This window comes from Pseudomonas sp. 2995-1 (genome assembly GCF_002742505.1).
In the GTDB taxonomy this organism is placed as follows: Bacteria; Pseudomonadota; Gammaproteobacteria; order Pseudomonadales; family Pseudomonadaceae; genus Aquipseudomonas; species Aquipseudomonas sivasensis.
Genome location: NZ_LJSA01000319.1, coordinates 56,036 through 286,721, shown reverse-complemented (window position 1 = coordinate 286,721; position 230,686 = coordinate 56,036). Strand labels below are relative to the sequence as shown.

General features: G+C 58.6%; 209 protein-coding genes, 1 tRNA gene and 2 pseudogenes (1 of these 212 only partly in view). 85 read left to right on the top strand and 127 right to left on the bottom strand.

Translation table 11 applies throughout. The features are described 5' to 3' along the window. The first annotated feature begins 44 nt into the window (after positions 1 to 44). Positions 45 to 1,121 carry a 3-deoxy-7-phosphoheptulonate synthase gene (locus AOA61_RS07475; protein WP_032888996.1) on the top strand — a complete coding sequence of 359 codons (1,077 nt, stop codon included), beginning with the start codon at positions 45 to 47 and terminating at the stop codon, positions 1,119 to 1,121. A gap of 63 nt (positions 1,122 to 1,184) precedes the next feature. Here the strand turns inward: AOA61_RS07475 and AOA61_RS07470 are convergent, their stop codons facing one another. Beyond that, positions 1,185 to 1,466, bottom strand: coding sequence for a GNAT family N-acetyltransferase (locus tag AOA61_RS07470; RefSeq protein ID WP_003189869.1), 282 nt, complete (start codon positions 1,464 to 1,466; stop codon positions 1,185 to 1,187). A gap of 612 nt (positions 1,467 to 2,078) precedes the next feature. Here AOA61_RS07470 and oprI point away from each other — a divergent pair. Then, positions 2,079 to 2,330 (top strand): outer membrane lipoprotei OprI, encoded by a 252-nt coding sequence (oprI, locus tag AOA61_RS07465; protein ID WP_003172710.1) that lies wholly within the window; start codon positions 2,079 to 2,081, stop codon positions 2,328 to 2,330. 135 nt (positions 2,331 to 2,465) lie between these two features. On the opposite strand, the gene AOA61_RS07460 is transcribed toward oprI, so the two are convergent. From AOA61_RS07460 to AOA61_RS07450, 3 genes are all read right to left on the bottom strand, one after another. Next, on the bottom strand, positions 2,466 to 3,434 hold the full coding sequence (locus tag AOA61_RS07460; protein ID WP_032888994.1) for a L,D-transpeptidase family protein: 969 nt from the start codon (positions 3,432 to 3,434) through the stop codon (positions 2,466 to 2,468). 86 nt (positions 3,435 to 3,520) lie between these two features. Beyond that, complete coding sequence (locus AOA61_RS07455) at positions 3,521 to 3,814, bottom strand: hypothetical protein (protein ID WP_010211879.1); 294 nt, start codon at positions 3,812 to 3,814, stop codon at positions 3,521 to 3,523. Positions 3,815 to 3,873: 59 nt separating this feature from the next. Continuing rightward, positions 3,874 to 4,479: an arylesterase gene (locus tag AOA61_RS07450; RefSeq protein WP_032888992.1), complete on the bottom strand. Its 606-nt coding sequence runs from the start codon at positions 4,477 to 4,479 to the stop codon at positions 3,874 to 3,876. Positions 4,480 to 4,489: 10 nt separating this feature from the next. Between AOA61_RS07450 and AOA61_RS07445 the strand changes: the two genes are divergently transcribed. Next, the gene (locus AOA61_RS07445) at positions 4,490 to 5,173 is read left to right on the top strand and encodes an ABC transporter ATP-binding protein (protein WP_032888990.1); all 684 of its coding nucleotides are present in this window, start codon (positions 4,490 to 4,492) and stop codon (positions 5,171 to 5,173) included. After that, the gene (locus tag AOA61_RS07440) at positions 5,173 to 7,683 is read left to right on the top strand and encodes an ABC transporter permease (protein ID WP_095184217.1); all 2,511 of its coding nucleotides are present in this window, start codon (positions 5,173 to 5,175) and stop codon (positions 7,681 to 7,683) included. The genes AOA61_RS07445 and AOA61_RS07440 overlap by 1 nt, the downstream gene beginning before the upstream one ends. A 45-nt stretch (positions 7,684 to 7,728) precedes the next feature. Here AOA61_RS07440 and greB read toward each other — a convergent pair whose 3' ends face one another. After that, positions 7,729 to 8,202: a transcription elongation factor GreB gene (gene greB, locus AOA61_RS07435; RefSeq protein ID WP_032889294.1), complete on the bottom strand. Its 474-nt coding sequence runs from the start codon at positions 8,200 to 8,202 to the stop codon at positions 7,729 to 7,731. 113 nt (positions 8,203 to 8,315) lie between these two features. Then, a complete protein-coding gene (locus tag AOA61_RS07430; RefSeq protein ID WP_099601456.1) occupies positions 8,316 to 9,299 on the bottom strand; it encodes a hypothetical protein in 984 nt (327 codons plus the stop codon). 209 nt (positions 9,300 to 9,508) lie between these two features. On the opposite strand from AOA61_RS07430, the gene AOA61_RS07425 reads away from it, so the two are divergent. The 3 genes from AOA61_RS07425 to AOA61_RS07415 are packed head-to-tail and all read left to right on the top strand — an operon-like array spanning position 9,509 to position 12,918. Further along, the gene (locus tag AOA61_RS07425) at positions 9,509 to 10,435 is read left to right on the top strand and encodes an ATP-binding cassette domain-containing protein (protein ID WP_099601455.1); all 927 of its coding nucleotides are present in this window, start codon (positions 9,509 to 9,511) and stop codon (positions 10,433 to 10,435) included. Continuing rightward, positions 10,432 to 11,157, top strand: coding sequence for an ABC transporter permease (locus AOA61_RS07420; RefSeq protein ID WP_099601454.1), 726 nt, complete (start codon positions 10,432 to 10,434; stop codon positions 11,155 to 11,157). Before AOA61_RS07425 ends, AOA61_RS07420 begins: the two co-directional genes overlap by 4 nt. Before the next feature lie 15 nt (positions 11,158 to 11,172). Further along, a complete protein-coding gene (locus AOA61_RS07415; RefSeq protein ID WP_099601453.1) occupies positions 11,173 to 12,918 on the top strand; it encodes a Gldg family protein in 1,746 nt (581 codons plus the stop codon). A gap of 4 nt (positions 12,919 to 12,922) precedes the next feature. Here AOA61_RS07415 and AOA61_RS07410 read toward each other — a convergent pair whose 3' ends face one another. The 3 genes from AOA61_RS07410 to AOA61_RS07400 all read right to left on the bottom strand — a co-directional run bounded on the left by AOA61_RS07410 (position 12,923) and on the right by AOA61_RS07400 (position 15,450). Further along, a complete protein-coding gene (locus AOA61_RS07410) occupies positions 12,923 to 13,231 on the bottom strand; it encodes a hypothetical protein (RefSeq protein ID WP_032888977.1) in 309 nt (102 codons plus the stop codon). 259 nt (positions 13,232 to 13,490) lie between these two features. Beyond that, positions 13,491 to 13,925, bottom strand: a complete 435-nt coding sequence (locus AOA61_RS07405) for a DoxX family protein (RefSeq protein ID WP_032888975.1) — start codon at positions 13,923 to 13,925, stop codon at positions 13,491 to 13,493. A 103-nt stretch (positions 13,926 to 14,028) separates the two neighbouring features. Next, positions 14,029 to 15,450 (bottom strand): transglycosylase SLT domain-containing protein, encoded by a 1,422-nt coding sequence (locus tag AOA61_RS07400; protein WP_032888973.1) that lies wholly within the window; start codon positions 15,448 to 15,450, stop codon positions 14,029 to 14,031. A gap of 236 nt (positions 15,451 to 15,686) precedes the next feature. Here AOA61_RS07400 and AOA61_RS07395 point away from each other — a divergent pair, with 236 nt between their 5' ends. The 3 genes and pseudogenes from AOA61_RS07395 (at position 15,687) to AOA61_RS07385 (ending at position 18,532) form a co-directional block, all read left to right on the top strand. Continuing rightward, positions 15,687 to 16,493: a TatD family hydrolase gene (locus AOA61_RS07395; RefSeq protein WP_032888971.1), complete on the top strand. Its 807-nt coding sequence runs from the start codon at positions 15,687 to 15,689 to the stop codon at positions 16,491 to 16,493. Between the two features lie 96 nt (positions 16,494 to 16,589). After that, positions 16,590 to 18,071 carry a methyl-accepting chemotaxis protein gene (locus tag AOA61_RS07390; protein ID WP_099601452.1) on the top strand — a complete coding sequence of 494 codons (1,482 nt, stop codon included), beginning with the start codon at positions 16,590 to 16,592 and terminating at the stop codon, positions 18,069 to 18,071. A 99-nt stretch (positions 18,072 to 18,170) separates the two neighbouring features. Continuing rightward, positions 18,171 to 18,532: pseudogene (locus AOA61_RS07385) on the top strand (terminase). A gap of 3 nt (positions 18,533 to 18,535) precedes the next feature. Here the strand turns inward: AOA61_RS07385 and AOA61_RS07380 are convergent. The 3 genes from AOA61_RS07380 to AOA61_RS07370 form a co-directional block, all read right to left on the bottom strand. Further along, complete coding sequence (locus AOA61_RS07380) at positions 18,536 to 19,333, bottom strand: acyl-CoA thioesterase II (RefSeq protein WP_099601451.1); 798 nt, start codon at positions 19,331 to 19,333, stop codon at positions 18,536 to 18,538. A gap of 90 nt (positions 19,334 to 19,423) precedes the next feature. Then, positions 19,424 to 20,185 carry a CHAD domain-containing protein gene (locus AOA61_RS07375; protein WP_099601450.1) on the bottom strand — a complete coding sequence of 254 codons (762 nt, stop codon included), beginning with the start codon at positions 20,183 to 20,185 and terminating at the stop codon, positions 19,424 to 19,426. Between the two features lie 45 nt (positions 20,186 to 20,230). Continuing rightward, a complete protein-coding gene (locus AOA61_RS07370) occupies positions 20,231 to 20,509 on the bottom strand; it encodes a hypothetical protein (protein ID WP_032888964.1) in 279 nt (92 codons plus the stop codon). 218 nt (positions 20,510 to 20,727) lie between these two features. Here AOA61_RS07370 and AOA61_RS07365 point away from each other — a divergent pair, with 218 nt between their 5' ends. After that, a complete protein-coding gene (locus AOA61_RS07365; RefSeq protein ID WP_032888962.1) occupies positions 20,728 to 21,765 on the top strand; it encodes a patatin-like phospholipase family protein in 1,038 nt (345 codons plus the stop codon). A 22-nt stretch (positions 21,766 to 21,787) separates the two neighbouring features. Here the strand turns inward: AOA61_RS07365 and AOA61_RS07360 are convergent, their stop codons facing one another. The 6 genes from AOA61_RS07360 to kdpF form a co-directional block, all read right to left on the bottom strand. Further along, positions 21,788 to 22,477: a response regulator gene (locus AOA61_RS07360; protein ID WP_032888961.1), complete on the bottom strand. Its 690-nt coding sequence runs from the start codon at positions 22,475 to 22,477 to the stop codon at positions 21,788 to 21,790. 37 nt (positions 22,478 to 22,514) lie between these two features. Continuing rightward, positions 22,515 to 25,166 (bottom strand): sensor histidine kinase KdpD, encoded by a 2,652-nt coding sequence (locus AOA61_RS07355; protein WP_099601449.1) that lies wholly within the window; start codon positions 25,164 to 25,166, stop codon positions 22,515 to 22,517. Between the two features lie 57 nt (positions 25,167 to 25,223). Then, positions 25,224 to 25,769 (bottom strand): potassium-transporting ATPase subunit KdpC, encoded by a 546-nt coding sequence (gene kdpC, locus AOA61_RS07350; protein WP_095184208.1) that lies wholly within the window; start codon positions 25,767 to 25,769, stop codon positions 25,224 to 25,226. 97 nt (positions 25,770 to 25,866) lie between these two features. Further along, positions 25,867 to 27,924 (bottom strand): potassium-transporting ATPase subunit KdpB, encoded by a 2,058-nt coding sequence (gene kdpB, locus AOA61_RS07345; protein WP_178075187.1) that lies wholly within the window; start codon positions 27,922 to 27,924, stop codon positions 25,867 to 25,869. Between the two features lie 14 nt (positions 27,925 to 27,938). Beyond that, positions 27,939 to 29,633 carry a potassium-transporting ATPase subunit KdpA gene (gene kdpA / locus AOA61_RS07340; protein WP_032888953.1) on the bottom strand — a complete coding sequence of 565 codons (1,695 nt, stop codon included), beginning with the start codon at positions 29,631 to 29,633 and terminating at the stop codon, positions 27,939 to 27,941. A gap of 9 nt (positions 29,634 to 29,642) precedes the next feature. Then, positions 29,643 to 29,732 (bottom strand): K(+)-transporting ATPase subunit F, encoded by a 90-nt coding sequence (gene kdpF, locus AOA61_RS07335; RefSeq protein ID WP_003218754.1) that lies wholly within the window; start codon positions 29,730 to 29,732, stop codon positions 29,643 to 29,645. A gap of 409 nt (positions 29,733 to 30,141) precedes the next feature. Between kdpF and eat the strand changes: the two genes are divergently transcribed. Together eat and AOA61_RS07325 are read left to right on the top strand one after the other, a co-directional pair. Further along, entirely contained in the window at positions 30,142 to 31,506 is a 1,365-nt protein-coding gene (eat, locus tag AOA61_RS07330; RefSeq protein WP_095184207.1) for an ethanolamine permease, read from the top strand. A 111-nt stretch (positions 31,507 to 31,617) separates the two neighbouring features. After that, positions 31,618 to 31,785: a DUF2897 family protein gene (locus tag AOA61_RS07325; protein ID WP_081797766.1), complete on the top strand. Its 168-nt coding sequence runs from the start codon at positions 31,618 to 31,620 to the stop codon at positions 31,783 to 31,785. A gap of 6 nt (positions 31,786 to 31,791) precedes the next feature. On the opposite strand, the gene AOA61_RS07320 is transcribed toward AOA61_RS07325, so the two are convergent. The 28 genes from AOA61_RS07320 to mtnA form a co-directional block, all read right to left on the bottom strand. Beyond that, complete coding sequence (locus AOA61_RS07320; RefSeq protein ID WP_095184206.1) at positions 31,792 to 32,640, bottom strand: DUF1989 domain-containing protein; 849 nt, start codon at positions 32,638 to 32,640, stop codon at positions 31,792 to 31,794. Positions 32,641 to 32,655: 15 nt separating this feature from the next. Next, a complete protein-coding gene (locus AOA61_RS07315; RefSeq protein WP_099601447.1) occupies positions 32,656 to 33,300 on the bottom strand; it encodes a GntR family transcriptional regulator in 645 nt (214 codons plus the stop codon). Positions 33,301 to 33,901: 601 nt separating this feature from the next. Further along, positions 33,902 to 34,234 carry a helix-hairpin-helix domain-containing protein gene (locus tag AOA61_RS07305; protein WP_032888945.1) on the bottom strand — a complete coding sequence of 111 codons (333 nt, stop codon included), beginning with the start codon at positions 34,232 to 34,234 and terminating at the stop codon, positions 33,902 to 33,904. A 111-nt stretch (positions 34,235 to 34,345) separates the two neighbouring features. Then, the gene (locus tag AOA61_RS07300; RefSeq protein WP_032888943.1) at positions 34,346 to 36,340 is read right to left on the bottom strand and encodes a nucleoside-diphosphate sugar epimerase/dehydratase; all 1,995 of its coding nucleotides are present in this window, start codon (positions 36,338 to 36,340) and stop codon (positions 34,346 to 34,348) included. Between the two features lie 91 nt (positions 36,341 to 36,431). After that, positions 36,432 to 37,457 carry a glycosyltransferase family 4 protein gene (locus AOA61_RS07295; protein WP_099601445.1) on the bottom strand — a complete coding sequence of 342 codons (1,026 nt, stop codon included), beginning with the start codon at positions 37,455 to 37,457 and terminating at the stop codon, positions 36,432 to 36,434. Next, positions 37,454 to 38,419, bottom strand: coding sequence for an SDR family oxidoreductase (locus tag AOA61_RS07290; RefSeq protein ID WP_099601444.1), 966 nt, complete (start codon positions 38,417 to 38,419; stop codon positions 37,454 to 37,456). The genes AOA61_RS07295 and AOA61_RS07290 overlap by 4 nt, the downstream gene beginning before the upstream one ends. Continuing rightward, positions 38,419 to 39,186 carry a glycosyltransferase family 2 protein gene (locus AOA61_RS07285; protein ID WP_099601505.1) on the bottom strand — a complete coding sequence of 256 codons (768 nt, stop codon included), beginning with the start codon at positions 39,184 to 39,186 and terminating at the stop codon, positions 38,419 to 38,421. The genes AOA61_RS07290 and AOA61_RS07285 overlap by 1 nt, the downstream gene beginning before the upstream one ends. A gap of 4 nt (positions 39,187 to 39,190) precedes the next feature. Then, positions 39,191 to 40,606 (bottom strand): mannose-1-phosphate guanylyltransferase/mannose-6-phosphate isomerase, encoded by a 1,416-nt coding sequence (locus AOA61_RS07280; RefSeq protein WP_099601443.1) that lies wholly within the window; start codon positions 40,604 to 40,606, stop codon positions 39,191 to 39,193. A 157-nt stretch (positions 40,607 to 40,763) separates the two neighbouring features. Next, a complete protein-coding gene (locus tag AOA61_RS07275; protein WP_099601442.1) occupies positions 40,764 to 41,741 on the bottom strand; it encodes a GDP-L-fucose synthase in 978 nt (325 codons plus the stop codon). A gap of 1 nt (position 41,742) precedes the next feature. Continuing rightward, the gene (gmd, locus tag AOA61_RS07270; protein WP_032888934.1) at positions 41,743 to 42,867 is read right to left on the bottom strand and encodes a GDP-mannose 4,6-dehydratase; all 1,125 of its coding nucleotides are present in this window, start codon (positions 42,865 to 42,867) and stop codon (positions 41,743 to 41,745) included. 30 nt (positions 42,868 to 42,897) lie between these two features. Next, a complete protein-coding gene (locus AOA61_RS07265) occupies positions 42,898 to 43,857 on the bottom strand; it encodes a GDP-mannose 4,6-dehydratase (protein WP_095184200.1) in 960 nt (319 codons plus the stop codon). A gap of 4 nt (positions 43,858 to 43,861) precedes the next feature. Then, positions 43,862 to 44,965 carry a glycosyltransferase family 1 protein gene (locus tag AOA61_RS07260; protein ID WP_099601441.1) on the bottom strand — a complete coding sequence of 368 codons (1,104 nt, stop codon included), beginning with the start codon at positions 44,963 to 44,965 and terminating at the stop codon, positions 43,862 to 43,864. A 114-nt stretch (positions 44,966 to 45,079) separates the two neighbouring features. After that, on the bottom strand, positions 45,080 to 46,579 hold the full coding sequence (locus AOA61_RS07255; protein ID WP_099601440.1) for an oligosaccharide flippase family protein: 1,500 nt from the start codon (positions 46,577 to 46,579) through the stop codon (positions 45,080 to 45,082). A 427-nt stretch (positions 46,580 to 47,006) separates the two neighbouring features. Further along, positions 47,007 to 47,978: an NAD(P)-dependent oxidoreductase gene (locus AOA61_RS07250; protein WP_099601439.1), complete on the bottom strand. Its 972-nt coding sequence runs from the start codon at positions 47,976 to 47,978 to the stop codon at positions 47,007 to 47,009. Beyond that, positions 47,971 to 49,026 carry a glycosyltransferase family 4 protein gene (locus tag AOA61_RS07245; RefSeq protein ID WP_099601438.1) on the bottom strand — a complete coding sequence of 352 codons (1,056 nt, stop codon included), beginning with the start codon at positions 49,024 to 49,026 and terminating at the stop codon, positions 47,971 to 47,973. Before AOA61_RS07245 ends, AOA61_RS07250 begins: the two co-directional genes overlap by 8 nt. After that, positions 49,023 to 49,832, bottom strand: coding sequence for a glycosyltransferase family 2 protein (locus AOA61_RS07240; protein WP_099601437.1), 810 nt, complete (start codon positions 49,830 to 49,832; stop codon positions 49,023 to 49,025). The genes AOA61_RS07245 and AOA61_RS07240 overlap by 4 nt, the downstream gene beginning before the upstream one ends. A gap of 15 nt (positions 49,833 to 49,847) precedes the next feature. Next, entirely contained in the window at positions 49,848 to 50,903 is a 1,056-nt protein-coding gene (locus tag AOA61_RS07235) for a hypothetical protein (protein WP_143521196.1), read from the bottom strand. Between the two features lie 819 nt (positions 50,904 to 51,722). Beyond that, complete coding sequence (locus AOA61_RS07230; protein ID WP_099601435.1) at positions 51,723 to 51,968, bottom strand: lipopolysaccharide assembly protein LapA domain-containing protein; 246 nt, start codon at positions 51,966 to 51,968, stop codon at positions 51,723 to 51,725. A gap of 32 nt (positions 51,969 to 52,000) precedes the next feature. Further along, positions 52,001 to 52,297, bottom strand: a complete 297-nt coding sequence (gene ihfB / locus AOA61_RS07225; RefSeq protein WP_032888918.1) for an integration host factor subunit beta — start codon at positions 52,295 to 52,297, stop codon at positions 52,001 to 52,003. A gap of 132 nt (positions 52,298 to 52,429) precedes the next feature. Next, positions 52,430 to 52,714 carry a hypothetical protein gene (locus tag AOA61_RS07220; RefSeq protein WP_099601434.1) on the bottom strand — a complete coding sequence of 95 codons (285 nt, stop codon included), beginning with the start codon at positions 52,712 to 52,714 and terminating at the stop codon, positions 52,430 to 52,432. Between the two features lie 146 nt (positions 52,715 to 52,860). Further along, complete coding sequence (gene rpsA, locus AOA61_RS07215; RefSeq protein WP_027604177.1) at positions 52,861 to 54,546, bottom strand: 30S ribosomal protein S1; 1,686 nt, start codon at positions 54,544 to 54,546, stop codon at positions 52,861 to 52,863. A 120-nt stretch (positions 54,547 to 54,666) separates the two neighbouring features. After that, positions 54,667 to 55,356 carry a (d)CMP kinase gene (gene cmk, locus AOA61_RS07210; RefSeq protein WP_099601433.1) on the bottom strand — a complete coding sequence of 230 codons (690 nt, stop codon included), beginning with the start codon at positions 55,354 to 55,356 and terminating at the stop codon, positions 54,667 to 54,669. Then, entirely contained in the window at positions 55,353 to 57,563 is a 2,211-nt protein-coding gene (locus AOA61_RS07205) for a bifunctional prephenate dehydrogenase/3-phosphoshikimate 1-carboxyvinyltransferase (protein WP_241150093.1), read from the bottom strand. Before AOA61_RS07205 ends, cmk begins: the two co-directional genes overlap by 4 nt. Before the next feature lie 28 nt (positions 57,564 to 57,591). After that, positions 57,592 to 58,704, bottom strand: coding sequence for a histidinol-phosphate transaminase (gene hisC, locus AOA61_RS07200; RefSeq protein ID WP_099601431.1), 1,113 nt, complete (start codon positions 58,702 to 58,704; stop codon positions 57,592 to 57,594). A gap of 9 nt (positions 58,705 to 58,713) precedes the next feature. Beyond that, the gene (gene pheA / locus AOA61_RS07195) at positions 58,714 to 59,808 is read right to left on the bottom strand and encodes a prephenate dehydratase (protein ID WP_003172650.1); all 1,095 of its coding nucleotides are present in this window, start codon (positions 59,806 to 59,808) and stop codon (positions 58,714 to 58,716) included. Continuing rightward, complete coding sequence (serC, locus tag AOA61_RS07190; protein WP_095184191.1) at positions 59,808 to 60,893, bottom strand: 3-phosphoserine/phosphohydroxythreonine transaminase; 1,086 nt, start codon at positions 60,891 to 60,893, stop codon at positions 59,808 to 59,810. The genes pheA and serC overlap by 1 nt, the downstream gene beginning before the upstream one ends. Before the next feature lie 110 nt (positions 60,894 to 61,003). Continuing rightward, on the bottom strand, positions 61,004 to 63,664 hold the full coding sequence (gene gyrA / locus AOA61_RS07185; protein WP_095184190.1) for a DNA gyrase subunit A: 2,661 nt from the start codon (positions 63,662 to 63,664) through the stop codon (positions 61,004 to 61,006). Between the two features lie 423 nt (positions 63,665 to 64,087). Beyond that, on the bottom strand, positions 64,088 to 65,158 hold the full coding sequence (gene mtnA / locus AOA61_RS07180) for an S-methyl-5-thioribose-1-phosphate isomerase (RefSeq protein ID WP_099601430.1): 1,071 nt from the start codon (positions 65,156 to 65,158) through the stop codon (positions 64,088 to 64,090). Positions 65,159 to 65,267: 109 nt separating this feature from the next. Here mtnA and AOA61_RS07175 point away from each other — a divergent pair, with 109 nt between their 5' ends. From AOA61_RS07175 to AOA61_RS07160, 4 genes are all read left to right on the top strand, one after another. Beyond that, positions 65,268 to 66,599, top strand: coding sequence for a TRZ/ATZ family hydrolase (locus AOA61_RS07175; RefSeq protein ID WP_099601429.1), 1,332 nt, complete (start codon positions 65,268 to 65,270; stop codon positions 66,597 to 66,599). 64 nt (positions 66,600 to 66,663) lie between these two features. Then, complete coding sequence (gene ubiG, locus AOA61_RS07170; RefSeq protein WP_017734479.1) at positions 66,664 to 67,362, top strand: bifunctional 2-polyprenyl-6-hydroxyphenol methylase/3-demethylubiquinol 3-O-methyltransferase UbiG; 699 nt, start codon at positions 66,664 to 66,666, stop codon at positions 67,360 to 67,362. A gap of 4 nt (positions 67,363 to 67,366) precedes the next feature. Then, positions 67,367 to 68,038 carry an N-acetylmuramic acid 6-phosphate phosphatase MupP gene (mupP, locus tag AOA61_RS07165; protein ID WP_032888903.1) on the top strand — a complete coding sequence of 224 codons (672 nt, stop codon included), beginning with the start codon at positions 67,367 to 67,369 and terminating at the stop codon, positions 68,036 to 68,038. 202 nt (positions 68,039 to 68,240) lie between these two features. Continuing rightward, positions 68,241 to 68,981 (top strand): YciK family oxidoreductase, encoded by a 741-nt coding sequence (locus AOA61_RS07160; protein WP_099601428.1) that lies wholly within the window; start codon positions 68,241 to 68,243, stop codon positions 68,979 to 68,981. 193 nt (positions 68,982 to 69,174) lie between these two features. On the opposite strand, the gene AOA61_RS07155 is transcribed toward AOA61_RS07160, so the two are convergent. From AOA61_RS07155 to AOA61_RS07130, 6 genes are read right to left on the bottom strand one after another with little or no spacing between them, the layout of a single operon-like run. After that, positions 69,175 to 70,689, bottom strand: a complete 1,515-nt coding sequence (locus AOA61_RS07155) for an ABC transporter substrate-binding protein (protein ID WP_032888899.1) — start codon at positions 70,687 to 70,689, stop codon at positions 69,175 to 69,177. 35 nt (positions 70,690 to 70,724) lie between these two features. Next, positions 70,725 to 71,696: an ABC transporter ATP-binding protein gene (locus tag AOA61_RS07150; protein ID WP_099601427.1), complete on the bottom strand. Its 972-nt coding sequence runs from the start codon at positions 71,694 to 71,696 to the stop codon at positions 70,725 to 70,727. Continuing rightward, positions 71,693 to 72,649 carry an ABC transporter ATP-binding protein gene (locus tag AOA61_RS07145; RefSeq protein ID WP_099601426.1) on the bottom strand — a complete coding sequence of 319 codons (957 nt, stop codon included), beginning with the start codon at positions 72,647 to 72,649 and terminating at the stop codon, positions 71,693 to 71,695. The genes AOA61_RS07150 and AOA61_RS07145 overlap by 4 nt, the downstream gene beginning before the upstream one ends. Next, the gene (locus tag AOA61_RS07140; protein ID WP_032888893.1) at positions 72,646 to 73,503 is read right to left on the bottom strand and encodes an ABC transporter permease; all 858 of its coding nucleotides are present in this window, start codon (positions 73,501 to 73,503) and stop codon (positions 72,646 to 72,648) included. Before AOA61_RS07140 ends, AOA61_RS07145 begins: the two co-directional genes overlap by 4 nt. After that, complete coding sequence (locus AOA61_RS07135) at positions 73,500 to 74,447, bottom strand: ABC transporter permease (RefSeq protein ID WP_032888892.1); 948 nt, start codon at positions 74,445 to 74,447, stop codon at positions 73,500 to 73,502. The genes AOA61_RS07140 and AOA61_RS07135 overlap by 4 nt, the downstream gene beginning before the upstream one ends. A 3-nt stretch (positions 74,448 to 74,450) precedes the next feature. Further along, entirely contained in the window at positions 74,451 to 75,338 is an 888-nt protein-coding gene (locus AOA61_RS07130; protein WP_095184185.1) for a proline iminopeptidase-family hydrolase, read from the bottom strand. A gap of 183 nt (positions 75,339 to 75,521) precedes the next feature. Between AOA61_RS07130 and AOA61_RS07125 the strand changes: the two genes are divergently transcribed. Continuing rightward, a complete protein-coding gene (locus tag AOA61_RS07125) occupies positions 75,522 to 76,286 on the top strand; it encodes a LuxR family transcriptional regulator (RefSeq protein ID WP_032888888.1) in 765 nt (254 codons plus the stop codon). A gap of 92 nt (positions 76,287 to 76,378) precedes the next feature. Next, on the top strand, positions 76,379 to 77,311 hold the full coding sequence (locus tag AOA61_RS07120) for a proline iminopeptidase-family hydrolase (protein ID WP_032888886.1): 933 nt from the start codon (positions 76,379 to 76,381) through the stop codon (positions 77,309 to 77,311). Between the two features lie 100 nt (positions 77,312 to 77,411). Here the strand turns inward: AOA61_RS07120 and AOA61_RS07115 are convergent, their stop codons facing one another. After that, entirely contained in the window at positions 77,412 to 78,914 is a 1,503-nt protein-coding gene (locus tag AOA61_RS07115; protein WP_099601425.1) for a nucleobase:cation symporter-2 family protein, read from the bottom strand. Positions 78,915 to 79,071: 157 nt separating this feature from the next. Between AOA61_RS07115 and AOA61_RS07110 the strand changes: the two genes are divergently transcribed. After that, positions 79,072 to 79,905 carry a hypothetical protein gene (locus tag AOA61_RS07110; protein WP_032888882.1) on the top strand — a complete coding sequence of 278 codons (834 nt, stop codon included), beginning with the start codon at positions 79,072 to 79,074 and terminating at the stop codon, positions 79,903 to 79,905. Between the two features lie 67 nt (positions 79,906 to 79,972). Here the strand turns inward: AOA61_RS07110 and punC are convergent, their stop codons facing one another. Then, positions 79,973 to 81,151, bottom strand: coding sequence for a purine nucleoside transporter PunC (punC, locus tag AOA61_RS07105; protein WP_032888880.1), 1,179 nt, complete (start codon positions 81,149 to 81,151; stop codon positions 79,973 to 79,975). 122 nt (positions 81,152 to 81,273) lie between these two features. Between punC and punR the strand changes: the two genes are divergently transcribed. After that, the gene (gene punR, locus AOA61_RS07100; RefSeq protein ID WP_095184183.1) at positions 81,274 to 82,197 is read left to right on the top strand and encodes a DNA-binding transcriptional activator PunR; all 924 of its coding nucleotides are present in this window, start codon (positions 81,274 to 81,276) and stop codon (positions 82,195 to 82,197) included. Here the strand turns inward: punR and AOA61_RS07095 are convergent. Next, on the bottom strand, positions 82,169 to 83,347 hold the full coding sequence (locus tag AOA61_RS07095; RefSeq protein WP_099601424.1) for an acetylornithine transaminase: 1,179 nt from the start codon (positions 83,345 to 83,347) through the stop codon (positions 82,169 to 82,171). The two genes, punR and AOA61_RS07095, sit on opposite strands and share 29 nt — an antisense overlap. Before the next feature lie 96 nt (positions 83,348 to 83,443). On the opposite strand from AOA61_RS07095, the gene AOA61_RS07090 reads away from it, so the two are divergent. Continuing rightward, positions 83,444 to 84,349 carry a LysR family transcriptional regulator gene (locus AOA61_RS07090; RefSeq protein WP_095184181.1) on the top strand — a complete coding sequence of 302 codons (906 nt, stop codon included), beginning with the start codon at positions 83,444 to 83,446 and terminating at the stop codon, positions 84,347 to 84,349. On the opposite strand, the gene AOA61_RS07085 is transcribed toward AOA61_RS07090, so the two are convergent. Next, the gene (locus tag AOA61_RS07085) at positions 84,346 to 84,969 is read right to left on the bottom strand and encodes an HAD family phosphatase (RefSeq protein WP_095184180.1); all 624 of its coding nucleotides are present in this window, start codon (positions 84,967 to 84,969) and stop codon (positions 84,346 to 84,348) included. The two genes, AOA61_RS07090 and AOA61_RS07085, sit on opposite strands and share 4 nt — an antisense overlap. Positions 84,970 to 85,273: 304 nt before the next feature. Between AOA61_RS07085 and AOA61_RS07080 the strand changes: the two genes are divergently transcribed. Next, on the top strand, positions 85,274 to 86,443 hold the full coding sequence (locus AOA61_RS07080) for an anthrax toxin-like adenylyl cyclase domain-containing protein (RefSeq protein ID WP_099601423.1): 1,170 nt from the start codon (positions 85,274 to 85,276) through the stop codon (positions 86,441 to 86,443). A gap of 63 nt (positions 86,444 to 86,506) precedes the next feature. On the opposite strand, the gene fabV is transcribed toward AOA61_RS07080, so the two are convergent. After that, positions 86,507 to 87,703, bottom strand: a complete 1,197-nt coding sequence (fabV, locus tag AOA61_RS07075; RefSeq protein WP_099601504.1) for an enoyl-ACP reductase FabV — start codon at positions 87,701 to 87,703, stop codon at positions 86,507 to 86,509. Positions 87,704 to 87,895: 192 nt separating this feature from the next. Between fabV and AOA61_RS32155 the strand changes: the two are divergent. The 3 genes and pseudogenes from AOA61_RS32155 to AOA61_RS07055 form a co-directional block, all read left to right on the top strand. Then, positions 87,896 to 87,994: pseudogene (locus AOA61_RS32155) on the top strand (beta-hydroxylase); the annotation flags it as partial. A 148-nt stretch (positions 87,995 to 88,142) separates the two neighbouring features. After that, the gene (gene ppnN, locus AOA61_RS07065) at positions 88,143 to 89,516 is read left to right on the top strand and encodes a nucleotide 5'-monophosphate nucleosidase PpnN (RefSeq protein ID WP_032888871.1); all 1,374 of its coding nucleotides are present in this window, start codon (positions 88,143 to 88,145) and stop codon (positions 89,514 to 89,516) included. A 194-nt stretch (positions 89,517 to 89,710) separates the two neighbouring features. Beyond that, positions 89,711 to 90,082 carry a hypothetical protein gene (locus tag AOA61_RS07055; RefSeq protein ID WP_032888869.1) on the top strand — a complete coding sequence of 124 codons (372 nt, stop codon included), beginning with the start codon at positions 89,711 to 89,713 and terminating at the stop codon, positions 90,080 to 90,082. Positions 90,083 to 90,090: 8 nt separating this feature from the next. On the opposite strand, the gene AOA61_RS07050 is transcribed toward AOA61_RS07055, so the two are convergent. Next, the gene (locus tag AOA61_RS07050) at positions 90,091 to 90,420 is read right to left on the bottom strand and encodes a YXWGXW repeat-containing protein (protein ID WP_095184329.1); all 330 of its coding nucleotides are present in this window, start codon (positions 90,418 to 90,420) and stop codon (positions 90,091 to 90,093) included. Positions 90,421 to 90,632: 212 nt separating this feature from the next. After that, positions 90,633 to 92,279: a malate dehydrogenase (quinone) gene (gene mqo, locus AOA61_RS07045; RefSeq protein WP_032888867.1), complete on the bottom strand. Its 1,647-nt coding sequence runs from the start codon at positions 92,277 to 92,279 to the stop codon at positions 90,633 to 90,635. Positions 92,280 to 92,716: 437 nt separating this feature from the next. On the opposite strand from mqo, the gene AOA61_RS07040 reads away from it, so the two are divergent. The 6 genes from AOA61_RS07040 (at position 92,717) to AOA61_RS07015 (ending at position 98,544) form a co-directional block, all read left to right on the top strand. Continuing rightward, positions 92,717 to 93,289, top strand: a complete 573-nt coding sequence (locus tag AOA61_RS07040) for a fimbrial protein (protein ID WP_032888865.1) — start codon at positions 92,717 to 92,719, stop codon at positions 93,287 to 93,289. 66 nt (positions 93,290 to 93,355) lie between these two features. Next, a complete protein-coding gene (locus AOA61_RS07035) occupies positions 93,356 to 94,054 on the top strand; it encodes a molecular chaperone (RefSeq protein WP_099601422.1) in 699 nt (232 codons plus the stop codon). A gap of 41 nt (positions 94,055 to 94,095) precedes the next feature. After that, positions 94,096 to 96,672, top strand: a complete 2,577-nt coding sequence (locus tag AOA61_RS07030) for a fimbria/pilus outer membrane usher protein (RefSeq protein WP_099601421.1) — start codon at positions 94,096 to 94,098, stop codon at positions 96,670 to 96,672. Between the two features lie 3 nt (positions 96,673 to 96,675). Continuing rightward, on the top strand, positions 96,676 to 97,584 hold the full coding sequence (locus AOA61_RS07025) for a fimbrial protein (protein WP_241089438.1): 909 nt from the start codon (positions 96,676 to 96,678) through the stop codon (positions 97,582 to 97,584). A 7-nt stretch (positions 97,585 to 97,591) separates the two neighbouring features. Further along, positions 97,592 to 98,059: a fimbrial protein gene (locus AOA61_RS07020; RefSeq protein WP_095184177.1), complete on the top strand. Its 468-nt coding sequence runs from the start codon at positions 97,592 to 97,594 to the stop codon at positions 98,057 to 98,059. Next, positions 98,056 to 98,544, top strand: coding sequence for a fimbrial protein (locus AOA61_RS07015; protein WP_032888857.1), 489 nt, complete (start codon positions 98,056 to 98,058; stop codon positions 98,542 to 98,544). The genes AOA61_RS07020 and AOA61_RS07015 overlap by 4 nt, the downstream gene beginning before the upstream one ends. A gap of 5 nt (positions 98,545 to 98,549) precedes the next feature. Here the strand turns inward: AOA61_RS07015 and AOA61_RS07010 are convergent, their stop codons facing one another. The 4 genes from AOA61_RS07010 to AOA61_RS06995 form a co-directional block, all read right to left on the bottom strand. After that, a complete protein-coding gene (locus AOA61_RS07010; RefSeq protein WP_032888855.1) occupies positions 98,550 to 99,197 on the bottom strand; it encodes a response regulator in 648 nt (215 codons plus the stop codon). A 28-nt stretch (positions 99,198 to 99,225) separates the two neighbouring features. Next, positions 99,226 to 102,123 carry an ATP-binding protein gene (locus AOA61_RS07005; protein ID WP_099601420.1) on the bottom strand — a complete coding sequence of 966 codons (2,898 nt, stop codon included), beginning with the start codon at positions 102,121 to 102,123 and terminating at the stop codon, positions 99,226 to 99,228. 125 nt (positions 102,124 to 102,248) lie between these two features. Next, on the bottom strand, positions 102,249 to 103,448 hold the full coding sequence (locus AOA61_RS07000) for an EAL domain-containing protein (RefSeq protein WP_095184174.1): 1,200 nt from the start codon (positions 103,446 to 103,448) through the stop codon (positions 102,249 to 102,251). Further along, the gene (locus tag AOA61_RS06995) at positions 103,445 to 106,258 is read right to left on the bottom strand and encodes an ATP-binding protein (RefSeq protein ID WP_099601419.1); all 2,814 of its coding nucleotides are present in this window, start codon (positions 106,256 to 106,258) and stop codon (positions 103,445 to 103,447) included. Before AOA61_RS06995 ends, AOA61_RS07000 begins: the two co-directional genes overlap by 4 nt. Positions 106,259 to 106,421: 163 nt before the next feature. On the opposite strand from AOA61_RS06995, the gene AOA61_RS06990 reads away from it, so the two are divergent. The 5 genes from AOA61_RS06990 (at position 106,422) to tal (ending at position 112,247) form a co-directional block, all read left to right on the top strand. Further along, positions 106,422 to 107,609, top strand: a complete 1,188-nt coding sequence (locus AOA61_RS06990) for an MFS transporter (RefSeq protein ID WP_099601418.1) — start codon at positions 106,422 to 106,424, stop codon at positions 107,607 to 107,609. 181 nt (positions 107,610 to 107,790) lie between these two features. After that, positions 107,791 to 108,609: a lipopolysaccharide kinase InaA family protein gene (locus AOA61_RS06985; RefSeq protein WP_256583350.1), complete on the top strand. Its 819-nt coding sequence runs from the start codon at positions 107,791 to 107,793 to the stop codon at positions 108,607 to 108,609. 530 nt (positions 108,610 to 109,139) lie between these two features. Then, positions 109,140 to 109,868 carry a metallophosphoesterase gene (locus tag AOA61_RS06980; protein ID WP_099601416.1) on the top strand — a complete coding sequence of 243 codons (729 nt, stop codon included), beginning with the start codon at positions 109,140 to 109,142 and terminating at the stop codon, positions 109,866 to 109,868. Between the two features lie 152 nt (positions 109,869 to 110,020). Beyond that, positions 110,021 to 111,007, top strand: coding sequence for a tRNA dihydrouridine(20/20a) synthase DusA (gene dusA, locus AOA61_RS06975; protein WP_099601415.1), 987 nt, complete (start codon positions 110,021 to 110,023; stop codon positions 111,005 to 111,007). A gap of 313 nt (positions 111,008 to 111,320) precedes the next feature. Continuing rightward, positions 111,321 to 112,247, top strand: a complete 927-nt coding sequence (gene tal / locus AOA61_RS06970) for a transaldolase (RefSeq protein WP_032888840.1) — start codon at positions 111,321 to 111,323, stop codon at positions 112,245 to 112,247. Positions 112,248 to 112,430: 183 nt separating this feature from the next. Here the strand turns inward: tal and rssC are convergent, their stop codons facing one another. Then, complete coding sequence (rssC, locus tag AOA61_RS06965) at positions 112,431 to 112,913, bottom strand: anti-sigma factor antagonist RssC (RefSeq protein WP_032888838.1); 483 nt, start codon at positions 112,911 to 112,913, stop codon at positions 112,431 to 112,433. Then, the gene (gene rssB / locus AOA61_RS06960; RefSeq protein WP_032888836.1) at positions 112,913 to 114,094 is read right to left on the bottom strand and encodes a two-component system response regulator RssB; all 1,182 of its coding nucleotides are present in this window, start codon (positions 114,092 to 114,094) and stop codon (positions 112,913 to 112,915) included. The genes rssC and rssB overlap by 1 nt, the downstream gene beginning before the upstream one ends. A 278-nt stretch (positions 114,095 to 114,372) precedes the next feature. On the opposite strand from rssB, the gene AOA61_RS06955 reads away from it, so the two are divergent. Continuing rightward, positions 114,373 to 114,669: a PilZ domain-containing protein gene (locus AOA61_RS06955; RefSeq protein ID WP_095184124.1), complete on the top strand. Its 297-nt coding sequence runs from the start codon at positions 114,373 to 114,375 to the stop codon at positions 114,667 to 114,669. A 62-nt stretch (positions 114,670 to 114,731) separates the two neighbouring features. On the opposite strand, the gene AOA61_RS06950 is transcribed toward AOA61_RS06955, so the two are convergent. Beyond that, a complete protein-coding gene (locus AOA61_RS06950) occupies positions 114,732 to 115,421 on the bottom strand; it encodes a VacJ family lipoprotein (protein WP_099601414.1) in 690 nt (229 codons plus the stop codon). A gap of 195 nt (positions 115,422 to 115,616) precedes the next feature. Here AOA61_RS06950 and AOA61_RS06945 point away from each other — a divergent pair, with 195 nt between their 5' ends. Then, complete coding sequence (locus tag AOA61_RS06945; RefSeq protein ID WP_032888830.1) at positions 115,617 to 116,225, top strand: hypothetical protein; 609 nt, start codon at positions 115,617 to 115,619, stop codon at positions 116,223 to 116,225. Positions 116,226 to 116,335: 110 nt separating this feature from the next. Beyond that, positions 116,336 to 116,602, top strand: coding sequence for a DUF4404 family protein (locus AOA61_RS06940; RefSeq protein WP_032888829.1), 267 nt, complete (start codon positions 116,336 to 116,338; stop codon positions 116,600 to 116,602). 125 nt (positions 116,603 to 116,727) lie between these two features. Here the strand turns inward: AOA61_RS06940 and queF are convergent, their stop codons facing one another. Beyond that, on the bottom strand, positions 116,728 to 117,558 hold the full coding sequence (gene queF, locus AOA61_RS06935) for an NADPH-dependent 7-cyano-7-deazaguanine reductase QueF (RefSeq protein ID WP_099601413.1): 831 nt from the start codon (positions 117,556 to 117,558) through the stop codon (positions 116,728 to 116,730). A 66-nt stretch (positions 117,559 to 117,624) separates the two neighbouring features. Continuing rightward, entirely contained in the window at positions 117,625 to 118,137 is a 513-nt protein-coding gene (locus AOA61_RS06930; protein ID WP_099601412.1) for a plastocyanin/azurin family copper-binding protein, read from the bottom strand. Between the two features lie 157 nt (positions 118,138 to 118,294). On the opposite strand from AOA61_RS06930, the gene AOA61_RS06925 reads away from it, so the two are divergent. Beyond that, positions 118,295 to 118,975, top strand: coding sequence for a heavy metal response regulator transcription factor (locus AOA61_RS06925; RefSeq protein WP_099601411.1), 681 nt, complete (start codon positions 118,295 to 118,297; stop codon positions 118,973 to 118,975). After that, positions 118,972 to 120,327: a heavy metal sensor histidine kinase gene (locus tag AOA61_RS06920; RefSeq protein ID WP_099601502.1), complete on the top strand. Its 1,356-nt coding sequence runs from the start codon at positions 118,972 to 118,974 to the stop codon at positions 120,325 to 120,327. Before AOA61_RS06925 ends, AOA61_RS06920 begins: the two co-directional genes overlap by 4 nt. A 104-nt stretch (positions 120,328 to 120,431) precedes the next feature. Here the strand turns inward: AOA61_RS06920 and AOA61_RS06915 are convergent, their stop codons facing one another. The 3 genes from AOA61_RS06915 to AOA61_RS06905 are packed head-to-tail and all read right to left on the bottom strand — an operon-like array spanning position 120,432 to position 123,671. Further along, positions 120,432 to 121,676, bottom strand: a complete 1,245-nt coding sequence (locus AOA61_RS06915; RefSeq protein ID WP_095184121.1) for a lipoprotein-releasing ABC transporter permease subunit — start codon at positions 121,674 to 121,676, stop codon at positions 120,432 to 120,434. A 53-nt stretch (positions 121,677 to 121,729) separates the two neighbouring features. After that, complete coding sequence (gene lolD / locus AOA61_RS06910) at positions 121,730 to 122,413, bottom strand: lipoprotein-releasing ABC transporter ATP-binding protein LolD (protein WP_164444762.1); 684 nt, start codon at positions 122,411 to 122,413, stop codon at positions 121,730 to 121,732. Positions 122,414 to 122,420: 7 nt separating this feature from the next. Further along, entirely contained in the window at positions 122,421 to 123,671 is a 1,251-nt protein-coding gene (locus tag AOA61_RS06905) for a lipoprotein-releasing ABC transporter permease subunit (RefSeq protein ID WP_032888819.1), read from the bottom strand. 94 nt (positions 123,672 to 123,765) lie between these two features. Between AOA61_RS06905 and AOA61_RS06900 the strand changes: the two genes are divergently transcribed. After that, positions 123,766 to 124,344 carry a PilZ domain-containing protein gene (locus tag AOA61_RS06900; RefSeq protein ID WP_032888817.1) on the top strand — a complete coding sequence of 193 codons (579 nt, stop codon included), beginning with the start codon at positions 123,766 to 123,768 and terminating at the stop codon, positions 124,342 to 124,344. Between the two features lie 44 nt (positions 124,345 to 124,388). Further along, positions 124,389 to 125,111, top strand: coding sequence for a glycerophosphodiester phosphodiesterase (locus AOA61_RS06895; protein WP_032888815.1), 723 nt, complete (start codon positions 124,389 to 124,391; stop codon positions 125,109 to 125,111). Between the two features lie 42 nt (positions 125,112 to 125,153). On the opposite strand, the gene sthA is transcribed toward AOA61_RS06895, so the two are convergent. Next, on the bottom strand, positions 125,154 to 126,548 hold the full coding sequence (gene sthA / locus AOA61_RS06890) for a Si-specific NAD(P)(+) transhydrogenase (RefSeq protein WP_032888814.1): 1,395 nt from the start codon (positions 126,546 to 126,548) through the stop codon (positions 125,154 to 125,156). A 261-nt stretch (positions 126,549 to 126,809) separates the two neighbouring features. On the opposite strand from sthA, the gene AOA61_RS06885 reads away from it, so the two are divergent. Next, positions 126,810 to 127,343: a chalcone isomerase family protein gene (locus AOA61_RS06885; protein WP_099601409.1), complete on the top strand. Its 534-nt coding sequence runs from the start codon at positions 126,810 to 126,812 to the stop codon at positions 127,341 to 127,343. Positions 127,344 to 127,537: 194 nt separating this feature from the next. Here the strand turns inward: AOA61_RS06885 and AOA61_RS06880 are convergent, their stop codons facing one another. Then, positions 127,538 to 129,001 carry a glyceraldehyde-3-phosphate dehydrogenase gene (locus AOA61_RS06880; RefSeq protein WP_099601408.1) on the bottom strand — a complete coding sequence of 488 codons (1,464 nt, stop codon included), beginning with the start codon at positions 128,999 to 129,001 and terminating at the stop codon, positions 127,538 to 127,540. 340 nt (positions 129,002 to 129,341) lie between these two features. On the opposite strand from AOA61_RS06880, the gene mfd reads away from it, so the two are divergent. The 3 genes from mfd to AOA61_RS06865 are packed head-to-tail and all read left to right on the top strand — an operon-like array spanning position 129,342 to position 136,069. Next, on the top strand, positions 129,342 to 132,791 hold the full coding sequence (gene mfd / locus AOA61_RS06875; RefSeq protein WP_099601407.1) for a transcription-repair coupling factor: 3,450 nt from the start codon (positions 129,342 to 129,344) through the stop codon (positions 132,789 to 132,791). A gap of 11 nt (positions 132,792 to 132,802) precedes the next feature. Next, positions 132,803 to 133,369 (top strand): CsiV family protein, encoded by a 567-nt coding sequence (locus tag AOA61_RS06870; protein ID WP_032888806.1) that lies wholly within the window; start codon positions 132,803 to 132,805, stop codon positions 133,367 to 133,369. A 9-nt stretch (positions 133,370 to 133,378) separates the two neighbouring features. Then, positions 133,379 to 136,069: a DEAD/DEAH box helicase gene (locus AOA61_RS06865; protein WP_099601406.1), complete on the top strand. Its 2,691-nt coding sequence runs from the start codon at positions 133,379 to 133,381 to the stop codon at positions 136,067 to 136,069. An 87-nt stretch (positions 136,070 to 136,156) separates the two neighbouring features. Here the strand turns inward: AOA61_RS06865 and nagZ are convergent, their stop codons facing one another. Both nagZ and AOA61_RS06855 read right to left on the bottom strand, forming a co-directional pair. Then, on the bottom strand, positions 136,157 to 137,167 hold the full coding sequence (gene nagZ, locus AOA61_RS06860; protein WP_032888802.1) for a beta-N-acetylhexosaminidase: 1,011 nt from the start codon (positions 137,165 to 137,167) through the stop codon (positions 136,157 to 136,159). Positions 137,168 to 137,311: 144 nt separating this feature from the next. Then, positions 137,312 to 138,019 carry a TetR/AcrR family transcriptional regulator gene (locus tag AOA61_RS06855; RefSeq protein ID WP_032888800.1) on the bottom strand — a complete coding sequence of 236 codons (708 nt, stop codon included), beginning with the start codon at positions 138,017 to 138,019 and terminating at the stop codon, positions 137,312 to 137,314. A gap of 263 nt (positions 138,020 to 138,282) precedes the next feature. On the opposite strand from AOA61_RS06855, the gene lexA reads away from it, so the two are divergent. Then, complete coding sequence (lexA, locus tag AOA61_RS06850; protein ID WP_003172575.1) at positions 138,283 to 138,891, top strand: transcriptional repressor LexA; 609 nt, start codon at positions 138,283 to 138,285, stop codon at positions 138,889 to 138,891. A 10-nt stretch (positions 138,892 to 138,901) separates the two neighbouring features. Further along, positions 138,902 to 139,375, top strand: a complete 474-nt coding sequence (gene sulA, locus AOA61_RS06845; protein ID WP_099601405.1) for an SOS-induced cell division inhibitor SulA — start codon at positions 138,902 to 138,904, stop codon at positions 139,373 to 139,375. A gap of 258 nt (positions 139,376 to 139,633) precedes the next feature. Here the strand turns inward: sulA and AOA61_RS06840 are convergent, their stop codons facing one another. From AOA61_RS06840 to AOA61_RS06805, 7 genes are all read right to left on the bottom strand, one after another. Further along, the gene (locus AOA61_RS06840; protein ID WP_032889274.1) at positions 139,634 to 139,867 is read right to left on the bottom strand and encodes a hypothetical protein; all 234 of its coding nucleotides are present in this window, start codon (positions 139,865 to 139,867) and stop codon (positions 139,634 to 139,636) included. 118 nt (positions 139,868 to 139,985) lie between these two features. Then, positions 139,986 to 140,507: a DUF6586 family protein gene (locus AOA61_RS06835; protein WP_095184113.1), complete on the bottom strand. Its 522-nt coding sequence runs from the start codon at positions 140,505 to 140,507 to the stop codon at positions 139,986 to 139,988. Positions 140,508 to 140,634: 127 nt separating this feature from the next. Next, positions 140,635 to 143,256, bottom strand: coding sequence for a type I DNA topoisomerase (gene topA / locus AOA61_RS06830; protein ID WP_032888794.1), 2,622 nt, complete (start codon positions 143,254 to 143,256; stop codon positions 140,635 to 140,637). 114 nt (positions 143,257 to 143,370) lie between these two features. After that, positions 143,371 to 143,607, bottom strand: coding sequence for a DUF1653 domain-containing protein (locus tag AOA61_RS06825; protein WP_010212074.1), 237 nt, complete (start codon positions 143,605 to 143,607; stop codon positions 143,371 to 143,373). Positions 143,608 to 143,704: 97 nt separating this feature from the next. Continuing rightward, positions 143,705 to 144,880, bottom strand: coding sequence for an acetyl-CoA C-acyltransferase FadA (fadA, locus tag AOA61_RS06820; protein ID WP_024074080.1), 1,176 nt, complete (start codon positions 144,878 to 144,880; stop codon positions 143,705 to 143,707). A 29-nt stretch (positions 144,881 to 144,909) separates the two neighbouring features. After that, positions 144,910 to 147,057: a fatty acid oxidation complex subunit alpha FadB gene (fadB, locus tag AOA61_RS06815; RefSeq protein WP_032888792.1), complete on the bottom strand. Its 2,148-nt coding sequence runs from the start codon at positions 147,055 to 147,057 to the stop codon at positions 144,910 to 144,912. A gap of 493 nt (positions 147,058 to 147,550) precedes the next feature. After that, complete coding sequence (locus AOA61_RS06805) at positions 147,551 to 147,988, bottom strand: hypothetical protein (RefSeq protein ID WP_032888790.1); 438 nt, start codon at positions 147,986 to 147,988, stop codon at positions 147,551 to 147,553. A 105-nt stretch (positions 147,989 to 148,093) separates the two neighbouring features. On the opposite strand from AOA61_RS06805, the gene AOA61_RS06800 reads away from it, so the two are divergent. Next, the gene (locus AOA61_RS06800; protein ID WP_032888788.1) at positions 148,094 to 148,534 is read left to right on the top strand and encodes a universal stress protein; all 441 of its coding nucleotides are present in this window, start codon (positions 148,094 to 148,096) and stop codon (positions 148,532 to 148,534) included. 138 nt (positions 148,535 to 148,672) lie between these two features. On the opposite strand, the gene AOA61_RS06795 is transcribed toward AOA61_RS06800, so the two are convergent. Beyond that, positions 148,673 to 150,592, bottom strand: a complete 1,920-nt coding sequence (locus tag AOA61_RS06795) for an ATP-binding cassette domain-containing protein (protein WP_099601404.1) — start codon at positions 150,590 to 150,592, stop codon at positions 148,673 to 148,675. A 213-nt stretch (positions 150,593 to 150,805) separates the two neighbouring features. Here AOA61_RS06795 and AOA61_RS06790 point away from each other — a divergent pair, with 213 nt between their 5' ends. Both AOA61_RS06790 and AOA61_RS06785 read left to right on the top strand, forming a co-directional pair. Then, positions 150,806 to 152,734 carry a transglycosylase SLT domain-containing protein gene (locus tag AOA61_RS06790; RefSeq protein ID WP_032888785.1) on the top strand — a complete coding sequence of 643 codons (1,929 nt, stop codon included), beginning with the start codon at positions 150,806 to 150,808 and terminating at the stop codon, positions 152,732 to 152,734. A 209-nt stretch (positions 152,735 to 152,943) separates the two neighbouring features. Continuing rightward, a complete protein-coding gene (locus tag AOA61_RS06785; RefSeq protein WP_099601403.1) occupies positions 152,944 to 156,846 on the top strand; it encodes a hypothetical protein in 3,903 nt (1,300 codons plus the stop codon). 22 nt (positions 156,847 to 156,868) lie between these two features. On the opposite strand, the gene AOA61_RS06780 is transcribed toward AOA61_RS06785, so the two are convergent. After that, complete coding sequence (locus tag AOA61_RS06780; RefSeq protein ID WP_099601402.1) at positions 156,869 to 158,635, bottom strand: ABC transporter transmembrane domain-containing protein; 1,767 nt, start codon at positions 158,633 to 158,635, stop codon at positions 156,869 to 156,871. Between the two features lie 243 nt (positions 158,636 to 158,878). Between AOA61_RS06780 and AOA61_RS31510 the strand changes: the two genes are divergently transcribed. Next, the gene (locus tag AOA61_RS31510) at positions 158,879 to 159,052 is read left to right on the top strand and encodes a PA1571 family protein (protein ID WP_164444761.1); all 174 of its coding nucleotides are present in this window, start codon (positions 158,879 to 158,881) and stop codon (positions 159,050 to 159,052) included. A gap of 53 nt (positions 159,053 to 159,105) precedes the next feature. Here AOA61_RS31510 and pdxB read toward each other — a convergent pair whose 3' ends face one another. After that, on the bottom strand, positions 159,106 to 160,248 hold the full coding sequence (gene pdxB / locus AOA61_RS06775; RefSeq protein ID WP_099601401.1) for a 4-phosphoerythronate dehydrogenase PdxB: 1,143 nt from the start codon (positions 160,246 to 160,248) through the stop codon (positions 159,106 to 159,108). A gap of 256 nt (positions 160,249 to 160,504) precedes the next feature. On the opposite strand from pdxB, the gene AOA61_RS06770 reads away from it, so the two are divergent. Beyond that, positions 160,505 to 161,899, top strand: coding sequence for an MATE family efflux transporter (locus AOA61_RS06770; RefSeq protein WP_099601400.1), 1,395 nt, complete (start codon positions 160,505 to 160,507; stop codon positions 161,897 to 161,899). Here the strand turns inward: AOA61_RS06770 and tusA are convergent. Then, positions 161,896 to 162,147 (bottom strand): sulfurtransferase TusA, encoded by a 252-nt coding sequence (tusA, locus tag AOA61_RS06765; RefSeq protein WP_032888777.1) that lies wholly within the window; start codon positions 162,145 to 162,147, stop codon positions 161,896 to 161,898. The two genes, AOA61_RS06770 and tusA, sit on opposite strands and share 4 nt — an antisense overlap. 13 nt (positions 162,148 to 162,160) lie before the next feature. Beyond that, positions 162,161 to 163,237, bottom strand: coding sequence for a 23S rRNA (cytidine(2498)-2'-O)-methyltransferase RlmM (rlmM, locus tag AOA61_RS06760; protein ID WP_032888775.1), 1,077 nt, complete (start codon positions 163,235 to 163,237; stop codon positions 162,161 to 162,163). 190 nt (positions 163,238 to 163,427) lie between these two features. Between rlmM and acnA the strand changes: the two genes are divergently transcribed. Further along, positions 163,428 to 166,169, top strand: coding sequence for an aconitate hydratase AcnA (gene acnA, locus AOA61_RS06755; RefSeq protein WP_099601399.1), 2,742 nt, complete (start codon positions 163,428 to 163,430; stop codon positions 166,167 to 166,169). A 157-nt stretch (positions 166,170 to 166,326) separates the two neighbouring features. Here the strand turns inward: acnA and AOA61_RS06750 are convergent, their stop codons facing one another. Further along, positions 166,327 to 167,265, bottom strand: coding sequence for an aspartyl/asparaginyl beta-hydroxylase domain-containing protein (locus AOA61_RS06750; RefSeq protein WP_032888770.1), 939 nt, complete (start codon positions 167,263 to 167,265; stop codon positions 166,327 to 166,329). Positions 167,266 to 167,410: 145 nt separating this feature from the next. Next, entirely contained in the window at positions 167,411 to 168,385 is a 975-nt protein-coding gene (gene cysK / locus AOA61_RS06745) for a cysteine synthase A (protein WP_032888769.1), read from the bottom strand. A gap of 124 nt (positions 168,386 to 168,509) precedes the next feature. On the opposite strand from cysK, the gene AOA61_RS06740 reads away from it, so the two are divergent. The 3 genes from AOA61_RS06740 to AOA61_RS06730 all read left to right on the top strand — a co-directional run bounded on the left by AOA61_RS06740 (position 168,510) and on the right by AOA61_RS06730 (position 171,793). Further along, positions 168,510 to 169,586, top strand: coding sequence for a DUF748 domain-containing protein (locus AOA61_RS06740; protein WP_099601398.1), 1,077 nt, complete (start codon positions 168,510 to 168,512; stop codon positions 169,584 to 169,586). Positions 169,587 to 169,769: 183 nt separating this feature from the next. After that, positions 169,770 to 170,615, top strand: a complete 846-nt coding sequence (locus AOA61_RS06735; RefSeq protein WP_003210690.1) for a MoxR family ATPase — start codon at positions 169,770 to 169,772, stop codon at positions 170,613 to 170,615. Then, the gene (locus AOA61_RS06730; protein WP_095184104.1) at positions 170,615 to 171,793 is read left to right on the top strand and encodes a VWA domain-containing protein; all 1,179 of its coding nucleotides are present in this window, start codon (positions 170,615 to 170,617) and stop codon (positions 171,791 to 171,793) included. The genes AOA61_RS06735 and AOA61_RS06730 overlap by 1 nt, the downstream gene beginning before the upstream one ends. A gap of 149 nt (positions 171,794 to 171,942) precedes the next feature. Here the strand turns inward: AOA61_RS06730 and AOA61_RS06725 are convergent, their stop codons facing one another. From AOA61_RS06725 to AOA61_RS06715, 3 genes are read right to left on the bottom strand one after another with little or no spacing between them, the layout of a single operon-like run. Next, positions 171,943 to 172,851, bottom strand: a complete 909-nt coding sequence (locus AOA61_RS06725) for a biotin-dependent carboxyltransferase family protein (protein WP_099601397.1) — start codon at positions 172,849 to 172,851, stop codon at positions 171,943 to 171,945. After that, positions 172,848 to 173,552, bottom strand: a complete 705-nt coding sequence (gene pxpB, locus AOA61_RS06720; protein WP_099601396.1) for a 5-oxoprolinase subunit PxpB — start codon at positions 173,550 to 173,552, stop codon at positions 172,848 to 172,850. Before pxpB ends, AOA61_RS06725 begins: the two co-directional genes overlap by 4 nt. After that, positions 173,549 to 174,289 carry a 5-oxoprolinase subunit PxpA gene (locus AOA61_RS06715; protein ID WP_099601395.1) on the bottom strand — a complete coding sequence of 247 codons (741 nt, stop codon included), beginning with the start codon at positions 174,287 to 174,289 and terminating at the stop codon, positions 173,549 to 173,551. Before AOA61_RS06715 ends, pxpB begins: the two co-directional genes overlap by 4 nt. 177 nt (positions 174,290 to 174,466) lie before the next feature. On the opposite strand from AOA61_RS06715, the gene AOA61_RS06710 reads away from it, so the two are divergent. Continuing rightward, complete coding sequence (locus tag AOA61_RS06710; protein ID WP_032888752.1) at positions 174,467 to 175,381, top strand: LysR family transcriptional regulator; 915 nt, start codon at positions 174,467 to 174,469, stop codon at positions 175,379 to 175,381. Between the two features lie 123 nt (positions 175,382 to 175,504). Here the strand turns inward: AOA61_RS06710 and AOA61_RS06705 are convergent, their stop codons facing one another. The 3 genes from AOA61_RS06705 to AOA61_RS06695 are packed head-to-tail and all read right to left on the bottom strand — an operon-like array spanning position 175,505 to position 177,390. After that, positions 175,505 to 176,047 carry a DUF2937 family protein gene (locus tag AOA61_RS06705; protein WP_032888750.1) on the bottom strand — a complete coding sequence of 181 codons (543 nt, stop codon included), beginning with the start codon at positions 176,045 to 176,047 and terminating at the stop codon, positions 175,505 to 175,507. A gap of 11 nt (positions 176,048 to 176,058) precedes the next feature. Then, entirely contained in the window at positions 176,059 to 176,835 is a 777-nt protein-coding gene (locus AOA61_RS06700; RefSeq protein WP_024074057.1) for a class II glutamine amidotransferase, read from the bottom strand. 21 nt (positions 176,836 to 176,856) lie between these two features. After that, entirely contained in the window at positions 176,857 to 177,390 is a 534-nt protein-coding gene (locus AOA61_RS06695) for an MFS transporter (protein ID WP_099601394.1), read from the bottom strand. A gap of 24 nt (positions 177,391 to 177,414) precedes the next feature. On the opposite strand from AOA61_RS06695, the gene AOA61_RS06690 reads away from it, so the two are divergent. Together AOA61_RS06690 and AOA61_RS06685 are read left to right on the top strand one after the other, a co-directional pair. After that, positions 177,415 to 179,457: a S9 family peptidase gene (locus tag AOA61_RS06690; protein WP_099601393.1), complete on the top strand. Its 2,043-nt coding sequence runs from the start codon at positions 177,415 to 177,417 to the stop codon at positions 179,455 to 179,457. Between the two features lie 67 nt (positions 179,458 to 179,524). Beyond that, the gene (locus AOA61_RS06685) at positions 179,525 to 179,998 is read left to right on the top strand and encodes a cyclic nucleotide-binding domain-containing protein (protein ID WP_032888741.1); all 474 of its coding nucleotides are present in this window, start codon (positions 179,525 to 179,527) and stop codon (positions 179,996 to 179,998) included. On the opposite strand, the gene AOA61_RS06680 is transcribed toward AOA61_RS06685, so the two are convergent. Further along, positions 179,995 to 180,273, bottom strand: coding sequence for a hypothetical protein (locus AOA61_RS06680; protein ID WP_032888738.1), 279 nt, complete (start codon positions 180,271 to 180,273; stop codon positions 179,995 to 179,997). The two genes, AOA61_RS06685 and AOA61_RS06680, sit on opposite strands and share 4 nt — an antisense overlap. Positions 180,274 to 180,351: 78 nt before the next feature. Here AOA61_RS06680 and AOA61_RS06675 point away from each other — a divergent pair, with 78 nt between their 5' ends. Continuing rightward, positions 180,352 to 181,038 (top strand): spermidine synthase, encoded by a 687-nt coding sequence (locus AOA61_RS06675; protein WP_032888736.1) that lies wholly within the window; start codon positions 180,352 to 180,354, stop codon positions 181,036 to 181,038. A gap of 131 nt (positions 181,039 to 181,169) precedes the next feature. Here AOA61_RS06675 and AOA61_RS06670 read toward each other — a convergent pair whose 3' ends face one another. Further along, complete coding sequence (locus AOA61_RS06670; RefSeq protein ID WP_099601392.1) at positions 181,170 to 182,090, bottom strand: ParB/Srx family N-terminal domain-containing protein; 921 nt, start codon at positions 182,088 to 182,090, stop codon at positions 181,170 to 181,172. Positions 182,091 to 182,191: 101 nt separating this feature from the next. Between AOA61_RS06670 and AOA61_RS06665 the strand changes: the two genes are divergently transcribed. The 3 genes from AOA61_RS06665 (at position 182,192) to AOA61_RS06655 (ending at position 183,620) form a co-directional block, all read left to right on the top strand. Further along, entirely contained in the window at positions 182,192 to 182,566 is a 375-nt protein-coding gene (locus tag AOA61_RS06665) for a YajD family HNH nuclease (RefSeq protein ID WP_003210675.1), read from the top strand. A gap of 168 nt (positions 182,567 to 182,734) precedes the next feature. Continuing rightward, a complete protein-coding gene (locus AOA61_RS06660; RefSeq protein ID WP_003189607.1) occupies positions 182,735 to 183,202 on the top strand; it encodes an RNA methyltransferase in 468 nt (155 codons plus the stop codon). 67 nt (positions 183,203 to 183,269) lie between these two features. Next, the gene (locus tag AOA61_RS06655) at positions 183,270 to 183,620 is read left to right on the top strand and encodes a DUF2892 domain-containing protein (protein ID WP_099601391.1); all 351 of its coding nucleotides are present in this window, start codon (positions 183,270 to 183,272) and stop codon (positions 183,618 to 183,620) included. 143 nt (positions 183,621 to 183,763) lie between these two features. On the opposite strand, the gene AOA61_RS06650 is transcribed toward AOA61_RS06655, so the two are convergent. Further along, on the bottom strand, positions 183,764 to 184,984 hold the full coding sequence (locus tag AOA61_RS06650) for a hypothetical protein (RefSeq protein ID WP_099601390.1): 1,221 nt from the start codon (positions 184,982 to 184,984) through the stop codon (positions 183,764 to 183,766). A 13-nt stretch (positions 184,985 to 184,997) separates the two neighbouring features. Next, positions 184,998 to 185,447 carry a YcgN family cysteine cluster protein gene (locus AOA61_RS06645; RefSeq protein ID WP_003172524.1) on the bottom strand — a complete coding sequence of 150 codons (450 nt, stop codon included), beginning with the start codon at positions 185,445 to 185,447 and terminating at the stop codon, positions 184,998 to 185,000. 153 nt (positions 185,448 to 185,600) lie between these two features. Here AOA61_RS06645 and AOA61_RS06640 point away from each other — a divergent pair, with 153 nt between their 5' ends. Continuing rightward, entirely contained in the window at positions 185,601 to 186,185 is a 585-nt protein-coding gene (locus AOA61_RS06640) for a nitroreductase family protein (RefSeq protein WP_099601389.1), read from the top strand. A 46-nt stretch (positions 186,186 to 186,231) separates the two neighbouring features. Here AOA61_RS06640 and AOA61_RS06635 read toward each other — a convergent pair whose 3' ends face one another. From AOA61_RS06635 to AOA61_RS06610, 6 genes are all read right to left on the bottom strand, one after another. After that, a complete protein-coding gene (locus tag AOA61_RS06635; protein WP_143521195.1) occupies positions 186,232 to 188,766 on the bottom strand; it encodes a hypothetical protein in 2,535 nt (844 codons plus the stop codon). Positions 188,767 to 188,908: 142 nt separating this feature from the next. Beyond that, a complete protein-coding gene (locus AOA61_RS06630; protein ID WP_032888721.1) occupies positions 188,909 to 189,841 on the bottom strand; it encodes a D-2-hydroxyacid dehydrogenase in 933 nt (310 codons plus the stop codon). Positions 189,842 to 189,948: 107 nt separating this feature from the next. Then, positions 189,949 to 190,242: a YcgL domain-containing protein gene (locus AOA61_RS06625; protein ID WP_032888718.1), complete on the bottom strand. Its 294-nt coding sequence runs from the start codon at positions 190,240 to 190,242 to the stop codon at positions 189,949 to 189,951. Further along, positions 190,239 to 191,372, bottom strand: coding sequence for a ribonuclease D (gene rnd / locus AOA61_RS06620; protein WP_099601387.1), 1,134 nt, complete (start codon positions 191,370 to 191,372; stop codon positions 190,239 to 190,241). The genes AOA61_RS06625 and rnd overlap by 4 nt, the downstream gene beginning before the upstream one ends. A gap of 122 nt (positions 191,373 to 191,494) precedes the next feature. After that, a complete protein-coding gene (locus AOA61_RS06615) occupies positions 191,495 to 192,094 on the bottom strand; it encodes a class I SAM-dependent methyltransferase (RefSeq protein WP_032888714.1) in 600 nt (199 codons plus the stop codon). Positions 192,095 to 192,195: 101 nt separating this feature from the next. Next, complete coding sequence (locus tag AOA61_RS06610) at positions 192,196 to 193,566, bottom strand: glutamine synthetase family protein (protein WP_095184092.1); 1,371 nt, start codon at positions 193,564 to 193,566, stop codon at positions 192,196 to 192,198. A gap of 367 nt (positions 193,567 to 193,933) precedes the next feature. Between AOA61_RS06610 and AOA61_RS06605 the strand changes: the two genes are divergently transcribed. Next, the gene (locus AOA61_RS06605) at positions 193,934 to 194,707 is read left to right on the top strand and encodes a transporter substrate-binding domain-containing protein (RefSeq protein WP_099601386.1); all 774 of its coding nucleotides are present in this window, start codon (positions 193,934 to 193,936) and stop codon (positions 194,705 to 194,707) included. 49 nt (positions 194,708 to 194,756) lie between these two features. Then, entirely contained in the window at positions 194,757 to 195,596 is an 840-nt protein-coding gene (locus AOA61_RS06600) for a cache domain-containing protein (protein WP_032888706.1), read from the top strand. A 78-nt stretch (positions 195,597 to 195,674) separates the two neighbouring features. On the opposite strand, the gene AOA61_RS06595 is transcribed toward AOA61_RS06600, so the two are convergent. Both AOA61_RS06595 and pobA read right to left on the bottom strand, forming a co-directional pair. Next, on the bottom strand, positions 195,675 to 197,192 hold the full coding sequence (locus AOA61_RS06595) for an MDR family MFS transporter (protein WP_099601385.1): 1,518 nt from the start codon (positions 197,190 to 197,192) through the stop codon (positions 195,675 to 195,677). Between the two features lie 66 nt (positions 197,193 to 197,258). Then, positions 197,259 to 198,443: a 4-hydroxybenzoate 3-monooxygenase gene (gene pobA / locus AOA61_RS06590; RefSeq protein ID WP_178075188.1), complete on the bottom strand. Its 1,185-nt coding sequence runs from the start codon at positions 198,441 to 198,443 to the stop codon at positions 197,259 to 197,261. A gap of 189 nt (positions 198,444 to 198,632) precedes the next feature. On the opposite strand from pobA, the gene AOA61_RS06585 reads away from it, so the two are divergent. Continuing rightward, on the top strand, positions 198,633 to 199,511 hold the full coding sequence (locus AOA61_RS06585; RefSeq protein ID WP_032888697.1) for a helix-turn-helix domain-containing protein: 879 nt from the start codon (positions 198,633 to 198,635) through the stop codon (positions 199,509 to 199,511). On the opposite strand, the gene AOA61_RS31505 is transcribed toward AOA61_RS06585, so the two are convergent. Then, positions 199,504 to 199,680 carry a hypothetical protein gene (locus AOA61_RS31505; RefSeq protein WP_163033154.1) on the bottom strand — a complete coding sequence of 59 codons (177 nt, stop codon included), beginning with the start codon at positions 199,678 to 199,680 and terminating at the stop codon, positions 199,504 to 199,506. The genes AOA61_RS06585 and AOA61_RS31505 overlap by 8 nt on opposite strands. Positions 199,681 to 199,780: 100 nt before the next feature. Then, positions 199,781 to 200,686 (bottom strand): LysR family transcriptional regulator, encoded by a 906-nt coding sequence (locus AOA61_RS06580; protein WP_099601383.1) that lies wholly within the window; start codon positions 200,684 to 200,686, stop codon positions 199,781 to 199,783. A gap of 107 nt (positions 200,687 to 200,793) precedes the next feature. Here AOA61_RS06580 and AOA61_RS06575 point away from each other — a divergent pair, with 107 nt between their 5' ends. Further along, entirely contained in the window at positions 200,794 to 201,660 is an 867-nt protein-coding gene (locus tag AOA61_RS06575; RefSeq protein WP_099601382.1) for an MBL fold metallo-hydrolase, read from the top strand. A 34-nt stretch (positions 201,661 to 201,694) separates the two neighbouring features. After that, entirely contained in the window at positions 201,695 to 202,309 is a 615-nt protein-coding gene (locus AOA61_RS06570) for an NAD(P)-dependent oxidoreductase (protein ID WP_099601381.1), read from the top strand. Between the two features lie 40 nt (positions 202,310 to 202,349). Here AOA61_RS06570 and AOA61_RS06565 read toward each other — a convergent pair whose 3' ends face one another. Continuing rightward, a complete protein-coding gene (locus AOA61_RS06565) occupies positions 202,350 to 203,228 on the bottom strand; it encodes a LysR substrate-binding domain-containing protein (RefSeq protein WP_099601380.1) in 879 nt (292 codons plus the stop codon). Positions 203,229 to 203,338: 110 nt separating this feature from the next. Between AOA61_RS06565 and AOA61_RS06560 the strand changes: the two genes are divergently transcribed. From AOA61_RS06560 to AOA61_RS06545, 4 genes are all read left to right on the top strand, one after another. Then, positions 203,339 to 204,964 (top strand): 5-guanidino-2-oxopentanoate decarboxylase, encoded by a 1,626-nt coding sequence (locus AOA61_RS06560; protein ID WP_099601379.1) that lies wholly within the window; start codon positions 203,339 to 203,341, stop codon positions 204,962 to 204,964. Next, positions 204,961 to 206,403 carry an aldehyde dehydrogenase family protein gene (locus tag AOA61_RS06555; RefSeq protein WP_099601378.1) on the top strand — a complete coding sequence of 481 codons (1,443 nt, stop codon included), beginning with the start codon at positions 204,961 to 204,963 and terminating at the stop codon, positions 206,401 to 206,403. Before AOA61_RS06560 ends, AOA61_RS06555 begins: the two co-directional genes overlap by 4 nt. Positions 206,404 to 206,640: 237 nt before the next feature. Next, positions 206,641 to 207,828 carry a CynX/NimT family MFS transporter gene (locus AOA61_RS06550; protein WP_099601377.1) on the top strand — a complete coding sequence of 396 codons (1,188 nt, stop codon included), beginning with the start codon at positions 206,641 to 206,643 and terminating at the stop codon, positions 207,826 to 207,828. A gap of 137 nt (positions 207,829 to 207,965) precedes the next feature. After that, positions 207,966 to 208,901, top strand: a complete 936-nt coding sequence (locus AOA61_RS06545; RefSeq protein ID WP_099601376.1) for a LysR family transcriptional regulator — start codon at positions 207,966 to 207,968, stop codon at positions 208,899 to 208,901. A gap of 3 nt (positions 208,902 to 208,904) precedes the next feature. Here the strand turns inward: AOA61_RS06545 and AOA61_RS06540 are convergent, their stop codons facing one another. The 3 genes from AOA61_RS06540 to AOA61_RS31500 form a co-directional block, all read right to left on the bottom strand. Then, positions 208,905 to 209,267, bottom strand: coding sequence for a 5-carboxymethyl-2-hydroxymuconate Delta-isomerase (locus tag AOA61_RS06540; RefSeq protein ID WP_032888675.1), 363 nt, complete (start codon positions 209,265 to 209,267; stop codon positions 208,905 to 208,907). Between the two features lie 46 nt (positions 209,268 to 209,313). After that, on the bottom strand, positions 209,314 to 210,237 hold the full coding sequence (locus AOA61_RS06535; protein WP_017526706.1) for a LysR substrate-binding domain-containing protein: 924 nt from the start codon (positions 210,235 to 210,237) through the stop codon (positions 209,314 to 209,316). Positions 210,238 to 210,343: 106 nt separating this feature from the next. After that, positions 210,344 to 210,490, bottom strand: coding sequence for a hypothetical protein (locus AOA61_RS31500; RefSeq protein WP_164444760.1), 147 nt, complete (start codon positions 210,488 to 210,490; stop codon positions 210,344 to 210,346). A 197-nt stretch (positions 210,491 to 210,687) separates the two neighbouring features. Between AOA61_RS31500 and AOA61_RS06530 the strand changes: the two genes are divergently transcribed. Both AOA61_RS06530 and AOA61_RS06525 read left to right on the top strand, forming a co-directional pair. After that, complete coding sequence (locus AOA61_RS06530; protein WP_032888673.1) at positions 210,688 to 211,992, top strand: MFS transporter; 1,305 nt, start codon at positions 210,688 to 210,690, stop codon at positions 211,990 to 211,992. Continuing rightward, positions 211,992 to 212,750, top strand: a complete 759-nt coding sequence (locus AOA61_RS06525; RefSeq protein ID WP_095184322.1) for a substrate-binding domain-containing protein — start codon at positions 211,992 to 211,994, stop codon at positions 212,748 to 212,750. The genes AOA61_RS06530 and AOA61_RS06525 overlap by 1 nt, the downstream gene beginning before the upstream one ends. Here the strand turns inward: AOA61_RS06525 and AOA61_RS06520 are convergent. Continuing rightward, complete coding sequence (locus AOA61_RS06520) at positions 212,742 to 213,644, bottom strand: LysR family transcriptional regulator (protein WP_099601501.1); 903 nt, start codon at positions 213,642 to 213,644, stop codon at positions 212,742 to 212,744. The genes AOA61_RS06525 and AOA61_RS06520 overlap by 9 nt on opposite strands. 211 nt (positions 213,645 to 213,855) lie before the next feature. Here AOA61_RS06520 and AOA61_RS06515 point away from each other — a divergent pair, with 211 nt between their 5' ends. Beyond that, complete coding sequence (locus AOA61_RS06515) at positions 213,856 to 214,698, top strand: DUF6216 family protein (protein ID WP_099601375.1); 843 nt, start codon at positions 213,856 to 213,858, stop codon at positions 214,696 to 214,698. A 68-nt stretch (positions 214,699 to 214,766) separates the two neighbouring features. Continuing rightward, positions 214,767 to 215,657 (top strand): hypothetical protein, encoded by an 891-nt coding sequence (locus AOA61_RS06510; RefSeq protein ID WP_241089440.1) that lies wholly within the window; start codon positions 214,767 to 214,769, stop codon positions 215,655 to 215,657. Between the two features lie 240 nt (positions 215,658 to 215,897). Here AOA61_RS06510 and AOA61_RS06505 read toward each other — a convergent pair. The 5 genes from AOA61_RS06505 to dapA all read right to left on the bottom strand — a co-directional run bounded on the left by AOA61_RS06505 (position 215,898) and on the right by dapA (position 219,586). Next, a tRNA-Ser gene (locus tag AOA61_RS06505) sits at positions 215,898 to 215,987 on the bottom strand. Positions 215,988 to 216,070: 83 nt separating this feature from the next. After that, on the bottom strand, positions 216,071 to 216,784 hold the full coding sequence (purC, locus tag AOA61_RS06500) for a phosphoribosylaminoimidazolesuccinocarboxamide synthase (RefSeq protein WP_003172493.1): 714 nt from the start codon (positions 216,782 to 216,784) through the stop codon (positions 216,071 to 216,073). A gap of 27 nt (positions 216,785 to 216,811) precedes the next feature. Next, the gene (locus tag AOA61_RS06495; protein ID WP_032888564.1) at positions 216,812 to 217,570 is read right to left on the bottom strand and encodes an MBL fold metallo-hydrolase; all 759 of its coding nucleotides are present in this window, start codon (positions 217,568 to 217,570) and stop codon (positions 216,812 to 216,814) included. A gap of 4 nt (positions 217,571 to 217,574) precedes the next feature. Beyond that, on the bottom strand, positions 217,575 to 218,690 hold the full coding sequence (gene bamC, locus AOA61_RS06490; protein WP_032888563.1) for an outer membrane protein assembly factor BamC: 1,116 nt from the start codon (positions 218,688 to 218,690) through the stop codon (positions 217,575 to 217,577). Between the two features lie 17 nt (positions 218,691 to 218,707). Next, positions 218,708 to 219,586: a 4-hydroxy-tetrahydrodipicolinate synthase gene (gene dapA, locus AOA61_RS06485; protein WP_032888561.1), complete on the bottom strand. Its 879-nt coding sequence runs from the start codon at positions 219,584 to 219,586 to the stop codon at positions 218,708 to 218,710. 272 nt (positions 219,587 to 219,858) lie between these two features. Between dapA and AOA61_RS06480 the strand changes: the two genes are divergently transcribed. Next, positions 219,859 to 220,419 carry a glycine cleavage system protein R gene (locus AOA61_RS06480; RefSeq protein WP_003172487.1) on the top strand — a complete coding sequence of 187 codons (561 nt, stop codon included), beginning with the start codon at positions 219,859 to 219,861 and terminating at the stop codon, positions 220,417 to 220,419. A gap of 10 nt (positions 220,420 to 220,429) precedes the next feature. Further along, on the top strand, positions 220,430 to 220,903 hold the full coding sequence (locus tag AOA61_RS06475; protein ID WP_095184079.1) for a peroxiredoxin: 474 nt from the start codon (positions 220,430 to 220,432) through the stop codon (positions 220,901 to 220,903). Positions 220,904 to 220,939: 36 nt separating this feature from the next. Here AOA61_RS06475 and AOA61_RS06470 read toward each other — a convergent pair whose 3' ends face one another. Together AOA61_RS06470 and AOA61_RS06465 are read right to left on the bottom strand one after the other, a co-directional pair. Beyond that, positions 220,940 to 222,010 carry an AI-2E family transporter gene (locus tag AOA61_RS06470; protein ID WP_032888556.1) on the bottom strand — a complete coding sequence of 357 codons (1,071 nt, stop codon included), beginning with the start codon at positions 222,008 to 222,010 and terminating at the stop codon, positions 220,940 to 220,942. Positions 222,011 to 222,040: 30 nt separating this feature from the next. Next, the gene (locus tag AOA61_RS06465) at positions 222,041 to 222,280 is read right to left on the bottom strand and encodes a sulfurtransferase TusA family protein (RefSeq protein WP_099601374.1); all 240 of its coding nucleotides are present in this window, start codon (positions 222,278 to 222,280) and stop codon (positions 222,041 to 222,043) included. Positions 222,281 to 222,375: 95 nt separating this feature from the next. Here AOA61_RS06465 and AOA61_RS06460 point away from each other — a divergent pair, with 95 nt between their 5' ends. Further along, the gene (locus AOA61_RS06460; protein ID WP_095184077.1) at positions 222,376 to 223,809 is read left to right on the top strand and encodes a M48 family metalloprotease; all 1,434 of its coding nucleotides are present in this window, start codon (positions 222,376 to 222,378) and stop codon (positions 223,807 to 223,809) included. A 67-nt stretch (positions 223,810 to 223,876) separates the two neighbouring features. Here AOA61_RS06460 and AOA61_RS06455 read toward each other — a convergent pair whose 3' ends face one another. The 4 genes from AOA61_RS06455 to rpoE form a co-directional block, all read right to left on the bottom strand. Continuing rightward, positions 223,877 to 225,316 (bottom strand): DegQ family serine endoprotease, encoded by a 1,440-nt coding sequence (locus AOA61_RS06455; protein ID WP_032888548.1) that lies wholly within the window; start codon positions 225,314 to 225,316, stop codon positions 223,877 to 223,879. Between the two features lie 234 nt (positions 225,317 to 225,550). Beyond that, complete coding sequence (locus AOA61_RS06450; protein WP_099601373.1) at positions 225,551 to 226,513, bottom strand: MucB/RseB C-terminal domain-containing protein; 963 nt, start codon at positions 226,511 to 226,513, stop codon at positions 225,551 to 225,553. Positions 226,514 to 226,529: 16 nt separating this feature from the next. Continuing rightward, a complete protein-coding gene (locus AOA61_RS06445) occupies positions 226,530 to 227,111 on the bottom strand; it encodes a sigma-E factor negative regulatory protein (RefSeq protein ID WP_032888545.1) in 582 nt (193 codons plus the stop codon). A gap of 32 nt (positions 227,112 to 227,143) precedes the next feature. Next, positions 227,144 to 227,725 carry an RNA polymerase sigma factor RpoE gene (gene rpoE / locus AOA61_RS06440; RefSeq protein ID WP_003172477.1) on the bottom strand — a complete coding sequence of 194 codons (582 nt, stop codon included), beginning with the start codon at positions 227,723 to 227,725 and terminating at the stop codon, positions 227,144 to 227,146. A 462-nt stretch (positions 227,726 to 228,187) separates the two neighbouring features. Between rpoE and nadB the strand changes: the two genes are divergently transcribed. After that, entirely contained in the window at positions 228,188 to 229,804 is a 1,617-nt protein-coding gene (gene nadB, locus AOA61_RS06435) for an L-aspartate oxidase (RefSeq protein WP_032888543.1), read from the top strand. Here nadB and AOA61_RS06430 read toward each other — a convergent pair. Both AOA61_RS06430 and AOA61_RS06425 read right to left on the bottom strand, forming a co-directional pair. Next, positions 229,773 to 230,219, bottom strand: a complete 447-nt coding sequence (locus AOA61_RS06430) for a protein YgfX (RefSeq protein ID WP_099601372.1) — start codon at positions 230,217 to 230,219, stop codon at positions 229,773 to 229,775. The two genes, nadB and AOA61_RS06430, sit on opposite strands and share 32 nt — an antisense overlap. Beyond that, positions 230,203 to 230,457 carry a succinate dehydrogenase assembly factor 2 gene (locus tag AOA61_RS06425; RefSeq protein WP_032888540.1) on the bottom strand — a complete coding sequence of 85 codons (255 nt, stop codon included), beginning with the start codon at positions 230,455 to 230,457 and terminating at the stop codon, positions 230,203 to 230,205. The genes AOA61_RS06430 and AOA61_RS06425 overlap by 17 nt, the downstream gene beginning before the upstream one ends. Before the next feature lie 140 nt (positions 230,458 to 230,597). Here AOA61_RS06425 and AOA61_RS06420 point away from each other — a divergent pair, with 140 nt between their 5' ends. Then, positions 230,598 to 230,686 carry the beginning of a folate-binding protein YgfZ gene (locus AOA61_RS06420; RefSeq protein ID WP_099601371.1) on the top strand. Its footprint extends 853 nt past the window's final position, so only the first 89 of its 942 coding nucleotides appear in the window; the start codon lies at positions 230,598 to 230,600; its stop codon lies beyond the right edge, outside the window.

Below are 230,686 nucleotides of genomic sequence, written 5' to 3'. Positions count from 1 at the left end.
GGGATAGCTGGCGGCCGGCACCCGTGACCCTGACGAGTAACACGATGGCTGATTTACCGATCAATGACCTAAACGTCGAATCCAACGAGACGCTGATCACGCCCGATCAGCTCAAGCGCGAAATCCCCCTGAGCGACGCTGCCCTGCAGACCGTCACCAAGGGTCGCGAAGTCATCCGTGAGATTCTCGACGGCACCGACCACCGCCTCTTTGTGGTAATCGGCCCATGCTCGATCCATGACCTCAAGGCCGCACACGAATATGCTGAGCGCCTCAAGGTACTGGCGGCAGAAGTGTCCGACACCTTGTACTTGGTGATGCGCGTCTATTTCGAAAAGCCGCGTACCACCGTCGGCTGGAAAGGCTTGATCAACGACCCGTACCTGGACGACTCGTTCAAGATCCAGGACGGTTTGCACATTGGTCGTCAGTTGCTGCTGGACTTGGCCGAAATGGGCCTGCCCACTGCCACCGAAGCGCTTGACCCGATCTCCCCGCAATACCTGCAGGACCTGATCAGCTGGTCGGCCATCGGCGCGCGTACCACCGAGTCCCAGACCCACCGTGAAATGGCGTCCGGTCTGTCATCGGCCGTGGGCTTCAAGAACGGCACCGACGGCGGCCTGACTGTAGCGATCAACGCGCTGCAATCAGTTTCCAGCCCCCACCGTTTCCTGGGTATCAACCAGGAAGGCGGCGTCTCCATCGTCACTACCAAGGGCAATGCCTACGGTCACGTGGTACTGCGCGGCGGCAACGGCAAGCCCAACTATGATTCAGTCAGCGTTGCGTTGTGCGAGCAAGCGTTGAACAAGGCCAAGATCAAGCCAAACATTATGGTCGATTGCAGCCACGCCAACTCCAACAAGGATCCGGCCCTACAGCCGTTGGTGATGGAAAACGTTGCCAACCAGATCCTCGAAGGCAATCAGTCGATCATCGGCCTGATGGTCGAGAGCCATTTGAACTGGGGATGCCAGGCGATTCCAAAAGACCTGGCCGACTTGCAGTACGGCGTGTCGATCACCGATGCCTGCATCGACTGGGCCGCCACCGAAAACACCCTGCGCAGCATGCACGCCAAGCTCAAGGACGTATTGCCAACACGCAAACGCACCTGAGCCGCAACTGCACACACAAAAACGCCGGGCTAAGCCCGGCGTTTTTTATTGTCTGCTGATCACTCACAGCTTCGCGGCATGACGCTGATGGCGCTCCATATAGCGTTCGACATAGGAGCAGGAAGGGATCACCGTGTAGCCAGCCTCTTCGGCAAACTTTAAGGCCTCTTCGGTCAACGCCGCCGCAATGCCGCGGCCCCGCAGTGCGTTGGGCACGAAGGTCCGATAGATATCCAGGGTCTGTTTCCCGAGGTCCATATAGGTCAGATAGGCACGATGACCGTCCACATTGGTCTCGAACTGATGACCAGCCTGGTCATGGTGGATGGACAACGCCTCGCTCATCACTACTCCTCGCGGGTCTTGAATTCTGACCCCTACCTTACCGATGTTTTTCCGGCGAAGGAACATCTACGCCACCCCGTGCCGGTTTCGACAACGAGAAAACCTTGAGCGCTAACAACCAGCACGTAGGGAATAGTAGGCACCAATCCTGAAATTGCTCAAGGCGCACTCGTCATCCCCTGCTGCTGGTGGATATAGAAGGGGCCTCGACCAAACACTGGTCGAAAGCCTGAACATTGCCGGCAGTTGAACCTTGAGACGAACAGGCGCTCTTAAAGTCACCTCTACATGAGTAAAAGATGCCCGGCCAAGCAACGCCAAACGCAACGTAAGTGTCGGCCCGAATATATAAATTTTCATCTATATACAAAGCTTAACGCATGCAGGCCGGCCCTTTCAGCCTGGATCCAATCTTCACCCGTATGAAAAAAATTGGACGGTTTTTATACAAACCTCCAAAAGATTAGCCAAAATAGATTAGGTGCGAGAATTTTTTTTGCTTCTTGCGCTACGTCAGTTTACTTACTACAAGTAATGGGTAGTATGTACGCCGGCTATTAGCTCACTCTGAGAAAGTAGCCATTTAATAGAAAGTCCTTGAAGGGGAACACGATGAACAACGTTCTGAAATTCTCTGCTCTGGCTCTGGCCGCAGTTCTGGCTACCGGTTGCAGCAGCGTCTCCAAAGAAACCGAAGCTCGTCTGACTGCAACTGAAGACGCAGCAGCTCGCTCCCAGGCCCGTGCAGACGAAGCCTACCGTAAAGCTGATGAAGCTCTGGCTGCTGCTCAAAAAGCACAACAGACTGCTGACGAAGCTAACGAGCGCGCTCTGCGTATGCTTGAAAAAGCTAGCCGCAAGTAATAATCCCTCGGGATTGTTATCAAGCCGATCCATTTATGGATCGGCTTTTTTATTGTCTGCGATTAGCACCTGAACGCAGGCAACAAAAAGCCCGCCGCAGCGCAAGGCTGTGGGCGGGCTTTTGATCGAGCAGAGTTACTGCTGAAGATCGATCAGCGAGCTGGACGCTATAGGCGCCCCACCTGGCACGCCGATTTCAGTCGGCAAACCATCTTCCGCGGCCACCACATCACGCACCTGATCCCAATTGACCCGCAGGTTATTGGCCAAGTCTTCACGCTTGAGCAAAGCGTTGATCACCGCCGTGTGCTTGTCGACCACCGATGGCGTTCCATCATCATTCAAAGGCGTATGCGCTTCCAGATAGACCTTGCCGCCGCTGCTGCCGAACTTGTAGGCATCGTTGATGATGCGCACCGACGTACCTACCGGCACCATGCCCGCCATCTCCAGCACATTATTGTTGAACATGCGGAAACAGCCATGACTGGTACGTGTGCCAATACCGAACTTCATGTTGGAGCCGTGGATCAGGTAACCCGGTGTGCCCAGGGTGAACTTGAACGGGCCCAGCGGATTATCTGGTCCGGCAGGCACCACGTTAGGCAAAGGATCACCGTTGGCGGCGTGTTCGGCCTTGATCGAAGCCGGCGGCGTCCATGTCGGGTTCGGCGTCTTGGCGATAATACTGGTGTGGGCAATGGGCGAGCCCCAGCCCTCACGACCAATCCCCAACGGGAAGGTGTAGACCACGTTCTGGCCCTTGGGGAAATAATAGAGCCGGTATTCCGCCAGGTTGATCACGATGCCCTCACGAGGCCCCGGCGGCAGGATAAAACGCGTCGGCAGCACGATCTCGGTGCCCGCTCCCGGCAACCAGGCATCAACACCTGGGTTGGCCGCGACCATTTCCGAATAGCCCAGGTCGTATGTGGTGCCCAGGTCGGCAAAGGTGTCTTCGTACTTGGCCTTGATCACCTGGACCTGGCCGACGATGTCTTCACCCGGAGGTGGCAAGGGCAACTGCAAAGCAGATGCAGAACCCGCCGCACAGAGTGCAGCGAGAGACAGGCAGCAGGTGACGACGGAAAGGCGCGACAACATCCGAAAAATCCTTCGCAGAACGACGTGTAGGTAAAAATCGATTGTATACGTGATGTGAGCTTCTAGCTGCAAGCGTGTCGCGGCCCCTAGAGTTCGAAACGCAGCTCAGGCCAGATCGGCGGTGTGCCGCGCTTTTGAGACTCCAAGATGGCCCGGCACAAGGGACAAAGGCGCTGGTCCTGGAAAATCGAGCGATCAACCCGCGACCAACGTGGCTGCGCTGGCAGTAACGTGCCGCACAGCGTGCGATCAATGGAGCCGCCCAGTTCCAATTGACGCGCCACTAAATGCACCCGCACTTCCTGGCAGGCGAAGAGATCCAACTGCTCGTCCGGCTCGATCAGTTGGTAGTTAAACAGTGACCAGGCAGGACGCGACATCGGGGGCTCCAGATCGGGGGGGGCGCCACCTTAGCCGAAAGCCTGCCAGTAGAAAAGCGTCATAGCAGCGGTTTTAGCGTAGGCCAGACATTTTCCAGCAACTTGCCCTGAGCAGCGACAGCCGGGTGCAGCCCGTCAGCCTGCATCAATTGCGAATTGCCGCCGATTCCTTCAAGGAAAAACGGTACCAACGGCACCTTTTTCTGCTGGGCGACATCGGCAAATACTTTGGCGAAGGCGTCGACATAACGCTTCCCATAGTTAGGTGGAATCTGCATGCCCAGCAACAGCACCTTCGCGCCGCTGTCCTGGGACTTCTGAATCATCGACGCAAGATTTTGTTGCAATTGCGTAGGGGGCATACCGCGCAGGCCGTCATTGCCACCCAGTTCGATAATCACTACCTCAGGCTTATGCTCTGCAAGGGCCGCCGGCAGCCGCGCGAGACCTCCAGCACTGGTATCACCACTGATGGAGGCGTTGACCACTTTATCGTCGAAACCTTCCTTCTTGAGCCGTTGCTCCAACAAGGCAACCCACCCTTTGCGTGTATCCAGGCCGAAACCGGCACTGATACTATCGCCAACGATCAGGACTGTACCCGCCGCTGCGTTCTGGGCCATGCACATCAAGGCCAGGCCAGCACTCAAAAACCACATTCGCATCGGATTCTCCATGGGCGCAAGCATTCTCACCGCGCGGAACCTTAGCAAAGTGGTTCCCAGCGCGGAAGGTGAACTGACTATCCTGCACGAACTGAGCCTCGAACTGAACAAGGGCGATAGCCTGGCTATCGTCGGCAGCTCCGGCTCCGGTAAATCCACCCTCCTCGGCCTGCTGGCCGGACTCGACCTGCCCAGCAGCGGCGAAGTCACCCTCGCCGGACAAGCCCTCAGCCGCCTCGACGAAGACCAGCGCGCACGCATCCGCGCCGAACACGTAGGTTTTGTGTTCCAGTCGTTCCAACTGCTCGACAGCCTTAACGCGCTGGAGAACGTCATGCTGCCGCTGGAGCTGGATGGCCGCAAAGACGCCCGTGAGCGCGCCAAACACCTGCTGGAACGCGTGGGCCTCGGCCAGCGCCTCACCCACTCGCCACGCCAACTTTCCGGTGGCGAGCAGCAGCGTGTAGCCATTGCTCGCGCCTTTGCCGCCGAACCGGACGTGCTGTTTGCCGATGAACCCACCGGCAATCTCGACAGCCACACCGGCGAGCGCATCAGCGACCTGCTGTTCGAGCTCAATAAAGAGAGCGGCACGACCCTGGTGCTGGTCACCCACGACGAGCGCCTGGCCCACCGTTGCCGACGCCTGATCCGCCTTGAAGCCGGCCTGATGGTCGCGCCCCTGGAGCCTTGATGGCACGTTTGCCGCTGTTGCGCCTGTTCAGCCTTGCCATGCGTCAATTGCTGCGCGATGCCCGCGCCGGCGAATTGCGCGTGTTGTTCTTTGCCCTGCTGGTGGCCGTGGCCGCCAGCACTGCTATCGGTTACTTCGGTGCACGTCTCAACGGCGCCATGATGTTGCGCGCCACCGAGTTCCTAGGCGCCGACCTGGTACTTGAAGGAAGCTCACCAGCCCGGTCCGAGCAAATCCGCTCCGGGACCGAACTGGGTCTGGATCACGCGCGAGTCGTGGAGTTCTCCAGTGTTATCGCCACAGATAACGGAATCCAGCTTTCCAGTATCAAGGCGGTCAACGAGCAATATCCGCTGCGAGGCGAACTGAAGAGCGCTGCTGCGCCCTTTGGCGATGAAACCCCTGGCGGCGGCCCCAAACCCGGCGAAGCCTGGGTGGAGGCGCGGCTGCTGACGGCACTGGACCTCAAAATCGGCGACAGCGTCGATGTCGGCATGAAAACCCTGCGTCTGGCCCGCGTACTCACCTACGAACCAGATCGCGCCGGCAACTTCTACAGCCTCACGCCAAGGGTGATGATCAACCTGGCAGACCTGGACGCCACCGGCGTGGTCCAACCCGGCAGCCGCGTCAGCTACCGCGAATTATGGCGCGGGCCGCCGGAAAGCACGGTGCTGCAAACCTATCGCGACCTGCTCAAGCCGGGGCTCGCCGCCAACCAGCGACTGCAGGACTCACGCGACGGCAATCAACAGATTGGCGGCGCCTTGGGCAAAGCCGAGCGCTACCTGAACATGGCCAGCCTAGTAGCCGTGCTGCTGGCCGGCGTGGCCGTGGCTTTGTCGGCCAACCGCTTTGCCACCCGACGCTTCGACGCCAGTGCATTGCTGCGCTGCCTGGGACTGTCACGACGCGAAGCCATGTTGCTGTTCAGCCTGCAACTGACCGTACTGGGTTTGCTCGCAAGCCTGGCCGGCGCCCTGCTCGGTTGGCTGGCACAGTTCGGCTTGTTCTATTTCCTGCACGACCTGCTGCCAGCGGATGTTCCCCCCGGGGGACTGTTGCCGGCCGTTGCCGGGATCGGCACCGGGCTGGTGGCTCTCGCCGGTTTTGCCCTGCCGCCGTTGGCAGCACTCGGTCGGGTACCGCCGTTGCGGGTGTTGCGCCGCGACCTGCTGCCAATTCCGTCCAGCACCTGGATGGTTTACGGCGCTGCGCTGTTCGCACTGGGCCTGATCATGTGGCGCCTGAGCCTGGATCTGGTGCTGACCTTCGCCCTGCTGGGCGGTGGCGTGGTGGCTGCGCTGGTCCTCGGCGGCTTGCTTTTGCTGCTGTTGCAAAGCCTGCGGCGCCTGCTGGCTCGCGCCTCCCTGCCCTGGCGCCTGGGCTTGGGCCAACTGCTGCGCCACCCATTGGCGGCGGCGGGCCAGTCACTGGCGTTTGGCTTGATCTTATTGTCCATGGGTTTGATCGCCCTGCTGCGCGGCGAATTGCTGGACACTTGGCAAAACCAGTTGCCCAAGGACGCGCCTAACTACTTTGCGCTGAACATCCTGCCGGCCGACAAGGACGCCTTTAGCGCCCGCCTGCTGGAAGTGCAGGCGCAATCAGCGCCGCTGTACCCCGTGGTGCCGGGCCGGTTGATTAGCATTAATGGCGACCCGGTACAGGATATAGTCAGCAAGGACTCCAGCGGCGACCGCGCAGTACAACGCGATCTGAGCCTGACCTGGGCCGCCGACCTGCCACCGGGCAATACGCTGACTGCAGGCTCATGGTGGTCGCAACGACCCACCGAGGATATTCCTGGCGTCTCGGTAGAAGCCAAAGTTGCTGAAAGCCTCAAGCTCAAGTTGAACGATCACCTGGTGTTCACCATTGCCGGGGAAAATCGTGAAGCGCGGGTCACCAGCCTGCGAACCATCAACTGGGATAACTTCCAGCCGAACTTCTTCATGATTTTTCAGCCCGGCACGTTGAAGGACCTGCCGGCCACCTACCTGACCAGCTTCTACCTGGCGTCAGGGCATGACCAACAAATCGTCGATCTGTCGCGAGCATTTCCGGCGGTTACGATCCTCCAGGTTGAGGCCCTGCTGGAGCAATTGCGCAGCATCCTCGCCCAAGTGACCCTGGCGGTGGAATACGTGCTGTTGTTTGTACTGGCTGCCGGGATGGCCGTGTTGTTCTCCGGTTTACAGGCCACGCTGGACGAGCGCATCCGCCAAGGCGCACTGCTACGAGCGCTGGGCGCGGAACGCAAGTTGCTGGTCAAGGCACGGCGTATCGAGTTTGGCTTGCTGGGCGCCGTCAGCGGTTTGTTGGCGGCATTGGGTACCGAACTGGTGACCTGGGTGCTGTACCGTTATGCCTTTGACCTGGTCTGGCACCCGCACCCATGGCTGTTGCTGCTGCCGATCATCGGCGCCGTACTGATCGGTGCCGCAGGAGTATTCGGCACACGCCGCGCGTTGAATGCCAGCCCACTGACGGTATTGCGCGAAGGCTGAAACGCCGATGGCCCGCACTCTTCAAAGACTGCGGGCCATCATTGCCTATTTCACATATTCGATCCCGGTGATCCACCAGCACACTTCGCCACCGGGAGTCTGCACGATGGCCTCATCGTCGACCTCCTTGCGCAACAAGGCACGAGCCATCGGTGAGTCGATAGAAATGTAATCCATCCGGTCATAAATCTCGTCATAGCCGACTATGCGAAAACGCTTGGTCTCTCCCTGCTCGTTTTCAATATTGACCCAAGCACCAAAAAAAACCCTACCTTCCTGCTCGGGCATGTACTCCACCACGCGCATGTCTTCCAGACGCTTGCGCAGGTAACGCACCCGTCGGTCGATTTCTCGCAGCAGCTTCTTGTTGTACTGGTAGTCGGCATTCTCACTGCGATCCCCCAGTGAGGCGGCCCACGTCACCTTGCGCGTGGTATCTGGACGTTTTTCGCGCCACAGATAATCCAGCTCTTTCTTCAGCGCCTCATGACCTTCTTTGGTAATCAGCTTGGTACTCAAACGCATGCATCCCCAGGCAATGTCCATAGATGCCGATAGGCCAGGCAATAACTCCCTGACGTCGGTTCGCTGGGGTTGATGATAAATGAACCCGGGAAAGTAGCCAGGGCAGTCTAACCATCCAGGGTCTGATCCAGCTCAAGCAGCACACCGCGCAAACTCTGGCGTAAACCCGACACTTGCGAAGTCATCACTTTCAGGGCTTCGGTCCGCTGACTGACGGCCAACGATTGGTCATGCAACTGAGTGGTGCGCTGTTCCAATTCGCGGGTCCTTTCATCCAATTGACTCTGCTCTTGCTGCAATCGGGCCTGCCATTGATCAAGGGCTGTTTCGCGTTCCATTGCAGCGAGTTTTTGTTGGGTGAGTTCCTGAGCGACACGAGCAAGGTTGGTCAGCGTACTGTCCACTTCGAACAGGTTGCAGCGGTCTGCTGGCGCCAGTTGCTTTGGCTGCACCGGAGCGTCGGGCTCATTCATTACGGCTGGTGCAGTCCGCAACACGGTCACCGGCTCATTGATTGGCATCTGCCTTGGCTCTTCTGGCGTCTGTTCATTTACGGGCAACTGGGCAGGCTCGGTTGGGTCCGCGTCCCTGGGAGGCGCACTCATTTTCGACGAGAAGCGAATGGAAGGCACAATCAATGAAGCGCTTTCGATGGGTGGCATCACCGGAGCAGACATTCCCAGGGTGATCACCTTCATCACCAGGGCCTTCTTGATGGTCACCGAATGATGCTCTTCAGGCCTCGCAGGGGGCAGTTTGCACCCTTTCAAATCGAGAAAATGATAAGAAACTTGAGTGTCGGTAACACTGCCGGTCTTAATACCCGACGCCGATGTAAGAATCTGCTTAAAAACTTGCATTGCCACCTGTAAGTCTTCCTTGGACTCTACTCCATCCAGAAAATACCGATCGAGTTTTTTGCGCAGGGTTGCGATATAGACCCTTGAACTCGCCGGCTCCACCTCTTCATCCAAGCTATAAACAAGAAAGTTTGAGGCAATCTGACCAACAGCAAATCCACAGAGCAACGCCCCGTTGACCGGCGTATCTTGGCCATCGCGTTCAAGAACAAGAGTACGTAGAAGCATCATGATAATCAGGTCTCATTAGACATTCGGAAAATCTCTACAACTCCCAGACAAACACTAGGCAGTTAGAGATTACAAACACAAAACAATTGTTCCAGCGACCCGCCTAGCGTGCACGTAGGACTTTTCCTATTAATGCTTATCGGAGTTCCCAAAAACCACTATTGCTCGTATTCTTTTTCAACATCTTCGCCCTGCGCGCACCAGACTAAATGATCAAAATAACCAACCTGATAAAACATCTAAACAAGAAAACAATAATCAACGATTTTTCATTTAGCGCCTGCAAACATGAATGCCTGGGACTATTCGGAGAAAATCCTACAGTTAAAACAGCACTTCTCGATTTAATCTCAGGCTCGACACTCCCCTTCAGCGGACATATCAACATCCAAGGTATCGATACAACCACCCAATCGCATAAAGTAAAAAAGATAGTCGGCTACCAAATTAACAAGTGTGTCAGTCACCCGACGATGCTGGTTAAAGAGTTCCTTGACTACATCGCAGCCATCCGCGGACTTCGCGGCACCGAAAAGCGCGCAAAGGTTGAACAGGCTGCTGCACGATTGGAATTGTCATCGGTGCTCAACGCGCCCCTTGATGCGCTGTCGATCGGCCTTAAGCGCAAAGTCGCCATCGCCCAAGCCATCTTGCACACCCCTACGCTGCTGTTACTCGATGAGCCAACTGAAGGGCTCACACCTGATCAAAAACACAAATTCAGGGCGCTCATCCAGTCGTTGACACAAGACATGACAGTGATCGTCGCCTCCCGCCACTGCGATGAATTGTCCGAGTTCTGCACTCGCGCGCTGGTTATCGCAGGCAATCGCCTGGTGGCCGACACCCCAATGCCCGATTTGCAACGCAACTCTCGTCATTTTCAGGCGGTCACCCTCGCCGCAGACGCTCCGTTGGACTTGTTGGCTCTAGCCGTACTGCCAGGTGTGGCAGGGATCGAAGAGCATCGGCATGCACCCGGTACGGTGACCGTCCTGGCCATGCCGGGACACACCATCTACCCCCACATCAATGCACTCATTGCCCATCGCCGATGGAAAATCAACTCACTGAACCTAGAGCCCGGTCGACTGAGCGATGTGGTTCATCATCTGAGCCGTGAGGCCCGTCTTTGAAACTGCTGCCAGTCATTTTCAAGCGTCAACTTCTCCACTACGCCTGCACACCCGGCACTTATCTGAGCGTTGCCATTTTTTCAGTGCTTTACGTGGCACTCGGGTTGCACATGAGTCCGTGGCCTGAACACGACATCAATACCTTGCAGGTTTTTTTCCAGTTGCACCCTTGGCTATATCTATTATTGATTCCTTCACTCGCGACGCAACTTTGGTCGGACGAATCCAATGCAGGCTTTCTCGACCTGATGAAAACAGTGCCCGTCACGACGCATGAATGGGTTGTTGGAAAATTTCTAGCAGCCTGGGCCGTGGTGGGCATGGCCCTGATGTTGGCGTTCCCCCTCGTCATCATTGCCAACTACATGGGTAATGCAGACAACAATATTATTGCCTCGCAATTTATGTCTAGCTGGCTGCTGGCAGGCAGTTATTTATCTGTCGGATTGTTTATTTTCACACTGCTGCCTCAGCGCACTGTCCTTTTCATACTGACAGTAGGCTTGCTGCTCACCTCCAGCGCTCTTTCTTATTTGCTTGATGCACTAGAGCATCAGGCGCCCATCTGGGCAATAGACAGCCTGGCCTCCCTAAGCCCTTTTTCAAGGTTCAGCGCTATTGACAACGGAAAGTTTACGCTTCGCGACATCCTTTACTTCATTAGTATAATAGTCGCCTTCCTCACAGCCACGACAGTAACCCTCAATTACCGACACCGCTGAGAAGGAAAGCCCTCCATGCAACCTACTCTGCGCACAGGCATTACACTCACTGTCATATTGTTATTATTTCTAGCGTTCAACTTAGTTTGGATAGCGAAAATTCCTGATATCCGATGGGATCTTTCGCGGCATAAGGTCCACACCCTTTCCCCACCCGCTAGACAATTACTTTCGTCGCTTGAGTCGCCAATGGACTTGTATTACTTCAATACCAATAACGACCCGAAACGAAGCTTCGCCCTAAAGCGCCACGGCAAGCACATAGAAGACCGGTTGCGGGAATACGAAAAAGCAGCGAAGGGTATGATCAATCTGCACCTTATTGATCCCGGATCTTTTTCAGAAGACGCCTACAAAGCCAGGCTTTTCGGTCTCGACGACCAGTCGGGATTTCTGGGGCTGATCGGCACCCGAGCCGGCCACGGAGCGCAACGTATTGAATCATTCAGCCTGGACCGGGAGCCATTGCTCGAATATGAAATCAGCCATCTGATCTATAAGTTGCAGTACCCAGACCGCCCCGTTATCGGACTATTGTCTGGTTTAGCAATGGGAGACTATGCAGGCCAGTTGGTGACGGAAATGCAGCGACATTTCAACCTGGTCAATCTGGAGGCGACCACCGAGCGCATACCGGAACACGTCAAAACGCTTATGGTCGTGCGTCCTGAAGCGCTGCCCGAACAATCGTTGTATGGGATTGAACAATTTGTGTTGAGGGGCGGTAAATTGATGATGTTTATCGACCCCATGCCTGAGCAAAGTTCGAACATCACGTCCGCCAATACTCGTCTGACAGAGGTGCTTTCCGCTTGGGGCGTAGAGATGCCAGCAGACAAGTTTCTAATCGACCACCGCTACGCGGAATCGGCGGAACCTGAGCTGGGTAAGCTCCCAGTGCAGTATCCGGGCAGATTGAAGCTGCATCGGCAGGCAATGAACACGCACGACATCAGCACTTGGAAACTGAATACTGTGACGGTCTCGAGCAGTGGTGCGCTTTTTCATCGCAAAAAAAGCGGCACCACCCTCACCCCGCTTCTGCAAAGTTCCGGGCAATCCAGGTTGCTGGAAACCAACCGATTTACCTCAGCACATGAGATCGACTCAACGGCCGATAACGCATCCACTCGGGCGCAACACCATGTGATTGCTGCTCGTATAGAGGGGCCAGCCTACTCAGCATTCCCCGATGGCATTAAGGAGCAGCCCGCAGGTTTGCAAAAAGCGGCACAGATCCATGTGGTGGTGGTGGCCGACACTGATTTGCTCACGGATCACATCAATAGCTCAGCGCCTGACAGCAACGCAGTCTTTATCTTAAATACGCTGGATAACCTCTCCGCGAGCGATTCACTGGCCAATATCCGCCCGCGCGCACCGATGGACAGATCGAAGAACATAATGGAGCGGATACGCGACAACGCCGAACAAGCCTACGAGCAGAAGGCGACTGAATTGGAACGGCGTCTGTTACGAACGGAACAGGAATGGCAAATGCTGAACCCACCGGCTGCCCCCCTCGGCTCCCAAGCAGTGGACACCACCCCCCAATTGGTGGCGCTCAACAAGGAGCGCCTGCGCTTACCCATGGAATTACACGCTTTGAGGGTTCAGACGCACGCTGAGGTGCATCGCCTGGAGCTCGCGATAAAGCTGTTCGTGACCTTGGCAATCCCGGGCGTGCTCTGTCTGGTCGCTTGGGTGGTTTTTGTAAGGAATAAACGGCGCCGATTACAGGCGAGTGTCGGACTCTTCTGAGCCCTCAACGCCTGGCAATCAGCCCCTGCCGGGCAATACGTGTGAGTTGACGAATCACTTCAGCCGCGTCGCTGGCACTGGGCGCCTGGATAACTGCCAGGTCGAAGCTATTACTCGCAAAACGGGCCAGGGAACCGCCATCTTCGACAAACTGGATCAGGAAAGCCGAAGGCCGCCCGGTGCGACGTGGCCAGCCGTCCAGGTAACGCAACAGCGTGGGCTGGTGCTTACCGCCCAAGAGGATTTTCGGATTGCGTTGAGTAAGGTCCGCAGTGATCGGAGCCAGGCGTATCAGGGGGCGTAGTGCATTCATAGTGTCGTGTCTCTGCCTCAAAAGTCTGCGGGCAGGTGAGAGGCAACACCGAACCAGCGCTTTAGCGGTATTTCGAAGCTGTTTCCTCAGGGGAGAACAGGCTTCTGTCGGGCTGCATCGAGTCCCAGTGGCGCCCCGCAATTAGCTGTTTAAATCGGCGCATGGGCAGCATCCTAGAGAAGCCGGATGGACGATGTCAAGAATCCCGAGCAATGAAAAGGCCCGCACATGGCGGGCCTCTTCAGGTGTTGTAGAGGGGTCAGTTGGCTATCGCACGGTCGGCAGACAGTTTGCCGGCACCTTCCAGCAGCACTGCCACGGACCCGCCCAACAAGGCTAATGCGAACTCGTAACCGTTGTTGGCCATGAACAGACCGTTATGGATATGCACCGAGAAGATCGCCACCACCGACAGAATGGTCAGGCCCAACGCAGCAGGGCGTACCAGCAGACCGATGATCAGGGCCAGGCCGGCGAAAAACTCGGTTCCGCCCGACAGCAGCGCCATCAGGGTACCCGGCGCCAGGCCGATGCTTTCCATCCATTGGGCAGTGCCCGCCAAGCCGTAGCCGCCAAACCAACCGAAGAGTTTTTGCGAACCGTGGGCGGCGAAGATGATGCCAACAACAATGCGCAGGATGGTCAGACCGTAGCCGGCACGAGTGGACAGTAGGCTTTTGATCATTGGGCTCATGGAGTAAATCCTTTTCGAAGTAGGGGTTGGTTGGCCGCTATATTAATCAGTTTAATCAATGATAAAAGCCGAAAAAATGCCTGATTAATATCGATAAAATCGATTACTTCCGTGAGGCAATTTTCGGTGCTGGCGGCTCCAGGGACTCACGCTCCCGATCGAACGCCAAGAAGTACTTGTTGACGCTATTAACATAGCTGACGCCGCCCATTCCCACCTGTTCCATGGCAATGCGCTCCACCTGGAAGAACCATTGGTTGGGGTTCAATCCGCGGCGCCTGGCCTCGGTGCGCATACCCTGCACGCGCTCCGGGCCCATGTTGTAGGCCGCGAGTACAAAAGCCATGCGTTCACGCTCGTTGAGCTTGGGGCTGGCGAAGAACTTGCGACGGATCAACGCCAGATAACGCGCGCCCGCCTGCACATTACTGTCGAGACTTTCGATATTGTTGACGCCCACCCGCTGGGCCGCTGAGGGTGTGATCTGCATCAAGCCGGTAGGACCACCGCTGTTGCGCGCGCCAGGATCGAAGGCGGATTCCTTGAAAGCCAGCGCTGCAAGGTTAAGCCAGTCCATGCCCTGCTCGCGGGCATGTTTTTGCAGCACTGGCCGCAGCTTTTCCAGGCGCTGGCGGTCGGCGCGGGCCAGTGGGTTGCGCACCTGGTAGAGGCGTCGATAAATACGTTGAAACGCCACGTCCTGGTCGGAAGGCGTGCGATAGGTCTTGAGAAATCGATCAATACTTGCACGCAGCATCGAAGCGTCCTGGCGAACAAACCAGTATTCGTCGCCGGGTTCGCTGATGACGACTTGTTTGTCGAAGCGCAACTTGGGCAGGATCTTAGACCAGCGTTCGGCAATCGGTTTCTCGACAATGGTGAGATGGAAAATCCCCGCCTGCACCATTTCCAGAACGTCCTCCACTGCCAGGGTCGGGTCCACCCATTCCACCTTCACCGGTGGCTGCTTGTGCAGGGCCAGCTTCTGATTGACCTGGCTGATGGCATCCGCTGCCGCACTGCCAGTGGTCAGCGCCAGCGTTCGTCCTGACAGTTGCTCCAACTTGGTAAAACGCCGCTCGCCCTTCACCCCCACCAGCCACAACGGTACAGCGCTGGCAATCGGGCTACTGGTGCTGATCTTGTGAGCAGCCTTCACATCAAGCAACTCGCCAGGAGCAACCAGATCGCCTTCACCACGGGCCAGCGCGCCGAGCAATTGATCCTTGGCCTTGGGGATTATCTTGAGGTTTATTTCCTGGCCATCACGGGCGTGACCGTTGAGGTATTGCTCGAAGGCGCGTAGGCGGTGGTATTCAACACCGATGGCCTGGCCCTGCACTTCGCCGGAACTGTTGCGACTTTGGTTGACCAATACCCGAAGGGTGCGACTTGAACGAATCTCCGCCAAGTCACGGACCTTGCCAGGCTTGGTCACTTCCAGCGGCCCGTCCAGACGCGCAACCGCCGCCAAAGGCAACAGTAACGCCAGGCACAACATAAGCAACGCCGAGGGTCGGATCATCCGCTCTCCGGAAAGAATACTGGCCAACGCGCTCGCGAAAAACGACGCGGTGGAGGTCAGAAACAGAGCGCTTTATGCGCAGGCTTTGCGTGCAACGGTGGCACAGTGCAGGACGTTCAGCCAAACACGATGTCACTTGCGACGTTCAAAGACAGCTATAACTCATTGTAGTTCTTCGTTTTTCTTATAAATCTACAGCTCTGATATGCTTTCCGGCCGCAGGCGGAGATAGCACCATGCAACTCATTGATATCGGCGTCAACCTGACCAACCCCAGTTTCGACGACAAGCACCAGGCCGTTCTCGACCGCGCCTACGCCGCCGGCGTGCAGCAATTGGTACTCACCGGCACCAGCGTCGACGGCAGCGAACAGGCTCTGGAACTGTGCGTCAACCTCGACGAAAGCGGCCAACGCCTGTTCAGCACCGCAGGCATCCACCCCCACTCCGCCAGCGACTGGAACGGCGACAGCGCCCAGCGTTTGCGCGGTTTACTCAGCGAAAGCCGCGTACGTGCCGTGGGCGAATGCGGCCTGGATTTCAACCGGGATTTCTCACCGCGCCCGCAACAGGAAAAAGTCCTGGAAGAACACCTGGCCCTGGCCGTCGAGCTAAAGCTCCCGGTATTTCTCCATGAGCGTGACGCTAACCAACGCCTGCTGGAGATCCTCAAGGACTACCGCGACCACCTCACCGCCGCCGTAGTGCATTGCTTCACCGGCGAACAGGCGGCGCTGTTCAGCTACCTCGACCTCGATTTGCACATTGGCATCACCGGCTGGATATGCGACGAGCGCCGTGGGACGCACCTGCACCCACTCGTCAAAGAAATTCCCCGGGGCCGCCTGATGCTGGAAAGCGATGCGCCTTACCTGCTGCCGCGCACCCTGCGTCCCAAGCCGAAAAACGGTCGTAACGAACCGGCTTATCTGACGGAAGTACTGCGCGAAGTCGCCCTGCACCGCAACGAAAGCGCGCAAGACTTGGCCGACCACAGCACTGCCTGTTCACGCGCTTTTTTTGGGTTGCCGACCTTGGATTGATGCGGCGCATTGACCCATGTCAAAACCGGTTTTCTGAGTAGCGGCACAATAATGGCACCTTGCCAATGCTGTTTCCGCTATCAGAGAAAACCTTACATGGGTGCCTGGCTTAGCAATATCTCGCTGAAGTACAAATTCTGGGCCGTCAACGCGGTCGCCTTCATCACCACCCTGCTGCTGGTGCTGTACGCCGTGCAGCTCGAACAACAAGCGCGCAGCACAGCCTCCCAGGTTTCGGCGCAGGCCCAGGGCCGATTGCTGGGGGCCTGGCCAACCAACCAGCCGCTCCCCAAGGACGCGCATTGGCTGACGTTTGCCCGAGGCCAAGTCCCACAGTTGGGCGATTTGGATCTGTCAGCCCTGAGCACCACCACCGGCTGGGTCGAACTCAATCACATGCCGCTGTTTGGTGAAAATCCATTGATAGGCGCTGAAGTCATTGCCCGCCCGGATGGGCAATACATTGGCGTACTTGCCTACGCGCCAAGCTTGAGCCAGGTCTTCAGTGACCGCTTCGCTAATTACGCTGTGGCTGTCGCAATCCTGATGCTTGTGATGCTTGGTGCTTCGCAACTGCTGATCCGCTTCCTGCTCAGTCAGCTCAACACGCTCAAGGATGTGATGCTGCACGTGGAGAAAACCGGCGACCTGTCGGCTCGCGTTCCCCTGGCCTGCAAGGATGAAGTCGGCCAGATGGCCAGCGCGTTCAATGCCATGCAGGCTGGCTACCAGCGCGTGGTCAGCACCGTGGCGCGCACCGCTCGGCAACTGGACGAAGGCGCTGCACGTCTGGCCAGCAGCATGAATGAGGTGCAGCACGGCATGCTCGGCCAGCAAAGCGAAACCGACCAGGCCGCCACGGCCATCAACGAGATGACCGCCACCGTCTACCACATCGCCCAACATGCTGGCGCCACGCGAGATTTGTCCCAATCCGCCGACACCCTCGCCGGTAGCGGCCAGGAAGTGGTGACTCGGGTAAGACACTCGATTGCCGGACTCTCCAGCGGCGTGCAACAAACTGCCGTAATGATCCAGAAGCTTGCTGAAGACAGCCAGAAAATCAACGGTGTGGTCAGCGTGATTCACAGCATCGCCGAACAGACCAACCTGCTCGCCCTCAACGCCGCCATTGAAGCCGCACGCGCTGGAGAAATGGGCCGTGGCTTCGCAGTGGTCGCCGACGAAGTGCGCAATCTGGCCAAGCGCGTGCAAAGCTCCACCGACGAGATCACCCGTATGGTTTCAGCGCTGCAAGCCGGTACCCGCGACGCGGTGGACTTTATGCAGGAAAGCTCGTTCAAGGCCGACGACTGCGTGCAACAAGCCCAGGAAGCCGGTGCCGCACTCGCCGAAATCACCGGTGCCGTGGCGCAGATGCGTGAAAGCAACACTCAAATCGCCGTTGCCGCCGAACAGCAAAGCCATGTGGCCGAAGAGATGAACCGCGCAGTGGTCAGTATCCGCGATGTGACCGAGAACACCGTGCAACAAACCGTGGATTCGGCAACGACCAGCAATGAACTGGCGACGTTGGCAGGGGAGTTGAGCAAGGCGATTGGGCAATTGAAACTGTAGGACTGGCTATGAGCCCCATAGCGAGCCCCAATTCGCCCACGCGCCCGCCCCCACCTAAACTCTCTCCATGTTGTTTCAACGGACAGAGGAATCACCATCATGGGCAAACGTCATCCCAATCTCCCCGCCTGGCAATGGCATAGCTACCCGCAGAAGCACCAGCACCCAACGAACCTGGCCTTGAACCTGATCGCCGTGCCGCTGTTTATCGTTGGCTTTCTGTTGATCGTTTCTGGGGCCTTTAGTCTGAGCCTGGCCAGTTTCGCCGTTGGCGTAGTCGGCATTCTGGCCGGCCTGGCATTGCAGCGTCATGGTCACAGCCTGGAAGCCCAGGCGAGTCAGCCGTTCAGTGACCGCAAACATGCGGTGAGCGCCTGGTGATTGAGCAGTTCGTGACCTCTGCGCGCGTTGTGTCAAGCAGTGGCGGGTGGCGCGCCTGGCGCCAGCGCCATCTGCACTGATGCTTAAGCGAATACCACAACAGTCTGGCGGCTGATAGCAATCAATCCGCCAGTAGGGCTCCACAGCGCAGCGGCAGCATGGCCGTAGCCGTCGCGGGCGTGTTCGATATTGACGCAGTACTGGCACCAATCGAGGGTGGTCAGATCCTGCAACGGTTGGATGAATTCGATGGTCCAGGTCAGGGTGCTGCCCGGTGCCGGTTTCTTCAGGTGCGGCAGCAATGCCGGCGGCCAGGCGTCGACCAGGGCGAGGATATGCGCCTCGGTCAACGGCTCTTCTTTCACATCCCCACGCAAGCGAACCCAGCCCCCCATTTCGCGGGACTTATTACCGGTGAATGGCAGGCCGCCAACGCTCCAGCGCATTGCCAAGTGACGCATAAATTCAGGCGTCACGCCCTTGATATAGGGCAACTCCTGGCACTCGTCCCAGTGTTTGAACACCGGCGCCGTGTCGCTTGCCACATCTATCTCTGACTCACGGGATGCGCCAAAACTGGCTTGCACCAGGGTCGCCACTTCACCGTTCTGAACGACGCGGCCTAGCAACTGACTGACTGCCTTGCCTTCGCGCAACACTTCGACTTGATAACTGGCGGGCACATCGGGCGCCACCGGCCCCACGAAGGTTATTGCCAACGACCGCAATGGTCGATCCGCAGGCACTTGGGCACGCAGTGCTTCGTATTGCAAAGCGGCGACCAGCCCGCCAAACGTCGCGCGACCTTGGGCCCATTCGGCGGGGATGGTGACATCCAGCGGGTGGCAACGGGCAGCGTCGAGCAAATCACTAAAGCGCATGGCGACCTCAGGTCAAAGGAAACAGATGAGGGATCTTAACCATCGTGCAGGTGAGGTACAGCGCCTATTCCGGCCAAAAACCGGACCGATTCAGAAACAATCCGCGCTGAGCTTGTCCAGCACCCGATCCGCCTGACCCTCGGCTTTAGCCATGGTTTTGTGCCATATCGCCACACACGGTTGCAGATCCGCTTGATGTTCAGCCTGGGCCAGCCACTGCCAGCAGTCATGCCAATCGCCCAGGGCACCTTGGGCTTTCTTCAGGCGCGACATGGCATTAGCGGGCAGTTTGTCCAGTTCCGGATACGCCTCGGCCGCATAACGCACGCGCTTGATCAACAAACGCAGACGGTGGCGATCATGGCCGGGATCCTTGAGGGCTTCACCGAGGGTTTTCCATTGCTTGGCCAGACGCTTCTCGATGCGCGAGCGCAGGCCTTTGAGCAATTTCTGATGTTGGGAGGCGCGAATAAAGCGTGGGAAGGCATCCAGAATCTGCAGCAAGTGCGCCAACTCAGGACTTTGCGCTACCTGGCGATACGCGTCGGGCTGTAGGCGCAGACGCCGATCTGCCGCTTCGTGATGACCATGCAGATGCAGATAAGCAGCCAGCACTTCACGATCACGCAGGGGTGTGGTCAATCGGCCAACGGTGCTGGCAGCCAATTCGAGCTGTTCGACGCCTGGCAACCGACGCAAGGGTCGCAACAGGCTGCGCAGGCGCCGCACGGTGGTGCGCAAGTCATGCAGCGCTTCATCGTCGGTGACGGCGGCGAGGCGAGCCTGGCAGCTCAGCAACCCTACTTCCAGGCCAATGACCTGAGCGACTAACTGATCAACCAACGCTGACATCCTGCCCCCGCCTTTTGATGAAAAATCCTACTTGCTGCCCATGGCTCAACGCCCGGCGCGCGACTCACGAATATAGAACCGTGCCTTCTCAGCCTTGTTGGAGCAGCCTTCAAACGCTTCAAACTGTTGCTGTGTCTTCGCACCGGTCAAGAGGGACAACGCCTTGGAATAGCTGACGGTACCGGCGAAACCTTCGGCCTTGGCCAGGTCCAGTTCTTTCCAGGCAGCGTCCAATTGCGCGCCGCAACTGTCGCGGTAAGCGGTTTTCCCGGCACAACCGGCCAGGGCCAACAGAATCACAGGCACACACATCCAGGCTTTCATCAATGACACCTCAAAATAAAGAAAAACAGTCGTACGGTTGTAGACGTTGCCTACAACAAAAAGTGCCTTGTCCTTAGCCTGAAATCGATAGTACCTATTGCCAGAGCATACCCGAGCCTACTCGCTATTCTGGAAAAATATTACGCAGTTCAGCGAAGATTGAAGCGGCCCCCTCAATGGGTGCATTGTGGGGACCTGCCGATCAAAGGATATGGACCATGAAGAAACGTGTTGCCTTGGTGCTGGGCTCCGGTGGAGCCCGGGGCTACGCCCATATCGGAGTGATCGAAGAAATTGAACGGCGCGGCTATGACATTGCCTGTATCGCTGGCTGTTCCATGGGCGCGGTGGTGGGTGGGATCTACGCCGCGGGCAAGCTGGACGAGTATCGAAACTGGATTGAAAGCCTTGATTACCTCGACGTGCTGCGTCTAGTGGACGTGAGTTTTCGCCTGGGAGCGATTCGTGGCGAGAAGGTCTTCGGACAGATCCGCAAGATCGTCGGCGAGATCAATATCGAGGAGCTGCGCATTCCCTACACGGCCGTGGCCACCGACCTCACCAACCAGCAGGAAATCTGGTTCCAAGAGGGCTGCCTGCACCAGGCCATGCGCGCTTCGGCCGCAATTCCCAGCCTGTTCACCCCAGTGATGCAAGGTAACCGCATGCTGGTGGACGGCGGCCTGCTTAACCCACTGCCTATCGTGCCGGTGGTGTCGAGCCATTGCGACTTGATCATCGCAGTCAACCTCAACGCCACCAACCAGAAACACTACCAATTGCCGGTGATCCAACGTCCGCCGGCGTTCAAGAGCCGCTTCAACAGCTTGGCGAAATCACTCGGCTCGCATCTGCCGTTTCGTCGTAAGCAAGCCGAGCAGTTGATGAAGCTGGAGCAGGAAGCGTTGCAGGCCCAGGCGGCCGAGATCAACCCTTGGCTGGATTCGGCTGAGCCCGAGTCCCAACAACCCGCCGCTGCGCCGGAAAAACCCGGGGCGCCGAAGTCGGCGACCGGTTCGTTCATCATTGATAACGTGGGGCCAGCGTCGTTGCTGGACCTGATCAACCAGAGTTTTGAGGTGATGCAGACGTCATTGGCTCAGTACAAAATTGCGGGCTATCCGCCGGATGTATTGATCAACGTGCCGAAGCGGGTGTGCCGGTTTTTCGAGTTCTACAAGGCGCCGGAGTTGATCGCTTTGGGGCGCGAAATTGCCAGCGATACGTTGGACCGCTATGAAAGTGAACAGCCCTGAGTGCTTCGACAGGCGCCAGACTCTAACCGCCTAACAACCGATACCCGACCCCCGCCTCGGTCACGATAAAGCGTGGCTGAGTCGGATCATCCGCCAGTTTTTGGCGCAGATGGCCCACCACAATCCTCAGGTAGTGACTGTCCTCGGTATGGGTCGGCCCCCAGATATCCTTGAGCAGTTGCTGCTGGGTGATCACCCGTCCCGAGTGCCGCGCCAACTGCGCCAACACGGCATATTCCTTGCGAGTCAGCGCCACTTCGACACCGTCCAGCAGCACACGGCGATAGGCCAGATCGACCGTCAGCGGGCCGAAACTCAACGCCGCTTCCTGCGCCTCACCTGCGGGCGCCTGGCGCAGGAGCGCGCGAACCCTGGCGAGAAACTCCTGGATTCCAAAAGGCTTGGTCACATAGTCATTGGCGCCGCCGTCGAGGGCTTGGACCTTTTGCCCTTCGCTGGCGCGCACCGACAGCACCAATACCGGCACCGTCGACCACTCGCGAAACTCACGCAGCACTTGCTGGCCGTCCATGTCCGGCAAGCCTAGGTCGAGCACCAGCAAGTCCGGCTTGCTCAAGGCCGCCTGGGCCAAGCCTTCGTTTCCGGTGCCCGCCTCGATCACTTTGTAACCCTGGGAGGCCAGGCTGATGCGCAGGAACTTGCGGATCTGCGGTTCGTCATCAATGACCAAAATCGTCGCGGTCTGGCTCATGGTGTCCCATCAAAATCCGTGGAGAAAAGAGGGTAGCTCACGACTCAGGCTCCAGGCCAGGCTGTGCAGGCAATGGAAGGAACAAGGTGATGCAGGTGCCTCGCCCTTCAATGCCATCGGCCACGCTGATATGCCCACCGTGCGCCCCAACCATCCCCTGGCAGATCGCCAAACCCAGGCCGGTGCCCTGCCCGCCCCGATCACCGCGCGCAGCGGTGTAGAACATATCGAAAATCTTCGCGCGCTCATCCTCGGGGATGCCCGGCCCCTCATCGGCTACCGCGAAAAACAGTTGCTTATCCGACACGCCGGCACTCAACTGCAAACGTCCCTGAGGGGGTGAAAAGCGTGCGGCGTTCTCCAGTACATTGACCAGCGCCTGTTCGATCAGCGCCGCATGCACATACAGTAACGGCAGCTCAGGCGGCACCTCGGTGCTCACCTGCAATGGCGCCAGTACCGCACGCAAACGGCCAAGGGCGCTGCCGACGATATCCCCCGGCGACACCCAATCACGCGCCAGCTTGAGAGCGCCATGGCCCAAGCGAGTCATGTCCAACAGGTTCTGGATATAGCGATCGAGGCGCTCGGCCTCATCACGCGTGCCTTCCAGTAATTCGCGACGGTCCTCCAGGGGAATGGCTTCACCCAACGCCAGCAGGCTGTCGATACTGCCGCGCATGGACGTCAGCGGCGTACGCAAATCGTGAGACACCGACGCAAGCAAGGCACTGCGCAGTTGCTCGGTTTCGCCGTGCAGGCGTGCGGATTCTAGCTCCTGCGCCAACTGCGCACGGGCCAGGGCCTGGGCCAGAGGTTGACTCAGAGCAGTAAGCAAGCGGCGGCGCTGACCGCTCAACGCCTGGCCCGGTTTGGCACTGACACCGAGCAAGCCCAGCGGACCTTCCTCGCCCGACAACGGCCACCACCACCAGCGCCCAAACGGCAAGGTGCCGGTGCCCATGCCCGCGGGTTGGTCATGTTGCCAGGCCCAGTCGGCGGCGGCGCGTTCGGCTTCGCTGAAAGTCAGCGGGCCGCCGGTTTCGATCTTCCAACCACCCTGTCCATCGCGATTGACGAGGCACAGGTCCAGGTCGTTCCAACCTTCAAGGTGATGGGCCGCCGCGCTGACCACGGCCTGGCGATCGGTGGCGGCGGTGAGTTTGCGTGACAGGTCAAGCAGCTCGCTGGTTTCCTCCTGGGTATCGCGCAACGCCTGCAATTGTCGACGCTGACGCGCCGCGAGGTTGCCGGTGAGCGCTGCCATCAGCAGGAAGAACAGCAGGGTCAGCACATCTTCTTCACGCTGGATGGAGAAGGAAAAATTCGGCGGAATAAACAGGAAGTCGTAGGTCAGAAATGATAAAGCCGCGCAGACCAGGGACGGCCCCAGGCTACTGCGCACCGCGACCAGCAATACGGCAGCAAGAAACACCAGCGAGATATTCGGTAACGGCAACACACTGGACACCGCCCAGGCCACGCCGGCAGCAATCACCGTCGCCACCACCGCCAAAAAGTAGTCGAACCACACCAGCCCGCGGACCTGCGGCAAGCGAGGCGGCGCGGGAGTATCGTCACTGTCGAGCACGTTGATTTCCAAGCCGCGCGCATTGCGCAACAGACGCGCCGCCAGGCCTCCACCGAATAAACGACGGCGCCAGCGCATCCGTGACTGTCCCACCAGCACCAGGCTGGCGCGGCGTTCGGCGGCGTGCTGGATCAAGGTTTTGGCCACCTCCCCCGCCCGTAGCAACACGACTTCCCCGCCGAGACGTTCGGCCAATTGCTGGGCGTTTTGCAGGCGCAGACGCGACTGCTCATCCCGTGCCCGGCCGTTATCGATATGCACCAGGCTCCACGGCAAATGTCGACGCTGCGCCACACGACTGGCATGCCGCACCAGGCGTTCGGCCTGCGCGTCGCCATCCACACCCACCAACAAGCGGCCGCGCACCGCCGGCGCGGCCTGGCCGAGCTGGCGATAGCCCTGGGCCAAGTCATCGTCGACATGGGCTGCGGCCGTCTGCATCGCCAGCTCGCGCAGGGCCATCAGGTTGGTCTGGGTGAAAAACGCATCGATGGCCGCACGGGCCTGTTCCGGAACATAGACTTTGCCGTCGCGCAGGCGCTCCAGCAGCTCGCGGGATGGCAGGTCGATCAGCAGCAGTTCGTCGGCTTCTTGCAGTACCCAGTCCGGCAGCGTTTCACGCACCTGCACGCCGGTGATCCCGCGCACTTGGTCGTTGAGGCTTTCCAAGTGCTGAACGTTGACCGTGGTAAACACGTTGATGCCCGCAGCGAGCAGTTCCTGAATATCTTGCCAGCGCTTTTCATGGCGGCTGCCGGGCGCGTTGCTGTGGGCCAGTTCGTCCACCAGCACCAGCTTGGGCTTGGCGGCGAGCAGGCCGTCGAGGTCCATTTCTTCGAGCATCACACCGCGATATTCGCTGCGCAGCAACGGTTGCTGTGGCAGGCCGGCGAGCAAGGCTTCGGTCTCGGCGCGGCCGTGGGTTTCCACCACACCGGCGACCAACTTGACGCCTTGGCGCAGTTGGGTGTGGGCCGCCTGCAGCATGGCGTAGGTCTTGCCTACGCCGGGTGCGGCACCGAGGAAGACTTTGAGCCGGCCACGACCATTACGGGGTAGATCGGCTAGCAGGGCATCGGCGCGGCCGGAGTCGCTCATGCGGGCAGTGTCCTTCAGGTGATGATGTAATCGGGCAAGTGAAGATCAACTGTGGGATCAGAGTTTTTCCAGCGCCATGTTCAGCGCCAGTACATTCACTACCGGTGGCCCCACCAATGGGCTTTCGATGTGCTCATCCAACAGCCGTTGCAAGGTCGACACCGGCACATTCCGCGCCGCCGCTACCCGCACCAGTTGATAGGCAATCGCCTGGGGTGGCAAGTGTGGATCAAGACCGCTGCCAGAGGTAGTCAGCGAGGCCAAAGGTACCGGGCCCTGACCTGGCACCAGCTGTTTATTTGCGTCATCGAATACGCGGGTGGCTAACGCTGGGTTACTCGGGCCAAGGTTACTGGCGCTGCTGGACACCGTCGCAAAGGCGCCCGCCGATGGACGCGGGTGAAACCAGCTGTCGCCGGTAAAATCCTGGGCGATCAGGCTGGACCCGCGCACCTTACCATCGGCGTCGCGTACCAGGCTGCCGTTGGCCTGATCGGGGAATGCCACCTGGGCGACGCCGGTCACCACCAATGGGTAGGCGACGCCGGTGATCAGGGTCATGAGCACTAAAAGGCTCAGGGCTGGACGGATGATGTTGGACATTTCAGGTTCCTCAATTCGTTGGATACAGCGACCTTGGTCGCAGTGGGGCTGCTTCGCAGCCCAGCGCGGGGCAAGCCCGCTCACTACAAGGTCTGGCTTATACGAGGTGCAGGGCGGTCAACAGCATGTCGATGGCCTTGATACCCACGAACGGCACCAACAACCCACCCAAGCCATAGATCAACAGGTTGCGCCGCAGCAACGCCGCTGCACTCGCTGCCTGCACGCGCACACCGCGCAATGCCAACGGGATCAACACCACGATGATCAACGCGTTAAACACAATGGCCGACAGGATCGCGCTCTGCGGACTCTGCAAGTGCATGACGTTGAGCACGCCCAGTTGCGGATAGATCGAGGCAAACAGCGCCGGCAGAATCGCAAAGTATTTGGCCACATCGTTGGCGATTGAAAAGGTGGTCAGCGCGCCACGGGTCACCAGCAATTCCTTGCCGATCTGCACCACGTCCAGCAGCTTGGTAGGGTCGCTGTCGAGGTCGACCATGTTGGCGGCCTCACGGGCGGCTTGAGTGCCGTCGTTCATCGCCATGCCCACGTCGGCCTGCGCCAGTGCCGGGGCGTCGTTGGCGCCGTCGCCGCACATTGCCACCAGGCGCCCGTCGTTCTGCTCATGACGGATACGTGCGAGTTTTTTCTCTGGCGTGGCTTCGGCCAGCACGTCATCCACGCCCGCCTCAGCGGCAATCGCAGCAGCCGTCAGCGGGTTGTCGCCAGTGACCATCACGGTGCGGATGCCCAGTTTGCGCAGCTCGGCGAAACGTTCGCGGATGCCGGGCTTGACCACGTCCTTCAAATGAATCGCACCAAGCAGCTTGCCATCGGCGCACACCAGCAACGGCGTGCCGCCGCTCTGGGCGATCTTGTCGATTTCCCGCGACAGCGCAGGTGCAAGGTCCTGACGCTGCTGGCCGATAAATGCCAGCAGCGAATCCACCGCGCCTTTGCGGTACACGCGGCCCTGGTAGTCAACGCCGGACAAGCGGGTTTCAGCGCTGAACGGCACGGCGGTCAACTCGTCCTGGGAAGGCTCGGCCTGAGGGTGCAAGGCGCGCAGGTATTCAACGATGGATTTGCCTTCCGCCGTGTCGTCCGCCAGGGACGCGAACAGCGAGCCTTCGGCCACCTCGCGGCCGCTGACCCCGGGTGCCGCGACCACCGCTGCACACCGGCGATTACCAAAGGTGATGGTGCCGGTCTTGTCCAACAGCAACACATGTACGTCCCCGGCGGCTTCCACCGCGCGGCCAGACTTGGCGATCACATTGAGGCGCACCAGGCGGTCCATGCCGGCAATGCCGATGGCCGACAACAAGCCGCCAATGGTCGTAGGAATCAGCGTCACAAGCAGTGCGACCAGAAACACCAAAGGCAAGCTGCCATTGGCGAAGTGGGCGAACGGCTGCAACGTTACGACCACCAGCAGGAAGATCAGCGTCAGGCCGATCAGTAGGATATCCAGCGCGACTTCATTGGGGGTCTTCTGGCGCTTGGCACCTTCTACCAAGGCAATCATGCGGTCCAGGGTGGACTCACCGGGGTTGGCGGTGATGCGAATCATCAGCCAGTCCGAGACCAGCCGGGTGTTGCCGGTGACGGCCGAGCGGTCGCCGCCAGACTCACGGATCACCGGGGCGGATTCGCCAGTGATCGCCGCTTCGTTAACCGCCGCGATGCCTTCGATCACCTCGCCGTCACCGGGGATCATTTCCCCTGCAGCAACCCGCACCACATCACCCTTACGCAGGCTGGTGGCCGGCACGACCTTGAAGCTGCCATCGGCTTCCTTGCGCCGAGCACTCAGACCTTCACTGCCTGCCTTGAGGCTGTCGGCGCGAGCCTTGCCTCGCCCTTCGGCCAAGGCTTCGGCGAAGTTGGCGAACAGCACGGTGAACCACAACCACACGGCGATCTGCACGGCAACGAAGGTCGGCACGGAAGTGTCGGGCACGAAGCACAGCACCGTGGTGAGGATCGCAGTCAGTTCGACCACCAGCATCACCGGCGAGCGTTTCAGTTCGCGCGGGTCCAGCTTGACGAACGCCTGGACCAGCGCCGGGCGCCACAGAGCAGAGATAGCGGTTTTGGCAGGCTCCTGGGGTTTGACCGGGGCCGCGTTTTTTGCAGGCATATTCATGTTCATATCCCTTCTCAGAAGCCCATGCTCAAGTGTTCAGCGATCGGACCCAGCGCCAGCGTCGGCAGGAAAGTCAGGCCGCCCACCAGCAAGATGGTTACGGTCAACAGAGTCACGAACAGCGGGCCGTGGGTGGGGAAGCTGTTCTGGCCAATCGGTGCGCTCTTTTTCATCGCCAGGCTGCCGGCCAGGGCCAGTACCGGCAGGATGTAGCCAAAGCGACCGATCAGCATGCCCAGGCCGAGCATCAGGTTATGGAACGGCGTGTTGGCACTGAAGCCGCCAAACGCAGAGCCGTTGTTGGCACTGGCGGAGGTGTAGGCATAAAGCAACTGGCTGAAGCCATGGGGACCAGGGTTACTGATAGCGCCGGCCGGGCCTGGCAGGCTGGCGGCAATGGCGCCGAGCACGAGCACGCCGACTGGCATCACCAGCAAGGTCACGACGAGCAACTGTACTTCCTTGGCCTGGAGTTTCTTGCCCAGGTATTCCGGCGTACGGCCGATCATCAGGCCAGCCAGGAACACCGCGATCAACACGTTAAGCAACATCCCGTACATACCGGCGCCGACGCCGCCAAAGATCACTTCGCCGACCATCATGTTGACCAGCGCCACCATCCCGCTGAGGGGGCTGAGGCTGTCCTGCATGCCGTTGACCGAACCGTTGGACGCCGCGGTGGTGGTCACTGACCACAGCACCGTGCCAGTGGTGCCGAAGCGCGCTTCCTTGCCTTCCAGCGGCGCGGTTTGCTCTACGGCCGGGTTGTTCAGGGTCGGATTGGGCTGATACTCGGACCACAGTGAAGTCGCGCCGCCGATCAGGAACAGCGCCAGCATGCAGCCAAGAATGGCGCGGCTTTGGCGCAGGTCTTTGACGTAATGGCCGAAGGTGAATACCAACGCCACCGGGATCAGGATGATGGACGCTACCTCAAACAGGTTGGCCCAGGCAGTCGGGTCTTCAAAGGGATGCGCCGAGTTGACGCCGAAAAAACCACCGCCGTTGGTGCCCAATTGCTTGATCGCGATCTGGCTGGCCGCCGGGCCCAGGGGGATCACCTGATCCACGCCTTGCATCGTCACGGCATCAACGTAATGGGCGAACGTCTGCGGCACGCCCTGCCACACCAGGAACAACGCCAGCACCAGGCACAACGGCAACAGGCCGTAGAGGGTAGCGCGGGTCATATCGACCCAGAAATTCCCCAATGTCTGGGCAGATTTGCGACCGATCCCACGGCACAAAGCGACCAGAACTGCCAGTCCAGTGGCCGCACTGACGAAGTTCTGCACCGTCAGGCCAGCCATCTGGCTGAGGTAGCTCAGTGACGCCTCACCGCTGTAGGACTGCCAGTTGGTGTTGGTCATGAAACTGACCGCAGTGTTGAAGGCCAGCGTCCACTCCTGCCCCGGCAATTTCTGCGGATTGAGCGGGAGATAGTCCTGGAACATCAGGATCGCGAACAACAGCAGGAAACCCGCGAGGTTGAATGCGAGCAACGCCAGCATGTACTTCTGCCAGCTCTGCTCCTGCTGCGCGTCGACACCCGACAGGCGATAACAGGCTTTTTCGACAGGCCCGAGCACCGGGCTCAGCCACGTGCGCTGGCCTTCCATCACCTTGTAATAGAACCGCCCCAGGAACGGTGCCGGCACCAATACCACGGCAAAGAAGGCGATGATCAGCCAATAGTCATAACTGTGCATGGCCAGCTCCTAGTTCCGATCCGCGCGTAACAGCGCAACCAGCAGATAAATAAACAGCGCCACGGCCAATAGCAGTGACACTCCGTCCAGAACACTCATGGAAGTCTCTCCGTTCAGCGGCGAGTGCCGCGTGTGGGGCAATTGTCCGCAGGAGTGGCGTAAAGGAACGAGTGCGAGGGTACGGGCGGGGCGTAAAGAAGGCGTAAAGAGTGGCTTTATGCGGGTTTTACACTGCGGGCTTCCAGCGTCTGGGCGGGCGCTATCGGGAGCAAGCCCCCTCCCACACTTGACCGAGTTGTCATGCCGAGCGCCAGTCAACCTGTGGGAGGGGCTTGCTCCCGATAGCGTCGGCACCGTCACCGCCGCACCTATCTGGTGCAACACCGGCAAATTTCAAACGCCAAACCATCCCCCAGACGACAGTTGCACGCCTTTACGACAATGATTCTCAAGCTGGCATGGCCGCTGCAACACCTTGAATCATTCCAAACCGTTCAGGGAGCAACACATGAACACACAACTCAAACCCACCCTAGGCACCCTGCATTTATGGGGCATTGCCGTCGGGCTGGTGATCTCCGGTGAATACTTCGGCTGGAGCTATGGCTGGGGCGTGGCCGGAACCTTGGGCTTCCTGGTGACCTCGTTGATGGTCGCCGCAATGTACACCTGCTTTATCTTCAGTTTCACCGAGCTGACCACCGCGATTCCCCATGCTGGCGGACCGTTTGCCTACAGCCGTCGTGCATTTGGGGAGAAAGGCGGTTTAATCGCCGGTCTTGCCACCCTGATCGAATTTGTCTTCGCGCCGCCTGCCATTGCCTTGGCCATCGGCGCTTATCTGAATGTGCAGTTCCCTGCGCTGGACCCGAAGCACGCTGCCGTCGGTGCCTATATCGTGTTCATGGGCCTGAACATCCTTGGCGTGAAACTCGCCGCGACCTTTGAGCTGGTCGTGTGCGTGCTCGCCGTCGCAGAGCTGCTGGTGTTTATGGGCGTGGTCGCCCCGGCATTCAGCTTCAGTAATTTCGCCCTGAATGGATGGGCCGGTTCCGATACCTTTGGCGCCCCAGCGATTGCCGGGATGTTTGCCGCAATTCCGTTTGCGATCTGGTTCTTCCTTGCCATCGAAGGCGCAGCCATGGCGGCTGAAGAAGCGAAGGATCCGAAGCGCACCATTCCGAAGGCCTACATCAGCGGCATCCTGACCTTGGTGATCCTGGCCATGGGCGTGATGTTCTTTGCCGGCGGCGTGGGTGACTGGCGCACCCTGTCGAACATCAACGACCCGCTGCCGCAGGCCATGAAAACCGTGGTGGGCGAAAGCTCCGGCTGGTTGCACATGTTGGTGTGGATTGGCCTGTTTGGCCTGGTAGCGAGCTTCCACGGCATTATCCTGGGCTACTCGCGCCAGTTCTTCGCCCTGGCCCGCGCCGGTTACTTACCGTCTTTCCTCGCCAAACTGTCGCGTTTTCAGACACCGCACCGGGCCATCATCGCCGGCGGTGTGGTCGGCATCGCCGCCATCTACAGCGACGGTCTGATCAACCTGGGCGGCATGACTCTGACTGCAGCGATGATCACCATGGCGGTTTTCGGCGCCATCGTCATGTACATCATGAGCATGCTCAGCCTATTCAAACTGCGTAAAACCGAACCGCTGCTGGAACGCACCTTCCGCGCGCCGGGTTACCCGATCGTGCCAGGCATTGCGTTGGTGCTGGCGGTGGTGTGCCTGGTGGCCATGGCGTGGTTCAACACACTCATCGGGTTGATCTTCCTGGGCTTTATGGCGGTGGGTTTCATCTACTTCCAACTGACCGCACAAGACCGTGCCGATGCGCCAGCGGACGCAATGTTGACTGGGCTCTAAGGTTTACGAGGCAGAACGGGCTTACACTGAACTACTCAGAAAGCCCGTAACTCAAAGCAGTTATTACCGTGGGAAAATTCTCCCACAGCAATCTGCCTCAAGGAGAGCCTTATGCCGTGGTATGCGTGGTTGATTATGGTGGTCGCGATTGGGTCGATCGTCGGTGGGCTGATGATGCTGCGAGACAGCGCCAACAAGGTGGAACTCACCGACGAGCAACGCAAACGCGTGGCCGAACGCAACGCCCAGGCGGACGCCAAGGATTCGCAGGATCGCTAGTTAGGCTTACTCCCAATCCGCCTTGGCAATATGCAACCCGTGCTGCCCTTTGTAGGCAGCACGCTCCGGCTGGCTCCAGCCGCTCAGCAATTGATCCTCCAACTTGTAGATCTCGACGCCCAGCGGACGACATACCGTCAGCGGATCCTGTGCGTCCGGCCCCCACATCGGCAGCGACAGATCTCCACCCGGGCAGGTCGACAGTGCACACAGCAAATCAATCTCGGCAAAGAACTCCAGGTAATCACCCTTCTGCGCCGGACACGCCTTCATGAAGTACATGTCGTCGTGATTCAGGCCGGTACACTGGAAAATATTCAACACGTCATGCACGTCGAATTCCGTAAGACCGTGGGGCAGCACCGCGCGAGTGAGGTTCGAATGGCAGTGGTGATGGAAATCCTCACCGGTCAGCATCCGGTTCACGTAGGGATCGCAGCGCGTGCCGAGTAAGTCGTGGAGGCGCCCGCCGTGCTCGTCGATACCATAACTGGCCAGGCTGTCATCGGTGATGGTCACCAACGGTCGCAGAAACGGCAGGTTCGACCACAATCGGTCATGGGTGCTGACATGGGCGCCCTGCAATTGGCGGGTGCGCGCCGCCCAAAGACGTTCCCGCGGGTCGTGGGCGTTCCAGACATTAAAGTCACCCACCTGCGGGCCCACTGGCGTAGTAACACGAAACACATGCCCCGCCGGCACCTTCCAGGCCCTGCCTGTTCGAATAGGCACCTCAAACTGTTCGATCAAGGTGCGTTGATCCGCCCGGTCACGAATGCGCTCGTAAAACGCCGTGTCGACCTGCAGCGCCGAGCCTTTGCTGACCTGATAAGCGGCCGGATAATCTTTGTACATGGTGCACATCCTCGATCAGGGGTGGGTAAACAACGCCAACGACAGGCGTTCGGAATCTTCCAGGTACAGGCTCATCGCCTCCCCTGCCGCGGGTTTATTCGCCTGGACCAATAACGCGTAAATCTCGCGGTCACGCTCAAGCCAAGGTGACTGAAAACGCTGCTCATCGGGCGCCGCACAAAACACGAGGCGTAGCTGGGCGATGACCCGGGCGAAAAACTCATCGAACAAGGGGCTGCGCATCAACCCGACGATGTGCTGATGGAACAACAAACTGTGGGTGGCCACGGCACGCCAATCTTCGCGCTCACGGGCCAGGGTAGTGGCGTCGATGGCGTTTTGCATGCGTTCAGATTGATCGTCCGTCAACGCTTTGCTTTGTGCGATGGCCTGCAATTCCAGTGTGCGGCGGACAACAAACAGATCACGAACTTCCTCCCGCTCCAATCGCCGGACCATCACACCCTTGTTGCGCACATAACGGGTCAAGCCCTCCTGCCCCAAACGGTGGAGGGCTTCGCGAATCGTATTGCGCGACGCACTGTAGGCCGTGACCAGATCCGCCTCGACCAGGGCCATACCCGGCAACAACCGACCGCTGATGATGTCGGCACGCAGCTCCAAAGCAATCTGGTCTGCTAAAGACATATTGGGTGTCATCATCGCCTCATGATTGTTGAACAATCTTCTGTCTGGAGGTAATCACGTTTCATGCCAACCTCCAGAACGGGCCATATGGGTGTAAAAAGTTAAGGTTGGTTAAAATGCCAGCCTGTGGCTTGAGCCGCCTTATACGTTGTTTACATCGTCACAAAACCCAAACTCACCCATGCATCATCAAGGAAGCGCCCGGCCTTCACAGATCAGCTGCGGACCTGAACGCCCATCGCGACAACCTGTTCAGTCAGCAAAGACCGCTGGATGCATTTGTCGACAACTATCTGTCGGAACGGCACATGTCCTCCCCGGACCACGGCTTCCCGCTGCCAACAATGTTTTCCGAGATAGATCTGAGCGACCAGCCCAGTGCGATACCGAACCCTCTCGACGTAAGACTTGAGCAAATTGAAACGGCGCTGGGAGATGGGCGTTGCGGCGCAGAGGGGCTGGGGAGGATGTCGACACTGGTAGGCGCATAAGTCCTTGCCAGGAGAGTCTAAGACCCACAATTGGTGAGGTGGAACATAGACGTGGTGCGGGGGAACGTGAAGCGCGGAACTAACAGAAGAAAGAGGCCGATCAATGACCGGCCCCTTGGAGCTTAGTTGATCACCAGCCTGTCGCGGTTCTTCTCCAACAGCGCCTTGCCGATACCCTTCACTTCCAGCAACTCATCCACCGCCGTGAATGGGCCATTGCTTTCGCGGTAGGCGATGATTGCCTTGGCTTTGGCAGCGCCAATACCGAACAGATCCCGACGCAGGGTCTCGGCGTCTGCGGCGTTAAGGTTGACCTTGGCGGATTGCTCGGCCTTGGCCATCTGAGCGCTGATAGGGGTTGGGGCTTCAGGCTTGATGGAAGGGGCTGCGGTGCTGGCGACGGAGAGAGTTGTAAGAACGGCGAAAATCAGCGAAGAGATGTAGGTGTTCTGCATTGGTGACGCTCCATGACATCGTTGAAAGAAAAGCAGCTTTTCCGAAGCTGCTTTTCAAACGTAGGTGATGTTGGAAATTCGTCAAAAACGGTTGAGTAACAGAGTATTAAATCAAGGCTCGAGACGGCGTTGCTGGTAAATCCAATCGACGATCTCTCCGTCTGGGGAGTAGCCGCTGACGGTGTCGCGCAGGAGTTGACGGACGCGGGCGTAGTCGTCTTGATCCACGGCAGCCAATAAGTCCGAGAGCTTGCCTTTAAGCACTTCCCAAGACAGATGATCTTCGTTGGCGCTCATGATCATGGGGTGTTGAGTGGCGACCACGTTGTCGCCGATGAGTAACTCTTCGTAAAGCTTTTCGCCGGGGCGCAGGCCGGTGAACTCGATCGAGATGTCACCTTGAGGGTTCTCGTCAGAACGCACACTGAGCCCGGATAGATGCACCATCTTTTTTGCGAGCTCGACAATTTTCACCGGCTCGCCCATGTCCAACACGAATACATCCCCACCCTGCCCCATGGACCCAGCTTGAATGACCAGTTGGGCCGCCTCCGGGATCGTCATGAAATACCGCGTGATTTTCGGATGGGTAACCGTCAGGGGACCACCGGATTTGATCTGTTTGTGAAACAACGGAATGACTGAGCCCGAGGAGCCCAGCACGTTGCCGAAGCGAACCATAGTGAAGCGGGTTTTGTTGACGCGGGAGATATTCGCCTTATCACCGAACAATACCGGGGCGAGTTCTCGACTCAGGGCTTGCAGCGTCAATTCCGCCAGCCGTTTGGTGCTCCCCATGATGTTAGTTGGACGTACGGCCTTGTCAGTCGAAATCAATACAAAGTTGGCCACGCCAGACTGAAGTGCAGCTTGCGCCGTATTGAGCGTGCCGATGACATTGTTCAACACACCTTCAGCGATATTGTGCTCTACCATCGGCACATGCTTGTAAGCAGCTGCATGATAGACAGTGTCTACATGCCAGGTTTTCATAACATCGAGCAACTTGCCTTGGTTACGTACTGACCCGAGTATCGGCAAAAGTTTTACCGGCAAAGATTCGCGAGTAATACGTTGTTCCAACTCAGACAAAATGGTGTACAGGTTAAATTCGCTATGGTCGAACAATAATAACGTCGTAGGTTTGAGGGATATAATCTGCCGGCAGAGTTCTGAACCAATTGACCCACCTGCCCCCGTAACCAGTACAACCTGACTTTTAATACAGTGTTCAAGAAGTTCGCCTTGGGCTGGGATTGCATCACGTCCTAGCAAGTCTGCAATATCGACCTCCTGGATATCGTCGACCTTGACGCGTCCGCTGGCCAGATCCATGAAGCCGGGAACACTGCGAACGTGCAGAGGGAAACCTTCAAGAAAGGACAGGATTTCACGCCGCCGACCACGATTGGACGAGGGGATGGCCAAGAGAATTTCCTGAACACCTGTCGCGTCGATCATTTGTTGAATATGCCGGGGTTTATAAACATGCAAACCCGAGATAACACGATCAGAAATCCCGGGATCGTCGTCGATAAACGCCACAGGACGCATAACACGCCCCATGCGCAATGCGGCGACCAATTGGTTACCGGCAGACCCAGCACCGTAGATAGCGACTTTGATCAAGCCGTCATCACGATTTGTAAACGGCACATGCTGGGTGGCGGTGAACCAATCCCCAAGGAAATATTGACGCATCCCCAGGCGCAGGCCGCCAATCATGATCAGGCTTAGCCACCAATAATTGAAAACAATCGAACGCGGGACGACGTTCTGATGGTTGCTATACCAGTAAACCACCAGCGCCAGGATCAACGATGACAGGCTGACTGCTTTGATGATCGCGATCAGCGCATCATTACCGAAATAACGCATAACCGCCCGGTACATACCGAATCGCACAAACAAGGGAATGGCAACGATAGGTGCAGCAATGAACAGCCATAAATGCTGTCTAACCGGATTGATCATCTCGTCGATGCCCAGGCGCACGACAAAAGCCATCCACAACGCGGCCCACACCACAACGATGTCAGTCAGCACCTGTAGAACGCGCTTATAACGCCTTGGTAGGCCAAGTAGCAGCGTGCGCAGCCGATCCATCCTTACTCTCCAAAGTTACATCTGCCTGAAAAAAGGCAGGGGTGGCCTCACTATCAGACTACCTTAATTCGCATCTGCGCCTTAATGACAATCAGGGCGTATTGGCTGGCTCTAAAGAACCCGCATTAAACTTTATTGCCAACCAGACCAACGGTACATAACCAACAACCAAGCCTAGAACCCCATCTAAATCAAGCAACACTACAGCCAGGGCCACCGGAAGGAGCCAGAAAATATTAATACACGCAACAGCCAGCGTGACCGGCCGATGCCTGCCGATCTGCCGGGAAGCAAACTGATAGGCGTGACTGCGATGCGCTTCGTAAACCTTGTCCCCACGCAACAGCCGACGTATCAACGTAAAGGTAGCATCGACAATAAACACACCCAGCATTATCAGCCATGCCCAGAACAACTGAGGCGATATAAGACACGCCTGTAAAGAAAACGCCCCCAGTATGATGCCGATAAAACCACTCCCTGCATCGCCCATGAAGATTCGCGCAGGAGGGAAGTTCCAATACAAAAAACCTGCTACCGCCATGCTGAACACCAGCGGCGTCCAGACCAGTTGTGCATGCCCCGCCACGCCATAAACGACACACATTCCCAGGCAAGCACACAACGCCTCGATGCTTGCAATACCATCGATACCGTCCATGAAGTTGTAGAGATTTAGTAACCACACCAAATAAAGCACAGCCAGGAAGTTGCCTAGCCAACCCAGGTCAATCAAATGCCCGAAGATCTTTAGCGGCGCCAGGCCTTGAAGGAAAAACAATACCCATACCGCTGCAAGGAAATGGCCAAGCAATCGCCAGCGCGCTGCGATATGCCCGTGGTCATCCATGAACCCCAGAACGGCAACGCCCAGGCCAGCCCCCAACATGCCCCACGCCCATGACCAGGGAATAAGGTCCGCAAAAGCGAGCACAGGCATAGCAGCGAGAAAGCTGATCACAATCGCGACGCCACCGCCTCTGGGCGTGGGTACTGAATGTGAGCTACGGGCGTTCGGAGTATCGATCAAGCTTGCTGACAATGCATAACGGCGCAGCTGCCACGTCAACAGAAGGGAAATGCCCGCCAGGACAGGGAGCAACCAGAGAAAATTCATCGTTTATTCGTATCCAGATAATGTCGAGCTGCACCATTCAGAGCTTGATCAACGCTGACACGAGGTGCCCACCCCAACAGCGAGCGGGTCTTGCGAATATCGACCTGCAGCGTTCCGCACAGGCGCTGAGAGAGCCCAGACATGCGGAATAGCTTAGCGACGAACGTCAAAAAGCGCGAAGGAATGGGAATCAAGCGGGCGGGTGCGTGTAATGCATGTGCCAACCTGCGCAATAGTTCAGTCGTAGAAAGGTCTTCACCGTCACTGACGAGAAAGACTTGATTGCTGGCAGCAGGGTGATCCAGGCAAGTAACAATCAGATCCGATACGTTTTCAAGCGCGACAAGGCTGCGTTTGTTATGTATGGCGCCCAAAGGCAACGGGATTCCCTTGGACAGAAAACGCATCATGTTCAAAAAGTTTGCTTTTACTCCGGGGCCATAGATAAGCACTGGCCGGATGATGACGATATCCATCTCGATGGCCTCAGCGAGTTGTAGAAGCCCCTTTTCGGCTTCCCATTTAGACAGGCCATACGCGTCAGCCGGGTTCGGCTCATCATCGGCGCAGAACGGTGTGCCAGCCGGCGACACTTCACCGTTGACCTTGATCGAACTGATAAAGACAAAACGGCGAACGCCGGCGGCGGCGGCCTCCCTTGCCAGGTGCAAGGTAGCTTTAACATTGATGTCACGAAAAGCTTGTAGCGGATCAGCAGAATCGTCGGTCGTTATGTGCACACGAGCAGCGCAGTGGACAACAACATCCACACCCGCCAATGCCTGCCCCCACGCGGTCGTCGAATCAATATCGCCCATGACATGGGCCGAAACGTCGCTATCTAACCTTGTCGCGGCGGTACGCACGGAGGCAGACAGGCGATACTTCTTATCTGATTGCAAACGGCGGATCAGATCTTTACCCAAAAAACCGGTAGCTCCGGTAATAAAGATATGGTCCATCAGTTCTTTGTCCCCGAGCGCTTTAGGTATTCCAGCAATTTGAATGGAATTTTACTCAGCACCATAAGCAAGTTGGTATATATCCCATTACGCTTGCACGCCAGAACAATTTCCCGATTTAGTTTCAGACTACTTTTTATACCGGAGGTACTGACGCCGCCCGAGCGCATGCGAACCAGGACCTTATCAATATGCGAAAATCTGAGTTTTTTAATCAGGAGCAGGCGAACAAACATCTCGTAATCTGCGGAGATGGCGTACAACATGGAATAAGCGCCAACGTCGGTGTAAGCCTCTTTGCGTACAAATGTACCTGGATGGGGAGGCATCCACCCAAATCGCAGTTTCCACGAGCGAAAATGTGAAGCGCTATAGACACGCGTGACCCGCTGCAAGTCCTCAGGATTTACAAAAACAACATCACCAAAGACAAGCGCACTTTCTGGATTCAGACGAAACGCGGCTGCAACGCTCTCTAACGATGTAGGACTTTCATAGAAATCGTCGGAGTTGAGAATGCCGATAACATCACCCGTGGCCAACGCGATACCTTTGTTCATAGCGTCGTATATGCCGCGATCCGGCTCACTCACGATGGTTGCGATAGACGCAGCATATTCACCAACAATACCCATCGTATTGTCCTTTGAACCACCATCTATAACTATATATTCGACATTCAAATACGTCTGAGCCAATACGGACTCAATAGTATCCCTGATCGTTTTTTCGCTGTTGTAGGAGACCGTGATAATCGAAATTTTCAACACATCAACCCTTTACACGGCCGTAAACATCTTCAAACCGGACAATATCATCCTCTCCCAAGTAAGATCCCGACTGAACCTCAATCAGTTCTAGCGGAATGATTCCAGGGTTCTCCAGTGCATGAATCTGTCCAATAGGGATAAATGTAGATTGGTTCTCGGTAACGAGATACGTCTTATCACCATTAGTCACGCGGGCAGTACCGCTGACAACCACCCAGTGCTCCGCGCGGTGATGGTGCATCTGCACTGAGAGCTTCTCGCCTGGTTTTACGGTAATTCTTTTAACCTGATAGCGCTCGCCACTATCAATAGAGTCGTAAAAACCCCAAGGGCGATAGACCTCGCGATGGTCGGTATGCTCGTGGCGTTTGCCCGCCTTGAGTTGATCAACGATCTTCTTAACTTCCTGAACTTGATCTTTGTGTGCAACGAGGACTGCGTCCTTGGTCTCCACGATAATCAGGTCGTTTACACCAACAGTGGTGACCAAACGATGTGTGGCATGAACGTAGCTGCCGGAGGTTTTCTCAGACAACACGTCACCTTTGAACAGATTACCGTCTGCATTTTTCTCGCCTGCCTCCCAAAGAGCAGACCAAGACCCGATATCACTCCAGCCGGCATCTAAAGGAACCATGACGGCGTCTGAAGTCTTCTCCATCACTGCGTAGTCAATGGAGACATCAGGGCTGGTCGCGAAAATGGCACTGTCGACCCGAGTAAAATGCATATCTTGTTGCCCACCCGCCAAGGCTTCCCGACATACCGACACAATTTCCGGTTGAAATTTTTCCAACTCCTGAATATAGCGACTGGCTCTAAACATGAACATGCCGCTATTCCAGAAGTAATCGCCCTGAGCGAGGTAGGACTGAGCTGTAACCAAGTCAGGTTTTTCAACGAAACGACTGACCTTGAACCCTCCCGATCCAACAGGCGCACCCAGCTGAAGATATCCATACCCCGTCTCAGGGGACGTAGGCGTAATGGCGAAGGTGACCAACTTGCCAGACTCCGCCAGCGCAAGCGCCGTAGCGATGCTTCTCTGGAACGCCTCGACATCTTGAATCAAGTGATCAGCCGCCAAGACGAGCATGATTGGATCATCCTGCTCAGCGAGTGCCTGCAGGGCTGCCAGTGTAATAGCTGGGGCAGTGTTGCGGCCTACCGGTTCAAGGATGATGTTCGCGTCGTCCAGACCCAACTGCCGAAGTTGTTCGGCAGCCAGAAAGCGATGATGTTCGTTGCAAATCAATCGCGGCGCCCCATGCTCAAGCCCATCAAGGCGCTTGATAGTGGCCTGGAGCATCGTCATATCGGCATCCACCAAGGGGAGAAACTGCTTGGGGTTCAACTGACGGGAGAGTGGCCATAGCCGGGTACCTGAGCCACCCGCCATGATTACTGGAAGAAACATTCAAACATCCTTAAGGCCGAGATCGACGCCGCAACATAAGCGCGCTCACTAATAGCCACTAAAAGTGGACCAGGTCAACGCCTGAAACCTAAACTTTACGGTGCCGGCGCCATTTGAAAAAATGCGCAAGCCGACGAGCCACCCCAAGCAACAAAGGCTAGCGCGAGCGAGCGTGCAAGGCGTTCTCGGAGAACCAGGCGTATGCGTCGCGAAGCCCCTCTTCGAGGCTGATGCTCGCACGCCACCCCAATCGCTCAAGACGCGAAACATCCATCAGTTTCCTTGGCGGCCCGTCTGGCTTTGTGCTGTCAAAGCTTAGGCGCCCCTTGAACCCAGTAACCTTCGCGATGGTTTGAGCCAGTTCGCGAATGGTGCAGTCTTCGCCCGTACCTACGTTGATATGAGAAAGCATCGGTTGGGTATAGGCGCCATACTGGTTCTGATCCAACTCCATGACGTGGACCGACGCACTGGCCATATCATCCACATGCAGGAATTCACGCATCGGCGAACCACTACCCCATATAACAACCTCTTCAACGCCTTCTTCGACTGCATCGTGAAAGCGACGCAACAGTGCGGGTATTACATGGGAGTTCTGCGGGTGGAAGTTGTCATTAGGACCGTACAAGTTAGTAGGCATAGCACTGCGATAATCGCGTCCATATTGGCGATTATAACTCTCACATAGCTTGATTCCGGCAATCTTCGCAATGGCATAAGGCTCATTGGTAGGCTCAAGCGTTCCCGTCAAGAGCGCCTCTTCAGGCATCGGTTGCTTGACGTTAATGGGATAAATACACGACGAACCGAGGAATAGCATTTTTTGCACGTCGTGCTGATGCGCAGCATGGATGACGTTTGCCTGCATCATAAGGTTTTCGTAGATAAACTCAGCCGGGTAGGTGTTGTTCGCATGAATGCCACCCACCTTGGCAGCGGCCATATAGACTTGCTTTATCTTGGTCTCAGCAAAAAAATTCATTACCGCAAGCTGATCCAACAGATTCAATTGAGCCCTGTCGCGGGTCACAATATTGGTGTAACCCAACGCTCGCAGGCGTCGAACAATGGCCGAACCTACCATCCCTTTGTGGCCAGCAACAAAAACACATTCGCTCAATTGACGTGACATATTAATTCTCCAACGACACCGGCAAATCGTAACCATGATTCTTCAGCAGCGCGTGACGCTGGGCGACTTTCAAGTCTTCGCGAACCATTTCAGCACACATCTCCTGGGCGGTAATTTCTGGCACCCAACCCAGCTTTGTTTTCGCTTTGGTAGGGTCGCCAAGCAGCGTTTCAACTTCAGCGGGGCGGAAATAGCGCGGGTCGACACTAACCAGTACATCTCCGACTTTCAGCGCAGGTGCCTTGTCGCCAACAATAGATTCCACGATGCCACGCTCATCTACGCCAGTGCCCTCAAAACGCAAGGTCAGTCCCAGTTCAGCGGCAGACCAGCGAATGAACTCACGCACCGAGTACTGAACGCCGGTTGCGATAACAAAATCTTCGGGAACATCTTGTTGCAGCATCATCCATTGCATACGAACATAGTCTTTCGCGTGACCCCAATCGCGAAGCGCATCCATGTTGCCCATGTAGAGACACTGCTCAAGTCCCTGAGCAATATTTGCCAAGCCACGAGTGATTTTACGGGTCACGAAAGTCTCACCACGTCGTGGCGACTCGTGATTGAAAAGAATCCCGTTACATGCGTGCATGCCATAGGCTTCGCGGTAATTAACCACGATCCAGTAGGCATAAAGTTTGGCAACGGCGTACGGCGACCGCGGATAAAAAGGGGTGGTTTCCTTTTGTGGGGTCTCTTGTACCAAGCCATAGAGTTCAGAGGTTGAGGCTTGGTAGAAACGGGTTTTTTTCTCAAGCCCAAGCAAACGAATGGCCTCAAGAATTCGCAGCGTACCCATCGCATCGACATCAGCAGTGTATTCCGGCGACTCAAAGCTCACAGCCACATGTGACTGTGCCCCCAGATTGTAAACCTCGTCGGGCTGAACTTCCTGAATAATACGGGTCAGGTTCGACGAGTCAGTAAGGTCCCCGTAATGCAAGATAAAACGCTGATTATCAACATGCGGATCCTGATAGATATGATCAACACGCTGCGTATTGAAGGACGATGCGCGTCGTTTGATGCCGTGAACTTCATAGCCTTTTTCCAGCAAAAGCTCAGCCAAGTACGAGCCATCTTGGCCAGTGATCCCAGTAATTAACGCTTTTTTCAGGGTCATATCTACGTCCTAAAATTCTTAGATTTACTATTAAATCGCATTTAACATGCTGGTAATGACATCAGGCATCGTCGACTGGGCTTTCCACCCCAAGACCTGCTCGGCCTTAGCGGGGCAAGCTCGACTGACCAATAGATCAGTAGGCCTGAAAAATTCAGTGGATTGATCGACATAAGCCTTCCAATCGAGGCCCAACTGTGTAAACGCCTCAGCAACGAAGGTTTCAAGCGTATGGGTTTGACCCGTGGCTATCACAAAATCGCTCGGCTCATCACACTGCAGCATCCTCCACATCGCATCGACATACTCTGAGGCGGCCCCCCAATCTCGAGCGATATCCAGGCGTCCAAGAGTTAATCGCTCATCAGAGCCAGCAGCAATTCGTTTCGCTGTCGTTACAATTTTTTGTGTTACAAATCTAGAGGGGCGCAATGGAGATTCGTGATTAAACAAGATCCCTGTACAGGCGAAGAGATTATAAGCTTCACGATAGTTATCGACCAACCAGAACGCCGAAGACTTAGCCACTGCATAAGGGCTACGAGGGTGGAACGCCATCCCCTCAGCGGCGGGCTCACCGTTGGTATCCCCAAAACACTCACTTGATCCTGCTTGATAAAAGCGAATCGGACGCTCTGTCATCCGGCAGGCCTCAAGCATATTGAGCGTACCCAAGGTAATACTCTGGATCGTTTCGGCGGGCTGCTCAAAAGACAAACCAACCGACGACTGCCCCGCCAGATAGTAGACTTCATCAGGCTGACTGCGCTTAAGAGCCATGAAAACGCTTCGAAAGTCTTCAGGCACCATCGACAGCAGTTTCACCCGAGGAAAGATATCCAGTCGCTTGAGGTTGACGAATGAAGATCCCTGCGCATCCCGAGAAGTACCCCAGACGGTATAGCCCTTGCTAAGCAACAGCCTCGCGAGATAAGCACCATCCTGGCCGCTCACACCGCAAATCAGGGCGGTTTTTTCTGAGTATTCCAAAGTATTACCTTTGTAATGAATTATAGATCGATAGTGTTTCCTGGCCACACCGCTGCCATGAGAAATGGTTTAAGCGCTCAAGACCGAGCCCCACTAACCTCGCAACTTCGCTGTCAGAGTAAACCACTCTCTCTATCGCCACAGCCATTTCGTCATTATTACCGGGGTCAAAAAAAGCCCCCGCATTGCCGATGATCTCAGGCATGGAACTGGTGCTGCTGCTGACAACAGGACAAGAGTGCGCCATTGCCTCTAAAGGTGGAAGACCGAAGCCCTCATAAACAGAAGGATAAACAAAGGCCTTTGCACCCTCATAGAGCTGCCCCAGCAACGCATCATCACCGCCGATCTGCCGCACCTGACCCGCACTAAAACCAAGACTTTGCATCAACGCCTGTTCGTCTTGAGAAAACTCTCCGCCGCCAAAAGCGACAATATCAAAATCGGACTTTAATCGCTTGGAGCGTGCTACGGCACGGAGCAATCCGGCGAAATTTTTGTAAGCGTAGCGTGCGCCGACATAAAGCAAATAGGGCCTGGATAAATTACGATATTTTTTTCCGGTAACTTTTTTAAATTGCTCAAAGCCTAAATGAACGACTGACAACTTACTCTCGGGGACTGCAAACAACCGCATAAGGTCCTGACGTGTGCTTTCCGAAATGCAAATAACGTGGTCAGCACGCTCGACAGCCTGCTGCTTGAGCGCGGTCGTTTTATCTTGAGATGAAAAGCTTTCGGGATACAATTCATGGATCATATCGTAAACCGTTAGTACGACCGGGCACTTCTCCGAGATAAAACTTGGGCGGCGACTGTAATATGTCTCATGCACTATCTGAGGCTGCCAACGACTCATTTCCGACCGCCCTTTAAGGCGGTTGTAAGCGAGTATCAGCCGAGCCGTATGAGGCGGGTACTTTTCCATCCAGCGGCCACGAACAATTCCCTCGGGTAACTCCTTCAGATAGGCATTGCGATGAAGAGGTGAGAAAATACCCACATCATTACCCGCGCTAACCATCTGCTCGGCGATACGAGCAAAATAACGAGAGATCCCCCCATAATTTTGCAATGAGAATATTTGGTGATCGAACGCAACTCGCATATGTCTGTTCCCGAAAGAAAACAAAGCCCAATCTGTTTAAAATCGAGCTTGCATTGCATTAAATTTCGAACGACTACTTATCAAAGTAAGCCTATCATTTATGTAAAATCTATATCACACCGCATTTCGCCACGTTATCTTTCGAATATCAACACTAAAAACAAACAAACGAAGTGCCACTGCAACATAAGTTATCCCTAGCGACAACAACATCACAACGGGATTATCGATAGCGAGTAGATCAAAAACGCTTTTAAAAAAATAGAGTAGCGAAACCGAAATAACAAACGGAATAAAAATGGCGTCTATGTACCAGGTCTTCGCAGGTTTAATATTTAACTTCTTAAAGACAATCGGAGGACAGAAGGTAAAAAAACCGATATTCAATAATAGCCAAGACCAAGCACTGCCCGCCAACCCATAAGAGGCAGCCAAATAATACGTTAATGGAACCACAAGAACGGCAGCTATAAAGTTTTGCCAGACGCTGAAACGCGTCCATCCGTGAGCTAATTGCAATGCATAAGGCATATTCATGAATGAATGAATCATGGTGCCGAGAACCAGTATCATCAAGGGCCCACTCGCCGCAGCGGCGATATGTTGATCCTGCGTCCATAACGAAAGCACCTGATGACTGTAAAATGCAATCCATACAGAAAACGGTATTACCAACATCGACAGTATTTGACTCGCCCTAATATAATAGCCAAATGCCTCTACGGCACTACCAGAAGCAACAGATGCCACTATCTTCGGGTAATAAGCATTGAAAACTGGAGATATAAGCCTGAAAGCGATCGTACCCAGCGTCCAAGCTAGCATGTAATAACCAAAATCTGTTAATGACAACGTCTTTGACAAAACTATCTTATCCGCTTGCATAAGTAGAAACGCAAGTGCATTCGTCGCCCCTACTCCCACTGCAAAACCTCGAAGGCGGCGAAGCGTATCAAGAGAGAAAGAAATAGAATCCGTCCAGCCTGCCAACTCGCGAATGAGTTGAATACGCAAAATAAAAACAGTCAAAAGATTTATTACGCACTGCCAAATAAAAAACCATTCAACCGTTGGAGAAACCAGCCACAAGACCAACACCGTTCCACCCGAACGGAAAGTCGCAAAGATGGAAGTTGCAATATTTAATTCAACCTGCTTCTGAAGACCTGTAAGAGCACCATAGTAAAATGCTATAGGAAACTGAAGAACAAGCGCCCCACCCATTACTCTTAACGATTGAGTCACAGAATCCAGCTTATCAGGACTTATATCCAACCAATAATTGGAAATCAGCGGCGCTAACAATATCACCACCGCACCAGCAGTGAGTGCAATACCCCAAAAAACCCACTCAACACTTCTCAACAATAGAATAACTTTTTTCTTTTCCAGCGACGAAGCCGACTCATAAACAGAGGCCTCTTTAGTTGCCACAGCACCAAATCCGCCATCAAGCATCGACATAGCAGAAGATAGAATGACGAAAAAGCCTATTAACCCGTAACCCTCAATACCAATAAACTTAAGATACAAGGGTACGAAACAGATACCCATAAGAGCAGCCCAACCCTGCCCCAAAAAATTTGCCGCTACATTTTTAAGAACGCTATTCATGCGGCATAACCCTTTAACACATAAATCTTACTTCAAAAAAACTCATCCTAGAAACCATTCGATTATATTTACTGATAAATAATGGCTCTAGAAATACAAGTATATAGTCAACGCTGGCTCTGAAAGCCTCTACCCATGAACGCTTACAAGAAGCTACTAGGTCCGAAAGCGGGATTCAAGACCGCCACGAACACATCTTCAGCAACACCAATAACTTTAGCATGATCTTGACACACTGAAAAGTCTTGAGAAATTACAGATTTGAAATTCAAGGGCTCTCCGGCGCAAGCACAGTAAAGTTTCGTTATTCGACGATCAAACCAGCCCATACTCAGGCGCTGGATAAAGACGCTATAAACATTCAGAAAACCAAAAACATGAACGAATCTTAGAACGTAACCCAGCGCAATATCGGCCAGCTAAGTTATTAATTGGCCGAGGAATTCTTTAGCCATGACAGCGTCTTTTTAATACCTTCCTGCTTATCCACAACAGGATAAGAATTTGACTTCTCGGCTGGAGAACAATCGACGACATTATCAGTTGTCATATTCTTCAGACGAAAACTAGTAAACGGAAATCTCAATCCTACTGAGTTACAAACGTCACCAATCAACGCCAAGAAATAGAAAAAAAACATCGGTGCTTTAACTGGACGTCTAACGCCTGCAAGCGATGCGATACTCAAACTCCATTCATCTACATTCAAAGGCTTTGCATCACCTATGTAATAATATTCGACCGCATTATTTGGCTGCTGAGAAATTGAAATCATCTGATTTACGCAATTCTCGACATACCCATACGTCTTTGTACTTGATTTTTTTCCAATTCTAATATATCGACCAGCAAGCACTATGTCGAAGAAGTTACGGTACGGCTCTCCGAACCAAGGCCCCCAAATAGATGTAGGCCTTACAATAGAACATCTAGGGATGCGATCGATCCATTTCTTGACAATGCACTCCCCTTGGACCTTACTCTTCCCATAAACTGTAGTTGGAGAAACATCTTCTATTGACGATGGTATGTGACCTGCTTTACAAACCAACATACTGGAAGCGAAGACTGCATGCTTAACGTAGTCCACCGAAGACAGTACCGAGCACAAGTTCTCGACACCTACAATGTTTTCGGGATAATCGTCCAAACTTTTGCCCCGGAGATCTGTACGTGCTGCGAGGTGAAAGACATAATCCGGCTTAAACGAATCAAAAGCCTCTCTGACACTATCCACATCGCAAATATCGCAGCAGAGATGAACATCAAGATTATCTAGATTTCTGGGCTGAGCCACATCCAAACTTATAACCTTATACCCTAATATCTTTAACCGACACACCAAGTTAGTCCCTATAAAACCGGACCCACCTGTAACTAGAACTTTGACATTAGCCACGCATTAGCTCCTCATAAACTTCAAGATAGTTCGATGCCATTGTAAAAGAACTATATTTTTCACAAGCAACACTCAGAACAACCGAGCCTTTTGACTCTTCGGCCAAACTTTGCACAACCGCAGCATTAAGACCGACAATATCGTCTAGTTCAAAAAAAGATACCGCATCCTCATCAAAAAGCTCGCGAAAGATTGGAATATCAGAGCACACTATTTTCTTTGAGTGGAGAGCCGCTTCAATCAGAGCAAGCCCAAAGCCTTCAGAACGAGAAGGCATCGCAAATATATCAAAAAAAACATTGCACTGATGTGCATAGGGGATTGATGAAATAAAAACACAGCGACTATCGACGCCTAGAGAAACACTAAGATCCTGTAAGATATTTTTCTCTGGACCGTCACCAATAACCACAAGCCCCAGCCTAGTATTAAGAGCCAACAATCTCACTAACTGATCGACACCTTTTGTTGCGGTGAGCACACAGTACGTACCTAATAAAAAATCAACCTTGTTTTTCAGCTTATTTATTTCAGCGGCACACCAATCTTCGATCAATTCATAATTAACAACGATATCTCTACCATTGTAGACCCGAGATAGTTTTTTGTTATATGAAAACCTAGAGTAGTACTGCATAGAATGATCACTTAACACGACAAGGCGGTCATGCCTCGTCCAGCAAACATTCCAAACGAAACTAAACACAACGGAAACAAATTTATTGTAATGAAAATAAAGCTCCTTCTCTACGTAATTATGCAGCGTACTCACGTAGCGAACACTCGAAAAGAATGATTTATTTTTAAATACAAATGCATCAGCCCTCAAGAGATGGGAATGAACTATGTCATAACCCGAAAAATCAAATTTTTTATAAAAACTCACTCGCTCGAATCTTACGCCTTCCAAAAAACCTATATCGACACGCTCATCAAAATAAAGAACGGTGACATCGTGCCCACGACGAAGCATCTGCTCGCACAATTGCAAGGCTACTAGAATAGGGGCCTTATTGACGATTGCAGGAACCACATAGCAGATTTTCATTTCTTCACAATCCCACCATAAATGGACAGCAGTTTCATTACTCCACGATCACCCAAAACACAGCTCATCAAAAAAATAACCAACCGTTTTATGAAAATTCCGTCAACTAGATACAACGGAGTTAATGCCAACTCTTTTCGAAGCCTAAAATTTTCACGAATGATCGACATCATCAAGCTTGGCTTATTACTGAGCCCTCCCACTCGGTGGGACACGATAGAGAAAGGATAGAACCCTGCATCGCTACCGACGAGAGCGCGTAAAATAAAATGATAGTCACCTATTACCTTATAATTCTCATTAAACCCGCCGATTTTCTCAAACAAGGATACATGATGAAAACAACCAGGATGACGAATGGTCATCCTCTTGGATAAATCATTTTTTGCCTCACTCCAAGGAACTCCAACCTCATCAATCAAGCCGCCAGATTGATCGACGAGTATATTTCTACCGTAAACCAACCTCAAATCCTGCCGATCCGCGGTGTCAAGATATTCAAGCACGGAGGATAACGCGGACGGAGAGCTGAAATAGTCATCACTGCCCATAAACACTATCCATTCAGCACTCACCTGCTTCAATGCTTTATTCCAGGCGCAATATACTCCAGAGTCTTTTTCGCTGGAGAATCGGACGAAGTTATATTCACTTAAAATCGCCAGCGTATCGTCAGTGCTACCGCCATCCTGAACATACAAATCCACATCTTTAAAATCTTGCGCCTGAATGCTATCTAAACATTCGCGCAGCGTACGCCCACTATTAAACGTAGCAATAACAATCCCGATTTTAGCCTTAGCCATTACTAGCCGCCTCAATTAATGTGTGTCGATTGCGCCTGAAGCCTTACCTCGTAACGCAACGGCTTGACAGTACGCCCGATCATAAAAACCATTTATTATAATAAAAAATACAAAATGGTATTTATAAAAATACATAACATTTCCAAACGAGCCGACTACGACAAACGCTATTAAAAAAGCCCTCGCCACCGAATCTTTGTTTCTCAGATAGCTGTAAAGAATCAACGCCAGAAAAAAAATAACGCCTAGGACCCCAGTCTCTAGCGCGGCACTTAATAAAAAATTATGCGCAGGATAATTTATCCCAGAGGAAGCGAATATTACTTGGCGCTCTGTACCAATCCCATATCCATGTGGATTACTAATAAATGCTTGCAATGCCGTGCTATACAGGGCTTCTCGTGTCGAATCAAATTTAGCAAGATTTAAGCCATAGCCCGCTATTAAGCCACCAACTGCCAAACACACAAAAAACAAATACGACATCTTTAATTTCGAAAAACAAAAAAAGACGAGAGCTATTAAAATGGCAAGCGGGTCTCCCTTGGACAAAAGCATTATCGAAGGCAACAGCATAAAAGCAGAGAGTAAAACATATACTTTATTTCTAGTCACCTGGAATTTTAACAAGTTAAGATAGATCGACAACAGCAAAATCGTACCGACGGTATTTATATGCACACTTAAAAAAGTGGTTTTTCCATTAAAAAAGTCTTTGTAGTACTGCTGATTATCCAACAGCAGATCAAAAGAATAGTCGAGTATAAAAATGAGATAGAAGACTATACATAAAGCGAAGACTGGCCCCCAACTGGCAATACCGTCAAGCATCTTCACTCTTTCGCCGTCAGACATCATTGACACAACAACAATGATTAATACGATCTGAAGCAGGCGAAAATAAACCTGATAATTAATAACAAGACCGCTATCCAATATAGCCAGAGCACCATAAGCTAAGTATAGAAATATAAGACCACAATATACCAGCGGTCTAAACGCTATGCCTCGAGTACAAAATAAAATAACAAAAATGAATACAAGCAAAATCTCATCAAACTTATAGTTCACACTACCAACGCTTAAAATCTTCAACGGGAAGACAATTAAGACACCGAGTATATAACATAAGTATTTCACACAGACCTGCCGTGGATCGGTAAGTACGTAATTGTATGAATTTCGCTCATCGTTGAGTGAGTCAATAGCACTCCAGTGTAGTACTCAGCTATTACTTTCATAATCCATTCGCAGACAGCAGTGGCCCACCTACTCATAAAATCTGAATTAACTAGCCTTGTTCCTATCATATAGTTCTCAACTTACTGACTCTGGCAGGCTTTTCATGATATTGAGCACACCAGGTCATAGCACTGGGTCTTGAAGATTCGATGCTGAGCGCTCGTCATTGCCATGCCCTGCCACTCAGCCCCACTCACTGACGCAACAGCGAGAGAACAGGCGCCCGTGAGTGACCTCAAGGAGCAGGGCTTCAATTTTGACAACCTGCCAGTTCAGCCAGCAGCAGTGATTCATTCGTTACCAGAGAAATGCCAACCCGATAAAATTGAAAACTGTGCAGATCAATAACTGGACTCAGCTCCGATTACTCTGAGAAGGCCAATTATTATAGTGCAAAACCTTTTATTCAACACAGAGCAACTACATTCGCAAAAGTTCTGAACTTACTGTAAGAATTATCTGAGCAGCTATAGCGAAAATTACGGCAGTGCACCGTACGCAAATGGGAACAGGGAGAGGCTAGAGCGCGTAAAATTTGAGGATGACGGGCCCATTCAAACCAATTAACAACCAGCTACTTCCAGATGGCTTAAGCTCAGGATCAGCTAAGATGCCAGCCACATACCGAAGGACACTCCGCGTCCCCCCTCATAAGTGCTTGGCCGTACCAAGGTCACGCTGCGCAACGCTCCGCTTAAACAATCCTAAGAATGGGCCGATTAACATGCCGATAATCAAAGCAAATACAACAAACACGGCTACTGGAGCCTCACCGGTCGACCAACCAAAGAATGAGAGCACAACAGCCTGCTGATTTTCCAAAACAAACCCAACGACTGCAAAGGTAATGACCATTAAGACCACACCTAAAAGAATCCGTAATATTCTAGCCATAGCGTTCGCCTCCATAACAATAGATAGCCGAGTCAGACGCCGTCTTCCTCGTCTTCATTCACCCTATCCCTCAACTCCTTGCCCGGCTTGAAGTGAGGCACGAATTTCCCATCAAGGCTGACTGACTGGCCCGTCTTTGGATTACGACCTACACGAGGCGCACGATAGTGCAGCGAAAAGCTCCCGAACCCACGAATCTCAATACGATCCCCAGTGGCCAGGCACTGGGACATTTGCTCAAGCATGGTCTTGATAGCCAACTCAACATCTTTGGATGAGAGCAGCCCTTGGTGGGTGACAATTCGTTCGATCAACTCCGACTTCGTCATATTTTTCCCTTCTTTTTCAAGCAGCTAGGAAAAGCGCTTCGAAGGTTTTAGCATGACTTGATGAATTTGAACAGCCCATGTTTCAACTTATCTCCTGGCTGAATAAACATAAGTATCGAACAAGTAACGCGTCTAATTGCAGATCACAAGCATCGTGCGGGTGACAGCTCCAGCCGGGTTCCAGCCGAAAAAATAGTCACCCTCTTCATCCTTGGCGTCGCTTGACCGGGTGATAACCTTGTAGCCCTGCATCTTGCATTCACGAGCGGCGCGCTGTTCGCACTTATCCCAATGATTACCAAGGCCAGAGCAATCGACCTCGATGCCGCTGACACCGCGCCTGGCGTGAGTTTTAGCGCTAGTGACAGAGCAGCCGACAAGCATTACCAATGCGAGCATCACGACAAGCTTGTTCATTGAGATCCTTATTCCGGGCGAGCTTTTTTCAAGGCTATAGTGACTCTGACACTGAGCCGCGCGCCTTGGTTCTCGTTTGTTAAATCAACAAATTCCAGGCACAAAAAAGGGCGACCGAAGTCGCCCTTTTTATAGCGTTACAGAACTTAGTTCTGCTTAGCCATTGCTTCGCGCAGCAGGGAGGCCATAGTGGTCTCGCCGGTTGCAGCTTCCGGAGCCGATTTCAGGCTCTGGATTGCTTCTTTCTCTTCCACTTCATCTTTCGACTTGATGGAGAGTTGGATCACGCGGCTCTTGCGATCAACGCTGATGATCTTGGCTTCTACTTCCTGGCCTTCTTTCAGAACGTTGCGCGCGTCTTCAACGCGGTCACGGCTGATTTCGGAGGCTTTCAGAGTCGCTTCGATATCGTCGGCCAGAACGATGATTGCGCCTTTGGCGTCAACTTCTTTCACAGTGCCTTTAACGATTGCGCCTTTGTCGTTCTCTTGAACGTACTCGGAGAACGGATCGCTTTCCAGTTGCTTGATACCCAGGGAGATACGCTCACGCTCTGGGTCAACCGACAGGATAACGGTGTCCAGCTCGTCGCCCTTCTTGAAACGACGAACAGCTTCTTCGCCAACTTCGTTCCAGGAGATGTCGGACAGGTGAACCAGGCCGTCGATGCCGCCGTCCAGACCAATGAAGATACCGAAATCGGTGATCGACTTGATGGTGCCGGAGATTTTATCGCCCTTGTTGAACTGACCAGAGAAATCTTCCCATGGGTTAGATTTGCACTGCTTGATGCCCAGGGAGATACGACGACGCTCTTCGTCGATGTCCAGAACCATAACTTCCACTTCGTCGCCGACTTGTACGACTTTCGAAGGATGGATGTTCTTGTTGGTCCAGTCCATTTCGGAAACGTGTACCAGGCCTTCCACGCCTTCTTCCAGCTCAGCGAAGCAGCCGTAGTCGGTCAGGTTGGTAACACGCGCGGTAACGCGAGTGCTTTCTGGGTAGCGAGCTTTGATAGCAACCCATGGATCTTCGCCCAGCTGCTTCAAGCCCAGGGAAACGCGGTTACGCTCACGATCGTACTTCAGAACCTTTACATCGATCTCGTCGCCAACGTTGACGATTTCGGAAGGATGCTTGATACGCTTCCAAGCCATATCGGTAATGTGCAGCAGGCCATCGACGCCACCCAGATCGACGAATGCGCCGTAATCGGTGAGGTTTTTGACGATACCTTTGACTTGTTGGCCTTCCTGCAGGGATTCCAGCAGAGCTTCACGCTCGGCGGAGTTCTCTGCTTCCAGAACGCTGCGACGGGAAACGACAACGTTGTTGCGTTTCTGGTCGAGTTTGATGACCTTGAATTCGAGTTCTTTGCCTTCCAGGTGCGTGGTGTCGCGCACAGGACGAACGTCGACCAAAGAACCTGGCAGGAACGCACGGATGCCGTTAACGTCGACAGTGAAGCCGCCTTTAACCTTACCGTTGATAACGCCCTTGACCACTTCTTCAGCTGCGAAGGCTGCTTCGAGAACAATCCAGCATTCAGCGCGCTTGGCTTTTTCACGGGACAGCTTGGTTTCACCGAAACCGTCTTCAACCGAGTCCAGAGCAACGTGAACTTCGTCACCGACATTGATTGTCAGATCGCCAGCATCGTTGTAGAACTGTTCCAGCGGGATCAGAGCTTCAGACTTCAGACCAGCGTGAACGGTTACCCAGCGAGCTTGGTAATCGATATCAACGATAACACCGGTGATGATGGAGCCTGCCTGAAGGTTCAGGGTTTTTAGGCTTTCTTCAAAGAGTTCCGCAAAGCTTTCGCTCATTTTAATTCCTGTTGATAAGGGCGAAGAATACGCCCATCTCCACACCCCAGACGGCGTGGGTCAGTTTCAGTTAAAAGAAGCCACCGCAGGACTATGACTGGTCCCCTGCGGCCTTCTTGATCACCCGGTGATATCGCGAATGGCGATTTCACTCAAGATGCGTTCCAGCACCTGCTCGATGGACAACTCCGTGGAATCCAACTGTATGGCATCAGCCGCCGGCTTTAGCGGGGCTACTACACGCTGGGTATCACGCTCATCGCGTGCACGGATCTCATCTAGCAGACTCGACAGACTAACACCATCGACTTTGCCCTTCAACTGCAAGTAGCGCCGGCGAGCTCGTTCCTCGGCGCTGGCCGTCAGGAAAATCTTCAGCGGTGCCTCGGGAAACACCACGGTACCCATGTCGCGACCATCGGCCACAAGGCCCGGCGGCTCCTGAAAAGCCCGCTGTCGCTGCAGTAACGCGTCACGCACAGCTGGGAGCGCGGCAACCTGGGATGCCCAGGAACCGACTTGCTCGTTACGCAAATCATCCGTCACATCATCCCCTTCCAGGATGATGCGCTGGGGATGACCTTCCGTCGCCCCGACGAACTGCACATCTAGGTGCGCCGCCAGCAGCTTCAGGGACTCTTCATTGGTCAGGTCTACGCCATGGTTGCGTGCGGCAAACGCCAGCAACCGGTACAGCGCGCCGGAATCCAGCAGACACCAACCCAGGCGCTTGGCCAGGATGCCGGCGATGGTGCCTTTGCCCGAGCCGCTTGGCCCGTCGATGGTAATCACCGGTGCTTTGATATTCACAATTGAGCCTCTTGGGCAACACGGATGCCGACTTGGGCACACAGTGTAAGAAAATTCGGAAAGGACGTAGCAACATTGGCGCAGTCGCGGATACGGATCGGCGCAGTCGCCCGCAGGGACGCTACGCTGAACGCCATGGCAATCCGGTGATCACCATGGGCATGGACTTCACCACCGCCCATCAGGCCACCGTCAATGATAATCCCATCAGGGGTAGCTTCACACTTCACGCCTAGCGTGAGCAGACCGTCGGCCATCACCTGGATACGGTCGGACTCCTTCACGCGCAACTCCTGAGCCCCACGCAAAACGGTCCGACCTTCAGCGCAGGCCGCCGCAATAAACAACACCGGAAACTCATCGATGGCCAACGGCACGAGCGCTTCCGGGATCTCGATACCCTTCAGAACCGCAGCACGCACACGCAGGTCTGCGACAGGTTCTCCACCGACTTCGCGCTGGTGCTCCAGGCTGATATCTGCCCCCATCAGCCGCAGGATATCAATCACCCCGGTACGGGTAGGGTTGATGCCGACATGTTCCAGCAATAACTCGGAACCCTCGGCAATCGACGCAGCCACCATAAAAAACGCCGCCGAGGAAATATCCCCCGGCACCTCAATACGGGTAGCAGTCAGCGTATGACCCGACTCAACCGCTGCGGTAGCACCCTGCACCCTCACGGGATAGCCAAAACCGCGCAACATGCGCTCGGTATGATCGCGAGTAGGTACTGGCTCGGTCACTGCGGTCTTGCCTTTGGCGTATAGCCCGGCCAGCAACAAACAGGATTTGACCTGGGCGCTGGCCATCGGCAACACATAGTCCAAACCTTTGAGCGACTGCCCACCACGAATGGTCAGCGGTGGACGTCCTTGCGGCCCGGTTTCGATCACTGCGCCCATCTCCCGCAGCGGCTTGGCCACGCGGCTCATTGGGCGCTTGGACAACGACGCATCGCCAGTCAACACGCTGTCAAAGCTTTGCGCTGCCAGCAAGCCGGACAACAGCCGCATGGACGTGCCCGAGTTCCCCAGGTAAATCGGCCCCGGCGCCGCCTTCAAGCCATTCAAGCCCACGCCATGAATGGTCACGCGCCCATGGTGCGGACCTTCAATGACCACTCCCATGTCACGAAACGCCTGCAAGGTCGCCAGAGCATCTTCGCCCTCAAGGAAGCCTTCGACCTCGGTCACGCCGTCGGCCAATGAGCCCAACATGATTGACCGATGAGAAATCGACTTATCGCCCGGCACACGGATGCGTCCGCTCAGGCGGCCACCCGGGTTGGCGACAAAGGTCAACTCGTCGGCGCTCACAGCGGTTTCCACATAGGCCCGGCGCGCCAGGATCTTGCTGAAATGCTCACGCGCCACCCGCGCACGGGTGAACACGCCCAACAATTGATGACCATCACCCGCATCCACTGCATCGCGCAGGGCGTCGAGATCACTGCGGAAAGTGTCCAGAGTACGCAACACCGCTTCGCGATTGGCGAGAAAGATGTCGTGCCACATCACCGGGTCGCTGCCGGCAATTCGCGTGAAATCGCGGAAACCACCGGCTGCGTAGCGGAAAATATCCAAGTTCTCATTGCGCTTGGCCAAAGAGTCCACCAGACCAAATGCCAGCAAATGCGGTAAATGACTGGTTGCCGCTAGCACTTCGTCATGGCGCTCGACTTGCATATGCTCGACGTCCGCCCCCAACTCACGCCACAGACGATCCACCACCGCCAACGCAGCGGGATCGGTTTGCTCCGACGGCGTCAGGATCACTTTATGCCGACGGAACAACTGCGCATTGGACGCCTCCACCCCGCTCTGCTCGGAACCTGCAATCGGGTGGCCCGGTACGAAGCGCGCGGGCATCCCGCCAAATGCAAGTTGCGCCGCGCGCACCACATTGCCTTTGGCACTGCCGACATCCGTGAGAATCGCCTGCCCCAAGTCCATACCCGCCAACAACGCCAGCAACTTCTCCATGGCCAGGATCGGTACCGCTAGCTGGATCACATCCGCGCCATGACACGCGAGCGCCAGGTCCGCTTCACAGCGATCCACCACGCCCAGCTCAACCGCTAGCTTGCGCGATTGAGGGTCCAGGTCGACGCCGACCACTTCACCGCATAGCCCACTTTCACGCAGGCCTTTGGCGAAGGAGCCGCCGATCAACCCCAGGCCGACCACCACCAGGCGACCGATCATAGGCACAGCAGGTTGCAATGCAGTGACATCAACCACGAGCCAGAACCTTGGCCAGCGCTTCCAGGAAGCGGCTGTTTTCAGCCGGCAAGCCGATGGTGATGCGCAGGTGGTTGGGCATGCCGTAGTTAGCCACCGGACGCACGATCACACCTTCGCGCAACAGACCCTGGAAAACAGGCGCGGCCACTTGGCCGAGGTCGACGCAAATAAAGTTGCCCTTGGACGGAATCCAGCCCAGGCCCAACTCACGCAAGCCTTCCTGCAACTGCAGCATGCCGTTTTCGTTGATGCGCCGACCTTCTTCCAGGTACTCGGCATCCTTCACCGCCGCACAAGCCGCCGCCAAGGCGAGGCTGTTGACGTTGAACGGTTGGCGTACTCGGTTCAGCACATCAGCTACCACCGCCGTGGACAGACCATAGCCAACCCGCAGCGAAGCAAGGCCGTAAGCCTTGGAGAAAGTGCGCGACACCAGCAGGTTCGGATACGCCGCCAGGAAATCCAGGCCGTCCGGCAGGTCGCTGCCTTCTGCGTATTCGATGTAGGCCTCGTCCAGCACGACCAGCACGTGCTCGGGCACATCCTGCAGGAATTCGTTGAGCGCCTGCTCATCGAACCAGGTACCCGTCGGGTTATTCGGATTGGCGATGAACACGACGCGGGTCTGGGCGTCGATTGCTGCCAGCATTGCTGGCAAGTCATGCCCCCAATCCTTGGCAGGAATCACGCGCGCGTCAGCACCGACGGCCTGAGTGACAATCGGGTAAACCGCGAACGCATGTTCACTGAACACCGCATTCAGGCCTGGCGCCAAGTAAGCGCGACCGACCAGCTCAAGGATGTCATTGGAGCCGTTACCCAGGGTCACTTGGTTCAGATCGACCCGGCACTTTTCCGCCAACAACGACTTCAGGGCGAAGCCGTTGCCATCCGGGTAACGGGTCAGCTCGGTCAGTTCCTCACGAATCGCCGCCAGCACTTTGGGGCTAGGGCCCAGCGGGTTCTCGTTGCTCGCCAGCTTGACGATCTTCGACGGATCCAGGTTCAACTCACGCGCCAGCTCGTCCACAGGCTTGCCCGGAACGTAAGGCGACAGTTGTTGCACGCCCGGCTGAGCCAGGGCGAGGAAGTTGCCACTCATGTTAACGCCTCACAAAACCGCTTTCGGGTAAGAGCCCAGCACCTTGAGCGCCACGGCCTCTTGACTGATTTTCTCCAGCACACCTTTGACCAGCGGGTCGCGGTGATGGCCGATGAAATCGATAAAGAACACGTACGTCCATTTACCGCTGCGCGAAGGACGAGTCTCGATGCGCGTCAGGTCAATCCCGTTGTCGTGAAACGGCACCAGCAGTTCATGCAGCGCGCCAGGCTTGTTGCTCATCGAGACGATGATCGAGGTCTTGTCGTCGCCGGTCGGCGGCACTTCCTGGCTGCCGATCATCAGGAAGCGCGTGGAGTTGTCCGGACGGTCCTCGATTTTTTCGGCTAGACGCGTCAAGCCATAAAGACCTGCGGCCATATCACCGGCAATCGCCGCCGAGTTCCACTCACCTTTGACACGCTTGGCCGCTTCGGCGTTGCTGGATACCGCCACGCGCTCGACATTCGGGTAGTGGGCATCCAGCCACTTTCGGCACTGGGCCAGGGACTGGGCGTGGGAATAGATGCGGCTGATGCTGTCGGTCTTGGTGTTCTCGCCCACCAGCAGGTGATGGTGGATACGCAGCTCGACTTCGCCGCAGATCACCATGTCGTGCTCAAGGAAGCTGTCCAGGGTGTGGTTGACCGCGCCTTCAGTGGAGTTTTCCACTGGCACCACGCCAAAATTCACCGCACCGGCCGCCACTTCACGGAACACTTCGTCGATGGCCGCCATCGGCTTGCTGATCACAGCGTGGCCGAAGTGCTTCATGGCCGCCGCCTGGGTAAACGTACCCTCAGGACCGAGATAAGCAACCTTCAGCGGCTGCTCAAGCGCGAGGCACGACGACATGATTTCACGGAACAACCGCGCCATCTCTTCGTTGCCCAGCGGCCCCTTGTTACGCTCCATCACGCGTTTGAGCACCTGAGCTTCACGCTCGGGGCGGTAGAACACCGGCACTTCGCCTTCAGCGAGGGACGCCATCTTCACCCGTGCCACTTCCTGGGCGCACCGCGCACGTTCACTGATCAGTTCCAGGACTTTCTCATCCAGGCTGTCAATGCGTACACGCAGGGCCTTGAGCTCTTGTTCAGACATTAGCCGTGTTCCTTTTCGAACTCTGCCATGTAGGCAACCAGCGCATTGATCGCGTGAATGTCGACAGCGTTATAGATGGAGGCGCGCATGCCACCCACCGAACGGTGGCCCTTGAGGTTCAACAGGCCGCGCGCGTCGGCACCGGCCAGGAATGGTTTGTCCAGACGGTCGTCAGCCAGGCGGAACGGCACGTTCATCCACGAGCGGTCGCTTGGATTGATGGGGTTGCTATACAGGCCGCTGGCGTCAATGAAGTCGTACAGGGTGCGCTTCTTCTCTTCGTTGAGCTTGCCCATGGCGGCGACACCGCCCTGCTCTTTCAGCCACTCGAATACCAGGCCGGACAGGTACCAGGAGAACGCCGGCGGGGTGTTGTACATCGATCCGTTGTCGGCTGCGACCTTGTAGTTGAGCATGGTCGGGCACAGCGAACGGGCGCGGCCCAGCAGGTCTTCACGAACGATGTTAACCAGGATGCCACTTGGACCGATGTTCTTCTGCGCGCCGGCATAGATCATGCCGTACTTGGACACATCGATAGGACGCGAGAGGATGTCCGAGGACATGTCGCACACCAGCGGAACGTCGCCGACTTCCGGCACCCAGTCGAACTCCAGGCCGCCAATGGTTTCGTTCGCGACGTAGTGCACGTAGGCCGCATCCTTCGACAGCTTCCATTCGTTCTGACCTGGGATGGCGAAGTAGTCGTAGGGCTTTGCGGTGCCGGCAACGTTGACGTGACCGTAGCGCGAGGCCTCTTCAATAGCCTTCTGCCCCCAGATACCGGTGTCGATGTAGTCGGCAGTGCCGTCTTCCGGCAGCAGGTTCAGCGGGATCTGGGCGAACTGCTGGCTCGCGCCACCCTGCAGGAACAGCACTTTGTAATTGGATGGAATGTCCAGCAAGTCGCGCAGATCCTGCTCGGCCTTGGTAGCAATGGATACGAACTCATCGCTGCGATGGCTCATTTCCATCACGGAGAGGCCTTTTCCATGCCAGTCGAGGAGTTCACCCTGCGCACGCTGCAGGACTGCTTCAGGAAGCGCCGCGGGGCCGGCACAGAAGTTATAGGCTCTCTTGCTCACATCCAATCTCACTCTGATCTGGTGGGGTGGTGCAATAAATCGGGATTTCAATATTTCACAAGGGACAAACAACAAGGGGGCGAATCTTCATCCGCCCCCTTTGTGTCCGCTTATTCCTGCGGTTCTTCTTCGTCTGCGGCAGCATCGAGGGTTGGCTCGTCGACGATATCATCGCCACTCGCCATGACCTCACCTGCGAACTCGGCATCGGCCTCGTCCAGCTCTTCGCCTTCAACTTCCGATGGTTCCTGGACACGCTCCAGGCCTACCAGTGTCTCGTCGCTGGCCAGCTTGATGAGCGTCACGCCTTGGGTGTTGCGACCCAGGCTCGACACTTCAGCCACACGGGTACGTACCAGGGTGCCCTGGTCGGAAATCAGCATGATCTCCTCGCCGTCGAGCACCTGTACCGCGCCGACCAGACGGCCGTTGCGATCGTTGCTGACCATGGCAATAACGCCCTGGCCACCACGCTTGTACTCCGGGAACTCGCCGATGGCCGTACGCTTGCCATAACCACGCGCCGAAGCGGTGAGGATCTGGCTGCCTTCTTCCGGGATCAGCATCGAAATCAGCTTCTGCCCTTCCGGCAGACGCATGCCGCGCACACCGCGGGCGGTACGGCCCATGGCACGAACGTCGGATTCCTTGAAGCGCGTAACCTTGCCGCCGTCGGAGAACAGCATGACTTCACGCTCGCCGTCGGTGATGGCCGCGCTGATCAATACGTCGCCTTCGTCCAGCTCCAGGGCGATCAGGCCCACGCTGCGCTGGCGGCTGAAGGATTCGAGCGGGGTCTTCTTCACGGTGCCTTTGGCAGTTGCCATGAAGATGAAGTGACCTTCGGTGTATTCGTCTACCGGCAGCATGGTGGTGATGTATTCATCACTGTCCAGCGGCAGCAGGTTGACCAGCGGACGACCACGGGCGGCGCGGGACGCTTCCGGAATTTCGTAGGTTTTGAGCCAGTACACCTTGCCCTTGCTGGAGAACAGCAGCAGCGTGGTGTGGCTGTTGGCGACCAGCAGGTGAGCGATGTAGTCCTCATCCTTCACGCCAGTAGCCGATTTACCTTTACCGCCGCGACGCTGGGCCTGGTAAGCAGCCAATGGCTGGGTCTTGGCATAGCCGCCGTGGGAGATCGTAACCACGCGTTCTTCTTCCGGGATCATGTCACCCAGGGTCAGATCGAGACGGGCATCGAGGATTTCGGTGCGGCGCACGTCGCCGTATTCGGCGCGGATTACTTCCAGTTCTTCGCGGATCACTTCCATCAGGCGCACGGCGCTGTTGAGGATGCGGATCAACTCGCCGATCTGGTTGAGAATTTCCTGGTACTCGGCCAGCAGCTTCTCGTGCTCAAGGCCGGTCAGACGGTGCAGGCGCAGTTCCAGGATAGCCTGGGCCTGTTCCGGCGACAGGAAGTACTTGCCGTCACGCAGACCGTATTGCGGGTCCAGTGTCTCCGGGCGGCACGAGTCAGCACCGGCACGTTCAACCATCGCCACGACGGCGCTGGATTCCCACGGCATCTTGATCAGCGCTTCTTTCGCTTCCGATGGTGTCGGCGAGGCTTTGATCAGGGCGATAACCGGGTCGATGTTCGACAGCGCAACCGCCTGGCCTTCCAGAATGTGGCCACGCTCGCGGGCCTTGCGCAGTTCGAATACGGTGCGGCGGGTCACTACTTCGCGACGGTGACGCACGAAGGCTTCCAGCAGATCCTTGAGGTTCAGGATGCGCGGGCGGCCGTCGATCAGGGCAACCACGTTGATACCAAACACGCTTTGCAGCTGGGTCTGGGCATAGAGGTTGTTGAGGATCACCTCAGGCACTTCGCCACGACGCAGCTCGATCACTACGCGCATACCGTCTTTGTCGGATTCGTCGCGCAGCTCGGTGATGCCTTCGAGTTTCTTCTCTTTAACCAGCTCGGCGATCTTTTCGATCAGACGCGCCTTGTTCAACTGGTAAGGGAGCTCGGTGATGACGATTTGCTGACGGCCACCGACCTTGTCGATGTCTTCGATCATCGAGCGGGCGCGCATGTAAATGCGGCCACGGCCGGTGCGATAGGCTTCGATGATGCCGGCGCGACCGTTGATGATCGCGGCGGTCGGGAAGTCCGGACCCGGGATGTACTGCATCAACTCATCGACGGTCAGCTCAGGGTTGTCGATGAGGGCCAGGCAACCGTCGATGACTTCACCGAGGTTGTGCGGCGGGATGTTGGTCGCCATGCCCACGGCGATACCGCTGGAACCGTTGACCAGCAGGTTGGGGATCCGGGTAGGCATGACAGCCGGGATCATTTCGGTGCCGTCGTAGTTAGGCACCCAGTCCACGGTTTCTTTGTGCAGGTCAGCCAGCAGCTCATGCGCCAGCTTGGTCATGCGCACTTCGGTGTATCGCATGGCAGCGGCGTTGTCGCCGTCGACGGAACCGAAGTTACCCTGGCCGTCTACCAGCAGGTAGCGCAGGGAAAACGGCTGGGCCATACGTACGATGGTGTCGTACACCGCAGTGTCGCCGTGAGGGTGATACTTACCGATCACGTCACCGACAACACGGGCAGATTTCTTGTACGGCTTGTTCCAGTCGTTACCCAGCTCGCTCATCGCGAACAGCACACGCCGGTGCACGGGCTTCAAGCCATCGCGCGCATCAGGCAGTGCCCGACCGACAATTACGCTCATCGCGTAGTCGAGGTAGGACTGTTTCAGCTCGTCTTCGATATTGACCGGGAGGATTTCTTTGGCCAGTTCGCCCATGAGAAGCCTGATTCCTTTTTCGGGTGAAACCTCGTCACATCCATATGGGACGAACGAAGCTCGCCGCTGCCGACAGAGTGCCTGACAACGACTTACGACAAATCAACGAGTTATGACACGGATCTGCACGTTATAGGCAACCCCTCGGGGCGGCCCTGGAAACCGCCGGATGTTATCACAATCGCCGCCACGCACCTATCCCCCTGATGCGCATGGAGACTAGTAATTTGACGGATGACAGGCTTGAGGGGGACGAGAGGGGCTCAGAGATGGGGTGGTGCTTTTTTTTGAGGGCGGATCCGAGGGTTTTATTGACTTTCAGGGCCAATCGGGGGCAAGCCCCCTCATACATTTTGACTGTGTTCGTCATTCAAGTGTGGGAGGGGCTTGCCCCCGGTAGCCATTTCACAGACACCGCAGCCCTCAATGCAGCCGCTTACGGCACATCAGCTTGGCCAATTTCGCCGTATCCGGCCGCTCAACCACGCCCTTCTCAGTCACAATCACATCAATCAGGTCGGCCGGAGTCACATCAAATACCGGGTTAAACGCATTAACCTCCAGCCGTTTCCCGTTGACCTCCAGCAGCTCACCGGGATCGCGCTCTTCCAACGCAACATCTTCGCCAGTGGCCATCATCAGATCCAAGGTCGAACTCGGCGCTACCACCATAAACCGCACGCCGTGATGCATGGCACACACCGCCAACTGGTACGTGCCGATCGTGCTGACCACATCTCCATTGGCCGCAATACAGTCAGCCCCGACGATCACCCAGGTCACGCCTTTGGTCTTGAGGATATGCGCGCCCGCCGAGTCGGCATTGACCGTGACAGGGATGCCCTCGCCCGCCAACTCCCAGGCCGTCAGCCGCGAACCTTGCAGCCAGGGCCGGGTTTCATTGGCATAGACGTGTTCAACCAAGCCCTCCAAGAAGGCCGCACGCACAACCCCGAGGGCCGTGCCGACACCGCCCGTCGCCAACGCGCCGGCATTGCCGTGGGTCAGGATCGCCTGGGCGTTGCCCTGGTGCTTGCGAATCCGCTCAACGCCCAATTGCGCCATCACAAGGTTGGCTTCGCGGTCACTTTCATGGATCGCGATGGCCTCTGCTTCCAGGACTGCCAGCGGATCGGCGTGCATCTTGATGCGATCCAGGCGATCGCGCATGCGCTTGAGGGCCCAGAACAGGTTCGACGCAGTGGGACGAGTATCGGCCAGCAGTGCGTAATCCTCCTCCCACGCAGCCTGCCAGTCTTCGCCCTCGGCCATACGATCACGGGCGGCCAGAACCAAGCCATAGGCCGCACTGATACCGATGGCCGGCGCACCACGCACCACCATGGCGCGAATGGCGGCAGCCACGTCGTCGACCGTGGAGCAGGCCACCCAGTTTTCCTGGGACGGCAAGGCACGCTGATCGAGCAGGTGCAGCGTGCCATCACGCCAATCGATGGCCTTCACTTTCTCCGCTGCCAACAGTCGGTCGCGCATCCCTTACTCCGCACTCATGAACAAAAGCCGCCGATTATAGCGATCCGCCAGCCAGGACGCTCGGGTATACTTCGCGCTTCTTTTATAGCTGCCCGGGAAGAAGCCTGCGATGACCTCCACTGCCGCCCCGCTCGACTTACTGCTACTGCCAACCTGGCTGGTACCTGTCGAACCTGCTGGCGTGGTGCTCAAGGAACATGGCGTGGGCATCCGCGATGGGCGCATTGCCTTTATCGGGCCGCGGGCCGCTGCCTTGAAGCTGTCAGCCACTGAGGTGCGCGAACTGCCGGGGATGCTGCTCAGCCCAGGCCTGATCAACGCCCACGGGCACGCGGCGATGAGCCTGTTTCGCGGCCTGGCCGATGACCTGCCCTTGATGACCTGGCTGGAAAAACACATCTGGCCCGCCGAAGCCAAGTGGGTCGATGAAGCCTTCGTGCGTGATGGCACCGACCTGGCCATCGCCGAGCAACTCAAGGGCGGCATCACTTGCTTCTCCGACATGTACTTCTACCCCAAGGTCGCCAGCGATTGCGTGCACAACAGCGGCATGCGTGCACAGATCGCGATTCCGATCCTCGACTTCCCGATTCCCGGCGCCAGTACCGCCGATGAGGCGATCCGCCAGGGCATCGAGCTGTTCGGCGACCTCAAGCACCACCCGCGCATCAAGATTACGTTCGGCCCCCACGCGCCCTATACCGTGTGCGATGCCAATCTTGAAAAGATTCGGGTGATCGCCGAAGAGCTGGACGCCGCGATCCATATGCACGTGCACGAAACCGCCTTCGAGGTACAGCAAGCCGTCGAACAGACCGGCGAACGCCCGCTGGCACGCTTGGGCCGTCTCGGATTACTGGGGCCGCGCTTCCAGGCCGTTCATATGACTCAAATCAGCGAGGACGACCTGGCTTTGCTGGTAGAAAGCAACACCAGCGTTATCCATTGCCCGGAATCCAACCTTAAACTGGCCAGCGGCTTCTGCCCGGTGGAGCGTCTGTGGCAGGCTGGGGTCAATGTGGCCATCGGCACCGATGGCGCCGCCAGCAACAATGACCTGGACCTGTTGGGCGAAACCCGCACCGCTGCGATGCTGGCCAAGGCCGTCGCCGGCTCGGCCACCGCGCTGGACGCGCACCGTGCATTGCGTATGGCTACGCTCAACGGTGCGCGGGCCATGGGCCTGGAAAGCGAGATTGGCTCCCTGGAAGTGGGCAAGGCGGCGGATATGGTCGCCTTCGATCTCACAGGGCTGGCGCAACAACCGATCTACGATCCGGTCTCACAGCTTATATATGCCACCGGGCGCGATTGCGTGAAACACCTTTGGGTCGCCGGCAAGCAGTTGCTCGACGATCGGCAACTCACCCGCATGGATGAACAACAGTTGACCGCCACGGCCATTGCCTGGGGAAAACGCATCAGCGGGCACACCGAATAACGCTGGCTCTGAACCTGAGTGTTCAGGACCGACAAACCGATTTATCAGATTTAGAGGATTCACCATGAGCAACGTCGACCACGCAGAAATCGCCAAGTTTGAAGCCTTGGCCCACCGCTGGTGGGACCGCGAAAGCGAGTTCAAACCCCTCCACGACATCAACCCGCTGCGGGTCAACTGGATTGACGAACGCGTCAACCTGGCCGGCAAGAAGGTGCTGGACGTCGGCTGCGGCGGCGGCATCCTCAGCGAAGCCATGGCCCAGCGCGGCGCCACGGTGATGGGGATCGACATGGGTGAAGCGCCGCTGGCCGTGGCACAACTGCACCAGTTGGAGTCCGGCGTGAACGTGGAATACCGCCAGATCACAGCCGAAGACCTGGCTGAAGAGATGCCCGAGCAGTTCGACGTGGTCACCTGCCTTGAGATGCTTGAGCACGTACCGGATCCCTCCTCGGTGATCCGCGCCTGCTTCCGCATGGTCAAGCCCGGCGGCCAGGTGTTCTTCTCCACCATCAACCGCAACCCCAAGGCCTACCTGTTCGCGATCATTGGCGCCGAATACATCATGAAGCTGCTGCCGCGCGGCACCCATGACTTCAAGAAATTCATCCGCCCGTCCGAACTGGGCGCCTGGAGCCGCCAGGCCGGGCTGACCGTCAAGGACATCATCGGCCTGACCTACAACCCGCTGACCAAGCACTACAAACTGGCCAGCGACGTTGACGTCAACTACATGATCCAGACCCTGCGCGAGGAGTAAGCCTGTGAAGTTGCGAGCGGTTCTCTTCGATATGGACGGTACCTTGCTGGACACCGCGCCGGACTTCATCGCCATCTGCCAGGCCATGCGCGCCGACCGCGACCTGGCGCCGATCAACCCGCAGCATATTCGCGATGAAATTTCCGGCGGTGCGCGGGCGATGGTCGCCGTGACTTTCTCGATGGACCCGGAGTCACCGGGCTTTGAGGAACTGCGCCAGGAATTCCTGGAGCGCTACCTGAAGGACTGCGCGGTGCACAGCAAGCTGTTCGACGGCATGGCCGAGCTTCTGGAAGACATCGAGAAGGCCAAGCTGGTCTGGGGCGTCGTCACCAACAAGCCGTTACGCTTCGCCGAACCGATCATGCAGCAGTTGGGCCTGGCCGAGCGTTCGGCCCTGCTGATCTGCCCGGACCACGTGACAAACAGCAAGCCGGACCCGGAACCGATGATCCTGGCGTGCAAGATGCTCGGTCTGGACCCGGCCAGCGTGTTGTTCGTGGGCGATGACCTGCGTGACATCGAGTCCGGCCGCGATGCCGGCACGCGCACGGCGGCGGTCAGCTACGGCTATATCCACCCGGACGACAACCCACGCCACTGGGGCGCAGATGTAGTGGTGGATCACCCACTGGAACTGCGCAAGGTGCTGGATAACGCACTGTGCAGTTGCTAATGGCTCACCGGCCTTAGTGATTGATAAAGATCCAAATGTGGGAGGGGCGGTGCGACGATTCGACTTGCCCCCGATTGCAGTGTGTCAGTCACTGCATTTGCTGACTGATACACCAGTATCGGGGGCAAGACCCTCCCACAGGGGATCTTCAGTGTTTTCCAGCTCGCTGTTTGTAACCTGCTGAATTCTGTCGAGGCTTTTTATGTTTGATTACTCTGCACGTCCAGAACTGCTCAAAGACCGGGTCATCCTGGTGACCGGCGCCGGTCGCGGGATTGGCGCGGCGGCGGCAAAAACCTATGCCGCCCATGGCGCTACCGTGCTGCTGTTAGGCAAAACCGAAGCCAATCTGGCCCAGGTCTACGACGAAATCGAAGCGGCCGGCAACCCGCAGCCAGTGGTGATCCCATTCAACCTGGAGACCGCCCTGCCCCATCAGTACGATGAGCTGGCAGCCATGATCGAAAAAGAATTCGGCCACCTCGACGGCCTGCTGCACAACGCCTCGATCATCGGCCCGCGCACGCCCATCGAGCAGCTCTCCGGTGAGAACTTCATGCGGGTGATGCACATCAACGTCAACGCAATGTTCATGCTCACCAGCACCTTGTTGCCGCTGCTCAAGCTGTCCAAGGATGCGTCGGTGGTGTTCACCTCCAGCAGCGTAGGGCGCAAGGGCCGCGCGTATTGGGGCGCTTATGGGGTGTCGAAGTTTGCCACTGAAGGCTTGATGCAGACCTTGGCGGATGAGCTTGAAGATGTGGCAGCGGTGCGGGCCAACAGCATCAACCCTGGCGGCACTCGTACCAGCATGCGGGCCCAGGCGTATCCGGGGGAGAACCCGATGGAAAGGCCCGCGCCGGAAGAGATCATGCCGGTGTACCTGTACCTGATGGGGCCGGACAGTGCCGGCATCAATGGGCAGGCGTTTGATGCGCAGTAACATCTGACACCCAACTCGCTGTGTGAGTTGGCTTTTGTAGTGAGCGGGCTTGCCCCGCGCGGGACTGCGAAGCGGCACCAAAACCTGCCAGCGCGATTTCTCTGTCAGATCGCGCTGGCTGTACTGGGGCTGCTTCGCAGCCCAGCGCGGGGCAAGCCCGCTCATCACAGGTCTCGCCCCACATTGGGTTTACTTAGTTCTTCACCACTTCCTCAAGGGTGAAGCGCCCCAGCGGGTTTTGCAGGAAATTGCTCACGTTCTTGCGTGAGATGTTGATGTAGGGGCTGTAGTACAAGTCGATCCAGTTCACATCCTGTTTCGCCAGTTTTTGCAGCTCCACATACATCTGCTCACGCTTGACCGGGTCCGCCTCAATCCGCGCCGCAGCCACCAGGTCCTTGACCTTGTCGTTCTTGTAGCGGGTCATGTAGTTCTGGTTGGTGTCGTGGCCCAGCACAAAGGTGGTCTTCTGGTCCGGGTCGAGGATGTCGTTGGTCCAGTACATCACGGAAATATCGTACTCACCGTCCACCAGCATCTGCCAACTTTGAGTCGGGTCGACCTTCTGCAGGTTGGCGGTGACGCCGACTTTGGCCAACTGGTCCTTGATGATCACCGCGATCTGCTCGTCAGCCTCATTGCCGGCGTTGACCACGTAGTTCAGCTTCAAGTCCTTGGCACCGGCAGCAGCCAGTAATTTCTTGGCTTCGGCCGGGTCGTACGGGCGTTGCAGGTTGTTGGCGTAGTGGTACAGCGAACCTTTTGGAATGTAGGAATAGGCCACGGTGCCCTGACCGTAGGTGGCGGTCTTGACCAGCGATTGTTTGTCGATGGCCATGTCCAGCGCCTGACGGACTTCCGGCTTGGCCAGCAGGCCATGGGCGTGGTTGATCAACAGGTGATCTTCACGGGTGGAAGGGTCGGCGTGGATCACCACGTTCTTGTCTTTCTTCAGCTCTTCAACCCGGGAGAACGGCACGAAGATCGCCGTGTCCAGCTCGTTGTTCTGCACCATGCGCATGCGCGTGTTGTCGTCGGTCACCGAGACCCACTCCACGCCATCCAGGCTCACATTCTTGGCCTGCCAGAAGTTCGGGTTCTTCTTCAGGATCACCCGATCGCCCTTGCGCCACTCCTCCACGGTAAACGCGCCGGATGTCACCGGGTTTTCCGAGTAGGCGTCTTCGCCCATCTTGGTCATGGCTTTTTCCGACAGGATCGAAACCGTCGGGGAAGCCAGTTGCGAGAGGAACGCCACGGCAGGCGTCTTCAAGGTGACGACCAGGGTTTTCGGGTCGGCGGCGTTGGCCGTGTTGATCAGGTTGAAAGGGTCCGCCCACAGCGAGGCTTTGTTATCGCGGATGCGCAGCAGGCTGAACGCCGCATCTTCAGCGGTGATCGGCGAGCCGTCAGAGAATTTCGCATCGCGCAGTTTGAAGGTGTAAGTCAGGCCATCCTTGGAAATGTCCCAGCTTTCGGCCAGGCCCGGTTCCATCTTGGTGCCCAGGTTATCCACGCGCACCAGGGTGTCGTAGACGTTGGCGAACACCCAGGTGTCGCGGTTTTGCGCGCTTTTGATCGGGTCGAACGTGGTGCTGTCTTCACGGCAGCCAATAGTCAGGACGCCAGCGGCCTGGGCCAAACCAGCGGTCAGCGACCAAGCCGTAAGCGTAGCGGCGGCGAGCAACTTCAAGTGACGGGATTGCATGTCATAACTCCTTGTTCATGAATGGCAGGGAAGGGTCAAAGCAAAGGTGATTCAAGCACGCAACTGTATCGATGCTCGTGCAGGAAATGAGAAGGCGGCGACGCCACGGAACACATGGCGCGCGCATACCGGCAACGTGGGTGAAAGGCGCAGCCGGTGGGTAAATTCAGTGGGCTCGGTGGCTCACCGGGCAAAGGTTCTGCAGGCAATGGCCGATGCGGATCGATCTCCGGAATCGCCTGGATCAACGCCGCCGTATAGGGATGACGCGGCGCGCTGAACACTGCCTCAACGGGCCCTTCCTCGACGATCTTGCCCAAGTACATCACCGCCACGCGGTCGCACAGGCGCCGCACGATGGCCAAGTCATGGGCGATAAACAGGATGGCCAGGTTCATGCGCTGTTGCAGTTCCAACAGCAGATTGATGATCTGCCCCTGGATCGACACATCCAGCGCCGCCACGCACTCATCGGCGATGATCAGGCGCGGCTCCACCGCCAAGGCGCGAGCAATGCCGACGCGCTGGCATTGACCGCCACTGAGGGAGCCGGGTTTTCGACTGGCCAGTTCGGGGCGCAAGCCGACCAGCTCAAGCAGTTCGTTGACGCGCGCCGGGATGCGCTCTGCTGGGACTTTGCGCTGCACCCGCAGCACCTCGGCGATGGTTTCGCCGATGGTCTGGCGCGGGTTCAACGCGGCGTAGGGGTCCTGAAAGATCATCGCCGTTTCATGGCGCAAACGCGCGATCTCGATCGCGCTGCCATGGGCCATGTCGATGCCATCGAACAACACCTGCCCGGCGCTGATCGGGTTGAGGTGCAGGATCGCCCGGCCAAGGGTGCTTTTACCGCTGCCGGACTCGCCCACCAACCCGAGGGTTTCGCCGGCCGCCAGGTTCAGCGACACACCGTTCACCGCCCTCACCCACTGTGTGTTCAGGCCAAACAAACCGCTGCCGGACGCCGCAAAGCGCACCTCCAGATCCTTGATCTGCAACAGGCTCATGGTCGCGCTCCCAGCGGATAGTGACAGGCTACGCGGGCACCTTCTGGCAGCACCTCGGTACATAAGGCACCGACCTGCGGGCAGCGCGGATTGAAGCGGCAGCCGCCGGGCAAGGCATCCAGCAACGGCGGCTGGCCGGGAATGGTGCGCAACAAGGCGTGGCCACTGCTGTGGGCCGGCTGGCAGTCAATCAGGCCAGCGGTGTACGGATGTTGCGGATGGGCCAGCAGGTCGTACTTACTGCCGTGTTCGCACAGGCGCCCCGCGTACATCACCGCGATGGAATCACAGGTTTGCGCCACCACGCCCAAGTCGTGGGTGATCATGATGATCGACAAGCCACGCTGGTCGCGCAGGTCCAACAACAGACGCAGGATTTGCGCCTGGACGGTCACATCCAGGGCGGTGGTCGGCTCGTCGGCGATCAGTACCCTTGGGTTGCAGGCCAAGGCCACGGCGATCATGGCGCGCTGGCGCATGCCGCCGGAAAACTGGTGAGGATAGTTGTCGACGCGCGCCTGTGGATCGGGAATACCCACCTGGCGCAGTACGTCGATGGCGTGTCGTCGGGCATCTTTTTTCGACGCGCCCTGGTGCAGGCGAATACCCTCGGCGATCTGCTCGCCGATGCGCATCAGCGGGTCGAGGTGGCTGCTGGGGTTCTGGAAAATCATGCCCAATTGCCCGCCGCGTATCGCACGCATGCCCGCGTCATCCAGTGACAGCAGATCCTGACCGGCCAGGCACACGGCACCGCCCTGCACGCGCAGATCAGGCGACGGCAGCAGCCGCATCAGGCCTCGGCAGGCCATGGTCTTGCCCGAGCCGCTTTCGCCCACCAAACCAAGGATTTCGCCTTCGGCCAGGTCGAAGGAGACGCGGTCGACCAAGGTGACATCGCGCCCCGCGTTATTGGCGATTACGCTGAGGTCTCGTACCTGAAGCAGACTCATGACCGATCCCCTAACACTTGCGCCACACCATCAGCCAACAGGCTGAAACCCATGGCTAGGGTCACGATGGCTAACCCCGGAAAGGTGCAGATCCACCAGGCCGTGGTAATAAACGCCTGCCCTTCGGCGACCATCGTCCCCCATTCGGCGGTCGGCGGTTGCACCCCAAGGCCCAGGTAGCTCACGGCGGCACCGTTGAGCAGCACCAGCACCGCATCGGACATGGAAAACACAATCGAGCCAAACATCGCATTCGGCAGCAAATGCCGGAACAGGATGCGCCCATGACCAAAACCCAGGCTCTTGGCGGCCAGGGCAAAGTCGCTTTCCTTGAGCACCAGGATCTGCGAACGGATCAGCCTCGCATACGAGACCCACCCCACCAGCGCCATGGCGATGTAAAAGCTCTTAAGGCCCGGGCCGAGGATGGCCATGATCGCCAGCATCAGCACCAGGAACGGGAACGCCAGGATCACATCGATCACACGCATGCAGAAACTGTCGAAACGACCGCCGATGTAACCCGAGACCGCGCCCATAAAGGTGCCGATCATGAAGGGGAAAATGACCCCGATGATGGCCAACTGCAGGTCAATACGTGCGCCCCAGATGACCCTGGACAGAATGTCGCGACCGTAGTTATCGGTGCCGAATGGATGGGCCAGGCTGGGACCGATCAAACTGATATCGGTGTTCTGTGCAATCGGATCAAAAGGCGCGATCCATGGCGCAAACAGCGCAAGGGTCAACCACACCAACAGTATCAATAGCCCCCACGCGGCCGTCAGCCGGCCATTGCGAAAACCAAAGCGCAGGCGCAAGCGCCATGGGGCAATCAGCGGGCGGCTGCTCATTGCATTTTCACCCGCGGGTCGAGGGCCACCGTCGCCACATCCGCGATGAAGTTCACCACCACCGTCGCGCAGGCCAACACCATGGCCACGCCCTGCACCACCATGTAGTCGCGGGTAAAGATGCCGCGCACCAATAACTGACCAATGCCAGGAATGGCGAACAGGCTTTCGATGACCACTGTGCCGCTGATCAGCCAGCCAATATTCACTGCCAGCAGGTTGACCGCTGGCACCAGGGAATTGGGCAACACATGGCGGCGAAACACGGCGGCTTCGGACAGTCCGCGCGCACGGGCAGCGGTAACATGGTCCGCCTGCAACTCCATCAACATGCTCGCCCGCAGGTTGCGCACCAGTACTGCCGACAGCGCCAGGGCAATAGTCAGGCACGGCAGGACCATATGGTGTGCCTTGTCCAGCCAGGTGCGACCGTAGCCGGACACCGGGAACAAGCCCCATTTCACACTCAGCAGCAGGATCAGCATCAAACCCAGCCAGAACGCCGGCATGCCCAGGCCCACCGTGGTGAATACGCGGATCAGGTTGTCGGCCCAGCCGCCTTTATTGCGCGCAGCCCAGGTTGCCAGGGGCACCGCGATCAGCAGCGCCAGCACCACGCTGCCGAGTACCAGCACCAGGGTCGGCTCGATACGGGTGACGATCAGCTTCAGCGCGTCGACCTTGTACAGCAGCGATTGACCGAGGTCGCCCTTCAGGAGGTTCTTCAGAAAATAGAAATATTGCAGCCACAACGGCTGATCGAGGCCGTACTGGGCGCGGATTTTCAGCAACGCGTCCGGTGTACTGCGCGAGCCGAGCAACGCACGCGCCGGGTCGCCGGGGATCGAGCGCACCAGCACAAAGGTAATCAGGCTGATGCCAAACAGCACCGGCAGCAATTGCAGCGGCCGGGACAGCACAAAACGGTAGCGCGCCAAGTTCATCCGTCAGCCTCGGTGGCGAGCAAGAAAGTCCAGCAGCACCGGGAAATACGCCTGGGGTTCTTCGTAGAACGGCATATGGCTGCTGTTGGGGAATACGTGCAGTTCGGCGTGTCTGGCCGCCATCTTCATGCGCATGGCACAGGCCGGGGTGAGTTCGTCGTGCTGGCCGGTGGTGATCAAGATCGGCATCTTGAAATCGGCCATCTCGGGGATGCGGTTCCAGTCCTTGAGGTTGCCGACATAGAGGAATTCGTTAGGGCCCTGCATGGTTTCGTAGGGGCCCATGTTCCAGTCGCCGAGGGAGCGTTTGACCGGCTCGGGCCATTCGTCCAGACGGCACACGTGGCGATAGTTGAGCAAGGTGATCGCGGCCTGGTACTGCGGGTGATCGAGGGTGCCCATGGCTTCATGGCGCTGCATCATGGCCACGGTTTCGCTGCCTAAGGCGCCGCGAAGGCGCTCCAGCTCCTGGGACAGGTGCGGAATGTCGCCGACAGTGTTTTCCAGGATCAGGCTTTTCAGCGCGTCGGGATAATGGATGGCGTATTCGATGCCCAGCCAGCCGCCCCATGAATGCCCGAGCAAGTGCACACGGCCCAGCCCCAGTGCCTGGCGCACGGATTCGACTTCTTCGACATAACGGCGTATTTCCCACAGGGAAACATCGGTCGGTCTGGCTGATGCCCCCGTGCCAAGCTGGTCGAATGCAACCACTCGCAGGTTATGCTCTTTGAGCCAGCCATGGGCGTCGCGCAAGTAGTCACACGGCAGGCCTGGCCCGCCGTTGAGGCACAACAGCACCTCATCGCCTTCGCCAAAGCTGTAGACCACGAGGTTATGGCCGTCGACTTGCACGTTGTACTGCTGGTCGGGGGCAATTTCACGCCACATGCATACATTCCTTGTGTTGTATCGGCCTGGCGAGTAGCGGCCGCTTGTCAGGCCAACACTACCGAGGATGCCGCGCGTCCATAACCTAGTAGTTCTTATAGGTTTGGCCTGGCAGTCCTTCGCCGGGGCGTGGCATTCTACTTGCCGCATGTCGAGATTCAAATGAATTCGGGAGCAGAACGGATGCTGACCAAGCTGACTGCCTTCAACAATCGTCTGATGCCGGGCAGGAGCCTGGATGAGCAGATGGACAACGCGTTTATCCTCGCTCAACAGTTAGGCTTCGATGCGCTGGTGTACGACTACTCCCCCGTGCCGATCGACCAGGACGGCGCATTGATCACCCCCTCGGTGCTGGAACTGCGCAATACACCACCCGACTGGCACGCATTATGGTGCAGCAAAGGGTTTTACCAGATCGACCCGGTGCAACACCTGGCCCTGAGCACGGTATCGCCGTTCGTATGGTCCTACGAAGCCAAGGCCGACACCCCACTGCAAAAAATCATCGATCCGTGCCACGCGCCGGTTTCATCCTACCTGCATGACCAGCAGCTGACCTGCGGCGTCAGCGTACCGATCCACCTGCCCCGTGGTGGCTTTGCTTCGCTGACCGGCCTGCGTATCGGTAGCGCGCACACGGTGTTGCAGGACGCGCAGCAAACTTTGTCGGATTTCAGTGTGATTTCCCATGCGTTGCAGGAAGCAGCCTACCCGCTGTTCAGCAAGGAACTGCGCACCTACCCCCATATTCACCTGACCAAACGCGAACGCGAGTGCCTGAAATGGGCCGCCGAAGGCCTGACCGCTGCTGAAATCGCCACGCAGTTGAGCCGTTCGCTGGCGGTGGTCACGCTGCACCTGGCTTCGGCGATGCACAAGCTGGGCGCCAAAAACCGAGTCCAGGCGGTGGTTCGGGCTACCCATTACCGCCTGCTGGAAGACTGATCCATCGGCAAAACCTAGCTGTTTTGCTAGTTACCTAAATTTCGCGCGCAGACTATCGTGTCCCTGAGCCTTTTTTCAGAGCAGGGTACGAAATGGAATTCATCGAAAAAATTCGCGAAGGGTATGCGGCCTTTGGCGCCTACCAGACCTGGTATCGCGTCACTGGCGACCTGTCCAGCGGCCGTACACCACTGGTCGTCATCCACGGCGGCCCCGGCTGTACCCATGATTATGTCGACGCCTTCAAGGACGTCGCAGCCAGCGGCCACGCGGTCATCCACTACGACCAACTGGGCAATGGCCGCTCCACGCATTTGCCTGAGAAAGATCCGTCCTTCTGGACCGTCGACTTGTTCCTCAAGGAACTGGATAACCTGCTGGATCACCTGCAGATCAGCGACAACTACGCGATCCTCGGCCAGTCCTGGGGCGGCATGCTCGGCAGTGAACATGCAATCTTGCAACCCAAGGGTCTGCGCGCGTTCATCCCGGCCAACTCCCCGACCTGCATGCGCACTTGGGTCAGCGAGGCCAATCGCCTGCGCCAATTGCTGCCGGAAGGCGTGCACGAAACCCTGCTCAAGCACGAAGCCGCTGGCACCTATCAGGACCCGGAATACCTCGCCGCCTCGCGGGTGTTCTATGACCAGCACGTATGCCGCGTGAACCCCTGGCCGGAGGAAGTGGCGCGCACTTTCGCCCAGGTCGATTCAGACCCTACGGTTTATCACGCCATGAGCGGCCCGACCGAGTTCCACGTGATCGGCAGTCTGAAGGACTGGAAATCCATTGGCCGCCTCTCGGCGATCAAGGTGCCGACCCTGGTGATCTCGGGCCGACATGACGAGGCCACCCCACTGGTGGTCAAGCCGTTTCTGGATGAGATCGCGGATGTACGCTGGGCGCTGTTCGAAGACTCCAGCCACATGCCACACGTAGAAGAACGCCAGGCCTGCATGGGGACCGTGGTGAAGTTTTTGGATGAGGCCTGTTCAGTGCCGCACCCCGTCCGCAAGGCTGGTTGAGTTCCAAATGTGGGAGGGGGCTTGCTCCCGATAGCGCTGGGTCAGTCACGACTACTGTGGCTGACACCCTGCTATCGGGAGCAAGCCCCCTCCCACATTTTCAGACCTCTGTGGTTTCAGGCTGCGCCGTTTTCCTTGGCACCTCCGCTACCAATGGAATCTCCTTGCCCTCGGCATCAAACAACTTGCCGCCCCTGAAGTAATCTCCATCCCGCAACGCCGCGACATCGTGGAAGCACAAACTGCGCTCGGTCCCCGCCACGAACACCGACTGCTGATCCGAATTGCCCGCTGTGAAGTGGTTAAACGCCAGGTTCAACAAGATCGCCATGATCGCCGACGAGCTGATGCCCGAGTGGAAAATGGTCGCAAACCAGCTAGGGAATTGATCGTAGAAACTCGGCGCTGCAATCGGAATCATGCCAAAACCGATGGAGGTGGCGACGATGATCAGGTTCATGTTGTTGCGGTAATCCACTTTCGACAGGGTGCGAATACCACTGGCCGCCACGGTGCCGAACAGCACAATCCCGGCACCGCCCAGCACCGAGGTGGGCACCGCGGCGATCACCCGGCCCATGAATGGCAGCAGGCCAAGGATCACCAGGAACAGGCCACCGGTGGCAACCACGAAGCGACTCTTCACCCCGGTCACCGCCACCAGGCCGACGTTCTGGGCGAACGCACTCTGGGTGAACGAACCGAAGATCGGCGCGAACATACTCGACAGCATGTCGGCGCGCAGGCCATTACCGAGGCGTTTGGAGTCGACTTTGGTGTCGATGATCTCGCCCACGGCCAAGATGTCGGCCGAGGTTTCCACCAGGGTCACCATCACCACGATGCACATGGAAATGATCGCCGCGATGTGGAAGGTCGGCATGCCGAAATGGAAGGGCGTAGGGAAACCAAACATCGGGCCCTGGCTCACGCCGGAAAAGTCCGCCATGCCGAGGAACACCGCAATCACCGTGCCGATGACCATCGCCAGCAGGATCGACAGGCGCGAGATGGTTGCGCTGCCAATCTTGCTCAATAGCAGCACCAATACCAAGGTCAACGCCGCCAGGCCGATATTGGGCATGCTGCCGAAATCTGCAGCGCGGCTGTTACCCCCCATGGCCCAGCGCGCCGCCACGGGCATCAGCGTCAGGCCGATGGTGGTGATCACGATGCCAGTCACCAATGGCGGGAAGAACTTGGTAATCCGCGAGAACACGGGCGTGATCAGTAGCCCGATAAACGACGCGGCCATCACCGCCCCAAGAATCGCCGGCACCCCGCCAGCGCCGTCGCTGCCGACAATCGCCACCATGGTTGCCACACCGGCAAATGACACGCCCTGCACCAGCGGCAACTGACAGCCAAAGAACGGCAGGCCAAGAGTTTGCAACAGGGTGGCCAAGCCACCAGCGAACAGCGACGCGGCGATCAGCAGACCAATATCTGCCGGTGACAACCCGGCCGCCTGACCGACGATCAACGGTACCGCGACGATGCCGCCGTACATGGTGAGCACATGCTGCAGGCCGTAAGCCATGTTGGCGGCGACGCCGAGATTCTCATCTTCTGGCCGCTGCGGTGACGCCTTCGGGATAGTCATGGTGAGGGGTTCTCTGTTTTTGTTGTGCGGCCACTGTATGCAATGTTAGGACTAGATGTCCATAGAGTTGTATACAATCAATCGAACAAGATACCCTCCGCCGGCGTTACAAAAACAATCCGGCCGTGATGAGCCAGAACGCCAAAGGACCAGGACCATGAAAAAGGTATTACAGGGCGCCACCGTTGCACTCACCCTTCTCGGCGGCGGGGAGGCTGTCGCGGTGGAATGGATGAACAACAGCGTAGGCTTTCGCTACGGCCAGCAGTTCACCAACCCGAACAACCCCGATGAATTCAGCAAGCGCATCTACAGCTTCACCCACGCCAGCGGCTACCAATACGGCAGCAATTTCCTGAACCTGGACGTGTTCCTGTCCGACAGCCGCGACCCGCGCAAGGGCACTGATCACGGTGGCAGCGAGGTGTACGCCGTGTATCGGCATCAGCTGTACGCCTCACGCGTATTTGATGTGCCGCTGGGCACCGGGCTGATCAAGGATTACGCGCTGACCTTGGGCTTTGATGCCAACCGCAACAACAACTTCGCCTCGGCCAAAAAGCGTGCGCTGGTGCTCGGCCCGACCTTGAAGTTCAACACCGTGGGCGTGCTGGACCTGAGCCTGATGTACTACAAGGAAAAGAATCACACCGGCATCCCCGGCGCGCAGGAGTCGAACCACACCTTCGACGACACCTACATGCTTAACCTGACTTGGATGCGCCCATTCGAAATCGCCAACCACGCGGCAAAATTCCAGGGTTTTATCAATTACGTCGGGGAAAAAGGCGAGGACTACCATGGCCGTGACACTGCGCCGGAAGCCTTGATGCGCACCGCGTTGATGGTGGCGGTACGACCGGGTAAGAGCGTAAAGCCGAACCTGTACCTCGGGGTGGGTTACGAGTACTGGCACAACAAATTCGGTGTGGACGGCGGCCGGGGTAGCCGCACGTCAACACCGACGGTGAATATGGAGATCACGTTTTAGCCACTCACCCAGCCGAGTCAAAATGTGGGAGGGGCTTGCCCCCTCTCACAGTGATCGCACTGTCAGCCTAAACGCGCGACAGCTTCGAAGCCGTGTGCTTCGGCCGCGCCAGCCAGTAGCCCAACACCGCAAGTGGCGCGGTCGCCAGCATCACGATCACGGTGATCAACAGCGGTTGGTCGATCATCGAAGACACCAGCAGGCTGCTGAGAAAACACAGGCCCAGTTGCAAGGTGTTTTGCAACGCGGCCGCCTTGCCGGAATTTTCCGCAAACGGCATCAGTGCATTCGCCACCACGATCGGATAACTCGCACCGTTGACCAACGCCATCAGACAGAACGGAATCAGCAAGGTGGTGAGGGTCGGCACGGTCATGGTCGCAACCAGATACAGCGCCACCATGCTGATGCAGTAGGCCGCCAGTAACCAAGGCAACAACGTCTTGCCCTGGAAACGCTGCAAGGCGCTGCGGCAGCTGTAGCCGCCCACCAGAAACGCCAGTGTCGGCAACACGTAACTCAGGCCGATGTCATTCGGGCTGTAGCCCATGTCGCCAAGGATGAACGGCGAAGCCGTCAGCCAGGCAAAGAAACTGGCGGAGCAGGCGGCGAAGATCATCACGTTGCCGGTGAACACCCGGGAAGTGAGCAACTGCCCATAACCGAGGCGTGTCGGAGTTTCTGCCTGCCGTTTCGGCACGCTGCGTAGGAACAAGGTCGGCAGCAGCAACAGCAGTGATACGCCCAGTAAGACCCCAAAGATCGCCTGCCAACCGAAGTGGTTCAGCACCATCGCGCCCAACAGCGGCGCCAGGGCAGGCGACAGCGACATCAGCGGCATGATGCTGGCGAACACCCGGTGAGCCTTGTCGGCCGGGTAGCGGTCAATGACCAGCGCCTGCCAGCTCACAGCAGCGGAGCACACGCCAATGGCCTGCATAAAGCGCAAGGCCAGCAATTGCGACGCGGTCTCGACCCAGAACATTCCGGCGCAGCCCAGCACAAACAGACTCAAGCCTGCGAGCAAGATCGGCTTGCGCCCCAGGCGATCGGACAACGGGCCCCACAGCAACTGCCCCAGCGCAAAGCCGGCGAGGAAAATACTCAAGCTGGCCCCCACCGCGCCAGCGCCAATCTGCAACTGCTCGCCCATGGCGCCGAACGCCGGCAAGTACATATCCATGGCCAGATAACCGAGCATGCTCAGCCCCGCCAGGTACCAGGTAAAACCAAAAGAATTTTTCATTGAAGCCTTGTAGATCTTGCCATCAAACTATTTGCTGACTGGCGGCCATTATGAGGCTGACAGATTTTGTGTGAAGCGATAATAATTGGACACTCTTATCAATAATTTTGAAGGCAGTCACCATGTGGTCTGAATACTCCCTGGATGTAGTCGATGCGGTGGCACGCCATGGCAGTTTCAGCGCTGCCGCCCAGGAATTGCACCGCGTGCCGTCGGCCATCAGCTACACCGTGCGTCAACTGGAAGAATGGTTGGCAGTGCCACTGTTTGTGCGGCGCCATCGCGACGTAGAGCTGACCCCGGCGGGCCGTCTATTTATAGACGAAGCCCGAGGCGTGATGAAAAAAATGCTCGGCACGCGGCGTCTGTGTCAGCAAGTGGCGAACGGTTGGAGCGGTCAGTTGAAGGTGGCCGTGGACTCCATCGTCAAACCCCAGCGTTGCCGGCAGTTGGTGCTGGATTTCTATCGACAGTTCCCCGAGGTGGAATTGTTGCTGGAATACGAGGTGTACAACGGCGTGTGGGACGCCCTGGCCGATGAGCGCACCGACATTGTGATCGGCGCCACCAGCGCGGTGCCGGTGGCCAGTCACTTCACCTTTCGCGACATGGGGTTGTTGAACTGGTTGTGTGTGGTCAGCGCCAAGCATCCACTGGCGGCGGTGCAAGGGCTGCTCAGCGATGACCAACTGCGCCCGTTCGCATCACTGTGCATGACCGACACTTCACGCAACCTCCCCAAGCGCGACACCTGGACGCTGGATAACCAACGTCGGCTGGTGGTGCCGAACTGGGCGTCCGCCATCGATTGCCTGCGTGATGGTCTGTGCGTCGGCATGGCGCCAGCGCATCAGGTGTTGCCGTGGATCGAACGCGGTGAACTGGTGGCGCTGCAATTGACCCGGCCCTTCCCCGCCAGCCCGTCGTGCGTGGCCTGGGCACAGAACAAACTGTCCCCGGCCATGGCGTGGTTGCTGGAGTATCTGGGGGATAAAGAGACAATGAACCAGGAATGGCTCAATGGGCCTGATCCAATAAACGGGTGATGGCTCGCACGATCATTTCGACCTCCTTGGCATCCAGGGTCAACGGCGGCAACAGGCGAATGACCTTACCCCGCGTCACATTGATCAGTAGCCCATGCTCCTGGGCAGCGCGCTGGGCCAGTTCGCGGTAAGGGCTGGTCAGCTCGATGCCGATCATCAAGCCTTGCCCGCGAATCGCCATTACCTGCGGGTGTTCGTCCAATTCCATCCGCAACCGCGCCAGCAAGCGCTCGCCCTGCTGCGCAGCGTTCTGCAACAGGCCTTGCTCTTCGATAATGTCCAACACGGTGCAGCCCACGCGACACGCCAGCGGGTTGCCGCCGAAAGTGCTGCCGTGGCTGCCCGGCGTGAATAACTGGGCCACCCCCGCCCTTGCAAGGCAGGCGCCGATGGGCACACCGTTGCCCAGGCCTTTGGCCAAGGTCATCACGTCCGGCAGGATGCCTTCATGCTGGAAAGCAAACCAGGCGCCGGTACGGCCGATGCCGGTCTGGATTTCATCCAGCATCATCAGCCAACCGTGGCGCGTGCAGTGATCGCGCAGCGCTTGCAGGTAACCCGGCGGCGCCGGCAGCACGCCGCTTTCGCCCTGGATCGGCTCCAGCAAGACCGCCGCGATCCGCGTACCAAACGTTTTGGTGAGTGCTTCGATGGCCGCCAGATCACCAAACCGGACCTTGAGAAAATCCCCCGGCAAGCGCTGAAAACCAAGGCGCACCGACGGCCCATCACTGGCGGCCATGGTGCCAAGCGTGCGGCCGTGGAAGGCATTCTCCATGACCACCACCAACGGCTCTTCGATGCCTTTTTTCCAACCATGCAACCGCGCCAGTTTCAACGCGGTCTCGTTGGCTTCGGCGCCGGAGTTGTTGAAAAAAACGCGGTCCAGGCCGGACAGTAGCGTCAAGCGCTGGGCCAGACGTTGCTGCCAATCAATGCTGTAGAGGTTCGAGGTATGCAGCAACAGGCCAGCTTGCTCGCTGATAGCCGTCACCAGTTTCGGGTGGGAGTGGCCGACATTGGTCACCGCCACACCCGCTACCGCGTCCAGGTATTCACGGCCCTGCTGATCCCATAGGCGTGTGCCCAGGCCACGGGTAAAACTCAAGGCCAAGGGTTGGTAGGTGGTCATCAGGCAGGCGGCGGTCATGGTGGCAGGCTCCGGTTGTGGTGATGGAAGTATCGTTAGCCACCTCAGCTGGATAAACTGTGCTTTCCTGCAATGACTTTAAATCAGGGATTGATAATGGACCTGTTCCAGGCAATGTCGGTGTACGTGAAAGTGGTGGAGACCGGCAGCATGACCGCTGCGGCACAGGCCTGTGGGATGTCGACCACCATGGTCGGTAACCATTTGCGCGCCTTGGAGCAACGCCTGGGCGTCAGCCTGCTCAAGCGCACCACGCGCAAGCAGAGCCTGACGGAATTCGGTGGCCAGTATTACCAGCGCTGCCTGGAAGTGCTGGGACTGGTCGCCGACTCCGAACAATTGGCAGAACAGGCCCACAGTGACGTTCCCAAAGGCACCCTGCGCATCACCGCGCCACCCGCCTTCGGCACCGAACGCCTGGCGCCGGCCTTGAGCGAATTCTCGCAACGCTACCCGCTGATCAAACTGTACGTGGTACTCAGCAATCAGCGTATGGACATGGTAGACAGCGGCTTTGACGTGGCGATCCGCCTGGGCGAACTGGAGCCGTCGAGCCTGATCGCCCGCCCCATGCAGGACTACACCATCACCCTGTGCGCCTCACCGCAATACCTGGAGCGGCGTGGCACGCCACAGACGCCTGTAGACCTGCAACACCACGACTGCCTGGCCTTCGCCTACCCATCCACCGACGACTGGCGCAATGCCGACAAGCTCTGGCGCATGACCGGCGCAGAGGGCGAAGTGGAAATCCCGGTGTCCGGTTCGCTGACCATCAACAGCTCCCAAGCCCTGCGCCAGGCGGCAGTGCAAGGCATGGGCATCGTCATGCTGCCCGACGCCCTGGTACAGCCCGACCTGCAGAGCGGCAAGCTGGTGGCGTTGCTAACCACTTACCAACTGCCCAGCCGTCCCATGCACTTGCTGTACGGCCAGGACCGCTATCGCCTGCCAAAGCTGCGCGCCTTTGTCGATTTCGCCATGGAGAAATGGGCGCGCTAGAAGCCCACACCCAACTCCCTCAGCCGAGCCGCCGTCTGTTCGGCTGACACATGGTGAATGCCTTGCCAGCCGAGGGCGATGGCCGCGTCGATATTGCCGGCAACATCATCGATAAATACGACTTCTCCTGGCTGGATATCCGGCAAATGGGCACGAACTTGACTGAGGCTGGCGTGGTAGATCGCCGGATCGGGCTTGATCAGCTTTAACTCGCCAGACACCACGATGTCGCGAAAACACTGCAGGAATGGATAGTGGGCACGGGCATAGGGAAAGGTTTCGGCTGACCAGTTGGTAAGCCCAAACAAGGGCATGTTGGCTGCATGCAGCGCCCTGAGAATCGCCACGCCTTCGGGCAACGGGCCACGCAGCATTTCATGCCAGCGGTCGTAGTACGCCGTGATCAGGGTTTTGTGGTGGGGGAATTGATTGATCAGGACGTGCGTGGCTTCGGCCAGCGGCCGACCCGCGTCCTGCTCGGTGTTCCAGGCCTGGGTGCAGATATTCTCGAGAAACCATTGCCGCTCATCATCATCGGCAATCAGCTTGCGGTACAGGTGTTGCGGGTTCCAATCGAACAACACACCGCCGAAATCAAACACTACTGCGCGAATCGTCATGGGGTCCTCCCGTGTGTGAAACGACATAACCATCACAGTCTGGCATGCCTGCGACCTGCAAGAGCGTGTAAGAGCGAGTAGGAACGCTCTGAGAATTCGACCAGGCCCGGCGATGGGAAACAGCGGAGCTCCCGTGCAGTACGCGGTTTTAACTGACTTGTGCGAGTTCAACTTCACACAGACAGTCACACTCGTTCTCTGCGATTGAGGGCGCTTTCACCTTAGTGTCGGTCGGACAATTCAAGGAGCTGGCGTTTGGAGGGAATCGTTCAACTTCGCAGTAGACATACGTGGAGAAACTTCAATGACAGGCATGATTTCCTCAGTGATTTCCCCTTGCGCGCACAGCCTTCATACGCTGCAAAGCTACCGCGCCCAGGGCGCGAATGATCCCGCAGCCGATCTGGTCGGCCAAGTAAAAAACCAAACAGGCATCGTGACGAGCCATCTTGCCCCGTTGCAAGGCATCGCGGTAATCACCAACTCCATCATTGGCGTACGCCCGGTCGAAACTGTGGCAACAGGCCTGATAGAAGCCGGGCACCCTACCAAAGACTTCCACATCAAAGGGAAAAGCGCCAACTGGGGCCCCCAGGCAGGTTTTATCTGTACAGATCAGGCGCTCAGCAAGCTTGAGCAATTTGCTGAAAAAACGCCGGACAAAGTGGCCAAGGCCAATGAGCAAATCCAGGCGTGCATCCAGGAAGGCCATGCAGTTGCAACCCCTCTGAAACTCTCGGGCCCGCGCATTGATGAGCTGCTCAAGCTCGGCCAGATAACCCAACTGGCAGCCCATGGACCTGACGGCACATTGCAGTTGAGCGCCTGCGGGCCCAGTCAACAGTCGTATACATTCGAAGGCCATCGCACGTCGCCTTCAAGTGACAGCTACCTCATCACTCATCAGGGCAAGCCCCTCGAAGTGCTGGCCAAGCAATCAGAAGGCAAACCGTTGACCGCCGATTACGACCTGCACATGATCGCGCCCCACATCAGCGACTTTGGTCCACAGGACAAACTCCCCGTGCCGGACGTGGCCCACCGTGTCTTCAGGGATCGAGTTGAGCGCTACAAGCAGGTTCCGAAAGAGCTACGCGCAGACTTTGAAAGTGCGGCGCACTTCTACCAGAAAGAAGATCCCCACCTCGGCAATGCGACACCGCGGATAGAGCAGATGATAGAACTCATCAATCAAACGTTGATAGGCGAGGGAGCGCGCGTGGTTCATCACAATGCGGACTCGGGCAGCCCGGCGACGGAAGTGGCCGACAATTACCCGGCGACGTTTTTCCTGCCGGCAAAACTGGGCCGATTCAATGAAATCAGCATCATCCGCGACAGTAGGGAAATGGCAGAACTGATCAAGACCGCCAAGGACAGCGGTTATCACGTACCGCTGAATCCACTCTGGGAGAAAGAAGTGACCACTGTCAGGCGGTCCGACTTTACCCTGGCAAAAAACCGTCTTTCTTGAATCAAGAAAGAGCTGACAGCGGCCTGATAACCCGGTTATCAAGACCGCTGTCAATCACATCATTTACGCCTGGACCAGACCGTTGATCTTCACGGTCGGGTTCACGTCAGCGTCGTAGTCCACGCCATCGACTTCAAAGCCGAACAAGCGCAGGAACTCCGCCTTGTAGCCGGAAAAATCGCTGATCTCGTTGACGTTTTCGTCAGTAACCTGATCCCACAGTGCCGCAACGGCGTCCTGGACCTTAGGCTCCAACTCAGCCAGATCGGCACGCAGGCGGCCGTCGGCGTCGAGTTTCGGCTCGCTGCCGTACAGGCTGTCCTTGAACAGACCGTAAACCTGCTCGATGCAGCCTTCGTGGGTGCCCTGCTCTTTCATCACGCGGAACAGCAGCGACAAGTACAACGGCATGATCGGGATCGCCGAACTGGCCTGGGTCACCACGGCCTTGAGCACCGACACGCGGGCGTCGCCCTTCAGTGCGGCCAGGTTGTCGCGCAGGGTCAGGACTTTCTTGTCGAGGTCTTTCTTGGCTTCGCCGATGGAGCCGTTCCAGTAGATATCCTGGGTCAGCTTCTCGCCGAGGTAGGTGAACGCGGTGGTCTTGGCGCCTTCGGCCAACACGTCCGCATCACGCAGGGCGTCGATCCACAGCTGCCAGTCGGCGCCACCCATGACATTCACGGTGCCGTCGATTTCTTCCTGGGTTGCAGGCTCAAGGGTGGTGTCGACCACAACGCCTTTGTCGGTATTGATACCGCGCAGGGTCACAGCCTTGCCAATTGGCTTGAGGGTGGAGTTATAGACTTCACCGGTTTTAGGATCGGTACGGCGTGGCGCCGCCAGGCTGTAGACCACGAGGTCGATCTTGCCCAGGTCTTTCTTGATGGTTTCGATGGTCAGGCGCTTGATCTCGTCAGAGAACGCGTCGCCGTTGATGCTCTTGGCGTACAGGCCTTTTTCGACGGCAAACTTCTCGAACGCAGCACTGTTGTACCAGCCAGCGGAGCTGAGCTTGCCTTCTTCGCCTTCTTTCTCAAAAAACACGCCCAGGGTGTCGGCGCCGCAGCCAAACGCAGCACTGATACGCGCGGCCAAGCCGTAGCCGGTGGAAGCACCGAGGACCAGCACCTTCTTGGGGCCGCCTTCGATGACGCCGTTTTTAGTGACGTAGTCGATCTGCTCTTTGACGTTCGCTTCACAGCCAACAGGGTGAGCGGTCACACAGATAAAGCCACGAACCCGCGGTTTGATGATCATAAAAATTTCTGCCTCTTCCAAGGTGCCGAAGGCCAATGGTGGCCATTCAACTTCAATCGTACCGGTCTATGACGCCTGAAAAACCGAAGCGTCACGATAGACGTAAATCTTCCGTTTACAAAATTCAATCCACACAAGGCTGGCAAGGCTTGAAAACGATGTAAAGCCTGCACAAGGTCGCACGCCTTTGCGGTGTTGCCGTCGGTGCTCAACGCCGTGATCGCAGGGTTTTGCGGAATGGCCGTTACCCTGCGTCGGGTTTTCTACAAAAACTGGAAGCTGATTCGGTAAGTTCTGCGGCATGATGGGGGTGGACGGTATTTGCGCTGGGCCCCGCGCCTGAGGTAAATATTCGGCTCGTGCGACCGTTTACGGCGCCCACCATTCTCAAGCTATCGCGCCTCGTCGGGTGCGGTGGCTGTGCTTTCAAGGAATCAGAATGCCCCAACGCCAAGTCATCAATGCCTCCGTCAGCCCCAAGGGCAGCCTCGAAACCCTGTCCCAACGTGAAGTCCAGCAACTGAGCGAAGCCGGTACCGGCAGTATCTACACCCTGTTTCGCCAGTGCGCCCTGGCGATCCTCAACACCGGCGCGCATATCGATAACGCCAAGACCATCCTCGACGCCTACAAAGACTTTGAAGTGCGCATCCACCAGCAGGACCGTGGCGTGCGCCTGGAACTGTTGAACGCGCCTGCCGACGCGTTTGTCGATGGTGAAATGATCGCCAGTACCCGTGAGATGTTGTTCAGCGCACTGCGCGACATCGTCTACACCGAGAACGAACTGGACAGCCAGCGCATCGACCTGAGCAACTCCCAAGGCATCACCGACTACGTGTTCCATCTGTTGCGCAACGCCCGCACGCTGCGCCCGGGCGTGGAACCGAAGATCGTGGTGTGCTGGGGTGGGCACTCGATCAATACCGAAGAATACAAATACACCAAGAAAGTCGGCCACGAACTGGGCCTGCGCAGCCTCGACGTATGCACCGGTTGCGGCCCCGGCGTGATGAAAGGCCCGATGAAGGGCGCGACCATTTCCCACGCCAAGCAACGCATCACCGGCGGCCGCTACCTGGGCCTGACCGAGCCGGGCATCATCGCCGCCGAAGCGCCGAACCCGATCGTCAACGAGCTGGTGATCCTGCCGGACATCGAAAAACGCCTGGAGGCTTTTGTGCGTGTCGGCCACGGCATCATCATCTTCCCAGGCGGTGCCGGCACGGCTGAAGAGTTCCTGTACCTGCTTGGCATCCTGATGCACCCGGACAACCGCGACGTGCCCTTCCCGGTCATTCTCACCGGGCCGAAACAGGCTGCGCCGTACTTGCAGCAACTGCATGCCTTCGTCGGTGCCACCCTGGGCGAAGCAGCGCAGGCGCACTACCAGATCATCATCGACGACCCGGCCGAAGTGGCCCGCCAAATGACCGTCGGCCTCAAGGCGGTGAAACAATTCCGCCGCGAACGCAACGACGCGTTCCACTTCAACTGGCTGCTGAAAATCGACGAAGGCTTCCAGCGCCCGTTCGACCCGACCCACGAAAACATGGCCGGCCTGCAACTGAGCCACGCACTTCCACCCCACGAACTGGCGGCCAACCTGCGCCGCGCCTTCTCGGGGATCGTGGCCGGCAACGTGAAGGACAAAGGCATCCGCCTGATCGAGGAGCATGGGCCGTACGAGATCCACGGCGACCCGGCCATCATGAAGCCGCTGGATGAGCTGCTGCAGGCGTTCGTCGCCCAGCACCGCATGAAATTGCCGGGCGGTGCGGCGTACGTGCCTTGTTATCGCGTAGTGCAGTGAGATAAAGGGGCTGGCCGGTCGGTCATCGTTTTTATCGCCTTGGCCCATCGGCAAGGCTGTGAACACACCGCCACCTTTGACCTCAATGCGGTCAAGGCGGCGGGCATCAAGCGCCTGACCTGAACCCGCGCGTTGCGGCGAAGGGCAGGCTTTGGTAAAAACCACCTCTGCCCCTGATCGAGAGAAAGCCCCACGTGCGCTCGTTTCTTCTTGCTGCCCTGGCCTTGTCGCCGTCCCTCGCCCTGGCCGATATCGCCTGGCCTGAGCTACCGAAAACCTGCTTCGTCAGCGGCCGTTCGGCCACCAGTACGGATGTCGACACTGGCTGCGCGGCGTTTCTGATCAATGTGAAGGGCAAGGCAGCGGGTACACCGATCAAGCTGGATATTCCCCAGTACGCGATGCACGTCGACGAAGCCACCGGCAAGGAAACACCGGTGATCATCATCCAGGCGGAAGAGAACGGTGAGGTTAAAGCCGTGGGTTACAAGGAGTTGGGCACCGATCAACTCGGCGCCGCGCTGTTACGGGAAGTCAGGCTCTTGGGTACGAAAAAGCCCTCTTAGGACGAAGCTCAGCGAATCCACCCACCAACCTGCCAGTGGTATCCATCATTGCGCTGCACCCAATGCGGATGCACATAACGATAGCCCTGGCGCACAGGCTCCCAATGGCCGTGTACCGCAACATAGCGCCCACCTTCCCAGCGCCAGTAACCACGCGACCATATGTAACCTTCGCGTACCGCAGGCTCGACCTCGATCACCTGCACCGGTGGCGGTTGTGGCGCAACCACCTCGACATACTCACGTTGTGGCGGTCGACGCTCATGCACGACACGCTCTTGCACACACCCGGATGCCGCAACGACCATGGCCGCCAATGCTGCGTAACGTAGCAACATACAACCCCCTCGGGCGCTGACGCCCAACACTTGCACCACTAAAAAATGCCCCCGTATTTGAGCCACGCTCCTGCTAAGGCCTGGGTACTTTTTTAACAGGTGATGTCTGTCGGATTGCTGAACTGTTCTCACGGCCATGAAAAAGCCCGCTGACCGTCACCGGTTCAGCGGGCTTTTTTACAGTTGGACCTGAATCAGCGCCCTACCTGTTTTTACAGCGCCAGATCAGACGCCGGCTTGCTCGGCTCAGCCGCAGGCTTGGCAGCCTCGGTCGCCTTGGGAGCAGCCATTGCCGGGATCACCGGCGGTGTAGGCAGTTGCAGGATATTGGCGGTGTAGGCCCATTCCTTGGCAACGGCTTCAGGACTGTCGTTCAGCTTGGTGCCGTAGCTTGGCACGATCTGATGCAGCTTTTCCTGCCAGGCCGGAGTAGCCACCTTGTCCTTGAACACTTTCTGCAGCACGGTCAGCATGATCGGAGCCGCGGTGGACGCGCCTGGCGATGCACCCAGCAGGCCTGCGATGGTGTTGTCGGCGGAGCTGACCACTTCGGTACCGAGTTTCAGGACGCCGCCCTGCTCTTCGTCACGCTTGATGATCTGCACGCGCTGACCGGCTTGCCACAGGCGCCAGTCGGATTGCTTGGCGTTCGGGAAGTACTCTTGCAGCGCCTTGAAGCGGTCGTCATCGGACAGCATCAGTTGGCCAGCAAGGTACTCAACCAGTGGGTATTCACGAATACCGACTTTGGTCATTGGCCAGATGTTGTGGGTGGTGGTGCTGGTCAGCAGGTCCAGGTACGAGCCTTCTTTCAGGAACTTGGTCGAGAAGGTGGCAAATGGGCCAAACAGAATTACGCGCTTGCCATCCAGCACGCGGGTGTCCAGGTGCGGAACCGACATCGGTGGCGCGCCAACCGAAGCCTTACCGTAGGCCTTGGCCAGGTGCTGCTCGGCAACGGTTGGGTTATCGGTCACGAGGAACGAACCACCCACCGGGAAGCCAGCGTATTCCTTGGCTTCAGGAATGCCCGACTTTTGCAGCAGGTGCAGTGCACCGCCGCCGGCGCCGATGAACACGAACTTGGCGTCGGTTTCAGTCTTGGTGCCATCTTTCAGGTTTTTGTAGCTGACACGCCACGAACCGTCGGCGTTCTTGGTGATGTCCTGCACTTCGCTCGACAGTTTCAGGTCGAACTTAGGCGTGGTTTGCAGGTGAGCAACGAACTGGCGGGTGATCTCGCCGAAGTTCATGTCGGTACCCAGCGGGCTCCAGGTGGCCGCGATTTTCTGGTTCGGGTCACGCCCTTCCATCATCAGCGGAACCCATTTGGCGATCTGCGCCGGGTCTTCGGAGTACTGCATGCCGGCGAACAGCGGGCTCGCTTTCAGGGCTTCGTAGCGCTTCTTGAGGAACTTGATGTTGTCATCGCCCCACACAAAGCTCATGTGCGGAGTGGTGTTGATGAACGAACGCGGGTTCTTCAGCACGCCCTGCTGGACCTGCCAGGACCAGAACTGACGGGAGATCTGGAACGCTTCGTTGATCTCGACCGCTTTCGGGATCTCAACGTTGCCGTTCTTGTCTTCCGGGGTGTAGTTCAGCTCGGCCAGGGCCGAGTGACCGGTACCGGCGTTGTTCCAGCCGTTGGAGCTTTCTTCGGCCACGCCGTCGAGGCGCTCGACCATTTCCATCGACCAGTCCGGTTCCAGCTCGTTAAGCCAGACACCGAGGGTTGCACTCATGATGCCGCCGCCGATCAGCAGCACATCGACTTTCTTTGCCTCTTCCGCATGAACGGACGTGATCCCCAGCGACAAAGCCAGCCCCAGCAGGGCAGTGTTTACTTTTTTAAACATCAGTAGCACCTATGATAAAACGCCATCCGCCCCACTGCCCCTGATCATGGGCAACCCTCAATCACGCTACGCCAGGTAACGTACCGCGGGGTTTGCACACTCACACGAAGGCCACAGGGTGGGCACACAAAGCCGACGTATCGACCTCACTTTTATGTCCCTTCTGCGCTGACTTTTTATCTTTATTGGCTTCAGCAACCTGGGCGACAGTCAACCGCTGGGACGTATACGGATGTACGAACCAAGGAAAGACTAGACCAAGACGGCGCGCAGAATATCACGCCCGGCGTCGGATATGGACTCACCGGTCGAACGGCCATCAGTAGGCCAGCTTTTAAGATCTGTCTCATGTGCCTCCAAATCCCAGCATTGCACTATGGATTGGCTTACCCAAGGGGGGTAAGCAGACAACCATCCATCTCGTAAAGGGCATTGCAATGCTGAACAAACTGAGCCAAATCACTCTCGCATGCGGCGCTTGCTGGCTGCTGGCCGGTACCGCACAAGCTGCGGACGGGCAGATCCAATTCACCGGTTCCGTGACCGACAACGCGTGCACCATCAAAACCGGCGACGAGAGCAAGTCCGTGACACTCGATCCGGTGCGCATCGCTGACTTCGGGAAAACAGTGGGCGCCACCGCCAAGCCGAAAGCGTTCTCGATCAGCCTGGACAACTGCAGCACCGCGACCAAGAAAAACGTCGCGATTACCTTCAGCGGCCAGGAAGACGCCAGCGACTCCACCTTGCTGGGCCTGACCGGTGAAAACCAGGTCACAGGTATCGCGATCAAGATCGCTGACGCGCGTACCGGAAACGCGGTTCCACTGAATACCGCGACCGCCGACTACGACCTGCGAGCGATGTCCAACACCTTCAACTTCACCGCCGCCTATGTGCGCACCGCCGCCGATGTGACTACGGGCACGGGCGACGATGCAGTGACCACGTCTGGCATCGGCACCGGTCAAGTCAACGCCCTGGCCAGCTTCGACGTTACCTACAAGTAATTGCTCGTCAACACCGTGGGCCTGGCGCCGCCGCGCCGGCCTACGGACTTTTAAAGGTCTCCCATCATGCGTTTGAAACTGTATTTTTTGCTCGCGCTCTTACCGCTCTGGCATGTCGCAGCAGCGGACGCCGCCGTGACCGTAGGCGCCACGCGCCTGATCTACAACGGCGCCTCCAACGAAGCCAATCTGAATGTTAGCAACCGCGAAGACACCTCGCCTTACCTGGTGCAGTCCTGGGTCAGCCGTTTCGGCGGCACCAGCGAAGAAAGCGTCGACAGCTTTATCGTCCCCCCGCCGCTGTTCCGGCTCGACGCCAATAAGGAAAACATCCTGCGTGTGATCTTTGCCGGTGGCGCCGATGTGCCACAAGACCGTGAAAGCCTGTTCCTGATGAACGTCAAGGCGATCCCGGCCATGAGTGACGACCAGAAAGGCAAGAACGTGCTGCAGATCGCCCTCAAGACCACCATCAAGCTGTTCTACCGCCCCGCCGGCCTTAAAGGCGAACTCAAGGACGCGGTGACGCAAGTGAACTGGAAGGCCAATGCCGGCGCGCTGATGTTCAACAACACGTCCAAATTCCATGTTGTGGTCAGCGAGCTGAAGCTCAACGGCCAGCCGATCACCCAGGCACCGGATGTGCTGCGCCCCGGCCAACAGCAGGAACTAGCGATCCAGGCCAAGCCCGGTGATGAAGTGCAAATGAGCTACATCGATGACTACGGCAGCGTCGTGACCGCCCCCGTCGTCCGCCTTCACTGATACCCAAGCGCCAACCTCGAAACGCCATTTCAGGAACGCCCATGCCCCGTTCACTCCCATTCATGCGCCGTTGCGCCATGAAGGCTTTCGGCTGCCCGATCGCGGCGGCCTTGGCCTTGCATTTGGCCCCTGCACAGGCTGGCTACGAGTTCGATGCGTCGTTCCTTGAGATCGGCGGCGGGCAGAGTTCGGCCGCCGTGAAACAACAGGTCAGCACCATGAGCGAAGGCCAGTTGCCGGGGATTTACCGGGTAGACGTGTTGGTCAATGAGCATTCGGTCGAGCAGCGCGATGTACGCTTTATTCGCGCCAGCGGTACGTCGGACCGCTCCTCCACCGGGCTTTTCCCGTGCCTGGATACCGACTTTTTTCGTAGCCAAGGGGTTGCCGATACCGCCCTGCAAAACCGCAGCGACGCCGACGCTACCTGCATCGCGTTCGACCAGGGCCTGGCCGGGATGGTCTACGACTACGACTTCAACCGCCAAGTGTTGTCGATTGAGATTCCCCAAGCGTACCTGGGCAGCATCCCGTTTGAAGTACGCCGCCGGCAGTGGAGTGACGGCGAGCAAGTAGCGTTCACCAACTACAGCTTTTCCGGGAGTACGGTGGAGTCCGACACCGGCCGCCGCCAGGACCAGTTCGGCAGCCTGCGCAGCGGTTTAAACGCCGGAGCCTGGCGGCTGCGCAATTTCTCCACTTGGCAGAAAGGCACAGGCGACACCGGGCGTTGGGAGTCGATGGAAACCTACGCCCAGCGCAACATGGGCAACATGATGGCGATTGCCACCGTGGGCGACTCCACCACCGAAGGTGACCTGTTCGACGCCATTCCCTATCGCGGGCTGGGCATTGCCTCGGACATGGACATGCTGCCCGACCAGGCCCGCCAATTCGCGCCAGTGATTCGTGGCATCGCCAACGGCCGCTCGCGGGTGATCATCCGCCAGCGCGGTTACGTGATCCATGAGCAGTGGGTGCCCTCGGGGCCGTTCGCGTTGACCGACCTGTACCCCACCGCCAGCAATGGCGACATTGAAGTCACCGTGGAAGGCCCCGATGGCCAGCGCCAGGTGTTTACCCAGTCGTTTTCGTCGGTGCCTTACATGCTGCGTGAGGGCCAACAGAGCTACTCGGTATTCGCCGGCCAGTACCGCCCGGCGCAAGCGACCACGCAGCAGGACACCCCACGTTTTATCCAGGCGTCCCTGCGGCGCGGCCTGGCCGGCGGCACCACGCTGTTCGGCGGCAGCCTGCTGAGTGATCAGTACAGCGCCGGCCTGCTAGGGTTTGCCCACGACTTCGCCGGTTTTGGTGCGATTTCAGTGGACATGACCCACGCGCGCAGCGAAGCCATGGGCCCGGCAAAAACCACCGCCAGCGGCCAGTCGTTTCGCTTTCGCTACTCCAAAGCCCTGGCGGCCACCGACACCAACTTCAGCCTGATCGGTTATCGCTATTCCACCGGCGGCTACTACTCGTTCAACGAGGCGCTCAACAGCCGCACCAACGAGCAGTCGCTGGAGATGTACCGCAGCGGCCATATGAAGAGCAACTTCACCGCCAACGTGTCCCAGCAACTGGGCGGCTACGGCGGTGTGTATGCCAACGTGACGAAAACCAACTACTGGGACAAGAGCAATGCCGACACCTCGATTCAACTGGGCTACAGCGCCAGCGTCGGGGACATTTCCTACACTCTCGGCTTGAGCGCTAACAAAGGGGACAGCAGCAATGACCGCACGCTGTCCCTGAGCATCAGCATGCCGCTGGGCGGTACACGCAACCAGCGTGTATCGGTCAACGCGAACCAGAGCGCGCGGGGCACGGCCTCGCGCACGGCGACGTTGAGCGGCAATGCGCTGGAGGACGACACCCTGGCCTACAGCGCTGGCGTGTCGCAGCAAGTCAACGCTAATGACCGCGTGATGGGCAGCACGTTTGCCGCGCGCTATGACGCACCCAACGCCATCGTGCACGGCGGCTATAACGAGACCTCCGGTAGCCGGCAGCTGGACATGGGCATCGAGGGCTCGGTGGTCGCCTATGACCGCAATCTTATTTTCAGTCAGCCTCTGGGCGAAACCAACGTGATCGTGGCCACACCCGGCGCCGCAGACGTGGGAATCGCCAACAAGCGGGGTGTGCGCACCAATGCCAATGGCTACACGGTGGTGCCGTCTGCCCTGCCCTACCGCAAGAACCGTATGTCGCTGGACACCCAGTCGATGCCGGCTGACGTCGACATCGCCCAACTGGTGCAGGAGGTCACGCCGAATCGCGGTGCCTTTGTGCTGGCGGACTTCGAGACCCGCAAAGGCCAACGCATTCTGTTCCGCATCATCGATGCACGCGGCGAAGCGGCACCGTTTGCCGCCAAGGCCGAACTGTTCGCCCCGGATGGGCGCTCTTTGGGTAGCACACTGGTGGCCGACAAGGGCCGTGCGTACCTGAGCGGCGTACCGCCGCAGTCACGCCTGTTGATCAGCGTGGATAACCAGCCGTGGTGCAGCCGCGAATTGAAACTGGACGATAAAGGGCCTGCCGAGGGTGGGATTACACAACTGAACATTCAATGTGAGCGCGCGGCCGGTGGGTCGGGTGCCAAGGATTCGTAAGTAATGATCATGAAAATCAAGCCTGGAAACTGCTTGCTGAAGCTCATGACACTGGTGGTACTGGGTTGGCTGTCGCCTCAAGCACAGGCTTTTATCAGTGGAAGCATAAAATGCTCTCTCTCGGGCTATCCATCCAACGGTTACGAATTCGCCGCCGGAGCCGAGATGAAAGTCCCATTCAGCGGTACCTGCACAGCGGTACGTACCTACCCGTCTGGCGCAGGTACCAATTTGGAAATCACGGCGATTTCCGGAACGTCCCCCGCTAACCTGCAGGTGCTGGACCCCTATAGCAACACCTATATGCTTCAACTGCCGCTGGGCAGTTGGGGAGCCGCATGCTTGGGTGGGACTTGCGCGCCCATACTCGCCGGACGCTCGGTTTCTTACGTGTACTACGTAGTGGGAACCGCCCCGAGTACGCCGGGCCGGCGCACCGCGAGAGTGAAGCTTGGCGTGACCTCTACAGGTGGTTGGCAGGCCTATGCGGAATGGTTTCATGAGTGGCTATTCATCTACAACGTCCGCGCCGTCAGTTGCAGCTTGAGTTCTCCGAGCGCCGTCAACTTGAAATTCGGCACTATCAGCAGCGCTAATCTCAGCGCCGTTTCGCAGTCGACCAGCGTGTCACTCAATTGCCCGTCGTCGATGCGCGCCAACGTGACCTTGACGCCGAGCCAGTCAGTGGTCAGCGCCAATACCGGTGTGTCACGCACCACGCTTGCGGGGCTGAACATGCAGGCTATCTGGACCGACAGCGGCAACCCGGTGGTTTTTACCAGCCCGCGCGCGATGCAACTGAGGGCCGGCAGCAACAGCGTGAATTTGAGTTTCAAGCCGCAACTGGAGGCTGGGAAATCGCCTGCCGGTGCGTTCCAGAGCCAATACACCCTGAACATCAATTACCAATGAGGCTTTCATGAAAACGTCATTGCTCGCCCTGGTACTGCTCGGCACTGCCGCCCAGGCCGCCGACACCGTGAATATCACCGTAAGCGGCACCCTCACCCGACCGCCCTGCGTACTGACTTCTGGCACCTCCCTCACGGCAGCATTCGGTAATGTGCGCACCGACCAGGTCGCCACCACCGATACCGTAGCGGTTCCCGTGAAAATGACCTGCCCGGCTGGCTCATCGCTGAACGTAAGCTTCGCTTCCAGCAAAGGCACGCACACCGACACCGTGGCCAAGACCACGGCCGACAACCTCGGCGTTTCGCTGTTGTGGGCAGACAATACGGTGGCCAACCTCAAAGGCACCGCCAAGGCCTACAGCAACCTGAGCGGCAACGTCGACATCAGCCTCAAGGCGAAGCTGATCGCACAAGGCACCCTGACGCCGGGCGCGTTCACCTCGTCGATCGTCATGACCATCAACTACCTATGAAAGCGCTTATCTGGATACTGCTGGCGGTGACCGGCACGGCGGTTGCGCAACCGGCGGATGAGGCGAAGATCGATGTCAGCGGCAAGTTGATCGCGCCGCCCTGCACACCACGTTTTCCCACCTCGCAACAGTTGAAACTGGGTGACGCCAACCTCAACCAGTTGGTCGATGACAGCGTCGCCGCTACCGACGTACCGCTGATCTTCGATTGCCAAGCTGACAGCCAGGTGAGCCTGACGTTTTCAGCGGGGTTGGGCAGCGCTGACAACCAGACCCTGCTCACCAATCGCGTTGGTCTGGGACTGCGCCTGGGGCTGCTGAATAAAAGCGCGAAGGCCGATTTCAGTCTGGGAGAAACCAGCAACTGGACGGTGGAAAAAGAACCGTTGGAACTGACCCTACGAGTCAAACCGGTGACCGTGGGCGAACTGCCCGAAGCGGGCAGCTACAGCGCAACGCTGTTGATGCAGATGACGTACCGCTAACCCCCCTACTGAAACTGCCGGGCCTCGATGCAATAGGTCAGCAGCGCCTGATCACTGTCCACATCCAGCTTGCGCATGGCCGAGATCTTCTGTGCGCTGACGGTCTTGTTGCTGCGGCTCAATTGCCTGGCAATGTCGCTGACACTCATCCCCGTGACGAATAAACGCAGCACCTCCATCTCCCGTGGCGACAAGCTCTGGAACCGCTCCTGCACCTGAAACCCGTTGCCCACCACCGACGTCGCCGCCGGCATCGGTGCCCGGTAACTGCGCTGGGCACTGATGGCGCCCAGGGCTTTCTCGATTTCACCGTGCAGGTGGTTCTTCTGGATCACGCCGGCCACGCCCAACTCCTGCAAACGCGTGAGGATCAGGCTGTTGGAGATCATGGTCAGCACCAACACTTGGGTCTCGGGGAAGTGGCGCAGGATGTACTCGATCAACTTCAGGCCATCGCCATAAGTGTCATCGCCGGGCATGTTGAAATCGGTGATCAGCACTTGCGGCCGATGGCTGCGCAACTGCTCGATCAACTGCGTCGAACTGACCGCCTCGCCCACCAGGCGGTAGCGGGCGTCGCGCTGCACGATTTCGCGCACGCCCACCAACACGATGGGATGGTCATCGGCTATGACGACGTTCATGTCTCGCATGGTTCAGCTCTCTTGTAGGGGGCGTTCATCAGGTGGATGACTCGGCCAGCAGGCACTGCGCGACGGCCGTCAAGCGCGCGCACAACACACGGATCTGCGTGGTGGCATGGCTGTCCAGCGGGCCATCGTAGAGGGTGTTTTCCCATGTCTGACAGGCGTTGGACAACAGCCCGGCGCGCACGCTGGCCAGCGCGCCGTTGAGGCTGTGCAGGCGTTGGCGCACCCGATCGGAGTCGCCGGCGTCCAGGCCCTGTTCGATGAGTTGCACGTCGACCAGCAGGGTCTCGCCCATCAGTTTGCGCATGGACGGCGACAGCTCGATCCAGCCTTCGCGGTCGCGGTCCGGCGCCGGTGTCGTCAGGGCCGTGGCGCGCCTGCAGTGCGCCATCAACGCCTGGCGCAACATGCTCAGGCTCAGCGGTTTGACCACCCAGGCATTCATGCCCACCGCGAGGCAGCGTTCGCCTTCCTCGCGCAACGCATTGGCGGTGACGCCGATAATCGGCACCTGCACGCCCTGTTCGCGCAAGGCGCGGGCCAGATCGTAACCATTGAGGCGTGGCATGTTGATGTCGGTGATCACCAGGTCAAAAGGCTGCGAGCCCCAGATCTGCAACGCATGCTCGCCGTCCCGCGCCACGGTGGCCTGGGCCCCGAGCGCTTCGAGCTGCTCCTGCAATACCGCCTGGCTGACCGGGTTGTCTTCGGCCACCAGCACCCGCACGTTCAGGCACGGCGCATCCAGACAGGGCGAGGCAAGCGCCGGGCTGGTGGCTGAGGGCACGGGAGTGAGAATCGGCAAGGTAATGAACAGCGAAAAACTGCTGCCAAGGCCCGGTTCGCTGACCACGCGCATGCTGCCGCCCATCAATTCACTGAGGCGCGAGCAGATCGACAGCCCAAGGCCCGCGCCATTGCCATCCTGGCCGCCGGCCACTTGGTAGAACGGTTTGAAGAGCTGTTCCACGGCCTTTTCCGGAATGCCCACGCCGGTGTCGGTGACTTGCCACTGCAAGGCGACTTCCTGCTCGAACAGCTGTTGCACGGTGAGGCGCAAACGCACGCGGCCGGAGTCGGTGAACTTGATCGCATTGCCCAACAGGTTGTGCAGGATCTGCCGAATGCGCCCGGCATCGCCGCGCAGTTGCTGCGGCACCTGCGGGTCGATCTCGGCGTCGATCTGCAAGCCTTTGTTGCGCGCCGTGGCGGTGAACGCCAGCACCGACTCGTCCACCAGTTGATGGGGATCGAAGGCAGCCGCCTCCACCGCCATTTGCCCGGACTCGATCTTCGACACGTCGAGCACGTTGCTGATCAACTGGAACAGCACAGTGGACGAGCCCTGGATGATTTCCAGGTACTGACGCTGGCGCTCGCTCATGTCGGTCAGGGCCATCAGCTCCAGATTGCCCAGCACGCCATATAAGGGGGTGCGGATCTCATGGCTCATGGTCGCGAGGAACACCGTCTTGGCCTCGTTGGCGGCGGTGGCTTCCTGGCGGGCCTGGTTCAGTAATTGGGCTTCGTCCACATGCCGCGTGATGTCGTTGCAGCCGCAAAGAAATACGTCGTCGCCCTCGTAGCGCGCGGCCACCACCACAACCTGCAAATAACGGCCGTCCACCGCCAGGCACATTTCGCCGGGGGTGTCGGCGCCGTCGTTGGCCTTGAGTACCGCCAGCAAGGAAGCAGTGCCGCCCAATTGCAGGGCGCGCTGGTTCTCCAGCAGCAGTTGCGTGTCGCTGCGCCGCACCACGCACAGCCCGGCCGGGGCGTTGTGGAGCATGATGCGGTTGAACGCTTCGCTCTCGAACAGCCGCTCCTGAGCGCGCTGCGCCGGGCTGACGATGCGCGTCTTGTACCAATGATTGATCCACCAGCCGAGCAGCATGGCGGCGAGGAACGTGAGGCCGAGACCGAGCAGCGGCCATTTGGCGTAGCGCAGGAAGTCTTGATAGGTGATGGCGTACAAGCCGGTCCAGCGTTCACCGCCCGCGCTGGTCATCTTGAAGCGCAAGCCCTGGCGGCTGAAGCTCAAGCCCATCGGCGCCATCTGTTCGTCGCCGAGGCTGCCGAGCAACACGTCGCCCTCGGGCGCGATCAGGGTGAACTGGTTGTAGACCGACAGTCGCAACACCCGCTCGAACTCATCGACCTGGGACGTATCCACCACCGCCGCCAAGGCCAGCAAGCCCTGGCCTTGAGCAGCCGGCAACACAGCGCCGGGCACATCAAGACCGATCATGGCGACCACGCTGCGGCTGTCGTGATACAGCTGCGACGGCGCGCGCATCCAGCGCACGCGGCTGTCATTGAGCAAGGCAGCCTGGCGCTGTTGCAATTCATGCAAGCGCCCGACCACCTCGCGGTACTGTCCGGGCAACAACGGCTGATGCTGGCGTAGGCCGCCAATGCCGGGCACAGCTAGGCTGGTGAGGTTGTCAGGGGTGAGCACGAACAGCTGTGGCGATGCATAAAACGAGCTGGCCCAATAGCCGCCATAGTAGTCGGTCAATTGCACGCCAAATGCCAGCGCGCGCCGTGTGTCATCCGCCGATAAGCCGGGATCATGGGACAAGGTGAACGGCAGCGAGAGCGCAAACCCCTTGGCCTGCAACACCACCTGCCCAGCGTCGCGCTGCACCTCCACCACCGACGTCGATTGCACCGCCGGCAACGGCGCCGAGTTGCGCTGGCTGTAGCCGCTGGCCACATTGCGCAGAAACGCCTCATGCTCATGGATGATTTCCACCACACGGGCAAAGTGAAACTGGATCTTTTCCTGTTCGGCTTCCAACAAACGCGACACTGCCCAATAGCAACTGCTGGACAGCAGCAAGGCGAGCCCGGTGAGCAACAACAGGGCTTTGTTCAGGCGTTGAGAGCTTTGCGCCAGCTTGTCCAGGCGCAGACTTGCATGTTTCATCGTCAGTACCGCGAAAAGCCTGGAATCAGGACGTAGGGCCTATGCTTCATCCGGCATTGACCGATAACACCCGGCTGACCGGATGACCCTTCCTCTGGGCTTCTTGACTGTGTGACCCCGGCCGTTCAGATAAGTGCTGGCGCAGGGCCATCTTCGATCAACAGCGCGCTGAATTTTTCGGCAGCGACGCCGTGGGAAATCAAGAAGCCTTGCACCTGGTCGCAGCGAAAACGCCTCAGCACCGCCAGCTCAGCCTGGGTTTCGGCGCCTTCGGCGATGGTCGTCAGGCCGAGTTTGCGGCCCAGTTCAATGATGCTTTGCAAGGCCGACGCCAGGTGTTCGTTGTCTGCACAACCGTGCACCAGTGAGCGGTCGATCTTGACCTCGTTGAACGGCGTAGACACCAGGTTGAAGTAAGAACTGAAGCCCTTGCCAAAATCATCCTGGGCCAGACCGAAGCCCATCAGGCGCAGGCGACATGCTCCAGCGTAGTAGTTGCTGGCCAACTGTGTGGTGGAGCTTTCCATCAGTTCGAAGGTGATTTGCCGGGGCTCCGCGTCGCGCTGCAGCACTTGGGCCAGCAAGCGATCGACCAGGTCGCACTGGTCGAGCAGATGGGTTGGCAGGTTGATCGATACCGGCAACCGGTAGCCGAGCTGCGCCCACTGGGCCTGGGCGGTCAGGGTCTGGGCGAGGATGCAGGACAGCAGTTGGGTTTCCAGGCCCTGGCGTTCGATCCCGCCGAGAAACTCGGCGGGCATCAGCAGGCCCTCCTGCGGGTGGACCCAGCGAGCCAGGGCTTCGGCGCCGACAATACGCCCGTCGTGCAGGGATTTCTTGGGCTGGAACCAGGCCTGGATCTCACCGTTGGTCAATGCGCGGGCCAGAGTGTCCCGCGCCAGGTTGACACCGCGATGGCAACACGGCGTGCGCGCCTGTTCGGCCAGCCGGTCGAGGCAATCGCGCAGGCTGCGCACCTGCGGATCGCTGATCGGTTTGGACAGTAATCCAGCGACCGTCAGGCCCAGGTTGCCCGCGACCTCCCCGGCCCCCACCAACATGCGCCGCGAAGCCACACTCATCAGCGCCAACGCGGGCGGGGCCTGCAGGCCGGCCAGTTGCTGGATCAGTTGCACACCGTCCATCCCCGGCATCATCAGGTCGCTGAGCAACAGGTCGTAATGCTGGCTGGCCAGGCGCTGCAACGCGGTGGCGCCATCCCAGACCGCGTCGACGTCAAACCCGCCGATGGCCTGGAACACGTTGATCAGGTACTCATGCTGAAAGGGATGGTCTTCCACGATGAGCACGCGATAGGCACTCAAGGCTCGCTCCTTTGAAAGCGCTGCAGGCACTGATAGAGCGCGCGCAGGGTAAACGGCTTGACCAGGCAGTGGTCCATGCCGGCGCTGAGGCAACGCTCGGCTTCGTCGAGCATCGCGTTGGCCGTGGCGCCGATGATCGGCAGCGAACAGCCCAAGCGGCGAAGTTGTTCGGTGAGTTCGTAGCCGTTCATGCGCGGCATGTTGACGTCGGTGAGAACCATGTCGAACGGGCGTTCGCCCCACAACGACAGCGCTTCGATACCGTCGCCGGCGAGCACCACGGTGCAGCCGAGTTCTTCCAACTGATCGCGCAGGATCAATTGGTTGATCAGGTTGTCTTCAGCCACCAGCAGACGCAGGTTCAGGCTGACCTCGGCGGGCGCCTCGCGGGGGATGGGCGACAGGTGTTCCTCGATGCCCTGGGCGCGGCTGACGGCACGATTGAGCGCGTGCAGGTTGTTCAAGCCGATCTGCCAACACGCGCCCGGTCCCAGCGAGACGCCATGCTCATCAGCCGACGCAACTACCCGTGGGCCCGACCAGCGAAGCCGCGCAGCATCGACCGCGCCAGGATAAAGCTCGACCAGCACCGCGCCGGGGTCTGTGGCGACGGATTCGGGCACGCCCAATTGCGCCCGCGCACCCCAGCGCCGCAACCAGCCGCCGATGCTCTCGGCCAGTTCGCGTACCGGTGACACCACATAGACCCGCTCGCCCAACAACGGCAAGGCCCAGGGCTGATCGTCGGTGACCTGCTCCAACGGCAAGTTGAAGGTAAAACTGCTGCCCAGGCCCGGCTCGCTGACCACACGCAACGTGCCGTTCATCAAGTGCACCAGGCGCTTGCAGATCGACAGCCCGAGCCCGCTGCCCGCCACCACATTGGCGTTGCCGCTGGCCTGGAAGAACGGCTCGAACAAATCGGGCTGGTCGTGCGCCGCAATGCCTTTGCCGGTGTCGACCACCTGCCACTGCAACATGCTGCGCTCGCCCTCACGGCTTTCCAGGCGTAAACGCAGGACGATGCGCCCGCTCTCGGTGAATTTGAGCGCGTTGTTGAGCAGGTTGTTGAGGATCTGCCGAATCCGTGTGACATCGCCGCGCACGCGTTCGGGGGTGTGCGGGTCGAGGCAACTGAACAATTGCAGGCCCTTGCTCTGGGCGGCACCGGCGTAGCCTTGAATCACTTCCTGCACCAGTTCCAGCGGAGAAAACACCGTGAGTTCCAGGGACAACTGCCCGGCTTCGATCTTGGAGACATCCAACACGTCGCAGATCAATTGCAGCAGGTTCGCGGAGGAACCTTCGATGGCATTCAAGTAGCCGCGCTGCTGGTTGTTGAGCTCGGTGCGGGCAAGCAACTCCAAGGTGGCCAGCACGCCATACAACGGCGTGCGGATCTCGTGGCTCATGGTTGCGAGGAACAGGGTCTTGGCCTCGTTGGCCGCATCCGCCAGGGTTCGCGCCTGCTCCAGCGCCAACTCGACCTGTTTGCGCTCGCTGATGTCGCTGAAGGCACAGATCAACACTTCTTCACGTTGGTAACGGGTAGGTGCAAAGCTCAGGAACAGGTGGCGACCATCGGCCATCTGCAACTCGTCGGTGCTGCCGTGTTCGGCGTCATGGAAGGCCCGGCGAACCCAGTCGAGACACAGTTGCCGGCGCTCCTGGCCCTTGCCCAGCCATTGGCGCGACAACGGGTTTTCCAGCACCACTTCACCGTCACTGCGCCGTAGCACGCACAAGGCCACCGGGGCGATCCGAATGACCGCACTGCTGAACGCTTCGCTCTCCACCAACGCTTCGATGCGATTGGCCGCCGGGATGATCAGGCGCTGGTCGATACGCCGCACCAGGCGCACCATCAGCAGGCTCGCCAGCGCGCACAGCAGCAGGCAGACCAGCAACGGCAGCGCCAGGCTGGGCAACAGCGAGCTCAACTCCAGGCTGTAGACGATCTGCCAGTGCGAATAGCCCAAGTGCTTGCGGATCGCCAGGCGGTCGGGCAACCAGCGGCTGCCTTCCCAGCCGAAACTGGCGGTGGAGTGATACTGGCGCAACACCTGCGCCGCCGCCGGTTGATGGGGCGCGCTGCTGAAAATCAGTTGGCCCGCACCGTCGAGCAACATGAAGTCGCCGGCCTTCTCATGCTGCAAGGCGTTGATCAGGTCCGGTCCGTCCACCTCTAATCCAAGCCAGCCCGATGAAGGACTGCGCTCGTCCAGGCGCGTAAAAATGTACAGCGATGAATCCAGGCGACTCTGCTCGGTCAGCCACAACTCATCGCTGACCGACACCTTGCCGGTATCCACCGCCATCAAGCGTTTCAACACCGACTCCGGTACGGCTCCCGGCGCTTCGCCCACGGTAAACAGGCGCTCGACCAGCGGCGTGGCACGCTGCGGCACGTAAATCAGGTTGACCTGGTTGGCCTGCAAGTAATCAAGCATGCGTCGGGTCAGCCACAGGCTCCAGATATTGCCTGCTTCACCGAGGGTGATATGCACTTCTTCGGCCGGCACTTCATTGAGGTTGCCCACGGGCGGCGTCTTATGGCTGACGGTGGACAGGCCGAGGCTCTTCAACAGCGTCTGGCGGCTGACGAAAAAACTCTGTGCGTCGGAAATCGCCTCGTTCATATAACTGCGCCGCAGCGAAATTTCCTCGCTGAATGCCGCACGCAGATAACTGTAAGCCCCCACATAAACGCCGAGCACCAACGCAAAGGCAAACAAACGCAACAACTTGCGGGCTGCCTTGGGCGTCGAGAAGGTTGAATCGAGGGGTTGCAGGAAATGTTTGAGTTTCATCGCCCAAAGGTTAGGGATGAGCAGGAGCCGGGTGAATAAGACGGATCTCAAAGGCCGGCGCCGTGATGGGATGGAACTCAGGCGTAATCCGCTGTTCTAGACTCCTTCGTGGCCGCCTCGTTAGGATCGGCGGCTCGTCTTTCCCTCCTGCACAGAGCGATCCATGTCTATCCAGCAAACACCCGGGCACGTATTGCCCGCGCGCAGCGCCGCCAAAATGGAAGCCGCCATGGCCGTGGGCGCTTTCGCGATCGGTACCGGCGAATTCGCGATCATGGGCCTGATGCCCGACATCGCCCAGAACCTGGGGTTGAGCGAACCTCAGGTCGGCCACGCCATCAGCGCCTATGCGCTGGGCGTGATGGTCGGCGCGCCGCTGCTGGCGATCCTCGGCGCCAAGCTGCTGCGCAAACATATGTTGTTGCTGTTGATGGGCTTGTACGCGCTGGGCAACTTCGCAACGGCATTCACGCCCACCTTCGGTTCGCTGGTGGCGTTCCGCTTTATCAGTGGCCTGCCCCACGGCGCCTATTTCGGCATCGCCGCCGTGGTCGCCTCCAGCATGGTGCCGAGCGACAAACGCGCCGGTGCCGTCGCCCGCGTCATGATGGGCCTGACCTTGGCCATGCTACTCGGCAACCCCATCGCCACCTTCCTCGGCCAACACCTGGGCTGGCGCTCGGCGTTCGCGCTGGTCAGCGTGATTGCGCTGTGCACCATCGCCCTCGTCTGGCAATTCGTGCCGCACCGCCATGACGAAGAACGCAGCGACCCACGCAAGGAACTGCGTGCCTTCACCAAACCCCAGGTGTGGATGGCACTGTCCATCGGCGCAATCGGGTTTGCCGGGATGTTCTGCGTGTTCAGCTACCTGGCACCGACCATGCTCGAAGTGACCAAAGTCTCGCCACAGTGGATTCCCTTTGGCCTCGCCGCGTTTGGCGTGGGCGGGATCATCGGCAATATCGCCGGCGGCAAGCTGTTTGATCGCATGCAGTTTCGCGCGGTGGGTTGGATCCTGGTGTGGTCGATTGGCGTATTGCTGTTCTTTCCGTTCGCAGCGGCATCGCTGTGGGGCGTACTGCTGAGCATGGGCCTGGTCGGCACCATGGTGGCGTTGGCTGCACCGTTGCAGATCCGCCTGATGGACATTGCCCACGAAGCGCCAAGCCTGGCGGCAGCGTCCAACCATGCGGCATTCAACCTGGCGAACGCGCTGGGCCCGTGGTTTGGCGGCATGGCGATCACGGCCGGGTTGGGCTGGACCAGCACCGGCTATATCGGCGCAGTCACAGCGTTGGCCGGGTTGGGGATCTATCTGATTGCACGACGGATGAAAGGCGGGGAATAAAGTAATAGAACTCCTTGAAATCAGGCATCAACGCCAGAAAACGCTCAGAAAACCCTACGTGAAAAATATTTCATTTCCAGACAGGTTACGTTCAGGTTGGATCCAATAGATCGTGCATGTAACATATCTGTAATACTTTTCCGAATGACAAGGATGTGTTTTGAGCTTTCCCGATAGAAATGTGCTTGAGAATTTTCCCGCAACGCTCAATCACGGCAACGCGACGGTGTTCACCACACACACCAGCGACGACGGAGTCCACCAAGCGATTCAGGACCTGATCGACACTCGCCATCAACTCAAAAACCGCATCAGCGCGCCGTTGAAAGGCATGGAGAACGATCTGTTCGCCAAGTCCCAACCGTTGGACAGCCTGCGTCCAAAACTGCGCGTCACCTTAGGGCGCTCCAAACGCGACGGCACATTCGACTGGCCCGTTGAGGAAGTCATCAACACCCTGGGCGCGCAGAAGCGCGGCGCACCGGTCGCCGGACTGCGTGGTTTCGGTTACAGAAAATCTGCGCTTGGCCTAATCCAGGAATTCTTCATCTTCACCGAGATGCTCGACGGCTACCTCAGCGGCCTGGAATGGCTCAAGCAGGAACGCGGCGTCCTAAGCCTGATCACTGCGTCATTCAAACTGCTGCGCGCCCTGCACAGCAAACACATCATCCACATGGACTTCTGGGCCAACAATGTGATGGTCGACCCGCAACACCCCACGTGCGCCAAGGCGATTGACCTGGAGAACTGCTTCCTCACCCAGACTGACTACCTCACCGAAGTGCTGGCCTTTCAATTCGGCTTCTATTATCGACGCGAGGTCTTCCGCTTTGTGATCGAGCAGGATTACGACCGCATGGTGATGGAAGAACTGGTCAACTATCCCGGTATCGACCGTACGCGCTTTGACGAGATGTACACACTCAGCAAGCACGAAAACATCAGCCGCCGGGCACGGCGTGAGATTTTCCATAAAGGCACTGTCGAAGTGGGCTGACGCAGCCCTGCCTGTAGTAGCGGGCTTGCACAGGGCCGGGCGAGAAAGTGCGGGAAATTTCCTGAGGGATTTAGCGGTCTGAGCTGCACAGCCGCCTCAATCTGTATTTACTGATTCCCAAACTGTGTCGAAGGGCCCACTGTGAAATTCATTTGTGCACTCACGCTTCTATTGCTCGCCCAGGCTGCCTATGCGGCCGAGTCCCCCGCGAACCCTGATCCCTACGGCGGCCCTGATAAACGCCCAGAGAACAGTGAAAATGTCACAACGTACTTGAACGAAGATGGCTCCTCCACTACCTCGGCAGTGATGGTTTATGGCGATGGCCATAAGGAACACTGCATTATCCAAATGGCACCGCCTGCAGCGACACATCGGCTACCCAAAGTCACCAGCAAGACGTGTACAAGGATTCGCTCGTACTTTAAATAGCGGGCGCAGGGGGGAAGCCGCGATTTCCATGCGTACGTTACCAAGTCTCCTAGTACGTAGTATCCTTAAAATTAAATATCCCCCCTCGATCACTCACCATGCACAAAACCCAGTCGTTTTTACCCAACAAAATTGGTCGAGATTTTATAGTCGGTGACGTCCACGGGCACTTCAAGCTATTAGAGCTTCTTTTAAAAAAAGTGGACTTCAATGAACGCATAGATCGAATCTTCTCTGTGGGCGACCTCATTGACAGAGGACCCGACTCCATCGATGCCGTGGTCTGGCTACAGAAGCCCTGGTTTCACGCCGTGAGAGGCAACCATGAACAGATGGTTATCGACTGTGTTTCTGGCAATGGCGACATTGCCAGGCATTCGCGCAACGGTGGAGCATGGCTCTACAAACTATCAACTAAATTTCAACAAACCCTGTCTGACGCCTTAAAAGATCTTCCTCTAATAATAGAGGTTGAATTAACAGATGGTCGAAAAATTGGGATTGTGCACGCAGAGACTCCGCTGACGCATAACAATGACACCTGGCAGAGTGCAAAAGACGCTATTACGGGTCAGTTTGGCGAAGTCCATCAACGCCTAGCGTTAGAAAAAGCACTGTACGCCAGAACAAAAATCGAAAGCCTCGACGAAGCTTTAACTCAAGGTATTGATCAAGTTTATGTCGGCCATTCAACTGTATCCTCCCTTACCTATTTGGGAAATACGATCTACATAGATACAGGCTGCTCCTTTGACGACGGAGCGTTAACCCTCATAGAACTAACGACTCAGACGGCTACAAACGTTTCCATGCAAGCAATGCAATAAAGAGACGCCAGGGTCAGACCACGATATCCGACACAATCATTGATTGAGGATCCTCACCGTGTCCCCTGTCGCTTGAGACGGTGAAGAGCGCAAAACACCCCTGATACATCCCTGATAAACTAGGCCACTCGCCTCGTTGACTCAGATTCCCAATGTCCCTACAAACAGCTCCACTCTCCCGCCACTTCTCCGTTGCCCCGATGATGGATTGGACTGACCGCCACTGCCGGTTCTTCCTGCGCCTGCTCTCCAAACACGCCCTGCTCTACACCGAAATGGTCACCACTGGGGCGATCCTCCATGGCGACCATGAGCGTTTCCTGCGTCACAGCGAGGCCGAGCACCCGCTTGCGCTGCAATTGGGCGGTAGCGTTCCGACGGATCTGGCGGCCTGCGCGCGCATGGCGGAGACCGCCGGTTACGACGAAGTGAACTTGAACGTCGGCTGCCCCAGCGATCGGGTGCAGAACAATATGATTGGCGCGATCCTGATGGCTCATCCGGCGCTGGTGGCCGATTGTGTGAAGGCGATGCGTGATGCGGTGTCGATTCCGGTGACGGTGAAGCACCGTATCGGGATCAATGGCCGGGACAGTTATGCGCAGTTGTGTGATTTCGTCGGGACGGTGAAGGACGCCGGTTGCACCAGTTTCACCGTGCATGCGCGGATTGCGATTCTGGAGGGGTTATCGCCTAAGGAGAATCGGGACATTCCGCCCTTGCGCTATGACGTGGCGGCGCAGTTGAAGCAGGACTTCCCTGAGTTGGAGATTGTGCTCAACGGGGGCATCAAGACGCTGGAGCAGTGCCATGAGCACTTGCAGACGTTTGATGGCGTGATGTTGGGGCGGGAGGCTTATCACAATCCGTATTTGCTGGCGGAGGTGGATCAGCAGTTGTTTGGCAGTGCACAGCCAGTGATCAGTCGAGCGGACGCGTTGGCGCAGTTGCGGCCTTACATTGCTGAGCATTTGGCCGGTGGCGGGACGATGCATCATATTACGCGGCATGTGCTGGGACTGGGCACTGGGTTCCCCGGGGCACGCAAGTTCAGGCAGTTGCTGTCGGTGGATATTCATAAGGCCGCGGATCCGTTGGCATTGTTGGATCAGGCTGGGGCTTTGTTGGAAGGGCGTTGATTGGGTGGCTTCCAGGGGAGTCCGTTGATCATTGGCTGAGCTGGCACACCGTCATCGGGGGCAAGCCCCCTCCCACATTTGGCGCGGTGTGTGCCGGGGAAGGCATCAGTAGGCATGAAGGCGATATCCAAGTGTCATCGGGCAGTTGGGTTGAACCTGCTGGCGAATTTGCCCTCCTATTTAGCACCACGGCCGGTCATTCAAACGGCTGTTTTCAGGTTGTTGCCCTCGCAAACGATCGAACGCATTTGCGCCCTTGAGCGCCTCTCGGCGCTCGGGTAATGTCATCAGACCCATAGGACAGAGCACGCTCATGACTTCCAAGCTGGAACAACTCAAGCAATTCACCACTGTCGTAGCCGATACCGGCGATTTTTCCACCCTCGCCAAGCTCAAGCCGCAGGATGCAACCACCAACCCTTCCCTACTGCTCAAGGCCGCGTCGATTCCGGGCTATGCCAAGCTGCTGGATGAGTGCGTGCAGGACTGCAACGGTGATGTGGGCCTGGCCAGCGACCGTTTTGCGGTCGCGGTGGGGCAAGAGATTCTTAAAGTTGTGCCGGGCCGCATTTCCACCGAAGTGGATGCCCGCCTGTCGTTCGACGAGGCCGCCATTCTCAAGCGTGCGCACCGTCTGATTGACCTGTACGAAAAAGCCGGCGTTGGCCGCGACCGTGTACTGGTCAAGATCGCCTCTACCTGGGAAGGCATCCGCGCGGCAGAGAAGCTGGAGAAAGAAGGGATCCAGACCAACCTGACACTGTTGTTCTCCTTTGCCCAGGCTGTGGCGTGTGCTGAGGCTGGGGTATTCCTGATTTCGCCGTTCGTGGGCCGCATATACGATTGGTACAAGAAGGCCAACGGTAACGACTACACCGGCTCCGATGATCCGGGCGTGCAGTCGGTTACGCGCATCTACAACTACTACAAGGCTAATGGTTATAAAACGGTAGTGATGGGTGCGAGCTTCCGTAACCTGAGCCAGATTGAAGAATTGGCCGGGTGTGATCGCCTGACCATCAGCCCGGACCTGCTGGAGAAGCTGGCGGCGGATGAAGGCAAACTGGAGCGTAAGCTGTCGCCTGGCCATGCCGGTGAAGCGCGAGTGCATATGACTGAAGCGCAGTTCCGTTGGGAGTCCAACGAAGATGCGATGGCGACTGAGAAGCTGGCGGAGGGCATTCGTCAGTTTGCCCGTGACCAGGAAAAACTTGAGGCGCTGTTGTCCGCCAAGCTGTAAACAGCGGGGACGGCAAAAAGGGCGGTACCTGCGAGGGTACCGCCCTTTTTTTGTGTCTCAAACCGATCTCAGTTCAACTGCGGGAGCGGCTGCTCCCGATAGCGGTGAGTCAGTTGTGAATGTGCTGACTGACACTGCGCTATCGAGGCTCCTCCGACATTTGGAATGTGTTCGACAGAAGGATCAGTGACGCTCGAGGGCGTTGACGAGGTCGTGAAACGCTTCGCGATTTGACTCATTGAGGCCCATCAGGATCTTGTGCGCTTCCAGCACCTTCACCCGCACCATTTCTTCGGACTGATCCTGGGACGGCAGGTCGGTAAGACATTCTGGGCAAGGAATCGGACGATCAACGATGTTGAACACCTGATCAAAGCCCATGGACTGCAGCAGCCGGGTGATGTCTTCGTGGGTGGTGACGACGGTCGGCAACAGGCCAACCTTCTGCCGAGACAGAATGGACAACTTGGCTAATAGCCCAAGGGTGGTGCTGTCAATGCTGCGAGTTTCAGTCAGATCGATCACGATCGCCGAGAAGTTCAGCGCAGTGAAGATCCGCTCAATCGTCGCATCCAGCGCCGAACATAAGGTCAGGCGCACTTCACCGACAAACTTCAGGACGAAGGTCCCGTCTTGCTCAGCGAATTGGATTCTTCCGGTACTCATCAAAGATTCCTGCTCAACACCAATAGGGCGATATCATCCGGCATCTCCCCTAGCGTGGCCAATCCAAAAACCTGCCGCAGGCCATCCAGGCTGCCGCCAGCTGCCTTGACCCGTTGGGGCAAGGCGGCTTCTTTCTCTTTGAGTGTAGGCTCTGGAAGAAGGTCCAGGATGCCATCGGACATCAGCGTCAGGCTGAAGGTCGGCGGCAGTTCCAAAATGTGGTCTTCGTAGGTGGCTTCATTGAACAAGCCGACGGGCAGACCACGCCCTTCCAGGTAACGCACACTGTCTGGAGTGTATAAAACAGGCATCGGCAGGTGACCGCCAATGCTGTAGGTCAAAAGACCGGTTTCTTCATCGATCACGCCGCCTACCATCGTCACGTGCTTGCCGAGCTTGCAGCTGATCAGGCCTCGGTTGATGTGGCCCAGCACCTCGGAGGGGGTGAATTCCGGCAAGGTGCCATTGCGCTTGGATTCAAACAACAGCCGTGTGGTCATGAACTTCAACAACACGGTGACAAAAGCAGAGGAAGCACCGTGGCCCGAAACGTCGGCCAGATAGAACGCCACACGTCGCTCATCCACACGGAAGTAGTCGACAAAATCACCCGACAGGTACAGCGAAGGGATGATCTGGTGCGCAAACTTGAACTCGTCGATGGTCCATGGGCTGACCGGCAGCATGTTCATCTGTACCTGGCGACCGGCGTTCTGGTCTTCCTGGAGCAGGTTCAGGCTGGCTTCGAGCTCGCGGTTGGCGGTTTCGAGCTTTTCGCGGTAACGCTGGTTCTCGACCAGTAGACGTGCACGATCCAGCGCGCGGCGCACTGAGTGCTCCAGCACCGCAAGGTCTTCCAGGGGTTTGATCAGGTAGTCGGCGGCGCCCAGGCGCAAGGCCTCAACGGCGTCGTTCATCACGCCGGCACCGGACACAACAATCACCGGAGTCTGCGGGGCAAGCTCAGTCACCTGGCGAATCAGCTCCAGGCCGCCCATCTGGGGCATGCGCAAGTCGCAGATCACGAGGTCGGGCTGGTCGCGCTCGAATACCTGGAGACCCTGTTGGCCATTACTGGCCTGCAGGACGCTGAATCCACTGTCTTCCAAATAGGCCGCGAGACTCGCGCGCACTACTTCGTCGTCATCGATTATCAGCAGCGTGGCACTGGTTTTTTGCATGTGGGCAAACGGCGCCAGAATTAGGTTGGCGTAGGCAACTCGGCAATGGCCGGGGTCACACTACTGGATTCGCTTTCTAGCCTCTCTGTCCTACAAAAGCGTAGGCGTTTTGCCCACGCACAACTGTAAAGCAGAGGTGCCCTTCTAAGGCGCAGACGGTACTCCCATCCGCCAGGTGTTTCAAGCTCATGCCGATGGTCGCCAGGCGTCTTTACATCGCAAATCACCGGGAGTTATAAGAACAGCCACGACCACAACACAAAGTAAGGATGGAACCCATGAGCGAACACGAGCGCGACTACGCCGAGAAACGCGATTTCATCCGCATGCGAGTGGATGCCGATGTGTCTTTGATCCACGAAGGCCAAGAGATTGCCGGGGTTTGCGTGGATCTTTCCAGCTCCGGAATGCAAGTGCAGGCACCGCGCCAGTTCAACGTAGGAGACCTGCTGACCGTGCGCATTGATTCAGAACATGCGGCCCTTAAAGGCCTGGAGGCAGATACCAAAGTGGTGTGGGCCAAAACGGTGGGCAATGATCAGCAATTGGGCCTCAGCATCCTGAAAATGCGCTGAAACCCGCGCACAAAAAAGGCGATCACTCTGGATCGCCTTTTTTCATTTCAAACGATCACCTCTTAAAAGTCGTCGACGACCTTGCCATCTTTGACCTTGAACTCACGGTTCTGCAGGTAGGCGTTACGAATGAAGGTGTATTTGTCGCCGGTGATCAGCTTCTCACTGTCGAGCAAGCTGGCACGGGCGTCGACGATGCCAAGGCCCATGACGCTGTTACGCAGGGACACATCATCCATATAGCGATAAGGCTGGGTGTAGCTGTCGACGTACTTGGACGGCGCATCACGCAGGGTGCTTGGACCCAGCAGAGGGATCATCACGTACGGACCGCTGCCAACGCCCCAGTAGCCGAGTGTCTGGCCGAAGTCTTCATCGCTGCGTTGCAGCCCCATTTTGGTGCCTACGTCGATGAAGCCCAGCACACCGAACGTGGTGTTAACCAGCAAACGGGCAGTATCGACACCTGCATTGTGAGGTTTGAGCTGCAACACATTGTTGGCCAGGTTGCCGACGTCGCCGATGTTGCGGAAGAAGTTGTGGATACCGTCTTCAACAAATTGCGGAGTGATCCATTGATAGCCTTGGGCCAATGGCTTGAGGGCATAGGTATCAACAGTGTCGTTGAAGGTAAAGATCGGGCGGTTGACGCTTTCCCATGGATCATCTTCCGACGCAGCTTGCACAGCTAACGGGGCCAGCAGAACGGTGGCACACACCGACAGCTGAGCGAAGTAGTGGCTCCAGCGCATAGCTTTTGCTCCTTGAATGGTCTGTCATGGGCGCTATGCCCTGAATAGGGTAGCCAGTATATGACGGAAGTGCCCAATTAGGCAGCCGCCGGGAAAACTCATACCGCAAATGGACAAAATTCCTACAATTGAGCCAACTGTCATCGGAGTGTCATCCTGCCTCGATAGCGTCACAGCTATTTCAGGGATGTCGACATGCCTCAAGCCGAGATTGCAATCACCAGCGCACCCGCCTTGACCGCCGTGCTGTTTGGCCTGAGTGGCTGCCTAGTGGATTTTGGCTCACAGGCGCGCACCGACTCTCCTTCCCCGGATTCACAAGCCACGCCGGGCGCCCTGAAAATCCTGCGCAACCTCAAAGAGCTGGGCGTGCCCTGCGCTTGGCTGGATGAGCTGCCGCCTGCGGTGACCACTCCTTTGGCCGCCACCTTGCCCACCTGGCTCAAAGCAGCCTCGCCCTCCTCCATCCGCTGGCCCGCCCCCCACGCGTGCTGGCAAGCGCTGATGGAATTGAATATCGAACGCCTTGAAGGCTGCGTCCTGGTCAGCGGCGAGCCGCGCTTGTTGCAATCGGGACTTAACGCCGGGCTGTGGACCATCGGTCTGGCCTCCTGCGGTTCGCTGTGTGGCTTAGCGCCCGAGCAATGGCAGGCACTGAGCGACAAGGAACGCGAACACAAGCGCGGCAAGGCCACCGTGACGCTGTATGGGCTGGGAGTGCATTCTGTGATCGATCACTTAGGCGAACTCGGCACCTGCCTGGCAGACATCAGCCGGCGCCAGCTCAAAGGCGAGAAGCCCTGATCGAGATCATGCACAGTCGGCGCCGGTGGATTAATCTACAGTTCATCCCGTAGACCTTTCTCAGCGTGCCGTGGTCTATGCCAGTGCCTATCGATAAAAGGAAGAACGTCATGCCTGATCGCAAAAAACTGGAAGAACAGGTCAATATCCTGCGCGGGCAATTGGAGCAGGAGCCACCGCTATCGGAAGAAAAACGTGAAGCGCTGGAAGGGTTGATTGCCAAATTCGAAGTGCAACTTGAATTGGAACCGGCCACCCAGACACCGAGCATCGCAGATGATGTGAACCGTGCAGTGGAAGGTTTTGAACTGGACCATCCGGGCATTGCCGGGACACTGCGCAATATCGTGATCACCCTGGGCAACATCGGCATTTAACCCGAACCCAAGCCAGACACAGAACCAGAATGTGGGAGGGGGCTTGCCCCCGATTGCGGAGCGTCAGTCACCGAACCTGTGCCTGAACCTCTGCTATCGGGAGCAAGCCCCCTCCCACATTTGTTTTACTGGCGGGCCAGGCGCACGTTCTGGAACGCCACATCCTCGGTACTGCGATAAGGGTTGATATCCAGCCCGCCGCGCCGCACATACCGTGCATACACCGTCAATTTCTCCGGCTTCAGCAGGCGCTGCAGGTCGAGGAAGATGCGCTCCACACACTGCTCATGGAAGTCCGAGTGCTGGCGAAAGCTCACGATGTACTCCAACAGGCTGGCGTGATCCAACGCGTGACCACGGTACTCCACCACCACGCTGCCCCAGTCCGGCTGGCTGGTAACCGGGCAGTTAGACTTGAGCAGGTGGCTGTGCACGCTCTCCTCGACAATCCGCGAGTCGTCACAACGCAACAACTCAGGGCGCGGATGTTCGTAGCTGCTGACGTTGATATCCAGATCGTCAATGCATACGCCCGGCAATGCCATCACACCCTCGGCCTCGATCTCTGCAAGCCTGCGGATGCGTACGGTCACTGGTTTGCCGGCGGCGGCACTCAGGTCAGCGCGCAGTGTCGACTCAAGGCTTTGCGTATCGGCAAAGGCGGTCTGGTTCAGCGAGTTGAGGTACAGCTTGAATGACTTGGACTCGATGATATTCGGCGAGTCGGCCGGGATACTGAACTCACCAATGGCCACCACCGGCTTGCCCGACGGCAACAGCCAGGACAGTTCGAAGCAGTTCCAGAAATCCACGCCCTTGTAAGGCAGGGTCTCGGCACTCAGGCCCAGCTCGGCCCACTTGGCGGCGCGAGGAATCGGGAACAGCAACGAAGGCGTGTACGTGGAGATGTATTCACTGGACTTGCCCAGCGGCGAATGTTCGGCTGCGGGATGCATGGCGGAAACCTGGCTAAATAAACCGCGCCAGTCTACCAGCCTTTGCCCCCGCCCTTAAGAAACGCCTTACTCAACGGTCAGCTTGCCGACCATGCCTGCCTGGTAATGCCCGGGCAGGTTACAGGCGAACTCCAGACCGGTGGCCTGTGTGAATGTCCACGTCAGCTCAGCAGTTTTACCGGGCTCGACCAGCACACTGTTCGGGTCATCGTGCTTCATTGCACCGTGGCCCATGGCGCTGTGGTCCATCTTGCCCATGCCGGTAGACGTGAGCATGCCACTGGCCTGCATCTGCAACATTTCCTTCTGATGCGCCGCGTGCATCGCCGCGTCACCGAGGTTGAATTCATGCAGCAACTGGCCCTTGTTGACCAGCACGAAGCGCACCGTCTCACCGGCTTTTACGTCCAGGGACTTGGGCGCAAAGGCAATATCCTGCAGCGTCACTTCTACGGTGCGCGTGGCCTTGTCAGCCGCCGCTGGTTGACCAAATGCATAGCTGTGGGATGCATCAGCCAGTGCATTGAAACTCAACGCCAACAGGCAACCCGCCAACAACTGGGGTGTACGCAACGTCATCTCTCTTCTCCAAAATGTATAACCGGCTTGAGCCGCACTCTAAGATTACGCCGCTGCCAGCCAACTGACTGCTAGATTACAACTTTGTCAGGTTGCGCCCCGCACCTGGTCCCCACGGTATAAAGCCCCCTCGCCACCCGTTGCCAAGAGCTACCCCATGAAATTGCTGATCGTCGAAGACCAACCGAAAACCGGCCACTATCTGCGTCAAGGCCTGGCCGAGGCTGGCTTTACCACCGAACTGGTGGCCGACGGCACCAGCGGCCAGCACCTGGCGCTGACCGGCGATTATGACCTGCTGATCCTGGATGTAATGCTGCCCGGTCGCGACGGTTGGCAAATCCTGCAAGCGGTGCGCAGTGCGGGTCTGGAGATCCCGGTGCTATTTCTGACCGCCCGGGATGCCGTAGAGGACCGCGTGCATGGCCTGGAATTGGGCGCCGACGATTACCTGGTCAAACCCTTCGCCTTCTCCGAATTGCTGGCGCGGGTGCGCAGCCTGTTGCGCCGTGGCAGCAGCACGCCCCAGGAAACCGCCCTGCAAGTGGCCGACCTGCGTTTGGACCTGATCCGCCGCCGCGTCGAGCGCGACGGCCAACGTATCGACCTGACCGCCAAGGAGTTTTCTCTACTGGAACTGCTGCTGCGCCGCCAGGGCGAAGTGCTGCCCAAAACGCTGATCGCCTCCCAGGTGTGGGACATGAATTTCGACAGCGACACCAACATCATCGAAGTAGCGATCCGCCGCCTACGCCTCAAAGTCGATGACAACTTCCCTAATAAGCTGATCCACACCGTTCGCGGCATGGGCTATGTGCTGGAGGAGCGGTGCAATTGATCAAGCGCCTGTCCCTCGCCAGCCGCCTGGCACTATTGTTTGCGGCTTGTACGGCAGTGGTCTCGCTGATTGCAGGCGTGCTATTCAACCAAGCCAGTGAGGCGCACTTTGTCGAGTTGGACCAGCAGCAACTCGACAGCAAACTTGTGGCGTTGCGCAGCACCTTGCAGGGTGTCGACTCACCTCAAGCGTTCAACCAACGCGAGGCGCAACTGCGCGTCGAACTCAATCGACAGCCCGACCTTGCACTGCGCATCACTTCAGCCGGCCAGCGCTGGCTGGACGATGCGCCGAACGTCGCCCTGCCCACCGCGCCCGGCCTGCATAGCCTACAAAATGCCGGCACCGATTACCGCGTCTACAATGCGCCACTGAACGCTGGCCAAGCTGACTCACCGCAACTGAGCCTGATACTCGACATCACCCACCACCAGCACTTCCTGCAACGCATGCAGCGTTTGATCTGGCTCACCGTTGGCCTCTCTGCCCTCGCCACCGCGCTGCTGGGCGCCTGGGCCGCACGCAGCGGCTTGCGCCCATTGCGGCGCATGGGCGAAGTGGCTGCCAGCGTATCGGCCCACTCCTTGACCCAGCGCCTGCCACAGCAACACATGCCGGCGGAACTGGCTGAACTGGCCCAGGCCTTCAACGCCATGCTGGGACGATTGGACGACGCGTTCCAACGCCTGTCGGCCTTCTCCGCCGACATTGCCCATGAACTGCGCACGCCGCTGTCGAACCTGCTGACCCAGACCCAAGTCATCCTCACCCAGCCACGCCCGCTGGAGGATTACCGCGAGGCGCTGCACAGTAATTTGGAAGAGCTGCAATGGATGGCCCAACTGGTCAACGACATGCTGTACCTGGCCAAGGCGGACCACGGTTTGCTGATGCCCAAGCGTGAGCCATTGGCCCTGGCCGATGAAGTGGAGGCGTTGCTGGAGTTCTTTGCGTTGCTGGCCGAGGACGCGCACGTATCGCTGGTACGAGAAGGCAGCGCTCATACAGCCGGGGATCGCGGCATGTTGCGCCGGGCTTTGTCGAACTTGCTGGATAACGCCCTCAGGTTCACCCCGGCAGGCGGCGAAGTGCGGGTAAGAATAACCGAAGGCGCAATGGGCGTGACGCTAGCGGTGGAGAACACCGGTGAAGGCATCCCCGGGGCGTTGCTACCGAGGCTGTTTGATCGGTTCTATCGGGCCGACCCGGCGCGCCATGAAGGCAGCAGCGAACATGCGGGGCTGGGGCTGGCGATTACCCAGTCGATCGTGCGCGCCCATGGGGGGAGGATTTTTTGTGAGTCCGGGGCTGGATGGACGCGGTTTGTGATTGAGCTGCCAGCTGTAGATTGATGCAAGCTGCACCGGCCCTATCGGGGGCAAGCCCCCTCCCACACTTTGATCTATGAATACCTCAAATGTGGGAGAGGGCTTGCCCCCGATAGCGGTCTCAATAATTACGAGTATCTCAGCGCATGCGCCGGCTCAATCTTCGCCGCCCGATACGCCGGATACAGCGTCGCCAAAAAGCTCAACACAAACCCGGCGGTGCAGATCAGCACCACATCGCCACCTTGCAGCTCCGAAGGCAGGTTGCTGACGAAGTACACATCCGAACTAAAGATATGCTGCCCGCTCACCCGCTCGACCCAGCCCACCAACTCGCTCACGTTGAGCGCTGCAATCACCCCCAGCACGCCGCCGATCAAGGTGCCGACAATGCCGATCACCGTGCCCTGCACCATGAAGATCGCCATGATCTGCCGGGGCGTGGCGCCGATGGTGCGCAGGATCGCGATATCCGCGCCTTTGTCATTCACTACCATGATCAAGGTGGCGATGATGTTGAACGCGGCCACGGCGACGATCATCAGCAGCAGCAGGCCGATCATGGTCTTTTCCATTTTCATCGCGCTGAACAGGCTGCCCTGGGTGTGGGTCCAGTCATCTGCCTTGTAGGCCGCGCCGAGGCTGGTGGCAATGTCCGTGGACACCTTGGGCGCTGCGTACAAATCTTTAACCGCCAAGCGCACACTCTGCACCTGGTTCGGCTGCCAATGCTGGATTTCCGCCGCGTCGGCCATGTGTATCAAGGCCATGGAACCATCCAACTCGGCGCCGACCTTGAAAATCCCCACCACGTTCAACCGCTGCATACGCGGGGTGATGCCGCCCGGCGCAGTGCTGATTTCCGGAACGATCAGGGTGAGCTTGTCGCCCACGTTCAAGCGGAAACGCCGGGCGGTGATTTCACCGACCACCACGCCGAACTCGCCGGGCTTCAGGTCGTCCAGTTTGCCCTGAACGATGTGCTGGGCCACGATCGACACCTTGCCTTCCTGGGCCGGGTCGACGCCGCTGATCTCGATCGGCTGCATCGCGCCCTTGTAGGAGAACATGCCGTCCATCTGCGTAAACGGTACTGCAGCGGTCACTTGCGGATTCTTCATCGCCGCCGCGGCCACCGGCTGCCAATCATCAATCGGGTTCACGCCGACGATGGTGGCGTGGGGCACCATGCCGAGGATGCGCGAGCTCATTTCGCGCTGGAAGCCGTTCATCACCGACAGCACTACGATCATCGCCAATACGCCCAGGGCGAGGCCGATCATCGAGGTCATCGAGATAAACGAAACAAAACGGTTGCGGCGCTTGGCGCGGGTATAGCGCGTGCCGATGAAAATCGATAACGGTCTGAACATTCGCTTGCACCGCCTGAAAAATTAAAAAAGCCCGACGCCAGGCTTGAAACGGGTCAGATGGCGACCAGATGACCTTCCTGCAGGTGCAGCACGCGGTCCATCTGGCGGGCCATGCTCATGTCATGGGTCACCACCAGGAATGCAGTGCGCATCTGGGTGCTCAGCTCCAGCATCAAATCCTTGATGCCCTGGGCGGTGTGGGAGTCGAGGTTGCCGGTGGGCTCGTCGAGCATCACCAGGCCTGGGTTGTTCACCAGGGCGCGGGCGATTGCCACACGCTGGCGCTCGCCGCCGGACAGTTCGGCCGGCTTGTGCTCAAGGCGATGGCCCAAGCCGACACGCTCCAGCAAGGCCTTGGCACGCTGGCGTGCTTCCGGGATTGCGGTCTTGCCGATCAGCAGCGGCATGCAGACGTTTTCCAGTGCGGTGAATTCCGGCAACAAGTGGTGAAACTGGTACACAAAACCCAACGAACGGTTGCGCAACTGGCCACGGGCCTTTTCATTCAAGGCTGACAATTCTTCGCCAGCCAGCCAGACGCTGCCCTGGGACGGCGTGTCGAGGCCGCCCAACAGGTTCAGCAAGGTACTTTTGCCGGAACCGGAACTGCCGACGATCGCCACGCGTTCGCCTGGATGCAGCTCAAGTTGCAGGTTGCACAGCACCACCACTGACTCAGGGCCTTCCTCGTAGGATTTGCCCAGGTTGCGGCAGCTCAGGATTGCTTTTTCACTCATGCCCGATTCACTCATAACGTAAGGCCTGTGCTGGCTGGGTACGTGCCGCGCGCCAGGCTGGATACAGGGTGGCAAGGAAACTCAGGACCAACGCAGCGCCGCCCACCATCAACACGTCCTGGGCCTGAACCTGGGACGGCAAGTAGTCGATGAAGTAGACGTCTGCATTGAGGAACTTGTGGCCGATCACTTTCTCAAGCAAGGCGATGGCTGCGCTGACGTTAAGCGCGGCCAGGATGCCCACGGCGGTGCCGATCAAGGTACCCACCACGCCGATCACGGTGCCCTGCACCATGAAGATCGCCATGATCTGCCCCGGCGTGGCGCCCAGGGTACGCAGGATGGCGATGTCGCCTTTCTTGTCATTCACCACCATCACCAGCGTGGAAATGATGTTGAACGCGGCCACAGCGACGATCAGCAGCAGCAGCAGGCCGATCATGGCTTTTTCCATGCGGATGGCCTGGTACAGGTTGCCGTGGGTACGGGTCCAGTCACGGGCGTAATACTCGGTTTCACCCAAGTGCTGGGCGATATCCCAGGCACCGCGCGGGGCGTCGAACAAATCGCTGAACTTCAGGCGCAGGCCCTGCACCTGATCCGGCTGCCAGCGCTGGAGGCGGGCCAGATCGGTGAGATTGGTCAGCCCGAGGTAGCCGTCGATTTCGCCGGCGCCCACATGGAAGGTGCCGACCACGGTAAAGCGTTTCATGCGCGGAAACATGCCCGCCGGGGTCACGGTGACTTCCGGCGCGACGAAGGTCAGCTTGTCGCCGAGGCCCACGCCGAGCTTGGCTGCGGCCTTGTCGCCGATCACGATGCCGAAATCGCCAGGCGCCAGATCGTCGAGTTTGCCCTGCAACATGAACTTGTCGATGATCGACACGTTGCGTTCCTGGGCTGGGTCGATGCCATTGAGCAAGATCTTCTGCACCTTGCCATCATGGGTCAGCAGCCCCTGCATCTGGGTAAACGGCGCAACGGCCACGACCTTGGGGTTCTGCTTGACCTTGGCGGCCAGGTTTTGCCAATCGTTGATCGGCTCGCCCGACTCGATGGTCGCGTGGGGCACCATGCCCAGCACGCGGGTGCGCATCTCATGATCGAAGCCGTTCATCACCGACAGCACCACAATCATCACGACTACGCCCAAGGCGAGCCCGATCATCGAGGTCAAGGAAATGAACGACACAAAATGATTGCGGCGCTTTGCACGGGTATAACGCGTGCCAATAAATACGAAGAGAGGTCTGAACATGTCGGGGCTTGTTCGGAGGAAAAGAAGACGTCCCGGTGGCGGGGTCTGGTAAGCAGCTTTACACTCTGACCATTACCGTTACCTGGGGTTCGCCATGTCGACATTAGATGAAGAAGAGCGCCGCGAATACTACCGTATCGACGACATGATCGCACTCCAAATCAAAAACCTGTCGGCCCCCGAAGCGGCGAGCAAGGAAGTGTTGCTGGATGATTCACCGCTGTTCAACCTGCTCAGCGAATTGCATCTCAGCGAATTCGAAGCCCAGCACCTGCTGCGCCAACTGAGCGAGAAGGACCGCACCCTCGCCGCCTTCCTGCGCGTGCAGAACAAGCGCGTAGACCTCCTCAGCCAGATCATGGCACGCGGCCTGCTCGATGAGGTGGGCGCACCGCAGCCGGTGATCATCTCCGAAGGCGGTATCGACTTCCAACACCCTACCTCACTGGTCACCGGCGCTCACTTGGCCGTCAAGCTGGTGCTGATGCCCCAGGCGCTCGGCCTGCTGCTGCGGGCACGGGTCACCCATTGCGATCCCAAGGGCGATGGCTTTGACGTGGGTACGGAATTCGAGTCCATGACCGATACCCAACGCCAACTGCTGGCGCGCTACATCCTGCAAAAGCAGGCCCAGGAACGCCGCCTGGCGCGGGAACAAAGCGACGACATCTGAATTCGTATTCACTACGCCAGCCAGCCTGGCGCAAAGGAGCAACTGTGACCCTGATTTACGGCCACCGCGGTGCCAAAGGCGAAGCACCGGAAAACACCCTGACCAGCTTCCAGGAGTGCCTCAAGCACGGTGTACGCCGCTGCGAACTGGATCTGCACCTGTCCATGGACGGCGAGTTGATGGTCATCCACGACCCGACCCTCAAGCGCACCGCTGACAGGCGCGGCAAGGTCGTCGAGTATTCGGCGGCGGACCTTGTGAAGATGGACGCACGCAAAGGCGGCCCAGGCTGGATCAAACCGTGCCCGATCCCGCGTCTGGAAGAGCTGTTCGAGCAGTGCGACTTCGATCACTGGCAACTGGAAGTCAAAAGCGCTTCGCGCACCCGCGCCGCGACCACGGTGCTGGCAATCCGTGAGATGGCGGTACGTTTCGGCCTGATGGACAAAGTCACCGTGACTTCAAGCTCGCGGGAAGTATTGAAAGCAGCGGTTGAACTCACCCCGGACCTGTCACGCGGACTGGTCGCCGAATACGCCTGGCTCGACCCGCTGAAGGTCGCGCAAAACTACGGCTGTGAGTATCTGGCATTGAACTGGACGCTGTGCACCCCGGAGCGTCTGGAAAAAGCCCAGCGCCAGGGTTTGCACGTGTCCGTATGGACGGTCAACGAACCTGCGCTGATGCGCAGGCTCGCCGACTTCGGCGTAGATAGCCTGATTACAGACTTTCCCGGTTTGGCCACTGCCACCCTCGGGAATTACTGAAATCGGTCTCCCCGGCCGGCTCAGGCCACCGGCCGGAGCCGCTCAAAAAAGCCGGTTGAGGCCGTCGTAGGCCGCTACCCGATAGGCTTCAGCCATGGTCGGGTAGTTGAACGTGGTGTTCACAAAATACTTGAGGGTATTTTGCTCGCCCGGTTGGTTCATGATGGCCTGGCCGATGTGCACGATCTCCGACGCCTGGTAGCCGAAGCAATGCACACCGAGCACCTCAAGGGTCTCGCGGTGGAACAGGATCTTCAGCATGCCTTGGGGCTCACCAGCGATCTGCGCACGCGCCATGCTCTTGAAGAACGCCTTGCCGACTTCATAAGGCACCTTGGCCTTGGTCAGTTCGTGCTCGTTCTTGCCAATCGAGCTGATCTCGGGAATCGTGTAGATCCCGGTCGGCACGTCGTTCACGTAGCGCCAGCTGCCGTTGTCGACGATGCTGCCAGCAGCCGAACGGCCCTGGTCATGCGCCGCACTGGCCAGGCTTGGCCAGCCGATTACGTCACCAGCGCCGTAGATGTTGGTTACACAGGTGCGGTAGTTCTCGTCCACCTCGATCTGGCCACGGTTGTTGACCTTGACCCCGATGTTTTCCATGCCCAGCTTGTCGGTGTTGCCGGTACGGCCGTTGCACCACAACAAGGCGTCGGCCTTGATCTTCTTGCCGGACTTGAGGTGCAGGATCACACCGTTGTCCAGGCCTTCGACCCGCTCGTACTCTTCGTTGTGGCGCACGGTGATGTTGTTGTTGCTGAAGTGGTAGCTCAACGCCTGGGAAATTTCCGAGTCGAGGAAGCTCAGCAATTGGTCGCGGTTGTCCACCAGTTCCACCAATACACCCAGGCCGCTGAAGATCGAGGCGTATTCACAGCCGATCACGCCGGCGCCGTAGATGATCAATTTGCGTGGGGTGTGGCCCAGGCTCAGGATGGTGTCGCTATCGTAGATACGCGGATGGTGGAAATCGATATCGGCCGGGCGATACGGGCGCGAACCGGTGGCGATGATGATGTGTTTGGCCACCAGCTTCTCGACCACGCCATTGGCGCACACCACTTCGACGGTTTGCTCGTCGGCGAAGCTGCCGGTGCCGAAGAACAGGTCAACACGGTTACGGGCGTAGTAGCCGGTACGCGAAGCCACTTGTTTGGAGATAACTTTCTCGGCGCTCTTGAGCACATCCGGGAACGAGAACCAGCGCGGCTCACCAATGGCCCGGAACATCGGGTTGGTGTTGAACTGCATGATCTGGCGGACCGAGTGACGCAAGGCCTTGGACGGGATGGTACCCAGGTGGGTGCAGTTACCGCCGACCTGGCGACGGCTATCGACCATCGCCACCTTGCGCCCTGCCTTCGCGGCGTTCATCGCCGCACCTTCTCCAGCCGGGCCGGAACCCAGTACCACCACGTCGTAGTTGTAGACAGCCATGCGTACTCCTCAGAACAGGCCAGGCGTACGGTTGGACGCCTGGCTAAATCATGCCGCGGCCAGCGGTCATGAAGGACAATTTGGCTCAAGTGTGTGAACCGGGGCACAGTCTATATAAGGCTCAACGCCGCGCACATTAACCCTTGGTCGCGTCGTAGGCCAGTATTGCCTTTACTACACGGCGCAGATTACCGCTAAATCCTGACACGGCCAGAAATTGAATTACCCTGTAGGCACGTACGTTTTTCAGGACGGGGCATTATGCGACATATAGTTATCTGTTTGATGATGATGCTGTCGATCACGGCGCATGCTAATGAGGCGGATCGATTGAAGCAGGCCGATTTCCCGGCACAGTCCCAGGAACTGGTCCTGAAAAACCAGGCGGTGCTCACGTACCTCTGGGCGGACGTGTACGCGGCGGCGCTATATGCCCCGGCGACGCTGAGCGCCAGACAGGCCTGGGACCAGCAAAAGGCGCTGCGCCTGGTGCTTTATTACTATCGCGACATCGACCGCTCCGACGTGATCAAGGCCGCCACCGCTACGCTGGAGCGCCAGCAAGCCAGCGCACGCTTGAATCCCGAGCTGGATCAACTGCATGCCAGCTTTCGCAACATACGCAAAGGTGATCGATATGCCTTGGACTTTCATCCAGGGCGCGGCTTGAACCTTGAGATCAATGGCCAAGTGGTGTTCAGCAGCCGTAATGAGGCACTGGCCAGGGCCTACCTGGGTATCTGGCTGGCGCCCAAAGGGCTGTCTGATGAGTTGCGCGGCAAATTGTTGAAATGAAAATGGCCTGCCGTGGGGTATGCATCCACTGAACGACCGCTATCGGGGGCAAGTCCCCTCCCACATGTCGATTTGTGAGTACATTCAAATGTGGGAGGTAGCTTGCTCCCGATGAGGCCCTGATCGACAACACAAAACCTGCAGCCATAAAAAAGCCCCGAACCAGTCGGGGCTTTTTCATTCAACGCAGAGGCTTAGCGCGGAAACGCAGGCGGGTTAACCCCAGCCATGTCTTCCATCACGCGAACCACCTGGCAGCTGTAGCCGAACTCGTTGTCGTACCACACGTACAGCACAACACGGTTGTCCTGGGTAATGGTCGCTTCCGCGTCCACCACACCGGCGTGGCGCGAGCCAACGAAGTCGGTGGACACCACTTCCTGGGAATTGACGTAGTCGATTTGCTTGTGCAGATCGGAGTGCAGCGCCATGTAGCGCAGGTACTCGTTCATCTCTTCACGGGTGGCGGCTTTCTCAAGGTTCAGGTTGAGAATCGCCATCGACACGTTAGGCGTCGGCACACGGATCGCGTTACCGGTCAGCTTGCCGGCCAGCTCAGGCAAAGCTTTGGCAGCAGCGGTGGCAGCACCGGTCTCGGTGATAACCATGTTCAGCGCGGCGCTACGACCACGGCGATCGCCTTTGTGGAAGTTGTCGATCAGGTTCTGGTCGTTGGTGTACGAGTGAACGGTTTCAACGTGGCCGTTAACGATGCCGAACTTGTCGTTCACAGCTTTCAGCACCGGCACGATGGCATTGGTGGTGCAGGAAGCGGCGGACACGATCTTGTCGTCAGCAGTGATTTCACCGTGGTTGATGCCGTGCACGATGTTCTTCAGCTTGCCTTTGCCAGGTGCGGTCAGAACAACACGGTCGACACCCGGGCAGGCCAGGTGCTGGCCCAGGCCTTCGGCATCACGCCATACGCCGGTGTTATCCACCAGCAGAGCGTCCTTGATGCCGTACTGGGTGTAATCCACCTCAGACGGGTTCTTCGCGTAGATCACCTGGATCAGGTTACCGTTGGCGGTGATGGTGTTGTTTTCTTCGTCGATGACGATGGTGCCGTTGAACGGACCGTGTACCGAATCGCGACGCAGCAGGCTGGCGCGTTTGGTCAGGTCGTTGTCGGCGCCTTTGCGCACGACAATGGCACGCAGGCGCAGGCCGTCGCCGCCACCGGTTTTTTCGATCAGGATGCGTGCCAGCAGGCGGCCGATACGACCGAAGCCGTACAGAACCACATCAGTGCCTTTGCGGACAGCGGCGTTTTGCTGACCAACCACATCGGCCATTTCTTCACGCACGAACTGCTCGGCAGTCCGGCCCGCGCCTTCTTTGCGGAATTTGTACGCCAACTTGCCCAGATCTACCGAGGCCGCACCGAGCTTGAGCTCGCTCATGGCCTTGAGCAGTGGGAATGTTTCGTGGACGGAGAGTTCGCTGTCGTCGGCAGAGCGATGGCGCGCAAAACGGTGCGCCTTGAGAATCGCGATGACGGACTGGTTGATCAGGCTGCGGCCATAGATCGAGCTCACCACATTGTTATTGCGGTACAGCTGACCGATAAGCGGGATCATCGCTTCTGCGAGTGCTTCACGGTCGATCCATTCACCAAGACACTGGTCGGGCTTCTGAGTCACGGGAACCTTCCACATGTAGGGGCTGAAAAAAGGGGCTACATTATGCCGCCCGACTGTCCTCGTCGCAATGCGCGCCAGGCAACAAAAAGTCCTTGCTAAAAAATACCGCCCCGCTGCAGCCCAGTAAATACGCGGGTTCCAGAAGGCCACTAGTTCAACGAGTCGGCCGACTTGTCCGTAACCCTCCTAAACATTCACGCTTTTTGGCACTACATATTGAGTCAAAACACGCCATTGTTTGTCTTAGCCACTACATTTCCTACAAACCGTAATAGGCTCAGTCAGCAACTGACAGGCGGCACCTCGGGCCGTTACAATTACCGACTTTGTCGCAACGCTTGGAGCTCAACCTTCCGTGCCCGTTCTGCGTCTACCGCTACTCCCTGCCGCGGCAGGTAAACAGCACTGGGGCAACCTGCCCGGTGCCGCCCTGAGCCTGGCCATTGCCGAGGCTGCCAGCGCAGCCAAGCGCTTTACCCTGCTGCTCACCGCCGACAGCCAAAGCGCCGAACGGTTGGAGCAGGAGCTGAGCTTCTTCGCCCCCGATTTGCCGGTGCTGCATTTTCCCGACTGGGAAACCCTGCCCTACGACCTGTTCTCGCCGCATCAGGACATCATTTCACAGCGCATCGCCAGCCTGTACCGCTTGCCGGAACTGGCCCACGGTGTGCTCGTGGTGCCGATCACAACGGCCCTGCACCGTCTGGCACCGACCAAGTTCCTGCTGGGCAGCAGCCTGGTGCTGGATATCGGCCAGAAACTCGATGTGGAACAAATGCGCACGCGCCTGGAAGCCAGCGGCTACCGCTGCGTCGATACGGTGTATGAGCACGGTGAATTCGCGGTGCGCGGCGCCCTGATTGACCTGTTCCCGATGGGCAGCAAGTTGCCGTACCGCATCGACCTGTTCGATGACGAAATCGAAACCCTGCGCACCTTCGATCCGGAGAACCAGCGCTCTATCGACAAGGTCGACTCGGTCAAGCTGCTACCCGCGCGGGAATTCCCGCTGCAAAAAGACGCGGTGACCCGCTTCAAGGCGCGCTTCCGAGAGCGCTTCGATGTCGACTTCCGTCGCTGCCCGATCTTCCAGGACTTGAGCAGCGGGATTACTCCGGCCGGTATCGAGTACTACCTGCCGCTGTTTTTCGACGAGACCTCCACGCTGTTCGATTACCTGCCCCAGGACACCCAGGTGTTCTCGCTGCCGGGTATCGAACAAGCCGCGGAAAACTTCTGGAACGACGTGCGCAACCGCTACGAAGAGCGCCGCGTCGACCCGTCCCGTCCTTTATTGCCACCCGCCGAGCTGTTCCTGCCGGTGGAAGACTGTTTCGCGCGCCTGAAAAACTGGCCGCGCGTTGTCGCCAGCCAGCAGGACGTGGAGGCCGGCAGCGGCCGCGAACGCTTCCCAGCCGGAACGCTGCCGGATTTGGCGATTCAAGCCAAAGCCACGCAGCCCCTGGAGGCTTTGTCCAACTTCCTCGGCGACTTCCCCGGCCGCGTGCTGTTTACCGCCGAATCCGCCGGCCGTCGCGAAGTGCTGCTGGAATTATTGGAACGTCTGAAACTGCGGCCAAAAACCGTCGACAGTTGGCCGGACTTTGTAAAAAGCAAAGAACGCCTGGCGATCACCATCGCACCGCTCGACGAAGGCCTGCTTCTGGATGATCCGGCCCTGGCACTGATCGCCGAGAGCCCCCTGTTCGGCCAGCGCGTGATGCAGCGGCGCCGTCGCGAAAAACGCGCCGACGCCAACAACGACGCCGTGATCAAGAACCTCACCGAGCTGCGCGAAGGCGCGCCGGTGGTGCATATCGACCACGGCGTGGGTCGCTACCTCGGTCTGCAGACGCTGGAGATCGATAACCAGGCCGCCGAATTCCTCACCATGGAGTACGCCGAGGGCGCGAAGCTCTATGTGCCGGTTGCCAGCCTGCACCTGATCGCCCGCTACACCGGCAGCGACGACGCACTGGCGCCGTTGCACCGCCTGGGGTCCGAGACGTGGCAGAAAGCCAAGCGCAAGGCCGCCGAACAGGTGCGCGATGTCGCCGCTGAACTGCTCGACATTTACGCCCGTCGCGCCGCCCGCGAAGGCTATGCCTTTGCCGACCCGAAAGCCGACTACGCCACCTTCAGCGCCGGCTTTGCCTTCGAAGAAACGCCGGACCAGCAAACCACCATCGAAGCCGTGCGCGCCGATATGCTCGCGCCAAAGCCGATGGACCGCCTGGTGTGCGGCGACGTGGGTTTCGGCAAGACCGAAGTGGCGATGCGCGCAGCCTTCATTGCCGTCCACGGCGGCCGACAAGTTGCGATCCTGGTCCCGACCACCCTGCTCGCCCAGCAGCACTACAACAGCTTCCGCGACCGCTTTGCCGACTGGCCGGTGACCGTCGAAGTGATGAGCCGCTTCAAGTCCGCCAAGGAAGTGAACGCCGCGATCGCCGACCTGGCCGAAGGCAAGATCGACATCGTGATCGGCACGCACAAGCTGCTGTCGGACGATGTGAAGATCAAGAACCTGGGTTTGGTGATCATCGACGAAGAACACCGCTTCGGCGTGCGTCAAAAGGAACAGCTCAAGGCCCTGCGCAGCGAAGTCGACATTCTTACGCTCACTGCGACGCCGATCCCCCGCACGCTGAACATGGCGGTGTCGGGCATGCGCGATCTGTCGATCATCGCCACACCGCCGGCACGCCGGCTGTCGGTGCGCACCTTCGTGATGGAGCAGAACAAAAGCACGGTCAAAGAAGCACTGCTGCGTGAACTGCTCCGTGGTGGCCAGGTGTACTACCTGCACAACGACGTAAAAACCATCGAGAAATGCGCCGCCGACCTCGCCGAACTGGTACCGGAAGCACGCATCGCCATCGGCCACGGTCAGATGCGCGAGCGTGAACTCGAACAGGTGATGAGCGACTTCTACCACAAGCGCTTCAACGTACTGATCGCCTCGACCATCATCGAGACTGGCATCGACGTTCCGAGCGCCAACACCATCATCATCGAGCGCGCTGATAAGTTCGGCCTGGCGCAGTTGCACCAACTGCGTGGCCGCGTCGGCCGTAGTCACCACCAGGCTTACGCCTACCTGCTGACTCCGCCGCGCCAACAGATCACTTCCGACGCCGAGAAGCGCCTGGAAGCCATCGCTAACACCCAGGACCTGGGCGCCGGATTTGTGCTGGCCACCAACGACCTGGAAATCCGTGGCGCCGGCGAACTGCTGGGCGACGGCCAGAGCGGGCAGATCCAGGCCGTCGGCTTCACCTTGTATATGGAGATGCTTGAACGCGCGGTGAAAGCTATCCGCAAGGGCGAGCAGCCGAACCTCGATCAACCCCTGGGCGGCGGCCCGGAAATCAACCTGCGCTTGCCGGCCTTGATTCCCGAAGATTACCTGCCGGATGTGCACGCACGGTTGATCCTGTACAAACGCATCGCCTCGGCCACCGACGAAGAAGGCCTCAAGGATTTGCAGGTTGAAATGATCGACCGCTTCGGCCTGCTGCCGGAACCGACCAAGAACCTGGTGCGCCTGACCTTGCTTAAATTGCAGGCCGAGCAGCTGGGTATTAAGAAAGTCGACGCAGGGCCACAGGGCGGACGCATCGAGTTCGAAGCGCAAACGCCGGTAGACCCGTTGGTGCTGATCAAGCTGATCCAGGGCCAACCCAACCGCTATAAGTTCGAAGGGGCTACGCTGTTCAAATTCATGGTGCCGATGGAACGTGCCGAAGAACGCTTTAATACCCTGGAGGCGCTGTTTGAGCGCCTCATCCCGAAATCTGTTTGAAGGACGCCCCAATGCGCCTGTTCCGCATTTTGAGCTTGTTGTTGGTGGTACTGGCGCCTTCGGCATTTGCCGACAGCCCTTACCAGGTAGAAATGATCCTGGTGCGCCAAAACGCGGAGCCGGTGATCAACAGCCGCGCCGCGCCGGAAAACTGGGATGCCGGGGCTGTGCGCCTGGGCGACAAGATGAGCCCGCCGCGCCTGAACAATATCGTCGACAAGCTCAGGGCCGATAACAGTTACACCGTGTTGGCGCACAAGGCATGGGAACAGAACCTCGGTGAACAGCCGGTCAAAATCGCGATCACCGACGGCGAAGAGCAGTTCGGTCAGTTCCCTATCGAGGGCACGCTGAACCTGCAACTGGGGCGCTTTACCGATATCGATGCGCAATTCTGGATCAACCAGTTCGACAGCAAGGGAAGCGTGATTGCCAGCGAGCACCTGAACCAGACCGACGTGCGCACCAAGAACAACCAACTCAATTATCTGGACGGCGGCCATCTGGCACTGCTGATCAAGATCACTTCGCTGACCGCCAAGCCACCCAGCGCACCACCGCCCGACATTCAGGACTGATCCAGCGCCATGCCCCTGACATCGTCGCTGACCAAACCCCTGGCCCCTTCGTGGGCCAATCGCTTCAAAGAGCAGAGCCTGGAGCGCGGGCGACGTTACGCGCTGGAGAACCGGGTGCGCATCGTCGAATCCGGTGACAGCACCATCATCGCCAGTTGCGAAGGCTCGGGCGGCAACGTTTACCGACAAACCATCTCGCTGCGCGAATCGGCCAAGGGCTCGCTGATTCTGGTAGACAGCCGCTGCACCTGCCCGGTGCACACCAATTGCAAACACATCGCTGCAGTCTTGCTCAAGGTCCAGGAAACCCTGGCGTATCCGGCAGCCGCCCAGGACGCCGAATTGCTGGAAAAACTCCAGGCCGTACTGGATAACCGTGTGGTGTTGCCGCAGGTGGTGATGGAGGACGTGCTGCCGGTCCCGCGCCTGTGGCTGGCGAGTGTCGAGTTCAGTGCGTTCGAACCGCGCAATGGCAAGATGCAGCGCTATATCCAGCACCGTGCCGCGCTCTCGTTCAATTACTTGGGCAACTATGTCAGCGGGCAAAAGAACGCCGACATCATCGTGCGCCAGGAAACCCAGAGCCTGCGCATCAAGCGCCATCCGGAGCTGGAACAACCCTTTCGTGAACGACTGCGCCTGCTGGGTTTCAAGATCGCCACCCGCCAGAGCAAGGCACTGCCGGAAAGCGCTGGCGAGCTCTTCGAAATGGTCAATGACAGCGCCTGGCTGAACTTCACCCTCAACGTCTCACCCACCCTGCGCGCCGAAGGCTGGGAATTGCAGATCGATGAGGATTTCGGTTTCGACCTGAGCCCGGTGGACGACTGGTACGCCACTGTCGATGACGGGCCTGAGCGCGATTGGTTTGACCTGGAACTGGGCATCATCGTCAACGGAGAGCGGCTGAGCCTATTGCCGATCCTGCTGAATCTGATGCGCTCCCACACCGAGATCCTCAACCCGGAGAAACTCGCTCGGCGCCGCGATGACGAACTGATCCTGGTGAATATCCCCGGCCTGCCCAACGGCCACGGCCCACTGCAAGTGGCATTACCTTACGGCCGCCTGAAACCGGTTCTGGCAACGCTTGGCGAGTTTTACCTACAGGACCCTGGCACCACCACGCTGCGTTTGGCCAAGGCCGATGCAATTCGGTTGAACCCGCTGGAAGACCTGCCACTGCAATGGGAAGGCGGCGAGAAGATCCGCAACTTTGCCCAACGCCTGAGGGATATTAAGGACTTCACCTGTGCAGCGCCCGAGGGTTTGAACGCGACGCTGCGCCCGTATCAGTTGGAAGGCCTGAGCTGGATGCAGTCACTGCGCCAGTTGGACGTCGGCGGGATCCTTGCGGATGACATGGGCCTGGGTAAAACCCTGCAGACCCTGGCGCATCTGCTCAGCGAAAAGATCGCCGGACGCCTGGACCGGCCCTGCATGGTGGTGATGCCCACCAGCCTCATCCCTAACTGGCTCGACGAAGCCGCGCACTTCACACCGCAACTCAAGGTATTGGCGCTGTACGGCGCGGGACGCAAGAAACACTTCGCCAACCTGCAGGACTACGACCTCCTGCTCACTACCTACGCCCTGTTACCCAAGGATATCGACCACCTCGCCGCCCTGCCCTTGCACGTACTGATCCTGGATGAAGCCCAGTACATCAAGAATCCCTCCAGCAAGGCGGCCCAAGCGGCGCGCGAGCTGAATGCTCGGCAGCGCCTGTGCCTGAGCGGCACGCCCTTGGAAAATCATCTGGGCGAGCTGTGGTCACTGTTCCACTTCCTGCTGCCAGGCTGGTTGGGCGACGTAAAAAGCTTCAACCGTGATTACCGTGTGCCCATCGAAAAGCGCGCCAGTGAGGTGCGATTGCAGCACCTCAACGGCCGGATAAAACCCTTCCTGCTGCGCCGAACCAAGGAACAAGTGGCGACGGAGTTGCCACCCAAGACCGAAATCATCCACTGGGTCGACCTCAACGAGGCCCAGCGCGACGTGTACGAAACCATGCGCCTGGCCATGGATAAAAAGGTCCGCGACGAGATCACCCGCAAGGGCGTGGCGCGCAGCCAGATCATCATCCTTGAAGCGCTGCTCAAGCTGCGACAGGTCTGCTGCGATCTACGCTTGGTCAACGACGCCACTCTGCCTGCCCGCGGCAGCAGCTCGGGCAAGCTCGACAGCCTGCTGGAAATGCTCGACGAGTTGTTTGCCGAAGGTCGTCGGATCCTGCTGTTTTCCCAGTTCACCTCGATGCTGAGCCTGATCGAAGTCGAACTGAAAAAACGCGGCATTGCCTACGCGCTGCTCACCGGCCAGACCCGGGATCGGCGCACGCCGGTGAAGGATTTCCAGAGCGGCAAGTTGCAGATTTTCCTGATAAGCCTGAAGGCCGGTGGCGTGGGGCTTAACCTGACGGAAGCCGATACCGTGATCCACTACGATCCGTGGTGGAACCCGGCGACGGAAAACCAAGCCACTGACCGTGCGTATCGCATCGGGCAGGAGAAGCCGGTATTTGTCTATAAGCTGATTGCCCGAGGGACGGTGGAAGAGAAAATCCAGCACCTGCAGAAGGAAAAATCCGACCTGGCGGCGGGTGTGCTGGATGGACGAACCGCCGGGGATTGGCAGTTGGGCAATGAGGAAATTGAAGCGTTGTTTGCGCCGCTGCCTGATAAGCAAGAGAAGCGCTGACCGTTAGATTGTTTGGTAGGCAAGCCACACACCCGGAATGAACACCCTGTGAGAGCTGACTTGCCTGCGATGGCCTCGCCGCGATGTTCAGCCGATCAACTGAGCCTTTCGCAACGCAGTGAGCGCCGCCAACCAACGCGGATCCTGCTTGTAATCGGTCGAAGCAATCGCCTTACCACGCATGCGCGCAATTCGGGGCGATGGAGTGACTTTCATCCGCTGCGCCGCAGTGAGGGCAAGCTCCGCAGCAGCACGGTCATTGCACACCAGCCCCATGTCACAGCCGGCCGTCAATGCCGCTTCGATACGACTGGCCGCATCGCCGACCACATGGGCACCGGCCATGGACAGGTCATCACTGAAAATCACCCCGTCAAATTGCAGCTCGCCGCGCAGGATGTCCTGCAACCAACGGCGCGAGAAACCAGCAGGCTGGGCGTCGACTTGCGGGTAGATGACGTGAGCCGGCATCACCGCCGCCAATTGCTTGCTCAGACGTGCGAAAGGCACCAGATCATTGGCGCGAATCTGTTCCAGGCTACGTTCGTCATTGGGAATGGCGACGTGGGAATCAGCCTCTGCCCAACCATGTCCAGGGAAGTGTTTGCCGGTCGCAGCCATGCCAGCGCTGTTCATGCCACGAATAAAGGCACCTGCGAGCACCGCAGCACGCTCGGGGTCGCCCTCAAAGGAACGGGTGCCGACCACCGCGCTGCGTTGGTAGTCCAAGTCCAACACCGGGGCGAAGCTCAAATCCAGGCCGACAGCCAACACTTCGGTGGCCATTATCCAACCGCACTGCTCGGCCAGGTATTCAGCGTTGGGGTTGTCCGCCAGCGCACGCATAGCCGGCAGGCGCACGAAGCCTTGGCGCAAACGTTGTACACGACCGCCTTCCTGATCGACGGCCAGCAGCAAATCCGGGCGCACTGCGCGAATCGCCGCGCTCAGTTCACGCACTTGGCGCGGATGCTCGATATTGCGCGCAAAAATAATCAGGCCACCCACTTCAGGCTGACGCAACAGGTGGCGATCCTCGGCCGTCAGCCAGGTACCGGCAACGTCGACCATCAAAGAACCTTGCAGGGCAGCAGTCATAAACCTTCCTTAAATAACGCACACAACCCGGTGCACTTGCTTCGCGCGATACGCGCGGCAAGCACAACGGGTTGCGAGTAAATAGCTGAATTCGGCATGGCGGCTAGCTTAGCGGATGCAAGCAGCCGCGCACACCCGGCGCAGTCAAACCTTGGCAGGAACCGGCGCAGTTTTGCTGCGTGGACGCAACTGGGCAGCGGCCATGCCCGGATCGGTCACGCCGGTTTCGGCGCGCATGCCGGCGGCGAGGAACGGCACCATCAGGCGCATGACCTGTTCGATGGAGGTGTTGACGCCGAAATCGGTCTCGGCAATCGCACGCAGTGCCTTGATACCCGACATGCTGAACGCCGCCGCACCCAGCATGAAATGCACACGCCAGAACAGTTCGATAGGCGGGATACGCGGCGCCGCTTCGTTGACCAGCAACATATAGCGGCGGAACACCTTGCCGTACATGTCTTCCAGGTAACGCCGCAAGTGGCCCTGGCTTTGGCTGAAAGCCAGGCCCAACAGGCGCATGAAAATCGATAGATCGTTGCCACTGCGCGGTTGAACCACCAGGGCTTGCTCGACGAGGATCTCCAGCAGCTCTTCCAAGCTGGGCTTGTTGTCGGCCTTCGCCTGACGGCGCTCTAGCTCACGATCGAGACTTGCGCAAAACGGCCCCAGGAAGCGAGAGAACACCGCCTGGATCAGGGCTTTTTTCGAGCCGAAATGGTAGTTCACAGCGGCGAGGTTGACCCCTGCCTTGCTAGTGATCAGCCGCAATGAAGTTTCAGCAAATCCTTTTTCCGCGAACAATTGCTCGGCAGCATCGAGAATGCGTTCAACGGTTTCCGACTGGGCCATGACTACTCCGCCTGACAAACACTTGTTTGAAACATACGTTTCAGGGTGTGTCTTGTCAAGCCTGCGGGTTCGCTTTCCGGCCGGTCAGTCATCTATTTCATCGCTATTTAATCACATCCCTTCAGGTCTGTAGGCAGTGCCATACCTGCGTTATAGGAAGGATGGCGAATGACCGTCCAGCGGAGCCACAGAAAAGGATGATTGCCAAGTGCAGTTCACTGTATATAATCCCAGTCACTGTATAAAAAGACAGAGCGATCAACATGCTAAAACTGACGCCACGCCAAGCTGAGATTCTGGCTTTTATCAAGCGCTGCCTCGATGACAACGGCTACCCGCCGACACGAGCTGAGATTGCGCTGGAACTCGGGTTCAAGTCCCCCAACGCCGCCGAAGAACACCTCAAGGCACTCGCCCGCAAAGGTGCGATCGAGATGACCCCCGGTGCCTCGCGCGGTATTCGCATCCCTGGCTTCGAAGCCAAGGCCGACGAATCAACACTGCCGATCATTGGCCGCGTTGCCGCTGGTGCGCCGATCCTGGCACAACAGCACGTCGAGGAGTCCTGCAACATCAACCCGACTTTTTTCCATCCGCGTGCCGACTACCTGTTGCGGGTGCACGGCATGAGCATGAAAGACGTGGGCATCTTTGACGGCGACCTGCTAGCCGTCCACACCACCCGCGAAGCCCGTAATGGCCAGATCGTCGTCGCCCGCATCGGCGATGAAGTCACCGTAAAACGCTTCAAGCGCGAAGGCAGCAAGGTCTGGCTCCTGGCCGAGAACCCTGAGTTCGCCCCGATTGAAGTAAACCTGAAAGATCAGGACCTGGTGATCGAAGGCTTGAGCGTCGGCGTCATTCGCCGCTAAAGGAGGCATCATGCAGCTCGTACACACCCCACAACACACACAACTGTCGCTGTTCGAGGCCTTTATGGCTCAACCCCTTGCGCCCATCCTCAAGGAAACGGTAGAGGCGCCCTGGAGCGCTGAACCCGAGGCGTTCAGTGAACTGTCGTTGCGCGGTGCGGCCGGGAGCTGCCTGAGCCTATTGGCACCTATCCTGCGTGATCTGAGCGAAGATCAGGATGCACGCTGGTTGACCCTGATTGCCCCGCCCGCCAGCCTTACACAGGCCTGGCTGCGGGACGCCGGCCTCAATCGTGAGCGCATCCTGTTACTGCAACCGCGCGGCGCGCAAAGTGCCCAGCAGTTGACATGCGAAGCGTTGCGCCTGGGTCGTAGCCATACGGTGGTGAGCTGGTTGAATCCGCTGAATGCGTCGGCCAAGCAGCAATTGATCAGTGCCGCACGCACGGGTGATGCACAGAGTTTGAATATTAGATTGGGATAAAAAGCTGGGTTTGATGAGGGCGCGAAGAGGGCTGATTGTAGTGAGCATGCCCATTATGCTTAGCGAGCTTCTGTGGCGAGCGAGCTTGCCCCGCGCCGGGCTGCGAAGCGGCCCTGAATAGATTGATGCGGTATATCGGATGATCCACGGCGCCTGGTTTTAGGGCTGCTTCGCAACCCAGCGCGGGGCAAGCCCGCTCACCACAACAAGTACACTCATCAAAAAATCCGCTCGCAATAAGCAGCGCGCGGCACAGACTCAGTGAAGAACCCGCGACCCATCCTCTTTCTCCGGCTCGCCTTCCGCCAGGCGACCAGCCATCTGCACACCTACGCTCAACATGGCTTTAGCCACTTCCACGTGCTGGCCTTGCAGGAACGCTTTTGCGTCCTCTGAAAAGTCCAGAATAACCAGAGAACCCTCGTCCTCAGCCCGACGCAGCTCGATTCGGCCGTCAGGCAACTCAACAATTTCCAGAAAGGACGTCGGCATAAAAGTCTGTTCTCCACGAAAGGCCGGGATTATATCAGTCATCCACCCAGCCTCGCTGAGGATCTAGGGAGGTTTCTTTACAGCTTGATGAACGGTGCTTTCTAAACCTACTCGGGGTTTAGCACTCGTTCAGGCCCTCACGAAAGCGCAGCGCCATCTTCTTCAGCTCCTGACGCCAGCCCTCCAACTCTTCCCGGCTCAATGACTTAGGCTCGTCCTCCTCCAGCGCAACTGCCAAGATCAATGGCTGCCTCACGTCACCCTTAGGCACATGGGGAACACGCGGCGGCTGAAACATATCGGCATGGGCCTTGAGCAGGCGCGCCACCCAGCTGTCTGGGCTCTGGGCCATCTCTACCAGTTCCGCCAGCTCAGGAATCGCCATGGTCTCCAGCACTTCACGGCTCATGATCATTTCCGCACGGGGCGAACCGGCCTGGGGCAAGCGGTAGAACCCGGCGATTTCATGGCACAGGCCCAGCAAGGCGCCGTACAGGTGGAATAAGGCTGCTTCACGCCCCGCCTGAACCAGCGCGATAGCATTCATCTCCTTCCCTTCCTCGGCACGACCAAGGGCTTCCAGGGACAAACCCGCGAAGTAAATTTTCTGATTGGTACGGGTATAGAGTTCGTTGGCCATGACGGCAATCTCCACAACGAATGAGGCGCGATGCTGGCTTAACAGTGTCACGGATCAACCGAGCCCGCTGCAAGCGCAAAAAAAGGCCGCCCATACAGGCGGCCTTTGTCTATCGCAAATTAGTCGATCAAGCGCCTTGGCGCTTGTCTTCGACCTTCCACTTGCCGCCGTCGTAGAACGCTTTCCAGCCGGTAGGCTTGCCGTCTACTTCGGTCTGTACGTACTGCTCCTTGGTCTTGCGGCTATAGCGGATCACGGCTGGACGACCATCCGGGTCCTTCTTCGGCGCTTCACACAGGAAGTGGTACTTCGGATCGATCTCGTCCTTGTGCGGAACGATTTCCAGCACCAACGGCGCGCGGGTCTCGCGGTTTTTCGGGAACTGGCTTGCCGCCAGGAACAACCCCGAAGCGCCATCACGCAGGATGTAGGTATCGTTGACCTTCTCGCACTTGAGCTCCGGCATCTTCACCGGATCCATCTTCGGCGGCGCCGCATCACCGCTTTTCAGCAGTTTGCGAGTGTTCTTGCAGGTCGGATTGGTGCAACCGAAGAACTTGCCGAAACGACCGGTCTTGAGCTGCATCTCGCTGCCGCACTTATCGCATTCCAGGCTCGGCCCTTCGTAGCCCTTGATGCGGTAGGTGCCCTCTTCAATCTCGTAGCCGTTGCAATCCGGGTTGTTACCGCAGATGTGCAGCTTGTGCTTCTCGTCAAGCAGATAGGCGTCCATAGCCGTGCTGCAGATCGGGCAGCGGTGCTTGCCACGCAAGACCAGCGACTCGGACTCACCTTCGTCATCGGCGGCGATTTCATCACCCGGCACCAGATTGACCGTGGCCTTGCAGCGTTCTTTCGGCGGCAAGCTGTAGCCCGAGCAACCAAGGAACACGCCGGTGGATGCCGTACGAATCTGCATCGGGCGGCCGCACGTCTGACACGGGATATCGGTCATAACCGGCTGGTTGGCACGCATGCCGCTCTCAGGGCTCTCAGCTACTTCGAGTTTCTTCTTGAAGTCGCCGTAGAACTCGTCGAGTACATTTTTCCAGTCGCGCTCACCTTGGGCCACGTCATCGAGGTTCTCTTCCATGCCGGCGGTAAAGCCGTAATCCATCAGGTTGGAGAAGCTCTCGGACAGACGCTCTGTAACGATGTCGCCCATCTTTTCCGAATAGAACCGACGGTTGTGCAGCGCTACATAACCACGGTCCTGAATGGTGGAGATGATCGCCGCGTAGGTCGATGGACGACCGATACCGCGCTTTTCCATTTCCTTGACCAGGCTGGCTTCCGAGTAACGCGCCGGTGGCTTGGTGAAGTGTTGGGACGGGTCGAGCTTGATCAGCTTCAACGTATCGCCCTGGGCCATGTCCGGCAGTACATCGTCGTCACCAGGCTTGGCGATTTGCGGCATCACGCGGGTGTAGCCATCAAACTTGAGGATACGGCCCTTGGCACGTAGTTCGAAGTCGCCAGCACCCACGCTGACGGTTGTCGACAGATATTGCGCCGGCAGCATCTGGCAAGCCAGGAACTGGCGCCAGATCAGCTCGTAGAGGCGCTCAGCGTCGCGCTCCATGCCACTCAGCTTGCTTGGCTCGGTGTTGGCATCGGAAGGACGAATCGCTTCGTGAGCCTCCTGGGCGCCTTCTTTGCTGCTGTAGACGTTCGGCTTCTCCGGCAGGTACTTATTGCCGAACTCGCTTTCAATATAGGTACGCGCCATTGCCACCGCGTCTTGCGACAGGTTGGTGGAGTCAGTACGCATATAAGTGATGTAGCCGGCTTCGTACAGACGCTGGGCCATCATCATGGTTTTCTTCACGCCGAAGCCCAGGCGGTTGCTCGCGGCCTGTTGCAGGGTGGAGGTGATGAACGGTGCCGACGGTTTGCTGCTGGTCGGCTTGTCTTCGCGCTTGACGATGCTGTAGCTGGAGGCCTTGAGCTTTTCCAGCGCGGCCATGGCCTGAGCTTCGTTCAGCGGCTTGAAGGCTTCACCTTTCTCGCGGGCCACTTCAAAGCGCACGTTGTTGCCCTTGGCAGTGCCCAGGTCGGCGTGGACTTCCCAATACTCTTCAGGGTTGAACGCACGGATCTCACGCTCACGCTCTACCACCAGCTTGACCGCTACCGATTGCACACGACCGGCGGACAGGCCACGGGCGATCTTGGCCCATAGCAGCGGCGAGACCATGTAACCCACGACGCGGTCGAGGAACCGACGGGCCTGCTGCGCGTTGACACGGTCGATATCGAGCTCGCCCGGCTTGGAGAAGGCTTCCTGAATGGCTTTCTTGGTGATTTCGTTGAACACCACACGCTTGTAGCGGCTGTCGTCACCGCCAATGGCTTCCCGCAGGTGCCAGGCAATGGCTTCCCCTTCGCGGTCCAAGTCCGTCGCGAGATAGATGGTGTCGGCATCTTTGGCGAGCCGGCGCAGCTCTTCGATGACCTTTTCCTTGCCCGGAAGGATTTCGTACTTGGCCTTCCAGCCATGATCCGGGTCCACACCCATGCGCGAGACCAGCTGCTTGCGCGCTTTCTCTTTAGGCGTGAGCACCGGACCTTCGCCCGCAGCCGCCTTGCCGCGCTTGGCGGCAGGCTCCTTGCTGGCGCTAGCCGAACCGCTGGTGGGCAGGTCTCGGATATGGCCGATACTCGACTTCACCACGTACTCGTTACCCAAGTACTTGTTGATGGTCTTGGCCTTAGCCGGGGATTCCACAATGACCAGCGATTTGCCCATGGATCGGAAAATTCCTGAATTCGAGAAGTGAAAGGCGGTTGGCGCCTGACGCGGCAACGCTATATATAGTGGCAACAAGGTGAGGTCAAGCGCAGCATTCTGCGCCGCCTGCCGTTATTGCCCTGAAAAAAGACTGGGTTCGGCCTGGACCAAAGCAAAGCGCGGGACCTGCTCGCCGTCAACTTCGACGGTCTCCAGGAACATGCTCAAGGGACGCACCCAAAAGCCGTAATCGCCATACAGTGCTTGGTAGAACACCACTTCTTCTTCGGTCTCGGAATGCCGTGCCACGCTGAAAACGCGGTACTGCGGACCTTTATAATGTTGGTAGAGCCCTGGTTCGACTTTCATGCTCTGGCCCCCTTACAAAATTTGTTGAAAAAAAATATTAAAAATTCCAAAAAACAAAAACCGGGGCACTTGGCCCCGGCTTCCGTCAACTCAACGCTTAGACGCGTTCGAAGACGGTGGAAATGCCTTGGCCGAGACCAATGCACATGGTTGCAACCCCAAGGTTACCGCCATTTTGCTTCATCACGTTAAGCAAAGTGCCGGAAATACGCGCACCGGAACAACCGAATGGGTGGCCCAGGGCAATCGCACCGCCGTGCAGGTTAACCTTCTCGTTCATCTTGTCGAGTACTTTCAAATCTTTCAGCACCGGCAGGGCCTGTGCGGCGAAAGCTTCGTTGAGCTCGAAGAAATCGATATCGGAGATAGTCAGGCCCGCGCGCTTCAACGCTTTTTGTGTGGCCGGTACAGGACCATAGCCCATGATTGCCGGGTCCACACCCGCCACTGCCATCGAACGGATCACTGCCAGCGGCTGGATGCCCAGGTCCTGGGCACGCTGCGCCGACATCACGATCATGCACGAAGCACCGTCGGTGATTTGCGACGAAGTACCCGCTGTCACGGTGCCGCCCTTTGGATTGAATGCCGGCTTCAGGGCCGCCAAGCTTTCCAGGGTGGTGTCCGGACGAATGGTTTCGTCGTAGTCGAACAGTTTCAAGAAGCCGTTCTCGTCGTAACCGTTCATCGGGATGATTTCATCCTTGAACTTGCCTTCCACGGTCGCCTTGTGGGCGAGTTGGTGGGAGCGCAAGCCGAACGCGTCCTGGGCTTCGCGGGTAATGCCATGCATCTTGCCGAGCATTTCTGCAGTCAAGCCCATCATGCCAGAGGCTTTCGCCGCGTAGAGCGACATGTGCGGGTTTGGATCGACGCCGTGCATCATGCTGACGTGGCCCATGTGCTCCACGCCACCGACTACAAACACATCTCCGTTGCCAGTCATAATCGCCTGGGCGGCGGTGTGCAGCGCGCTCATGGACGAACCGCACAAGCGGCTCACGGTCTGGCCAGCAGCTGTGTGCGGGATCTGAGTCATCAGCGACGCCATGCGCGCGATGTTCCAGCCCTGCTCCAGGGTCTGGTTGACGCAGCCCCAGATTACGTCTTCGACTTCGTTCGGGTCGACCTTGACGTTGCGTTCCAGCAATTTGCTGATCAGGTGCGCGGACATGTCTTCAGCGCGGGTGTTGCGGTGCATGCCGCCCTTGGAGCGGCCCATCGGTGTGCGACCGAAGTCGACAATCACCACGTCTCTTGGATTCAAGCTCATAAATATTCTCGCTCTAGTCGTCTGGGCGCTTAACCGAAGAAGCTCTGGCCATTTTTGGCCATTTCACGCAGCTTCGCGGTCGGGTGGTACAGCGGGCCCAGATCAGCGTATTGATCAGCCAGGGCAACGAATTCGGCCACACCGATCGAGTCGATGTAACGCAGCGCACCGCCACGGAATGGAGGGAAACCAATACCGTACACCAAGCCCATATCGGCTTCGGCAGCGGTTTCAACGATACCGTCTTCCAGGCAGCGAACGGTTTCCAGGCACAGGGCAATCATCATCCAGTTGATGATGTCCTCATCGGACACCTCACGCTGTTCGTAGATGACAGGTGCGAGCACTTCGTGAACCGATGGATCGGCGACTTTTTTCTGCTTGCCCTTCTTGTCGGTCTCGTAGGCGTAGAAGCCCTTGCCGTTCTTCTGGCCCAGGCGCTTGGCTTCATAGAGAGCATCGACAGCGGAGCGGCGGTCGTCTTTCATGCGGTCCGGGAAGCCTTCAGCCATCACGTCACGACCGTGGTGGCCGGTGTCGATGCCGACCACGTCCATCAGGTACGCCGGGCCCATCGGCCAGCCGAATTTTTCCATGACTTTGTCGATGCGCACGAAGTCAACACCGGCGCTCACCAGCTTGGCGAAACCACCGAAGTACGGGAACAGCACGCGGTTGACCAGGAAGCCTGGGCAATCGTTAACTACGATCGGGTTCTTGCCCATTTTCTTGGCGTAGGCAACGGTGGTGGCAATCGCCAGCTCGCTGGACTTCTCGCCACGGATCACTTCCACCAACGGCATCATGTGCACCGGGTTGAAGAAGTGCATGCCGACGAAGTTTTCCGGACGCTTGAGGGCCTTGGCCAGCAGCGAGATGGAAATGGTCGAGGTGTTCGAGGCCAAGATGGTGTCGTCTTTGACGTGGCCTTCAACTTCAGCCAGTACCGCCTGCTTGACCTTCGGGTTCTCGACAACGGCTTCGACCACCAGGTCGACATGGCCGAAATCGCCGTAGGACAGCGTAGGACGAATACCGTTAAGTACTTCAGCCATTTTCGCTGCGGTCATGCGACCTTTATCAACGCGCCCCACGAGCAGCTTGGCGGCTTCGGCCAGACCTTGCTCGATACCGTGCTCGTTGATGTCTTTCATCAGGATCGGCGTGCCTTTGGACGCCGACTGATAGGCAATACCGCCGCCCATGATACCGGCGCCGAGTACGGCAGCCTGTTTCACGTCCTTGGCGATTTCGTCGTAGGCCTTGGCCTTTTTCTTCAGCTCCTGATCGTTCAGGAACAGGCCAATCAGGCTTTGGGCAGCCGAGGTTTTCGCCAGTTTGACGAAGCCTGCCGCTTCCACTTCCAGGGCTTTATCGCGACCGAAGCTCGCAGCTTTCTGGATGGTTTTGATCGCTTCAACCGGCGCCGGGTAGTTCGGACCGGCCTGGCCAGCGACGAAACCTTTGGCGGTTTCGAACGACATCATTTGTTCGATGGCGTTGAGCTTGAGTTTTTCCAGCTTCGGCTGACGCTTGGCCTTGTAATCGAATTCGCCGCTGATGGCGCCCTTGATCAGGTTCAGTGCGGCTTCGGCCAGTTTGTCCGGAGCAACCACGGCGTCGACGGCACCGACTTTCAGCGCGTCTTCAGCACGGTTTTCCTTACCGGCGGCGATCCACTCGATGGCGTTGTCGGCCCCGATCAGGCGCGGCAGGCGCACCGTGCCGCCGAAACCTGGGTAGATGCCCAGTTTGACTTCAGGCAGGCCGATTTTGGCGGTGGCCGACATGACGCGGAAGTCTGCGGCCAGGCACATTTCGAAGCCACCGCCCAGCGCGATGCCATTGATCGCGGCAACGGTCGGTACGTTGAGGTCTTCGAAATCGCTGAAAATCTTGTTGGCTTCGAGGTTGCCAGCCACCAGCTCGGCATCGGGCAGCTTGAAGTTGTCGACGAATTCGGTGATGTCAGCGCCGACGATAAACACGTCCTTGCCGCTGGAGACGATCACGCCCTTTACCGAAGCATCTGCTTTGATGGTGTCTACGGCCTGACGCAGTTCATTCAGGGTTAGACGGTTGAACTTGTTGACGGACTCACCCTTGAGGTCGAATTTCAATTCGACGATGCCACTTTCAAGAGCCTTAACCGTGATGGCTTTACCTTCGTAAATCATCAACTGATCTCCACGATATGGAAGCTGAACAGTACACATTGGACGCTGGCCTCTGGTTGGACACTGGCCTTTAGGTCAATGCTCACTCCAATCCGCCAGGCACACCCGCCAATGCGATAGTCGGGATGTATGTGCGCGCGGTCTGACAGACAAACGCTCAATTCATACGCCCGTTTGATTTGGGTACGCCACCTTCATCCAATTCCAGGCAATTGTCAATCGCTCGAAAGGCTAGGAAAAACGCGACTTTCCAGTCATTTCAGAACTCAAACCATAGGCGCACGCTTCGCCAATATTCAAATATTCACGAAATCAATTATAGGAAGGATGTGGGAAAAGACTGTACAGAACGGGATATCCGGCTAGGCTAGCCGCAACCATAACGCGCACGGATGAACATCCGACGCAGCAAGCACAGATTACCGGCCTGCCTGGCCAACTCCAGCCCGATGATGATGTCGGGCTTTTTATTGCCTGAAATTCAGTAGACGCTTCAGGCCAGCGCTTTGAGCAGCGCATCAATGGCGAGCAAATCACTCGCTTCGCCCTTCTCGCCCCAATACAGGGCAATCATCTGCTTATCGGCCTCGACCTTGTAGACGTTGGCCGGCAGCGTTGCAAAATGCGGCAACAACTTCTCATCGTCGCAGACTTCACGCCATTGATTAACCCACACACCCGGCTCCAACTGCCAATAACTCCAGGTTGCCGGCGTGCTGCCGCGTCGTGGCCGGCAGTATTGCGCACAGGGGCTCGGCGGCTCTTGCTTGAGCCAGTGCGGCCACTCCTGAGGTGCCAATTGCATGGCCAGGCCGATGCGGCGCGCCTCCATGCGCAGGGCCATTCGCCCACTCTGGTGGCGCGAAGGGCGTAGCCATGCCAGAGGGCTCAGAACCACCACAAGGATTGACACCACTATCCAGACCGTCATATGAGTACCCCCGAATTTCTAGATGAGCGGATTTGACCTGACGCAACCCCATCCGCTTGAAAGCAGCCATACTGAACTTATTGCAGTCCCCTGGAGGAACGCCCCATGTCCTACACACATATTCTGGTCGCCGTCGACCTGACCGAAGAGTGCGATCCAGTGATCAAGCGCGCGCAGGCTTCAGCAATCGCCAACGGCGCCAAGCTGTCACTGGTACACATCGTCGAGCCCATGGCCATGGCGTTTGGCGGCGATGTGCCGATGGACCTTTCCCAACTGCAACAACAACAGTTCGATCAGGCCAAAGAACGCCTGGACCGGTTGATCATCAAATACCCGGAACTGACCAAGGAAAACTCCCACCTTACTTACGGCCAACCGCGCCAGGAGATCCACCACCTGGCCAAGGAACAGAACTGCGATCTGATCGTGGTGGGCAGCCATGGCCGTCACGGCTTGGCATTGCTGCTGGGCTCCACCGCCAATGATGTACTGCACGGAGCGCCGTGCGATGTGTTGGCCGTTAAGTTGGTAAAAAGCTCGTAACGCCGATGAAGATGCAATGCGGGAGGGGGCTTGCCCCCGATAGCAGCCTCTCAGTAGAAACACCACTGACTGAGACACCGCTATCGGGGGCAAGCCCCCTCCCACATTTGAGCCACTTTTTTACTGACCTAAAGTCACTCAGGCATCTAACTCTGCCCAACGCTCCATCAGCACTTCCAGCTCCTGGTTCAACTTCTCCAGAGAAGCGATGACCTTGGCAGTTTCCGCCGCCGGACGCAGATAAAAACCCGCATCAGCCATGTCGGCTTCTACCGCAGCAATCTGCTGTTCCTTGGCGTCGATATCACCCGGCAAGGCTTCCAGCTCGCGCTGCAGCTTGTAGCTGAGCTTTTTCTTGGCCGTCGGCGCAGCCTCGGGTGCAGGGGCAGCAGTGGCAACAGGCTTGACCACCGCCGAGTTCAAGTCGGCCTTGCCGGACTTACTCTCGGTCACGCCCAACAGGCGCGGTGAACCGCCCTGGCGCAGCCAGTCCTGATAGCCACCGACGTATTCGCGCACCTTGCCTTCACCTTCGAAGACCAGGGTGCTGGTGACCACGTTATCGAGGAATGCCCGGTCGTGGCTGACCATCAGCACAGTGCCGTTGAAAGTCAATAAGACCTCTTCCAGCAGTTCAAGGGTTTCTACGTCGAGGTCGTTGGTCGGTTCGTCGAGCACCAGCAGGTTGGCAGGTTTGCTGAACAGTTTGGCCAACAGCAAGCGTGCGCGCTCACCACCGGACAAGGCCTTGACCGGCGTCCGTGCGCGCTGCGGGCTGAACAGGAAGTCGCCCAGATAGCTCAGCACGTGGCGGCTCTGGCCGTCGATGTCGATAAAGTCGCGGCCTTCAGCCACGTTGTCGATCACGGTTTTTTCCAGGTCCAACTGATGGCGTAACTGGTCGAAGTAAGCCACGTCGATGCGTGTGCCCTCCTCCACGGTGCCGCTGGTCGGCTTCAGACCATTGAGCATCAGCTTGAGCAAGGTAGTCTTGCCGGTACCGTTGGCGCCCAGCAGACCAATACGGTCGCCACGCTGCAGGACCATGGAGAAGTCCTTGATCAGGAACGGACCGTCCGGGTGATGGAAGCTGACGTTTTCCAGCACCATCACTTGTTTACCCGACTTGTCGGCGGTATCGAGCTGGATATTGGCCTTGCCGGTGCGCTCACGACGCTCGCTACGTTCAACACGCAGGGCTTTGAGGGCGCGCACGCGGCCTTCGTTACGGGTGCGGCGCGCCTTGATGCCCTGGCGGATCCAGACTTCTTCCTGGGCCAGCTTTTTGTCGAACAGCGCGTTGGCAGTTTCTTCAGCCGCCAGCGTCGCTTCTTTGTGCACCAGGAAGCTGGCGTAGTCGCCGTTCCAGTCGATCAAGCCGCCGCGATCCAGTTCAAGGATGCGCGTGGCCAGGTTTTGCAGGAAAGAACGGTCGTGCGTGATGAACAGCACGGCGCCCTGGAAATCCTTGAGGGCTTCTTCAAGCCAGGCGATGGCGCCGATGTCCAGGTGGTTCGTTGGTTCGTCGAGCAGCAACAGATCCGGCTCGGACACCAGGGCCTGGGCCAGCAGCACGCGGCGACGCCAGCCGCCGGACAACTCGGCGAGGGTCTTGTCGGCCGGCAGTTGCAAGCGGCTCAGGGTGCTGTCCACCAGTTGCTGCAGGCGCCAGCCATCACGTGCTTCGAGGTCCTGCTGAACGTGCATCAGCTTGTTCAGGTCTTCCTCGGTGACGCAGTTCTGCGCGAGGTGATGGTATTGCGCAAGCAACTCGCCCACACCGTCCAGGCCTTCGGCAACCACGTCGAACACTGTCCGTCCGTCGGCCACCGGCAATTCTTGCGGCAATTCGCCAATCTTGAGGCCAGGGGCGCGCCAAACAGAGCCGTCATCGGGCTTTTGGTCGCCTTTTACCAGCTTCATCATGCTGGACTTGCCGGTGCCGTTGCGGCCGATGATGCACACCCGCTCACCACGGGCGATCTGCCAGGACACCTTGTCCAACAACGGCATAGCGCCGAAAGCAAGGGACACATCGCTGAATTTGAGCAGGGTCATACGCTTCTCCAAAAACTGGGCGCGCATTCTACCTGAGTTGAGGGTGGGATGCGGCCAGCATTTTCAAGGCCGACACGTTCTGTAGGACATTTCCCGTAAACCTGAACGAACCGGCCAGCAAAGCTTTCGCCGGTCGCTGGCAAAAGGCTAAGCTAGGGGCAATCAGCGTCGGCAGTGCCGGCGCTAGTCGTGATTTCTCTGCACGGACGTCTCATGCGCAGTCGCCTTTTCAACTTTTTATCTTGTCTGCTTCTTTCCGCCACCGCCGTTCAATCCGCCCAGGCCGTGGACCTCACCACCCAACGTCAATATTACGATGAAGCCAAGCGCGCTCTGGCCAAGGGCGATACCGGCCCGTACATGCAATACAGCCAGGCCCTGGCCGACTACCCGCTTACACCGTACCTGGCCTACGACGAACTGACTGCGCGCCTGAAAACCGCGAGCAACCAGGAAATCGAGCAGTTCCTGGCCAAAAACGGCGACCTGCCCCAGGCGAACTGGATGAAACTGCGCTGGTTGCGCTGGCTGTCCGAGCGTGGCGACTGGCAAACCTTTGAAAAGTACTACGACCCCAAACTCAATTTCGTCGAACTGGACTGCCTGCACGGCCAATACCAACTCACCCACAACCTGAAGGCCGAAGGCTACAAGACCGCCGAAAAGCTGTGGATGACCGGCAAATCCCAACCCGCCGCCTGTGATGCCACGTTTGGCCAGTGGGCCGCCGACGGCCAACTCACCGAACAGAAAATCTGGGACCGCACCAAACTCGCCGCCGAAGCGCGCAACTACGCGCTGGCCAACAGCCTGGTAAAAACCCTGCCAACCCTCGGTGCCCAAGGTCGCCTGATGGTGGACGTGGCGCAAAAGCCCGACATGCTAAGCGATCCATCGCGCTTCCAGCCGGCCACCGAGGCTATGTCGGATGCCGTAGGCCTGGGCCTGCGCCGCCTGGCGCGCCAGGACCCGGACAAAGCCATGGCCCTGCTCGACGGTTACGCCAGCAGCATGCACTTCTCCCGTGACGAAAAAGTGGCAATCGCCCGTGAAATCGGCCTGACCCTGGCCAAGCGTTTCGACCCACGCGCCCTTGAGGTGATGACCAAATACGACCCGGAACTGCGCGACAACACCGTCTCCGAATGGCGCCTGCGCCTGCTGTTGCGCCTGGCGCGCTGGGAAGATGCCTACCAGTTGACGCGCAAACTCCCACAAGACTTGGCCACCTCCAACCGCTGGCGCTACTGGCAGGCGCGCAGCCTTGAACTGGCTGAGCCGAAGAACCCGCAAGCATTGGTGCTCTACAAGAACCTTTCGCGGGAGCGGGATTTCTACGGTTTCCTCGCCGCCGACCGCTCCAAGGCTCCGTACCAGTTGAACAACAAGCCGCTGGTGATGAGTCAGGCGCTGGTCAATAAAGTGCGTAACACACCCGGCGTGCGTCGCGCTCTGGAGTTCTACGCCCGTGGCCAGATCGTGGATGGCCGCCGCGAGTGGTACCACGTCAGCCGTCATTTCAACCGTGATGAGATGGTCGCCCAGGCCAAGCTGGCGTACGACATGAAGTGGTACTTCCCGGCGATCCGCACCATTAGCCAGGCCCAGTACTGGGACGATCTGGATATCCGCTTCCCAATGGCCCACCGCGACACCCTGGTGCGTGAAGCCAAGGTGCGGGGCCTGCATTCGAGCTGGGTATTCGCCATTACCCGCCAGGAAAGTGCCTTTATGGACGACGCCCGCTCCGGCGTAGGCGCCAGCGGCCTGATGCAACTGATGCCCGGCACCGCCAAGGAAACCGCGCGCAAATTCAGCATCCCGCTGGCTTCCCCGGCCCAGGTCCTGGACCCGGACAAAAACATCCAGCTCGGCGCCGCCTACCTGAGCCAGGTGCACAGCCAGTTCAACGGCAACCGCGTGCTCGCTTCCGCCGCGTACAACGCCGGCCCCGGCCGCGTGCGCCAGTGGCTGCGCGGAGCGGATCACTTGAGTTTCGATGTATGGGTGGAAAGCATCCCATTCGACGAAACCCGCCAGTATGTGCAGAACGTGTTGTCTTATTCGGTGATCTACGGGCAAAAACTCAACTCACCACAGCCTCTTGTGGATTGGCATGAGCGCTATTTTGATGACCAGTAAGGTCTGAAGCGACTCTGAAAATGCCCGCATCGAAAGATGCGGGCATTTTCATTTCCACGGCTGAAAATATTCTGATCGCCCGGGGAAATACACATACAGAAAAAACATGATGGAACGCGAAAAGTCTGATGTTCACTCAGCCCACGAGCTCAGTCGATAAATTATCTCTGAGTGACTGACTTCAAAATGGCCTAGAGAGAAACTCAGACATGACACTCACGTCCATCAGTAGCCGCTTAAACACTCAGCCCGCGACCAACATCATTACCCCCCCGCCACTCTTCGAGGTCAAGAGTGAAAAGCCGCCCACGCCTGATCAAGATGCCGGCAAAACGCCGCAAGCCAAGGCCGATCAGGAATTGGCCGTGCTGTTTGCCGCCGTATCAGCCAGATCGGCGAAAACCGGCCCATCGTACGATGGCATCGAGAGCGTTGAGGGTATCCCGCCAAGTTCGACCTTCGGCCAGTGGTGGACGCACCTGCATACGCTGCTCAAGCATCCCCAATTCGTCGAATGGGCAACGCAAAGGCACATTAATCTTTCCAAACCCTTAATGATCAGTCTGCGTGACGAGATCACCTTCACCATGACTGATGGGCGCCGGGAGGTGTTCAGGGCAACGGATGAAAACCCGCTCTGGCCGGTCGTTGTGGCGCCGATTCTTCGCGCCGCCAACGTCGTGGCGGCGGGCAACAGCCCCCTTCGTCTGTCCGCATCGGACTCCACATCTGCGCCCTTTGAAGTGGTGGCGAATTTTCACGGTGAATCGGTACCCCTCACGACGTCACGGACAGCAGAGCTGCAGCAGACCCAGACATTCACCAAAAACGCCGCCAACGCGGTTCCGAACAAGGTCGAGGATGGGCCGGCCAATACGGGCAAGCTCAATACAGAGCGGACCGCCCTTGGCGACTTGGTGGACACGCGCGCGCTCTGCGAAAAGCTCAAGGGCCTTGTGCGCTATGGTACTGAGGGGATTGAGGAGCGGTTAAAGAACACAAAGATAGAGGTGCACCCGCACTCGTCATTCGGCCAAGGCCCCGAAACCGGCCCTGGACGCACCGTGACACTTGAGCAATTTATCCTGGCAAATAACTGGCGGTTGCCCAGCACGCTTGAAGCACTGGAGAACATGATCAGCACGCTCAATGCCCCACCGTTGCAGGCACCACGCCTAGGCAGCCTGGGTGGGGCGATCTCGTGGCCGGCCCCGCTGGGCGACCACGACCAAAAGAGCGTTTACAGTCATTTTCACTACAACCTGCAACTACCGGCGTTGGTGAAGGAAAGAACGGAGCCCCAAAACCCACGGGGAGTTTTGGGTTATCTCACAAGCCACCTGCACATTTCCCAAAACGAATTGCGCGACCCACTTAAAGTCATCGAAAAAATCATCAACACACCAAAAGCCATCGAACTCGAAGCCGCCTTGCACCAAAAGATGGGGGATGGCTGGAAGACCAGCTCCAGCCATGACTGGCTGTTGACTGCCATCGCTACCACTCTGGACCCAGAAAGCATGTTTGGCCCGCAACTCAATCATCTCGCGGGTTTCAATCTGGCCGACGGACGTTTCATGGGGCAGCCCCTCGCAACTATCAAGCAGGCGTTCATTGACCACCTGATAAAACTGAACAGAGCCTCGCTGGACATGGCGCCCATTGCTGCACAAATGCTGCTTTCGCGTACTGCGCCGGAGTTATTGGTCAAAAACGTTCCTGCCAGCATTACGTTGGGATCGGCAGCGTGGGTGAGTTTCAAAGCGGCGGTGACGCGGATCGAGGCCTATAGCCCTGGTGCCACGATGCAGATGACGTTTGCGCAAGTGTGTGCCAGAGATGCCCTGGACCCGATTTCGCAAGAGGGGCAGGCCATTCAGCAAGTGACATCGCGAGCGGCGCTTATTGAGTGGGGCAAGATCAACGGCGAACTCGTGCCCCGCAATGACGGGAACTATCCTCAGGCTGACATTGATCGGGTCCAGCGCGCGCTCGCTGACAAAACTTCTACGTTGCAACAAGCCGTCGAGCAACTTGCCAGTAAGGTGCCGACCCAACGCGATGTGGCGCTACAGCAACTCAAGCAACAATTCGGCGAGGAGCTTCCCTACGAACTTAAATGCTTTCGCGATAATAGCCCCCGCGGCAGAGGCCACGGAAACCTTGCTAGCTCCACGCAGCCAAAATATTCGCTACTGGACTTTTATCTTTCAAAACCCGAAGTCAATCCGTTTTCTAATTGGGTATCCGATAACAACACGATTGCCCCCAGCATGATTGCCCGTCTTGCTCACTTGCCAGACGCAAAATCCCTGCATAAGCAAGCCTTTGTCGACTACACGGAAGGCACCAAAAAAGCACAGGCGAGCGTGATAAAAAACCAGCTTGCGAAACTTCCTCTGGAAGATCGCCAGAATCTTGAGTTTGGCAGCATTCGTATATTCATAGAGGGTCAGGTCAGCCGTTATGAAAGCAACCTCCCAGGTCTCACAATTAATGACGAAGATAACGTACCCAGCCAGCCAAAGGAGCAAAAGGCACTGATCTTCCAGACCGAGCGCGACGGGAACCTGGAGTTTTATGAAATATCAGCGCAAAAAGGCCAAATAAATAAACGTGACGGTCTGAAGACAAACTTTAAGGAAGGCCCCCAAGGAGATTGGGTCAAGGTGCCCAGCCATCAAGGGTCAAAATGGACAAATACGGCGATCCATGAAGTCAAACCAAGCGCCTCCCAAGATGCAGTACAACAACGGGCCAGGCAATTGCCAGTGACCATCCCTGCCTCGTTCAGCAGCGCGCGCAGTGCCTATATCAGTAATACGGTAGTCAATTACTCCAACCCGGAATCAAACTTTGAGCAACTACTGGAACTGACCAAAAGCATCACGACATTCGATGAAGAGGCCGATAAGGAAAAAGCTCTGTTCAACATAATTGTAGGGCTAATACCTAGGGCGTCTGCCGTTAAAAACCTGATCAATGGAGACCCCTTGGCGGCACTGGGAGATCTGTTGTTTGACGGGGTGATGTACTTGACCGGCTCGGCCCTGGGCAGAGGCGCGAGTGCCGTTGGCGGTCCCAGAGGCGCGACCCGGGTGGCCATGGCGAGCAGCCGAATAGGTCGCGGCGTGCTGGGTAAAGCCTCGGGCGCGCCGGCCAGCAGTGCCCGGCTGGCCGCAGGCACGAAACCTCTTAATGCACGGCAACTGTCGCAGAGCACGATGGATCACGCTCAACTGCGCGCGTTTGCCGAACGAGCCGACATAGCGGAAGGCACTTATCGCGCCCCCGGTGCACTCGAACCCAGCCGAGTAACTGCCCAACTGGATAATCAAACCGGTCACTGGCTGCACTATGACGTGAATAAAAACACAGCTTACGGGAAGAAACTGGATAACTTCTCACCCGACAATCATCGGCCAATTTCAGCCGCAACAGGCAGTCAACCTGCACCTGCAACTTCACCTGTGTCTTTCGAAAAAAGTCTGGCCTATGACAACGTCATACAAATGAAAGGCACGATGAAAGACCTCAAACTTGTGGCCAATGAAATGCATGTGTTCGTCGATACCTATAAAGGTGTTGATCGCCTGAATATTGTCGCCCACGGTCTTGAGCGCAGCCGACTGGACAGATTTTTGAACCGTGGAAGCAGCATCGTTATCGACAATACCGCGTACTCGGCCAAAGACTTGGTCGCTTTGTTGAACACGAAAGGCGTCGACCCCAGCGCCTTTAACAATGTGCGGCTATTGGTTTGCTACTCTGGCGAGGGTGGTAGTCGCGCCTTCGGCAGCTTGCTGCAAAAGGAGATCAACCGGCCGGTGAAGGCGTTCGAGGGCTCGGTTTCAATGCAACACGGCTCTAGGTCATTGACGGCCGCACGAGACGACCTGATTGCGCGGATCAACGAGATCAGCCCCGGCATCTCTGCTAAAAACGCCGAGCGGCTGGCAGATATGAACATGTATCAGGCCTTTGTAGGGAAAGTCACCCAGCACGTTGTCAAGACTCACGGTAGCAAGATAAAGATGAACGTGGCGCTTCTGGGCGAGCCCAAACACTATGTGGACACTAGGGTTTCGTACAAACCTGTCTACTTCCGTTAGCACTGGTGCCAGGCATAGCAGGTCATTGCGCTTGCGCACCACTATTGAACTGCAATGCCGCCAACCGCGCATACAACGGGTTGCTCGCAATCAGCTGCTGATGCGTGCCCACCGCAACCAATTTGCCTTGGTCCATTACCGCAATGCGGTCGGCGTTCTTCACCGTCGCCAGGCGGTGGGCAATCACCAGCGTAGTACGGCCCTGCATCAATTGCGGCAGTGCCTGCTGGATCAAGTGTTCACTTTGCGCATCCAGAGCGCTGGTGGCTTCGTCCAGCAGCAGGATTGGTGCGTCCACCAGCAACGCGCGGGCGATGGCCAAGCGCTGGCGCTGGCCACCAGAGAGGCCCAGCCCGCCATCACCGAGGTGGGTCTGGTAGCCGTCGGGCATTTGCAAGATGAAGTCGTGAGCATGGGCGATGCGTGCAGCGGCTTCGACTTGCTCGCGGGTAGCTGAGGGATTGCCGTAGCGGATGTTCTCTTCGACGCTGCCGAAAAACAACGCCGGGCTCTGGGACACCAGGGCAAAGTGGCGGCGCAGGTCCAGGGGGTCGAGGTCGGTCAGCGGATGGCCTTCGAGCAGGATTCGGCCATGCTGCGGATCGTAGAAACGCAGCAGCAGGTCGAAGATCGTCGATTTACCCGCGCCGGACGGTCCGACGAGTGCCAGGGTTTCACCGGGGTTGATGGTCAGGTTCAACCCGTCGATAGCGTAGCTGTCAGGTCGCGAGGGATAGGAAAAGCGCAGATCTTGCAGCTCCATACGGCCACTGACCCGCTCGGGCAATTTCACGGTATCGGTTGCCGGAGCCTGGATTTCATTAGTCGACTGCAACAGCTCACCAATCCGCTCAGCTGCACCGGCTGCACGCTGCAGCTCACCGAGCACTTCGCTCAGGGTGCCGACCGCGCTGCCGACGATCAGGCTGTAAAACACGAACGCCGCCAGTTCGCCGCCGGAAATGCGCCCACTGATCACGTCCATGCCGCCGACCCACAACATCACACCCACGGCGCCGAGCACCAGCATGATCACCAGCGTGATCAGCCAGGCGCGCTGGGCGATGCGTTTGCGCGCGGTGGCAAAGGCTTCTTCCACGGTCACGGCAAAGCGCTGCTCGTCCTGAACCTGGTGGTTATAGGCCTGCACGGTCTTGATCTGGCCAAGGGTTTCGGACACATAACTGCCCACATCGGCAATGCGGTCCTGGCTCAGGCGCGACAGGCTACGCACGCGGCGCCCGAAAATCAGGATCGGCGCCAGCACCAGCGGCAATGCAACCACCACGATGCTGGTGAGCTTGGGGTTGGTGACGAACAGCAACACGATGCCGCCAATGACCATCAAGGCATTGCGCAGGAACAGTGACAGCGACGAGCCGATCACCGATTGCAGCAAGGTAGTGTCGGTGGTCAACCGCGACTGGATTTCCGAACTGCGGTTGTTCTCATAGAAGCCGGGATGCAGGTAGATGAGGTGGTTGAACACCTGCCGACGAATATCCGCCACCACTCGCTCGCCAATCCAGGAGACCAAGTAAAACCGCGCAAAAGTACCCACCGCCAAGCCAAGCACCAGGATCATGAACAGGCCGATGGACTGGTTGAGTAGGTGTGGCGATTGGGTCATGAAGCCCTGGTCCACCAGCAGGCGAATGCCTTGGCCCATGGACAAGGTAATCCCGGCGGTAACGATCAGCGCCAGCAAAGCACCCAGCGCCTGCCAGCGGTATGGCGCGATAAAACGGCTGGCCAGGCGAATCGCGCGGCGTTGACGGGTTGAGAACATAGGGGCATCACCGATGAGGAACCTGTACCCAACATTGGGGGAACTTGGGCAAATAACAATGAGTCAGGTTAATTATGCCCGCCGATACTCATCCCTAGAGGCTATCGGTCTAATGCCCGGCTGGAAATCGGCCGCCGTTTCTGGTGGACTGAGTATTCGAACCGGTGGTCGTGCAGGGAGTTGTAACAGCGCGGTCACGCGGGGGTTTTAAAGTAGGTATACAACCTGATGAGGAGACAGGCCATGACCTTGCAAAACAGCAGCGATGCCGAGATTAAAGTGATCCGCCAACCCCAGCAGTTGCCTTGCTCCGTCATCGACGCCCAAGGCCATGAGGTGCAGATCACCGAAGAAATGATCCAGCAAGCGTGCCGCGAACTGGAAGAAAAACTGGTCAAGCCTGCCCAGCAAGGCTGAAGCGCCCAAGCTCTTTCAGACCCGGCCTCGATGGCCGGGTTTTTTATGGGCGCTTAAACAGCTACCGCGCCCAGTGCGGACACGATCTTCGACAACGCCGCCGACTCCCCATTGATGCGCACGCTCAAACCATCAATCTCGCGACGCTCGGGATAGTGCTTGCGCAGCAGGTCGAACGCCTTGCGCTGCTCTTGCACAGTTCCAACCAGGCTCCGACGGAAATCCGCATCATCCCGGCGCGGGTCGTACACGCTGCGGCACAAGGTCGCCAGCGCCCAGGCCGGGTCGGTCGAGGCATTCAAGTGCACTTCAGCCAACCACAGCGCAGGCAACAGCTCACTCAACTGAATGCTCGGTTCCTGACCCAGGTACGCGCAAAACGCCTGGTAGATCTGCGCCGTGCCGCGCTGACGGCCTTCCAGGCTATAACCGGCGATATGCGGTGTGGCCAGCACGCACAGGTCGGCCAGGTCCACATCCACTTCGGGCTCGCCTTCCCACACATCCAACACCGCTTGCAGGTCTTCGCGTTCCAGCAGCACCTCGCGCAGGGCGGCGTTGTCCACTACCGGGCCACGGCTGGCGTTGATCAGCCAAGTGCCGGGTTTGAGTTGTTCGAGGCGCTGACGGTCGAATAAATGCCAGGTAGAGCCATTGCCGGACTTGGTCAAAGGCGTGTGCAGGCTGATCACGTCACACTGCTCGATGATCTGCGCCAGGCTCACATAGTCGCCCCCTTCGGCGATCTGCCGCGGCGGGTCGCACACCAGGACATTCCAGCCCAGGCCTTTGAGCACCTTGACCAACCGCCCGCCCACTTCACCGGCGCCGACAATGCCATAGGTGCGTTGGTTGAGGTCGGCGCCTTCGATCTCGGCGAGGGTCTGCAGGCTGCCCAGCACGTAGTCCACCACGCCACGGGCATTGCAGCCGGGCGCGCTGGACCATTGGATGCCGGTCTGCTTGAAGTAGTCGAGGTCCAAGTGATCGGTGCCGATGGTGCAGGTGCCGACAAAACGCACATTTGAGCCCTCCAGCAAGGCGCGATTGACGTTAGTCACCGAGCGCACCAGCAGTACGTCAGCCTGCTCGACCGTGGCGCGATCAAGGGAACGGCCGGGCACCCGGCGAATCTCGCCAAATCCTTGGAAGAAGGCATCGAGCAGCGGGATATTTTCGTCGGCAACAATCAGCATGGCAGGCTCCTTTGGCGGATCAGCAGTGTACAGGGATGCGATCTGCAATGTGGGAGGGGGCTTGCCCCCGAATAGCCGTGTGTCAGCGACTATCCAGTGACTGACACTCTGCAATCGTGGGCAAGCCCCGTCCCACCAGGGATATGCGGCGCCCTGGGAGGTCGCTTACAAATCCCTAACACAGGTTTTTTCCTGACCATGGCGTCAAGGCGTAGAATCCGCCGTCCTTGCGCTATTTTCTATTGGACACCCGCACGTGAACACTGCCGCCACCCCCCTCACCCGCCCCGCCCGTATCAGTCGGGAAGTGCGCGACCTGCTGACGCTCGCTCTGCCAATCATGATCGGCCAACTGGCTACCACCGCCATGAGTTTTGTCGACGCGGTGATGGCCGGACGTGTCAGCCCCCAGGACCTGGCGGCAGTGGGGTTGGGCAACTCGATCTGGATCCCGGTGTACTTGCTGATGAGCGGCACGCTGCTGGCCACCACACCAAAAGTCGCTCAGCGCTACGGTGCCGGCAAATTCAGCGAAATCGGACCGCTGGTGCGCCAGGCCTTGTGGCTGGCGGTGGTCGTGGGGATCCTCGGAGGATTGCTGCTGCTGTGCGCCGAACCGATCCTGCATGCCATGAAGGTCGAGCCTGACCTGATCGTGCCGTCCATGGGCTACCTGCACGGCATCGCCGCGGGGATGCCAGCGATTGCGCTGTATTACGTGCTGCGCTGTTTCAGCGATGGCCTGGGCCGTACGCGACCGAGCATGGTCATGGGCCTGGTCGGCCTGGCGCTGAATATTCCGCTGAACTACATCTTCATTTACGGCCACTTTGGCGTGCCGGCCATGGGCGGCGTGGGCTGTGGCTGGGCCACGGCCATTGCGATGTGGGTGATGATGCTCGGCCTGGCCGTCTGGACGCGCTGGGGCCCGGCCTATCAGAGCAGTGAATTGTTCAAGCGCTTCGATTGGCCGCAATGGACCGTGATCAAGCGTGTATTGGGGATTGGTCTGCCGATTGGCGTCGCGATCTTTGCCGAGTCGAGCATTTTTGCAGTGATCGCCCTGTTGCTCGGCAGCCTCGGCGCCACGGTAGTATCCGGGCATCAGATTGCACTGAACGTCAGCTCCCTGGTGTTCATGATCCCCTACTCCCTGAGCATGGCCGTCACCGTGCGCGTCGGTCAGGCCCTGGGGCGTGGCGAAGCACGTGAAGCGCGCTTCGCCGCCGGGGTCGGCATGGGCACCGCGCTGGCATATGCCTGCCTGTCGTGCAGCCTGATGCTGTTGTTTCGCGAGCAGATCGCGACGATCTACACCCCGGATCCGGTGGTGATCCACCTCGCGTCGACGCTGATCGTATTCTCGGCGCTGTTTCAGTTCTCGGACTCGATCCAGGTCACTGCCGCTGGCGCATTGCGGGGCTATCAGGACACCCGGGTGACCATGGTGCTGACGTTGTTCGCCTACTGGGGCGTGGGGTTGCCGGTGGGCTACGCCCTGGGGCTGACTGACTGGCTCGGCGCGCCCAGCGGCCCAAGCGGTTTGTGGCAAGGGCTGATCGTGGGCCTGAGCTGTGCGGCGGGGATGTTGCTGGTACGCCTGGCGCGCAGTGCACGCCGGCGTATCCGGGCGGATAAGGCGCGCGCTTAGTCGGCCTTTTTGCGAATCCAGTACAGGTAAGTGCCGGCCTGTTCCTGCTGATCCACCAATTCGTGGTCAAGGAACACGCAGAACTTGGGAATATCGCGACGGGTTGACGGGTCGGTCGCGATCACTTTGAGCAAGCCGCCTGCCGGCAGGTCGCGGATGTGCTGGTGCAGCATCATCACCGGTTCCGGGCAGTTGAGGCCTGTTGCATCGAGAACGCCGTCTACGGGGCTGTCGTTAATATCGCTCATTGATTACTCCTCGTTAACGGGCCTTGGTTTTCTTCGCATCCACCAGCCGACGCAGGTGGCACGTCACTTCCTCACGGTCGTGGTAAAGCTGCTTGCAACCGATCTCCACGCGGATGCCGCGCGCCTTGAAACCTTCTTCGATGCGCTCCAGCAGACGCTTCACTTCGGCATAACGCTGCTTCATCGGCAACTTCAGGTTCACCACCGCCTCGCGGCAATATCCTTCGCCAATCCAGGTTTCCAGCAGCGCGGCGTTGCGTGCGGGTTTCTCCACAATGTCGCACACCATCCAGTCAACCGGCTGCTTGGGCACGAAGGTGAAACCGTCGGCCATCAGGTGCTGCACCAGGCCGGTGTCCATCAGGCTTTCGGCCATGGGGCCGTTGTCGATGGCCGTCACCAACATGCCGCGGTTGACCAGTTGCCAAGTCCAGCCGCCCGGCGCGGCACCGAGGTCGACGCCGGTCATGTCGCCGTGCAGGCGCTCGTCCCACTGGTCGCGGGGGATAAAGTGGTGCCAGGCCTCTTCCAGCTTGAGGGTTGAGCGGCTTGGCGCGTCGCGCGGGAATTTCAGGCGTGGAATGCCCATCGGCCACATCGCCGAGTTGTTCGACTCGGCCAGCCCCATGAACACTTCGCGGCCGCTCTTGAACGTCAGCAGCAAGCGCGGCTTGCTCGGGTCGTCCACCAGTTTGCCGGCGTTGAGCAGGGCTTTGCGCAGGTGCACTTCGAATTTCTTGCAGAAGTTCGACAGTTCCTTGCCATCGTTGGTGTCGACCATCTCCAGCCAGAGGCTGCCGCACACCGGGAATTCACGCAGGTGAGCGAGGATCACGCTGATGCGGTCGGTTTCCGGCAGGTCGATAAACACCCCGCGCGCCCACTGCCTCGGGAAGATCAGCTCGGCAAAGCGTTGGCCGTGCATCAAGCGCTGGGCGCCGTCTTCTTCGGTGCAGACAAATTCGGCGCAGGCGCTGCCGGTCTTGGCTTTGGCGTAGCCGGAAACGTTCAGACGCGCGGCGTGTTCCGCGATCTCGGAACAGACTTCGCCTTCAAAACCCGGGCGGCAGTGCATAAAAAGGGTGTTCATTGAATCTCCTGGCAACTGGCTTGCTCGATCGCAATGCCTGTCATGAAAACGCGCGCATGATAGCCGAGTTCGGAACCTTGGACTTGCCCATAGAGTCCAGTTATTAGCCTGCTAATGAAAACAGCGCTAGTTTTAAAGCTCTGTTCGTCCCGTCAGGTCCGTAGCCGTGCGGACCATAAGGAGTCATGTAATGTCATCCCTTGATAGCCTGAGAACCCTTAAAACTTTAGAAATCGACGACAAGACCTACCACTATTTCAGCCTGCCCGAAGCCGCCAAGAGCCTGGGCGACCTGGATAAGCTGCCGATGTCGCTCAAGGTGCTGCTGGAAAACCTGCTGCGCTGGGAAGACAACAAGACCGTCACCGGCGCAGACCTCAAGGCCATTGCCGCCTGGCTCAAAGAGCGCCAGTCCGACCGTGAGATCCAGTACCGCCCCGCCCGCGTGCTGATGCAGGACTTCACCGGTGTACCCGCCGTAGTCGACCTGGCCGCCATGCGCGCCGCCGTGGCCAAGGCCGGGGGCGACCCGCAGCGCATCAATCCGCTCTCCCCCGTGGACCTGGTGATCGACCACTCGGTAATGGTCGACAAGTTCGGCAATGCCGACGCCTTCGAAGAAAACGTCGATATCGAGATGCAGCGCAATGGCGAACGCTACGCCTTCCTGCGCTGGGGCCAGAGCGCCTTCGACAACTTCAGCGTGGTGCCGCCGGGCACCGGCATCTGCCATCAGGTCAACCTGGAATACCTTGGCCGCACCGTCTGGACCAAGGACGAGGACGGCCGCACCTACGCCTTCCCCGACACATTGGTCGGCACGGACTCCCACACCACCATGATCAATGGCCTCGGCGTACTGGGCTGGGGCGTGGGCGGCATCGAAGCGGAAGCGGCGATGCTCGGCCAGCCGGTGTCGATGCTGATCCCGGAAGTAATCGGCTTCAAGCTCACCGGTAAACTCAAGGAAGGCATCACCGCCACCGACCTGGTGCTGACCGTGACCCAGATGCTGCGCAAAAAAGGCGTGGTGGGTAAATTTGTCGAGTTCTACGGCGACGGTCTGGCCGATCTGCCCTTGGCCGACCGCGCTACCATCGCCAACATGGCCCCGGAATATGGCGCCACCTGCGGATTTTTCCCGGTGGATGACGTCACCCTGGATTACCTGCGCCTGTCCGGTCGTCCGGCGCAAACCGTGAAACTGGTCGAGGCTTACACCAAGGCCCAAGGCTTATGGCGCAATGCCGGTCAGGAACCGGTGTTCACCGACAGCCTGGCCCTGGACATGGGCAGCGTCGAAGCCAGCCTGGCTGGGCCAAAACGTCCACAGGACCGTGTGGCCCTGCCGAATGTCGGCCAGGCCTTCAGCGACTTCCTCGACCTGCAATTCAAACCCACCAACAAGGAAGAAGGCCGCCTGGAAAGTGAAGGCGGCGGTGGTGTGGCCGTGGGCAACGCCGACCTGGTGGGCGAAGCAGACTACGAGTACGAAGGCACGACCTATCGCCTGAAAAACGGCGCCGTGGTGATCGCCGCCATCACCTCCTGCACCAACACGTCCAACCCCAGCGTAATGATGGCCGCCGGGCTGGTGGCGAAAAAAGCCGTGGAAAAAGGCCTCACGCGCAAACCGTGGGTGAAGACCTCACTGGCTCCCGGCTCCAAGGTGGTCACCGACTACTACAAGGCGGCAGGCCTCACTCAATACTTGGACACCCTCGGCTTTGATCTAGTGGGCTATGGCTGCACCACCTGCATCGGCAACTCCGGGCCATTGCCCGAGCCGATTGAAAAAGCCATCCAGAAGGCCGACCTCGCCGTGGCCTCGGTACTGTCCGGCAACCGTAACTTCGAAGGCCGCGTGCACCCATTGGTGAAAACCAACTGGCTGGCATCGCCGCCGCTGGTGGTCGCCTATGCGCTGGCTGGCACCGTGCGCATCGATATCAGCAGCGAGCCGTTGGGTAACGATCAGAACGGAAACCCGGTCTACCTCAAGGACATCTGGCCAAGCAGCAAAGAAATTGCCGACGCCGTGGCGCAGGTCAGCACCAGCATGTTCCATAAGGAATACGCCGAGGTGTTTGCCGGCGACGAGCAGTGGCAGGCCATTGACGTGCCACAGGCGGCGACGTACGTGTGGCAGAAGGATTCCACCTATATCCAGCATCCACCCTTCTTCGAGGACATCGACGGCCCGTTGCCGGTGATCAAAGACGTCATGGGCGCCAACGTGCTGGCGATGCTGGGCGACTCAGTCACCACCGACCACATCTCCCCCGCCGGCAATATCAAGGTTGACAGCCCCGCTGGCCGCTACCTGCGCGAGCAAGGCGTCGAACCGCGGGACTTCAACTCCTACGGCTCACGCCGCGGTAACCATGAAGTGATGATGCGCGGCACGTTTGCCAATATCCGCATCCGCAATGAAATGCTCGGTGGCGAAGAAGGCGGCAACACGCTGTACATTCCCACCGGCGAGAAGATGCCGATTTACGATGCGTCAATGAAATACCAGGCTTCGGGCACGCCGCTGGTGATCATTGCAGGCCAAGAGTACGGCACCGGATCCAGCCGTGACTGGGCGGCCAAAGGCACCAACCTGCTGGGGGTCAAGGCGGTGATCGCCGAGAGCTTCGAGCGGATCCACCGTTCCAATCTGGTGGGCATGGGTGTGTTGCCATTGCAGTTCAAGCTGGATCAGAACCGCAAGGCGCTGAAGCTCACGGGCAAGGAGAAGATCGATATTCTCGGGCTGAGCGAGGTGGAGATCGTGCCGCGGATGAACCTGACGCTGGTGATTACCCGCGAGGATGGCAGCCGCGAGAAGGTCGAGGTGCTGTGCCGGATCGACACCTTGAATGAAGTGGAATACTTCAAGTCGGGGGGGATTTTGCACTATGTGCTGCGGCAGTTGATTGCGTCGTAAGGCGATCTCAAAAGCAATGGAGAACTAATGTGGGAGGGGCGGTGCGACGATTCGACTTGCTCCCGATAGCGGTGGATCAGTCATAGATGTTTTGACTGACATACCGCCATCGGGAGCAAGCCCCCTCCCACACTTTGACCGCGTTTAACGCTTCAGATCAGCCGAACAGCCACTTCCACAACAGCACCAGAACGACCACTGCCAGCACCGGCCGCGCAATGCGGTAAGCCTTTGGATGCTTGCGCTTCCACTGTTTGACCACACCACTGAACTTGTCACTGAAGGTCTTGCTCCAGGCATACGCCTGGTTGATGCCGCCGACGCGCTCGTCATCCAGGTTCTGCGGCGCGGTGGCGCGGCCCAGTTGCTTGCTGACCCAACGGTTGACGCGGGTCATCACGCGATTACTCAGCGGGCGCTCGATGTCGCAGAAAAGGATCACGCGTGTCTTCTCGGTTTCGTTCTTCACCCAGTGCACGTAGGTTTCGTCGAACATCACGTCCTCACCGTCACGCCAGGCATACACCTGGCCGTCGACGAAGATGCGGCAGTCGTCGGAGTTCGGCGTGGACAAGCCCAAGTGATAACGCAGGGAACCGGCAAACGGGTCACGGTGCGGGTTGAGGTGGCTGCCGCCCGGCAACAACGCAAACATCGCCCCTTTGACGTTAGGAATGCTGCTCACCAAGGCCACGGTTTTCGGGCACAGCGCCTCGGCCGATGGCAGGGGTTTGTCGTACCACTTGAGGTAGAAACGCTTCCAACCCTTTTTGAAGAACGAACCGAAACCGGCGTCGTTGTTCTTTTCGGCGGCGCGAATGTAACCCTCGTCGAACAGGTGCATGGCCTCTTCGCGGATCACTTCCCAGTTGTCCTTGAGCACGTCCAGTTCCGGAAACTTGCTGCGGTCCAGGTAAGGTTTGGACGGCACGGCCGAGAACAGGTACATCAAGGCGTTATAGGGGGCGAACAGCGCCGAATGGTTAACGAACTGGCGCAACATCGGTAAACGGGCCTTGCCGCGCAGGTGTACATACAGCGTGCTACCGATAAACAGCAGCAACACCGACAGTTTGGCGGCCAAAGAAAAGGTCATGCAGCAACTCCTGGAAATAAGCGTCTGGCCAACAACTTCCCGTCACGGGGAAACCAGACGTAGCAGCCAGCCATGATAAACAGTTGGGCCAGTATGCAGAAGGCCCAGGGTAACGGGGCTGACACACATCAACCCCAAACGCTCATCAGGCCTGGTTTTCCTGCTCGGTAAACAAATCGCTGAATAGCATGCTAGACAGGTAGCGCTCGCCAGAGTCCGGCAGGATCACCACGATGGTCTTGCCCTGCATTTCCGGCTTCTCGGCCAGGCGCACGGCCACGGCCATTGCTGCGCCACAGGAAATACCGCACAGAATTCCCTCTTCCTGCATCAGGCGCCGTGCCATGGCCTTGGATTCGTCGTCGGTCACCAACTCGACGCGGTCAACCATCGAAAGATCGAGGTTTTTCGGCACAAAGCCGGCGCCGATGCCCTGGATCTTATGCGGGCTGGGCTTGATTTCTTCACCGGCGAGCGCCTGGGTGATCACCGGCGACACAATCGGCTCCACAGCCACCGACAGAATCGGCTTGCCCGCAATGTTCTTGATGTAGCGCGACACACCGGTAATGGTGCCGCCGGTGCCCACGCCCGCTACCAGCACATCGACCGCGCCGTCGGTGTCGTTCCAGATTTCCGGACCGGTGGTTTTCTCGTGGATCTCAGGGTTCGCCGGGTTTTCAAACTGGCCCGGCATAAAGTAGGTGGCTGGATCGTTGGCGACGATTTCGCCGGCCTTTTCGATAGCGCCTTTCATGCCTTTGGCCGGCTCGGTCAGGACCAACTCGGCGCCCAGCGCCTTGAGAACCTTGCGGCGCTCGATGCTCATCGACGCCGGCATGGTCAGCAGCAGCTTGTAACCACGGGCGGCGGCGACAAACGCCAGGCCGATGCCGGTGTTGCCAGATGTGGGTTCGACAATGGTCATGCCCGGTTTGAGTTTGCCGGTGCTTTCTGCGTCCCAGATCATGTTTGCGCCAATGCGGCACTTCACCGAGTAACCCGGATTACGCCCTTCGATCTTGGCCAGGATGGTCACGCCACGGGGGGCGATCCGGTTGATCTGCACCAGGGGCGTGTTACCGATGGAGTGCGCGTTGTCTGCAAAAATGCGGCTCATGACGGGTCCTATAGGCAATTTCAAGAAGGCAATAAGGGTATGCCTCGTACTGCAAAGCGTCCAGTCAGAGGAACGTTGCTCGGCTCGCGGCAGTCCATGTTTTACCTGCAAGGAGAACTGCCCGATGAAACGTCGCTACAGCTGGCCACTATGGACCGTCGCCGGATTGCTGGTGGTCATGGTTGCCTTAAGCATCGCCCTGCCCTACTTAGTGCGTAATTATCTGAATGACAAGCTCGCCGACATGGGCGATTACCGAGGCCGAATTACCGACGTGGACCTGGCGCTGTGGCGCGGCGCCTACCGGATTAATGGCCTTGAGATCGTCAAGGTCGACGGCAAAGTGCCGGTACCGTTCGTCAAGGCGCCGCTGATCGACCTGGCGGTGAGCTGGCATTCGCTGTGGTACGACCATGCAGTGGTCGCCAAAATGCGTTTTATCGAGCCTGAAGTGAATTTCGTCGACGGCGGCGCTAACAAGCAGGCGTCCCAGACCGGTAAAGGCACCGACTGGCGCGAGCAGTTGAGCAAGCTGGCGCCGATCACCCTTGATGAAGTGCGTATCGAAGAGGGCAAGATTGCCTTCCATAACTTCAATTCCAAACCCGTGGTGAAGATCGACGCGACCAACGTCAACGCCAGCTTTTATAACCTGACCAACGTCGTCGACGTCAAAGGCAAGCGCGACGCCCGCTTCGACGGCAAAGCCCTGCTGCAAGGCCAGGCCCCGCTGGAAGCCAGCGCCACCTTCGACCCGCTGAGCAACTTTGAGAACTTCGAATTTCGTTTCCGCGCCAAAGACCTGCAACTCAAGCGCATGAATGACTTTGCCTCGGCCTACGGTAAGTTCGACTTCAAGGCCGGCACCGGCGATGTAGTCATCGAAGCCCAGGCCGAAAAAGGCCAACTGACTGGCTATATCAAACCGCTGCTAAGGGATGTGCAGGTGTTTGACTGGCAGCAAGACGTGGAGAACAAGGACAAGAACATCTTCCGTTCGATCTGGGAGGCCGTGGTAGGTGCGAGCGAAACCGTGCTCAAGAACCAACAGAAAAACCAATTTGCCACCCGCGTCGAACTCAGTGGCAGCGTGCATCAGAAGGATGCCAGCGCGTTCTCTGCGTTTTTAGCGATTTTGCGCAATGGTTTTATCCAGGCGTTCAATGCGCGCTATGAACAGCCCAAACCCAGCGCAGATTAAAATGTGAGGGGGGGCTTGCTCCGATGGCGGCGGATCAGCCAATGAGTCGGTTGGTTGAAACCTTGCCATCGGGGGCAAGCCCCTCCCACATTGGTCATTCAGAGACTGAATAACTCGTCTGCGTTCACAGTCGCCGGGGCTGCGCGGTATAGTCCCGGCATTGATGAATGCGAGGAAACACCGATGAAGTTCGAAGGCACCCAGGCCTATGTGGCTACCGATGACCTGAAACTGGCCGTCAACGCCGCCATCACCCTGGAGCGGCCGTTGCTGGTCAAGGGCGAACCGGGCACCGGCAAGACCATGCTCGCCGAGCAACTGGCCGAATCCTTCGGCGCCAAGCTGATCACCTGGCACATCAAATCCACCACCAAGGCCCATCAGGGCTTGTACGAGTACGACGCGGTCAGCCGCCTGCGTGACTCGCAGTTGGGCGTGGACAAGGTGCACGACGTGCGCAACTACCTGAAAAAAGGCAAGTTATGGGAAGCGTTCGAATCCGAAGAACGGGTGATCCTGCTGATCGATGAAATCGACAAGGCCGACATCGAGTTCCCCAACGACCTGCTGCAAGAACTCGACAAGATGGAGTTCTACGTCTACGAAATCGACGAGACCATCAAGGCCAAGAAACGCCCGATCATCATCATTACCTCCAACAACGAAAAAGAGCTGCCGGACGCGTTCCTGCGCCGCTGCTTCTTTCACTACATCGCCTTCCCCGACCGCACCACCCTGCAAAAGATCGTGGATGTGCACTACCCCGACATCAAGAAGGACCTGGTCAGCGAAGCGTTGGACGTGTTCTTCGACGTGCGCAAAGTACCGGGCCTGAAGAAAAAGCCATCCACCTCCGAACTGGTGGACTGGCTCAAGCTGCTGATGGCCGACAACATCGGCGAAGCGGTGCTGCGCGAGCGCGATCCGACCAAAGCCATCCCGCCGCTGGCCGGTGCCTTGGTCAAGAATGAGCAAGACGTGCAACTGCTGGAGCGTCTGGCGTTCATGAGCCGTCGCGGTAATCGCTAATGTTGCTCAACCTGTTCAACGAGATGCGCGCCGCCAAGGTGCCGGTGTCCGTGCGCGAGCTGCTCGACCTGATCAACGCGCTCAAGCAGCGCGTGACCTTCGCCGACATGGACGAGTTCTACTACTTGGCCCGGGCGATCCTGGTCAAGGACGAGCGGCATTTCGACAAGTTCGACCGCGCGTTTGGTGCCTATTTCAACGGCCTGGAAAAGCTCGACGACCATTTGCAGGCGCTGATCCCCGAAGACTGGCTGCGCAAGGAATTCGAGCGTTCGCTGAGCGATGAAGAACGCGCGCAGATCCAATCCCTTGGTGGCCTCGACAAGCTGATCGAGGAATTCAAAAAGCGCCTGGAAGAACAGAAAGAACGCCATGCCGGCGGCAACAAATGGATCGGCACCGGCGGCACCAGCCCGTTCGGCTCCGGCGGCTACAACCCCGAAGGCATTCGCGTCGGCGACGCCGGCAAGCGCCAGGGCAAGGCGGTGAAAGTCTGGGACCAGCGCGAGTACAAGAACCTCGACGACCAGGTTGAGCTGGGCACGCGCAATATCAAGATCGCCCTGCGCCGCCTGCGCAAGTTCGCGCGCCAGGGTGCGGCCGAAGAGCTGGACATCGACGGCACCATCGACCACACCGCCCGCGACGCCGGTTTGCTGAATATCCAGATGCGCCCGGAACGGCGCAACACCATCAAGTTGTTGCTGCTGTTCGATATAGGCGGCTCGATGGACGCCCACGTGAAGATCTGCGAAGAGCTGTTCTCGGCCTGCAAGACCGAGTTCAAGCACTTGGAATATTTCTACTTCCATAACTTCGTGTACGAGTCGGTGTGGAAGAACAACCAGCGCCGCACCTCGGAGCGCACTTCCACTCAAGACCTGCTGCACAAGTACGGCGCCGACTACAAAGTGATCTTTATCGGCGATGCATCGATGGCGCCGTATGAAATCACCCAGGCCGGCGGCAGCGTCGAGCACTGGAACGAAGAGCCGGGGTATGTGTGGATGCAGCGCTTCATGGCCAAGTACAAAAAGCTGATCTGGATAAACCCGTATCCCAAGGATACATGGGGTTACACCGCGTCAACGGGGATTGTGCGGGAGTTGGTGGAGGATCAGATGTATCCGCTGACATTGCGCGGGCTGGAAGAAGGGATGCGCTTCCTCTCCAAATAAACGCCGACCCAAATAATGCAGGAGATCTCATGTGGGAGGGGCGGTGCGACGATTCGACTTGCTCCCGATAGCCGTGTTTCAGTCAACACATCAGTGACTGAACCATCGTCATCGGGAGCAAGCCCCCTCCCACATTTTAAATTGCGGTGTTATGTAAATCGGCGCAAATACTCGACATGCTGCCGATGCGCCGTTTCCTGGACCACCGGCACCAACCTCACTTTCTCTCCCGGTAAACACTGCGCCAGTCGCGCCAGCGACAAAGGCGTCAACGCCCCCAGACGCGGATAACCGCCAATGGTCTGCCGATCATTGAGCAACACAATCGGCTGCCCATCCGGCGGCACCTGGATGCCACCCAACGGGATACCTTCGGAAATCAGCGACGGCCCTTGGTACCGCAACGGCGTACCGAGCAAGCGCATGCCCATGCGGTCAGCGCGACTGTCCAGGGCCCAATCGGTATTGAAGGCATCGAATAGACTTTGGCCGCTGAACTGGCCGATTTGTGCACCGACGATCACATCCAGCGGCGCCTTGGCGGGCAACGCCTGTGCGCTCAGCACTTTCATCGCGCCGCCCGTCCCGGAATAGGCCAACCGCCCGCCCTCGGCCAACGCTTTGCCGAATCCGTCCGGCCCGCCCAGTGCTTCACGCACCACCGTCGCACAACTGCCCAGCACATCCGGCGCATCAAACCCGCCGGGTGCCGCCAGATACGCCCGCGCACCGTTGAACGGCTGGGTAAAGCGCAAACGCTGGCCTTTTTGCAGGATAAAACTGCGTCCCGGACTGATAGGGCGTTCATCGACATACGCGCCCAGGTCCGCACCGGCCAAGGCCAGCAGGCAATACTCCTCGGCCTGCACGGTAAAGCCGCCGAGGGTGATTTCCACCACCGGTGCGTCCAGCGCATTGCCCAGCAGCCAATTGGCCCACGACATCGACACCCAATCCAGCGCGCCGCCTTGGGTCACGCCCAGGTGGCGTACGCCAAAACGACCGGCGTCCTGCAACAGGCACAGCGGCGTGCTGGCCTCGATGATCAAGTGGCTCATGCCTGCGCCTCCAACGGCGTGTCATCGCCACCCAGGTTGATAAATTCGGCACGACTGACCGCTTCGAAGCGCACCGTGTCGCCAGGTTGCATAAGGCTGTAGCCGTCTCGCGCGCGGTCGAACAGTTTGGCGGGGGTGCGACCGATCAGGTTCCAGCCACCCGGAGAAACCACCGGGTAAGCAGCCGTTTGGCGCTCGGCGATCCCCACACTGCCAGCCGCCACGCGTTTGCGCGGTGTGCTGAGGCGTGGGCTGGCGAGGACTTCGTCCACCAACCCCATAAAGGCAAAACCGGGGGCAAAGCCAAGGGCGAACACCTGATATTCGTGGGCGCTGTGGAGACAGATCACGTCGTCGACGGCCAGGCCACTGCGCTGGCTGAGCAAGGTCAGTTCCGGGCCGACGCTCAGGTCGTACCACACCGGCAGCACATGGCATTGACCGCTTCCCTGGGCCTGAGGCTGCAAGTCGGTGAGGGCGTGGTCGATCAGCTCTCGGGCCTGGGCAGGGCTCAGCGCGATGAGGTCGTAATGCACCATCAAGGTGGTGTAGGACGGCACCAGATCCACCAATGCAGCGCCAAACCCTTCTCGCAAGCGTTGCGCTGCGGCGAGCATCCACGGCATGTTGGCTTCTGCAATCGCATCGAACAGACGCACCATCAGGCAGTCGATGGCCACCACTTCAATCCGCGGCTTCATGCTGGCTTCAACGCCTCGCGGATACGCTGCACGGCAGCAATTGAACTGGCGTTGTCGCCATGCACGCACAGGGTATTGGCGTTTAGTACGAGGGCGCTGCCGTCGCTGGCCGTCAACGGTTCGCCACGAGAAATGGTCAGGGCTTGCTGGATGATCGTTTCGGCGTCGTGGTGCACAGCGCCGGGTAACTGGCGGGAAACCAAGTGGCCGTTGTTGTCGTAGGCGCGGTCGGCGAATGCTTCAAACCACAGGGTCACGCCATACTCATCGCCCAATGCCTGGGCTGCGCTGTTATCGCGAGTGGCCAGCAGCATCAGCGGCAAGTCACCATAAGCGGCCACCGCCTCGATGACCGCACGCAGTTGTTTCGGGTTGGCCATCATGTCGTTGTACATCGCGCCATGGGGTTTGACGTAGCTGACGTGACCGCCTTGGGCACGGCAAATGCCGTCGAGGGCGCCGATCTGGTAGTGCAGCAGATCCTGGATTTCCTGAGGGGTATAGGCCATGGAACGGCGGCCGAAGCCTTGCAAATCCTGGTATGCCGGGTGCGCCCCCACCTGCACGCCATGCTTGAGCGCCAAGCTAACAGTCTTGCGCATGATGCTTGGGTCGCCGGCATGAAAGCCGCAGGCCACGTTGGCGCAATCAATGAACGGCATGACCTCGGCGTCCAGACCCATGGTCCAGTTACCAAAGCTTTCGCCGATATCGCAATTCAGTAAAAGACGGCTCACGGTCTGGCGCTCCTGTAGGACTTATTTTTTTGCAGTGTGGGATTTTTAACGCAGAACGTGCAACCTGTCCTGACACCCCCACGACGCTCATCGTGGAATACGCTCGATTTTTGGCGCTTGCCCGGTACGGCGTCCAACTAATAAAAACCGATCCATGCATAAGAAAAAGTTGATCCCATGAATTTGAAGTTCCTCGAAACCTTCGTCTGGGTGGCCAAGCTCAAGAGCTTTCGCCTGACTGCCGAGAAGCTGTTCACCACCCAGGCCTCGATCTCCAGCCGCATCGCCGTGCTGGAAAGCGAGCTGGGGGTGAAACTGTTTTTGCGTGATTCTCGAGGCGTAAGCCTGACCCCGGAAGGCTTGAAGGTGCTCGATTATGCCGAGCAGATGATGGTGACCATGCGGGGCCTGAAGCAGTCTCTGGAGACCACCAGCAGCAAGGTCGGGCGCATTCGGATCGGCGCGATGGACACGGTGATTCACACTTGGCTGAGCCCGTTGGTGGCGGAACTGATGGACCATTTCCCCTTAGTCGAAATCGAATTGGTCGCTGATACCGCGCTTAACCTCAGCGATCAGCTGCAAAAAGGCTTCCTTGACCTGATCCTGCAAACCGACCTGCTGCGCCTGGAAACCGTGCGCAGCCTGGAACTGTGCAGCCATCCCATGGCCTGGATCGTCGCCAGCCAATCGATCTACAACCGCGACTACGCCTCCCTCGCCGAACTGGCTCAGGAGCGGATCATCACCTACTCGAAAAACTCGCACCCACATCAGGATGTGCTGAGCCTGATGCAGGCCAACGGCGTGGCCGCGCCAAGGATGAACTGTGTGAATTCGGTGTCTGCGATTACGCGGTTGTTGCGCGATGGATTCGGCATTGGCGCACTGCCGCCGGTGTTGGTCAGTGAGGAACTGGCGCGCGGGGAATTGGTAATGTTATCGATGGCGCAGAAACTGCCTAACCTGCAGGTGGTGGTGTCGTGGCGGGTGGGGGTGGAGTTGGTGGAGGAGATTGTCGGGCTGTGCCAGAAGGTCGTTGCCCGCTATGCCGAGGAAGTCGGCGAAGAGCGGATGGTGCTGGCCCCCTGACGAAACCCGGTTAAAAATGTGGGAGGGGGCTTGCTCCCGATAGCGGTGGGTCAGTAGCTGAAGTATTGACTGACCTACCGCTATCGGGAGCAAGCCCCCTCCCACATTTGACCGAGTTGGGCGTTAGAGACCTTTCAGGTCCCGCTCTTCAATCGGCCGGCTCTGGCGCAGGCGCTTGCCGCCCAACACGACCCAGTCGATCAGGCGGAACAGGCATTCCAATCCAAACGACAGCAGCATCGCCCCGCCCAATCCCCAACCCATGGCTTCTGGGGTCAGGAGGATCTGATAGCTGTAACCGTTCCAGGTTTCCTGGCGGATATCCGGGTCGGCGGCCACCGCCACTTGCAACGCACGGATGTACCACGGGCCTTGCATGGCCTGGAATTGCTTGTCCAACGCAACTTGGCGATCAAGCATGGCGCCCAGGCTGTTGGCGTCGCTCTGGAAAACCGGGTCGTCACTGGCGCGGTAATGCGCGACCAACGCCTTCAAATCACCGTTGAAGAACTGCCGTGCGGTGGTTTCAAACCCGCTCAGCCCCGTCTGGGCCTCTATCAAGTGGGCTTCGACGCGCTTGGCGTAATCGTTGATAAATCCCGGCACTTGCACGCCGACCAACAGGCCAATGGCAAACAGCACCAACCGCAGATAGCTGAGCAACATGGTCGATATCCTTACTCAGTAATGCCCTGGCTGACGCATTCACCGCGTCGCCACAGGCTCCATTGGCCCGGTTCGTAACGGGTCCAGTTTTCGTTGTCGGTCAACGGCTCGGTGGCGATTACCGTCACTACATCATTGGGTGTGGTCTCGGCCTGAAAATCGACGATCACGTCGACATCTTTCAAGCGCGCCGGACCGAACGGGGCACGCCGGGTGATCTGCGCCAATTTGGTCGAGCAGTAGCAAAACAACCAGTCGCCATCGCTGAGCAGGCAGTTGAACACGCCTTTGCTGCGGTATTCGGCACAGGCGGCGATCAGGTCCGGCAGCATCTGTTCGATGTCCACCGGCTCGGGGAAGGCTTCGCGCACGCGGTTGAGCAAGTCGCAAAAGGCCGCTTCGCTGTCGGTATCGCCGACCGGGCGGTAGAAGGTGGCGCGGGGGTTGAAGTCCGCCAGTTGGCCGTTATGGGCGAAACACCAGTTGCGGCCCCACAGTTCGCGCACGAACGGGTGGGTATTGGCCAAGCTCACCTTGCCCACGTTGGCCTGGCGGATATGGCCGATCACCACTTCGCTCTTGATGGGATAACGCTGCACCAGCAGCGCGACTTCCGATTCACTGCTGGCGGCCGGGTCCTGGAACAGACGCAGACCACGGCCTTCGTAGAAAGCGATGCCCCAACCGTCGCGGTGGGGGCCGGTGCGCCCACCGCGCTGCATCAGCCCGGTAAAGCTGAACACGATATCGGTGGGGACGTTGGCACTCATGCCCAATAATTCACACATGCCAGGGCTCTCGCTGCAACGTTAAAGGCGCGGTTCGACCCGCATGCCACTGACAGGCGCCGGACGGCGGAATGGCTCGTCGTCTTCTTCCGCCGGCTCAGCGGCCAGGGCTGCATCGGTGGCGGCCTGGCGCTCACGACGCGCATTGGCGGCGCGGTCGATGGGCCAGCGGATCAACACAATCACCAGGTACACGCCAAAGGCGATCATGGTGTACATGAACAAATCGGAAATAGCCCGCCAGGCGTTATTGCCGACCTTGAGCACTAGGTCCAGGGCGGTAATTGCCACGGCCGGCGCGAACTGAGTCTTGACCGGGTCTACGATGGTCGGGCTGAACAGCAACACGGCCATCAGCAATTGCAGCGGCTCGCGCAACCAGCGCCACATCCAGCGCGTCATGCGCCACCACACCAACAGGCAGCCCAAAGCGGCGAAGGCGTAAAGGCCCCAAGCGGTCAGATAGTCGTTCTCGGTCATGGTGTCCATGGCAAGGTAGGCAAACAGGCGGCTATGATAACGGCTTTTGCGTGTCGCGGCTGCAAAGCCTGCCACCGTCCGCCAGATAGAGAATAATCCATGCCTGTATCGACGCCCCCGATTGCCCGAAAGGCCCCTGGCCAAGACCCTTACGCCTGGCTGCAAGAACGCGACAGCGCTGAAGTACTCGATTACCTCAAGGCCGAAAACGCCTGGCAGGAAGCCCAGCTCGCCGATCAGGCAGCCTTGCGCGAAAGCCTGTTTGAAGAGATCAAGGGCCGCATTCTCGAAACCGACCTGTCCCTGCCCTCGCCGTGGGGCCCGTACCTGTATTACACCCGCACCACCGCCGGCGACGAGTACGCCCGTCACTACCGCTGCCGCCGTCCGGCCGATGACAGCAACGTGGTGGACGACAGCAGCGAAGAGCTGTTGCTGGACCCGAACGAACTGGCCAACGGTGGCTTTTTCTCCCTCGGCGCATTCAGCATCAGCCCAGACCACAATCGCCTGGCCTACAGCCTGGACACCACCGGCGAAGAGATCTACACCCTGTTCGTGAAGGAATTGGCAACCGGCAAGGTCAGCGAACTGGAGTTCCAGGACTGCGACGGCAGCATGACCTGGGCCAACGACAGCCTGACCCTGTTCTTCGGCGAACTGGACGAAACGCACCGCCCCCACAAACTCTATCGCTATCGCCTGGACGGCACGGCGGCGCAGGAAGTGTTCCATGAGCCCGACGGGCGTTTCTTCCTGCATTGCTACCGTTCCAGCTCCGAGCGCCAGTTGCTGGTGGCCCTGGGCAGCAAGACCACTAGCGAAGTCTGGGCCCTGGACGCCAACCAACCGCAGCAGGATTTCACCTGCCTGGCGCCACGGGTCGACGATCACGAATACGATGTCGACCACGGCCAACTGAATGGCGCCTGGACTTGGTTTATCCGTAGCAACCGTGATGGCATCAACTACGCCCTGTTTGTCGCAACCGACATTGGCGACGTGCCGACCGAGGATGAGTGGCAGAACCTGATCCCCCACAGCGATGAGGTGATGCTCGACGGCGTCAGCCTGAACACCAGCGCCATGACCTTAAGCTTGCGCATCGGCGGCCTGCCGGTGATCGAAGTGCACCCCGAGGGCCTGCCTGCCTATCGCGTGGAATTACCTGACGCCGCCTACAGCCTCTACGTACAGAACAGCCTGGAATTCGTCAGCGACAAGATCCGCCTGCGCTACGAATCCCTCAACCGTCCGGCCCAGGTGCGTCAGTTGGAGCTGGCCAGCGGTACGCAACAGGTACTCAAGGAAACCCCGGTGCTGGGCGTGTTCAACGCCGACGATTATGTGAGCCAGCGCCTGTGGGCCACCTCCGCCGATGGTACTCAGGTGCCGATCAGCTTGGTGGTCAAGCGTGACCAACTCGGCAAAACCACACCGCTGTACCTTTACGGCTACGGCGCCTACGGTTCGAGCCTCGACCCATGGTTCTCCCACGCACGCCTGAGCCTGCTTGATCGCGGCGTGGCGTTTGCCATCGCGCATGTGCGTGGCGGCGGCGAACTGGGTGAAGCCTGGTACCGCAATGGCAAGCAGGAACACAAGCAGAACACCTTCAGCGACTTTATCGCCTGCGCCGAACACCTGATCGCTCAAGGCCTGACCACCTCCAAGCAGCTGGCCATCAGCGGCGGCAGTGCCGGTGGCCTGTTGATCGGTGCGGTGCTCAACCAGCGTCCGGCGCTGTTCCACGCGGCGATTGCCGAAGTGCCGTTCGTTGATGTGCTCAACACCATGCTCGACCCGGAGCTGCCGTTGACCATCACCGAGTACGACGAATGGGGCAACCCCGAGGAGCCCGAGGTGTACGAGCGCATCAAGGCCTACGCGCCGTACGAAAACGTCCAGGCCCAGGCCTACCCGCACATGCTGGTGATCGCCGGCTACAACGACAGCCGCGTGCAGTATTGGGAAGCGGCCAAGTGGGTGGCCAAGCTGCGTGACACCAAGACCGACGACAACCTGCTGTTGCTCAAGACCGAACTGGGTGCCGGCCATGGTGGGATGAGCGGTCGTTACCAGGGATTACGTGACGTAGCGCTCGAATATGCATTTGTGTTCAAGGCGCTGGGGTTGATTTAGGAACTTAGCGCGGCGGGCCTGTCTGAACACAGGACCGCCTACTGATTGATGGACCAAGATTGCAGCCATGGCACTACCGACGCTAATGAATACCGAAATCCGCGACATGCTCATGGACTGCGGCCTGTTCGACCCTTTGTTGCCGGAAGATTTTCACGTCGCCGCCGGCTACTTCAATATCAGCAGCATTGCCCAGGACGAAGCGATCTTCCTCGAAGGCGATGCCGGCACCTTCATGTGCATCATCCACAGCGGCCAGGTGGCGGTGCAGAAAACCAATCACGACGGCCAGCGCCTGACCATCGCCACTCTGCGCAGCGGCCGGGCTTTCGGTGAGATGGCAGTACTCGACGGCGAGCGTCGCTCCGCCAGTTGCGTGGCTGCCAGTGATTGCGTGCTGTTGAACTTGGGCAAGGACTCCCTGGAAAAGATGCTCAACGAAACCCCGCGGGTGGCCGCGAAGATCATCCGCGCGATTGCGATTGCCCTGTCCAAGCGCCTGCGCATGGCTGATGGGCAGTTACTGTCGCAACAGTTTTAACCGCCGGGGGTCTTTGGTTTGCTGTCGTTCTGCTGCAGGCCGGGCACCGTCTGGTCCTTCGGTGGCGTCGGTAACACGATGGGCGCCAAGGGCGGCGAGCCGTTGGTCTTGGGCAGCGCTGGCGGGCTGACTTGGGGATACAGCGTCGGCGTCGGCGTGCCCGGTGCACCGGGGGTTGGCGCGGGCGCGACCGGTACGGTTTGCAACTCCTGAGCCTGCGCCGCACCCAATGCGAGCGCGCTCAACACAATGACCGTTAGAATGCTGCACTTCATCGATGGCTCCATGGCCTGACCGGAATGTCGTAAGGCTACTCCCAACCGCGCAAGAATGCCCTTCCCAATGAGATTTCCATGAAACGTTTCGTTCTGCTGGACACCACCCCGATCCCCGACAACGGCGGTGCCTTGTGCCTGTTCGAATACGGCGAGGATTTTGTAATCAAGATCCAGGGTGGTGACGGCGGCCAGTTGATGAACACGCGCATGCACGGCTCCGAAGATGCGCTGGCAGAAATTCCCTGCCGCAAAGTTGCCGGTCGTCCTGATTCACGGGTGCTGATTGGTGGTTTGGGCATGGGCTTTACCCTGGCCTCGGCCCTCAAGCATTTGGGCAAGACTGCCGAAGTGGTTGTCGCCGAACTGGTGCCGGGCGTCGTGGAATGGAACCGTGGGCCGCTGGGGGAAAAATCCGGGCGCCCACTGCTGGACCCGCGCACCGTGATCCGCATGGAAGACGTGGCCAAGGTGCTGCAAGCCGAGCCCCAAGGCTTTGACGCGATCATGCTCGACGTCGACAACGGCCCCGAAGGCCTCACGCAAAAGGCCAACAGCTGGCTCTACTCTGCCGGTGGCCTGGCCGCCTGCGCCAAGGCCTTGCGGCCCAAGGGCGTGCTGGCGGTGTGGTCAGCGAGTGCCGACAAACTGTTCAGCGACAAACTGCGCAAGGCCGGTTTCAAGGCCGAGGAAGTGCAGGTATTTGCCCATGGCAACAAGGGCACCCGACACACCATCTGGATTGCGGAGAAGCTCAAGGGCTGAGCACCATTAACCAAACCACTGGAGATCCAATGTGGCAGGGGGCTTGCCCCTGATAGCGGTGGTTCAGTCAAAACATTTGGTGACTGACACTACGCTATCGGGGCAAGCCTCCTCCCACATTTTGATCCCTGTCAGTTGTGGGATTTGCGGTAGTCGATCACGTACGGGACTTTTTTGTCGAAGGTCTTATGCAGCTCATCGCGATCCAGTTGGGTCATCCCACCCAGTTGCTGGGCGGTAAAACCGCTGCCTCCCACCGGTGATCCCGGCGCCAGGCTGACCATGCGCTTGGCGACTGCTTCGATCGCATCCTTGTAGCCGCCTTTTTTGTCCAGGTTGTACTGGCCCAGATCAATCTGCGTGCGCAGCCAGTTACCCCAATAGAACTCCAGGAATTCCGGGGCGATCTCGCCGCCATCCGGCTTGCCATAGGCGGCCTTGCGGGTGAAATACACCAGGCTGCGGAAGGTGTCGTCCTGCAGATTCTTGAAGCCCAGGTGAGCAGGCAGTTGCGTAGGCGGCAGGGTCTGGCCCCGGTTGTCCTTGAGCCAGACCTTGCGCGCCGCTTCCATACGCTGCCAGAAGGTGGCGAGGTCTGGGCTGTTGCTGAAATCGTCAGTCACCTTGACCCACATTTTCAACTGAGGGCCGGCACCCGGCGTTTGCCAAAGGGTGGTGAAACTGTGGTGACCGTCGGTCAGGTACAACTGGCCACCAGGGCCGACCACCACGGTTTTCATGTCTTCGGGATGAGTGCCTACCGGGTCTTTGCACGTGAAGCTGGAAGGCGCAAGCAGGCTGGCGTTCTTGGGCACCTTGTCGGCCTCACCCTGACCGTTGGTTTCGCAGTATTCATCAAAGGCCTTGGTGGGTTTGTCGGCGAACAGCCCGAGGCTGTAGTAGATCTGGTCGAAACCCACCACGGCCTGGGTCGGGTGCAACTGTTCAAGGGTGACCTCAATCAACTGCCCGGGCTTGGGCGTCGAAAACGCCTGGGCTTGAGCCGCCAGCGCGCAGAAAAGCAGTGCAATTGTCCATGTGTACCAACGCATAGGTTTCAGATCCTTGTGAAATGAATGAACCGATACTACAAACGCCCGCCGACGGCTAGAATCAACGTTATCCGTGACCCACAAAATAGCCAGGAGCCATGATGAGCTCGACCAACCCGCCCTCCCACACCGCCAAGCTGGACCGCATCCTCGCCGATGCCCAGCGCGACCGGGAAATGGGCTACCGCGACAAAGCCCTCAAGATGTACCCCCACGTGTGCGGCCGCTGCGCGCGTGAATTCGCCGGCAAGCGCCTGAGCGAACTCACCGTACACCACCGCAACCACAATCATGATGACAACCCTCAGGACGGCTCCAACTGGGAGTTGTTGTGCCTGTACTGCCACGACAACGAACACTCGCGCTACACCGATCAGCAGTACTTCGGCGAAGGCTCCACCAGCAGCCCGACGATTGCCAAGGCCACGCATAACCCGTTTGCGGCGCTGGCGGGCCTGATGAAGAAAGACGACTGAAGAGTGTTGTCGCCTGTCCTGGCCTCATCGGGAGCAAGCCCCCTCCCACATTTTGAGTTGTGAACACTTTCAAATGTGGGAGGGGGCTTGCTCCCGATAGCGTTAGCCCAAGCAATACATCACCTTCAAGCCGTATAATCGCCGCTTTTCTCCAAGGCACCCTTCCCCGTGGGCAATAAACGCTACAGCTGCATCGGTCTGTATAACCCCAAATCCCCCGAAAACGTCGGCTCGGTCATGCGTGCCGCCGGTTGCTACGGCGTGGCCTCGGTGTTCTACACCGGCGTGCGTTACGAGCGCGCCCGGGACTTCATCACCGACACCAAGAAGGTCCATCACGATATTCCGCTGATCGGCATCGATGATCTGAAAAAAATCCTGCCCCTGGGCTGTATCCCCGTCGCCGTGGAACTGGTGGAGGGCGCCCGCCCGCTGCCCGAGTACACCCACCCCGACCGCGCGCTGTATATCTTCGGCCCGGAAGACGGCTCGCTGGATAAGGAGATCCGGGACTGGTGCGAAGACGTGGTCTACATCCCGACCACCGGCTGCATGAACCTGGCTGCCACGGTCAACGTGGTGCTCTATGACCGCCTGGCCAAGGGCAACAACACCCGTTCGGGCCCCAAGTATTGATTTTTTGGGAACATCCGACGCCCGCCAGCAGTCAGCTACTTACACTTGCCCTTGTTGGAGACAGATCATGAGCGACAGCAAAAACGTGCGACCTATCATCGAGCACACGCCCTTCCAGAACCAGCCGACGCAAAACGTCCACGGCTGGGAACGCATCGGCTCAGTGGCCGGTGGCGTGATAATGCTCGGCAAAGGCCTGCGCCGTGGCGGGATTTTCGGTTTGATCCAGGTGGCGATTGGCGGTGTGGCACTGGCCCGTGGTTTTACCGGGCACAGCTCGCTCAAGGACAAGCTGGAACAGGGTCGCCAGGAAATAAACAGCGTGCGTACGAAGATCGAGCGTGCAGGTGCAGAGCTGAAAAACCTGAAGACCAAGGCTGAAGTGGCGGCTGAGAAGGCTGTGAAAACCACAGGCTGAACCTGGCTTTCGGTAGGTTAGAGATCCAAATGTGGGAGGGGGCTTGCTCCCGATAGCAGAGTGTCAGTCAACACATGTTGTGACTGAATCATGCTATCGGGAGCAAGCCCCCTTCCACATGTTGATTGGTGCAGGGGTTGAAATCAGCGCAGTAGCTTGGTATCCAGCACCGCCGACGACTCGCCAATAATGCTCTCAGCCAGTTGCACGAACTCCGCCGTGGTAATGCTGTTCGCCCGCATCACCGCTTGCGCGAGGTCATCCAGCGAGCGTTTGTTATGGGTTTTCACCCGAATCTCGCTGTCCAGCTCCTGCAATATCACCACTGCCCGCGACACGGTTGCACCACTGACATGCTCGCCGCGCAGCGTCGTGACATCTTTGCCCTCCTTGCTCAACCGCGCCTGTATCGCCTGATACCGCTCATCGGTGATCCCACCGGCACGGCGCACCAGTTCGATGGCGTAATACTCCCCAAGCCCTTCGCTGATCCAGTCACTGGTGTCGTGATCGTTGAAACGTCCGATCGCCTGCACCACTTCACGAATCAACGGGCTGCTGCCGTTTTCGCTGACCAGCGGTGTGCGGCTGTTGAGGTAGATCGAGTCATGCGCCGAGAACACGCCACGGCGCATCGGATCACTGGCGCCCACCACCAACAGCTTGGCCGGATGACGCGGGAACGCGGCTTCGACCTGGGGCCAGACAAAGGTCAGCAACGTCAGCACGTCCATGCGGCGCATGGCCTGACCCTTGGGCGACGCCACGGTGACTTCGGTTTCGCCCAGGCGCACGCGGCGGCTGCCAAGCGTGCCCGCGAGCATCCAGCCGGTGGGCCGGTCGAACAGGCGGGAAACGTTGTCGATGCGAAATTTATTCTTGCCGATACGGGGCCAGGCGGTTTCGACGCTTTTCCAGCCCGCAGGCAATTCGAACACCAGGCGCGAGACCAACTCGACGCCGTCCTGCTGGTCGAGCCGCGCGGTCGGCACCAGGTCTTCGCCGCGAAACAGCGCCCAACTCGCAGTCATACGTGCTTCATAGCTGCCCGGCTTGCGCGCCTGGGTGAGGTGCACGCGGTAGGTCAGACTGGCCTTGTCGGCGCGGGGCTGCCACACGCCCCGCTGGCCACTGACCTTCCACTGGCCGTCGGCCTTGAAGTCGCTGTAACTGCCTGCCGGGCCCAGGTCAAAGTCCAGGCTGCGCACGGCCGAGCCTTGTGACAGGCTCAGGCGTACTTCAGCCTGATCGCTCTGGGGCAGCAATTTAACGTGATAATCCAAGTCGACTTTCCTGGCGCACCACGCAGGCATGCTCAGCGCCAGCAGCACCAGGCATGCCGCCAGCTGGGTTCCCACCTTCATACACACTCCTTTTTCAGCCTGCGCGGAAGATCAGGTAATCCTCCCAGTCGTCTTCAGGCACGCTGCCTTCGCTGAGCATGCGTCCAGACTGGGAAATGCGTTCGTGGTGCACGGCGTCGCGGTCGCCACAGACCAGGTGGTGCCACAGCGGTAAATCCTTGCGCTCGCTGACCAGGCGGTAGCCGCAGGTGGGCGGCAGCCATTTGAACTGATCGGCCTGGCCTGGGGTGAGCTGGATGCAGTCGGGCACCGAGGCGCGGCGGTTGGGGTAGTCGGTGCACTGGCAGGTTTTCAGGTCCAGCAGTTTGCAGGCGATACGGGTGTAATAGACGCTGTTGTCGTCTTCGTCCTCAAGCTTTTGCAGGCAGCACAGGCCACAGCCGTCGCACAATGACTCCCACTCCTCCTGGTCGAGGTGTTCAAGGGTTTTGCGTATCCAGAAAGGTTCGACTTTGGCGGCCATGGCTCTGCATCAGTATCGGTAGGTGAAAAGGCCGCCAGTCTAGTGCCCAAGCCCCTTGGAACCAAGCGCTTACGACTGGCGGTGTTACAACACTTGTCAGTCTAGCGGGCGCGCAGTAGCTTTGAGCGCCGAATTGACGATCAGGACCTGCTCATGACACGTGTTGCCGACTATCCGATCCACGCCCAGTTCACCGACCGCTGGTCGCCCCGCGCCTTCACCGGCGAGAGCATCTCGAAAGAGACGCTGCTGAGCTTCTTCGAAGCTGCACGCTGGGCGCCGTCGGCCTACAACTCGCAGCCGTGGCGGTTTCTCTACGCGCGCCGCGACACGCCGGACTGGGAACGTTTCCTGGGCCTGCTCAATGAATTCAACCGCGGCTGGGCGCAGCATGCCTCGGCCCTGGTGATCATCGCCTCGAAAACCGACTTCGTCGCTCCCGGTGCCACTGAAGAAACCCCGGCGCTGTGGCACACCTTCGACACCGGCTCTGCTTGGGGCCACCTGGCACTGCAAGCCAGCCTCAGTGGCTGGCACACCCACGGCATGGCCGGTTTCGATCAGGAGCTGACGCGCAAGGAGTTGAAGATTCCGGAAGGTTACGCGCTGCACGCGGCCGTGGCCGTTGGCAAGCTGGGAGACAAGTCGACCCTGCCGGAGTACCTGCAAGGGCGTGAAGTTCCGAGCCCGCGCAAGCCGCTGAGCGAGCTGGTGTCCGAAGGTGATTTCGGCCTCTGACAGCCAGTACCCTGCCGCCTGAACGCGGCAGGGTGTCTCTTGAGGACTACCGGGCGATCAGTTCGCTGAACGCCGAGCGCAGCTGCGTGATTTGCCGGTCATACACGTTTTTGACCGCCGGCACCATGAACTCGGCGGGCATACCATTCATGTCGATGGGATAGAGCTTGTTGTCTGTTTTTGAGTACATGAAGTTACTCAACTGCGGGTCGTTATGAAAAATATCCCTGGCCTCCATTTGCGCTACCGCGTCGTCGAGTAACGAACGTGCTTCGGCGGGCAGGCTGCCTTTTTCGACATGGGCAAGATCAACCCCGTCAATTTTGCCCATCTTTATGTATTTGCGGCCGTCCTCGATCAATACCTCGGCAAAGCCCTCTCCGTAGTACTTGTTCAGGTTGACCACTTCCATGTCGACGTAGCCCTCTACCGAGGTCAGGCGGGTCGGCCCCAAATCTTTATAAACACTCTTACCGTCGAGGCTTGTATACACCACGCCTTCGCCCCCACGGCCGATTTCTGGGCCGAGATCGGCTTTGACCGCAACCGGCTGGCCGCCCCGCGCACCCAGTCGCCGCCATTGGTCACCCTGCACATGTTCGAGTAACAACGGAGTTTGCCGGTTGTTGTGGTACACCCGCGCCTGCACGCTGCCGTCCGCGCCGCGGGACACCTGCCGGACCTCATAAACGCCAGCCTGGCCGGACGCGTCGAGATGGCGCACATACGAGCGATGGCCGTCGGCAGCAACGTACACGCCCTGATTATTGCGCGAGAGCCCGGTGAGGCTCGACTCCGGTGCCCTGTAATGACGAAACAGCCCGTTGCTCAGCTCACCGGCAGAAACACTGCCCCTGGTCACCCACCTGCCGCCGCTCACCAGCAGATCGCCGACGCCGCTCAAGGGGTTGAAGGCCTCCACCGCCGTTGCGCCAACAAACCTCACCGCCTTGGCCGCCTGGCGCGCAGTGGTCAAGGCGCCGCCCAGCACCTTACCCGCCTGCACGGCTTTGCCGGCGCCCAACGTAACCAGGCCAACCGCATCCAGGCCCAGGTCGAACACGCCCTGCCCAATGTTGCCGTTTTGGAAGTTGACGATAGCCGAGCGCAAGGGGATCAGGTTCAGGAAGAATTCGCCAATGGCTTCATTGCGGGCGCTGTCCCGATCAAAGGACGTCAGGCCCCGGGCCTCGTTCATCAGATCGTCGTTGTTCAGGTCGAGGGATTTGACGAACACATCAGCAATGGCATGGCTGCGCCGCGAGTTGAGACTGTCAGAGGCTTGGGTGCCTTGGGGTTGCGCCGGGAAATCGCTGTCGGGCTCAAACTGAACGGTTCTAGAAAGAATATTCGCCTCGCGCGATTCCATATTCGCAGCGGTGTAAGGCGGAGTACGTCGGCGCAATAGAAAGTTTTCTTTCTCAACGGTGCCGTTTCGCGTGTCGAGGGTATAGAGATTGACCTCGCCGTTTCGAGTCGCCTTCACCTCCAGCGTATGGCCGCGCACGTGCAGCGCCGGCGGAGTAAACAGGTCTTTGGCGATTGTGTACTGGTTGGTGTGGAAGAATTCGAGCTTGCCGAACTCCAGGTTATTGCGGTCCTCCAGGGGCAACGTGGCGATCATCTGCCGCACACGACTCTGTTGCCCGGTTTGATGGGCGCTGATCGCCTGGTCGTAGGCCTTCGTGAATGCGCTGGCGACCTCCAGCTTGCCTTGTTGGTAAAGGCTGCAAAAACGGTCAATGGGCAGGCGTTTGTTATTGCTCACCCAATGCTCATCGGTCGCCAATGGGCCGCCGTGCATGACGATATCCAGCATAGAGCGTGAGCCGGGATGGATACCTGGGCGCCCTTTGGTGAGCCTGGCCTTTTGAAAATGCCTGACTTCGAAGAGGCTCGGGTCGACGTCAGGAAACGCCCGCTCAAGCAGGGCCAGCGCCATGGCTCTGCGGCTGGGGATTGGCGTTTGCAGTAGGGCGCTGGTGCTTTTCAGCGCGCTGAGCTGTTCGTTGTAGGCCGCCCTCAGGCGCTCCATTGCACTGGCCGATGGCATCTCATCGGTGCGGGTCAGCACACCGTTGGCCACGCCCCACTCCGTCAGGGCCTGCCCATCGATGCGCTGGCGAGTGGCAGCGTCAAGGGTGAGCGATTCGGCGTTCAGCAAAATTTCGGCATACCCCATACCGAGCGTGCGGCCTGGCGCGTGGGCTTCGATCCTGCCCACAGCCATCGCCAACTGAGCCCAGAGCACACTGGCGCAGGTCACGCTGGCGGGAATGTCCTTGACCAAATATTCAGGTGCGGAATTGATCAGTAAGCGATACGCGGCCTGGTGGGCTGCTTGAACGCTGGCACCGCCTTTTTCGAGTAAATGGCTGGCCAATCGTTGGATGACGACCGAAGGCGGTTGCCCCCAATGGTCGCTACGCGTCAGGTCAAAGCCGGACAAGTCTTCAAGCGGTGCAGGGAGATCGACCGGACGCGAAGGGTCAGGCTCGCGGTCGGGGGTGCGGGTTACGTCGTTGTGGTGGGCGGGCGCCATCGGGCGCGGCTGAACAGCGGGGGAAATAAGGGGCGTCATGGAAATACCTGTCCTTAGCCAAAAGGAGTCCGTTAAAGGCGCGACCTTGCGCCCTTTGCGGCCCTTGGGTGGAACGCGCCGTCAATGCGGTTCCATCCTGACTGTCAGGTTTTATGTAGGCCTAGCGAGCGGCGCGGTGACGTCAGTACCCGCGCTCGAAATCCACTTCTCCGCGTAATGCCTGCTTGGCCTTATACGCGCGGATATTTTCCAAGAACAACTCCACCATCATCGGCGGCGACGTGGGTGCGGAACTGTGCCCGGTCAACAGCAACCCCCAGGCGGTCCAGAATGGATGACGCTGCGGCAGTGGCTCCTGGCGACATACGTCGATCACTGCGCCGGCCAGGTGCCCTTCCTTCAGGGCTTCGACCAGATCAGCATCCACCACCGCCACACCACGGCCGACATTGATAAACAAGCCCGTCGGCTTGAATTGCTTGAACAGCGCGGCGTCGTACAGGTCATGGGTGTTCGGCGTGTTGGGCAGCAGGTTGATCACGTAGTCCACCTCACCGACCAGACGCCCGATCTGATCAAGCCCGGCCACTTCGATAAACGGGGCCTGTTCACGCTCAGTACTGGCAATGCCATACAGCTTGACGCCAAACGGCACCAGAAACTCAGCCACACTCTGGCCAATATCGCCGGTGCCCACGATCAACACCTTACGCCCCGCCAGGCTCTGGCCGGTGCGGCTGTCCCACTTGCGCTCGACCTGGCTGACCAACCGCGCCAGTACTTCGCGTTCGTGGCCGAGCATATACGTGAGGACAAACTCGGCCATGACCTGGCCAAAAATACCGACGGCGCGGGTCAAGCGATAATCGCGGGGCAAGCCTTCGGCTAGCAGGGGGGTGATACCGGCCCAGGTCGATTGCAGCCATTGTGGTTGGTGGCCCTGGCGCAACAGAGTGGCCAGCAGGTCCGGTTGGCCAAGCCAGACCGGGCAATCGGCGGCCAGACGAGACAGTTCGGCCGAGTCGCCACTGGTGAGCACCTCAAGGTCCGGCGCCACGTCATTGAGCAGTTGGGCGTAGAGCGGGTGATCCTGTTCAGCAATCAGAACACGCATGGTTCAAACCTTTCAAAAACAGTGCAGACGGCCGCCCGCTTCCTTACGGCCACCGCCCACTAATACGATTCCATTGAAACCTGTGCCCTGAAGCGGGCACTGACCGATTACATCGGGTCGTTACGACGCAGCAGCTCTTCGGGCAAGTGCTCGATGTACTCGTCCTCGGCCGGCGGCATTTGCAGGTGGTAGCCCTGCTTATCGAGGTTTTCCAGGACCACGACGATGTCTTCGCGCGACAGCTTGCGCTCTGGTGTCAGCACCATGTCGAAGGCGTGGTGCGGCTTGCCGAAGGCGACCATCAATGGCTCCGGCACGCGCTCAAGTGCATCGCTCTTGAGCACGTAGAGGTACATGCCGTCTTTTTTCAAGCTGCGGTAGATGGAGCAAATACGTTTCAAGGCTGTTCTCCGGCAGTGGCCAGGCTGTCGAGCAGCGCCTGGCCCATCAACTCGCGGCGCCAGCCACGCAGCGAGTCTGGCAATTTATAAGGCCCATCGGGGTAGCCACTTTTAACCAGGGCTTCGAGGGTTTTCTTGCGCAGCATCAGTTCCGGCGCCATTTCCAGGCGTTCGGCGAATGTCTGGCCCAGGGCGCGCAGTTGCTTGATCAGCGTGGCGGCATCCACCGGCAGCGGTTCAGCCACAGCCGGCGGCCATTGGTCCGCAGGCACGCTGCCGGCACGTTTGATCAGGTCCAGCAGGAACTGGCCATCCTGACGCACGGTGCGCGGGTGCATGTCTTCGATCTTGCCCAGGGCGGCGAGGTTATCCGGCTGGGATTTGGCCAGGGGCCACAACGAGTGTTCACGAACGATGCGGTTGCGCGGCAGGTCACGGGCGCGGGCTTGCTGTTCGCGCCAGGCGCACAGTTCACGCAGTACGGCGAGTTGGGCGCGGGACAGTTTCCACGCCAGCTTGGCGTCGCGGTACACCTCGTACGGGTCGACTTCCCGGCGCAGGTTGGCCACCAGTTCGGCGCCATCTTCCAGCACCCAGGCATATTTATCGTCTGATAGCTGCGGGCGCAGGCGAATGTAGACCTCGGCCAGGTGTACCGCGTCTTCGGCGGCGTAGCTGATCTGGGTTTCGGACAACGGCCGCTGCAGCCAGTCCGAGCGGGTCTCGCCCTTGGGCAGCTCGATGTCGAGTACGGCTTGTACCAGGCGCGAGTAGCCCATGGAGAAACCGAGATTCAGGTAAGCGGCGGCCAATTGGGTGTCGAACAACGGCACTGGCAGGCTGCCAGTCAGGCGCAGCAACACTTCCAAGTCTTCGCTGCAGGCATGCACCACCTTGATCACGGCTGGGTTTTCCAGCAGCTCGGCGAGGGGTTTCCAGTTGTCGATGGTCAGGGGATCGATCAGGTAAGCGCGTACGCCATCACCAATCTGGATCAGCCCGGCAATGGGATAAAAGGTGTCGACCCGCATGAATTCGGTGTCGAGGGCGACGAATGGCAACTGCTGCCATTCGGCGCAATGCTGGCCGAGGCTATCGTTGTCGCAGATCCAGTGAATATCGATGGCCACACGGCTCTCCCTTGAAGAATGGCGCGCAGTATATATCGCGAAAGAGGCTAGCGAGCATCCGCAGTGCACTGGCAACCATGAAAACTCAGACAGGGGATGAAGAATAGCCCTACAGGCCAGAGTTATCCTTTCTTACGAAGCACATAGACGCGCCACAGGCTGGAGCCTGGCATGAATTCCTGCTGGTTCAGGACCTTGAAGCCAGCCTGACGAAACTCGTCGTCTACCGCCGTTCGCGAATTGACCGAGACAATCACCGTATCGCGGCTGACGCGGTGAAACTCCCGCAGCAACGCCAGACGTCCTTCGCTGCTGGGCACATGGCGAAATAACTCCAGGCAAAAGATGCAGTCCACCGCATTCGCCGACAAACCGATGGAAAACGCCGAACCCTGAAAGGTTTTGATCCGCTTTAGCAGCGTCGCCGGATGGTGGGTGCGCGCGTGATCGAGCATGTCCTGGGAGTTGTCCGAGGCAAGGATCACCCGGTTGATATGCTCGGCCAATACCGGCCAGAACCGTCCCGAGCCGCAGGCCAGGTCGAGGATCAGCCCCGGTTCGCCGGCAACCTTGAGTGCGTGGCGAACCAACCACTCGTCGCGCCATGACGCAAGGCGCCGCAGCATTCCGGGTGGGCGCGTGTCCGCACAGACCTTGGCATGTTCAAGGCCACAGCGCTCTGCGTATTCGATCTCGATGGAGGATGGTGGTTGTGGCGACATCACGGGCTCATTGGATTTAAACAGTGGTGAACGACCTTGATTCGCAGCTTAACTACCGCAACGTGAAAAAAAGGTCGAAGCCTCCACGCCCTTCAATCCATTCAGGCTTGATGCAGATACCAACGCCAATCCTGTTCGCCCACCTCGCCCATGAACTGCCGATACTCAGCGCGTTTCACCGCCAGGTACACCCCCAGGAACTCACTGCCAAACGTCTCGCGCGCCCAGCTTGAAGCTTCCAGCGCGCGCAGGGTGGTGAGCCAGTCGGTGGGCAGAAATTCCGTGGCCTGGGCGTAGCCGTTGCCTTCCACTGGTGCGCCCGGGTCGCGCTGTTCGCGGATCCCGCGATGAATACCCGCCAAGATCGCGGCAGCGGCAAGATATGGGTTGGCGTCAGCGCCGCAGATGCGGTGTTCGATATGCCGGGAATTTGCCGGGCCACCGGGCACGCGCAGGCTGACGGTGCGGTTGTCCACGCCCCACGTGGCGGCCAGGGGCGCATAGCTGTTGGTTTGGAAGCGGCGATAGGAGTTGGCGTTGGGGCAAAACATCAGCAGCGAATCAAGCAAGGTGCTGAGCATGCCACCCACGGCCTGGCGCAGCAGCGGCGTGCCGTCGGCAGCCTCGCTGGCGAACAGGTTATTGCCTTGGGCATCCGCCAGGCTGACGTGCATGTGCATGCCGGTGCCCGCCAGGTCGTCGAAGGGCTTGGCCATGAAGCAGGCAGCCATCCCGTGTTTGTGTGCCACGCCCTTGACCAGACGCTTGTAGCGCACCGCTTCATCCATGGCTTGCAGGGCGTCGGCGCGGTGTTCCAGGGTGATTTCCACTTGGCCGGGAGCGTATTCGGAGATCGCCGTGCGCGCCGGGATGCCTTGGAGCTTGCAGGCGCTATACAGGTCGGCGAGGAAGGGTTCGATCTGCTCCAGTTCGCGCAGGCCGTAGACTTGGGTCGAGCGCGGGCGACCACCGTCCACATCCCGCGCCGGTTGCGGGCGGCCGTGGCTGTCGGGTTTCTGGTCCAGCAAGTAGAACTCCAGTTCGGCGGCCATCACCGGGTAATAGCCATCGGCTTTAAGCCCGTCGATGACCTTCGCCAGCACATGCCGAGGGTCGGCCACGGTGGCGGGCAAACCTTCGGTGGGGTGCATGCTGACTTGCACCGCTGCGGTCGGGATCAACCGCCACGGCATAGGTTGCAGGCTGCCACTGACCGGATAGGCGCGGCAGTCGATGTCTCCCACCTCCCAGACCAGACCGGAGTTCTCCACGTCGTCGCCATTGATGGTCAGGCCGAGGATGGTACTGGGCAGGGGCCGGCCGCTTTCATACACCGCCAGCAGTTCATCGCGGTGCAGCAACTTGCCGCGGGGTACACCATTGTTGTCGAGGATAAACAGCTCGAACATCTCAATGTCCGGGTGTTGCTCAAGGAAGGACTGGGCTTCTTGCAGGCGCGCGAAATCGCTCATTGGGTTTCTCATACGTGTTCGTCAGGCAGGCGCACAGGCGCTGCCGGGCAGATGCGCAGGGGGCCGCGTCATCCATGGGGTAGATCAACGTAGGAGAAAGGCATCCGGCGGGCGCGCATGCCGACAGTGGAACAGCGCCCAGAACGCCAGTATGGACGGCAGTGTCGCGAGGTGGGTGGCGGCGGAACCGTCCATGGGAGAATCACGGTGATGAAGATGCCCGCAGCCTCACACGCCTGGATACGCTATTAAATTCAGGGATGACGGAGTTTGGTTACACCCAGGCTAAACATTCGCCACGCCTTGCCACCCTGCCCCGCGCTGGAAATAATGACCGCCCCCGACCATGCCCCAAGGACTCGACCGCATGAAAGCTCCCTTCGCCCTGTGTGTACTTGCGAGCCTGGCCACCAGCGCCCTGGCCGACACTGCTCCTTCACGCCTCGACGACGTGCTCCAGCGCGGCACCCTCAGCGTGTGCACGACCGGCGACTACACGCCCTACACCAAGCTGCGCGCAGATGGCACTTATGAAGGCATCGACATTGCCATGGCCGAGTCCCTGGCCAAGAGCCTCAATGCGACAATCACCTGGGTGCCCACCACCTGGAAAACCCTGATGCCGGACTTCCTCGCCCAACGCTGCGATATCGCCGTGGGCGGTATTTCGGTGTCGCTGGAGCGTCAGAAAAAAGCCTTTTTCAGCCAGTCCCTCGGCGTCGACGGCAAGATCCCGCTGGTGCGCTGCGCCGATGTACAGCGCTACCAGACCGTCGAGCAGATCAACCAGCCCCAGGTGCGCGTGATCGAACCGGCGGGCGGTACCAATGAAGTGTTTGCCCGCGCCCATCTGGGCCAGGCGCAGATCCGCCTGCACGACAACGTGACCATCTTCGACGAACTGCTCGCCGGCAAGGCGGACGTAATGATCACCGACGCCAGCGAAGCCCGTTACCAGCAGAAGCAGAAGCCCGGCCTGTGTGCGGTCAACCCTGAGCGGCAAATGCAGTACAGCGAAAAGGCCTTTTTGCTGCCCCGCGATGATGTGGCCTGGAAAAGCTATGTCGACCAGTGGTTGCACCTGAGTGTCGCGACCGGTGTGTACCAGGGCATTGTCGACCAATGGTTGGCAGCGCCGTGAGCTAAGGCCGACTACGCTCTTGTCACACCAATAAGAACGAGGACGGAACATGAAGGGATTGCTCCGCATCACCTGGCTGCTGCTGTTGTGTTTCAGCCAGGTGCACGCCGAAACGACTCAGGATGAGGACGCCCAGGCGGCCAAGGCCCTGCTGGAAAAAGCCCTGGCTTACTACAAGACCAATGGCGACAAAGCCCTCGCCGTGTTCAGCCGCCAGGGGGAATTTATCGACCAGGACCGTTATGTGTTCGTGATCGATACCAAGGGCGTGCTACTGGCCAGTGGCGGCCCCTCCTCCGCGTTGATCGGCCGGGACGTTAACGAGGTATTGGGGCCGGACCTGAGCCAGTCATTCAAGGATGCCCTCAAGGTGCCTGAAGACCAGGGTATCCAGCAGGCCGATTACCGTTGGCAGAACTGGAACGACGGCAAGGTAGAGCGCAAACATGTGTTTTATCAGCGGGTGGGGGATCGCATCCTGGCCGTGGGCTACTACCTTCCACGGGCCACGCCGGAACAGGCGCGAGCCTTGCGCAACAAAGCGGTCAACGCGCTGCTCAAGGATGAACCCGGTACGCTCAAGGCCATCAACTCATTGCAGGGCGGCTTCCTGCAGGATGACCTCTACGTGTTTGTGGTGGACCTGAACACCCAACGTTACGTGGCGCACGGCACCAACCTGCGGCTGGTCAACACTGACTTCAGCAAGATCAAGGACCCGGACGGCAAGCCGGTGGGCGAGCCGATCCTCAAGTTGATGGCGGAGCAGGACCAGGGGGAATACAAGTACCGCTGGAAAAACCCGGTGACCGACAAGATTGAGAACAAGCATGCCTATGTGCGCAAGGCCGGGCATTTCATGGTTGCGGTGGGTTACTACAGCCCGTGATCTGGACTGGAATGCAGTCAATTGTGGGAGGGGCGGTTCGACTTGCCCCCTTCCACACTTTGATCGCTATCGTGTCAGTTACTTAACTTTATCCTCCCGACCGCGCAGCACCCGGTTAGGCATCGCAATCGCCGCCGCCAACCCCAGCAACGAGACCGCCGCACTCACCATCAACAAATGTCGGAACGTCACCGCCAGCTCCCCGCGCAGTGCATCTTGCGCCGGGCCGGGAGCGGCGTTCAGGCCATCCAACAGCACATTGCCGGAGCTGCCCTCGGCCACCAGCGAACCGCTGGCCAAGTGAGCGAAGCTCGAATCCTGCAACAACGCCAGCAGCAGCGCCGACATGCACGCCACGCCCACCGCACCGCCGAGGGAACGGAACAGGTTGGTGGTGCTGGTGGCGACGCCGATGTCGCGCTGTTCCACCGAGTTTTGCGAGCCCACCAGGGAGGTAGGGAATTGCATCCCGCCGGCGATCCCGCACAACAACATGAACACGCCGGTAAGCACTACGTCCTGGGGCGCGCTGAAGGCCATGCCCAGGATCGCCAGCGGGCTTAACAGTGCGCCGCCAAGGATCATCGGTTTATAACGTCCGGTCACCGAGGTCATGCGCCCTGCGGAATACGCGCCAATGGGCAAGCCGATGGCCAGGGGCAACAAGTGCAAAGCGGCACTGTCGGCCCCGCCTCCGGTCACTGTCTGAAAGCGCAGGGGCATCAGCACCGTCAGGGAAATAGCCTGGAAGCTGGTGAAGAACACCGTGCACCAACACAGCACCGCGCTGCGGTTGGCGAACAAGTGCATCGGCAGCAACGGCTCCCGCGCACGGCGCTCGTGCCACACGAACAACGTCAATGCCACCAGCGCGCAGGCCAGCAGCCCCAGCACCCCACTGTCACGCCAATGATGACCCTGACCAATTTCGGTGATACCCAGCAACAGGGCGGTCAGGCCAACGATCATCAACACGGTGCCGAGGTAATCGATGATCGGCTTGCGCTGCGGCACAGGCAGCCCCACCAGGGTGCGATGGGCCAAGTACCAGGCACCGGCGCCCAGCGGCAGGTTGATCAGGAATACCCAACGCCACGACAGGTACTCGGTCATGTAGCCGCCCAACACCGGACCGGCCACGCTGGCCACTGCGTACATGCTGCTGAAATAGCCTTGATAACGCCCACGTTCACGGGGCGGAATAATGTCGCCGATGATCGCTTGGCTCACCGAGATCATGCCGCCAGCGCCAATCCCCTGGAGCACCCGTGCCAGCACCAACTGCTCCATGCTTTGCGCCATGCCGCAAAACAGCGACGCCACGGTGAACAAGCCCATGCCGATCAGCATCATCGGCCGGCGCCCATACAGGTCGCCGAGCTTGCCGTAGATAGGCACCGCCACTGTCATTGCCACCATGTAGCCGGAGATCACCCAGGCCAGCAGGTTGACGTCGTGGAACCGCGCGGAGATAGCGGGCATGGACACGGCGACAATGGTCTGGTCCAGTGCGCCGAGGAAGATCGCCATCATCAACGAGGCGAGAATACTGCGCACCGCGGGCAGCGGTGGCGCGGGCTGATTGAGCTGAGTCACGACAGAACCTTCAAGCAAGGCCCGTGGGAAAAGTCGGCCCACGGCAATGCTCAATACGATAGCAGGCTATTCGATAGCCTCGTAAGGAAGCCCGACGTAATTTTCCGCGATGGTTTTGCGCCCGGCTTCGGAGTGGATGAAGTACTCCAGTTCGCTCTGGGCAATGCGCTGGCTGAAGCCGTCCGCCTCCGGGAATTGATGCAGCATCGAGGTCATCCACCAGGAAAACCGTTCGGCCTTCCACACCCGGCGCAGGCAGATGGCGGAATAGCGCTCCAACAAATCCACGCGCCCCTCGCGATACACCTTGAGCATGATCCTAAATAGCGTACTCACATCACTGGCCGCCAGGTTCAGGCCCTTGGCGCCGGTGGGCGGCACGATATGCGCAGCGTCACCCAGCAGGAACAGGCGCCCGTACTGCATCGGTTCAGCCACAAAACTGCGCAACGGCGCGATGCTCTTTTCAATCGACGGCCCGGTGACCAACTGCTCGGCCAGGCTGCTGGGCAGGCGGGTTTTCAGCTCAGCCCAAAAGCGTGCGTCCGACCATTCATCCAACGGTTCTTCAGCCGGCACTTGCAGGTAATAGCGGCTGCGGGTCGGCGATCGCATGCTGCACAGGGCAAAGCCACGGGGGTGTTTGGCGTACACGAGTTCGTCGTGCACCGGCGGGGTGTCGGCGAGAATGCCCAGCCAACCAAAGGGGTACACGCGCTCGAAGATTTTCAGTGATTCAGCGGGGATCGACTGACGCGCCACGCCGTGGAAGCCATCACAACCGGCGATGTAGTCGCATTCCAGACGGAACGCCTCGCCCTGGTGTTCGAAGGTCAGCCAGGGTCGATCACTTTTGAGATCATGGGGCTGCACGTCACGCGCGTCGTAGAGCGTAACCGCGCCGGCAGCCGCGCGGGCGGCCATCAGGTCGCGGGTGACTTCGGTCTGGCCGTAGATCATCACCGATTGGCCGCCGGTCAGCGCCTTGAGGTCGATATGGGTGAGATGTCCGTCGAGCGCGAGCTCGAAGCCATCATGTACCAGGCCTTCGGCATCCATGCGTTGGCTAACGCCGGCTTGGCGCAGCAGGTCGACCATGCCTTGCTCCAGCACCCCGGCGCGGATGCGGCCTTGCACGTAGTCAGCGCTCTGGCGCTCTAGAATAAAGGTCTCGATGCCGGCGTTATGCAGCAGTTGGCCGAGCAACAGTCCGGAAGGACCGGCGCCGATAATGGCGACTTGGGTTTTCAGCGTTTTCATTATTTTTATGGCCCGCAAGTTCCACTCGAACGGATTGAGTGAAAGAGTTGTCATTGGTCTTGTGGCTGACATTTTTCACTTGAGTGCTTGGCATAAGAAGGTGAAAACTGCGACAAACCCTGCGCTTTTTGCCAATTTGGGCGATTACCGCACAACCGTCCTGAGTATCGGATTGAAACCATGACCAACACCGCGATTCCGGTCTTCAAGCTTTACGGGGAAAACCAGCAATGGCCGACCCCCGATTTGTTGCACTGCGAAACCATTTCCCGCCGCAGCCGGGAATACCAGTGGGAAATCCAGCCCCACCGGCACGCGGATCTGTGCCAGTTGTTGTACGTGCACAAAGGCCAGGCTCAACTGGAAATAGAAGGTCAGCGCACCACGCTCAACGAAGCCACGCTGCAGATATTGCCGCCGTTGTGCGTGCATGGGTTTCGCTTTGCCGAAGATGTCGAAGGTTATGTAGTGACACTCTCGGCGCCACTCGTGAGCCACTTGCAGGCCCAACTGGGTGCAACGGCCGGCGGTTTGCAGACCCTGGGCAGTTACCCGGCGGGCAAGGACAGTGACTACCTCAATAGCCAATTCGCCCGCCTGCAGGACGAATATGCAGAAGAGCAACCGGCCCGGGACATGATGATGCACGCCCTGGTCAGCGTGCTGCTGGTGTGGATCAGCCGTCAGGCCATCCAGCGTTGCCATCCGCGCGCGCCAAGAGGCCGCGAGTATTTCCGGCGGTTTACCCAATTGGTCGAACAGCACTACCGTGAGCACCCAAAGATTGAGGATCTGGCCCACAAGCTGGGTATCTCGGTCTCACATCTGAATGGGACATGTCGGGAACTCGGTGGTCAGCCCGCCCTGCAGATCATGCATGACCGCCAGTTGCTGGAGGCCAAGCGCCTGCTGACTTACACCAGCATGACCATCAATGAAATGTCAGAAGTGTTGGGGTTTTCCGACCCGACTAACTTTTCCCGGCTGTTTCGCCGCCGGGTCGGGTTCTCACCCAAGGCGTTTCGCGAGCAACTCAAGGCCGAATCGACCACTACCTGAGCGCACTGAAACTGCCGGTGTGGGGGACACATTGGTCCTGGTTGCAGCTGATCGCAAAGGTCGGCTGCATACGGGTCTGCTCCACACGGTAGGCGGCAGTCCCGTACAGTGCGCTGGCCAAGGCGCAGAGGGTGAAAATCATCAGGTACTTTCTGGTTTTTATGCTCATGACAGAGACCTCTGGACGGATCTACATGACGCTGTTTAAAGCATAGGCCAGTCAGGGCGAGTTGCCATTATTGGACGACATTCAACAGGGTTATGTCGCCTCAGAGACCGATGTCCCACGCCGGCTCTTCAGGGAACCTCACCACCAGAAAATCCAGCAGGCTGCGCAACGCCGACGGCATGTGTTTGCGTGAGGCGTAGACCGCGTAGATGTTCATCTGCCGGGGTTCGGCGCGGGGCAGTAGGCGCACCAGCTCACCACGTCGGATGTGATCGCCGGCCTGGTAGCTGGGCAACATCGCCACCCCAGCGCCGGCCAGCGTCAGGCGTAGCAGCGTGCTGGCCTCGTTGGCGGTGATATTGCCGTGCACCGGCACCGACACGTGCTCGCCACTTTCTTCGAAATGCCACAGGCTTTTGCCGAAGTACGAGTGGGTCAGGCAGTTGTGCCGGGCCAGGTCTTCGACTTTTTGTGGGGCCGGATGCTCGCGCAGATACGCGGGGGTGGCGCAGACCACCGAGCGACAGACGGTCAGGCGCCGTGCGATCAGGTTCGGGTCCAGGTCATTGCTGGTGCGGATGGCCAGGTCGATGCGCTCGTCCACCAGATTCACTGTGCGATCGAGCATTTGCAGGTCGACCGTGACCAAAGGGTAGCGTTTGACGTACTCGGCAATCGCCTCGGCCAATTGCGCCTGGCCGAACGAGGTGCTGACACTCAGGCGCAGCAGACCACGGGGCGCGTCATCAGGCTCACTGACGGCGGCCTGCATGTCGCCGCACAACTCCAGCAATTGGCGGCAGCGCGGCAAGGTCTCACCGCCCGCCGCCGTAAGACTAAGTTTGCGCGTGGTGCGGTGCAGCAGGCGCGCGCCGACCCAGTCTTCCAACTCGGCGAGGTAACGCGATACGACCGGCCGCGACAGGTCCAGATGGTCCGCGGCGGCGGACTGGCTGCCCAGGTCCACCACGGTGACAAACACGCGCATTGCTTGAAGACGATCCATGATTTGCCCGATTTCAGAAACAAACTATGTTCCAGCATCGCATTTTTAGTCTCGTTTAGTGCAACTAAGCTCTGTGCATCCTTTGAACCGATTGCTGGAGCTGCCCAATGCTTTCAACCCTCAAGCGCATGACCCTAGCCACCGCCGCCCTGGCCTTTGCGGCCCATGCCTCGGCGGCCGACTTGACCCTCGACGTGTATAACCCTGGCGAAGCGGCGATCTTCCCGGTGACCTCGGTGCTGGTCAGCGGCGCCAAAGACGCGATCCTGGTGGACGCGCAATTCGGCAAGGGCCAGGCCGAGCAACTGGTGCAAAAGATCCGCGCCAGCGGCAAACACCTGACCACCATTTACATCAGCCATGGCGATCCGGATTACTACTTTGGCCTCGACACCCTGACGGCCGCGTTCCCGGACGCCAAGGTGCTGGCTCCGCAACCGGTGGTCGACCACATCAACGCCACCGTGGCCGGCAAACTTGAGTTCTGGGGCCCGAAAATGGGCGCCGACAAACCGGCTAAAACCATCGTGCCCCAGGTGCTTCAAGGCCATAGCCTGACCCTTGAAGGGAAACAGTTGGACGTTATCGGCCTGGACGGCCCGCAGCCGGATCGCAGCTTTGTGTGGATCCCGTCGATCAAGGCGGTGGTCGGTGGCGTCGTGGTTGCCCAAAACATCCATGTGTGGATGGCAGATACCCAGGGCGCGCAATCCCACAAAGACTGGCTGGCCACCCTGCAACGCATCGAAAACCTGAAACCGCGTACCGTGATTCCGGGTCACTATCTGGGTACGCCGTCCGTGGCGTCGGTCACCTTTACTGCCGACTACATCAAGGCTTTCGACGTAGAAACCGCCAAGGCCAAAGACTCCGCCGCCCTCATCGCGGCCATGAAAAAGCGTTACCCCACCCTGGCGGACGAAAGCTCCCTGGAGCTGAGCGCAAAAGTCGCCAAGGGCGAAATGAAGTGGTGAAAACTCTCAAACCTTAACCGTACTGGAGAACGTCATGAGCAAGATCGCAATCATTGGGGCTACGGGCCGTGCCGGCAGCCAATTGCTGGAAGAAGCGTTGCGTCGTGGGCACAGCGTGACCGCCATCGCGCGTAACACCGACAAACTGGCAGCGCGCCCGAACGTCACTGTCAAACAAGTGGACGCGCTGGACGCCGATGCCCTGCAACAGGCCATCAGCGGCAACGACATGGTGATCAGTGCCGCGCACTTCGCCACCCTGCCCGCCAGCGCCGTGATCGGGCCGGTGAAAAAGGCCGGTGTCAAACGCTTGCTGGTGGTGGGCGGTGCGGGTTCGCTGTTGCTGCCGGGTGGCGGTCGCGTGATCGACAGCGAAGGTTTCCCTGCTGAGTACAAGGCAGAGGCCAGCGCAGGAGCTGAATTCCTTGAGACCCTGCGTCAGGAACAAGAACTGGATTGGACTTTCCTGTCGCCATCGGCTCTGTTCGATGGCACCGAGCGCACCGGTAAATTCCGCCTGGGCCAGGATGATTTGCTGGTGAGCAGCGAAGGTACAAGCTCGATCAGCTTTGCCGACTATGCCATCGCGATGATTGACGAAGTGGAAACACCGAAGCACTCGCGCCAGCGTTTCACCGTCGGTTACTGACATTTGTGGGAGGGGGCTTGCTCCCTCCCACATTTGCCCTTCAGTGTTCTGGAGATTGTACCTGGCTGACTAACCAATCCATTAGAGCTTCGAGCCCGGTCGACGGCGTCGTCCCCGGCGGATACACCAGGTAATACCCCATCCCCGTCTGTACCCGCAGTTCATACGGCATCACCAACCGCCCCGCCTTCACATCCTCGCCAATCAACGCACTGTCGCCTATCGCCACCCCGGAACCCTGGGAGGCTACCGTCATCGCCAAGTCCAGCGTTTCGAAATGATGGCCCTGGCTCAAATTGCTCAAGCGCGTGTTAGCAGCCTTCAACCATAACGCCCAGTCCCGCTCATCCCGCGTGGGATGCAGCAGCACCTGGTGCTGCAAGTCTTGCGGCGTGTGCAAGGCATCCGATAACCCCGGCGCGCAAACGGGCGTAAGTTGCTCATCGAACAAATGCCGCGCCTCGGCTGATTGTTCGGCAATGGGTGCGTAGATCACCGCTGCGTCAAACTGCTCGCGGCGAAAGTCCACGGTGTAAGCCACAGTGGTGGTGAGCTCCACCGGCACGTCCGGGCGCTCCTTTTGCCACTGCATCAAGCGCGGCAGCAACCAGCGCATCACACAGGTGGAGGCCTTGAGTTGCAGGGTCTGGCGGCGACTGCCGATCTGCTCCACCGCATCACCGAGCAAACCAAATACCTGCTGCGCACGCACTGACCACTCGCGCCCCTCTTCGGTCAGGCTCAAGCCCCGTGCCTGGCGCTGGAACAGCGCGTAACCCAAGTGGCTCTCCAGCCCAGCGATCTGCCGGCTCACCGCACCCTGAGTGATGTGCAGTTGCTCGGCGGCGCGGGTGAAGTTGCAACACTGGGCCGTGACCCAGAAAGTGTGCAGCGCGGGCAGTGGAGGAAGACGTTTCATCGGGCTCAGCCATGACGTGAGGACATGGCTAGTATGACTTTTTATCGATTGTTGCCGCTACGGGCCAGCCGTTCCAATACCGCCTCGAATCAATAACAAGAGCGACTTGTATGGCGACCTGCGGCGAAGTGTTGGTGAAGCTCCTGGAAGGCTATGGCGTTGAACAGGTGTTTGGCATCCCCGGCGTGCACACCGTGGAGTTGTACCGCGGCCTGGCCCGTTCCAGCATCCGTCACGTGACCCCACGCCACGAGCAAGGGGCCGGGTTTATGGCGGACGGTTATGCACGCACCAGCGGCAAGCCCGGCGTGTGTTTCATCATCACCGGCCCAGGCATGACCAACATCACCACGGCCATGGGCCAGGCCTATGCCGACTCGATCCCGATGTTGGTGATTTCCAGCGTGCAATCACGCAGCCAGTTGGGCGGCGGGCGCGGCAAGTTGCATGAGCTGCCGAACCAGAGCGCGATGATCGCGGGCGTGGCGGCGTTCTCCCATACCTTGATGTCGGCGGCGGAGTTGCCCGGGGTGCTGGCACGGGCATTTGCACTGTTCCAGGCCGGCCGTCCGCGGCCGGTGCATATCGAGATCCCGCTGGATGTGCTGGTGGAAAACGCCGACGCACTGCTGGGCAGCAAGCCGATCAGCGTCGCGCGCGCCGGTGCCGCACCCTCGGCGATCAAGCAGATGACTCAGTTGCTGGCGAGCGCCAAGCGCCCGTTGATTCTCGCCGGTGGCGGCGCCATTGATGCCGCGCCCGCGTTGACCCGCCTTGCCGAAACCCTCGGTGCGCCAGTGGCGCTGACCATCAACGCCAAAGGCATGCTGCCCGCCGCGCACCCGTTGCTGATCGGCTCCACCCAGACCTTGGTGGCCACCCGCGCATTAGTCGCCGAAGCCGATGTGGTGCTGGCCATCGGCACAGAGCTTGCGGAAACCGATTACGACGTGACCTTCGCGGGCGGGTTTGAAATTCCCGGCGCACTGCTGCGCATCGACATCGACCCGGACCAGACCGTGCGCAACTACACACCTCACGTCGCCTTGGTAGCCGATGCGCAGATCGCCACCGAAGCCGTGCTGGCCGAGTTGGACAGCAAGGAGTTACCCCTGCGCAACACCGACTGGGGCAGCCAACGCGTCGCGCGTTTGTGGGCTGAATTGGCCCCATCCTGGGACGCCGCCACCCGTGCGCAAACCCTGTTCCTCAGTACGATCCTGGAGACGTTGCCCGGCGCCATCATGGTGGGCGACTCCACCCAACCGGTGTACAGCGGCAACCTCACCCTCAACCTCGACCACCCACGCCGCTGGTTCAACTCCTCTACCGGCTACGGCACCTTGGGTTACGCCTTGCCCGCCGCGATCGGCGCCTGGCTGGGGCGCGGCGATGGGCAACCGGTGGTGTGCCTGATCGGTGACGGCGGACTGCAATTCAGCCTGCCGGAACTGGCCAGCGCGGTGGAGGCACGCACGCCGATCATCGTGTTGCTGTGGAATAACCAGGGCTACGAGGAGATCAAGAAATACATGGTCAACCGCGCCATCGAACCGGTCGGCGTGGACATCTACACACCGGATTTTGTCGGCGTGGCCAAGGCGCTGGGTTGCGCGGCTGAACGCATCGAGGGCATCGAGCCGTTACGCAACGCATTGCTGGCCGCCTCTGATCGACAGGGGCCGACGCTGATTGAAATTGACCAAGAGCTTTGGATGAAGGAGGTCGCGGTATGAACGCAGTATTGAACGGTGTGTATATCGACGGCGAATGGCGTGCTGGCCACGACGTGCTGGAGGTGATCAACCCGGCGACCGAATCCCGCTTGGCCCAGGTCAGCGTAGGGGACATGACTGCCGTGACCCAGGCAGTGGATGCCGCCAGTCGGGCGTTTGCCGGCTGGTCAAAAAGCACCGGCCGTGAGCGCGGCGCCCTATTACGCAAAATCGCCCAAGGCGTACGCGAACAGCGCGAAGCCTTAATGCACCTGCAGTCGAGCAACAACGGCAAACCGCTGTTTGAGGCGGGCATCGATGTGGACGACGTGATCGCCACCTTCGAGTACTACGCAGGTGTTGCCGAGGACCTGGACGCCGGACAAGACCGGCCGGTGGCACTGCCCAGCGATGAGTTCAGCGCTCGCCTGCGCCGCGAGCCGTGTGGCGTGGTGGGGCTGATCGTGCCGTGGAATTTCCCCATGGTGACCACCGCCTGGAAACTCGCCCCCGCCCTCGCCTCCGGTTGCTGCGTGGTGCTCAAGCCGTCGGAAGTCACGCCCCTGGCAGAGCTGCAATTGGCGCGAATCATCGCCGAATCCGGGCTGCCCGCAGGCGTGTTCAACCTGGTCTGCGGCACGGGCCTGGCGGTCGGTGCACCGCTGGCAGCGGACCGTCGTGTGGCGAAAATCTCCTTTACTGGCAGTAATGCGGTGGGCGTGCAGGTGATGCAACGCGCCGCCGAAACCATCAAGGGCGTCAGCCTGGAACTGGGCGGCAAATCTTCGTTGCTGGTGCTGGCAGATGCTGACCTCGACTTGGCCGTGGAACTGGCCTGCGGCGGTGGATTTTTCAACGCCGGGCAGATGTGTTCTGCCACCAGCCGCGTCCTGGTGGCCGACACCTTGGCGGACGAATTCCTGCAACGCTTGCGGGCGCGGGCTGAAGGGATTCGCGTGGCTGACCCGTTTGCCGAGGACGTGGAAATGGGCGCGCTGATCAACCGTGCGCAGTATCAGCGGGTATTGGGGCATATCCAGCGAGGCATCGAGGAAGGCGCGCGGTTGCTGTGTGGCGGTGAACGTCCGGCGGATCTGGCCAGGGGTTATTTCATCCGCCCGACCGTGTTTACCGCTGTGCCGTTGGACAGTGCGTTATGGAACGAGGAAATCTTCGGCCCGGTGCTGTGTGTACGAAGTTTCGCAACTGAAGATGAGGCGATTGCCCTGGCCAACGACAGCGATTTCGGCCTGGTGGCCAGTGTGGTGGGCACCGATGTCGAGCGCGCCGAGCGAGTAGCAAATGCCCTGCAGGCCGGACTGGTATGGATCAACGCGCCGCAGGTGATCTTCCCGCAGACGGCGTGGGGGGGTTACAAGCAGAGCAGCATCGGACGCGAGCTGGGGCCTTGGGGGTTAGCGGCGTTTCAGGAGATAAAGCACGTCATTCGGTCTAACTGACACTGTAGCCCCTGCTGTAGAAGGTGGACCCATGTGGGAGGGAGCTTGCCCCCGATAGCGGTGGATCAGTTACAGATGCTTAGACTGAAACACGGCTATCGGGGGCAAGCCCCCTCCCACATCTTGATTTGCGGTGTTTGTGGGAACTGCAATTTTTAGATAGTGCCTGCGACTTTCTCATTTGCCCACCTGCCCCATGCGTGGCCTGATTCACCCTTGTTCACTCAAGGCAGGCCCATGGAAAACGTTCACGCAAAACCCACCACTGCCGTTTGGCTGATGATCAGCGTGGTGCTGGTCGCCCTTAACCTGCGCCCGTCGATGGCTGCTGTGGGGCCGTTGTTGTCTTCGATTCGTGGCGATGTGCCGTTGAGTTTCAGCAGCGCGGCGTTGCTGACCATGTTGCCGGTCATGACCATGGGCCTGGCGATGTTCTTTGGCATGGGCCTGGCCAAGCGTTTTGGTGAGCACCGCAGCATTGTCCTGTCGCTGCTGGTGATCGGCGTGGCAACGCTGTCGCGGTTGTTCCTGGATTCGGCGCTGGAGCTGATCGTCAGCGCGATTGCAGCGGGGATCGGTATTGCGATGATCCAGGCGTTGATGCCGGCACTGATCAAGTCGCGCTTCAGCGATAACGTTTCTATGTTCATGGGCCTGTACGTCACCGCCATCATGGGTGGCGCGGCGCTGGCGGCTTCGTTCTCGCCCTTCGTGCAAACGCACACCGGCAGTTGGCGTATCGGCCTGGCGATCTGGGCTGTGCTGGCGTTGCTCGCCTTGGTGTTCTGGTACGCCCAGCGTTCGGTAATGCCGCCATTACCCGAGGCCGGTTCCGGCCCGCAGGAATCATTTTTCGGCAATCGCCGCGCCTGGTTGCTGGCGATCTTTTTTGGTTTGGGCACTGCGTCCTACACATGTGTACTCGCGTGGCTGGCGCCGTACTACGTGGAGCAAGGCTGGAGCGAGCAGGACGCCGGCCTGCTGCTGGGCTTTCTGACCGCCATGGAAGTCGTGTCTGGCCTGATCACACCCGCCATCGCCAACCGCCGCCAGGACAAACGCGGCGTGGTAGCCGTGCTGCTGGTGCTGATCATCATCGGTTTCTGCGGCCTGATTCTCAGCCCGCAATCCCTCAGTTTGCTGTGGCCGTGCCTGCTCGGCCTGGGCATCGGCGGCCTGTTCCCCATGAGCCTGATCCTGTCCCTCGATCACTTGGACAACCCGCGCCGTGCCGGTGGCCTCACTGCCTTTGTGCAAGGCATCGGCTACCTGATTGCCGGCCTGTCGCCGCTGATCGCCGGGATGATCCGTGACCAACTGGGCAGTTTCGAATGGGCCTGGTGGTCGCTGACGGCGGTGATCGTATTGATGTTGCTGATCGTCACGCGCTTCAACCCGAGGCATTACGCGCAACATATCCGCTGAGGTCGTGTTGCAAACAGTATTTGTCCCACTGCAAACATAGAAACGCCCTACAGAGCTTTCTATTGGTACGCACGTTCCGTTAAGCTTTTGGGCTGTCTTGTACTGAGTTCGGTACAAAGGGTTTACGGACGAAACCGATGTTAAACAGTAACTTGCTCAGAAAACTCGATATGCAGGACTTGATGGTGTTTATCGCCGTCTACGACCAGAGCAGCGTTACCGAGGTGTCCGAAACGCTGTTCGTCAGCCAGTCCACCGTGAGCTACAGCCTGAAGAAGCTGCGCACCAGCTTTGAAGACGAGCTGTTTATCAACACCCGAGCGGGCATGCGTCCTACGTACAAGGCCACCACCATGTACGGCCATGTGCAGAAGATCCTCGAAAGCATCAACCTGTGCCACGCCGGTGGCCAGGCCTTCGACCCCACGCAAAAAGCCGTGACCTTCAACGTATGTGCACCGGAATACTTCGAACAGTTGATCCTGCCGCGCCTGCTGAAAACCTTCGACCGGGCCGACTTGCCGGTGATCGTCAATGTGCAGAAGCTGGAAACCGACATCCCCGCCGATGACCTGCGCGAAGGCCGTCTGGACTTGGTGATCTGCTTCGGCCCGCATTTTCATCGCGCCCACAAAGACTTCAAGACCCAGATGCTGCTGGAGGACGATTTGGTGTGTGTCTTCGATAAACGCTCAGCGCCCAGGGAGCCAGCATTCAGCCTGCAATCCTTCGTCGAACGGCGACATGTATTCCCCACGCCGTGGACCTCCGACACCAACATGATCGACGGCTGGCTGGCGCGCCAGGCCCACAAGCGCCAGGTGGTCGCCCGTGCCAACAGCTACAGCGCGGCATTGAAGATGATCACCGGCACCGACTTTATCCTCACCCTGCCCCGCCGCGTGCAAAAGCTACTGGCGCCGGAGCCGGTGTTCGGCCATTGCGAGGCGCCCAACGGATTGCCGGGGTTCACCCTTGATATGCAGTGGAACGAAACCAGTGAACAGGACAGTGCCAATACCTGGTTTCGCGAGCAGGTGGTGAAGGTATGTGCCGATCAGGGCTTGTTGTAAGCCTTAGCCGATAGCGACTTTGCTATAGGCATCGCGGTCCATGTCGCGCAGTTCAACGCTCAGTTGTACCTGCACGCCTTCGGGCCACGGGCTAAGGTCCTGCAACACCGCCAGCAGGCTTTCCGACAGCTGCTGCTTGACCTGCGGCGAACGCCCGCTGAGCAATGACAGCTTCACCGCAATAAAGCCGCGCGGATTGAGGGAGGTACCTACCTGAAAATGCTCAAGCTTTACCGCACGGCTTTTGATATCGAACTCGGAGCCGAATTGCCCGGACGCCATTAGCACATTGTTGAGCCGCAACAGGGTTTTATCGACGGTCAGGTCTGTCAGGTTGGCGGTGTATTCCAGGTGCAGATGCGGCATGGGTTGCTCCGAGGCTTGTTGTAGGAAGATTCTTGAATATATAGCGTCACGCCTTGGCGCCCAACCCTCTATCGCTCATGAACGCCTCCAGTCTCGACCGCACCCAACGCTCGGCGGGGTCGGTGTCCACATGGCTGAGCCAAACCATGGACAAGTCCAACGTTGGTGTCTCGAACGGAAACGGCTCACAAAACAGATTGCCCGACACCGCCATGGCTTCGGCGGTGTAGTCCGGCAGGCTGGCGATGAGGTCGGTGCCGGCCAGCAACGCCGGCAACGCGCTGTATTGCGGTACCGATAAAACCACGTGGCGCTTACGGCCAATCTCGGCCAGCCACTCATCGGCAAAACCCGACACGTTGGCGGTGTGAGACACCAGCACATGGGGCCGCGAGCAATATTCATCCAGGGTCAGCGGTGTGTCCGAGGCATCCGCGCGCAGGAGTCGCGGACGGATATGGCGCAGCAACTTGCGCTTGGCATTCGCCGGCAGGCCACGGGTCTGGGTGATGCCAACGGTGATATCGCCGGACGCCAGCAGATCAGGGATGCGCCAATAATCGACATGCTGCACCACGAACACCACTTGCGGCGCTTCCTGGCGCAGCGCGCGCAGCAACGGCGGCAACAGGCCGAACTCGACATCGTCGGACAGACCGATGCGAAACGTCATGGTGCTGATGGACGGGTCAAAATCGTGGGTCAGGCTCAAGGCCGACGACAAGGAATCGAGGGCCGGGGACAGATGCTGAATGATTTCCTCGGCGCGCGCGGTGGGCTCCATGCGATGGCCAACACGAATAAACAATGGGTCGTTGAACAAGGTACGCAAACGGTTCAGGGCCGAACTGATGGTCGGCTGGCCGAGAAAAAGTTTCTCGGCCACCCGCGTCACATTGCGCTCAAGCATCAGTGCTTCGAAGACCACCATCAGATTGATGTCGGCCTTGCGTAATTCATTGCGATTCATCGGCGCCTGCCCGTTTCACCAAGACAGGTCGCAGTGTAGAAAGCGCGGCGCACGCCGTCTATGCGCTTAATTGCCGATAAGCCAGCATCACAGGCGGATAGGTTGCTCAGGGCTTGAGCGGAAACTCCTGATCGCGCTCGGAAAGCTCCGTACCGTCGTCCGGATGCTTCCAGGTCTGCGGCTTTTCCTCTTCGCGCTGCCGCTGGGGTTGCTCACGCTCTGGTTCATCGCTCCGCTTTTGTTCGTTACCCATAGCCACCTCTTTCCTTAAGCATCGGTCACCTGTTCAAGCATAGGACAGGGAAAGAGATTTTGACGGCCACAGGGATTGATAATCCCTGAACATCAATAAACCCAAAATTTTCACTTATCATTTCTAAATGTGTCAGCCACTATCCATAGTCTTAAGCGAAATAAGCACTTTGAAAAGAACGCTGGAGACACAAAACCATGACTAGCCCTTCCCGCCCCGACTCTGCCCGCTCAAAAGTTGGCGCGGTATTCCGCGTTACTTCGGGCAATTTCCTCGAACAGTTCGACTTCTTTCTGTTTGGTTTCTACGCCACCTACATCGCGGCTGCGTTCTTCCCGGCCGCTAATGAGTTTGCGTCATTAATGATGACCTTCGCCGTGTTTGGCGCAGGCTTCCTGATGCGCCCACTTGGCGCAATCATTCTCGGTGCCTACATCGACGACGTCGGTCGCCGCAAAGGGCTGATCGTGACCCTCTCGATCATGGCCAGCGGTACGTTGCTGATCGTGCTGGTGCCGGGTTATCAGACCATTGGCCTGTGGGCACCGCTGCTGGTGTTGCTTGGTCGCTTGCTGCAAGGCTTCTCGGCCGGTGCGGAACTGGGCGGGGTGTCGGTGTACTTGTCTGAGATGGCCACCCCAGGCCGTAAAGGCTTCTACACCAGCTGGCAGTCGGGCAGCCAACAGATCTCCATCGTGGTCGCCGCTGCGCTGGGTTATGGCCTGAACGTGTGGATGGAACCGTCGGTGGTTGCCGACTGGGGCTGGCGCATTCCGTTCGCCGTCGGTTGCGTGATCATTCCGTTTATCTTTGTGCTGCGTCGCAACCTGGAGGAAACCGAAGAGTTCGCCAACCGCAAGCATCGCCCGACCATGCGCGAAGTGCTGGCAACCCTGGTGAAAAACTGGACCGTTGTGATCGGCGGCATGCTGATGGTGGCCATGACCACTACCGCGTTCTACCTGATCACGGTGTACGCGCCGACCTTCGGCAAGACCGTGCTGCAACTGAGCACCTCGGACGCCCTGCTGGTGACGTTGCTGGTGGCCGTGTCGAACTTTGTATGGCTCCCCATCGGCGGCACCCTCAGCGATCGCTTCGGCCGCAAGCCGGTACTGATCGCCATGACAGCGCTGGCGGTTCTTACAGCGTATCCAGCACTGTCTTACGTGGTGAATGCACCGAGCTTCGGCCATATGCTGGAAACCCTGCTGTGGTTCTCCTTCCTCTATGGCATGTACAACGGCGCGATGATCCCGGCGCTGACCGAAATCATGCCGGTGGAAGTGCGCGTGGCGGGCTTTTCCCTGGCCTATAGCCTGGCAACCGCGATCTTCGGTGGCTTCACCCCGGCGATCTCCACCTGGTTCATCCACATCACCGGGGACAAGGCCTCACCGGCCTACTGGATGATGTTCGCCGCACTGTGCGCACTGTGTTCGACCCTGGCGTTGTACCGCCGCGCCAACACTCGCGGGCAGATGCTGCAGGGGGCGGTATGATGCGACCTCTGCTCAACACACTGGCGGCCTTGGCCCTCGGCGCGCTGGCGCTGTCGGCCCAGGCCGAGGAGCTCAAGGTAATGACCTCCGGTGGCTTCACCGCCGCTTATAAGTTGCTTGGCCCGCAGTATGCCCAGCAAAGCGGTGACACCCTCGATACCATTCTCGGCCCGTCCATGGGCAAGGCGCCGGAAGCGATTCCCAACCGCCTGGCCAGGGGCGAACACGCCGATGTGGTGATCATGGTCGGCTACGCCCTGGATGACTTGATCAAACAAGGCAAGGTCGACCCAGCGTCTCGCGTGGAACTGGCGGACTCGCGGATTGGTTTGGTGGTGAAGGAAGGCGCGGCGAAACCCGCCATCGGCACCGATGCAGAACTGAAGGCAGTGCTGAGCAAGGCCAAGTCAGTGGCGTACTCGGACAGTGCCAGCGGTGTGTATGTCGAGAAAGAGCTGTTCAAGAAGCTCGGCATGCCGGCCAAGGGCACGATGATCGAACGTATTCCGGTGGCTGAGCAGGTTGCCAAAGGTGACTACGAAGTGGGTCTGCAGCAGGTCGCCGAATTGTTGCCCGTACCGGGCGTGACCTATGTGGGCAAAATCCCCGAAGATGTGCAGTCCGTTACGCGTTTTGCAGCAGGTATTCCGGTGAACGCCGAACACCCGACCCAAGCCAAGGCGTTGCTGAAGTACCTGGCCTCGCCCGAGGCGCAACCGCTGGTGCGATCCACCGGCCTGGATTCGGTGTCACGCTGACCGAAACGGCATCTCCCGCACCAACCGTTCCAACTCCAGCGCCGCGGGCGGCAATGTCCGCCCGCGGCGCTTGATCAAGCCCACATTGCGCATCACCTGCGGCTCCACCAACGGCACGCTTACCAGAACCGGGTGCGCGCACGCCGGCATCGCAATCGAAGGCACCATCGCTACCCCCAACCCCGCCTCCACCAACGCAATCATGGTGGTCACGTGGTGCGTCTCGCAGACACTCGGTTTTTTCACACGTACGCCGCGCAAGGCCTGGTCAAGCAGGAAGCGGTTGCCCGAAGTTTTGTCCACCGTGATGTAGTCATGCTCAAAGGCTTCGGCCCAGGTCACGCTGTCACGTTCGGCCAACGGGTGATCACGGCGACAGGCGAGTACGTATCGCTCCTGCAGCAGCAATTCGAACTCCACTTCATCGGGCAGGCTGCCGCTGAAACTCACGCCAAAATCCGCCTCGCCATTTTCCACCGCATTGCACACCTCACCGGCACTGGCATCCAGCACCCGCAGGCGAATCTTTGGATACAGCTTGTGGAATTCGGAGATCACGTGAGGCATGAAGTAGTACGCAGTCGAAGGCACGCAGGCGATGATGACATCGCCCATGCGCGTGGACGCGACGTTACTGATGCCCATCAGCGCGATGTCGAGGTCGTCGAGCATGCGCTCGACTTGCGGCAGGAATGCACGGCCCACCATGGTCAGGCTGACCCGTCGGGTGGTGCGCTCGAACAGCTTTACATCAAGCGCGGATTCAAGTTTTTCGATGCGCCGACTGAGCGCCGGTTGCGAGATACGGATGGCCTCCGCGGCGCCGCGAAAACTGCCCTTGTCTACCACAGCGCGGAAGGCTTGGAGGTCGTTGAGGTCGAAGTTAATGATCACGGAGAACGGCCAGTCAATAGCGGGATGGACGGCATTATCGTACGACTGTCGGTGGGAAGCCATGCATGAGGACCGCCAGAAAAACTGCAGTTGTGGCTTAGCCGGATTCTGAGAGCCCCGTCAGTTGCTTCCTGTTTTTTCTGACGTAAAGACACGCTCGCTCTGGTTCCCTAGAATCCCGCGTTCGACTTTATGACTAATGGACCCAGCCATGGCCGAACCGATCGTAAAAAGCACACCACTGACTTGGTACGTCGAGCATTTCGCCTTCTTCAGCGGTGCCTTTACCTTTCTCGCTATCGCGGGGCTGTTGATATTTATCTACCGACGTTCCGGATCGCTGCTGTTTTTGCGGGATTGGATATGGCGGTTTTTTTGGGGGAAAACGCGCTTCGAAACAGAACGTTTTGAACGCATGCGCAAGGATTTGCGCGAGCTTGAATATTACCGCTACGAATTCAACATCCCTGCCAAAACGCTGCGGGAGGCAGACTTGGCCGAGGATTGGATGTACAGCAATGAATTCGCCCCGCGCGACTTCGGCCGCGTGAAGCGCTACATAGAGTGGGGCGACTTCACAGCGCTGAATTTCATCACCCGGCGGTTCGCACAATGGCGCATCAACTGTTTTTTTGTACTCGCTTTCGTGCTTTTGGCAGGTGTAGCCATTGCGGTTCCGCTGATTGAATCGAAGTACCTGATGGTGTCCCTGAAAAACGCCCCAGATGCCCCATCGTTCTATTTATCTGAAGATAACGTGAAGTTCGGCATCTGGTCCGACAACGTCCTGATGGTAGAACACTGCCGGTCGTCCGAGTCGCTACAGGCTTTTCTTCTCCCGGGATTACCGGAAGAGAAACTCGACATCATTTGCTCATTCTTCCTCGACAAGAACTACAACAAATACGTACGAGAGGGTTTGAGCGAACAGCGCGGGCTACTGTTCTCGCTGGTACTCGTGTCGATGGCCTGGATGATTTACCTGGTGATCCTGATCGCGCGAATGGAAGTCGCCCGACGACTCTACAGACAATGGCAGGCCAAACAGTCTTGAAAAAGCCGCCTTGAAAAAAGCACTTAGGTGCGTAGTCTGCAATCCGACCGTTTTCGACTGAGAGTTCAATGAGCAAGGCATCCGGCAGAAAAACGCTACACCGAGCGCTGAAAGGAGCTGTATGCCTGGTAGGCCTGCCCTGCCTCGCCGCGCTGGGCTTCTTCACTTGGCAAAACTTCTACCCCGTGAGTACGGCGAGCGGCTGGACTGTTCAGGTGCTGCACCGCGATGTGCCCAAAGCTGCCTCGCTGATGCCGTTACCGGACGGCGCGTTGATGGTCAGCCAGGAGCTCGACGACGCCAAGGGCAGTATCGTGCGCATTCACCTGGACGGGACACGCGAAGTGGTGGTGGGCAAGCTGTCCAAACCCGACGGTATGCTCTCCACCCGTGGCGGCTGGGTATTCAGCCAGGAAGCACTCGACTCTCCCGTCAGCTTCCTCAAGGACGGTACCGTCACAGAGTTATTCAGGGGCGAAAACGTGCAAGGTCTGTGGGACGACGGGGACTACCTCTATGCGATGGAGGACCGTCGCGACGAGGGCCGTCTCCTACGTTATCGCTGGAGCGACCGGACCTTGAGCGTCGTGCGCAAAGACCTCGATGAGGGTGAATCCATCATCCGCTGCACCGATGGCCGCATGCTCTACACGAAGAAGAAAGAAGGCACGGTGCGTGAGCTAGCCGCAGACGGCAGTGATCCGGTGGTACTGGCCAAGCTGAACCAGCCGACGTTTTTGATGTGCGATGAGCGCGGGTTATGGATCAATGAAGACGCCACCCACCGCGCGCGGCTGTTGCTGATCGACAAACAAGGGCACCAGCAGACGATTTTGTCGTTCTTGAAAGCGCCACAATCGATCGTGCCGACTGCGCGCGGGACTTATCTGCTGGCCGAGGGCGGACGTGATCGCGTCTTGGAGCTGACCCCGCCCCAACCCGCCGTCGCGCAGGAATGAGCGCGCTGCTTACGCAGGTGATGCCATTCAGTGCGAGCGCCTCGGTGAGCGTCTCTCGGTAAATCAATATACCCGTCTCCCAAAAAACGATGGCGTGTCGACGAAGACCGGCAAACACCCAGGCTTCAATCTTGGAAGGAGGTATGAACAAAGCTGTGCGGAAGGGTATGTAGGACTTTTATGGCACCAAAAACGAAAAAGCCCCGTAGCTTATTCAGCTACGGGGCTTTTTCTATGTAATGGCGGAGAGATAGGGATTCGAACCCTAGGTACCGGTGAAGGTACAACGGATTTCGAATCCGTCCCATTCGGCCACTCTGGCATCTCTCCAACGGCGCGCATCATAACAGCATGATTCGTGGATGCAAAGCGCCTAAGCGATTTTTTTCCGTGCTATCAGATGCTTGCGTCGATTACAGCGGTACGCCGAGACGATTGGCGACTTCTTCGTAAGCTTCGATAACGTCACCGAGGCCCTGGCGGAAGCGGTCTTTGTCCATCTTCTTCTTGGTGTCCTTGTCCCACAGGCGGCAGCCGTCCGGGCTGAATTCGTCGCCCAGGACGATGGAACCGTCGTGGAACACACCGAATTCAAGCTTGAAGTCCACCAGCAGCAGGCCTGCGTCGTCGAACAGCTTGCTCAGTACGTCGTTGACCTTGAGGGACAGCTCTTTCATGCGAGCCAGTTGCTCAGCGGTGCCCCAGCCAAATGCCACGACGTGGGATTCGTTGATGAACGGGTCGCCCTTGGCGTCGTCCTTCAGGAACAGTTCGAACGTGTAAGGGTTGAGCTTGAGGCCCTCCTCCACACCCAGGCGCTTGACCAAGCTGCCGGCGGCGTAGTTACGCACGACGCATTCGACCGGGATCATGTCCAGCTTCTTCACCAGGCACTCGTTGTCGCCCAGCAGTTTGTCGAATTGGGTCGGAATGCCGGCCTCTTCGAGTTTCTGCATGATGAAGGCGTTGAACTTGTTGTTCACCATCCCCTTGCGGTCCAGTTGTTCGATGCGCTTGCCGTCGAACGCCGAGGTGTCGTTGCGAAACAGCAGGATCAGGCGGTTGGCGTCGTCGGTCTTGTAAACCGACTTGGCCTTGCCGCGGTAGAGTTCTTCACGTTTTTCCATGATGGGCTCCGCTTTGAGTGAGGTGGGCTAGGCGATATGTCGCCAGTCGAGCCCTGAATCTTGATCGGCCAATTGCAGCCAGTCCGGGTCGCACCCGAGGGTGTCGACAAAACATTGCCGGGCAAGCGTCGGCAGGTTGTTCTTGCTGCTCAGGTGGGCCAGGACCAGGTGTTGCAGGTCTTGCCAGCCCAACTCATACACCAGGTACGCCGCCTGGTGGTTGTTCAAATGTCCCAGTTCGCCGCCCACCCGCTGCTTGAGAAAGTAGGGATAGTGACCGCGAGCCAGCAGGTCTCGGCAGTGGTTGGACTCGATCATCAAGGCATCGAGGTCGCGGTAACCGTCCAGCACCTTGGCGCAGTAGGAGCCCAGGTCGGTCAGCACGCCGAAGCGTCGCTGGCCATCACTGAATACATACTGCGTCGGCTCCTGAGCGTCGTGCGCCACGGCAATCACATCAATGCTCAAGGCGCCGATTTGCAGTTGCTCACCGCCAGCCAGGAAACCTGCGGGCTCAATGGGCTTGCGCATCCCGCGCAAGGTGCCGCGACTCAGGTACACCGGAAGATTGTAGCGCCGAGACAGCAAACCCACGCCATGCACGTGATCGGCATGTTCGTGGGTCACTAGAATAGCGCTCAGCTGCGTGGGGTGAACCCCCAGGCGCAGCAGGCGCCGCTCGGTTTCTTTTAACGAGAAACCACAATCCACCAGTACGTACGTGTCGTCGTGGGCGACCAGCGTGCCGTTCCCTTGGCTACCGCTACCGAGAACAGCAAAACGCATCGGATCAGCCCAGGTTGTCCTGAATTACGCCCAACACTTTGCGGGCTGTTTCAGCCGGCGCAACGGTGTTGATGTTCTTCTCGACAGTGACTTGCACAGTCTCGCCAACCTTGCTCAAACGAACCTGATAACGCTCGGCGCGGGTCTCGATTTCTTCCTTAGTCGGCTGGCTGCCAAACAGCTTGCCGAAGAAACCAGGCTCGTCGTCTTTGCGCTCGGCCTTTTCAGCCACGTTGATGTAGTAGAGGCCGAGGCTACGGTTGATGTCTTCAACACGCCAAGGGCCTTGCTCCAACGCGCGACCGACGCTGGCCCAGGCACGGTCCAGGTCTTCACCCAGATTCAGCACCACGTTACCACTGCCGTCCTCGGTGAGGCTGACGCGGCTCGGGGTGTCGTAATCACGTGCGGCGAGCAGGGAAACGGAACCGCCCTTCTCGGAAATACGGCTCATGCTGGCCAGCATCTCGTCGACCAGTGCCGAGTCAACGCCGGTATTGACCGAACGGTTGGTGAAGGCGACGTTGGCGGTGCTGCCGGCAGGACGCTCGGCACTCACCACGTAGACTTCACTGGTATTGCGCTGCACGCCTGGCTCGATGCGAACACGCACGCGGGCTTCGCTGTCAGCCGCTACACCACCGGCCTGCAAGCGCTTGGCCATGGTGGCGGACAGTTCGCTGCCTTGCTGCCATGCCGTGGTGAATTCGCCGGTCTGCGGGCGCTGCTCGTCGATGCGGAAACCGTTGTCCTGGAAGAACTGCACCGCCACTGGCCAGACTTCGGCAGGTGGGCGCTGAGCAACGATCCAGCGGGAATCACCGCTCTTCTGAAGGCTGTAGTCGCTGGCATCCGCCACGGCCGAGATCGGCTGTGGACGTGGCACTACGTATTCACCCTTGGTGGTGTCGTCGGCAACGTTGCGTGGAATCGGCAGCAACGGGTCAAGACGCTTTGCAACGTTGACGTCCGGCGGCAACTGCATCGGTTTGGTTGCTTGTGCTTCCAGGTAATCGCTGCCGCGGTCACGGAAGTAGCCTTCCGGGCCCCAGATCCAACCGCAGCCACTGGTGCTGGAGATAATCAAGGCAAGTGCGGAAAGTCCGGCCAATCGCTTCATGCGTAGTGCTTCCTCAATTAAACCAGGACGCCGGACTGGCGCAGGGCCTGTCGCAGCGGTTCGTGACAGGCTTCGCTGAGACGGGTGAGCGGCAGACGGATACCGTCCGGCATCAAGCCCATCTCGAACAGCGCCCATTTCACGGGAATAGGGTTGGATTCGATAAAGAGTGTCTTGTTGAGCGGCATCAGCTTCTCGTGGATCGCACGGGCGGTCACGGCGTCGCCAGCGATGGCAGCAGCGCACATGTCACTCATGGCACGTGGGGCCACGTTGGCGGTCACGGAGATGTTGCCCTTGCCACCCAGCAGGATCAGCTCGACAGCCGTGGCGTCGTCACCGGAATACAGCAGGAAGTCGCTGCTCACACCGGCCAGGATGTCCTTGGCGCGCTGCAGGTCGCCAGTGGCTTCCTTGATGCCGATGATGTTCGGCACGGTGGACAGGCGGATCACGGTCTCGGCCTTCATATCGCACGCGGTACGACCCGGCACGTTATAGAGGATCTGCGGGATGTCGACGGCTTCAGCAATGGTGCGGAAGTGCTGGTACAGGCCTTCCTGGGTCGGCTTGTTGTAGTACGGAGTCACCAGCAGGCAGGCGTCGGCGCCAGCCTTCTTAGCGTTTTTGGTCAGCTCGATCGCTTCGCGCGTCGAGTTGGCACCCGTACCGGCGATCACGGCGATGCGGCCCGCAACACGCTTGACCACGAACTCAATCACCTGGATGTGTTCTTCCACATCGAGGGTGGCCGACTCACCTGTGGTGCCGACCGCCACAATGGCGTTGGTGCCTTCTTGCAGGTGGAAGTCCACCAGTTTGCCCAGGCTGTCCCAGTCGAGATGACCTTGTGCATCCATGGGTGTGACCAGTGCCACCATACTGCCCGCAATCATGCAACCGCTCCTGCCGGAAAAAGAGAGCCGTAATGGTACTGGCGCCAAGATGCTTGTACAAGCGAAGTACCGCGTGAGGATGCGTTCTGGGGCAACTAAACGATGGGCAATGCCATCATTGGACGAAAGCATGGGTTACAGCAGGCTGGAATCACGCCGTTCACGTAATGAAAACGCCACCTCCTATCCCTTGGCGGCGCTTTTCGCTACCCTTCATGCTTTGATCGATACGGCCCTCATGGTATCGACCGCTCATCGTTTAGGAAGGCTGCATGTCCACCCCCACAGTTCGCGAACAATTCCTTGTTATCAGTGCCCTCGGCGCCAACCCCATGGAGCTGACGAACGTCCTGTGCCGCGCCAGCCATGAAAACCGCTGCGCCGTCGTGACCTCCCGCCTGACACGCCATGGCGAGTGCAGTGCGCTGGTCCTCCAGATCTCCGGCACCTGGGACGCCCTGGCACGCCTGGAAACCGGCCTGCCGGGCTTGGCCAAGAAACATGACTTCACCGTCAATGTAGTGCGTAGCGCCGCGCTGGAAAACCGTCCCCAGGCCCTGCCTTATGTGGCTTACGTCAGCTCGGCGTACCGCTCGGACATCGTCAACGAGTTGTGCCAGTTCTTTATCGACCATAACGTCGAACTGGAAAACCTGACCTGCGACACCTACCAGGCCCCGCAAACCGGCGGCACCATGCTCAACGCCACTTTCACCGTGACCCTGCCAGCCGGTGTGCAGATCAGTTGGCTGCGCGACCAGTTCCTGGATTTCGCCGACGCACTGAACCTCGACGCGTTGATCGAACCATGGCGCCCACAGAACCCAATGTAAGGAAGTATTCATGGCAGTAGTCATCGACCAACCCATAGCCGACTTCGAAGCCCAGGCCACCAGCGGCCAGACTTTTAGCCTTGCGGCCCTCAAGGGTAAGCAGGTGGTGATCTACTTCTATCCGAAGGACAGCACCCCCGGCTGCACCACTGAAGGCCAAGGCTTCCGTGACCAGTACGCGGCGTTCCAAGCGGCCAACACTGAAGTGTTTGGCGTGTCGCGCGACAGCGTGAAGTCCCACGAGAACTTCAAAGGCAAGCAGGAATTCCCTTTCGAGCTGATCAGCGACAAAGACGAGGCGGTTTGCCAGCTGTTTGATGTGATCAAACTGAAGAAGCTTTACGGCAAGGAATACTTGGGTGTGGATCGCAGCACCTTCCTGATCGACAAGGAAGGCGTGCTGCGCCAGGAATGGCGTGGCGTAAAAGTGCCAGGGCATGTGGATGCTGTACTGACAGCAGCGCAGGCTTTGAATAAGGCCTGAAAATGTGAGAGGGGGAGCAGGCTCCCCCTTTCCGTTTCAGAGCAAAGGCGCCACCACTGGCTCCTGCCGCGGCCACGCATCCAGCACTGCCTTGAACAGCGTTGCCAGGGGAATCGCAAAGAACACCCCCCAGAATCCCCATAGCCCACCAAACAACAATACCGCGCAAATGATCGCCACCGGATGCAGGTTGACCGCCTCCGAGAAGAGCAACGGCACCAGCACGTTGCCATCCAGGGTCTGGATGATCCCGTACACCGCCATCAGGTAGATGAACTGGTCGCTCCAGCCCCACTGGAACAAAGCGATCAGCGTAACTGGTACGGTCACCACTACCGCGCCGACATAGGGCACCACCACTGAAATACCGACCAGCAATGCCAACAGGGCCGCGTAATTCAGGTCCAGGGCAATAAAAGCGATGTAGGTAACACCGCCGCAGATAATGATCTCGATGACTTTGCCACGAATGTAGTTGGCGATCTGCCGGTTCATTTCCTCGGCAACCCGAGTAATTAGCGCTCGCTCACGCGGCAGATAGCCACTCACCCAGCGACCGATCATGGCGCGATCCTTGAGAAAGAAGAACACCAGGATCGGGACAAGCACCAGGTAGATCATGATATTGACCAGCAGCGGCAAGCTGGACAGGGAAAACGTCAGCGCCCATTGCCCGAATTTCCCGATTTCGCCGCGCGCCACTTCAATGGCCTGCAACACCTGCTCATCCGATACCAGATGCGGGTAGCGCTCCGGCAACAGCAGCAACAGCGACTGCCACTTGGCGAGCATGCCCGGCAACTCGTTGAACAGCGTTATCAGTTGGTGCCACAGCAGTGGCAACACCACCACGATAAACACCACCAGCAGGCCCATGAACAAGGCGAAGACCAGCCCCACTGCCGCACCGCCCGGCAAGCGCAAACGCTCAAGGGTGGTGACCAGGCCCTGCATCAGGTAAGCGAGCACCATCCCCGCAAGTACGGGCGCCAGCATGCCACCCAAGGTGAGGACTGCGGTAAAGGCCAAAAACAACAGGACGGCTAGTACCACGGCTTCTTCATCAGAAAAGTAGCGCTGGATCCAGTCTCGTAACACTTTGAACATCAATCAACCTCGGGTGGTAGGGGCAACGGCTCAGGCCTTGCGCAACCAGTAACGGTACACACCGGCGGCATCTTCTTCATGCAACAACGTGTGGCCGGCCAGTTTGGCAAATGTGCGGAAATCCCTCTGGGAACCTGCGTCCGTTGCGATCACCTTGAGCACGGCACCGCTGGTCAATCGGTTGAGTTCCAGCTTGGCCTTGAGCAAGGGCAACGGGCAATTGAGGCCGCTGGCGTCGAGCTCGGCATCAAAGGCTACAGCGTCGGTCATGGTTTTACTCCGGGCAAGCGTTCGGGGTGCTTAGAATATCTGGTCCGGAGCTCAGTGTCCGGCTACAGTAAGCTCTTTGTCGAAAGGCTATGTGCATGACTTTTTTGCGCCCCACCCTGCTGACGCTGGCTTGCCTGCTGGCCTCTCCAGGCTTCGCTGACGACCTGCCGTCGCTTGGCGACGCCAGTTCTGCCATTGTCTCGCCACAACAGGAATTCCAACTGGGCCGTGCCTGGCTGGCCTACCTGCGCGGACAGGTTTCCCAACTGAACGACCCGCAACTCAAAGATTACGTCGAAACCAGCGTGTATAAGCTGGTAGAAACCAGCCAGGTGAACGACCGACGCCTGGAGTTCATCCTGATCAACAGCCCGCAACTCAACGCGTTTGCCGCGCCAGGCGGTATTGTCGGCGTGAACGGCGGCCTGTTCCTCAACGCCCAGACCGAAGGAGAATACGCCTCGGTGCTGGCGCACGAATTGGCTCACTTGTCACAGCGTCACTTCGCCCGTGGCGTTGAAGCGCAGCAGCGCATGCAGATCCCGATGATGGCTGCTCTCCTCGGTGGCATCATCGCGGCAGCCGCCGGCGCAGGTGATGCGGGCATTGCTGCGATCGCCGGCACCCAGGCGGCGGCGATCCAGGAACAACGGCGGTTCTCTCGGCAGAATGAACAAGAGGCTGACCGTATCGGTATCGTCAATCTGGAGAAAGCCGGCTACGACCCGCGCTCCATGCCGACCATGTTCGAGCGCTTGGGGCGTCAATACCGCTTCGACGCCAAGCCACCAGAATTCCTGTTGACGCACCCGGTCACTGAATCGCGGATCGCCGACACCCGAAACCGAGCCGAGCAATCCAAGCCCGGCGGAAAGGAAGACAGCCTGCGCTATCAACTGATTCGCGCACGGGTGCAGCTGCAATATGAGGACACCTCAGGACTCGCCGCCAAACGCTTCCAGGCGCAACTGGACGAGAATCCGAAAAACGATGTGGCGCGTTATGGCCTGGCCATCGCCCAAATCAAGGCCTCACAATTCAAGCAAGCGAGAGATAGCCTGCAACCGTTGCTGGCCAAAGCGCCCAATGACATCACTTATAACCTGGCGCAAATCCAGCTGGACATAGACAACAGCCGTCTAGCCGACGCCCAGCAACGCACGGATCGGATGCTGACCCAATACCCCGGCAACTATCCGCTGAATCAGATCCGAGTCGACCTGCTGCTTAAACAAAATCGTACCGCGGATGCGGAAAAGGCCCTGGATGGCCTGCTCAAGTCTCGTCCGGACGATCCGGACGTGTGGTATCAAGTCGCCGAGACACGCGGGTTATCCGGCAACATCATCGGCCTGCACCAGGCGCGCGCTGAATACTTTGCTCTGGTGGGCGACTTCCAGCAGGCGATTCAGCAACTGGACTTCGCCAAACGCCGCGCCGGCAGTAACTTTCCATTGTCGTCACGTATCGACGCACGCCAGCGTGAGCTGATCGAACAGGAACGCCTGGTAAAAGGGATGATGAGCTAAACCCATCACCCACAAAAAAGCCCCGCCATCGTTGACCGACGGCGGGGCTTTTTATTGGCTTAGCGGATTACTCGGCCAGCTTGAAGGTAATGAAGCTGGCGCGCCCCTGACGCAGCACGCGCATCGACACCGAGCGATTCTTCGGCAACGCCTTGGCGATATCAGTGAACTGCTTGGTGGAATCAATCGCCTGATTGTTCAGGTGGGTGATCACGTCACCCGGCTGCAGGCCGATCAACGCTGCTGGGCCATCCTGCACTTCCTTGATCACTACGCCGCCCTTGAGGTCGAAGCTTTTCTTCTGCTCTTCGGTCAGCTCAACGACTGCAATGCCCAGACGGTTGCTGCTTCGCTCAGCACCCGATTTGTTATTGCCGAGGGCGTCCAGAGTCGCACCTTCTTCAGGAATAGCGCCTACCGTCAGTTCAACGTTCTGGCGCTTGCCGTCACGAATTACTTCCAGCTTGGCCTTGCTGCCCGCCTTGAGTGCACCGACCAGGTGTGGCAGGTCGGCCGACATGACAATCGGTTGGCCATTCATGGTCAGGATCACGTCGCCGACTTGCAGACCGCCTTTAGCAGCAGGGCCGTCGTCCTGGATCTGTGCAACCAGAGCACCAGCAGGCTTGTCGAGACCGAAGGACTCAGCGAGGTCTTTGTTCACTTCCTGGATCACTACGCCCAACCAGCCACGGCTAACCTTGCCACCGCTTTTCAATTGGTTGGAAACATCCATGGCCACGTCGATCGGAATAGCAAACGACACGCCCATGAAACCACCGGAGCGGGTGTAGATCTGCGAATTGATACCCACTACTTCACCGGCCAGGTTGAACAGCGGGCCACCGGAGTTACCTGGGTTGATCGGCACGTCGGTCTGGATGAATGGCACGTAGTTCTCATTCGGCAGGCTGCGACCAATGGCGCTGACGATACCCTGAGTCACAGTGTGGTCAAAACCGAACGGCGAGCCGATGGCGACTACCCACTGCCCGGCCTTGAGGTCCTGGGACTTGCCCAGCTTCAGAACGGGAAGGTCCTTACCGTCGATTTTCAGCAGCGCAACGTCTGAACGTGGATCGGTACCCACCAGCTTGGCTTTCAGCTCGCTGCGGTCGGCCAGGCGCACGAGAATCTCGTCAGCGTCAGCGATCACATGGTTGTTGGTAAGGATGTAGCCATCAGGGGAAATGATGAAGCCCGAGCCCAGGGACTGCGCTTCACGCTGGCCACCACCACCGCCACGAGGCGTGCGCGGTTGTGGCATGCCGCGCTCGAAGAACTCTCGCAGCATCGGCGGCAGGCCTTCCAGGTCAGGCATCTGCTGGTTCGACACTTTGCGATCTGGCAGTTTCTGCGTGGTGCTGATGTTCACCACGGCCGGCGAGGCTTGCTCAACCAATTGGGTGAAATCAGGCAACTCGGCCGCTTGTGCAGGCAAGGCCTGGCCAAGCACCAGTACCGTGGCGACTATGGATAGGTAGGATTTCAAACGTGGTATCGACATACAGCTCCCGTTACGACGAGCAGGGTTGAGCGACAGGGTTCAAGAAACGCCGAAAACTGCGACCGACATTTTTGTTCCGCGAACAAAACAAGGCCAGAGCCGACAAGCCCTGACCTATAAAAAACATGGGAGATTTTTGCAAGTGAAAATGCTGATCCAGACATTTCATGCTTTCGGCAGCCAGCCTGACATGGACGTACAGTGGAAGAGCAGGATGAACATAGGATTAACAACTCACGGCTGGGTGGTGGCCTTTTTTTCACCGCGCACCGACAGCGCGATACGCTCGGCGGTGCCGATAGGAATTTCACCAACTACCGTCACCATCATTTCGCCGTCCACCGTATTCAGCCGGCGGGACACAGCAACCGTGGGGCCCAATTGAGTGCGGGTTTCAGTCACGCTCACAGCGCTGATCGGCTCAAGAAATACCGAAAAACGTGCCAGCCCGTCTTCATACATCAAGCTGTCGACAGTGGCTTTGGTCTGAGCATCTTTACGGGCACTGCTATTGGTCAGTTGAAAACCCGGCGGCAACCATTCCAAATGCCAAGCCTGAGTGGGCTCTACTTCCGACGCCTTAGTATCTGAGATAGCGATAGACGTGCATTCACTGCTGGGCTGCAAATCACGATCGGTGGGCGAGGTGGAAGTATTCAAACGTGTGAATTGAAAGCGCTCCAGTAACTGCCCTTGATCGTTCAGCAACAGGGACTTGAGCGGCAATGCGGTTTCACGATCCAGATGCAGCTCAAAGCCATAACGGTATTGATCACGTGGCGTGATCGAAACGATGACTGCATTACGGCCGGCCACGCGGGACTTGCCGATAATGGCCAATTCGTAAAATGGATTGATTTTTTGCGGGTCAAGCGCTCGTGAGGGTGCATCACGCGAATTGCCAATGCCAGCAACCAGCGTGCCGCTGACACATTGGGTGCGGCCATCCACTCGCACAACTTCCTGGGCAGAACCATCGAGCTGCAAGAGCCGCTCGCGTACCTGACCATTCTGGACACGATGCCAGATGTCGTGGGTGGAAAAACTGCCGTTACGTTCATAGACGAACGTACCTTCAAAGCTTTGCTGCTGCTCTGCACGCCCAAGTCGAGTCAGCCAGTCTTGGGCTTCATCGGCATGGGCGGGTAGTGCAAACCAACCACTGAGAAACAGCGTAAGGAGCGGTATGGCGCGCATAATGCCCCTTAGCGGTTTAGCGATTTTCCAGGCTTGCAGCGCGAGCGTATGGCAGAGCGCTTTCAGTGCCTTTCAAGGCTGATTCCTGTGCGTGTTGGCGCAAGTAGCCTGGAAGACGCTGGTCCTGCGATTGCCCTTGAAGTACACCGTTGGCCATAGGGCCAGTGGTGTCAGAGCTTTCCTTGTAGCCGGCCAGTACAGCTGGGCCTTTGACTTGCGGACCGGCCATGACCGGCTGCTGAGTCTGTTGGGCCAGTTCGGCACCAGCAATTTCGTCCTGGTTGTACAGGCGAACACCAGCAAGCACTGCAACTGTCACCGAGGCAGCGACTGCCAGGCGACCCAGGCTACGCCAAGGACCACGAGCAGCTTTTGCCGGAACGGCTTCATCGGCCAGCGCAGCAGAAACAGCCGCAGCAATATCCAGACGAGGGATTAGAAGATCCTTATGCATCACCGCCCGAGCGACTTGGTAACGAGACCAGGTGTCACGGGTTTCGGCATCATCAAATGCGTTGAGCACTCGACGAAGTTCCAGTTCATCCGCTTCGTTATCCATCACTGCGGACAGCGATTCCTGCAGGGCATCACGACTCATGGCGGTTCCTCTCTTGGCTGTCGCCGCTGTCTTTAGTTTTCCTGCAACAAAGGTTGCAAGGCTTTATCGATGGCTTCCCGGGCCCGGAAAATCCGTGACCTCACAGTCCCCACCGGACACTGCATGACGCTCGCAATGTCTTCGTAACTCAGACCATCGAATTCACGTAAAGTTAACGCCGTACGCAAATCTTCTGGCAGTTGCTGAATTGTGCGATGAACGGTGCCTTCGATCTCGTCGCGCAGCAATGCACGCTCCGGCGACTCGAGATCTTTGAGGCCGTGATCACCATCGTAAAATTCTGCATCTTCTGAACTTACATCGCTATCTGGTGGGCGGCGTCCGCGAGACACCAGATAGTTCTTCGCCGTGTTGATGGCGATGCGGTACAGCCACGTGTAAAACGCACTATCACCGCGGAAATTGCCCAGTGCACGATAAGCCTTGATAAAGGCCTCTTGTGCAACGTCCTGCGCTTCATGGGTGTCGTGCACAAACCGCACGATCAACCCGAGAATTTTGTGCTGGTATTTCAGCACTAGCAGATCAAATGCTCGCTTGTCGCCGCGCTGAACGCGCTCGACGAGCTGCTGATCCTCTTCCTGGGTTAGCATGAACACTCCTCGTTGTACTTGAAGGAGGCTTGCATAACTAAACGATCAGGCTTGCAAACATAGACTCGGACTTTTCGCAAAAGTTCTCCCCCTTCAAGCAAGTTTCCGGCATGCACTGATTTGGCACACACGAAAAACGCAGCGCGGGCAACGCCGGCTGCGCGAATAATCTTGTCGCCGGTTTTCTGACGCGTCCAATGCTCCCGACGGGCCAATAAACTCAACGTTTCCCAGCTTTCGGGCAACCTGCTATTGAGTCGGGGCTTATGCAAAAAGTTCCCGCTTCAACAACCGGCTGATTTTACCCGAGCTGCGCACCGTAATCTCACATTGCCACGAATGCCCGGCTATTGTGCCGCTCCCCCCCTCTATATACTAGTGGCCCGTGTGACCCTTTGATTCGCCGATCCAGGCCTCCTGTCTGCGCCTGACCTTTGGATCGCTTTTTGCGGAATCCTTCAAATGAGCCAACAGTTTCAACACGATGTCCTGGTGATCGGCAGCGGCGCGGCAGGATTGAGCCTAGCGCTGACCCTTCCCAGCCATCTGCGCATTGCGGTCCTGAGCAAAGGCGACCTGGCCAACGGCTCCACATTCTGGGCCCAGGGTGGTGTGGCCGCCGTACTGGATGACACCGACACGGTGCAATCCCACGTCGAAGACACCCTCAACGCTGGCGGTGGCCTGTGCAACGAAGATGCGGTGCGTTTCACCGTCGAGCATAGCCGCGAGGCGATCCAATGGTTGATCGATCAAGGCGTGCCGTTCACCCGCGACGAACACGCGAGCAGTGACGACGGCGGCTTCGAATTCCACCTCACGCGCGAAGGCGGCCACAGCCACCGTCGCATCATCCACGCCGCCGACGCCACCGGCGCCGCGATCTTCAAGACCCTACTCGACCAAGCCCGCCAGCGTCCCAACATCGAATTGCTGGAGCAGCGCGTCGCCGTTGACCTGATCACCGAAAAACGCCTGGGCCTGGACGGCGAGCGCTGCCTCGGCGCCTACGTGCTCAACCGTTCCAGCGGCGAAGTCGACACGTACGGCGCACGCTTCACCATTCTCGCGTCAGGCGGTGCGGCCAAGGTCTACCTCTACACCAGCAACCCCGACGGCGCTTGCGGCGACGGTATTGCCATGGCCTGGCGTTCGGGTTGCCGGGTGGCGAACCTAGAATTCAACCAATTCCACCCCACCTGCCTTTATCACCCGCAGGCCAAGAGCTTCCTGATCACCGAGGCGCTGCGTGGTGAAGGTGCACACCTGAAACTACCGAATGGCGAACGTTTCATGCAGCGCTTCGACCCGCGCGCCGAACTGGCCCCGCGCGATATCGTCGCCCGCGCCATTGACCATGAAATGAAGCGCCTAGGTGTCGACTGCGTGTACCTGGACATCAGCCACAAACCCGAAGACTTCATTAAGACCCACTTCCCCACGGTCTATGAGCGCTGTCTGGCGTTCAATATCGACATCACCAAAGGTCCGATCCCCGTCGTGCCCGCCGCGCACTACACCTGCGGTGGCGTGATGGTCGACCAGCACGGCCGCACCGACGTGCCCGGCCTGTACGCGATTGGCGAAACCAGCTTCACCGGCCTGCACGGCGCCAACCGCATGGCCAGCAATTCTTTGCTCGAATGCTTTGTCTACGCGCGCTCGGCGGCGGCAGACATTCTCGACCAACTGCCGCACATCCCGGTGCCGACCGCCCTGCCCCGCTGGGATGCCAGCCAGGTCACAGATTCGGACGAAGACGTGATCATCGCGCACAACTGGGACGAGCTGCGGCGGTTCATGTGGGACTACGTGGGGATCGTGCGCACCAACAAGCGCCTCCAACGGGCTCAGCACCGCGTGCGTTTGCTGCTGGATGAGATCGACGAGTTCTACAGCAACTATAAAGTCAGTCGTGACCTGATCGAATTGCGCAACCTGGCCCAGGTCGCGGAACTGATGATCCGCTCGGCCATGGAACGCAAGGAAAGCCGAGGCCTGCATTACACCCTCGACTATCCGCAGATGCTGCCAGAAGCCCGCGACACTATTCTGGTGCCAACCACCTTCGGCGGCTGAACTTCAGGCGTACCCGCAGGCGCCGATGCACATCGGCGACCTGCGAATCCCGTGGGACACAGACGGAACGCACCCGCCACTCGCCCTGAACCCGATAGCGCAATACGACAATCAGCGGCAACGCCAGGCTGTCGGGGCGCAACTGCACGCTGTGCCAACCGCGCTCATGACTGAACAACTGCCAGCCATCCTCATCGCGACGCAGGCCAACAATCGACGAACGGTGGGTCAACAGGACATGACGCGGCAGCACCCAGGCCGCATGGGCCAGGCATAACAGCACGCCAAGGAAAGCAAAGGGGGAATCGAGGACCAACAACGCACCCAGCGCGAATAGCTGGGCGAGCACATACGCCGCCAGCATTAGCCGTGAGGCCCGCCAGCGGCATTCAAAACGATTACTTGGGCTGAACACGGTCCAGAATGATCCGAACCATACGCTGCAGCTCAGGATCTTCCGATTCGGCGCGTTCCATGAACCAGCCGAACATGTCCTGGTCTTCGCATTCGAGCAGACGGACATAGAGGTCGCGATCTACCTTATTGAGCGTGGCGTACACCTCTTTGGTGAAAGGCACCAACAACACATCCAGCTCCAGCATGCCACGACGGCTGTGCCAGTAGAGGCGATTGATTTCTACTTCTTCGACCATGGAGCGCTCCTCAAATAGCGCGCAAGTATACAGGCACCACGGCCCCGGAACAGCCGGCTTTGGTCGCACCATATGGAAACTATCCATTTGCCGGGCGCCCCTCTATGATGCACCCATGACTTTTTGACCTGCGATGACCCATGGCTGACTCCGCTTTTTTCTGCCCGCTGTCCCACGAAGGCGTTCTGGCCGTCCGCGGCTCCGACGCTGCCAAGTTCCTGCAGGGCCA

Bases quoted from the DNA above. Each gene is read 5' to 3' on its own strand.
- AOA61_RS07475 (WP_032888996.1), top strand. From the start codon at position 45: ATGGCTGATTTACCGATCAATGACCTAAACGTCGAATCCAACGAGACG.
- AOA61_RS07470 (WP_003189869.1), bottom strand. From the start codon at position 1,466: ATGAGCGAGGCGTTGTCCATCCACCATGACCAGGCTGGTCATCAGTTC.
- oprI (WP_003172710.1), top strand. From the start codon at position 2,079: ATGAACAACGTTCTGAAATTCTCTGCTCTGGCTCTGGCCGCAGTTCTG.
- AOA61_RS07460 (WP_032888994.1), bottom strand. From the start codon at position 3,434: ATGTTGTCGCGCCTTTCCGTCGTCACCTGCTGCCTGTCTCTCGCTGCA.
- AOA61_RS07455 (WP_010211879.1), bottom strand. From the start codon at position 3,814: ATGTCGCGTCCTGCCTGGTCACTGTTTAACTACCAACTGATCGAGCCG.
- AOA61_RS07450 (WP_032888992.1), bottom strand. From the start codon at position 4,479: ATGCGAATGTGGTTTTTGAGTGCTGGCCTGGCCTTGATGTGCATGGCC.
- AOA61_RS07445 (WP_032888990.1), top strand. From the start codon at position 4,490: ATGGGCGCAAGCATTCTCACCGCGCGGAACCTTAGCAAAGTGGTTCCC.
- AOA61_RS07440 (WP_095184217.1), top strand. From the start codon at position 5,173: ATGGCACGTTTGCCGCTGTTGCGCCTGTTCAGCCTTGCCATGCGTCAA.
- AOA61_RS07430 (WP_099601456.1), bottom strand. From the start codon at position 9,299: ATGATGCTTCTACGTACTCTTGTTCTTGAACGCGATGGCCAAGATACG.
- AOA61_RS07425 (WP_099601455.1), top strand. From the start codon at position 9,509: ATGATCAAAATAACCAACCTGATAAAACATCTAAACAAGAAAACAATA.
- AOA61_RS07415 (WP_099601453.1), top strand. From the start codon at position 11,173: ATGCAACCTACTCTGCGCACAGGCATTACACTCACTGTCATATTGTTA.
- AOA61_RS07410 (WP_032888977.1), bottom strand. From the start codon at position 13,231: ATGAATGCACTACGCCCCCTGATACGCCTGGCTCCGATCACTGCGGAC.
- AOA61_RS07405 (WP_032888975.1), bottom strand. From the start codon at position 13,925: ATGAGCCCAATGATCAAAAGCCTACTGTCCACTCGTGCCGGCTACGGT.
- AOA61_RS07400 (WP_032888973.1), bottom strand. From the start codon at position 15,450: ATGATCCGACCCTCGGCGTTGCTTATGTTGTGCCTGGCGTTACTGTTG.
- AOA61_RS07395 (WP_032888971.1), top strand. From the start codon at position 15,687: ATGCAACTCATTGATATCGGCGTCAACCTGACCAACCCCAGTTTCGAC.
- AOA61_RS07390 (WP_099601452.1), top strand. From the start codon at position 16,590: ATGGGTGCCTGGCTTAGCAATATCTCGCTGAAGTACAAATTCTGGGCC.
- AOA61_RS07380 (WP_099601451.1), bottom strand. From the start codon at position 19,333: ATGCGCTTTAGTGATTTGCTCGACGCTGCCCGTTGCCACCCGCTGGAT.
- AOA61_RS07375 (WP_099601450.1), bottom strand. From the start codon at position 20,185: ATGTCAGCGTTGGTTGATCAGTTAGTCGCTCAGGTCATTGGCCTGGAA.
- AOA61_RS07370 (WP_032888964.1), bottom strand. From the start codon at position 20,509: ATGAAAGCCTGGATGTGTGTGCCTGTGATTCTGTTGGCCCTGGCCGGT.
- AOA61_RS07365 (WP_032888962.1), top strand. From the start codon at position 20,728: ATGAAGAAACGTGTTGCCTTGGTGCTGGGCTCCGGTGGAGCCCGGGGC.
- AOA61_RS07360 (WP_032888961.1), bottom strand. From the start codon at position 22,477: ATGAGCCAGACCGCGACGATTTTGGTCATTGATGACGAACCGCAGATC.
- AOA61_RS07355 (WP_099601449.1), bottom strand. From the start codon at position 25,166: ATGAGCGACTCCGGCCGCGCCGATGCCCTGCTAGCCGATCTACCCCGT.
- kdpC (WP_095184208.1), bottom strand. From the start codon at position 25,769: ATGTCCAACATCATCCGTCCAGCCCTGAGCCTTTTAGTGCTCATGACC.
- kdpB (WP_178075187.1), bottom strand. From the start codon at position 27,924: ATGAATATGCCTGCAAAAAACGCGGCCCCGGTCAAACCCCAGGAGCCT.
- kdpA (WP_032888953.1), bottom strand. From the start codon at position 29,633: ATGCACAGTTATGACTATTGGCTGATCATCGCCTTCTTTGCCGTGGTA.
- kdpF (WP_003218754.1), bottom strand. From the start codon at position 29,732: ATGAGTGTTCTGGACGGAGTGTCACTGCTATTGGCCGTGGCGCTGTTT.
- eat (WP_095184207.1), top strand. From the start codon at position 30,142: ATGAACACACAACTCAAACCCACCCTAGGCACCCTGCATTTATGGGGC.
- AOA61_RS07325 (WP_081797766.1), top strand. From the start codon at position 31,618: ATGCCGTGGTATGCGTGGTTGATTATGGTGGTCGCGATTGGGTCGATC.
- AOA61_RS07320 (WP_095184206.1), bottom strand. From the start codon at position 32,640: ATGTACAAAGATTATCCGGCCGCTTATCAGGTCAGCAAAGGCTCGGCG.
- AOA61_RS07315 (WP_099601447.1), bottom strand. From the start codon at position 33,300: ATGACACCCAATATGTCTTTAGCAGACCAGATTGCTTTGGAGCTGCGT.
- AOA61_RS07305 (WP_032888945.1), bottom strand. From the start codon at position 34,234: ATGCAGAACACCTACATCTCTTCGCTGATTTTCGCCGTTCTTACAACT.
- AOA61_RS07300 (WP_032888943.1), bottom strand. From the start codon at position 36,340: ATGGATCGGCTGCGCACGCTGCTACTTGGCCTACCAAGGCGTTATAAG.
- AOA61_RS07295 (WP_099601445.1), bottom strand. From the start codon at position 37,457: ATGAATTTTCTCTGGTTGCTCCCTGTCCTGGCGGGCATTTCCCTTCTG.
- AOA61_RS07290 (WP_099601444.1), bottom strand. From the start codon at position 38,419: ATGGACCATATCTTTATTACCGGAGCTACCGGTTTTTTGGGTAAAGAT.
- AOA61_RS07280 (WP_099601443.1), bottom strand. From the start codon at position 40,606: ATGTTTCTTCCAGTAATCATGGCGGGTGGCTCAGGTACCCGGCTATGG.
- AOA61_RS07275 (WP_099601442.1), bottom strand. From the start codon at position 41,741: ATGTCACGTCAATTGAGCGAATGTGTTTTTGTTGCTGGCCACAAAGGG.
- gmd (WP_032888934.1), bottom strand. From the start codon at position 42,867: ATGACCCTGAAAAAAGCGTTAATTACTGGGATCACTGGCCAAGATGGC.
- AOA61_RS07260 (WP_099601441.1), bottom strand. From the start codon at position 44,965: ATGCGAGTTGCGTTCGATCACCAAATATTCTCATTGCAAAATTATGGG.
- AOA61_RS07255 (WP_099601440.1), bottom strand. From the start codon at position 46,579: ATGAATAGCGTTCTTAAAAATGTAGCGGCAAATTTTTTGGGGCAGGGT.
- AOA61_RS07245 (WP_099601438.1), bottom strand. From the start codon at position 49,026: ATGAAAATCTGCTATGTGGTTCCTGCAATCGTCAATAAGGCCCCTATT.
- AOA61_RS07240 (WP_099601437.1), bottom strand. From the start codon at position 49,832: ATGGCTAAGGCTAAAATCGGGATTGTTATTGCTACGTTTAATAGTGGG.
- AOA61_RS07230 (WP_099601435.1), bottom strand. From the start codon at position 51,968: ATGGCTAGAATATTACGGATTCTTTTAGGTGTGGTCTTAATGGTCATT.
- ihfB (WP_032888918.1), bottom strand. From the start codon at position 52,297: ATGACGAAGTCGGAGTTGATCGAACGAATTGTCACCCACCAAGGGCTG.
- AOA61_RS07220 (WP_099601434.1), bottom strand. From the start codon at position 52,714: ATGAACAAGCTTGTCGTGATGCTCGCATTGGTAATGCTTGTCGGCTGC.
- rpsA (WP_027604177.1), bottom strand. From the start codon at position 54,546: ATGAGCGAAAGCTTTGCGGAACTCTTTGAAGAAAGCCTAAAAACCCTG.
- AOA61_RS07205 (WP_241150093.1), bottom strand. From the start codon at position 57,563: ATGATCGGTCGCCTGGTGGTGGTCGGCCTGGGGTTGATCGGCGGCTCC.
- hisC (WP_099601431.1), bottom strand. From the start codon at position 58,704: ATGAGTGGCAACTTCCTCGCCCTGGCTCAGCCGGGCGTGCAACAACTG.
- pheA (WP_003172650.1), bottom strand. From the start codon at position 59,808: ATGTCTGAACAAGAGCTCAAGGCCCTGCGTGTACGCATTGACAGCCTG.
- gyrA (WP_095184190.1), bottom strand. From the start codon at position 63,664: ATGGGCGAACTGGCCAAAGAAATCCTCCCGGTCAATATCGAAGACGAG.
- mtnA (WP_099601430.1), bottom strand. From the start codon at position 65,158: ATGCGCGACCGACTGTTGGCAGCGGAGAAAGTGAAGGCCATCGATTGG.
- AOA61_RS07175 (WP_099601429.1), top strand. From the start codon at position 65,268: ATGACCTCCACTGCCGCCCCGCTCGACTTACTGCTACTGCCAACCTGG.
- ubiG (WP_017734479.1), top strand. From the start codon at position 66,664: ATGAGCAACGTCGACCACGCAGAAATCGCCAAGTTTGAAGCCTTGGCC.
- AOA61_RS07160 (WP_099601428.1), top strand. From the start codon at position 68,241: ATGTTTGATTACTCTGCACGTCCAGAACTGCTCAAAGACCGGGTCATC.
- AOA61_RS07155 (WP_032888899.1), bottom strand. From the start codon at position 70,689: ATGCAATCCCGTCACTTGAAGTTGCTCGCCGCCGCTACGCTTACGGCT.
- AOA61_RS07150 (WP_099601427.1), bottom strand. From the start codon at position 71,696: ATGAGCCTGTTGCAGATCAAGGATCTGGAGGTGCGCTTTGCGGCGTCC.
- AOA61_RS07145 (WP_099601426.1), bottom strand. From the start codon at position 72,649: ATGAGTCTGCTTCAGGTACGAGACCTCAGCGTAATCGCCAATAACGCG.
- AOA61_RS07140 (WP_032888893.1), bottom strand. From the start codon at position 73,503: ATGAGCAGCCGCCCGCTGATTGCCCCATGGCGCTTGCGCCTGCGCTTT.
- AOA61_RS07135 (WP_032888892.1), bottom strand. From the start codon at position 74,447: ATGAACTTGGCGCGCTACCGTTTTGTGCTGTCCCGGCCGCTGCAATTG.
- AOA61_RS07130 (WP_095184185.1), bottom strand. From the start codon at position 75,338: ATGTGGCGTGAAATTGCCCCCGACCAGCAGTACAACGTGCAAGTCGAC.
- AOA61_RS07125 (WP_032888888.1), top strand. From the start codon at position 75,522: ATGCTGACCAAGCTGACTGCCTTCAACAATCGTCTGATGCCGGGCAGG.
- AOA61_RS07120 (WP_032888886.1), top strand. From the start codon at position 76,379: ATGGAATTCATCGAAAAAATTCGCGAAGGGTATGCGGCCTTTGGCGCC.
- AOA61_RS07115 (WP_099601425.1), bottom strand. From the start codon at position 78,914: ATGACTATCCCGAAGGCGTCACCGCAGCGGCCAGAAGATGAGAATCTC.
- AOA61_RS07110 (WP_032888882.1), top strand. From the start codon at position 79,072: ATGAAAAAGGTATTACAGGGCGCCACCGTTGCACTCACCCTTCTCGGC.
- punC (WP_032888880.1), bottom strand. From the start codon at position 81,151: ATGAAAAATTCTTTTGGTTTTACCTGGTACCTGGCGGGGCTGAGCATG.
- punR (WP_095184183.1), top strand. From the start codon at position 81,274: ATGTGGTCTGAATACTCCCTGGATGTAGTCGATGCGGTGGCACGCCAT.
- AOA61_RS07095 (WP_099601424.1), bottom strand. From the start codon at position 83,347: ATGACCGCCGCCTGCCTGATGACCACCTACCAACCCTTGGCCTTGAGT.
- AOA61_RS07090 (WP_095184181.1), top strand. From the start codon at position 83,444: ATGGACCTGTTCCAGGCAATGTCGGTGTACGTGAAAGTGGTGGAGACC.
- AOA61_RS07085 (WP_095184180.1), bottom strand. From the start codon at position 84,969: ATGACGATTCGCGCAGTAGTGTTTGATTTCGGCGGTGTGTTGTTCGAT.
- AOA61_RS07080 (WP_099601423.1), top strand. From the start codon at position 85,274: ATGACAGGCATGATTTCCTCAGTGATTTCCCCTTGCGCGCACAGCCTT.
- fabV (WP_099601504.1), bottom strand. From the start codon at position 87,703: ATGATCATCAAACCGCGGGTTCGTGGCTTTATCTGTGTGACCGCTCAC.
- ppnN (WP_032888871.1), top strand. From the start codon at position 88,143: ATGCCCCAACGCCAAGTCATCAATGCCTCCGTCAGCCCCAAGGGCAGC.
- AOA61_RS07050 (WP_095184329.1), bottom strand. From the start codon at position 90,420: ATGTTGCTACGTTACGCAGCATTGGCGGCCATGGTCGTTGCGGCATCC.
- mqo (WP_032888867.1), bottom strand. From the start codon at position 92,279: ATGTTTAAAAAAGTAAACACTGCCCTGCTGGGGCTGGCTTTGTCGCTG.
- AOA61_RS07040 (WP_032888865.1), top strand. From the start codon at position 92,717: ATGCTGAACAAACTGAGCCAAATCACTCTCGCATGCGGCGCTTGCTGG.
- AOA61_RS07035 (WP_099601422.1), top strand. From the start codon at position 93,356: ATGCGTTTGAAACTGTATTTTTTGCTCGCGCTCTTACCGCTCTGGCAT.
- AOA61_RS07030 (WP_099601421.1), top strand. From the start codon at position 94,096: ATGCCCCGTTCACTCCCATTCATGCGCCGTTGCGCCATGAAGGCTTTC.
- AOA61_RS07025 (WP_241089438.1), top strand. From the start codon at position 96,676: ATGATCATGAAAATCAAGCCTGGAAACTGCTTGCTGAAGCTCATGACA.
- AOA61_RS07020 (WP_095184177.1), top strand. From the start codon at position 97,592: ATGAAAACGTCATTGCTCGCCCTGGTACTGCTCGGCACTGCCGCCCAG.
- AOA61_RS07015 (WP_032888857.1), top strand. From the start codon at position 98,056: ATGAAAGCGCTTATCTGGATACTGCTGGCGGTGACCGGCACGGCGGTT.
- AOA61_RS07010 (WP_032888855.1), bottom strand. From the start codon at position 99,197: ATGCGAGACATGAACGTCGTCATAGCCGATGACCATCCCATCGTGTTG.
- AOA61_RS07005 (WP_099601420.1), bottom strand. From the start codon at position 102,123: ATGAAACATGCAAGTCTGCGCCTGGACAAGCTGGCGCAAAGCTCTCAA.
- AOA61_RS06995 (WP_099601419.1), bottom strand. From the start codon at position 106,258: ATGAAACTCAAACATTTCCTGCAACCCCTCGATTCAACCTTCTCGACG.
- AOA61_RS06990 (WP_099601418.1), top strand. From the start codon at position 106,422: ATGTCTATCCAGCAAACACCCGGGCACGTATTGCCCGCGCGCAGCGCC.
- AOA61_RS06980 (WP_099601416.1), top strand. From the start codon at position 109,140: ATGCACAAAACCCAGTCGTTTTTACCCAACAAAATTGGTCGAGATTTT.
- dusA (WP_099601415.1), top strand. From the start codon at position 110,021: ATGTCCCTACAAACAGCTCCACTCTCCCGCCACTTCTCCGTTGCCCCG.
- tal (WP_032888840.1), top strand. From the start codon at position 111,321: ATGACTTCCAAGCTGGAACAACTCAAGCAATTCACCACTGTCGTAGCC.
- rssC (WP_032888838.1), bottom strand. From the start codon at position 112,913: ATGAGTACCGGAAGAATCCAATTCGCTGAGCAAGACGGGACCTTCGTC.
- rssB (WP_032888836.1), bottom strand. From the start codon at position 114,094: ATGCAAAAAACCAGTGCCACGCTGCTGATAATCGATGACGACGAAGTA.
- AOA61_RS06955 (WP_095184124.1), top strand. From the start codon at position 114,373: ATGAGCGAACACGAGCGCGACTACGCCGAGAAACGCGATTTCATCCGC.
- AOA61_RS06950 (WP_099601414.1), bottom strand. From the start codon at position 115,421: ATGCGCTGGAGCCACTACTTCGCTCAGCTGTCGGTGTGTGCCACCGTT.
- AOA61_RS06945 (WP_032888830.1), top strand. From the start codon at position 115,617: ATGCCTCAAGCCGAGATTGCAATCACCAGCGCACCCGCCTTGACCGCC.
- AOA61_RS06940 (WP_032888829.1), top strand. From the start codon at position 116,336: ATGCCTGATCGCAAAAAACTGGAAGAACAGGTCAATATCCTGCGCGGG.
- queF (WP_099601413.1), bottom strand. From the start codon at position 117,558: ATGCATCCCGCAGCCGAACATTCGCCGCTGGGCAAGTCCAGTGAATAC.
- AOA61_RS06930 (WP_099601412.1), bottom strand. From the start codon at position 118,137: ATGACGTTGCGTACACCCCAGTTGTTGGCGGGTTGCCTGTTGGCGTTG.
- AOA61_RS06925 (WP_099601411.1), top strand. From the start codon at position 118,295: ATGAAATTGCTGATCGTCGAAGACCAACCGAAAACCGGCCACTATCTG.
- AOA61_RS06915 (WP_095184121.1), bottom strand. From the start codon at position 121,676: ATGTTCAGACCGTTATCGATTTTCATCGGCACGCGCTATACCCGCGCC.
- lolD (WP_164444762.1), bottom strand. From the start codon at position 122,413: ATGAGTGAAAAAGCAATCCTGAGCTGCCGCAACCTGGGCAAATCCTAC.
- AOA61_RS06905 (WP_032888819.1), bottom strand. From the start codon at position 123,671: ATGTTCAGACCTCTCTTCGTATTTATTGGCACGCGTTATACCCGTGCA.
- AOA61_RS06900 (WP_032888817.1), top strand. From the start codon at position 123,766: ATGTCGACATTAGATGAAGAAGAGCGCCGCGAATACTACCGTATCGAC.
- sthA (WP_032888814.1), bottom strand. From the start codon at position 126,548: ATGGCTGTCTACAACTACGACGTGGTGGTACTGGGTTCCGGCCCGGCT.
- AOA61_RS06885 (WP_099601409.1), top strand. From the start codon at position 126,810: ATGCGACATATAGTTATCTGTTTGATGATGATGCTGTCGATCACGGCG.
- AOA61_RS06880 (WP_099601408.1), bottom strand. From the start codon at position 129,001: ATGTGGAAGGTTCCCGTGACTCAGAAGCCCGACCAGTGTCTTGGTGAA.
- AOA61_RS06870 (WP_032888806.1), top strand. From the start codon at position 132,803: ATGCGCCTGTTCCGCATTTTGAGCTTGTTGTTGGTGGTACTGGCGCCT.
- AOA61_RS06865 (WP_099601406.1), top strand. From the start codon at position 133,379: ATGCCCCTGACATCGTCGCTGACCAAACCCCTGGCCCCTTCGTGGGCC.
- nagZ (WP_032888802.1), bottom strand. From the start codon at position 137,167: ATGACTGCTGCCCTGCAAGGTTCTTTGATGGTCGACGTTGCCGGTACC.
- AOA61_RS06855 (WP_032888800.1), bottom strand. From the start codon at position 138,019: ATGGCCCAGTCGGAAACCGTTGAACGCATTCTCGATGCTGCCGAGCAA.
- lexA (WP_003172575.1), top strand. From the start codon at position 138,283: ATGCTAAAACTGACGCCACGCCAAGCTGAGATTCTGGCTTTTATCAAG.
- sulA (WP_099601405.1), top strand. From the start codon at position 138,902: ATGCAGCTCGTACACACCCCACAACACACACAACTGTCGCTGTTCGAG.
- AOA61_RS06840 (WP_032889274.1), bottom strand. From the start codon at position 139,867: ATGCCGACGTCCTTTCTGGAAATTGTTGAGTTGCCTGACGGCCGAATC.
- AOA61_RS06835 (WP_095184113.1), bottom strand. From the start codon at position 140,507: ATGGCCAACGAACTCTATACCCGTACCAATCAGAAAATTTACTTCGCG.
- topA (WP_032888794.1), bottom strand. From the start codon at position 143,256: ATGGGCAAATCGCTGGTCATTGTGGAATCCCCGGCTAAGGCCAAGACC.
- AOA61_RS06825 (WP_010212074.1), bottom strand. From the start codon at position 143,607: ATGAAAGTCGAACCAGGGCTCTACCAACATTATAAAGGTCCGCAGTAC.
- fadA (WP_024074080.1), bottom strand. From the start codon at position 144,880: ATGAGCTTGAATCCAAGAGACGTGGTGATTGTCGACTTCGGTCGCACA.
- fadB (WP_032888792.1), bottom strand. From the start codon at position 147,057: ATGATTTACGAAGGTAAAGCCATCACGGTTAAGGCTCTTGAAAGTGGC.
- AOA61_RS06805 (WP_032888790.1), bottom strand. From the start codon at position 147,988: ATGACGGTCTGGATAGTGGTGTCAATCCTTGTGGTGGTTCTGAGCCCT.
- AOA61_RS06800 (WP_032888788.1), top strand. From the start codon at position 148,094: ATGTCCTACACACATATTCTGGTCGCCGTCGACCTGACCGAAGAGTGC.
- AOA61_RS06795 (WP_099601404.1), bottom strand. From the start codon at position 150,592: ATGACCCTGCTCAAATTCAGCGATGTGTCCCTTGCTTTCGGCGCTATG.
- AOA61_RS06790 (WP_032888785.1), top strand. From the start codon at position 150,806: ATGCGCAGTCGCCTTTTCAACTTTTTATCTTGTCTGCTTCTTTCCGCC.
- AOA61_RS06785 (WP_099601403.1), top strand. From the start codon at position 152,944: ATGACACTCACGTCCATCAGTAGCCGCTTAAACACTCAGCCCGCGACC.
- AOA61_RS06780 (WP_099601402.1), bottom strand. From the start codon at position 158,635: ATGTTCTCAACCCGTCAACGCCGCGCGATTCGCCTGGCCAGCCGTTTT.
- AOA61_RS31510 (WP_164444761.1), top strand. From the start codon at position 158,879: ATGACCTTGCAAAACAGCAGCGATGCCGAGATTAAAGTGATCCGCCAA.
- pdxB (WP_099601401.1), bottom strand. From the start codon at position 160,248: ATGCTGATTGTTGCCGACGAAAATATCCCGCTGCTCGATGCCTTCTTC.
- tusA (WP_032888777.1), bottom strand. From the start codon at position 162,147: ATGAGCGATATTAACGACAGCCCCGTAGACGGCGTTCTCGATGCAACA.
- rlmM (WP_032888775.1), bottom strand. From the start codon at position 163,237: ATGAACACCCTTTTTATGCACTGCCGCCCGGGTTTTGAAGGCGAAGTC.
- acnA (WP_099601399.1), top strand. From the start codon at position 163,428: ATGTCATCCCTTGATAGCCTGAGAACCCTTAAAACTTTAGAAATCGAC.
- AOA61_RS06750 (WP_032888770.1), bottom strand. From the start codon at position 167,265: ATGACCTTTTCTTTGGCCGCCAAACTGTCGGTGTTGCTGCTGTTTATC.
- cysK (WP_032888769.1), bottom strand. From the start codon at position 168,385: ATGAGCCGCATTTTTGCAGACAACGCGCACTCCATCGGTAACACGCCC.
- AOA61_RS06740 (WP_099601398.1), top strand. From the start codon at position 168,510: ATGAAACGTCGCTACAGCTGGCCACTATGGACCGTCGCCGGATTGCTG.
- AOA61_RS06735 (WP_003210690.1), top strand. From the start codon at position 169,770: ATGAAGTTCGAAGGCACCCAGGCCTATGTGGCTACCGATGACCTGAAA.
- AOA61_RS06730 (WP_095184104.1), top strand. From the start codon at position 170,615: ATGTTGCTCAACCTGTTCAACGAGATGCGCGCCGCCAAGGTGCCGGTG.
- AOA61_RS06725 (WP_099601397.1), bottom strand. From the start codon at position 172,851: ATGAGCCACTTGATCATCGAGGCCAGCACGCCGCTGTGCCTGTTGCAG.
- pxpB (WP_099601396.1), bottom strand. From the start codon at position 173,552: ATGAAGCCGCGGATTGAAGTGGTGGCCATCGACTGCCTGATGGTGCGT.
- AOA61_RS06710 (WP_032888752.1), top strand. From the start codon at position 174,467: ATGAATTTGAAGTTCCTCGAAACCTTCGTCTGGGTGGCCAAGCTCAAG.
- AOA61_RS06705 (WP_032888750.1), bottom strand. From the start codon at position 176,047: ATGTTGCTCAGCTATCTGCGGTTGGTGCTGTTTGCCATTGGCCTGTTG.
- AOA61_RS06700 (WP_024074057.1), bottom strand. From the start codon at position 176,835: ATGTGTGAATTATTGGGCATGAGTGCCAACGTCCCCACCGATATCGTG.
- AOA61_RS06690 (WP_099601393.1), top strand. From the start codon at position 177,415: ATGCCTGTATCGACGCCCCCGATTGCCCGAAAGGCCCCTGGCCAAGAC.
- AOA61_RS06685 (WP_032888741.1), top strand. From the start codon at position 179,525: ATGGCACTACCGACGCTAATGAATACCGAAATCCGCGACATGCTCATG.
- AOA61_RS06680 (WP_032888738.1), bottom strand. From the start codon at position 180,273: ATGAAGTGCAGCATTCTAACGGTCATTGTGTTGAGCGCGCTCGCATTG.
- AOA61_RS06675 (WP_032888736.1), top strand. From the start codon at position 180,352: ATGAAACGTTTCGTTCTGCTGGACACCACCCCGATCCCCGACAACGGC.
- AOA61_RS06670 (WP_099601392.1), bottom strand. From the start codon at position 182,090: ATGCGTTGGTACACATGGACAATTGCACTGCTTTTCTGCGCGCTGGCG.
- AOA61_RS06665 (WP_003210675.1), top strand. From the start codon at position 182,192: ATGAGCTCGACCAACCCGCCCTCCCACACCGCCAAGCTGGACCGCATC.
- AOA61_RS06655 (WP_099601391.1), top strand. From the start codon at position 183,270: ATGAGCGACAGCAAAAACGTGCGACCTATCATCGAGCACACGCCCTTC.
- AOA61_RS06650 (WP_099601390.1), bottom strand. From the start codon at position 184,984: ATGAAGGTGGGAACCCAGCTGGCGGCATGCCTGGTGCTGCTGGCGCTG.
- AOA61_RS06645 (WP_003172524.1), bottom strand. From the start codon at position 185,447: ATGGCCGCCAAAGTCGAACCTTTCTGGATACGCAAAACCCTTGAACAC.
- AOA61_RS06640 (WP_099601389.1), top strand. From the start codon at position 185,601: ATGACACGTGTTGCCGACTATCCGATCCACGCCCAGTTCACCGACCGC.
- AOA61_RS06635 (WP_143521195.1), bottom strand. From the start codon at position 188,766: ATGACGCCCCTTATTTCCCCCGCTGTTCAGCCGCGCCCGATGGCGCCC.
- AOA61_RS06630 (WP_032888721.1), bottom strand. From the start codon at position 189,841: ATGCGTGTTCTGATTGCTGAACAGGATCACCCGCTCTACGCCCAACTG.
- AOA61_RS06615 (WP_032888714.1), bottom strand. From the start codon at position 192,094: ATGTCGCCACAACCACCATCCTCCATCGAGATCGAATACGCAGAGCGC.
- AOA61_RS06610 (WP_095184092.1), bottom strand. From the start codon at position 193,566: ATGAGCGATTTCGCGCGCCTGCAAGAAGCCCAGTCCTTCCTTGAGCAA.
- AOA61_RS06605 (WP_099601386.1), top strand. From the start codon at position 193,934: ATGAAAGCTCCCTTCGCCCTGTGTGTACTTGCGAGCCTGGCCACCAGC.
- AOA61_RS06600 (WP_032888706.1), top strand. From the start codon at position 194,757: ATGAAGGGATTGCTCCGCATCACCTGGCTGCTGCTGTTGTGTTTCAGC.
- AOA61_RS06585 (WP_032888697.1), top strand. From the start codon at position 198,633: ATGACCAACACCGCGATTCCGGTCTTCAAGCTTTACGGGGAAAACCAG.
- AOA61_RS31505 (WP_163033154.1), bottom strand. From the start codon at position 199,680: ATGAGCATAAAAACCAGAAAGTACCTGATGATTTTCACCCTCTGCGCC.
- AOA61_RS06580 (WP_099601383.1), bottom strand. From the start codon at position 200,686: ATGGATCGTCTTCAAGCAATGCGCGTGTTTGTCACCGTGGTGGACCTG.
- AOA61_RS06575 (WP_099601382.1), top strand. From the start codon at position 200,794: ATGCTTTCAACCCTCAAGCGCATGACCCTAGCCACCGCCGCCCTGGCC.
- AOA61_RS06570 (WP_099601381.1), top strand. From the start codon at position 201,695: ATGAGCAAGATCGCAATCATTGGGGCTACGGGCCGTGCCGGCAGCCAA.
- AOA61_RS06565 (WP_099601380.1), bottom strand. From the start codon at position 203,228: ATGAAACGTCTTCCTCCACTGCCCGCGCTGCACACTTTCTGGGTCACG.
- AOA61_RS06560 (WP_099601379.1), top strand. From the start codon at position 203,339: ATGGCGACCTGCGGCGAAGTGTTGGTGAAGCTCCTGGAAGGCTATGGC.
- AOA61_RS06555 (WP_099601378.1), top strand. From the start codon at position 204,961: ATGAACGCAGTATTGAACGGTGTGTATATCGACGGCGAATGGCGTGCT.
- AOA61_RS06550 (WP_099601377.1), top strand. From the start codon at position 206,641: ATGGAAAACGTTCACGCAAAACCCACCACTGCCGTTTGGCTGATGATC.
- AOA61_RS06545 (WP_099601376.1), top strand. From the start codon at position 207,966: ATGTTAAACAGTAACTTGCTCAGAAAACTCGATATGCAGGACTTGATG.
- AOA61_RS06540 (WP_032888675.1), bottom strand. From the start codon at position 209,267: ATGCCGCATCTGCACCTGGAATACACCGCCAACCTGACAGACCTGACC.
- AOA61_RS06535 (WP_017526706.1), bottom strand. From the start codon at position 210,237: ATGAATCGCAATGAATTACGCAAGGCCGACATCAATCTGATGGTGGTC.
- AOA61_RS31500 (WP_164444760.1), bottom strand. From the start codon at position 210,490: ATGGGTAACGAACAAAAGCGGAGCGATGAACCAGAGCGTGAGCAACCC.
- AOA61_RS06530 (WP_032888673.1), top strand. From the start codon at position 210,688: ATGACTAGCCCTTCCCGCCCCGACTCTGCCCGCTCAAAAGTTGGCGCG.
- AOA61_RS06525 (WP_095184322.1), top strand. From the start codon at position 211,992: ATGCGACCTCTGCTCAACACACTGGCGGCCTTGGCCCTCGGCGCGCTG.
- AOA61_RS06515 (WP_099601375.1), top strand. From the start codon at position 213,856: ATGGCCGAACCGATCGTAAAAAGCACACCACTGACTTGGTACGTCGAG.
- AOA61_RS06510 (WP_241089440.1), top strand. From the start codon at position 214,767: ATGAGCAAGGCATCCGGCAGAAAAACGCTACACCGAGCGCTGAAAGGA.
- purC (WP_003172493.1), bottom strand. From the start codon at position 216,784: ATGGAAAAACGTGAAGAACTCTACCGCGGCAAGGCCAAGTCGGTTTAC.
- AOA61_RS06495 (WP_032888564.1), bottom strand. From the start codon at position 217,570: ATGCGTTTTGCTGTTCTCGGTAGCGGTAGCCAAGGGAACGGCACGCTG.
- bamC (WP_032888563.1), bottom strand. From the start codon at position 218,690: ATGAAGCGATTGGCCGGACTTTCCGCACTTGCCTTGATTATCTCCAGC.
- dapA (WP_032888561.1), bottom strand. From the start codon at position 219,586: ATGATTGCGGGCAGTATGGTGGCACTGGTCACACCCATGGATGCACAA.
- AOA61_RS06480 (WP_003172487.1), top strand. From the start codon at position 219,859: ATGTCCACCCCCACAGTTCGCGAACAATTCCTTGTTATCAGTGCCCTC.
- AOA61_RS06475 (WP_095184079.1), top strand. From the start codon at position 220,430: ATGGCAGTAGTCATCGACCAACCCATAGCCGACTTCGAAGCCCAGGCC.
- AOA61_RS06470 (WP_032888556.1), bottom strand. From the start codon at position 222,010: ATGTTCAAAGTGTTACGAGACTGGATCCAGCGCTACTTTTCTGATGAA.
- AOA61_RS06465 (WP_099601374.1), bottom strand. From the start codon at position 222,280: ATGACCGACGCTGTAGCCTTTGATGCCGAGCTCGACGCCAGCGGCCTC.
- AOA61_RS06460 (WP_095184077.1), top strand. From the start codon at position 222,376: ATGACTTTTTTGCGCCCCACCCTGCTGACGCTGGCTTGCCTGCTGGCC.
- AOA61_RS06455 (WP_032888548.1), bottom strand. From the start codon at position 225,316: ATGTCGATACCACGTTTGAAATCCTACCTATCCATAGTCGCCACGGTA.
- AOA61_RS06450 (WP_099601373.1), bottom strand. From the start codon at position 226,513: ATGCGCGCCATACCGCTCCTTACGCTGTTTCTCAGTGGTTGGTTTGCA.
- AOA61_RS06445 (WP_032888545.1), bottom strand. From the start codon at position 227,111: ATGAGTCGTGATGCCCTGCAGGAATCGCTGTCCGCAGTGATGGATAAC.
- rpoE (WP_003172477.1), bottom strand. From the start codon at position 227,725: ATGCTAACCCAGGAAGAGGATCAGCAGCTCGTCGAGCGCGTTCAGCGC.
- nadB (WP_032888543.1), top strand. From the start codon at position 228,188: ATGAGCCAACAGTTTCAACACGATGTCCTGGTGATCGGCAGCGGCGCG.
- AOA61_RS06425 (WP_032888540.1), bottom strand. From the start codon at position 230,457: ATGGTCGAAGAAGTAGAAATCAATCGCCTCTACTGGCACAGCCGTCGT.